Below are 230,686 nucleotides of genomic sequence, written 5' to 3' on the forward strand. Positions count from 1 at the left end.
GGGTGACGCGCAGGCCGCCTTCGGCCAGGGGCGGAGGCGGGCCGAGTTCAGGGTGCGGATGACTCAAAAGATTCTCCTCAACCACGCGCGCCACGTACCGGTGGGCACGTGGCGCGCATGACGTTCGTGCAAGAGCAGTTGTCGTTGTCGGGTGTGCAGGCACCGGTGGTCCTGCTTGTTCAGTTGTGTCGCCCGTGGGGTCCCGTGCTGCGGGGACGAGGCCGGGCGGTGCGGGGTTTCCCGCGAAGTCTCGGTGTCAGAGCTGTACCCCGCCGGCAGCAAGATCGATCTTGAGCTGCTCGGTCTCTTCCTCGGTCAGCTCGATCATGGGGGGCCGCAGCGGGCCCGCGGGCAGCCCCTGCAGCGCGAGGGCGGCCTTGGTGGTCATGACGCCCTGGGTGCGGAACATGCCCGTGTAGATCGGCAGCAGCTTCTGGTGGATCTCGGTGGCCTTCTGCACGTCGCCGGAGGTGAAGGCGTCGATCAGGGCGCGCAGATCCGGGGTGACGACGTGGCCGACGACCGAGACGAAGCCGACCGCGCCCACGGAGAGCAGCGGCAGGTTCAGCATGTCGTCGCCGGAGTACCAGGCAAGTCCCGAGCGGGCGATGGCCCAGCTGGCGCGGCCCAGGTCGCCCTTGGCGTCCTTGTTGGCGACGATGCGCGGGTGCTCGGCGAGGCGGACGATCGTCTCGGTGCTGATCGGGACGCCGCTGCGGCCGGGGATGTCGTAGAGCATCACCGGCAGGCCGGTGGCGTCGGCGATGGCCGTGAAGTGCCGGTACAGACCCTCCTGCGGGGGCTTGTTGTAGTACGGCGTGACGGTGAGCAGGCCGTGCGCGCCGGCCTGCTCGGCGGCGCGGGCCAGCTCGATGCTGTGGTGGGTGTCGTTGGTGCCGACGCCGGCCACGACGTGGGCGCGGTCGCCGACCGCCTCGAGGACCGCGCGGATCAGGTCCGCTTTCTCCGCATCGCTGGTGGTGGGTGACTCGCCGGTGGTGCCGTTGACGACCAGGCCGTCGTTGCCTGCGTCCACCAGGTGGGTGGCGAGCCGCTGTGCGCCGTCGAGGTCGAGTGCGCCGTCCGCCGTGAAGGGCGTGACCATGGCGGTGAGGACCCGCCCGAAGGGGGTCTGCGGAGTCGAGGTCGGAGCCATGGGTAACACGCTACTCGCTGCCCGGCGCGGGGGCTCTACTCGGGGAGGGTGACAAGTCCTGACAAAGGCGGAGCCCGGCACTGCCTGCTCGGGGGTTCAAGCAGTGCCGGGTCCGTTTGTTCAGGCTAGATGAATGCCTACAAAGGCCGCAATACGGACACTTCACGCGGATGATCCGTGCACCGGTACCGGTGTCGCGGGCGGCCGGCCGGCCGATGCCGGCCTCAGGGGGCGACTCGGCCGTTGGCGTTGAAGGCGGCGTAGGTGAGCGGCATGAGCTTCGCCCACTCGGCCTCCATCTTCTCGCCCACCATCTCGATCTCCCGCTGCGGGAAGGAGGGCACCTTGGCCAGCTCGTGCTTGGTGCGCAGGCCGAGGAAGTGCATCAGGGAGCGGGCGTTGCAGGTGGCGTACATCGACGAGTACAGACCCACGGGCAGCACCGAGCGGGCCACCTCCCGGGCGACGCCGGCGGCGAGCATTTCCTGGTAGGCCTCGTAGGACTGCCGGTAGGAGTCCTCCATCACCCGGCCGACCAGCTCCTGCTGGGCCTGGGTGCCCTCGACGAAGTGGTACTTGCCGGGCCGGCCCTGCTGGACCAGCTTGCGGGAGGCGTCGGGGATGTAGAAGACGGGCTCCAGCTGCCGGTAGCGCCCGGACTCCTCGTTGTACGACCAGCCGACGCGGTGCCGCATGAACTCGCGGAAGACGAAGATCGGGGCGCTGATGAAGAACGTCATCGAGTTGTGCTCGAAGGGGCTGCCGTGCCGGTCCCGCATGAGGAAGTTGATCAGGCCCTTGGAGCGCTCCGGGTCCTTCTGCAGTTCGTCCAGGGACTGCTCGCCGAGGGTCGAGACACGCGCTGCGAACAGCACGTCGGCGTCCGACGCGGTGTGCTTGACCAGCTCGACGGTCACATCGCTGCGGAAGCTGATCTTCAGGTCGTCGGCGGGGGTGTCGGTCACGTTCTGAGGGTCCCTTTCGTCACGTCGTGCGGGCGGCCCGGCACGTCTCACGGGCGCCGCCCACTCTACGGCCCGGCACTGACACCGGGACGTTCGGTGCCGGGCCGCGACATCGCCGGTGAAGGCCGGAGAATCCCGGGAAAGCGGGCACCCTTCGCACCCGTTGTGCGTCTGTAGGAGTGAGACACCCACGCGTGTATGAGCCACGTACCCGCGTTCGATCACTGTGTCGCCGGCAGAGAGAGGAAAGGAGCCGAGCGCCGATGTCCGTCCGGCGGGAGTCTGTCCCGTTCGCCTTCGTCGCCGAGGCCGACAGGTTCCGCAGCAACGTCACTCCCCCGCCCCCGCCGCGGCCGACCCCGGGCCAGATCGCCGGGCGGTGCCTGCTGGGCCTGACCGTCGTCGCCGGGCTCGTGGGGTCCCTGATCCTGGGGATGCCCGCGTTGTCGGCCGACGACGGGCCGGCGCAGACGTCGCAGGCCGTGCAGAGCCGCTGAGCCGGGCACGCACCGTCGGCCCCCCGAGGGTGGTGAGCGCGGGCACAGCCGGATAGCCTCACCGGCACAGCCCCTGCCGGGACCGAGTGAGGACCAGCCGTGCCCCTGCCCTTTCTGACGGCCGACCGCGCTTTCGACACGGACGACGACGTCGCCCTGCCCGGTGACGCGCCGGAGCACTGGCGGCGTCCCTACCGGCCCGGGCCATGGCGGGTGGGCGCCGCCGCGCTGATGCTGCTGCTGTCCTCGTTCGTGCTGCTCGCCGGGGTCGCGATCATGCTGACCGGCGACCCGGCCTCGGCGGCGGTGTGCTGCGCCGTCGGCCTGGCCGTCGTCGCCGGGGCGCTGCGGCTGCTGCGCATGGGCGTGTGGGTCAGCTCGCGCGGCCTGCGCCAGGTGCGGTTCTTCGTCACCCGCACGACACCGTGGGCGCAGGTGGCCGCGGTGCGCACGCTGCAGCAGCCGGTGCGGTGGCTGGGGCTTCCGCGCACAGTCCAGGGGCAGGCCCTGGTGCTGCGGCGCCGCCGGGACCGCGATGGGCAGGACGCTCCGCCGCTGCTGACCACGCACAACGCCGACTTCCTGGGACGGCCGCCGGCCTTCGACCGGGCCGCGGACACGGTGGAGGCCTGGGCGGAGGAGCACCGCAGCCGCTGACGCTCCCCGGCAGGGCAGGTCACCGCGGGGCCGGACCGGTGTGCCGGGACACGCACCTGCCGCACGGACCGCGGCGCCGGTGTCTCAGGGAAGCGGCAGCGGTTTGCCGTCGTGCAGGGCGATGGCGCGCTGCATCGCCTTGCGGGCGCGTGCGGTGTCGTGGGCGTCGTGGTAGGCGACGGCGAGGCGGAACCAGGTGCGCCAGTCGTCGGGGGCGGCCTCCGTCTCGGCCTTGCGCTTGGCGAAGACCTCGTCGGCGGAGTCGCGGTCGATGCGCCCGCTGGGGAGGCGTTCGAGCTCGTCGACGGGCAGGCCGCCCTCGGCGTCGAGCTCCGCGGCGAGCTGGTTGGCCCGGCGGACGAACTGGGTGTTCTTCCACAGGAACCACAGGCCGATCACCGGCAGGATCAGTACGGCGATGCCGAGGGCGATCGTGACGGGCGTGCCGGACCGGACGAGCAGCACGCCACGGCTGCCGACCAGGACGAAGTAGAAGACCAGGACGGCGGCCGTGACGATGTAGGTGATCTTCGCGCGCATGGGAAGCTCGGGTCTCTCTTCGCTCAGCCGAGGTCGAGGAAGTGTTCCAGGCCGAAGGTCAGGCCGGGGGCGGACACGACGCGGCGCACACCGAGCAGGATGCCGGGCATGAAGCTGCTGTGGTGCAGCGAGTCGTGCCGGATGGTGAGCGTCTCACCCTCGCCGCCCAGCAGGACCTCCTGGTGGGCGAGCAGGCCGCGCAGCCGCACCGCGTGCACCGGCACCCCGTCGACGTCGGCGCCGCGGGCGCCGTCCAGCGCGGTCGCGGTGGCGTCCGGTGCCGGGGCGGTGCCGGCCCGGCGGCGGGCCTCGGCGATGAGCTGGGCAGTGCGGGTGGCGGTGCCGGAGGGGGCGTCCACCTTGTTGGGGTGGTGCAGCTCGACGACCTCCACGGATGCGAACAGCGGCGCGGCGATCTGCGCGAACTTCATGGTGAGCACGGCCCCGATGGAGAAGTTCGGGGCGATGAGCACCCCGGTGTCCGGGGAGGCGGCGAGCCAGCCCTTCAGCTGTGCGAGGCGCTCGTCGGTCCAGCCGGTGGTGCCGACGACGGCGTGGATGCCGTTGCGGACGCAGAACTCGAGGTTGTCCATGACCGACGCCGGGGTGGTCAGCTCGACCGCCACCTGGGCGCCGGAGTCGACGAGGGTCTCCAGGGCGTCGCCCCGGCCGAGGGCGGCGACCAGTTCCATGTCGTCGGCGGCCTCTACGGCCCGTACGGCCTCGGAACCGATCCTTCCCTTGGCACCGAGGACCGCCACGCGCAGCTTGCTCATCTCTCAGCTTCCTTACGACCGGGGCTGCCCGGCCCGCGGGCCGGGTGCAGCAGGGTGGTGACCAGTGATCGTACGGCCCGGGGCGGTCAGGAGACCGCCGCGTGCAGTCCGGCGGCCTGCTTGTCCTTGAGCGGGCCGATGACCGACAGCGAGGGCCGCTGTCCGAGGACGTCCCGGGCGACTTCGCGGACCTCGTCCGGGGTCACCGCCGCCATCCGGGCGAGCATGTCGTCGACGGAGATCTGCTCGCCCCAGCACAGCTCGCTCTTGCCGATACGGTTCATCAGCGCCCCGGTGTCCTCCAGGCCGAGGACGGTGGAGCCCTGCAGCTGTCCGACGGCGCGGCGGATCTCGTCGTCGCTCAGTCCGTTCTCGGCGACGCGGTCGAGTTCGTCGCGGCAGATCCGCAGCACGTCGTGCACCTGGCTGGGCCGGCAGCCGGCGTAGACGCCGAACAGGCCGCAGTCGGCGAAGCCGGAGGTGTAGGAGTACACGCTGTAGGCCAGGCCGCGCTTCTCCCGGATCTCCTGGAAGAGCCGGGAGGACATGCCGCCGCCCAGGGCGGTGTTGAGGACGCCGAGGGCCCAGCGGCGCTCGTCGGTGCGGGCCAGGCCGGGCATGCCCAGCACCAGGTGGGCCTGCTCGGTCTTGCGGCCGAGCAGCTCCACGCGGCCCGCGGTGCGCACGACGCGCCGCCCGTTGCGCGGGGCGAGGGGCACGGCGTCGGCATTCTTCAGCGCACCGGCCCGCTCGAAGGCGGCGCGGACCTGGCGTACGACCTTGGCGTGGTCGATGTTGCCGGCGCAGGCGACCACGAGGTGGGTCGGGTCGTAATGCTTCTTGTAGAAGCGGCGGATGCGGTCGGCGGTGAGCGCGTTGACCGTCTCGACGGTGCCGAGGACCGGGCGGCCGAGCGGGGTGTCGCCGAACATGGTGTGGGCGAACAGGTCGTGCACGCAGTCGCCGGGGTCGTCCTCGGTCATGGCGATCTCTTCGAGGATCGCGCCGCGCTCGACGTCGACGTCCTCCTCGCGGATCAGCGAGCCGGTGAGCATGTCGCAGACCACGTCGATGGCCAGCGGCAGGTCGGTGTCGAGCACCCGTGCGTAGTAGCAGGTGTACTCCTTGGCCGTGAACGCGTTCATCTCGCCGCCGACGGCGTCCAGGGCGGCGGAGATGTCCAGCGCGGAGCGGCGTGCGGTGCCCTTGAAGAGCAGGTGCTCCAGGTAGTGGGTGGCACCGCCGAGCGAGCGCGTCTCGTCGCGGGAGCCGACGTGCGCCCAGATGCCGAAGGTGGCCGAGCGCACGGACGGCAGGGTCTCGGTGACGATGCGCAGGCCGCCCGGGAGGGTGGTGCGACGCACGGTGCCGATGCCGTTGGTGCCCTTGACGAGGGTTTGGGTACGGGCGACGGCCCGCCCCTCCGGAGAGGTGCGGGCCGTCGCCTTGAAGCCACGGGACGTCACTTGGCGGCGGCGTCCTTCTCGTTCGCTTCCTCGCCCTCGAGGACGGGGACGAGGGAGAGCTTGCCGCGGGAGTCGATCTCGGCGATCTCGACCTGGACCTTCTGGCCCACGCCGAGCACGTCCTCGACGTTCTCCACGCGCTTGCCGCCGGCCAGCTTGCGGATCTGCGAGATGTGCAGCAGACCGTCCTTGCCGGGCAGCAGGGAGACGAACGCACCGAAGGTGGTCGTCTTCACGACCGTGCCGAGGTAGCGCTCGCCGACCTCCGGCATCGTCGGGTTGGCGATGCTGTTGATGGTGGCGCGGGCGGCCTCGGCGGAGGGGCCGTCGGAGGCACCGATGTAGATGGTGCCGTCGTCCTCGATGGTGATCTCGGCGCCGGTGTCCTCCTGGATCTGGTTGATCATCTTGCCCTTCGGGCCGATGACCTCGCCGATCTTGTCGACCGGGATCTTCACGGTGATGATCCGCGGCGCGTTCGGGGACATCTCGTCCGGCCGGTCGATCGCTTCCATCATCACGTCGAGGATGTGGAGGCGGGCGTCGCGGGCCTGCTTCAGGGCCGCGGCCAGGACGGAGGCCGGGATGCCGTCCAGCTTGGTGTCGAGCTGGAGGGCGGTGACGAAGTCCCGGGTGCCGGCGACCTTGAAGTCCATGTCGCCGAAGGCGTCCTCCGCACCGAGGATGTCGGTGAGGGTGACGTAGTGCGTCTCGCCGTCGATCTCCTGGGAGATCAGACCCATGGCGATGCCGGCGACCGGGGCCTTGAGCGGCACACCGGCGTTCAGCAGCGACATGGTCGAGGCGCAGACCGAACCCATCGACGTGGAGCCGTTGGAGCCGAGGGCCTCGGAGACCTGGCGGATCGCGTACGGGAACTCCTCGCGCGAGGGCAGCACCGGGATGAGGGCGCGCTCGGCCAGGGCGCCGTGACCGATCTCGCGGCGCTTGGGGGAGCCGACGCGGCCGGTCTCACCGGTGGAGTACGGCGGGAAGTTGTAGTTGTGCATGTAGCGCTTGCGGGTCACCGGGGAGAGGGTGTCCAGCTGCTGCTCCATGCGCAGCATGTTCAGCGTGGTGACGCCCAGGATCTGGGTCTCGCCGCGCTCGAACAGCGCCGAGCCGTGGACCCGCGGGATGGCCTCGACCTCGGCGGCCAGGGTGCGGATGTCGGTGACACCGCGGCCGTCGATGCGCTTCTTCTCCTTGATGACGCGCTCACGGACCAGCTGCTTGGTCAGCGCGCGGTAGGCGGCGGAGATCTCCTTCTCGCGGCCCTCGAACTCGGGCAGCAGCTTCTCGGCGGCCAGGTTCTTGACCCGGTCCAGCTCGGCCTCGCGCTCCTGCTTGCCGGCGATGGTGAGGGCCTGCGCCAGCTCGGGCTTGACCGCGGCGGTCAGCGCCTCCAGGACGTCGTCCTGGTAGTCGAGGAAGATCGGGAACTCGGTGGTCGGCTTGGCGGCCTTGGCGGCGAGGTCCGACTGGGCCTTGCACAGCACCTTGATGAAGGGCTTGGCGGCCTCCAGGCCGGCGGCGACGACCTCCTCGGTGGGGGCCTCGGCACCGCCCTCGATCAGCTTGATGGTCTTCTCGGTGGCCTCGGCCTCGACCATCATGATCGCGACGTCGCCGTCCTCCAGGACACGGCCGGCGACGACCATGTCGAAGACGGCGCTCTCCAGCTCGGTGTGGGTCGGGAAGGCGACCCACTGGCCGTTGATCAGCGCGACACGGACGCCGCCGATCGGGCCGGAGAAGGGCAGACCGGCCAGCTGCGTCGACGCGGAGGCGGCGTTGATCGCCACGACGTCGTACAGGTGGTCGGGGTTGAGCGCCATCACGGTGGCGACGATCTGGATCTCGTTGCGCAGGCCCTTCTTGAAGGACGGGCGCAGCGGGCGGTCGATGAGGCGGCAGGTGAGGATCGCGTCCTCGCTGGGCCGGCCCTCACGGCGGAAGAAGCTGCCGGGGATCTTGCCGGCGGCGTACATCCGCTCCTCGACGTCGACCGTGAGCGGGAAGAAGTCGAGCTGGTCCTTGGGGTTCTTGGAGGCGGTGGTGGCCGACAGGACCATGGTCTCGTCGTCCAGGTACGCCACCGCGGAGCCGGCGGCCTGCTTGGCCAGGCGGCCCGTCTCGAAGCGGATGGTGCGGGTGCCGAAGGAACCGTTGTCGATCACGGCTTCGGCGTAGTGGGTCTCGTTCTCCACTAGCGTTTTCTCCTCGTCCTCGTCCTCCCGCCCGTGCGGCAGGGGGACGGTGGCGGAGAAGCGCTCCGTGCGGTGCGGGCCGGTCTTCGATCGAAGCACCCGGGGCTCATCCCCGGGGGCCACTACCGAGGACCGGCGGCGTCGAGGCGCGCTTCTCCTCGTTCGTCGTGCGCCCGGCCCGGCCCCTGCGGGGGATGGGCCATCACACTGTGTCATGCGTAGTGCCTTCTGGTACCACAGTACAAAGCGGCACTGACAGTCCGCACGTCCCGCGACGGCGCAGGACGTGCGGGGCTCGTGCCCGCGGTGCGGCCGGGCCGCGGCACGCGACGGAGCGGAGCCGCCGTGCGCACGGACCGCGAGCACCTACGAGCACATACGGCGAAGGGAGCGGTCCCCTTGTCCTGCGACGGGAACCGCTCCCTTCACGGCGTCTTACTTGGCGCCCGCAGCACCGCGGCGGATGCCGAGGCGGTCGACCAGCGTACGGAAGCGCTGGATGTCCTTCTTGGCGAGGTACTGCAGCAGGCGGCGGCGCTGACCGACCAGGATCAGCAGGCCGCGGCGGGAGTGGTGGTCGTGCTTGTGGGTCTTCAGGTGCTCGGTCAGGTCGGAGATCCGACGCGAGAGCAGGGCGACCTGGACCTCGGGGGAGCCGGTGTCACCCTCCTTGGTACCGAACTCGGCGATGATCTGCTTCTTCGTGGCGGCGTCGAGCGACACGCGTACTCCTCATGCTCTTTCGAGTGCCACCGAGTGCCCCTGGTCTTCTTCTCAGGGGAGCTTCCATGACTCGGGAGGCCGGGCTCGCTGGGCGCGTCCCCCAGGGCGGGCAGGATGACCTGCGGTTGCGCCGGGGGTGCGTACACAAACGGCCGCCGCTCAGGTTACCAGGCGCCCGGGCCCGGCTTCGCACCGGTGGGCGCAACCCGCCTGCCGGAACCGTGCGGGCCACTAGGGTGAGGCCAGGACCCTGCACGGTGGGTACCGGCCTCGTCACCGGGGGCGCACCGCGCGCTGGGGTCCTGCCACGCCGTCACTACGTCGGGAAGGGGTCGCTGCGGCATGACGGAGACGGAAGCGGAGATCAAGGCACGCAAGGAACGGGAGCGCGACGAACTGTACGCCCTGGACATCTCGGGCGTGGAATGGCACTGCGCCCCGGGCACGGAGGACCACGAGGAGCGCGTCGAGATCGCCTACCTTCCCGGCGGCGCCGTCGCCATGCGCTCCTCCCTCGACCACGACACGGTGCTGCGCTACACCGAGGCGGAGTGGCGCGCCTTCGTGCTGGGCGCCCGGGACGGGGAGTTCGACCTGGAACCGGCGCCGGGGGACGACGAGCCCGACGGCGACGGGAAGTGAGGCCCGGGGCCGGGCACGGCACGGCGCCGTGAAGCGGGGCGGGGCGGCACGGGGGTGCCGCCCCGCTCGGGGTGGGTGCCGGTGTCCTGTGGTGGGTGCCGGCCCCTCCCTGTCATGGTTCCCCTCGCCCGCGCCGTCAGTGCTTCAGGCCGGCGGTGCCGTAGCCGACCGCCATCAGCACCTTCTTCTCGGGCTCGTCCTCGTCGTGCGCGAGTGCGCGCCGCCCGAAGAAGATCCTTCCCTTCTCGACGACGATCTCCGTCTTCTCCGGGTCGTTCAGCTCGAACGCGACGTCCTGGGGCAACTGGATGAGCAGCAGCAGGGTCTCCTTGTCCGTGCGCGGGTTCCAGCTGATCAGGGCACCCGGGTTGAAGGCGTTGGAGACGCGGTAGATCAGCAGGTCGTCGCCGCTCCTGCGCAGCGGTACGACCTCCTGCAACCAGCGGCCGTCGAACTTGCGCACGCTCTTGCCGGTCTTCAGGTCGAACGCCACGATCCAGTTGGACGGTCCTTCCTTGCTGAAGTCCTCCTTGCTCGCGACATAGACCTCGGTGCGGCCCACGACCACACCGTCGCAGGTCTCCAGCAGACCGAAGAACCCATGATCCCGCTGCCCGCAGGCGGGCTCGTAATCGTGCAGCGAGATGGTCGTCTGGTGGCGGCCCTGGTCGTCGAGCGCGATCAGGTCGGTGACCTGGGTGCCGCCGGCGGCGACGGCGAGGACCGGCGGGTCGGAGGAGGGCAGGTAGACGGATCCGACGCCCCTGGCGACCCGGTAGGTCCACAGCGGCTTTCCGGTGCTGGGATCGAGCTTCTGGACACGGTAGGTGGCGTTGTCTCCCTCTCCGCACTCCTCGAGGGCGAGCAGCGCGGGTCCGCCTGCGAAACCGGCGTCCTCGCAGTGGGAGCCCAGGGTGCTGTTCCACAGCCGGCGGCCGCTCTTCATGTCGTACGCCACCGAACCCCGGCCCCAGCCGATCGCGACGACGCCCTCGGTCAACGTGATGTTGGTGTTCGTGACGTAGGCGAAGTCGGCGGACGGCATCGTCTTCTGCCACAGCTTGCGCCCTGTGTTCAGATCGAAGAAGACCACCTGTTCGCAGACGCTCGCGTCCGGGGCGTCCGCCTCCCTGTGCGGCTGGACGACCACCGCCGTACGACCGTCGACCGTGACGTGCCGGCTGACGGCGCAGATGTGGCCGCCGAGTTCCAGGGTCCAGACCGTCTCGTCGTACCGGTCGTTGATCCGGTAGCCCTCGACCCGGTCGGCGAAGCCCCGGGCGAGGATCTTGTCGGTGGCCCAGGTGCCGGGCGCGTAGCGGGGGTGGAGTTCGTCGAACTTCTCGAGGTGTTCGGCGTAGTGGTCGATCACCTTTCGGCCCTCGGGCGACACGGGGGGTGTCTCCACCGTGTCGCGGATCTCGTCCGGGGCCGGTGCCGCCGCCTGCTTGCCGTCCGCGGGAGTCCCCTCCCGCGCCAGGAACCACCACGACAGTCCGCCCGCGGCCACCAGGACCAGGGCGACGGCGACGGCGAGGATGCCGAACCTGCGCCGGCGTCTGCGGGCCTGGTCGGCCGCCACGGCCGACTGGGTGTAGACGGAAGGGGGTGGGCCGTAGCTCACGTGTCGACACAACCTTTCGTGACCGAAGGGGGCCGGTGCCTGACCGAGTGCGGCGCTCTTGTCCGTCCGGCGCGAGCGGCCCCATCGGCTCGCCTGCCGACCGAAGCACGTGCTGGTGCGGGGGCGCCGCTGCCCCGCGCGGACCGGGTCCGGCGAGCGCCGGAGGCGGCAAGCGGTCTCGGCCCGGTCGCGGTGTCCTCCCGTGGCGCCTTGCCCGGCGCGGCGTCGTGCCGGCGGTGGTGGCCGGCCGTCAGCCGGTCATGGAGCGGACGGTCGCGTAGACGTCGAAGACGGCCAGGGCCAGCGGGACCAGAGTGAGCAGGACGAAGCCCTCGCCGATCTCCATGCAGCGTCCCCAGAAGGGGCTGAGCCCGGTGCGCGGCACGATCAGGCCGATCGCGGTGATCAGAAGCGCTCCCGCGGTGATCGCGGCGGTCAGCCAGATGGTGCGCAGGTCCAGGGCACCGCGGTCCCCGTGCAGGACGAAGTCGGTGAGGGCGTGGCCGGGCGGGTTGAGCGCGAGCCCGAGCAGGAGCAGCACGACCGCCGCGAAGCCGGCGGCCAGGACACAGGAGACCTGCGCGGTGTACCGGAACAGACGGGCGCGCAGCAGCATGGCCAGCCCGGAGGCGAGGGCGAGCAGCTGGGCCCAGACGTCGTCGGAGAAGCCGAGGACGGCGGCGGAGGCGACCACCACGGCGGCGGTGCCGCCGACCAGGCCCAGCAGCATCTCGTGGCCGCGCCGTGCCTGGGCCGCGATGCGCTCCGCGTCCAGGGGATCGACGTCCCGTCGCGCCGACTCCGGGTCGAACTCCTCCTGGGTGGTCGACCGCGGCGAGGCGTAGCCGACGGGCAGGCGGGCGAACCGGCTGGACAGCGCCGGCAGGAAGGCGACCATGCCGATCGCGACGGGCGCGCACCCCGCGGCGATGTCGGTGGCGGAGGCGCCCGTGAGCACCGCCACGAAACCGGCCAGCGTGCCGGCCGTCGCCGCGAACGCGGCCGCCACGAACGGTGCGTCACCCCCGGGGGTGAGCGCGACGAGCGCCACGGAGGCGACCAGGGCGACGGCACAGCCCAGCATGAACTGCAGCGCGCCCGGTCCCTGCCCCGGTTCGGGTCCGACGATGCCGCACCCGGCGATCAACAGCAGCGGCAACGTGCCGAGGCCGATCGCGACCGCGCCGACCCGGTCGGCGTACACCCGCGCCCGCACACCCGCGAAGGCGGTGAGCAGCACACCCAGCCCGCCCGCGACGATCCCGGGCAGACCGTGCATGTCGTGGCGGACCGGATCGGCGTACCACAGCACCAGACCGCACATGACCAGCAGCAGTGCACCGCCGGCGAGTCCCGCCGCGCGCAGCAGGTCGTCGCTCCACAGGTGCCGGTCGCGGACGACGGCCGAAGCCACCGCGTCCGCCACGTCGTCGTAGACCGCGGGCGGCAGCGACTCGGCGAACGGCCGGAGGCTGAGCACCTCGCCGTCGAGGATCCGCTCGTCCGCCAGCGTGCGGGCGCCGTCGAGAACACGGCCGTCGCGCCGCACCAGGTGGTAGCCGGTGGGTGTGCCGGCCTCCTGGGTCTGGCCGGTGAGGCGCAGGATCTCCGGGTAGACGTCGGCGATGGCGATGTCCACCGGGAGCGCCACGTCGATACGGCTGTCGGGTGCCACGACGGTGACTCTGCAGAATCCGGTCGCCGCGGTCGTACTCACCTTCCATGACCCCCTGTTCGCGGATGCGCACGCTGCGGTCGTCACCCTACCGGCAGCCGTTGCCGTGCATGACAAGTAGGATCGCCGGAAAGCGCGAAACGACCGTCGCCACGGGGGTGCCGGTGTTCGACCGATCGTCCGTACAGGGGGCTTGGATACTCCGGTGAGTCAGATCGTCATCAAGCGCCCGCCGCGCAGCCTGCCACCCGAAGTCCCTTCGGACGAACTGGTGTTGGAGGCTCCACCGGAGCTTCCGCGGGGCCAGCAGGAGAGCATGCTGATGCAGATCCTGCCCACCCTCGGCATGGCCTCATCGGTGGTGTTCTACTTCGCGTCCCCGAACGCCCACCCCTTCATGCGGGTCATGGGTGTTCTGATGCTCGTGTCCACCGCCGCGATGGTCGTCTCCCAGATCATCCGTTACCGGCGTGGTGCGCAAGGGCAAATGGCCGATGTGCGCCGCGACTACCTGCGCTACCTGGCCCAGACCCGGCGGACGGTGCGCAGGACCGCGCTGCGCCAACGCGACGCGCAGCTGTATCTGCATCCCTCACCGGACCAGCTGTGGTCGGTGGTGGCGGAGGGCAGCCGGGTGTGGGAACGCCGCGCCACCGACAAGGACTTCGGGCAGGTGCGGATCGGTCTCGGCCCGCAGGAGCTGGCCACCCCGCTGGTGGCACCGCAGACGGCTCCCGTGGACGAACTGGAGCCGCTGTGCGCGGGGGCGCTGCAGCGGTTCCTCGCCGTGCACGGCCAGTTGGACGATCTGCCGGTGGCCGTGTCGCTGCGCGCGTTCTACCACGTGACCGTCTCCGGCACCCCGGACAGCGCGCAGTCGGCCGCCCGGGCACTGGTGGCCCAGGCAGTCACCCTGCATTCCCCCGACGACCTGATCGTCGCCGTGGTGACCTCACCGGGTGCCGTCGCCCGGTGGGACTGGACCAAGTGGCTGCCGCACTGCCAGGTGCCGGGCCAGTTCGACGGCGCGGGCACGCGCCGGCTCTTCGGTGACGACCTGGGCGAGCTGGAGCAGTTGCTGGCGAACCGGCTGGAGAACCGGCCGCGGTTCAGCAGGGACGGACAGCCGCTGCTGGACCAGCCGCACATCCTGGTGGTCCTCGACGGCGGCATGGTGCCTCCGACCTCGGCCTTCGCGGCGGTGGAAGGCCTGCAGGGCGTGACGATCGTCGAGGTCGTCTCCGGTGAGCTGGACCAGCCGCGCGGCGACCTGTCGATCGTCGTGCACCCCGAGCGGCTGCTGCTGGACTCCGGTGGCGACTTCGCCTACGAAGGTACGCCCGACCAACTGTCGCTGCCCGCCGCGGAAGCGCTGGCCCGGCAGCTGGCCCCGCTGCGCATGGGCGGCGGTGACGACGACGAACCGCTGCTGTCCAACCTCGACTTCACCGACCTTCTCGGTCTCGGCGACGCCGCCTCGGTGGACGTCGCACGCACCTGGCGGCCGCGTTCCATGCCGGAACGGCTGCGGGTGCCGATCGGCGTCGGCGAGGACGGCCAGCCGGTGATGCTGGACCTGAAGGAGGCGGCGCTGGACGGCATGGGCCCGCACGGCCTGTGCGTGGGCGCCACCGGTTCCGGCAAGTCCGAGCTGCTGCGCACCCTGGTGCTGGGCCTGGCGGTCACGCACTCCTCGGAGACGCTGAACTTCGTCCTGGCGGACTTCAAGGGCGGTGCGACGTTCGCCGGCATGTCGCAGATGCCGCACGTGGCCGCCGTGATCACCAACCTCGCGGACGACCTGACCCTGGTCGACCGCATGGAGGACGCGATCCGCGGCGAGCTGCAACGCCGTCAGGAGCTGCTGCGCGCCGCCGGCAAGTTCGCCAACATCCACGACTACGAGAAGGCACGTGCCGCCGGTGCCCCGCTGGAGCCGCTGGCCTCGCTGGTCCTGGTGATCGACGAGTTCTCCGAACTCCTCGCCGCCAAACCCGACTTCATCGACATGTTCATCCAGATCGGCCGCATCGGCCGGTCGCTGGGTGTGCACCTGCTGCTGGCCTCGCAGCGTCTGGAGGAGGGCCGGCTGCGCGGCCTGGACACCTACCTGTCGTACCGCATCGGTCTGCGGACCTTCTCGGCCGCCGAGTCCCGCGCCGCCCTGGGTGTCCCGGACGCCTACCACCTGCCGTCCGTCCCCGGCTCCGGGTATCTGAAGTTCGGCACGGACGAGATGGTGCGGTTCAAGGCCGCCTACGTGTCGGGCCCGTATCGCGCCGCGGGCCAGGAGGTGACGCACGACAACCGGCCGCTGGTGCGCCGGCCGGCGCTCTTCACGGCTCCGGCCGTTCCGGTGCCCGTCGCCGACCCGGTCCCGGACACGGCTCCGGCCGCACGCAGCGAGGACGAGGCCCTGGCCGACACCGTGCTGGACGTCATCGTGCAGCGGCTGGAGGGCCAGGGCGTGCCCGCCCACCAGGTGTGGCTGCCTCCGCTGGACCAGGCACCGGCGCTGGACCAGTTGCTGCCGCCGCTGTCCGCGTCGCCGGAACGCGGCTTCCACGCGGCGGAGTACACGCGCCTGGGCGGGCTCACGGTCCCGCTGGGGCTCATCGACAAGCCGTTCGAGCAGAAGCGCGAGGTGCTGTACCGGGACTTCTCGGGCGCGGCCGGGCACATGATGATCGTGGGCGGCCCGCAGTCCGGCAAGTCGACGTTCCTGCGCACCCTGATCACGTCGTTCGCGCTCACGCACACCCCGCAGGAGGTCCAGTTCTACTGCCTGGACTTCGGCGGTGGCGGCCTCGCCTCACTGACGGACCTGCCGCATGTGGGCGGCGTCGCCTCCCGGCTGGACCCGGAGAAGGTCCGCCGCACGGTCGCGGAGGTGGCCGGTGTCCTCAACCGCCGCGAGCAGCTGTTCCGGGCACGCGGCATCGACTCGGTCGCCACGTACCGCAAGCTGCGCGCCTCCGGCGAGCTGTCCGGCGAACCCTGGGGCGACGTGTTCCTGGTGATCGACGGATGGGGCAGTTTCAAGGCCGACTACGAAGGACTCGACGAGGTCGTCAACGACATCGCCGGACGCGGTCTCGGCTACGGCATCCACGTCGTCATCTCGGCCTCGCGCTACCTCGAGGTGCGGTCGGCCCTCAAGGACCAGATCCTCGGCCGGCTCGAGCTGCGCCTGGGCGACCCGATGGACTCCGAGTTCGACCGCAAGGTCGCCTCGAACGTGCCGGCCGCCGTACCGGGCCGCGGTCAGGTCCCGGAGAAGCTGCACTTCATGACGGCACTGCCGCGCATCGACTCCTCCTCCTCGCCGGACGACCTGGCCGACGCCACGGCCCGGCTCGTGCAGACCGTCGCGTCCCACTGGCAGGGGTCCGCGGCTCCCGCGGTCCGTCTTCTGCCGCGCGTCCTGCCGGCCGACCAGCTGCCGAAGGGCTTCGAGTTCCCGGAGCGCGGCATCGCGATCGGCATCGACGAGGCGGACCTGGAGCCGGTCTTCATCGACCTGGACACCGATCCGTTCTTCCTGGTGTTCGGCGAGAGCGAGTCGGGCAAGACGAACCTGCTGCGGCTGATCGCCCAGCAGATCGCCGAGCGGTACACACCCGCCGAGGCCCGCATCGTCGTCGGCGACTACCGGCGCACCATGCTGGAGGCCGTACCCGAGTCGCACCTGCTCGAGTACGCGCCGATGGCCTCGGCGATGGAGGTCCACATGGACGCGGTGCGCCAGTTCATGGAGATGCGCGCACCGAAGCCGGACATCACCCCGCAGCAGCTGCGCGACCGCAGCTGGTGGAGCGGCCCCCAGCTGTTCGTCATCGTCGACGACTACGAGCTGGTGTCGACATCCACCGGCAACCCGCTGGCACAGCTGGTGGAACACCTGCCCTTCGCCCGCGACGTGGGCGTGAAGTTCATCATCGCGCGCAACTCCGCGGGCGCCTCGCGGGCTATGTACGAGTCGTTCATGCAGCGGGTGAAGGAGCTCGGCGCACAGGGCATCGTCCTTTCCGGTGACCCCAGCGAGGGCGACATCCTCGGCACCGTCCGGGCCCGCCCGATGCCGCCGGGCCGTGGCGTGTTCGTTTCGCGCAAGCGCGGTACGTCGCTGATTCAGGTGGGGATGCTCACCCAGCGCCACTAGAGTGATCAGTCAAGTCGCCGCTCCGCCGTGCGGGCGGAGCGGCCGGTCGGAAGGGGGAGGTAGTTCAGGTGGGCACTCACGGGGGCGACGGGGCGAAGAACCCCAAACCGTCGCTGGACGTCCAGCACGAGGCCATGAAGACCTTCAAACGACGGGTCGACGCACTGCTCGAGGAGCTGGACAGGTCGGAGGCCGCCCCCGGCAAGGTCGGCACCGACCGGCTCCAGCGCGCACAACTGGGCTCCTCCGATTTCAAAGAGGCACAGTTCCTCTACGACTCCTACACCCTTGTCCATGACGAACTGGAGAACCTCTCCAAGGCGCTGAGCGCACAGATCGAGGGCATGGGCCTCGCGGTGGAGGCCTCGCGGGTGGGCTACGCGAACCTGGACGAGGATCTGAAGGCCCGGATGCGAGCCATCAACGCGCAGGTGGAGAGGTACTACGTACCGGGACGTGATCCTCACGCACCGCGTGAGTCGGCCACGATGGTCACGTCCAAGGACACGTCCAAGGACACGGAGGAGTGGTGATGGGCGAGCAGCCGAAGAAGCACCAGCCGCAACTCGTTCGCACCGACTTCGAGTCCAAGACTCACGAGCAGCTGGTGGCCATGCTGGAGTCGGCCAGCTCCGCCGGCGCCCAGTCGCTGCATCAGAAGCTCGCCAAAGCGGCATCGACGATCACCAAGATCGGCGACGATCTCATGCAGTACGTCAAGGACCTGGAGTGGCAGGGCGACGGTGGTGACGCGTTCCGCGACTGGGCTGCGCAGACCGCCAGCGCCACCTTGAATCTGGGTGAGTACGCCCTGATCTCCTCCCGCTGCATGCAGGTGGTCTCCCAGGCCATCGCCGAGGCGAAGTCCGCGATGCCGGACACGTCGGAGACGCAGCAGGCCAGGGCCGACCTGAAGAAGGCCCACGAGACGATCGCAGCGACAGCGACGTCGAGCGCCCGGCACGATCCTGATGCTCGCAAGCTGACACAGACAGCCCAGTCGAATGCCGAGGAGGCGGAGTACCGGATCGAAAAGATCCGCCACGAGGCCATCCAGCAGCTGCGGAAGCTGGCGCAGACGTACGAGGCCACAGGGCAGCAGGTCAACAGCATGTCGCCGCCTACGTTTTCACCGCCGGCCAGGAACCTCGAGCCCAGAGCCTGGGTTATGGGCGACGAGTACCTTCATGCGAGCCAACTGGCGTCCACTTCGGCTCCCGACTCACGCGCCTACCAGGCAGGACACGCTCCTCTGCAGCGGCACAGCGATACCGTAAGCCCTGCCGCGCACACTGCACCGGTCCCTGTCGTCACACGCGATACCCGGGTGCTCCCGACTCAACACGTCCAGCAGTCCGAGCCTGTCAATCTGGGGCTTGACACCGTAGACACTCTCGCGCCTACTTCAGCACCGAGCTCTCCGGAGCCCAGAACGCCGCAGGCCGGCCCCTCCCGCCAGGAGCTCCCCACCTTGGGACAACCGCCCGCTGTGGCCACCCCAATCGGTGGGGGTGGGCAAGCGCCTTTTTCAGTGCCGCGGGCACAGCCACCGGCACAAATCCCGTCCGCGGCAGACGGACACTCCCTTCGTCTACCCCGCGAGTCCGGGATCGTCGGTGGACGACCGGTTTCTTCGGGGTCCGGTCGGGCATACAACAGCATCGGCCGCGGCACGGTCATCGGCGCAGAGAACACACAGGGGCGCATGAGCATGCCTCATGCGCTGCGTCCAGGCACCGTCGAACGACCTCCGAGTGCTGCCAAGGGCCCGTCTGCAGCCCGGCGACTGGCTTCCGAACCGGGAGGGAGGTTCGGAAGCGGTCACACCGGATCAGGACGTCCGACAGGGCGCCCCTTCACACCAGGCGGATCAGGGCTCGTAGGAACGTCGTCGAACACCGGTGACCAGCCACGAACTACAGCCACAGGCCGCACACAAGCACCGACAACGTCGGGCCGATCCCGGGAAACTGACAAGGAACAGCAGAGCCCACGGCCGGGCTACCTCGTCGAGGACGAAGAGACCTGGGTGCCTGACAGCCGTCGGGCACTACCGCCGGTGGTCGACTGAGGCCCGCGATCGCCCTGCAGGAAGGCACATGCATACCAACAACCGGACCTTGCGGCGACGATCGGCCGTTTCGGCTGTTCTGGGGCTGCTGCTGGCGGCCGTAGCCACCACACCTGCCCACGCGGAATCCATACGAGCACGGCAATGGCATTTGGATGCCATGCATGCCGACGAGATGTGGAAAATCAGCACCGGCCGAGGCATCACCGTGGCGGTCATCGACTCCGGCGTGGATGACTCTCTGGCCGACCTCAAAGGCCAGGTTCTGGACGGCAAGGACTACTCGGAGCAGCGCGGCGACGAACATACAGATCTGGCAAACCACGGAACTGGAGTTGCTGCTCTCATTGCGGCCACAGGAGCACGGGGGCCTGCAAACGGGTCGTACGGTCTCGCTCCAGGGGCGAAGATCCTACCGATCCGCATGCGTTATACAGAGGAAGACTTCGGCCAAGTCGACATCCGCGCGGAATACTCCCGAGTCCTGAGCCAGGCTATCCGGTATGCGGCCGACAGTCAGGCTCAAATCATCAACATGTCCATTGCAATGGCCGACTCTCCAGGCAAACACAACGTCGAGACTCCGGAACTGGAGTCGGCCGTACGATACGCCCTGTCCAAGGGCAAACTCTTGTTCGCCGGCGTGGGAAACACCGGAGACAAAGGAAACGACGTCATGTATCCGGCTGCCACCCCAGGCGTCGTCGGTGTCGGGGCTGCAGACGAACATGCCAAGGTAGCTGATTTTTCGCAACACGGCCCTCAAGTCGACCTCGTTGCACCTGGCGTCGACATGATCCATGCCTGTACCGGGGGAAGCGAGATCTGCAAGGGGCAAGGGACCAGTGCCGCCACTGCGATAGCCTCCGCTTCCGCAGCCCTCATCTGGTCCAAACACCCCGACTGGACCAACAACCAAGTTCTCCGCGTCATGCTGAACACCGCCAGCAAACCATCAGGCGGGGAGAAGCACAGTGACTATGTCGGCTACGGAGGCGTCCGGCCCAGGATCGCTTTGACGGACCCGGGCGACCCGGGCCCGCCCGACGTCTACCCACTCCCCGACCTCGCTGCGGCGGATGCCAAGTCCCCGTCCCCCGAAGCAACCGACTCGACGGGCCCTGAGAATCAGCCCACTCACACTTCCGAGACAGCAACGCCAAAGAACGAAGACGGTAGCAATACGTCTCTGTGGATCGGCCTGGGCATCGCAACCGCAGCCCTCCTCGGCTCAGCCGTTGCCGTCCCCCTGCTGCGCGCACGCCGCCGCCGCTCGACGCCGGCGCCAACCGCCTCGCCGATGCCGCCACCGCCATACCAGCCGTACGCGGTTCCGCCTCAGCCATACCCGCCCCATGGCCACCCCGCCGGCCCGGTGAGCGGTTCGTCGGCCGACGGGGCGGCACCTCCGTACCCGGGACGGCAGCAATGAGTACCCGAGCAGGTAATCGTTCAACCACCAATGACAGGCGGGAGTACCTCGATGTCTTCGTTCGATGAGTTGTGGGGGCAAGCGCGCACCAAGGCGGTGACCCGTCAGCGAAGCAGTATGCAGTTGAACGGAGCTCCCACCAAGTCCGGTGGAGAGAAGCGGCTGGTAGTCACATCGAGCGTCCTCGAGGAGCGCGCGAAGAAAGCAGACGAGGTACGTAAGGACTTCGCGGCCGCGGACGACGATGCCATGCAACAGACCGGCGAGGTAGGTGACAGCCTGAAAGGCTTCAAGTCGGCATCGGCCTTCGCCACTTTCACCAGCAGATGGCAATCTCAAATGAAGTATGTCGAGGGCCTGCTGGAGAAAGACGTGGCTGGGGCCCTTCGCGCGAGCGCACAAGACTACAGGGCGCGAGAACAGAAAGAGGCTGCACGCCACCGTGGTGAGCGCACACTGAGGTAAGAGAGCAAAAGGTTTACGATGCTGGACTTTCAGACGCTGTACAACGCGGACCTCTCCCAGCTCTCGGAGGCCGTTGCAAGCTGGGGCAAAGCTCCTGAGAAGTTCAAGGACGCCGGTACAAAGTACCGCAACACCGTAGAAAAGGATCTACAAGGTGCTGACTGGGATGGCGAAGCGGCGAGTGCAGCCGTCGACAAACTAAAAGTCGTCGAGAAACAACTGGATGCAGCCGCCGACGAAGCAGAGGACATTCACAAGCTCCTCCAGAACGCCTACGACATCTTCACCAGCGCACGGTCTAAGTTGCGCAGACTCAAAGAAGACGTCGAGAAGGATAAGAACCTGTCAATCAAGCCTGATGGAGAGGTTTATCTGGATCCTCCTGAAGGAACGGAAAATACGGCTGTCTTGCATAAGGCCTATCAAGAGACGATTCACACCTACAACAACAGCATCAAAAGCACCCTCCAGACAGCTCAGGATGCCGACGATGTGTTGTTCTGGGCGTTGAGTCAGGACCACAATGGCCATGACCAGGGCTTCGACTCCTCCGGTTACACCAGTATCGACGCTGCCAGGACAGCAAAGGCACAGGCAGATCAGGATCTGAAAGAGCTCCTGCAGCTCGCCGGGACGAAGAGCAAGCTCATGCTTGCAGGCTCCGGCAATCCGGTGGACCTTGCAACACTGCAGCAGATCAACACCCTTTTGTCTCGGCATGAGGGAGATCCGTACTTCGCCGAAAAGTTCGCTACGCAGCTGGGCGCAAAGGGCACCCTCGAGTTCTGGACCCGTATCGCGGACCGTACCCAGTACGGTGATGAGCGAACAAAGACCTCAGCAGCCATTCAGCAATCACTCGGTTACACACTTGCGACTGCCTCTCACTCGGACAGCAAGGATATGACCAAGTGGAAAAACGAAATCGTCGCACTGGGGGGCGAGCAGGTCCACTACCGCGACTACTCAGGCGCCGGCGTCCACGACGGCCCTTATGGCTTCCAGGTCATGAGCAGCCTGATGCGCTACGGACAGTACGACAAGGACTTCCTCGACGACTACGGCAGGCATCTCATCGACTTCGAGAAGAAGCACAAGGATGAGAAGCCAGCCGACCTGTGGAGGGCAACCGGGGATGAGTGGCCGAACCTGAACTTTGGGTCGGACACCGATTACGGATTCGATCCCATGGTCGGGTACATGGAGGCACTGGGGCACAACCCTGAGGCCGCAAAGGACTTGTTCTACTCGGAGGACTGGGCCAAGGGCGGAAACAAGGTCGACCCTGACCTCAAGTATCTGATGGTCGACCGTTCATGGCCGAACGGCAACCCCCTGGCGAAGGACGATCTTGGTTACGGGTACGACGAGCTCGGTCATGCACTTCAGGCCGCGACGCTGGGTGTGCCCTATGACCAGCTGTCGGACGGGGTTCAGCGGGACGCTAAGACTGCCAACGTCATGGAGCAGGTGGTACGGCAGGTCGGAGCGGATCCGAACTACTTGGAACACAAGCCAAACATCGGGGAAAGCCTGGCAGTCATGGGCGCTGCCTACCTAGATGACCTAAACTGGTCTCTCTCCAACTTCGGTGACGACCCCGAGTTCCAGCGCCTCAGTGACGCTGCCTATCACCATGACGGCCCTGGGCACATGGGTACCGACCACCAGGAAGCTATAAGCTTCATCAGCACCTTGGGACAGGACAAGGATTCTTACAACATTCTTTCTACAGCGCAGCGCGACTTCACCATCGGCGCTTTGAAAGCTCATCCTGATCCCGATGATCAACTTTCCCTCATCCTTGAGACCGGGAGCAAGGTGAACGGTGCTCTTGACGAGTCTCGAGCCAGTGGGATCCACGCTGACTTCAGTGACAAGCGTGACGACTATAGCGACGCTCTAAGCGACGCCGCAGAATGGAAGAAATATAAGTCGAGCCAGGGAATTAACGCCGCGTTTTCGATCATCACGATGCCCCTGGAAGGCGCAGGAAAGGCAGCCTCATTCGTGATTCCGTCTTTGACGGAGAGTATCAGTGGGGCACTTGAGACCCAACAGAGCATCGAGATTGATCAGGAAGTACGCCGGCAGGAAGACGCATACAAGGACAAACTCCAGCAGCAGGAGGTCAAGGAGAAAGGCGCCTTCCTTGGGGCAGCTCAGAACAGGGCCATGACCCCTCTGTCGGTCTACGTTGCCGCCCACCCCGAGCTCAGAGAATCCTCATGGTATCTCAACGCCAGGAGATCCATGGAACAGGGGTACAACAACGGAGTCACCGAGTGCAACCTTGGAGATAAGGATTAAAGTGCCGAAAATGCAGATCTTCCAGCTCAGAAGAAAACTCGGGCTCCTCGCGCTTGCTGCGCTCGTGTGCACGGGATGCAGCAACGGGGACGGAGATGACGGCCGATACCAATCAGCGCGACAGGTATGCGGCGGAATTTCTGAAGAATCCGCGAAATCGCTGGAGAGCGTCGCCGCTACTAAGAAATTCACGAGCACTCTGAACACAAAAAAGTTCGATCTTCCCACCACTCTGCCAGATGAACTCACCGGCAAAGTAACCACGAAGCGCCATGTGCTGTGCCGTATCGAACCTCAGGATGTCATAAATGAACAATCTATCGCTGTAACATTTGAAGTGCTCTTGAAGGATCCGCCGCCCCGGAATAAGCGCCTGCGAGGTAACTCCCATTACAAGGCCGGACTGCGCGCGGATGCATCCAATCTGGGAGCGACGATCTGGTTCAAGTGCGCTTCGAATAACGAGAGTGGGGATAAGGCGCCGGTCATCAAGACTGACTATGCTTACTGGCCGGCTCGCGGACTCGTCTCCCAAGAGGGGAACATGCGGCTGGTAAACGAGATGTCCTACCGGCTTGCCCAGCAGCTCAATTGCCTCGAAGGATCCGGGTTGACTGCCGGGATGCCACCTGAAGAATGAACGCCGCTGCGTGAGCACGCGCGTACCGGCCTCAGCAGATGCCTCGGTATGAGGTTGCTGAAGCGAGTGCCTGGACGGCATCTCCGCAATCCACAACGCCTCTCAGCGTTGCCTCTTCAGTGTGAGGACGGCTGCGACGATTGACGTCATGCGGTTGAGTCTGCGCCGGGCTTTTGCACGAAGATCTGCGACAGCACAATGCCTCGCTCGACAGCTGCCCGGGCCCGGGTAAACGCGCGGTCGACCACGCGTGGGTGTCAGGTTCTGTTCACCGCCCGGCGGCCGCTTAAGCCCGGCGGGTCACCCAGGGGCCGCCGGCACCCTGCTAGGCGCGGTCGGCCAGCACGGGTACTCCCTTGGCGTGCGGCGGTCCGGAGATGCGGTGGGTGCGGACGGGCAGGGCGGGCGAAGTTCACAGCAGCCGGCCGGTTCGAGCGGTGATGCTCTGCGCGTTCACGCCGTGTCGACGGTGTTGGTGGGAACGGTCGGCGCGGTTGTAGTCCAGGCGGTCGCAATCGGACAGGGTGTCGTCCATGAGCACGTCGTTCGAAGAGCTCTCGCACAAGTCCTTGAGCAAGCCGATCGCCAGCAACGTGGTTGGTTGTGCCTTCGAGCACCTCCTCACCGCAAACAGTTCCTAGCGCGGTTCGGAAAGGTGGAAAAGGCGGCGCGCAAGCGCCGCCTTTTTAGGTCCGCAAACTGGTCGCTCACCCAACCAGCAGATGAACATCGGGAGACCAGTAGTGGGGCACACAGCACGAGGAGCCCTGACGATGTCGCTCGCAGCAATAGCACTCTCGGCATCAGGCTGCAGCAAGGGCGTTCCCGGCATGGCGAGAACGGAAAAGCAAGCCGAACAATCGAAGCACGACAACCGGGACGTCTGCGAAACACGAATGAGGCAACTGAATGCCTCTAGCGAGGGGCGGTACGAAGTGAAGTCATGTTAGACATCGCGCAATGTGTGATTGTCACTAGAAGATGGAATACGCAAACGGATCGCAGCGGCGGAGACTCACCGAAATTCACATGACGACCGGCATGTCAGGAGACCAGCAGTGAAACGAAAGGCTGCTCTTCTCGCGACCTTCTTGCTTCCGATGATCGCGGCAACGGCCACAGGTTGCAGCGACTCGAAGCTGGCGGTACCGAGCAAGTTTTGCGAGGTCCCAGTGCATGAGGCCTCCCTCTCACCACTACTTCCAGAGAGCGGATCCCTGGAGCAGACTCGCAAAGAGTTCCGCAGCTCCCGCACTGGGGGAACATGCTTCATCAAGGTGGACGACCGAGTCATCCTCAATGTCATTTTTGAACTAGCGGAGGGTGCTCCCCAGGACCAGTTCGACTGGAAACAGTTCGAGGCGCATTACAAACACGCAGCCAAACGGGATGTCGCTTTCCCCGGCGAGGCCGTGATAGGCGCCGATGGCGCCGTAGTTCATGCCATGTGCGACAAGCAGTCCGCTTACATGTCTTTCGTCTTCTACTTCCGTGGCGACCGCGTTGACAACACGCCGAATGGCTACAGGAAGCTACAACGCTTCATCGAAGATTTTGTGCCACTGGAGACCAGCCGATACCGATGCACGTAGCCACGAGCCTCATCGGCCATACGACCGATAGCACCGTCCACCACCCTGCGATGTAGGCCGGCGCGGCTGGGCACGACGAGCCGGGTGTCAGCGTCGAGGACGACCTGGTGGTTGGTGGAGTACCGGTAGTGCTTCGACTGCTCGGCCACCTGGTGGTCACGGGTGGGGAGGGTGCCGTCCACGATCAGTACGGTGTCCTCGCGGAACCTCTCGTGCTGCTGCAGCGCGAGTGAGGGTGCGGGCTTGTCGATGGTGCGGTCCGCGGCCGGCTTGGACACCCCGAACAGCGGTGCCGGTTGCCGCAGGGTGAGGTTCGTGCGCCAGTACGCGGCGATCAGGAGCACGCGGTCCTCCAGCGGCAGGCTCCGGGGCCGGCCCTTGCGCACCGGGTCTCACCGATGCGGCCCGCACCGCGTCGGCCAGGCTGGGGGCGAGAGCGAGCCAGGAGCTCGACAGCCTCGGTGACATAGCGGTAGGCCGTCGTGGTTCCGACGCCGAACCCGGCCGCGAGCTGGGCATACGTGTGCCCCACCCGCGGGTGGGCGAGGGTGAGCAGAGCCTGGCGGCCGGCACTCAGACGCCGCCAGCGGGAGCCGATCGCACGGCGGTGCCGCCACAACTGCTGTGCGAGGAAGCGGAGAGCAGAAGTGGACACATCGACGCCCGACGGGTAGACAAGCACGTGAAGCCTCTGGTGGAGACGGATTTCTTGGTCGAAAACCCATCTACCAGGGGCTTCACCACGTTGTCAGCTCAACCGTCGCAGTTCAGAAGCAACTTGGAAAAGGCTCACTGGATTGAAAAACAACAGACAACGACGCCCGTGCAAGAACGTCAACGATGGTCTGTTCCGGGGCCGCCCGAGTCACGAGCTGTCCTCCTCGCCCGCGGTTGACATGGCAGAGGCGGCGCCCCAGGCGCCGCCTCTGCCATCTCGGAAGCCGGTCGTTCAGCCCATCAGCATGCGGAACCGCGCCGCGTTGCCCTTGTCGGTGTCCTGGTAGCCGATGACCGACTCGTCCAGGAGGGTGGCGATGCGGCTCAGCTTCTGGGCCATCTGGTCCATCTGCATGCTGCTGTCCCGCTGGACGTCGGTGTAGACCCGCTTGGCCTCGCCCTCCCAGGTCTCGGCGACGGCCTTGACCCGGCGCATGAGTGCCTCGAGCTGCTCCGAAAGGCTCTTGGCCGTGGTGCGGACGTCGTGGGCGGCCTGGGTGACCGTGTCGTAGTTGACGGCGGTACGGTCGGCGCTGAAGCTCATGATCTGATCTCCCTCGTGGATTCGGCGGACTCAGGCGAGGTCGGTGATGCGGCTCGTGACCTGGTAGGAGTTGTCGACCTTCCTGATCTCCGAGATGCGCTCCTGCTCCTGCTCGGTGAAGCCGCCGACGCTCGCCCGCACGGCCTGCTCGAGGTCGACCAGGTCGTCCTGGAGCCGCTTGAGGTTCTGGTTCACCCCTTGCTGCATGGAGTCGAACTCCTTGCCCGCCGCGCCCTGCCAGCCGGCCTGGATCATGTCGACGACCCGGTTGAGGGACGTGACGCGCTCACTCACCTGGTGGTGGAAGTCGCGGATGTCGTTCGCGAGCTTCGTCAGTTCCTGCGTGCTGTGTGCAAGGCTCATGCTGTCTTGCCCTCCTTCGTGAAGCGACGGTGACTGTCACCAACCGCTACGGCCCGCCCGGTCGACTGGCCGGGCTCTCCTGGCGGGCAAGTCCTGCTGCGCTGCCACGCGACGCGTGGCCGCAGTGTCGCACCGCCCCCCGTGCCGTCACGCGTGATCAACCCCGTGATACGGCAGGTCACTTTACTCACCTGACAGTGACCTTCCAACTGCAAACCAGCCGTCCATGCGCCGTGAACGCGTCGCTTCCGTGTCGTCTTCCACGCCGATATCACCCTTGAAGGTTCCCGCGCCGTCGGCGTCGCAGGTCCCGCAGGACGACGGCTGTGCCGGCGATCACCGCGACCGCGGTCGCGGTGAGGCCCATGGCATACGTGGCATAGCGGCGATCGCGTTCTTCGGGTGTTTCGGCGAGGGAGAAGGCAGCGACGTCGGGCAGTGGGGCCTTGGCCGGACCGGGGTCGGGTGTAGGGGTGGAGGGTGGGTCGGTGACGTCCGTCTGGACGGCGCGGACCGGGTCGACGACACCCCAGCCGACGAAGTTGTCGTGGCCGTTGACGGACCGTTCCGCGGTCTGCTCGATCTGCGTGACGATCTGGGCGGTGGTCCAGTCGGGGTGTTTCTCCTTCAGCAGGGCCGCGACGCCCGCGACGAACGGGGCGGAGAAGCTCGTGCCGCTGTCGGTGCACTGGCCGCCGCCGGGGACGGTGGAGACGATGTCGACGCCGGGGGCTGCCACGCCCACGAACGGGCCGGCCTGGGAGAAGGACGCGCGTTCGTTGTTGCGGTCGGAGGAGGCCACGGCCAGGACGCCGTCGAAGGCGGCCGGGTAGGTGTTCTTGACCTTGCCGTCCAGGCCGTCGTTGCCCGCGGAGGCCACCACGACGACGTTGTGCTCGATGGCCTTGCGCACGGCCTGGGCGAGGGCCGATGTGCCCGACAGCGGCTTGGTGGTGTCCTGGGAGATGTTGATGACGTCGGCGCCCTTGTCGACCGCGTACAGGATGGCCTGCGCCATCGTGTCGGAGTCGCCGCTGTTGTCGGCGTCGTTCTGCCGGATGGGGATGATGGTGGCCTTCGGGGCGAGCCCGACGAAGCCCGTGCCCTTGTGGGGACGGGCCGCGATGATGCCGGCGACCTTGGTGCCGTGCCCCACCTCGTCGTTGGTGGGGTCCCCGCCCTTGCCCTTGGTCAGGTAGTCACGGCCGGCGGCCTTGTCGACGGCTCCGGCGAGCTGAGGGTTCTTGTCGTCCACGCCGGTGTCGATGACGGCGACACGTATGCCCTTGCCCTGGTCGGTGCCCTGCCACAGCTGGTCGAGCAGGACCCGCTGCAGCGACCAGGGGGTTCCCTTGATCTGTTCGGCGGGAAAGGTGCACTGTCCGCTGCCGTCGAGGTGGAGAGCGGACGCCGGCGGGGCGGTGCCCAGGGTGGTGAGCATCGCGGCGGCGAGCAGCAGGGTGGCCTTCGTCGGCACCACGGGTGCGGCGCTCCTCATCGTCGTCAGATCCAGGCGGGGCCGCGGGTCAGGAACCCTGCGGCTGGCGGGCGCTGTTGGTGTCCAGGCGTGGTCCCTTCGCGAGGAACTCCGACCAGGCGGCGGGGACCCGGACCGGGCGGACGTTCTGGTAGCCGAGTTTGACCTGGGCCTCGCTGGGCTCGGGGGTGCCGTCGGGGGTCTTCTTGCCGTCCGCGCCGATCTTCGACGTGCGGCTGTCGCTGTCGCCGTTGGCCTGGACGGCGTAGCGCAGACCGGTGTCGGTCACCAGGAAGAGCGCGCCCGCTTTGGTCTCGGTGCCCTGCATCTGGGTGTAGAGCAGTCCGGTGCCCGGGGTGACGTAGGTGCTGGTGCCGTCGGCGGTGATCTGGGCCGGATAGTCGGTGCCGGCCCAGGTGCTCAGGGTCGTCGCGTTGTCGTCGGCGACGTCGCGGAGCACGCTGCAGATGGTGTCGCGGCCGGAGGCCGACTCCACGGAGTTGACCTGGCGGGTGCGCTGCTGGGGCCACTTGGCCGACTGGCCCGCGAACGTCTCGGGGTCGGCGGTGAAGTCCTGCAGGCCGACCGTGCGCGCCTCGCCGTTCATGTTCAGTGAGGCGGTCTGCGGGGACGAGACGAGCAGCCAGGCGGTGAACTCGCTGACGGGCTGCACCTTGCCGGGCAGCACCACGTAGTACTTGGTCCCGTCACCGGTCTCGGTCCTGAGGACCATGCCGACCCGGTTCTCCTCGGCCGACAGCTGGCCCGGCACGTTGGCGGGTGCGCCGACGTTCGAGGGGAGCTGGGGGAACTTGATCGGGTCGCCCTGGTGGAGGGTGGCGATCCACTCCTTGGTGACCAGTTGCGGCTTGCGGGAGCCGACGAGAGCGGTCGTCAGAGCGTCGGACTCGCTGCCGGTGACGGCGAACGCCATGCCGTTCGCGTCGACGAGGTAGCGGTCGCCGGCCCGCGTCTTGACGTAGAGCACGTCTCCCCCGTGGAGCCGCTGCTTGCCGTCCGTCTTGGCGGCGTCCCGCTCGGCGAGGACGAAGGTGGCCTGCTGGACGGTTTCTCCCTTGCCTCCGGGCTGTTCGCACACGGCCCAGCGTTTGGCCTTGCCGGCCTCGGTGGGCGACGGAAGGCGGTCGGGTGCGTAGGGGATGCCCAGGATGGGGCCGCGCGGCGGCTTGCCCGAGTCCAGGATGTCGTCGCTGACCTGGATGACCTGGTAGTCGGCCCCGTTCATCAGCAGGCGCGCGGAGGCGAGGTTGAGGACCGGGTGCAGCCGGGTGGTCTTGCCGGTCTTGAGGACCACGTAGCGGGTGGTGGACTGCTTGCCCACGATGACACGTGTTCCGGGCTTGTCCCAGCCGGGAGGTGCGGTGGGCTGGAACATGCCCCAGGCTCCGAAGGCGGCGAGCGCGACGGCGCCGGCGACCAGACCGGGCACCACGGCACGCAGCGGTCGGGGCGCGCCTTCCTCGGAACCGGACGGTGACGGCTGGAGGAAAGCCGCGAGCGTGCGTCGTTTCGCGAACGTGTAGGCGTTGAGTTCGTCCCGCCGTGATGCCATGCCGCCTGTCTCTCCCCGTTGTCCCACCCGCGGGTCGGTCCCGTCCGGCGATGCCGGACCGGCCCCTACTATGCACGGTGGCTGCGGACACCGGTGGAGCGGGTGGGGCGCCTGAGTGGTTGGATCACTCAACTGTAGTGCGACGACAGCTCAGTTGTGTGCGATGGGGAAGAGTCGGTGAGGGCGTGGGGCCGGTGAGCGAGACGGGCAGGACGTCGGCAGGCAAGCGGACCAAGGTGCTGCTGGCCACCACGGTGGTCCTGGTGCTCGGGCTTGTCACCGGGGTGCTCTACGCCTTCGGTCTGCCGCCCTTCAAGAAGGTCGGCACCATCGAAGCCGCCGACGTGTGCGAGTCGCTCGGCGATGCCACCAGCGCGGCCGAGGCGTTGAAGCAGGTGGTACCGGAGGAGTCGTCGTACTCGTTCCAGGAGTCCAGTCCGATCGTGAGGATCGGCGAGGTGGACATGAACCTCGACCTCGCATGTTTCGTCTATGGGAGCGACGATCAGCTGCTGTCCGCCAGGACGCGAGCGATGACGTACACGAACACGGACCACTGGGTGAAGGAGCGGGTCGGGCAGCTCGTTCCGATGTCCACCCTGACCCCGTTCTCCGCGGGGGACAGGGCCGTGGCCTCCGACAAGGTCGCCGCCATCTATCTGCCGTGCCGGAAGCACGCCATGACGGACCACCTGAGCGTGGTCATCTGGTTGAAGAAGCAGGGTGACGCGTCCGCGTCCCTCGTGCGTGACGGACTGATCGACCTGGCCAAGGGCATGGCGGCGTACGCCCACACACAAGCCCGGTGTGACGCGCCTGCCAAGCTGTAGGACGGCAGGCTGCAGGACGGATCCCGGGCGCTGTGCCCTCGCCTCGCCGGATCCTGGGGGTCCGGCCCTCACCGCAGCGGCCCCCTTCGCTGTCGCAGCGGGCGCCTAGTATGCATGTGACCACGGGTAGTTGTGGAGCGGATAGGGTGCCGGGGCCTTCCCGGATCTTGTGCGGGCCGACGGATCAGCGAGTTCTGAGCAATACGGGGTGACAGTGATGGCTACCGGTACGCGGTCGAGATCGCGCGGTCTGTCCCGGGGACCGGATGCGCGGGCGTCCGCGCAGGATCCCGCGCCCGGGGCGGACGAGGCGGCGGCCCATGGCGGGGCCACGGGGGCACTGCAGCTCCGGACGCGACGTGGGCAGGCGGGTTCGGCCCGGCTGCAGCGGCTCGTTCTGGTCGAGCTCGCCGTGGCGGTGGTGCTGGTCGGTGCCGCTGTCGGCCCCCTCGCCCTGGTGCCCGCGGCCGTCGTCGCCGTCGGGTTGGTGTTGTTGGCGTTCGTGCGGCGGCGGGGGCGTTGGCTGCCGGAGTGGTTGGTGATCGCGCGGGCGTTGCGGGCGCGGCAGCGGAGGGCGGCGAGTACGCCGGTGCCGCCGGGGATCGAGCCGGGGCTGGCGCCGGTCGTCGAGTGCGAGCCGGCGCTGCGGACGTGTTCCTTCGGCGGGCGGGACCGGCGCCCGGTGGGCATGGTCGGGGACGGCACGTTCCTCAGTGCCGTGGTGCAGGTGGAGTCGGACGTCACCGCGCTGCGGGCGGAGGGGGGCCGGCAGCCGTTGCCGGTCGCGCTGGTGCGCGACGCGCTGGAGGTGGACGGGATACGTCTGGAGTCGGCGCAGATCGTGCTGCACACCCAGCCCGCGCCGGCGTTGCATCTGCCGCAGCACTCGGTGGCGGTCACCAACTACCGTCCGCTGCAGGAGCAGACGGGGGCCCCGGCGGTGCGGATCGTGTGGGTCGCGCTGAAGCTCGATCCCGAGCTGTGCCGTGAGGCCGTGGCGGCGCGCGGCGGCGGGCTGGTCGGGGCGCAGAAGTGTCTGGCGCGGGTCGCCGACCATCTGGCGAGCCGGCTCACCGGTGCCGGGTTCCGTACGACGGTGCTCGACGAGGAGGAGCTGACGGCCGCGCTGGCCACGTCCGCGTGTGCCAACCCGCTGGTGACCGCGGAGGCCGGGCGGACCGAGACCCGGGAGCGTCGCACGGAGGAGTCCGGGCGCAGCTGGCGGTGCGACAACCGCCGGCACACCACGTATTGGGTGCGGCGCTGGCCTCACGTCGCCGGTGGCGGAGCGTCGTTGCCGCAGTTGGTGGGGGTGCTGACCCGGGTGCCGGCGCTGGCGACGACGTTCAGTCTGACGCTGTGGCGCGGGGAGCGGCAGGAGACCGCCCTGTGCGGGCATGTGCGGGTGACCGGGCGCAGCGACGACGAACTGGTGGCCGCGCGGCAGGCCCTGCAGGACGCCGCGCGGCAGGCGGGCGCACAGCTCGCCCGTCTGGACCGGGAGCAGGTGCCCGGCATGCTCGCCACGCTGCCTCTGGGAGGTGCTCGGTGACCGTCACGACCACACCGGCGACGCCCGGGTCCGCGCCGGCCCGCGATGCGGGGCTCGCCGCCCGCTTCGGCGGTGGGCTGCGTGACCGGCTGCGCGGGGGGTTCGGGCTGATCGGTCCGCGGCACGGGCGGCACACGCTGCCGGTGGAGCAGCTGGACGCGCTGACCCTGCCCATCGGCGACGACGGTGTCGTCGTCGGCGTGGACACCACGGGGCAGCCCGCGATCCTCGGCATCAACCGCCCGACCCCGTACGACGTCGTGCTCATCGGCAGTCTGTGGACGGCGCAGGTGATCGCGCTGCGGGCGGCGGCCACCGGGGCGCGGGTGGCGGTGGAGACGGGCCGGCCGCAGGCCTGGATGCAGATGGTGCATGCCATGGGCGGCGGGCAGAACGGCCTGGCGGTGTACGAGGTGGGCCGGGTCCCTCCGCAGGGTGCTTCGGCGGGCACGCCGGTGCTGGTGGTGCGGGACTGCGGCATGCGGCCGCCGCGCGGGCGGGTGGTGTCGGGTCCGTGGCAGTCGGTGCTGACGCTGCTGCCGTATCTCAGTCCGGTAGCTCCCCGGTTGATCCGTCAGGCCCGGCTCGTGGGTGTGCAGCGGATCTCGCCGGACGAGGCGGCGGAGCTGAGCCGCACCATGGCGTTGCCGCGGACCGACATGGAGTCCCTGCCGACGCTTCCCGACGGGGTCACCCTCTGGTGCGGCGACCGGGACCGGCAGTACGTGATGACGCAGCCCACCGACGCGGAGATCGGGCTGCTCGGCACGCCGCGCCGGATGGACTGAGCGGTCGGGGGCGCGGGGCTTGGGCGCGTGTCGGGGGGCACGGCGAGTGCTCCGCAGGTGCGGGGTGCGAGGGCGTCCGGTGGCTCGGTTGTCCGGTGGCTCGGTTGTCCGGTGGCTCGGTTGTCCGGTGGCTCGGTTGTCCGGTGGCTCGGTTGTCCGCTTACCGTGCATCGGGGCCTCAGAAAGCCGGTGGCGGTGGTCCGCTCGTGCGGGAGGGCGGTTCGTCGGCGGATTTCGGCGTTGTCCGGCGGTGCCTTTCTGACGGGGTGTCGGACCGTCCGGATGGCAGACGGGTCGGACGGACGGGTCGGACGGACGGTTTCGGACGGACGGGGTGAGGCGCCGGGCAGGCGTCCGGTGCGGTCAGGAAGTGGTGTTCAGCAGGTTTGATGCGGTTTGGTCCGGTGTGGCGGGGGTGTGTTCCGGAGCTCGGCTGTGCAGGGGCGCCGATGCCGGGGTGTGAGCGCCGGACGGGCCTGACGTGAGCGCCGTGGTGACGATTAGGCTGGGTCCGGGCGCCTCATCAGAACCCGCGGCTGGGCCGTCGGCGCCCCGGGGGAGGCCCGGACGGTCCGGACGGCCGCACGGGCCGGTGTTCCGGTCGCCGGACGGCTGCTCCGACCGCTCCCGTACGAGACGAACGGTCGCCCCAGCACGGCATGAGGGTGCTCGACCACACCAGGAGGAATTGTGAACAGCGATCGGGACGGGATCCGCGGGGGCTGGGACACACCCGGCGATGACCAGTCCGACGCGGAGTCCGCCATCGAGACGACGGGCGAGTTCACCATCGACTACGCGCCCCCTGCCTGGTACACGCAGAACGCGTCGAGTCCGGCCGCGGCCGGTGATGCCGCCCCGGCCCCGAGCACTCCTGCTCCGCCGCCAGCCGCGCCCACGCCGCCTCCCCCGCCTCCGCCTGTCGGCCCGCCGCTCGACATCCCCGGTCCGCCGCCGAACAGCGGCTTCCAGCCTGCCTGGCCGCCGGCTCCGCCCACCCCGACGGCCCCTGCCCCGGCCCCTGCTCCGGCTCCGGCCCCGGAGGCCGAGGGCGGCGCCGGGAAGGGCGATGCGCCCGACGGCGCCACGATGCGTATCTCCGCGGCGGCGCTGAAGCAGGAGTTCGCGAAGCTGGACGCCGCGATCGAGCGTGCGGAGTCCGCGAGCGGCTCGTCGGCGGCTCCGGGTGACGGTGCGGCGCCGGCTCAGGAGTCCGGTGCGGCCGGTGAGGAGGCGTCCGCGAAGGGTACGGACGCGTCCGCGTCCGGTGCGGCGCAGGGCGACGAGGCCGGTGATGGCGCCGAGGGTGCCGAGAAGAGCGGTACGGCCGGGGAGTCCGGTGCGTCCGGGGAGTCCGGTGGGTCCGGGGAGTCCGGTGCTGCCGGTTCGGCCGAGGGATCCGGTGCGGCCGCCGCCGGGGCGCCTGCGGGTGAGCAGGGTGCCGATGCCGTGGAGGGCGCCTCCGAGGGAGCCGCGGGAACCGGCGAGGCCGGTGGTGACGGCGCGTCCGGTTCCGGCGAGCCCGGTGAGCAGTCCTCCGACGGCCCGGCCGCCGAAGCCCCGGCCTCCGGGGGCGACGCGGACGGTGCCGGTGCCGACGCCCAGGACGGTGAGGGTGCCGGTGGTGACAGCGCCGGTGCCGCGACCGCCGCGTCCGGGGATGCCTCGGAGGCCGCCGGTGGCGCCGCCGCGCCGTCGGCGACGCCGCAGGGTGCGGTGCCGCCGTCCGCGCCGCTCCCGCCCGCCGCGCCCCAGTGGCCCGGTCAGCCGCAGCCGCAGGGCCAGGGACAGCCCGGCCAGCCGCAGCCTCAGCCGCAGGGGCAGCCCGGTGCGTCCGGGCAGCCGCCCTTCGCGCCGCAGGCGCCGCAGCCCGCGCCCGCCGCGTGGAACACGCCGGGCCAGCCCGGCGGTTACGGCTTCCCTCAGCCCGGCGTGCCCACCCCGCCCGCACCCGAGCAGGCCCAGGGTGCCCCGCAGCCGCCGGGGCCCGGTGTGCCGGGGGGTTACGGGTTCCCGCAGCCCGGCGGTTACGGCTTCCCCCAGCCGCACGGCCCGGCCGCACAGCCCCCGCAGGCAGCGCAGCCGCAACCGGCACCGCCGCAGGCGGGAGGGCCGCAGCCGGGTCAGCCCGACCCGTCTCAGCCCGGGCAGCCGCCCGCCGATCCGCGGGCCGGTGCCGCCTGGCCGCAGCCCATACAGCACGACCAGCGGCAGCCCACCAACCCGGGTGTGGCGCCGCTGGGGTACACGGCGGCCGTCGAGCTGTCCTCCGACCGGCTGCTGAACACCAAGAAGCAGAAGGCGCGCAGCCAGCGGCCGGGGGCCGGCGGTTCCCGGTTCCGTCTGGGCGCGAAGAAGGAGGAGGCCGAGCGGCAGCGGAAGCTGGACCTGATCCGGACGCCGGTGCTGTCCTGCTACCGGATCGCGGTCATCAGCCTCAAGGGCGGCGTCGGCAAGACGACGACCACGACCGCACTGGGCTCCACGCTCGCCAGCGAACGCCAGGACAAGATTCTCGCGATCGACGCCAACCCGGACGCCGGCACGCTCGGGCGACGGGTGCGCCGGGAGACCGGGGCCACCATCCGTGACCTCGTGCAGGCGATCCCGTATCTGCACTCGTACATGGACATCCGGCGGTTCACCTCGCAGGCGCCCTCCGGTCTGGAGATCATCGCCAACGACGTCGACCCGGCGGTGTCCACGACGTTCAACGACGAGGACTACCGGCGTGCGATCGACGTGCTGGGCAAGCAGTACCCGATCATCCTGACGGACTCCGGCACCGGTCTGCTCTACAGCGCCATGCGCGGGGTGCTGGACCTCGCCGACCAGCTGATCATCATCTCCACACCGTCCGTGGACGGTGCGAGCAGCGCCAGTACGACGCTGGACTGGCTGTCCGCGCACGGGTACTCGGACCTGGTGGCACGGTCCATCACCGTGATCTCCGGGGTGCGCGAGACCGGCAAGATGATCAAGGTGGAGGACATCGTCGCGCACTTCGAGACGCGCTGCCGGGGCGTGGTCGTGGTGCCGTTCGACGAGCACCTGGCCGCCGGTGCCGAGCTCGACCTGGACATGATGCGGCCGAAGACGCGCGAGGCGTACTTCAACCTGGCCGCGATGGTCGCCGAGGACTTCGTGCGGCACCAGCAGTCGCAGGGACTGTGGACCTCCGACGGCAACCCGCCCCCGGTGGCCGCCCCGCCGCTGCCGAACCAGCCCGTGCCGGGTCAGCCCGGACAGCCCGGTCAGCCGGGCCAGCCGTTCCCCGGCCAGCCGGGCCAGCCGTATCCCGGGCAGCCGGGGCCGTACGCGCCGCCGCAGCAGCCGGGGCAGCCGCCGCAGGGCTGGGGTCCCCCGCCGAGTCAGCCGGGGCAGCCGTACCCGCCCCAGGCGGGTCAGCCCGTGCCTCCGCAGCAGCCGGCCCCGCCGTTCCCCCCGCAGCCCGGCTACGGCTATCCGCAGCCGCCGCAGGGGCCGACCCCGCCTCCTCCGCCGCCCCAGCAGTGACCGGCCCGGCCCGCAGCACGCCGGGCCGCCCCGCTTCCGCACGGCCCGCGCCGTCCGCACGGCGCGGGCTGTGCCGCGTCCGGGCCCCTGCGCGCCGCGGCGGCCCCCGGCGACCGCGGCCTTGCATGCCGGTGCGCACGCGGATCCGCGAGCCGTTCCGCGGCACACCGGTCCGCACGTCGATCCGCGTGCCGATCCGCGCTCCGTTCCGCACACGGATCCGCGCGCCGATCCGGGCTCCGTCACGGGCGCCGGTTCACACGCCGATCCCCACACCGACCCGCGCACCGGCCCGCGCGGTCTCCCGCCGCGCCGGCCGGCCGCGTGTCCGCGCCACCTCACCGAACGCGCCGCGACGAGCGGTTCTTCACCACCCGTCCGGCGGGTGTCCTCACCCGGCCCGACCGGCGGGATCGCGCCGTCACGCTCTCACCTGCGCGGCGTCAGAGGTCTCCACCAATGTGGGTGACGGGTCGTCCGTCCCGTCGTTTACGCAGGCCAGCGCGGGTTTGACACACCGTTGACGGGCGCAGACTGCCGCTGATAGACACACTCTTCATTCCGACGGCGTCCGGCCGGTCGAACCTGATCCTTCACATCCATATCCGCTCACATCTGTTCATTCCCGCTCTCCACTCAGCACTTCTCCGTTCACGACCGTTCGAGCCCGTCCTAGTCGGATTCAGTTCGTTCCAGCCCGTTCCAGCCTGTTCCCACCGTCTCGCCGAGGGCGTACGAGCGTCCTCGCGAGCGACGACGCGAGGTCACCGAGCCATGAACACACACGATCAGCACGGCAGAGGCAGAGGACGCACCACCCCCGGCCGGGGCAGGAGGCGGCTTGCGGCCGCTGTGGGCGCCGCCGCTCTCGTCCTCGCCTCCGGGCTCGCGACCCCGGCCGCGGCGCAGCCGGCCCACGCGGCGCACACCGCGCAGACCGCCCAGGACGGGAAGGACGGCAAGGGCGGCAAGGTGCTCACGGTCGCCGTCGCGCAGAGCGTCGACTCGCTCAGCCCGTTCCTGGCGGTCCGGCTGGTCAGCACCAGCATCAACCGGCTGATGTACGAGTACCTGACCAACTACGACCCCAAGGACGCCCACCCGGTCCCGGCCCTGGCCACCCACTGGGAGTCCTCGCCGGACAAGCTGACCTGGACGTACACGATCCGCTCGGGCGTGAAGTGGTCGGACGGGAAGCCGGTCACCGCCGAGGACGCGGCGTGGACCTTCACCACGATGATGACCGACTCCGGCGCCGCCACCGCCAACGGCAGCTTCGTCGGCAACTTCGCGTCGGTCACCGCGCCCAGCCCCACCCAGCTGGTCATCAAGCTGAAGAAGCCGCAGGCCACCATGACGGCGCTGGACGTGCCGATCGTGCCGAAGCACATCTGGGAGAAGGTCGACGACTTCTCGACGTTCAACAACGACACGACCTTCCCGATCGTCGGGGACGGTCCGTTCATCCTCACGGACTACAAGCCCGACAGCTATGTGCGGCTGAAGGCCAACAAGGACTTCTGGCGGGGCGCACCCAAGTTCGACGAGCTGGTCTTCCGCTACTACAAGGACCAGGACGCGGCCGTGGCCGCACTGCGCAAGGGCGAGGTGTCCTTCGTGGCCGGCTCGCCGTCGCTGACGCCCGCCCAGGCCGCCTCCCTGAAGGGCGACAAGAACATCCACGTCAACGACGCCCCCGGCCGCCGGTTCTACGCCCTGGCCACCAACCCGGGCGCACGGGCGAAGAACGGCGAGACGTTCGGTGACGGCGACCCGTCGCTGCGGGACGAGCGGGTGCGGCACGCGCTGTTCATGGCGGTGGACCGCAAGGCCATCGTCGACAAGGTCTTCCAGGGGCACGCGGTCGAGGGCCAGGGGTACATCCCGCCGCGCTTCTCGCAGTACTTCTGGAAGCCGTCGGCGGACCAGGAACTGGCGTACGACCCGGCCAAGGCGGCGCAGCTGCTGGACGAGGCGGGATACAAGAAGAACGCCGCCGGCCAACGTGTGGGCAAGGACGGCAAGCCGCTGCACTACCGCGTGCTGTGCCACGCCACCGACCCGAACGACAAGGCGGTCGGCAAATATCTGCAGGAGTGGTGGGGCAAGCTCGGCATCGGGGTGACCCTGAACTGCCTGGACAACGTCACCGACCCGTGGCTGGCCGGCAAGTACGACCTGGCCTTCGACGGCTGGTCCGTCAACCCCGACCCGGACTTCGTGCTGTCCATCCACACCTGCGGCGCCCTGCCGCAGACCCCCAAGGACACCGGCGCCACCGACAACTTCATCTGCGACAAGACCTATGACGAGCTGTACGCCGAGCAGCTCGCCGAGTACGACCCCGCCAAGCGGGCGGCCCTGGTCAAGCAGATGGAGTCACGGCTGTACGACCTGGGGTACATGAACGTCATGGCCTATCCGAACGCGGTGGAGGCCTACCGCACGGACCAGATCGAGTCGATCACCACCATGCCCTCGGACGCGGGCAACATCTACGGGCAGGACGGCTACTGGAGCTGGTGGTCGGCGGTGCCCGCGGACTCCTCCGGGTCCTCCGGCGGTTCGTCCTCCACAGGGGTCGTCGTCGGGATCGTCGTCGGTGTCGTGGTGGTCGCCGGACTCGGTGTGCTCGTCGCGGTGCGCCGCCGGGCCACCGCCGACGATCGCGAGTAGGCAGGCACCATGACCGCTGAAGCCACTCCCTCGATGGTCGCCGGCACGGCGGCCGCCGGCCCGGACGACACCGGGTCGGCGGGCGCCGGGCGCGCGCCCCGGTCACGCTCCACCGCCGCGTATCTGCGGTATGCGGCGGGCAAGCTGGCCGGTGCGGTCGTGTCGCTGCTGGCCGTGCTGGTGACCAGTTTCTTCCTCTTCCGGCTGATCCCGGGCGACCCGGTGAAGTTCATGACCGGCGGCCGCCCGGTGTCGGCCGAACAGATCGCCGCCTACCGCCGGGAGTTCGGGCTGGACCTGCCGCTGTGGCAGCAGTTCACCGACTACTGCGGCAAGGCGCTCACCGGTGACCTGGGCACCTCGTACCAGTTCCATGTGCCGGTCATCGACAAGATCGCCGAGGCGCTGCCGAACACGCTGCTGCTGACCGGCACCGCCTTCGTCCTGTACACCGCGCTGGGCATCGTGCTCGGCACCCGTGCGGCCTGGCGGCACGGCGGGCTCGGCGACCGCCTCAACACCGGGCTGGCGCTGACCCTGTACTCCATCCCGTCGTTCTGGCTGGGACTGCTGCTGATCATCGTGCTGTCGGTGGGGGTCGGGCCCGTCCCGGGCCTGTTCCCGACCGGCGGCATGGAGTCGGGCGGCGAGACCGGTTTCGCCCGCGTCGTGGACGTCGTGCACCACATGGTGCTGCCGGTGGTGACCCTGGTCGCCGTGGAGTACGGGCAGACGCTGCTGGTCACCCGGTCGGCGTTGCTGGACGAGATGGGCGGGGACTATCTGACGACGGCGCGGGCCAAGGGGCTGCGCGACGCCCTGGTGCGGCGCCGGCACGCGGTGCCCAACGCGCTGCTGCCGACCGTCACGCTGATCTTCGTCAACCTCGGCCGGACGGTCGCCGGTGTCATCCTCGTCGAGACGGTGTTCTCCTGGCCGGGGCTCGGCGGACTGTTCTACCAGGCGCTGAGCGTGCCCGATCTGCCGCTGGTGCAGGGCCTGTTCTTCGTCTTCGCCGCGGCGGTGATCGTCATGAACACCCTCGCCGACCTGCTGTATCCGCTGCTCGACCCGAGGGTGGGCCGATGACGACAGCCGACACACCTCAGACGCAGACGACGAAGACCCCGCAGCCGGGGACGTCTCCGGCCGGCGGCGGGGCCCGCAAGGGAGCGGCCCGTGGTCCGCGGGCCCTGGCCTGGCAGCGCCGGCGGGCCTCGGTGGCACGCTTCTGGGCGGAGTACCGCGGACACCGGGCGGGCGTGGTCGGGCTCGTCGCGCTGGTGCTGTTCGCACTGGTGGCGCTGACCGCGCCGTGGACCGTGGGCTCCGACGTGGCGAGCGTGACCGATGCCCCGGGCCGGCCGCTCGAGGGGCCGAGCGGCCGGTTCCCGCTGGGCACCGACCAGTTCGGGCGCAATCTGCTCGGGCTGGTGATCTGGGGCTCGCGGGTCTCGCTGCTGGTGGGACTGCTCGCGGCCGTGCTGTCGGTGGCGATCGGCGCGGTCATCGGCATCACCGCCGGGCACTTCCGCGGCTGGTACGCCACGGTGATGATGCGGGTGACCGACTGGTTCCTGGTGATGCCGACGCTGGTGCTGGCGATCGCGCTGGCCACCGTGCTGTCCCGGTCGCTGGGCACCGTGATCCTCGCGATCGGCGTGACGACCTGGCCGACCACGGCCCGGCTGGTGCGGGCACAGACCCTCGCGGTGGAGTCGCGGCCGTACATCGAGCGCGCCAAGGCGCTCGGCGGCGGGCACTGGCACATCATGTCCCGGCATGTCCTGCCCAACGTGATGCCGCTGATCCTCGCCCAGACCACGCTGATCATCTCCTCGGCGATCCTGTCGGAGGCGACGCTGGCCTTCCTCGGGCTCGGTGACCCGACGATCGTGTCCTGGGGCGGGCTGCTGCAGGACGCGCGGGAGGCGGGCGCGGTCAGCTCCGGCGACTGGTGGTACCTGGTGCCGCCGGGCATCGCGATCGCCGTCGTGGCGCTGGCGTTCACACTGTGCGGGCGCGCGGTCGAGGCCGTGCTCAACCCGCGGCTGGGGGTGGCCCGATGAGCCTGCTCGAGGTACGGAACCTGCATGTGACCTATCCGGGCGGTGCGGCCGCCGTGCGCGGGGTCGACCTGTCCCTCGGCGCCGGGGAGAAGCTCGGCATCGCGGGCGAGTCCGGGTGCGGCAAGTCCACGCTGGCACTGGCGCTGCTGCGGCTGCTGCCCGCCGGGGCCCGGGTCAGCGGGGAGATCCTGCTGGACGGGGAGGACGTGCTCACCATGAAGTGGGGGCGGGTCCGCGCGGTGCGCTGGGCGGGCGCCTCCATCGTCTTCCAGGGCGCGATGCACTCCCTCAACGCGGTGCACCGGATCGGCGACCAGATCGCCGAGCCGATCCTGCTGCACCGCAAGGCCACCCCGGCGGAAGCGAGGAAGAAGGCGGGCGAGCTGCTGGAGCAGGTGGGACTGCCGGCGGCACGGGCGAGCGCGTATCCGCACGAGCTGTCCGGCGGGCAGCGGCAGCGGGTGATGATCGCGATGGCGCTGGCCTGCGATCCGCGGCTGATCGTCGCCGACGAGCCCACCACCGCCCTGGACGTGATGATCCAGGCGCAGATCCTGCGGCTGATCCAGGAGCTGGTCAGCGAGCAGGACGTGGGCCTGATGATGATCAGTCACGATCTGGCCGTGCTGGCCGACACCTGCGACCGGCTCGCGGTGATGTACGCGGGTCGGGTGGTGGAGGAGGGCCCGGCCCGGCAGGTGTACGACGACGCCCGCCACCCCTACGGCCGGGCGCTGTCGCAGGCGTTCCCGCGGATCGGTGATCCGGCGTCACGGTTCGCGCCGCGCGGGCTGCCGGGCGATCCACCGGATCCGTCGGCGGTGCCGTCCGGGTGCGCGTTCCATCCGCGTTGCCCGGTCGCGCTGGACAACTGTGCCGTCGAGGACCAGGTGCTGCGCGAGGCGGGTCCTCGTCGGCGGGCGGCCTGCGTACTGGTGGACGCCGACGGCACGGCCACGTCCGCGGCCCCGGCGGCCTCCGGCGCGGACGCCGCACCCCCGGCGGACGCCGCATCGGCCACCGCAGCGGCGGCCGCGGACTCCGCTGCGGATCCCGTGGCGGATCCCGCCGCACATCCCGCCGCGGACTCCGCGCAGGACGAGGAAGTGAGGAGCAGCACCACATGACGGGCACCGAGACGGGCACGCCGCCGCTGCTGAGCGTCGAGGGCCTGCACGTCACCTTCCCGGGCCGCGACGGGGCCGCGCCGGCCCGTGCCGTGGACGGTGTGGACCTGGACATCCGGCCGGGCGAGATCGTGGCGCTGGTCGGCGAGTCCGGCTGCGGCAAGACGACGCTGGCCCGGACGCTGCTCGGGCTGGTCCCGCCGACGAAGGGCCGGGTCGCCTTCGACGGCGCCCCGCTGGAGTACTCCGCCCGCGCGCTGAAGGCGTACCGCAAGCGGGTCCAGCTGATCCTGCAGGATCCCAGCGGCTCGCTGAACCCGCGGCACACGGTGTACGACGCGGTGGCCGAGGGCCTGCGCATCCACGGCTTCGACGGGGACGAGCGGGCGGCGGTCGCCGAGGCGCTGTCCCGGGCCGGGCTGCGGCCGCCGGAGCGGTTCTTCCTGCGCTACCCGCACGAGCTGTCCGGCGGACAGCGGCAGCGGGTCGTCATCGCGGGGGCGCTGGTGCTGCGACCCGAACTGGTCGTCGCCGACGAGCCGGTGGCCTCGCTGGACGCCTCGGTGCGCGGCGAGATCCTCGCACTGCTGCTGCGGCTGCGCGACGAGCTGGGGCTGTCGGCGCTGGTGGTGACCCACGACCTGGGGCTGGCCTGGAACATCGCCGACCGGGTGGCGGTGATGTATCTGGGGCGGATCGTGGAGACGGGCGACGTCGAGCAGGTGCTGACGGCACCCCGGCACCCCTACACCCGGGCGCTGCTGTCGGTGCTGCCCGAGGCCCCGGGCACCCCGGTCGTGCTCACCGGCGAGCCGCCGGACCCGTCGCGGGTGCCGTCCGGGTGCCGTTTCCATGTGCGCTGCCCCGTCCTGGCGGGCGGGGAGGCCGAGCGTGCGGGGGTCGCCGAGGCCTGCCGCACCCGGGACCTGCCGGTCCTGTCCGGTGACGGAAGCACCCAGGTGGCCTGCCACTGGGCCCGCGCACGGGCCGGGTCCGAGGCGGCGACGCCGTCGGGCTGAGGGGACTTCCGGCGCCCGAGGTCCCGGAGCGCCGGGAGGGGTGCGGCGGTCGGCCCGCGGTCTGGGGAGGCGGGCCGCCCGCCGCGTCGGCGACCGGTGCGGCCGCGGCGGCGCTGCGGCCGCCCCCGGGGCGTCACCCCAGCAGGTCAGTCCTGCCGCGGCCGGTCCTGCCGGCTCTGCCGGTCCTGCTGGTCCGCGGCGATGATCTCGCGGCACTGCTCGACGTCCTGGGTCATCCGCGCCAGCAGCTGCTCCAGCGAGTCGAACGTGGCCTGACCGCGCACGTAGGCGAGGAAGTCCACGGCCACATGCAGCCCGTACAGGTCGAGGCCGACCCGGTCGATGGCGTAGGCCTCCACCGTGCGCTCGGTGCCGTCGAACTGCGGGTTGGTGCCCACGGAGATCGCGGCCGGCATCGCCTCGCCGTCGGCGTGCAGATAGCCGGCGTACACCCCGTCGGCGGGGATCGCGGTGTGCGGCAGGGTCTCCACGTTGGCGGTGGGGAAGCCCAGCTCGCGGCCGCGCTGCGCACCGCGGACGACGACGCCCTCGACGCGGTGCGGGCGGCCCAGGATCTCGCGGGCGCCCTCGACGTCGCCCTCGGCGACCAGGCGTCGGGTCAGCGTGGAGGAGAACGGCTGCCCGCCGCTGGCCTCACCGGTGAGGTACAGGTCGACGACCTCCACCTCGAAGTCGTAGAGCTTGCCCTGCTCGGCGAGGAAGTCGACGGTGCCGGCCGCCTTGTGCCCGAAGCGGAAGTTGGGGCCCTCCACGACCGCCTTGGCGTGCAGCCGGTCCACCAGCACCTTCACCACGAAGTCGGCCGGGGACAGTTTGGAGAACTCGGTGGTGAAGGGCAGCACCAGGACCGCGTCCACGCCGAGCTGCTCGATCAGCTCGGCACGCCGGTGGTGCGGGGCGAGCAGCGGGGGGTGGCTGCCGGGACGCACGACCTCGCTGGGGTGCGGGTCGAAGGTGACGACGACGCTGGGCACGCCCAGCTCGCGGGCGCGGTTCACGGCGTGTTCGATGATGAGCTGGTGGCCGCGGTGCACCCCGTCGTAGGAGCCGATGGTGACGACGCTGCGCCCCCAGTCCTCGGGGATGTCCTCCAAGCCACGCCAGCGCTGCACTGTGACCGCTCCTCGTCGAACCCGTGTCCGTGTTGCTGTGGTTGCCTTGCTGCTTGTCCGCAGGTCTAAGGGTGCCATGCCCCGGCTTCGCGGCCCGCATCGGTACGGCTCTGTGACCGGTCGCACGGCGCCGCGGGCCCACGGGAGCAGGTGGGACGGGCCCGCGGGAGCCGGTGGGACGGGCCCGGTGGACGGGCGGAATCAGGCAGGAACGGGTACCCCGGCGAGGTGCTCGATCGTCCGGCGGACACCGGGCGTCACCAGCACCGCCCAGTCCTGGGGAGCGTGCGCCAGCCAGCCGGCCAGGCGGGCGGCGAAGCCGGGGACCTCCTGGCTCAGGGCCACCAGGGAGCGGTCGAACGCGGCGGCCCCGTCCGGAGTGCGGGCCAGCAGCAGGCCGACACGGTGGACGAGGTCGCGCAGGTCCTCCTCGGCGGTGGAGGCGGCGGCCCGCAGCACCGCGTCGAGGACGGTGATGACGTCCTCGCCGGCGGGCCGGGCCGACTCCTGCGCCAGGAGAAGGTCGAGAAGTTCCCGGCGCAGCGGGCCCGAGCCGTCCGGGAGGGCGGCCTCGGCGGCCCGATCGTCCGCTCCGGCGGTGCTCTGGGGCGGCAGCGGCGCGGCGAGCGCGGCGCCCAGTGCGGCCCGCAGCCGGGCGGGGCCGTACTCGATCAGCCGGCCGGCCAGCGGGAACACCACGGGCCTCGCCGCGGGACCGTGGCGGAGCCGGCGTGCCACGCACATCGCCACGTCGTCGGCGGTCTCCGGCCGTCGTGCCACCACCTCGCGCAGCACGGAGGCGACCCGGCCGGCGAGGCCGGGCGGGGTGACGTCGGTGAGCGCGCGCAGCACCTCGGCGGTGTCCGGGCCGCGCAGCAGCCGCTCGGCGAAGGCGGCGAGCACGGCCTCCGGATGGCCGGTCAGGGCCGGGGCCAGGGCGTCGGGCGGCAGCTGCGGATCGCCGGCCGCGAAGCGTTCCAGTGCCCGCGGCAGATGGGCGGTGCGGGTGCGCGGGTCGGCCACGAGGAGGGCGAGCGCGCTGCCGTGCAGGGCGGCGTCGGCGGGCCGGGCGAGCACGGCGAGGGCGGCGCGGCGCAGCAGGGCGCGGTCGTTCTCGGTGCGGGCGTGCGGGGCGGTGCGCAGGGCGCAGGAGACGGCCGTGGCGCGCCGGTGCGGGCGTTCGTCGCGGGCCCACCGTTCGACGGCCCGGCAGACCGCGGACGGTTCCTCCTCGGCGAGCGCGGCCAGCATCTCCCCGGCGCGCGGGTGACCGCGGCCGGCGAGCACTTCGGCCAGCTCGTCCTCGGCGCCGGCGCGGTGGGTGTACAGCAGCGCCTGGGCGGCGTCGGCCACGGTCGCCCGGGGTGTCGCGGGCAACGGCCGGTCGTCGTCGAACCAGTGGATCAGGTGCGGCTGGACGGCGACCGGGTCGGCGGCGAGGAGCTGCGCGACGGCGTCGAGGAAGCGGGGCCGGGACGGGTCCGCCTCGCCCTCGTCGCCGTGCCGAGGTCGGAGCGGCTGCGCCCTGCCGTCGTCGGCGTGCCGGGACAGGGCGGTGCCGTCGGGCGCGGGCGCGTGCGGCGGGTGCGGGTCGTGGTGGGTGGCGGTGGTGCCGGCGGGCGGCGGGCCGTCGGCGACGAGCAGCCGGCGCAGCAGGTCGCAGCGTTCGGCCAGGGGCAGGTGCAGTGCGGTCCAGAAGCCGGGGCCGAAGCCGTGGGGCACGGGCAGGCCGCACTGCTGCCAGACCACGATGCGGTCGGCGAGCAGCCGGAGCACCCGCAGGTACGGGGTCGCGTCCGGCAGCCGCAGCAGGACGCCGGAGAGCAGCCGGGACGCCCACCAGTTGTGCGGGTCGCCGTCCAGGGCGCACATCAGCTCCTCCAGCCGCACGGCGAGCCGGCGCGGGCCGTGCCGGCGGGCCAACTGGAGCAGGGCCTGGACGACGGGGCCGATGCGGTGGTGCGGGACGGGCAGCGGCCGGGGCCCCTCCCCCGGGATGTGCCGACGGTGGACCAGGACGCGCAGTGCCTCGTCCAGGTCGAGGTGGAGGCCCTGGAGCCAGTCGGCGAGGTCCTCGTGGGCGAAGCGGTAGCCGTCCCCGGCGGGCACGAGCAGACCCTCGGCGAGCACGGCGGAGGCCCAGCCCGTGCCGCCGCCCAGGCGGGCGGGGGCCGTGCCCCAGGGGAAGACCTCCTCGAACGTCGCCCGGTCCAGGTCCGCGCGTCCGCTCTCCAGGCTGCGCCGGGCGGCGTCGTGCACCTGCCCGGCGACCTTGGCGGCGAGGCGTCGGACGGCGGTGCCGCGCAGGCCCCTGGCCGCGGCCAGGCGCACCGCGATGCGCAGGCACACCAGGTCCAGGTGGGCGGCGAGGACGTCGGTGCGGTCGGGCTGTGCCCGGTCGGGTCCGCCGGGCAGGGCGGCGCGCACCTCGGCCAGGAGCCGGAGGGTGAGCGGGTGGCGGGCGTCGGCCTCGGCGAGGGCGCCGTCGGGGACGCCGTACCGGGCGCGGGCCTCGCGGGCCTCCTCGGGGGTGAGGTCGCCCAGGTGCAGGCAGGGCGGGAGGGGGACGCCGGTGTCGGGCGGCGCGGCGGGCCCCGGGCGCGGGGCGGTGCCCGCACCGCCGGGAGTGCCCGGAGCGTGCAGGGAGTCGGGGGGAAACAGCGCCCCGGCCTGCTCCCAGTACTCCGGGCGGCAGGCCAGCACCAGGCGTGCCCCGGTGCCGCGCAGCCAGCGCAGGGTGCCCTCGGTCCAGTCGGCGAGCCGGCGGGCCAGGGCGGGCGGCATCTCCTCGGGACCGTCCACCAGGAGCAGCAGCGGCCGGCCCTGGGCGCGGGCGAGGCGGGCGAGGCGGTCCGCGGTGAGGTCGGTGACATCGGTGGGCAGCGGTGACCGGGCGGCGGCGACGATCCGGGCCGCCCGGTCCAGGGCGCGGCTCGCCGCGTCGGCGACCGAGGTGTCGGTGCCGTTCAGGTCGGCGCCGCGCAGCCACAGGGTGGGCGCGGGTGACGCACCGCGTGCGCGGCGGGCGGCGAGCGCGGCCAGTTCGCTGGTGCGTCCGGTGCCGGGTGCGCCGACCAGGCCCAGCACGGCGGCGTCGCCCGCGCCGAACGCGTCCAGTTCGGCGGCGATCGCGGGCCGCTCGACCAGGGGGACGGGCCGGGCGGGGTGCACGGCGGGAGCGTCGAGGACGTGGCCCGGGACGACGGCCGCTCTCCCGTCGCCGCCCGGGGACAGGGCGAGCGGCGGCACCAGGGGCGCGGGGCCGTGGCTGCCGTGGGGTGTCAGGGCGGCGGCGGGCCCGTCCTGGGCCACGGAGGTGGCCGTGAGCTCGACGGCGCCCGCCAGGTTGAGGTCGGGGCCGTAGGCGGGGACCGTGGCCGCGTTGCGGGCGAGCAGCTCGGCCAGCGGATCGCCGGTCCGGCGGGCGGCCCCGGGGCGCGGTGCGGCGGCGCGCCGAGGGCACAGCGGCACCGCGAACCCGGCCTGCCGACCGCCGGAGCGCAGGGCCGTGCCGAGCACGCCGACCACGGCGCCGGTGGCCGCGTCGAGCACCGGGCCGCCGGCGGCGCCGCCGCCCGGTCTGAGGGCGTCGCGGCCGGCGGTGCCGATGGCCAGGTCCAGCGCACCGTGCACGGTGCGGGGGCCGTCCGGGGCCGGGTACGTGGCGGTGCAGGCGCCCAGGACGCGGGCCTCGCGCCAGCCGCCGGCGGCGATGCGGACGTAGGTGCCGGGACGTACGGTCCCGCGCGCGGTGACCGGCAGCGGGGTCAGGGCGAGGCCCTCGGTGCGGATCAGGGCGAGGTCCTGCTCGGGCAGCGCGGTGACGGCGTCGGCGTCGACCACGCAGGAGCGCTCGGCGGCGCCGGGGACCTCGAGCTGGAGGCGGTCGAGTCCGGCGACGGTCTCGTGGCTGGTGACGAGGGTGCCGTGGTGGTCGGCGGCGAATGCGGTGCCGCGCGGGCGTCCGGCCAGGTCGCGGATGCGGACCAGCGCGGCGTCCAGCAGGCGGTCGCGGGTCTCCTCCGCGCCGGGCTCCGGGACGGCCGTCGGCAGCGGGCCTGCGCCGGCCCGCGCGCCTCGGGGCTCCGCTGCCGCCATGTCGTACCTCCCCGCCGTGCCGTGGTGCACCCCCGGCCACCGACGGTAGGCACCGCGTGATCGCCGGGAAAGCTCATGCCACGAACGCGCCCCCCTGTGCTCCCCCGGTTCACTCCGCGCGCCTGCCCGAGCGAGTGAATGGACGGGCGTGGCGGGATAGATCTTCAGAGGGGGAACCGAGGGGGGACCGTGGAGCGGCGGCTGTGGAACACCCCGTGTCCGCCGCTCCACGGGCGAAGCGCCCGCAGGGCCGTCCTCGGTCAGCCGAAGACGGCGAGGCTCTTGGCCTTGCCGCGCTGCGCCTCCACGAGCGCGAGGAAGCGGTCTGCGGGGCCGAAGACCGCGACGGGGCCCCGGCCCGCGTACTCGTCGGGCATCTCCAGCCGGACCCCGTTGGTGAGCAGCCGGGCCCGCCGGGCGTCGACGTCCCAGCGGGGGAACGCCGCGGCGGCGGCCTCGGCGACCGGCATGATCTCCAGCTTCTCCTGCAGCCGGTCCAGGCTGCGGGCCGCGTCCAGCCCGTACGGCCCGACCCGGGTGCGGCGCAGTGCGGTGAGGTGGCCGCCCACGCCGAGGTCGGCGCCCAGGTCGCGGGCGAGGGCGCGGATGTAGGTCCCGGAGGAGCACACCACGGACACGACCAGGTCGAGCACCGGGGTGCCGTCCTCGGCGACCTCGCCGCGGACGTCGTGGACCTGGAAGGAGGAGACGGTCACCGGCCGGGCCGGGATGTCGAAGTCCTCGCCCTCCCGGGCCCGCTTGTAGGACCGCACGCCGTTGATCTTGATGGCGCTGACCTTGGACGGGACCTGCATGATGTCGCCCGTCAGCTTGGCGACGGCGGCGTCGATCGCCTCGCGGGTGACGCCCGAGGCGTCGGCGGCGGAGGTGATCTCGCCCTCGGCGTCGTCGGTGACCGTGTTCTGGCCGAGCCGGACGGTGCCGAGGTACTCCTTCTCGGTCAGCGCGAGGTGGCCCAGCAGCTTGGTCGCCCTCTCCACGCCGAGGACGAGGACGCCGGTGGCCATCGGGTCGAGGGTGCCGGCGTGGCCGACGCGCCGGGTCCCGGCGATCCCGCGCATCTTGGCCACGACGTCGTGCGAGGTGAAGCCCGCCGGTTTGTCGACGATGACGAGGCCGTCGGGCGGGGTGGGCTTGCTGCTCATGCGGTGGTGTCGTCCGTCCCGTCGGCGTGGTCCCCGTCGACCGGCTTGCGGTACGGGTCCGCGCCGCCGGCGTAGGTGGCGCCCGCGGACGCCTCGCGCACCTTCGCGTCGGAGGCGCGTGCCTTGTCGAGGAGGTCCTCGATGGTCCGGGCGGTCTCCGGCAGGGCGTCCGCGACGAAGGTGAGGGTCGGGGTGAACTTCACGCCGGCCGCGCGCCCGACCTCGGAGCGCAGGATGCCCTTGGCGCTCTCCAGGCCGGCCGCGGCCGCCTTGCGCGTCTCGTCGTCGCCGTAGACCGTGTAGAAGACGGTCGCCTCCCGCAGGTCGCCCGTCACCCTGGTGTCCGTGATGGTGACGTGCGAACCGAGCCGCGGGTCCTTGATCCCGCGCTGCAGCTTCTGGGCCACCACCTCCCGGATGAGGTCCGCCAGCCTTTTCGCCCGCGCGTTGTCGGCCACTGGTCCGTCTCCCGTTCTTTCTTCTTCTGCGTTTCGCTGGTGTGCTCTCGAGTGGGGTGCGGCACCGTCGGGCCGTCCTCACGCGAAGCCGTCTAGTCGTCCTCGCCGTGGAACCGGCGCCGGACGGACAGCAGCTCCACCTCCGGGCGGCCGGCGACCAGCCGCTCGCACCGGTCCAGCACGTCGGTCAGGTGCGTCGCGTCGCCGGAGACCGCGGCCAGGCCGATCAGGGCCCGGCGGTGGAGGTCCAGGTGGTCCACCTCGGCCACGCTGACCGCGAACCTGCGCTGCAGCTCGGCGACGATCGGGCGGACGACGGAGCGCTTCTGCTTCAGCGAGCGGACGTCGCCGAGGAGGAGGTCGAAGGACAGAGTCCCCACGTACATGTGTGGTCCGGGTTGCCCGCCGGTTCGGGGTCGATGGTCCTGCCGTCGGTCGGGCAGGGACATCAAGCACGGTACCGCGATCCCGGCTGTGGCTCGACGGGATTGTGCCCGCCCGCCGGGACGACGCGGCCCTGGGCCGTGCGGCCGCGACACGGCCGACCGGCCGGCGGGAACACGTCCCGCCGGCCGGTCGGTGCCACAGGCGTCAGGCCCGCGGCTTCTCGCGCAGCTCGTACGTCGCGATGATGTCGTCGACCTTGATGTCGTTGAAGTTGCCGAGGTTGATACCGCCCTCGAACCCTTCGCGGATCTCGGTGACGTCGTCCTTGAAGCGACGCAGGCCCTCGATGGTGAGGTTCTCCGCCACGACCTTGCCGTCGCGGATGAGGCGCGCCTTGGCGTTCCTGCGGACCTCGCCGGAGCGGATGATGACACCCGCGATGTTGCCCAGCTTGGACGACTTGAAGATCTCGCGGATCTCCGCCGTACCGAGCTCGACCTCCTCGTACTCCGGCTTGAGCATGCCCTTCAGGGCCGCCTCGATCTCCTCGATCGCCTGGTAGATGACCGAGTAGTAGCGGACGTCCACGCCCTCGCGCTCCGCCATCTGCTGGGCCCGTCCAGCGGCCCGGACGTTGAAGCCGATGACGATCGCGTCGGAGCCCATCGCGAGGTCGATGTCGGACTCCGTGACCGCACCGACGCCGCGGTGCAGGACGCGGATGTCGACCTCCTCGCCGACGTCCAGCTGCAGCAGCGAGGACTCCAGTGCCTCGACGGAACCGGAGGCGTCGCCCTTGATGATCAGGTTCAGCTGCTGGACCTCGCCGGCCTTCAGCACCTTGTCCAGGTCCTCGAGGGAGACGCGGCGGGTGCGCTTGGCGAACGCGGCGTTGCGCTCGCGGGCGGCGCGCTTCTCCGCGATCTGGCGGGCCGTACGGTCCTCGTCGACCACGATGAAGTTGTCGCCCGCGCCCGGGACGTTGGTGAGGCCGAGGACCTGCACCGGCATCGACGGGCCGGCCTCCTGCACGTTGCTGCCGCTGTCGTCGAGCATGGCGCGCACGCGGCCGTACGCGTCGCCGACCACCATGGTGTCGCCGACCCGCAGCGTGCCTCGCTGCACCAGGACCGTGGCGACCGCACCGCGGCCGCGGTCCAGACGGGACTCGATCGCGATGCCCTGGGCGGCCTGCTTCGGGTTGGCCCGCAGGTCCAGCGCGGCGTCCGCGGTGAGGATGACGGCCTCGAGCAGCTGGTCGATGTTCTGGCCCTGCTTGGCGGAGATGTCGACGAACATGGTGTCGCCGCCGTACTCCTCCGCGACCAGGCCGTACTCGGTCAGCTGACCGCGCACCTTGGTCGGGTCCGCGCCCTCGACGTCGATCTTGTTGACCGCGACGACGATCGGCACGTCGGCCGCCTTGGCGTGGTTCAGCGCCTCGACCGTCTGCGGCATCACACCGTCGTTGGCCGCCACCACGAGGATCGCGATGTCGGTCGACTTCGCACCGCGGGCACGCATGGCGGTGAACGCCTCGTGACCCGGGGTGTCGATGAAGGTGATCGCGCGGTCCTCGCCGTTGACCTCGGTCGTGACCTGGTAGGCACCGATGTGCTGGGTGATGCCGCCGGCCTCGCCCGCGATGACGTTGGTCTTGCGGATCGCGTCGAGCAGGCGGGTCTTGCCGTGGTCGACGTGACCCATGACGGTCACCACCGGCGGACGGACGACCAGGTCCTCCTCGCTGCCCTCGTCCTCGCCGAACTCGATGTCGAAGGACTCCAGCAGCTCGCGGTCCTCTTCCTCCGGGCTGACGATCTGAACCTTGTAGTTCATCTCCTCGGCCAGGAGCTGCAGCGTCTCGTCGGAGACGGACTGCGTGGCCGTGACCATCTCGCCCAGGTTCATCATGACCGCGACGAGGGAGGCCGGGTTGGCGTTGATCTTCTCCGCGAAGTCGGTGAGCGACGCGCCACGGGAGAGCCGGATGGTCTCGCCGTTGCCGCGCGGCAGCATCACGCCGCCGACGGACGGCGCCTGCATCGCCTCGTACTCCTGACGGCGCTGCCGCTTCGACTTGCGGCCACGGCGGGCCGGACCGCCGGGACGGCCGAAGGCACCCTGCGTGCCGCCGCGGCCACCGGGACCGCCGGGACGGCCGCCGAAGCCGGGACGGCCACCGCCGCCGCCGAAGCCGCCGCCGGGACGGCCGCCGAAGCCGGGACGGCCACCGCCGCCACCGGGACGACCGCCGAAGCCGGGACGGCCACCGCCGCCACCGGGACGACCGGCACCGGCCGGACCGCGGCCGCCGGGGCCGGGACGCGGACCGGTGGCAGGACGCTGCGGCATCATGCCCGGGTTCGGGCGCGGGCCGGGACGCGGGCCCTGCGGACGCGGCATCGAGCTCGGGGTCGGACGCGGACCGCCCGGAGCCTGCGGACGCGGGCCGCCCTGGCCGCCGGGGGCCTGCGGACGGGGACCGGCGCCGGGCGCACCGGGACGCGGAGCCTGCGGGCGGGGCGCCTGCGGGCGCGCCATGCCGGTGGAGCCGCCGGAGGTGAAGGGGTTGTTGCCCGGGCGCGGACCGGCCGGACGGGCACCCGGACGCGGGGCCTGGCCGGGACGGGGCGCCTGGCCCTGGCCGGAGGGGCCGGGACGGGCACCGGGCTTCGGAGCACCCGGACGCGGGGCCTGGCCGGGACGCGCGGCCGGAGACGGAGCGGTGAACTCCGGGTTGGCCGGCGCGGCCGGGGTCGGGCGCGGACCGGGCTTGGGGCCCGGAGTCGGACGCGGGCCGGGGGTCGGCGCGGCCGTCGACGGGGACGGTGCCGGGCCGGGCTTGGGGGCGGCCGGCTTCGGGGCAGCCGGACGCGGCGCCGCCGCCTTGGCCGCGGAGGCGCCTGCCGCCTGCGCCGGAGAGGGCGCGGCGGGCTTGGGGGCGGCCTTCTTCGGGGCGCTCGGCTTGGCGGTGCTCTTGCCGCCGCCGTTGCCCTGCTGGAAGGCGTCGGTCAGTTTGCGTACCACGGGCGCCTCGATCGTCGAGGACGCCGATCGGACGAATTCACCGAGTTCCTGGAGCTTGGCCATGACGACCTTGCTCTCGACACCGAACTCCTTGGCGAGTTCGTAGACCCGGACCTTAGCCACTTCGCTCCTTTGAGGTCCGGGTTGAAGCCGGACCGTCGCTAGTTCATGGGCGTACTCATCGCGTACTCATCGAGTGCTCATCGCAATCTCGACCTGCTTTCGACTCGCGAGGTACCTGACCGCACGGGGTTCCGCGCGGAACGTCTTCCTACCGTGCTGCCTGTACGGCAACTGTCGTCCGCTCGACGTACTGGCGCAACGCCTTTGTGTCGAGCGCCCCCGGGGCGCGCAGCGCCCGCGTGAACGCCCGCCGGCGTACCGCCTGGTCGAGGCAGACCAGGGCGGGATGCACATAGGCACCCCGGCCGGGCAGCGTACCGCGAGGATCGGGGACGCACGCACCCTCGATCGCCACGATCCGCAGCAGCTCGGTCTTGGCCGCGCGCTCCCGGCACCCTACACAGGTGCGTTCAGGGCATGCTCGGGCACGCCTCCGGCCAGACACTCTTAAGTCTACCTCCCCGCACGTCCCTCACCCCTTTGGGGCAGGATTCGAACACTTGCCGTACAGAACTCTGTCGTGATCTCAGCGACCCGTGGTCCGGATCTATTCCCCGGCCGGTGCGGCGGCACCGGCCGGCCACTACTCCGCGACCTGTTCGGTGTCCGGACGGATGTCGATGCGCCATCCGGTGAGCCGGGCCGCGAGCCGGGCGTTCTGGCCCTCCTTGCCGATCGCCAGCGACAGCTGGTAGTCGGGCACGGTCACCCGCGCGGACCGGGTCGCCATGTCCACGACCTCGACCTTGGAGACCCGGGCCGGGGACAGCGCGTTCGCCACCAGCTCGGCCGGGTCGTCCGACCAGTCCACGATGTCGATCTTCTCGCCGTTCAGCTCGGCCATCACATTGCGCACCCGGCCGCCCATGGGGCCGATGCAGGCGCCCTTGGCGTTCAGGCCCGGGCGGTTGGACCGCACCGCGATCTTGGTGCGGTGCCCGGCCTCGCGGGCGATCGCGGCGATCTCCACCGAGCCGTCGGCGATCTCCGGCACCTCCAGGGCGAAGAGCTTCTTCACCAGGTTCGGGTGGGTGCGCGAGAGGGTGACGGACGGGCCGCGCACGCCCTTGGCCACCCGGACGACGTAGGACCGCAGGCGCATGCCGTGCGGGTAGCTCTCCCCGGGGACCTGCTCCTGCACCGGCAGGATGGCCTCCAGCTTGCCGATGTCCACCAGCACGTTCTTCGGGTCGCGGCCCTGCTGCACCACGCCGGTGACGATGTCGCCCTCGCGCCCGGCGTACTCGCCGAGCGTGGCGTCGTCCTCCGCGTCCCGCAGCCGCTGCAGGATGACCTGCTTGGCGGTGGTGGCGGCGATCCGGCCGAATCCCGACGGGGTGTCGTCGAACTCGCGGGGCTCCTGCCCCTCAGGAACGTCCTCCGGGTCCTCCTTCGCCCACACGGTCACGTGCCCGGTCTCCCGGTCCAGCTCCACGCGCGCGTGGCGGCGGCTTCCCTCGGTGCGGTGGTAGGCGATGAGGAGGGCCGACTCGATCGCCTCGACGAGCAGATCGAAGGAGATCTCCTTCTCCCTGACCAGGCCCCGCAGGGCGCTCATGTCGATGTCCACGGCTACGCCTCCTCCTGCTGCTTCATGTTCTTGGTGTCCTTGCGGTTGAACTCGACCTGCACGCGCGCCCTGGCCACGTCCTGGAAACCGAGTCTGCGGGTGGTGGCCTTGCGGCCCTTGACGCCGGGCACCTCGAGGTCGAGGCCCTCGTCGTCGACCTGGAGGATCCTGGCCACCAGTTCGCCGCCGTCCGCCAGCTGGAACTTCACCAGCCGGCCCGTGGCGCGCACGTAGTGCCGGTGTTCGGTGAGGAGGCGTTCCGCGCCCGGGGTGCCGACCTCGAGGGTGTACTGGCCCTCGCCCATCGCGTCCGTCTCGTCGAGCTTCGCCGAGAGGGCACGGCTCACCTCGGCGATCCGGTCCAGATCGGCTCCGGTGTCGGAGTCGACGACGACGCGCAGCACACGCCTGCGGCCGACGGAGTCGACGGCGATCTCCTCGAGATCCAGCCCCTGGGATGCGACGAGCGGTTCCAGCAGTTCCCGCAGCCTTTCGCTCTGGGTGGTGCTCATCCGGGTGACTCCTCGGCCGCGTGTGCTGTTGTGGGATGGTCGCGTGTCAGGTCAAAGGGTATCCGGTCCCGGAGGGTGTTGCCGTCCACCTGCCTGGCCCGGTGCCGCTGAGTCGTGCCCGACGGCGGCGCGGGTACGGTGATCATCGACCAGGGCCCGTCCGTCGCGCCCTGACCTGTGAGTGGAAGAGTTCCGTCACCGCACCCCGAGGACGTCTGCCGTGCCGTTCCCCCCACCTTCGCGGTCCCTGGGGCCGCGCCGCAGGACCCTGCTCGCCACGGCCGCGGGTGCGGCCCTGCTCGCCGGCTGTTCCGCGGACGGCGACCGCTCGGGCCCGGCGTCGGCCGCCGCCGAGCGGGTGCGCAGGCAGGCGGCGCAGGACAGCCGGGACCTGGCACGGCGGTACGACGCGGTGCTCGCCGCGCATCCGGCGCTGGCCGGACGGCTGCGGCCGCTGCGGGCGGAGGTGGAGCGGCATGCGGCCGCGTTCGGCGGCGAGGCCACGCCGGAGGCGTCGTCGCCGTCCGCGGCGGTGACGGCGGCCGCGGCGACGCACGGCTCCCCCGGCCCGTCCGGCTCCCCGTCGCCCGCGGTCCCGGCCGGCGAGAAGGACGCCCTCACCGCGCTCGCCGCCGCCGAACGCTCCCGGGCCGACCGGCTCACGGCCGCGCTGGCGCAGGTGCCGGGCGAGCTGGCACGGCTGCTGGCGTCGGTGGCGGCGGCCGGGGCGGCACACGCGTATCTGCTGACGGAGGGGCGAGGGTGAACGAGGCGGACGAGCAGCGGCTGCGGGCGTTGCAGGCGGCGCTGGCCGCCGAGCACGCGGCGGTGTACGGCTACGGCGTGGTGGGCGGCCGGATCGGCGCGGCGCGGCGGCGGGACGCCCGGGCGGCCTGGGACGCGCACCGGGCGAGCCGGGACGCGCTGACGCGTCAGGTGCGGGAGCTGGGCGGCACGCCGGTGGCGGCGGCCGCCGGGTACGCGCTGCCGTTCCCGGTGCCGGACGCGGCCGCGGCGGTGCGGTTCGCGGCGCAGCTGGAGGACCGGGTGGCCGGGGTGTACGCCGATCTGGTGCGGGCCAGCTCGGGGGCGGCGCGGCGCGAGGCGGCCGGGGCGCTGCGCGAGGCGGCGGTCCGGGCGGTGCGCTGGCGCGGGGAGAGCGTAGCCTTCCCTGGTCTCGCCGAACGGGCGGACGCCGCCACGCCCTCCGCCACGCCGCCGGTGTGACGCGCGGCGGTCCCGGCCGTGACGGTCCCTGACCGCGGCGGCCGGAGGTCGTCGGCGTCCGCAGCGCTCGCCGGGGCGGGTGCGGGACGTCGCGCCGCCGCCGGAAGGGCGGGCCGGACGGCGTCCGGTGCGGCGGGAGGGCGGGCCGCGCACCGGGCGGGCACGGCGCTGCCCGGACACGTCCCCGCCCCGTGGCACCGGTCGGGCACGCCCGTGTGCCCCTTCGTCGACTCGTCCAGGAAGGAACGACTCGCGCATGGCTTTCACACCTCCGCAGCGTCTGGTGCGGGCACTCGCCGAGACGGCGCCGGACGGCGACGACTGGCTGGAGCGGCTGCCCGAGCTGGCGCAGCAGGTCGTCGCCCGGGCCGGGCTGACCGTGGAGCGGGTGCAGGTGCCCGGCGGGCGCAGCAGCCTGGTGCTGCTGGTGCGGACGTCCGAGGGGGTGCCGGCGGCGCTGAAGCTGGCGCCGGAGCGGGCGCGTCCGGGAAGCGAGCGGGCCGCGCTGGCGCACTGGGGCGGGCGCGGTGCCGTCCAGCTGCTCGAGGCCGACGTGGGCGAGGGGGCGTTGCTGGAGGAGCGGCTCCATCCGGACGTGTCGGTGCGGTCGCTGCCGGAAGCGAAGGCGTTGCTGGAGGCGGCGGGCACGCTGCGCAGGCTGTGGGTGGCGCCGCCCGAGGGGCACGGTTTCGAGACGGTCGAGGAGCGCACCGCCCGGCAGGCGCGGGCCATGCGGGCCGACGCGGACGCGGACGCCGAGCTGGCTCCGCTGGTGGACGCCGCGCTCGGGGCCCGCGAGGAGCTGCTGGCCGCGCCGCCCGAACAGGTGCTGCTGCACGGCACGTTCCGGCAGAGCAAGGTGCTCGCCGGGGACCGGATGCCGTGGCTGGCCGTGGGCCCCGACCCGGTGGTCGGGGAGATGGCCTTCGATCTGGCACGGCTGGTGCGGGACCGGGTGGAGGACCTGATCGCCTCGCCGTCCGGCGCGGCCATCACCCACCGCCGCATCAAACGGCTGGCGGAGTCCCTGGAGGTCGACCAGGAACGGCTGCGCGGCTGGACGCTGTTCCGCGCCGTGGAGTCGGGGGTGCGGGCCCGCCGAGTGGGGCGGGTGAAGGACTCCGAGCTGCTGCTGGAGTTCGCCGACTGGCTGTGAGCCGCGGGGCGGGGCCGGGCGCGGTGCCCGGCCCCGCCCCGCGGTTCCGGCCGGCGGCAGCGGTCGTGCCACCGGCCGGTTCGTGCGTCAGGCCGTGAGACGGGCGAGGGCCTCCTCGACCGTCACGTCCTCGCGCTCGCCGGTCCTGCGGTCCTTCAGTTCCACGACGCCCTCGGCGGCACGGCGGCCGACGACCAGGATGGTGGGCACGCCGATGAGTTCGGCGTCGGTGAACTTCACGCCCGGGGACACCCCGGCCCGGTCGTCGACCAGGACGCGGACGCCGGCGGCGGCCAGCTTCCCGGAGACGTCGAGGGCCAGCTCGGTCTGCAGTGCCTTGCCCGCGGCGACGACGTGGACGTCGGCCGGGGCGACCTCCCGGGGCCAGACCAGGCCGTGCTCGTCGGCGTGCTGCTCGGCGAGGGCGGCGACGGCGCGGGAGACGCCGATGCCGTAGGAGCCCATGGTGACGCGGACCGGCTTGCCGTTCTGGCCGAGGACGTCCAGCTTGAGGGCGTCGGTGTACTTGCGGCCCAGCTGGAAGATGTGGCCGATCTCGATGGCGCGCTCCAGCTTCAGTCCGGCGCCGCACTTCGGGCAGGGGTCGCCGTCCTGGATCACCACGACGTCGACGTAGGCGTCGACCTCGAAGTCGCGGCCGGCGACGACGTTCTTGGCGTGGGTGTGCTCCTTGTTGGCGCCGGTGATCCACGCGGTGCCGGGGGCGACCCGCGGGTCGGCGATGTACCTGACCTTGTCCAGGCCCTGCGGACCGACGTAGCCGCGCACCAGGTCGGGACGGGCCGCGAAGTCCTCCTCGGTGACCATCTCGACGACGGCCGGGGCGAAGTGGGCCTCGACCTTGTCCATGTCGACCTCGCGGTCGCCGGGCACGCCCACGGCGACGATCTCGCCGTCCACCTTGACCAGGAGGTTCTTCAGGGTGGCGGAGGCGGGGACGCCGAGGGAGGCGGCGAGGGTCTCGATGGTGGGGGTGTCCGGGGTGGGGATCTCCTCCAGGGCGGGCACGCCGGCCGCGTCGACGGGCTTCACCTCGTAGGCGATCGCCTCGGTGTTGGCGGCGAAGTCGCAGTTCGGGCAGTCGGCGAAGACGTCCTCGCCGGCCTCGGCCGGGGCGAGGAACTCCTCGGACTTGGAGCCGCCCATGGCGCCGGCGGTGGCGGCGCAGATGCGGTAGTCCAGGCCGAGGCGTTCGAAGATGCGCTGGTAGGCCTGGCGGTGCAGGGCGTAGGACTCGGCGAGGCCCTCGTCGCTCAGGTCGAAGGAGTAGGAGTCCTTCATCAGGAACTCGCGGCCGCGCAGGATGCCCGCGCGCGGCCGGGCCTCGTCACGGAACTTGGTCTGGATCTGGTAGAGGATGACCGGCAGGTCCTTGTAGGAGGACGCCTGGTCCTTCACCAGCAGCGTGAAGATCTCCTCGTGGGTGGGGCCGAGGAGGTAGTCGCCGCCCTTGCGGTCCTTGACGCGGAACAGCTCGCCGCCGTACTCGTTCCAGCGGCCGGTCGCCTCGTAGGGCTCCCGCGGCAGCAGCGCGGGGAGCGACACCTCCTGGGCGCCGATGGCGTCCATCTCCTCGCGCACGATGCGTTCGACGTTCGCGAGGACCCTCTTGCCCAGCGGCAGCCAGCTCCAGATGCCCGCGGCGGTGCGGCGGACGTAACCGGCGCGGACCAGCAGCTTGTGGCTGAGGACCTCGGCGTCCGCCGGGTCGTCGCGCAACGTCTTGGCCATCAACTGGGACATGCGCTGGACCGGTGCGTTCGCCATGGTTCTCGTACTCCTGCCACGTTTCGGTGATGGCAGTGAGGTTAGCCGGGCGGACTGGGCCGGTGGAAATCGATTCCGTCGCGGGTGCCGGGGCGGCGGCGCAGCGGCAGCGGGGCGCCCATCACGGCGTAGGGCACCGGGGCGCTGGGGAAGAGCACCTGCCGGGCCAGGTCGACGTAACCCAGGGAGCGGTACAGGGCGCGGGCGGGGCTGTCGGTGTCGATGGCGGAGAGGATGGAGCGGGGCTCGGCGGCACCGTCGGTGATGGTGGTGATCAGGGCGCGTCCGATGCCGCGGTTCTGGTGGCTGGGGTGCACATGCAGCTCGGTGATCACGAAGGAGTCGTCGAGCCAGTGGTCGAGGCCGCGGGCGCGCAGGTAGGGCTCGACGACCGTGGACCACCAGTGGCGACGGTCGTTGGGCATGCCGTAGACGAAGCCGACGAGGCGTCCGTCGGGGGTGGTGGCGCCGAGGGCGCGGGCGCCCGGGCTGGTCAGATGGCGCAGCACGATCTGGCGGCGTACGGCGATCTCCTCGGGGCCGAGACCGAAGGCGACGGCCTGGACGGCGAGCGCCTCGTCGACGCGGGCCGCGAGGTCGAGCGGACCGATCACGATGTCGTCGGGGCGGCGGGTGCCGTGCCCGGGAAAGAGCGCCATGCCGGGGAGAGTACCCGCCGTGCACCGTCTTGCGGCGCACGGACCGCGCGCCCACCGGGTCCGGCACGGCGCCGACGCCCGGAACAGCACGCTCCGGTGCTTCGGAACAGCACGGTGGTGCTTCAGAACAGCACGCTGGTGAACGCCCCGACCTCCTCGAAGCCCACCCGCCGGTAGGTGCGCCGGGCCGGGGTGTTGTAGTCGTTGACGTACAGGCTGGCCACGGGGGCGACGTCGGCGAGCGCGTACCGCAGCACCGCGGCCATGGCGGGTGCGGCCAGGCCCCGGCCCCGGTACTCCGGGGCGACCCAGACTCCCTGGATCTGGCAGGCCCGCGGGGTCGCCGCGCCGATCTCCGCCTTGAACACGACCTTGCCGTGCTCGTCGAGGCGGGCGAAGGAGCGGCCGGAGCCGACGAGTTCGGCGACCCGTGCCTGGTAGAGCAGGCCGCCGTCGCCGGCCAGCGGGGAGACGCCGACCTCCTCGGTGAACATCGCCACACAGGCCGGCATGATCGTTTCCAACTCGTCCTTGCGGACGCGGCGCACGTACGGGTCGGGGGCTATGTCGTCGGGCATGCGGTCGGTGACCATCAGCGGCTGGCGGGCGCGCACCTCGCGGGCGGGCCCCCAGTGCGGTTCGAGCAGCCGCCACAGCTGGGTGGTGGGTTCGCTGGGACCGACGATCGAGGAACAGCGGCGGCCGGCCCGCCGGGCGCGCTCGGCGAAGGCATGGACCGCGCGCGGGGTGGCGCAGATCGGCACGAGGTTGGCACCCGCGTAGCACAGCGAGGTGAGGATGCCGTCCTCGTACCAGCCCCACATCTCGCCGCCGAGCCGCCACGGGTCGAGGCCGGCCACCTGTACCCGGGAGGCCACGAAGGCGTTCGCGACCGGCTCGCGGTCGAGGACGGCGAGCGCGGCGTCCAGGTCGCTCGGGCCGAGCACCCGCGAGGTGGTCTGGGTCAACACGGAACGGGACCTCACGCTGGGGTTTCGCTGATCCCCGCACTGTACCCGCCGCCCGCGGGCGGTGCCGCCCCCGGGTGGGGGCGGTCCGGTCGGGTGCCGTCACGGCCCGGGTTCCACGGCGGCGGGCGGTCGCGCTGTGGAATGGGTACCCGCATGCCGGCCGGGTTCGGAAGAGCGGTGATGAAGGTGGCGCCGTACCGCGGGCGTGACGGGCACGACGAGGGGCCGGGCGAGGTGACCGGACCCGATCCGGGACTGGGCCCGGACTTCCCCCGGGCGGTGCTGCACCACCTGGGCACGGGCGTGCTCATCATGGACACCTCGGGCCGCATCGTCTACGCCAACCCGTGGGCGGAGCGGCTGCTGGGACGGTCGGCGGCCGAGATGACCGGGCGGGACGCTCACGATCTGCTGCACCGCCGGGCCGACGGCAGCCGGCTGCCGCACGAGCGGTGCATGCTGCGCGCCCCGCTGCGCACCAGTTTCGCCGAACAGGGCAGCCAGGAGTTCTTCGAGCGGGCCGACGGCACCGTCATGCCCATCATCTGGTCGACCACTCCCCTGCTGCGGGCGGGCCGCCAGGAGGGGCTGATCCTGGTCTTCGGCGACTTCAGCCTCTACCGCGCGGCCGAGCAGCGGATGACCGCGCACACCGCCGCGCTGGAGCGGCTGACCGGCCGGCTGAACCTGCTGGCGGACGTGTCGTCGGTGCTGATGAGCGCCGTCGACGCGGTGGACCGGATGCGCCGGCTGCTGCGGCTGCTGGTGCCGGCGCTGGGCGACTGGGCGGCGGTGACGCTGTGGGCGGACCCGTACGGGACGCCGGAGCACATCGCGGTGCGGTCCGCCGCCCGTCCGGGCCGGGCGCGTCAGCTGGAAGGTCCGCTGCGGCTGTCGCCCCGGTCCGCGACCGCCGTGGTGCGCCTGATGCAGGCCGAGGAGCCGGTGCTGCTGACCTCAAACGAGGTGCGGGACCCGTCGGCGCCGCTCGCTCCGGTCGAGGGCCAGCTGTTCGAACGGCTCGGCGGGCAGTGTGCCGTGGTGGTGCCACTGTCCGCGCGCCGCAAGCACTACGGGATGCTCACGGTGGGACGCACGGGGGATCCGCCCGCGCCCAACGACGCCGAGGTGCGGCTGCTGTCCGACATCGGCCGACGGGTGGGCCTGGTGCTGGACAACACCCGGCTCTACCGGGAGCAGCGCAACGTCGCCGAGACCCTGCAGCGCCAGTTGCTCTCCCCGCTGCCGCAGGTGGACCACATCCGCATGGCGGCCCGGTATCTGCCCGCGCAGAGCGCCATGGAGGTCGGCGGCGACTGGTACGACGCCTTCCTGCTCCGCGACGGCGTGGTGGCCGTGGTGATCGGGGACGTGGTCGGGCACGATCTGACGGCGGCCGCGCACATGGCGGAGGTGCGCAACATGCTGCGCGCCCTGGCATGGGACCACCAGAAACCGCCGAGCCTGATCATGTCCCGGCTGGACGAGGCGGTGACGTACACCAGCGACGCGCCGATGGCCACGCTGGTCTTCGCCCGGATCGAGGGCCCGGAGGGCGGACCGTGGCGGTTGAACTGGGTCAACGCCGGGCATCCGCCGCCGCTGCTGGTCACCCGGGAGGGACACACCCGGTTCCTGACCGGCGGGCACGGCCCGTTGATCGGCCTGAGTGCCGCCCTGCATCTGGGGCTGACCTGGCCGGACATGGACGAGCAGCTGCCGCCGGAGGGCACGCTGGTGTTCTACACCGACGGCCTGGTGGAGAGCCGGGGCCGCCCCATCGACGCGGGGATGGCCAAGCTGCGGCATCACGCCGCCGTGCTGGCCCGGCGGCTGCGGGACGCCACCGTGGACGATTTCTGCGATCAGCTGCTGCAGCGGGTGCGGCCGAGCGAGGACGACGCGGCGTTGCTGGCGGTGCGGCTGCCGCCGCGCGGTGCGGGGGCGCCGGGGGATCCGCGTCCCGAGCCGCCGCCGCAGGCGCCGTACAGTCCGGCCGCGCCGGACCGTGCGGCACCCGGTTCGGCCCAGGAGGACGCTCCGGTGACGGATCCGACGCACGCACTGCGGCCGGAGTGACTCCTCGGCCCGTCCTCCGGCGCGTCCACGTGCCGCGTCCCCGCGCACGCCCGGCCTGTCACGGCTCACGGCGGCGCGGGGTGCGGCGGCTCAGCCCGCGACCGAGACCTCCGGCTCGCCGGAGGGAACGCCGTCGGCCTCCATCTGCGCGGCGATCTTCATGGCCTCCTCGATCAGGGTCTCCACGATCTTCGACTCCGGCACGGTCTTGATGACCTCGCCCTTCACGAAGATCTGCCCCTTGCCGTTGCCCGAGGCCACACCCAGGTCCGCCTCACGCGCCTCACCCGGACCGTTGACCACACAGCCCATCACCGCGACCCGCAAAGGCACCTCCATGCCCGTCAGACCCGCGGTGACCTCCTCGGCCAGCTTGTACACATCCACCTGCGCACGCCCGCACGACGGACACGACACGATCTCCAGACCCCGCTGCCGCAGCCCCAGCGACTGCAGGATCTGCAGACCCACCTTCACCTCCTCCACCGGAGGAGCCGACAGCGACACCCGGATCGTGTCCCCGATCCCCTGCGACAGCAGCGCACCGAACGCCACCGCCGACTTGATCGTCCCCTGGAACGCCGGACCCGCCTCCGTCACCCCCAGATGCAGCGGATACTCACACGCCTCCGCCAGCTGCCGGTACGCCTCGATCATCACCACCGGATCGTTGTGCTTGACCGAGATCTTGATGTCCCGGAAGCCGTGCTCCTCGAACAGCGACGCCTCCCACAGCGCGGACTCCACCAGCGCCTCCGGCGTCGCCTTGCCGTACTTCTGCAGCAGCCGCTTGTCCAGCGACCCCGCGTTCACCCCGATCCGGATCGGCGTCCCGTGGTCCTTCGCCGCCTTCGCGATCTCCTTGACCTGATCGTCGAACTTCTTGATGTTCCCCGGATTCACCCGGACCGCGGCACACCCCGCCTCGATCGCCGCGAACACGTACTTCGGCTGGAAATGGATGTCCGCGATCACCGGGATCTGCGACTTCTTCGCGATCACCGGCAGCGCCTCGGCGTCGTCCTGCGTCGGGCACGCCACCCGCACGATCTGGCACCCGGCCGCCGTCAGCTCCGCGATCTGCTGCAACGTCGCACCCACGTCCGACGTCCGCGTCGTCGTCATCGACTGCACCGACACCGGCGCATCCCCGCCCACCGCGACCGGCCCGACATGGATCTGCCGGCTCTTGCGCCGCTCGGCGAGCTTGGTCGGAACGGACGGCATGCCGAGTGAAATAGCAGTCATCTGCTGTGCAACCCCAAGTCCTGGTTCAAGGTCCGGGCCCGTGCAGCGGCGGGCTCCCGGCATCCGAGATTACGGCACGCACCCGACCGGCAGCACATCCCGTCCGCATGTGTGCCGCGGGCAGGAGGCCGGGCGGGTGCGCGCCGGCCTCCTGCCCGCGGCAGGGGTGGTCAGGAGATCCGGACCGGGTTCACCACGTCCGCGATGAGGACGAGGATCGTGAAGCAGATGAACACGCTCGCCACCACGTAGGCCACCGGCATCAGCTTGGCCACGTCGAAGGGGCCCGGGTCCGGGCGGCGCAGCACGCGGGCCAGGTGGCGGCGCAGCGACTCCCACAGCGCGCCGGCGATGTGGCCGCCGTCCAGCGGGAGCAGCGGGAGCATGTTGAACAGGAACAGGGACAGGTTGAACCCGGCGACCAGCATCAGCGCCATGGCCAGCTGCTGGGTGGCGGGGATGTCCAGGGTGAAGATCTCGCCGCCGACGCGGGCGGCGCCGACCACGCCCATCGGGGAGTCGGGCTCGCGGGGGGCGCCGTCGAAGGCGGCCTGCCACAGCGCGGGGATCTTGGCGGGCAGGCTCGCGATGGAGTCCACGGCGTCGCCGACGCGCTCGCCCATCCAGGTCACCGACTCGCCGAAGTCCTGGCGGACGATGCCGGTGGCGGCGCTGAAGCCGAGGAAGCCGGCGGTGACGTACTGGCCCTCGACGATCTGGCCGTGGGAGTCCTTCTTGGCGACCTGGTTGGTGGCGATCTTCGCTTGCAGGGTGAGGTCGTGGCCGTCGCGCTGGACGACGATCGGCACCTCGCGGCCCGGGTTGGCGCGGATGAGGTCCGACAGCCGGTTCCAGTCGTCGGTGTGCACCCCGTCGAAGGAGACGATCTTGTCACCGGCCTTCAGTCCCGCGGCGGCGGCCGGGGAGGGCGGGTCGGTGCTGCGGCAGGTGTCGCGGTTCTCGCTCTGGGCGATGACGCACTGGGAGACCGAGCTGACGGTGGTGGTCTGCTGGGAGATGCCGAAGCCCATCAGCACGGTGAGGAAGAGCGCGACGGCGAGCACGAGGTTCATGAAGGGGCCCGCGAACATCACGATGACCCTCTTCCAGGGCGCACGTGTGTAGAACAGGCGCTTCTCGTCGCCGGGCTGCAGTTCCTCGAAGGCGGCCGAGCGGGCGTCCTCGATCATGCCGCGCCAGGGCGAGGTGGAGCGGGCGGCGATCCGGCCGTCGTCGCCGGGCGGGAACATGCCGATCATGCGGATGTAGCCGCCGAACGGGATGGCCTTGATGCCGTACTCCGTCTCGCCCTTCTTGCGCGACCAGAGGGTGGGGCCGAAACCGACCATGTACTGCGGCACGCGGATGCCGAAGAGTTTGGCGGTGGAGAGATGTCCCAGCTCGTGCCACGCGATCGAGAACAGCAGGCCGATCACGAAGACGACTATGCCGAGAATCATCATCAGATGTGTCATGCACGCGCCTCCGTACTGGCCGTCTGCGCTGTCAGTTCCCGGGCCCGGGTCCGCGCCCAGCTCTCCGCCTCGAGGACGTCGGGCAGGGTCAGCGTAGTTCCCGTGCCGGGTGTGCCGTGCTCCTCGACCACCCGTGTCACGGTCTCCATGATCCCGTTGAAGGGCAGCGCACCGCGCAGGAACGCGTCGACACATTCCTCGTTGGCCGCGTTGAACACGGCGGGCGCGGTGCCGCCGAGGCGGCCCACGTGCCGGGCGAGGTCCACCGAGGGGAACGCCTCGTTGTCCAGGGGGTGGAACTCCCAGGTGGAGGCCTTGCTCCAGTCGAAGGCGGGCGCGGCGTCGGGAACGCGCTCGGGCCAGCCCAGGCCGATGGCGATGGGCCCGCGCATGTCGGGCGGGGTCGCCTGGGCGAGGGTGGAGCCGTCGGTGAACTCCACCATCGAGTGCACGTAGGACTGGGGGTGGACGACGACCTCGATGCGCTCGAAGGGGATGTCGTACAGCAGGTGTGCCTCGATGACCTCCAGGCCCTTGTTGACCAGGGTGGCGGAGTTGACGGTGATCACCGGTCCCATCGCCCAGGTCGGGTGGGCGAGGGCCTCCTCCACGGTGACGTTCGCCAGCTCGGCCTTGCTGCGGCCGCGGAACGGCCCGCCGGAGGCGGTGACGACGAGCTTGCGCACATCGGCGCGGGTACCGGCGGCCAGGGCCTGGAAGAGGGCGGCGTGCTCGGAGTCCACCGGGATGATCTGACCGGGCTTGGCCACCGCGGTGACCAGGGGGCCGCCGACGATGAGCGACTCCTTGTTGGCGAGCGCGAGGGTGCGGCCCGCCTCCAGCGCGGCGAGGGTCGGGGCGAGCCCGATGGAGCCGGTGATGCCGTTGAGCACGGTGTGGCATTCGGAGGCCGCGACCGCGGCGGAGGCGTCGGGTCCGGCGATGATCTCCGGCAGGGGACCGCCCTTGTAGCGGGCCGCGAGCGCCTCCCGCAGGGCCGGGACGGCGTCCTCGCGCGCCACGGCGACGGTCCGCACACCGAGCCGGTGCGCCTGCTCGGCGAGGAGATCGACCCGTCCGCCGTTGGCGGACAGCGCCGTGACCCGGAAGCGGTCCGGGTTGCGCAGGACCAGGTCGACGGCCTGGGTGCCGATGGACCCGGTGGACCCGAGGATCACCACGTCCTTGGGGCCGTCCCCGGTGGCGGGGTCGAAGACGAGGTGCGGGTCGGCGAGGGAGGCTGCACTGTCGGTCATCCCCCCATTGTGGCCGCACCACCGGTGCGCGCCGACAGCGCATCCCACGCCAGGTGTGCGCCCCGCACCACCCGGGGCGCACACCCACGCACCGGCCGACCCGATACGCGCGCCGATCTGCCGCATACGTGAGCCGGTCCGCCGGATGCCTGCGCCGACCTGCCGCAGACGTGAGCCGGTCCGCCGCATGTGCCCGCCGGCCTTCGGGCTGCGCGTCGTCCTACCGGATCGGACGGCGTACGTTCTCCCGCTCGCTGGGGCCCGGGCGGGCATCCGCGATCCACGGCCCGTCGTCCGAGGGGTCGATGATCCCTTCTTCCAGCCAGGTGTAGACGCCTCCGACGACACCTTCGACGACTGTGCGGTCGAGGTCGTCGGTGTTGGTCCACAGCCGGTCGAAGAGTTCCCCGACCCGGATGCGGGCCTGGCGGCAGAAGGCGTCGGCGAGCTGGTAGGCCTCACGGCCGTGGTCGCCGCGGCTGCGCAGCAGCTCGGCGCGCACGCAGGCCGCGCTCATCGCGAACAGCTCGGCCCCGATGTCGACCACCCGCCCGAGGAAGCCCTGCTTGGTCTCCAGCCTGCCCTGCCAGCGGGACATGGCGTAGAAGGTGCAGCGGGCGAGCTTGCGGGACTGCCGCTCGACGTACCGCAGGTGGCAGGACAGGTCGACGTGGCCGGGCGGGTGGAACTCGGCGTAGGCGTTCGGCAGCCGCCCCGGGCCCACGACCAGTCTGGGCAGCCACTTGGCGTAGAACACACCCGCGTCGGCGCCGGCCTTCGCCTTGTCCCGCAGGGGCTTGTCGGGGTCGATGAGGTCTCCGGCGACGGACAGGTGGGCGTCCACCGCCTCACGCGCGATGAGCAGGTGCATGATCTCGGTGGAGCCCTCGAAGATGCGGTTGATGCGCAGATCGCGCAGCATCTGCTCGGCGGGGACGGCGCGTTCGCCGCGGGCGGCGAGCGAGGCGGCGGTCTCGTAGCCGCGGCCGCCGCGTATCTGGACCAGCTCGTCGGCCATCTTCCAGGCCATCTCCGAGCCGTACAGCTTGGCGAGGGCGGCCTCGATGCGGATGTCGTTGCGGTCCTCGTCGGCCATCTGCGAGGACAGCTCCAGGATCGCCTCCAGGGCGAAGGTGGTGGCGGCGATGAAGGAGATCTTCGAGCCGACCGCCTCGTGGTATGCGATCGGCTTGCCCCACTGCTCGCGGGCCGCGGACCACTCGCGGGCGATCTTCAGACACCACTTGCCGGCGCCGGCGCACATCGCGGGCAGCGACAGACGGCCGGTGTTGAGGGTGGTCAGGGCGATCTTCAGCCCCTGCCCCTCCTCGCCGATGCGGTGGGAGGCCGGGATGCGCACCCGGTGGAAGCGGGTGACACCGTTCTCGATGCCGCGCAGTCCCATGAAGGCGTTGCGGTTCTCGACGGTGACACCCTCGGCGGAGGCCTCGACGACGAAGGCGGTGATGCCGCCGCGGTGCCCCTCGCACTTCGGCACCCGGGCCATGACCACGAGCAGGTCGGCGACCACCCCGTTGGTCGTCCACAGTTTCACGCCGTCGAGGATGTAGTCGTCCCCGTCGGGTGTGGCGGTGGTGGCCAGCCGGGCCGGGTCGGAGCCGACGTCGGGTTCGGTCAGCAGGAACGCCGAGATGTCGGTGCGGGCGCAGCGCGGCAGGAAGGTCTGCTTCTGCTCCTCGGTGCCGAACAGCTTCAGCGGCTGCGGGACCCCGATGGACTGGTGGGCGGAGAGCAGGGCGCCGATCGCGGGGCTGGCGGACCCGACCAGGGCGAGCGCCTTGTTGTAGTAGACCTGGGTCAGGCCGAGACCGCCGTACTTGGTGTCGATCTTCATGCCGAGGGCGCCGATCTCCTTGAGGCCGGTGATGACCTCGTCGGGTATCCGCGCGTCGCGTTCGATGCGAGCGGCGTCGACCTTCGTCTCGCAGAAGTCGCGCAGCTTGGCGAGGAACTCCTCGCCGCGCTGCACGTCGTCGTCGGCCGGCAGCGGGTGCGGGTGGATGAGGTCGAGCCGGAAGCGGCCCAGGAACAGCTCCTTGGCGAAGCTCGGTCTGCGCCAGGTCTGTTCCCGGGCGGCCTCGGCCACCTGACGGGCTTCGCGCTCGGTGACGGTGGGCTTGCTGGTCGTCGGTGCGGACATGGGGTCACCTCACCGCGGGGGAGATCGCGACGGATCTCTTGAACGGGAACGGGTTCGTGGGGCAACGAGGGAACGGGTTCGTGAGGGAGACGGGGGGAGCGGGGCCCGTGGGGGCGAAACGTTACCGACCGGTCCTACCGGTTCGTATGTACCCGATCCCGTACAGGCTCACCACCCCGGCCCCAGCGGCCCCCGGACGTCACCGACCGCACGGACCGGCCGGTGAGCGCCGGTGGCGGCCCCGTCGCGGCAGCAGATCCGCAGCGGGTGCGGCGGGGGCCGAACGGGTGAGACGCGTCCGGCCGGACGCACGCGGGCGGGGCCGGCCGGGCGGCGCGAAGAGGACGCGGAGGAAGGGGCGGACGGAACGCGGAGGAGAGGGAGGGAGACGAGAGAGCGCCGACCGGGCGATCGAAGCGCTTCGGGCAGCTGGACGGGCGTGATGATGTGGGGTTACGGTCGGAGATCCCCGCACGACCGAGCGCTGGATCCCTCCGGATCGAAGCGTTTCACCCCTGAAGGACGCCGACATGGTCACCCTCGCCGAGGTCGCCCAGCACGCCGGAGTCTCGGCGAGCACGGTGAGCTATGTTCTCAGCGGCAAGCGGTCCATCTCCGCGGGCACCCGGCAACGGGTCGAGCGTGCCATCCGGGAGCTGGGCTACCACCCCAACGCCGGGGCCCGTGCGCTGGCGGGCGGCAGGTCCAACATCATCGCCCTCATGATCCCCCTGCGCACGGACATGTATGTGCCGGTGATGATGGAGATCGCCATCGCCGTGGCGACCACCGCCCGTATCCACGGCTACGACGTGCTGCTGCTCACCGGCGAGGAGGGACCCGAGGCGGTCCGCCGGGTGACCGGCAGCGGCCTCGCCGACGCGATGATCGTCATGGACGTCCAGCTCGACGACGAACGGCTGCCGCTGCTGCGCGAGACCAGCCGGCCCAGCGTCCTGATCGGACTGCCCTCCGACCCCACCGGACTGACCTGCGTGGACCTGGACTGGACGGCGGCGGGCGCGCTGTGCGCGGAGCATCTGGCACAGCTCGGACACCGCGACATCGCCTTCATCGGCGAGGCTCCCGCCGTCTACGAACGGCACACCGGCTTCGCCGAGCGCACCCTGGACGGCCTGCGCTCGCGCGCCCGGGAGCTGGGACTGCGGGTCCTGCACCGGCCCTGCGCGGCCGGGTACGACGCGGTGGCGGCCACCGTCACCCGTGTCTTCGACGAACGCCCCCGCACCACGGGGTTCGTCGTGCAGAACGAGTCGGCGGTCGAACCGCTGCTGGCCCTGCTCCGGCAGCAGGGGCGTGCGGTGCCCGAGGACGTCTCGGTCGTCGCGGTCTGCCCCGAGCAGGTCGCCGTGCAGGCCTCGGTACGCCTGACCTCGGTCGCCGTCCCCGCCCAGGAGATGGGCCGCAGCGCGGTCGAGCATCTGGTGGCCAAGCTGGACGGGCGTGGCGGTGACGACGTGGCGCTGATCGCGCCCGAACTGACGGTGCGGGCCAGCTCCGGCATGGCTCCGGCGGTGCACTGACGCCGGCAGCGCGCTTCACAGAGAGTCCGCGGGCGGAACCCTGCGGACTCGACGTGAGCCGGTTGCCGGGTGGGTGAGCGGACACGTTCGGTCAGCCACCGCCGGCGGCGCCTTTTCCGGCCTGGCAGCCCCCGACCTGACCGCCGTGAGCCGGACCTTCCTCAGCTGCCGAGATCGATCTTGCCGCCGATGTTGCCCTTGTCACCCAGGGTGCCCGAATCCAGCTTGCCGGTGAATATCTTGCCGAGATCGATCTTGTCTGCACCCGGAGTCGTACCGCCAGGCGTCGTACCGCCAGGCGTCGTACCACCCGGAGTCGTACCACCCGGAGTCGTACCGCCAGGCGTCGTACCGCCAGGCGTCGTACCACCCGGCGTCGTGCCGCCAGGCGTCGTACCACCAGGCTGCGTCGGCACGGTCACGATGATCGGCACGTAGATGACTTTGGAACCCTGGCGCTTTTCCTTCCACTTCTGACAGACGAAGACGTTGCCCTTTTTCTTGTAGCACTTGATCGGCTTCTCGTGTGCTGTCTGCGCCTTCTCCACCGGTGCGGCACTCGCTGCACTCGCCGATGACACGCCGACCATTCCGGCCGCCAGGCAGGAGGTCGCGGCCACGGCGACACCTGCCGACATCCTTCTTCTCATGACCATCGAGCCTTACGTCGCTGAGCGCTGTTCAGTGCGTCGAAGGGTTGAACACAGCAAGTGAATTCGCCCCGTTTCGACCTCTTCGAGCATTGGCGTCGCGGCTCCGCCGGACAAGAGGAAGAACGACCCTGCGGCGTGGGCAGAACTACCCCTGCGCTAGCCCGCCGGGCGCATGCCGGTGGTCTCGTCCTGTCTCATCGCCAGACGGGCCAGGTCGATTCGGCGGCGGTAACCGGTCTTGCTCGCCAGCCGGTCGAGGTGGGAGTGGACGGTGTGCTGACTGATGTTCAGCTGGACCGCTATTTCGCGGTCGGTGGCACCGCTGGCGACCAGATCGATGATCTGCCGCTCCCGGACCGTGATATGGGCGTGGCTTTTGTCGAGACAGTGGCGGTTGAAAGAAGTGGAGAAATAGCTCCGGCCCGAGGCGATGGTCCGCAGTGCCGTGAGCAGTTCGGTCTCGGCAGCGGACTGGCTCACATATCCCCGTGCTCCGGCCTCGACGGACAGCAGCAGGTCGTCGTGGGATACCGAAGGCGACAGCACGAGCACCACGCATCCGCGTCGGTCCAGCCGGGTGATGAGGCCGAGCACGTCCCCCATGCCGGTGTGGAGATTGACGACGGCGACGTCCGCGTGCGGCACGTCGTACTCCCCCGCCGGTTCGACGAAGGTGCTCCGCAGATCGGGCGCCGCGTCGATGACCTGTTTCAGGCCAGGCCTCAGGAGCGGACAGTCGGAGATGACCACAATCTGCGCCATCGCAGGTCCCTAGCAGTCCGAGGCGCCGGCCGCCTGCCGGGTCGGCCCGTGATGCGGAGGCGGCCCGCATCACCTCGTGCACCACCGCTGCGGCACCGGCACCGTGCGCCTCGGTCCAGCCGACCGGGCGCGGCGCCGGGATCCGTTCACGCCGGTGCCCCTCTTCCATCATGGCGCGGGACGCGTCGCTCGGCAGAAGCAACCACAGGCTGCCTCATCCGGCGAACGCTCCGGAACGCCGGCGGCCGGGCCCCGCGGGGGAACCCGGGCCGCCGCAGTTCCCGACCGGCCGGACCGGTCGTGCAGGACCGCTACAGAGCCAGCCCGGTCAGGACCAGGACACGCTCGTAGGTGTAGTCCTCCATGGCGGAGCGCACGCCCTCGCGGCCCACGCCGGACTGCTTGACGCCGCCGTAGGGCATCTGGTCGGCGCGGTAGGAGGGGGCGTCGCCGATGATGACGCCGCCGACCTCCAGGGCGCGGTGGGCGCGGAACGCGGTCTGCAGGTCGTGCGTGAACACGCCCGCCTGCAGACCGAACTTGGAGTCGTTGACCGCGGCGAACGCCTCCGCCTCGCCGTTCACCTTCTGCACGGTCAGGACCGGGCCGAAGACCTCCTCGGTGGCGAGGGCGACACCGGCCGGGACATCGGTGAGGACGGTCGGCGCGTAGGAGGCGCCGTCCCGCTTGCCGCCGGTGAGCAGCTTCGCGCCGGCGTTCACCGCCTCCTCGACCCAGGACTCCACGCGCCGGGCGGCGTCCTCGCTGACCAACGGGCCGACGTCGGTGGCCGGGTCGGAGGGGTCGCCGGTGTTCTGGGCCTCGACGGCGGCCACGATGCGCGGCAGCAGCCGGTCGTGGACCGAGGCGTCGGCGATCACCCGCTGCACGGAGATGCAGGACTGGCCGGCCTGGTAGTTGGAGAAGGTCGCGATGCGGTTCGCCGCCCAGTCCAGGTCCTCGTCGGAGGACCAGTCGGCGAGAACGACGGCGGCGGCGTTGCCGCCCAGCTCCAGGGTGCAGTGCTTGTGCGGCACGGACCCCTCGATGGCGTACCCCACCTTGTCGGAGCCGGTGAAGGAGATGACGGGCAGCCGCTCGTCCTGCACCAGGGCGGGCATCCGGTCGTTGGGGACGGTGAGCACCGACCAGGAACCGGCCGGCAGGTCCGTCTCGGCGAGCAGCTCGCCGAGGAGCAGCGCGGACAGCGGGGTGGCCGGGGCCGGCTTGAGGACGATCGGGGCGCCGGCGGCGATGGCCGGAGCGACCTTGTGCGCGCACAGGTTCAAGGGGAAGTTGAACGGCGCGATGCCGAGGACGACCCCCTTGGGGAAGCGGCGGGTGACGGCGAGCCGGCCCTGGCCGCCCGCGTCGGTGTCCAGGCGCTGCGCCTCGCCGGCGTTGAACCGGCGGGCCTCCTCCGCGGCGAGGCGGAACACGGACACCGCACGCCCGACCTCGCCGCGCGCCCACTTGATCGGCTTGCCGTTCTCGGCGGTGATCAGCTGGGCGATCTCCTCGGCGCGTTCGGCCAGCCGCTTGGCGACGTGGTCCAGGGCGGCGGCGCGCACATGGGCCGGGGTGGCGGCGAACTCGTCCAGCACGGCGTGCGCGGCGGCCACGGCCTCCTCGACCTGGGCGTCGGTCGGCACGCTGACCGTCCCGACCAGCCGGCCGTCCCACGGGGAGGTGACGTCGAAGGTGTCCTCGCCGGTGGCCTGGCGGCCGGCGAGCCAGAAGGCGTGGGTGGAAGTCATGTACGAGTCCCGGCCCTTCCGCTAGAGGGTGTGTGCTTGCGCGGTCAACGGTAGGGCGCGGGCGGCGGATCGGCGCTTGTCCGTGGTGGAGCAGTGCCGGACGGGGGTGCGCCTGTTTGTCGTACGACCGGCGGCGGGGACACCCGTGTGCCCGGCCGGGGTGCCGGCGCCCGGTCGGTCCCCGGCCGCAAAGGCGCCCTCGTGCCGTGCCGGCGGGTGGTGCCGCGCGGCGTGCGGTCAGTCCGCGGCCGTGGCCTTCAGGGCCAGCCACAGCTCCATGCGGACGTCCGGGTCGTCCAGCGAGCGCTGGAGGATCTCCTCCACCCGCCGCATCCGATAGCGCAGGGTGTGCCGGTGCACGCCGAGGTCGGCGGCGGCCGCGTCCCACTGGCCGTGCCGGGACAGCCAGGCCCGCAGCGAGGCCACCAGGTCGCCGCGGCCGGTGGCGTCGTGTTCGTACAGCGCCCGCAGCAGCCCGTCCGCGAACGCCCGTACGGCGTCGTCGGCGAGCAGCGGCAGGATCGAACCGGAGGCCAGCTGCTCGTGCTCGACGAGCACCCGGCCGCGCCGCCGGGCCACCGACAGGGCCTGCTCGGCCTGTTTGTAGGCGACGGCCGCGGCGATCGGCCCGGCCGGTGCGGACAGGCCCACGATCAGCTCGTCCCCGTCGGCGGTGCGCTGGTCCGGCGCGGTCGTGGCCCGGTCGGTCTCCCGCTGTGCGGCGTGCTCGGTGCACGCGGTGACGGCGGCGCCGCCGTCCGCGGCGACCACCACCAGACGCCCGCCGTCGGGGACGACGAGGACCGCCTCGCCGGCCCGTGCGGCCGCGGCCTCAGCGACCTCCGCCAGCTCGGCGAGCGGTCCGCCCGCGGGGTCGGCGGCGGCCGTCGTGCCGGCGGGGGCGGAGGCGGCGGGTGCGGGGGCGGCGGACCCGTCGAGGTGCGCCCGCGCCGCGGAGGCCACCGCGGACACGGGGGCGGACTCGGCGACCAGGATCCGGAAGGGCGCGTCGAGCAGGTCTCCGTACAGGTCGCCGGCGACGGCGCGGGCGTGGTCGACCTGCCCGGCGAGCAGCATGCGCAGCACGGCGGCGCCGATGCGCTGCTCGGCGGCGTGCAACGAGCGGGAGCGTTCCGTGACGAGGGTGAGCAGGGCGACGGCCGAGTGCACGGCGTACCGCTCGGCGGTGCCGAGCGGGGCGGCGGTGCCGACGGCGAGCGCGGCGCGCGGGCGGCGGCCGGTGCCGAGGGCGTGCAGTTCGACGCGGTCCTCGGTGCCGGGGCCGCCGACGACCGCGGAGGCGGGCGCGGGCCGCTCGTGCAGCCGCTCGACGTCCGCGGTGAGCCGGGCGGCCCGGCGACCGGCCCACTCCGGGGCGGCGGCGACGACGGTGCCGGAGGCGTCGTAGAGGGCGACCCAGCCGTCCACCTGGGCCGCGAGCGCGCTCAGCAGTCCCTCAGGGCCGGCGGTGAGGGCCTGGCGGGTCAGCTCCCGCTGGGCGGCGAACCCATCGGTGACCGCCCGGTACTGCTCGGCGGCGATCGCCGCGGACACCGCCTTGCTGATGGCGAGGAACGGGGTGCGCCGGGGCACCTCCAGCAGCGGCAGGCCCGCCTCCTCGGCGGCCGTGACGAGCGCGGCCGGGACCTCGTCGTAGTTCACCCCGACCGCGAACCCCAGTCCGACGACGCCCGCCTCGACCAGCCGCCGCACATAGCGGCGCATGGCCTCGGGGTTCTCGGCGTCCAGTTTCAGCGCGGTGATCAGCAGCAGTTCCCCGCCCTCCATGTAGGGCACGGGGTCGGCCAGCTCGCTGACGTGCGCCCAGCGCACCGGGGTGTCCAGGCGGTCCGCCCCGGCGCGCACGGTGAGCTTGAGCGCCGAGTGGTGGACGAGCGAGGCGAGGGTCGGGGGCATGCTGCCTTCAGGTGTGCAACGGTCCGGCGATCGAGGTGATCGGTTGGCCGTCGCGGAGGAACGGCCTGTCTCGATTCTGCCTCACTGTCCGGTCCGCGGGCCCCGGGCCGCCGCCTGCCGTACCCCGGCCGACGACCGCACCCCGTCCGGCGGCCGGTGCCCGGGCGGCTCGCCCGCCACACGGCCGCCGGCTCCGTCCGGCCGCGTCAGCCGCGCAGGTCGACCAGCAGCGGCGGCGCGTGCTCGCCGTGCACGCTGGTCAGCGACAGCACCGCGTGGCCGGGCGGGACCTCGTGGGCCAGCTGGGAGGCGGACCAGCGTTCCCGCTCGACCTGCTTGGTGGTGACGGCGTCGGTGGTGACCGCCTTGCCGGTGACCAGCTTCCGCAGGGCGTGGATGGCCCGGGTCATCGGCTGGTCGGCGAAGACGGTGTGCTTGGCGACCTCCGTGGTCTCCACCCACTCGGTGCCCCAGGCGTGGGCGAACCGGCTGCCGTCCCAGGTGGTGACCCCGGACAGGGCCATGCGGCAGCCGACCGCGCCGAGCAGCGGCCCGTGCAGCGCCTCCGGGACGTCCGCGACGGTGCGCAGCGCGAGGACGACCCCGGCGTTCTGCGCCCGCAGCCGCTGGATGCGGCGCACCGACTCGGGGGTGACGCACCCGGTGGCGTCGTCGAGGACCAGGCAGGCGAAGTGCGGGCGGCGCGTGTCCCGGACGACGGTGTGGAACTGGGCCAGCACCAGCCGGGTGAGCAGCCGGGCGGCCTCCTCGTGGCCGTGCTCGGGCAGCTCGATGCGGACCCGCAGCGGATGGTGGGCGACGGCGCGCAGCGAGAACGGCCGGTGGTCGGCGCGGTCGCCGGTGCCGAGGAAGCCCGCGAAGACCGGGCGGTCGAGCAGGGCGAGCCGGCCGGCGAGGACCGGGCCGACGTCCGCGGCGGTGCCGGTCTGCCGCATCCGCGCGTCCAGTTCGCGGCGCATCACCGCGTGCTCGCCGGACTCCAGGCCGGCCCGCAGTGCGGCCAGCACGCCCGGGTCGCCCTCCAGCAGTTCCCGCAGCACGGGCAGCGGCGGGAAGTGTCCGTGCACCGCCCGGTAGGGGCCGAGCAGCTGGGCGAGCGCGGTGACGGCCCGCTGGGTGCCGACCGCGTCGAGGTCCCCGGCCAGGGCCTCGGCCAGGACGGCGGCGGCCTCGTCGGCATCGTCGCACTCGGCGTACGGGTCCAGGTCGTGCGGGGAGTCCGGGTCGCCGATGCGGATCACCACGTCGTAGGCGTCGGGCCGGCCGAGCGGGGTGCCGGCGGTGCCGACGGCGACGAACGCGCAGGTGCCGGTGAGGGCCTGCAGGGCGAGGAACTCGGTGACCGGCTGGATCACGTGCCGGGTCTTGCCGGAGCCGGGCGGCCCGACCACCAGCAGCGAGGTGCCCAGCGTGTCCGGGCCGAGGGCGGCACCGGCGTCGTGGTAGGCCTTCGGGGCGCGCTCCGTGGGCACCCAGCGGCCCAGCCGCACCTGCTGCTGGAGCAGGTCGTGCCGGGCCTGCCGGGCCGGCAGGTCGCGGGCGCCGGAGGGGTGGGTCCAGGCGGCGCCGGCGTCGCGCAGCACGGTGTCGGTGAAGCCGGTCAGGCGGCCCTCGCGGCGGGCGCGGTCCCAGGCCCGGTGCACGCGGGCGCAGTCCACGTCGTTCATGCGCCCGCCGGCGACCTCGGCGGTCAGCACGTCGGCGGCCTGGTGCTGGCCGGCGTCCCGCAGGTCGGGCCACTGGGAGCGGGGCAGCCGGGCGGGCGGTGCGGCGGCGGGGTCGGCGGCGGCCTTGCGGCGGGCGGCCAGTTCCTTGAGGTACGGCAGCCAGCCGCCGAGGCGGGCGAACGGCCACACCACCAGCAGGGTGATCAGCGCGTAGAGGCTGTCGGTGAACAGCGGGGAGGCGAACAGGCCGTAGCCGCCGGAGATCAGCGCGACGAGGGAGAACAGGGGGGCGACGACCGGCACCGGGTCCCAGCCGGCACCGAAGGCGCCGGGGAAGACGAGGGCGAGCGCGCCGAGCGCGGCGACGGCGGCCAGCAGGGCGCGGGCGGGCTGCGGGCGGCGGCCGATGACGTGCCGGGCGACGTCCGGCCAGCTGCCGAGCCGGCCGACGGCCCAGACCAGGACGGCGAAGAACACGCCGTCGTAGACGACCCGGGCCTCGCTGCCCTCCATGCCCTTCGGGGACAGGGTGCCGCCCCACCACCAGTCGTCGGGGGTGAACAGCTTCAGCAGCACCCCCTGGTAGGGCACGGCTCCCCGCCGCCACAGCGACCACAGCAGCAGCGCCACGACGAGCGGGATCAGCAGTCCCACGACGGTGACGGAGGGCAGACGCTCCGGGCCGTCCCCGTCGCTCTTCGGCGGCCGGTGGCCGAGGCGGAAGATGCCGGGCGCGGCCTCGGGCCGGGGCGCGTCCAGCCAGTCGGCGACGGCCGACCGGGGGGCGGGCGAGGCCGGCTGCGACGGCGCGGACGGCGCCGGGGTGCCCGGGGCGTGCGCCGGGCGGGGCGGCACCGGCTGCCCGCCGGGCGGCGGGACGGGCGCGTACGGGGGGACGGCGGGCGCCTGCTGGTGCGGCGGGGCCGGGCGGGGTACGGGGCGGGCCTGCCCGGGCCCGGGGTACGCGTCCGTGTGCCGCGTGTCTCGGGTGTCCCGTGTCCCGTCGTCCATCGCCGTCGCTCCCCGGCCCGTCGCATCCACCGTCAGCCAGTCAATCTAACCCTGCGCACAAGGCAGTTCGCCGGTGACGCGGCCGACCGCTGCCCGCCGGGGCCCCGGCCCCGCGCGAAGCCCGTCGTGCCGCCGCCGTCTGTCCATCGCGGACAACCGCGGGCACCGACAACGCCCACATGGAGCATGCCCAGTCCCCTTGCGCGGCTCTAGCCTGCCGGAAAGAAGGAAAGCGTCCGGAAAACGCCCCCCGCATCGACCTGACCAGGGAGCCCCCATGTCCGCACTCGAGCAGACGCGTCACCTCGCCACCGCCGTTCCCGGCCCGAAGTCGCAGGAACTCCAGGCCCGCCGGAGCGCGGCGGTCGCGCAGGGCGTCAGCTCCACGCTGCCGGTCTTCGTCACGCGTGCGGGCGGCGGCATCGTCGAGGACGTCGACGGCAACCGCCTCATCGACTTCGGTTCCGGCATCGCGGTGACCAGTGTCGGCGCGTCCGCCGAGGCCGTGGTGCGCCGTGCCTCCGCGCAGCTCGCCGACTTCACTCACACGTGTTTCATGGTCACGCCGTACGAGGGGTACGTGGCCGTCGCCGAGGCGCTGGCCGAGCTGACGCCCGGTGACCACGCGAAGAAGACCGCGCTGTTCAACAGCGGTGCCGAGGCCGTCGAGAACGCCGTGAAGATCGCCCGCGCCTACACCGGGCGGCAGGCGGTCGTCGTCTTCGACCACGGCTACCACGGCCGCACCAACCTGACGATGGCGCTCACCGCCAAGAACATGCCGTACAAGCACAGCTTCGGCCCGTTCGCCCCCGAGGTGTACCGCGCCCCGCTCGCCTACCCCTACCGCTGGCCGACCGGCGCCGACAACTGCGGTCCGGAGGCCGCCGAGGCCGCCATCGACCGGATCTCCACGCAGATCGGCGCGGAGAACGTGGCCGCGATCATCATCGAGCCGGTGCTCGGCGAGGGCGGCTTCATCGAGCCCGCCAAGGGCTTCCTGCCGGCGCTGCGCGAGTTCGCCTCCGCGCACGGCATCGTCTTCGTCGCCGACGAGATCCAGTCCGGGTTCTGCCGCACCGGCCAGTGGTTCGCCTGCGAGGACGAGGGCATCGTCCCCGACCTGATCACCACGGCCAAGGGCATCGCCGGCGGTCTTCCGCTCGCCGCCGTCACCGGCCGCGCGGAGATCATGGACGCCGCGCACCCGGGCGGCCTGGGCGGCACCTACGGTGGCAACCCCGTCGCCTGCGCGGCCGCGCTGGGCGCGATCGAGACCATGAAGGAGCTGGACCTCAACGCCCGGGCGAAGCGGATCGAGGAGGTCATGAAGGGCCGCCTGACCGCGATGCAGGAGAAGTTCGACATCATCGGCGACGTCCGCGGCCGCGGCGCCATGATCGCCATCGAGCTGGTGACGGACCGCGCCACGAAGGAGCCGAACCCGAAGGCCACGGCCGCGCTCGCCAAGGCCTGCCACGCCGAGGGCCTGATCGTGCTCACCTGCGGCACCTACGGCAACGTGCTCCGTTTCCTGCCCCCGCTGGTGATCGGCGAGGATCTGCTGAACGAGGGGCTGGACATCATCGAGGAGGCCTTCGCTCGCATCTGACCGACGCTTCGTCGGATCCGGCGGAACCGGAAGCAGAGCATGTGAAGAAGGTGTGGGAGGAGGATGGCAGGACGCGGATCCGGCTGTCCTTCCCCGCCGGGCTGCCGTAGGTTCTTCCCCAGATGAGAGATACACCCGCCCGCGGGTTGCTGCGGGCGTCATCAGGCCGTGGCCTCCCCAGCTTCGACCTGGTACGTGCCTCGCGCACACATCCGGAGTCCCCGGGCTCCGGGTCTCCTCACCGATCGGACGGTCGCCCGCCCCAGACCCCCCGGGGCGAGCGGCGTTCCGGTCGGGGCGGCCGCTCCGGCACGGAGGGGCCGTTCCCCGAAGGGCCGACGCGAATCCCCCCCCTCGCGCCGGCCCTTCGCCCGTACGGTCCACGACCGGGCGCACACACCCGCCGTCCACGCGGGCCCGCCCGACCACCGCACCGCCGTCTCTTCTTTCCGCACCCTGGCGTCCGCCTCTCCCTCAGCGCGTCGTCCCTCCCTCCACCAGGACGGCGGCGGCACGGCGGCCGGCCGCACCGAACCGCCGAGGGGTCCCGTGATCAGCACCCGTGCGTACGCGACGTGGTCCGCGCTGGACACCGCACACCGGGTGGGCCGCGGTGCCCTCTCGGCCGTCGACGCCGCCCTCGCCCCGATCGGACAACGTGGTCCCGGCATCGGTGCGTTCACCGAGGTGCGGGCCGAGCGGGCGCGGGCCCGTGCCGCCGAGGCCGACGGCCGGATCGCCCCGGGGCGAGCGGCCGCCGCTCGCGGGTGTGCCGATCGGGGTGAAGGCCGGGGAGGGCCCCGGGTCCTTCCCGCCCACCCGCCTGGCGGCGGCCGGGTGCGCGCCGGCCGGCGCCACCGCGGTGCCGCGCACCGGCCGGGGTGGCAGACGTACGGGCACACCGACCGGGGGCCCACCCCGGATCCGCTTGATCCCACCTGGTCGCCCGCTGGTTCGTCCGCGGAGCCGTCCCGCTGCCGCACGGCCCCTTGCCCTGACGACAACTGCGGCCGGCCGCAGCGGGGCCGACGGAAGAAGACGCAACCGCGGCCCGCTGCCCCGCGTGGTCCCTCCGGGGCACGGAAAAGACCGCGCCTTTGCGCCTGCGCACCCTCCCTCGCCCCCTTTCCCTGCCCGCCCGCGCCGCGCGGAATTCTTGCCCGGGAGACAAGGAAACCGTGTTTCCGGAAATCTTTCTCCGCTGTACGGAACGGCTCTTCGGCCCCTGATCCACGGGATTGCTCCGCACGTAACCGTCCGATCGCGGTGCGTTCCCCTCATTCCTGCGCCCCCGTTATCGCAATGGCCGCACCGGGCGGCACGGCGACGTCGCCGCGACCCGCCCGGTGACCGCTTCCCGGGGAATTGACCGTTTACGGCGAAGTGCCCTTCCGGCCACGATCGGTCCTGTTTTCCCGAACCCGCTCGCCATTCGCATTGGCGTTCTAGCTGTACGTCGATGGTGAAACGTTGCTCCCTCGCGGAAGCTCACACTCCGCTGGTGACGGACTCGCTTCCCGAGAGCAATGACCCTTCGTGACCGGGGCGTTGAGCACGGGATACGGACGAGTTCGCTCGGATCCGGGTGATAGCATCCACGGGTCTGCGACCTTGGACCACACGCCTCAGGCGCTTCGAAGATGCCGGCCACGGATTCCCGTGCGGCCCCTCAGCCAACGGCCGCAGCCATACGCCAGGAAAGGTTTCCATGACTCAAGACGCACTTGTTTGGTTCCTGGTTGCCTTGGCGGTCATAGCGATCGCCGCGGTCTGGATCCTCAGTCGTCGCAACAAGGCCGTAGCGAAGAGAAAGGCCGAGATAGAGGCGGACCTCAATCAGCAGCTGAGCAAGGCCGACGAGCAAATAGTCAGCCTCACTCTCGAACTGCAGCAGTTCAAGGACGAACACGAGGAACGCATCCGGCAGGCCGAGGAGGCCGCCGAGGAAAGCACCAAAGCCGTTCTCAAGGGATCCGCGCGCTTCCTGCAGAGCCTGGCCGCCGAACAGCAGACGCTGCTGGAGACCATCCAGCGCAAGTACGGAGGCCACTCGGTCCTGGGCGACCTGCTCGAGGTCAGCCACGCCAACGCCCAGATGTCGCGCAAGGCGCAGGGCATCGCGGTGGTCTGCGGTGCACCGCTGGGCCGCCGCAACAAGCCGGCCAGCGTGTACGACGTGGTGCGCAGCGCGATGGGTCAGATCCGCAACTTCGAGCGCGTCTCCATCATGCAGCAGACCGGCTACGCCCTGAAGGCGTCCGCCGTCTCGCCCGTCGCGCTCGCCGTCGCCGAACTTCTCGACAACGCCGCCAGCTTCTCCCAGCAGAACGCACCCATCGAGGTGACGTTCCAGCGGGTGCAGAAGAACCTGTGCATCGTCATCGACGACGCGGGTGTCGGCATGAGCGACGAAGACCGGCAGCAGGCCACCGCGCTGCTGTCCGGCGAGTACCGGCCCCGTCTGTCGCAGCTGGGCAACCAGCCGAAGTGGGGTTTCCCCGTCATCGCCCTGCTCGCCCAGCAGTACGGCTTCCGTGTGGACGTCACCGGCGTCTCGCGCTATGGCGGCGTCCGGGCGGTCGTGCTGCTTCCGGAGGAGCTGTGGACCATGGAGGAGACCACCCCGTCGCCCGTCGAGACCGGCCAGGCCACCGGTGCGGCCGGGAACGTCACCCGGGCCGACACCGCGTCGCGCACGGCACACGGCCTGCCCCGTCGCGGCGCACGCCAGATTCCTGTGGCCAGCGTTCCGGACCGGGACGCCACGACGGCCTCGCTGCCGGACGCGGGTGACGCCGGTCAGGCTGCCGGACGGAGCCTGGGTGCGTTCCAGCGCGGGACGCTGTCGGGTCGCCGGCTGACCATCGCGCCGTCGGAAGGGACCGATGAGGCATGACGACTGACGACCTGTCCTGGATGCTGCAGGACATCGTGGACAACGTGCCCAAGGCGACGCACGCGGTCCTGCTGTCCGCGGACGGCATACCCCGCGGGGCGAGCGCCGGCATGGACCGCTCGGCCGTGGAGACGATCTCGGCCGCGATGTCGGGCATGCAGTCCCTCAGCCGTGCCGCCGCGAAGTTCGCCGGCAGCGAGCCGGACGCGACCTGGGAACAGACGATCATCGAGTTCTCGCACGGCTGGGTCTTCCTGATCGGCGCCGGCCAGGGCGCCTACCTGGCCGCAGCGGCGGAACCCGACGTCGACATGGGCGCGATCAGCTTCCGGATGCACCGGCTCGTCGCCCGCCTGGGCAACAACCTCACCACCCCGCCCCGGGTGAACGCCGACGGCTGGTCCGAGCGGGGCGGCCGGGGCGGCGACCGGGGACCGGGCGCCGGCGGGCACGGCATCGCCATCGCCGACCTGGACGCCGTCTTCACCGATGTGCGCGGCGCCCGGCACGCCGTGCTGCTCGGCAGCGACGGCCTGCCGCGCGGGGCGACGACCAGCATGAGCCGGGACCTGGTGGACACCATCGCGGCGGCCATGCAGGGCCTGCACGCCTACAGCCGCGCCACGTCGAGCTTCGCCGGAGTGCAGGACGCGCTGTGGCGGCAGACGGTCATCGAGTTCTCGCACGGCTGGGTGTTCCTGGTGCCGGCGGGCAACGGTGCCCTGCTCGCCGCGGCGGCGGAGCCGGACACCGACATCGCGGAGTTCGCCACCCGGCTGCACGAGACCGTCGTACCGCAGCTGAGCGCGCAGCCCGCAGCGAGCAGGGAGGCGAGCCGCAGGTGACCGACGAGCCGGAGCCGGGGCTGGAACTGACCTCCTCTTTAGTCCCGTTGTTCGTGATCACGAACGGGCGGTCCTTGCCGCCGGAGCACGCCTACGAGCGGACGACGCTGGTGGCGGCCAGCCAGGACGCCTCCGACACCGAAGCGCGCACCCTGTCTCCCGAGGCACGGCAGGTGTTGGAGCTGGTCACGGGCGGCTTTCTGTCCGTGGCGGAGGTGGCCGCGCACACGCATCTGCCGCTGGGGATCGTCCGGATCCTGCTGGCGCAGCTGGAGGAGCGCGGCCTGATCGCGGCGAGGAAGCCGATTCCTCGCGCGGAACATGTGGATCGAGACGTGCTCAACGCCGTGCTGGACGGCCTCAGAGCCCGATTCGGAGCGTGATTCGTGTACCTGGAATCAGGGGTTTCCACCGCGGTGAAGGTGCTCGTGGTGGGGCACTTCGGAGTGGGCAAGACCACGTGCATCCGGAGCATCTCCGAGATCGAGCCGCTGAGCACGGAGGAGGAGATCACCGAAGCCAGCGTCGGTTTCGACGACCTGTCGGGCACCCCCGACAAGACCACGACGACGGTCGCGATGGACTTCGGCCGTCTCACCCTCAGCGACGAGGTGGTCCTCTACCTCTTCGGCACGCCCGGCCAGGAGCGCTTCAAGGAGATGTGGGAGGAGCTCTCCCGCGGTGCCCTGGGCGCGCTCGTCCTCGTCGACCCCGAGCGGCTGTCGGACAGCTTCCCGGTCCTGGACCTGGTCGAGCGGTTCGGCCTGACCTACGCCATCGGCGTGAACCGCTTCGAGGGCACGCCCGACTACCCCCTCGAGGAGGTGCGCGAGGCGCTGAACCTGTCCGCGGACACACCTGTGGTCCGCTGCGACGTCCGCGACCAGCAGTCGGCGGCTCAGGCGCTGATCACCCTCGTCGAACATCTGCTGACCCTCAGCGACTAGGAAGTTCTCTCTCATGGAGCACCGTCCCGACATACAGGGGCCGCCGCCCGGCTGCCCCGCACACGGCAACATGCAGCTCTACGGACCGCAGTTCGGCGCGGACCCCGAGAGCCACTACACCCATCTGCGCAGCCTGGGTCCCAGCGCGCCGGTCGACGTCGCACCGGGCGTGGAGGTCGAGCTGGTCACCAGCTACGAGGCCGCGAAGTGGATCCTGCAGAACCCCGCGACCTTCGTCCGTGACGCGCGGCGCTGGAACGCGCTGCAGGAAGGCCGCGTCCCCGAGGACAGTCCGGCGCTGCCCATGATGGGCTACCGCCCCAACGCCCTGTTCAGCGACGGGGCGGCGCACGGCCGGCTGCGGGAGGCCGTCACCGACAGCCTCGCCCCCGTCAACTCGCTGCACCTGGCGCGGCGCACCCGGCAGTCGGCCGACTATCTGATCAGCCGGTTCAGCAGCGACCGTCTCGGCGAGGCCGAGCTGATGGCGGAGTACGCCCAGCCGCTGCCGCTGCTGGTCTTCAGCGACCTGTTCGGCTGCCCGCCCGAGATCGGCGACCGGGTCATCACCGGCATCTCCGGGATCTTCGCCGGCACGGCCGGCGCCGACGACAAGCTGGCCGAGGCGCTCACCGATCTGATCGCGCTCAAGCACCGCCGGCCCGGCGACGACGTGACGACCCGTCTGATGCAGCACTCCGCCCAGCTGTCGGACGAGGAGGTGATGCACCAGCTGGTGACGCTGCTGTCCGGTGGCACCACTCCCCTGACCGGGACGATCGGCACCGCCAGCGCGCTCATGCTCAGCGACGACTGGCAGACGGACCGGCCCGTGGAGGACGCGGTCACCGAGGTGCTGTGGAACTACGCGCCGATCGCCAACTACGCGGGTCACTACCCCACGCAGGACGTGGAGCTGGGCGGCCGGGTGCTGAAGGCGAACAACCCGGTGCTGATCTCCTTCGCCGCCGCCAACACCGACCCGCAGCTGGCCGAGCACCGCGAGCAGCTCAGCGCGAAGGCCCATCTCGCCTTCGGGGCCGGGCCGCACGCCTGCCCCGCCAAGGACCCGGCCCTGACCATCGCCGTCACCGCCGTGGAGGCCCTGCTCAACCACCTCCCGGACATCAGCACCCGGGTTCCCCTGAAGGACCTGAACTGGGTGCCGGCGCCGTGGAGCCGCGTCCTGGAGGAACTGCCGGTCCGGTTCACCCCCCGTCCCGTGGCGCAGGCTCCGACCCCGTCCCCCGCACCGCAGGCCGCCGCACCCGCCGCCACCACGCCCGTCACGCACCGCAGCACCGCGTCGTCCGGGCCCAAGCCGAAACCGGGTCTGTGGAGCAAGTTCCTGGCCTGGACGCGAGGAGAGTGACGAAGGCAACTGCCCCTGGCATTGGTCATCTTGTATGCACGCCGCCATGCACGGGTATGCATGGCGGCTGATGACCAAGATCATGAAAGGGCCGTCGTGGAGACTGCGACAACTCCGGCTGACAGCCGGCGCTTGACCGTCTCGATCTTCTCCCGTCTGCGGACCGAGCGGGGACAGGCGAACCCGTTCCCGCTCTACGCGGAGCTTCGCAACCAAGGCGACATCTTCGCAGCCCCGTGGGGAGGTCACATCGTCACCGGCTTCGAGCTGTGCGACCGCATCCTGCGCAATCGTGACTGGTTAGAGCCCGACGCCGCGTGGCGCGAGCGGCAGGGCAGCGGCACCCGCTGGGGAGCGCCCTCCTCACGCGAGATGAGCAAGACCCTGCCGGCGCTCAATCCCCCCGAGCACACCCGGGTCCGTCGCTCGGCGGGCATGTTCGACCGCAGCACCCTGAACGACCTGCAGGCACCCATAGCCCGGATCACCACCCGGCTGCTCGACTCCCTCGCCGAACAGCTCGACGACGGTGAGGCCGACCTGAACCTGCTGGTCAGCGAGGAACTCCCGGTGGCCACCGTGGGCCACTGGCTGGGCCTGCCCACCGCGGACTTCCCCCGGCTGCGCGACCTCACCCACGACCAGGTGTTCACCCAGGAACTCCTGCCGTCCGCCAGCCAGCTGGCGCTGTCCGACGCGGCCACCGCCGAACTGCGCGAGTACTTCACCGCCCTGGTGCGCGAGCGGCGCCGCAGCCCCGGCGACGACCCGGTCAGCCGCTGGATCACCGTGTGGGACGAACTGGAGAGCGACCGGGACAAGGCGGACGAGGCGGTCTATCTGCTCGCCCTGTTCGTGCTCCTCGCCGGCCTGGAGACCACCTCCACCCTGCTGTCCACCATGGTGCTGCTGCTCCTGCAGCACCCGCGGCAGTGGGACCGGCTCACCGTCCAGCCGGACCTGGTGCCGGCCGCGGTGGAGGAGGTCCTGCGCTACGACCCGCCCACCCATGTCATCAGCCGCGTGGCCTCGAAGGACTGCGTCCTCGGCGACACCGAGATACGCAAGGACGAGATGGTCCACCTCATGGTGGCGGCGGCCCACCGGGACCCGGCCAAGCACGAGGAACCCGAGCTGTTCAACCTGCACCGCAAACCGGGACACCTCGCCTTCAGCGGCGGCATCCACTACTGCCTCGGCGCCCCGCTGGCGCGCCTGGAGGCACAGACCCTGCTCCGCCAGCTGGTCACCCGTTTCCCGCGGCTGACCCTGGTGCGCCAACCCTCCTGGGCCCCGCGTGTGGCCTTCAGGCGACTGCTGAATCTGGACGTGACCCTGATATGACCACACTCGCACTCCACACCCTGATCCGCCACAAGGCCCTGGAGGTCCGCGAGGACGGCCCCGTCGCGCGCGTGGTCCTCGACCCGTCGGCCGCAGACGGAGGAGCCCTCACCTCGGCCGCCCTCGACGACCTCGAGGCCGTGCTGCAGGGCCTGCACGACCGGCCCGACATCCGGGTCCTCGTCCTCACCTCCGCCGGTGACGACTTCTGCCTCGGGGCCGACCGCACCGAGTTCCAGGACGCCCTGGTGCAGGAGCCTTCCGGCAGTGCGCTGCGCCGCATCGTCGACAAGGCCTACCGCGTGTGCGACGCCCTGGAGAACACGCACGCGGTCACCATCGCCCGTCTGGACGGCAAGGTGATCGGCGCGGGACTGGCGCTGGCCGCCTACTGCGATCTGCGGGCCGGCGCGGACACCTGCCGCTTCAGGATGCCGGAGATCGCACTCGGCCTGCCCCCGGCCTGGGGCGGCGCCATGGGCCGCCTCATCGTCGAGGCGGGCGCCGCCAGGATCCGCGAACTGATGCTGACCTGCGAACCGTTCGACGCGGACACCGCCCACCGGCTCGGTCTGCTGCACAAGGTGGTGCCGGCCGAGCAGCTGGACGCCGCGATCGACGCGTGGATCAGGCCGCTGGTCCGCCGTTCGCCCGAGGCGCTGACGCTCACCAAGCGCATGCTGGCCGGCTACTCCCGTGCGGCCCGCACCGCGGACGTCGCCCTGCTCGACGCCCACCTCCTCAGCGCCCAGATCGCCCTGCCGCGTCCGTAGGGCGCTTCCGCTCCCCCGTCCGGCCGTGCCCCGCACGGCACCGACGACACCCCCGTGCCCCGTCGCCCTGCCCGAGGCCCCTCCTGTGCGTGGACCCGGCAGCGGCGGCGGGGCCGCGTGTTCCCGGGGCGGCGGCCCGGGAACCGGCGTCGCTCGCACGTGCCGACCGGCCGACCTGCCGCCGTGCCGGTGTGTCGCCCCGTCGGCATCTCTGCATCACGGCCGGCGAGCGGACGACGATGCGCACACGCGCACGTACACACACCGGAGACCGGCGGTGTGTGTGCCCGCAGCGGCAGACCGGCGTCGGACGGGTGCGGCCGTGCCTGTGCGAAGCTGGGGCGCGTGCCGATCTCACCAGACGTCAACCGCGACGACGCCGGGGAGCGTCCCAGGCGGCGCGCCGCACCGGCCTGGGCGACGGCGGACGTCCGGGACACCGGGCGCGGATCGTCGGCCTGGCCGGTGCTGCTCGCCGGGCTGCCCGCGCTGCTGTTCGCGCTGATCACCTGGCAGGTGACCGACGGCGGTCCGCTGCTGGACGCCGACCGGCGGATCAGCCGCGCGGTGCTGCATCCCGACCGCCTCTCCGAGCTGCTGTCCGACCTCGGCAACGTGGAGGTCGCCGTGCCCGTGCTCGTCCTGGCGGCCGGGTGTGCGGCATGGCGGGGCCGACGCGCGGGAGTGCCGAGGTGGTGGGGGCCGCCGGCGGCCGCGGTGGTGCCGACGGCCGTGCTGCCCGCCGTGATCGTGCCGTTGAAGGACTGGACCCACCGGGGCGGGACACCCGTCATGCCGCCCGGCGACGGCTACTTCCCCTCCGGGCACACCGCGACGGCCGCCGTCGCCTACGGGGCGGCCGCGCTGGTGCTGCTGCTGTGGGTGCGGTCGCACCGCGCCCGGGGTGTGGTGGTGACGGTGTGGGCTGTGCTCGTGCTCGCGGTCTCCTACGGGCTGGTGCGGCGCGGCTACCACTGGCCGCTGGACGTCGTGGCCAGCTGGTGCCTGTCCGCCGTGCTGCTGGTCGTGCTCCGGACGGTCCTGCACGCCCTGCACCGGCGCCGCACCTGACACGTCAGCGGTCCCCGCGCCGCACCTGACACGTCAGCGGTCCCGGTCCCGCCCGGCCACCACCGCGGCCGCCTCGTGCATCGCCAGTTCCAGCAGGGCCGGGTCGGTGAGGGTGCCGGCGCCGTCCGGCGGGACCAGCCAGCGGACCGTCCCCGCCGACCGGTCGGGGTACGGCACGACGATCCAGGTGCCGAGTCCCGCGCTGCGCACCCCCGTGCCCAGCCAGCGCTCCGCCGTGCCCGGCGGGACGAGGAACCCCAGGCGGGCGTCGCCGGAGCCGGCCAGCACCGGTCCGAGCTGGTCCAGCACCCGGCTGAGGACGTCGAGCGTGGGATACCCGAGGAGGGCCGGCAGGAACAGCACGTCCCACGCCTTGCCCGCGGGCAGCAGGGCGACCGACCGCGGGTCGTTTCGCCATTGCCGCTCGAGAGCCCGCGGGTCCGGTGCCACGGACGCCAGCCACTCGAGCGCCTCCCTGGTCGCCGTCATGGAGGAACCTCCCTGTTTGCCGTGGGCGCACGGTGCGCCACGAGGGAGAGGGAGGTCACCGCTTCGGCATTACGCGGCTCGCGACCGCGGATCGACGTGAGACCGGTCACAGAAGCGGACGCCGGTCAGCTGTCGAAGCCCAGGCCCAGCCGGTCCATGGTGCGCAGCCACAGATTGCGCCGGCCGCCGTGCGCATCGGCCCGGGCCAGCGACCACTTGGTGAGCGCGATACCGGTCCAGGCGAAGGGCTCCGGCGGGAACGGCAGGGGCTTGGTGCGCACCATCCGCAGGTCGGTGCGTTCGGTGCGGCGGCCGGCCAGCAGGTCGAGCATCACCTCGGCGCCGAAGCGGCTCGCACCCACACCCAGGCCCGTGTAGCCGGCCGCATACGCCACCTTGCCCCGGTGGGCGGTGCCGAAGAACGGCGAGAACCGCGAGCAGGTGTCGATCGCACCGCCCCAGGCGTGGGTGAAACGGATGCCCTCCAGCTGCGGGAAGCAGGTGAAGAAGTGCTCGGCGAGCCGGGCCCAGGTCTCGGGGCGGTCGTCCCACTCGGCGCGCACCCGGCGGCCGTAGTGGTGGACGGCGTCGTAGCCGCCCCACAGGATGCGGTGGTCGGCGGTGAGGCGGAAGTAGTGGAACCGGTTGGCGCTGTCGCCGAGTCCCTGGCGATTCCTCCAGCCGACCGACGCCCGCTGCTCGTCGGTGAGCGGCTCGGTCATCAGGGCGTAGTCGTACACCGGGACGGTGTACGGGCGGATGCGGCGCACCAGGCTGGGGAACACGTTGGTCGCGAGCGCGACCCGGCGGGCGCGCACCTGCCCGTAGGGGGTGTGCACGCGCATGCCGGCGCCGTAGGGCTGCAGGGTCAGGGCGGGGGTGTGCTCGTAGATGCGCACCCCGAGGCCCAGGCAGACACGTTTCAGGCCCCAGGCGAGCTTGGCCGGGTGGAGCATGGCGACACCGCGGCGGTCCCACAGTCCGGCCTCGAAGGTGGGCGAGGCGACCTGGGCGCGCACGGCGTCCCGGTCGAGGAAGTCGATGCCGTCGGCCAGGCCCTGGGCGCGCAGGCGGGCGTACCACTCCTCCATCTCCCACACCTGGTAGGGCTCGGTGGCGACGTCGATCTCACCGGTGCGTTCGAAGTCGCAGTCGATGCGGTGGCGGGCGACGGTCGCCTCGATGGCGTCGAGGTTGCGGGCGCCGAGGTCCTGCAGCCGGCGGATCTCCCGCGGCCAGCGGGCCAGTCCGTTGGCCAGGCCGTGGGTGAGGGAGGCGGCGCAGAATCCTCCGTTGCGGCCGGAGGCGGCCCAGGCCGTCTCGCGGCCCTCCACCAGCACCACGTCCGTGCCGGGGTCGCGTTCCTTGGCGATCAGCGCGGTCCACAGTCCGCTGTAGCCGCCGCCGACGACCAGCAGATCGCAGGTGTCGGCGCCGCTCAGGGCGGGTTCGGGGCGGGGCCGGCCGGGGTCGTCGAGCCAGTACGGCACCGGCCGGGCCTCGCGGAGCGATCTCGTCCAACGGGTCATGGCGCTCGGGGCCATGATGTCAACTCCCTACACGGGTCGCGTGGTTGTCGTGTCGGTGTCGATCAGGTGGTGCGCCTCCTGCGGCGGTTGCCGACGGCCGTGGCGGCCAGGACGCACAGGACGGCGACGACGAACATGGCGGTGCCGACGACGTTGATCTGCACGGGTGTGCCGCGCTGCGCCGACCCCCACACGTACATGGGGAAGGTGACGGTCGAGCCGGCGGTGAAGTTGGTGATGATGAAGTCGTCGAAGGACAGGGCGAAGGCGAGCAGCGCGCCCGCGGCGATGCCCGGTGCCGCGATCGGCAGGGTGACCCGCAGGAACGTCTGGACGGGGCCGGCGTACAGGTCCTGGGCGGCCTGTTCCAGGCGCGGGTCCATCGACATCACACGTGCCTTGACCGCGGTGACGACGAAGCTGAGGCAGAACATGACGTGGGCGATGAGGATCGTCCAGAAACCCAGCCGCACACCCAGGTTGAGGAACAGGGTGAGCAGCGAGGCGGCCATGACGACCTCGGGCATCGCCATCGGCAGGAAGATCAGCGCGTTGACGGCGCCGCGGGCCCGGAACCGGTAGCGGGCCAGCGCGAAGGCGGTCGTCGTGCCCAGGACGGTGGCGCCGAGGGTCGCCCAGACGGCGATCTGCAGGCTGAGCCCGAGCGAGGTGCACAGCCCGGCGACATCGCACGGGTGCCGCCAGGCATCGGTGGAGAACTGCTGCCACTCGTAGTTGAACCGTCCCTTGGGTGCGTTGAAGGAGAACACCGTGACGACGACGTTCGGCAGCAGCAGGTAGGCGAGCGTCAGCAGTCCGGCGGCGACCACGAGGTGCCGTCTGATCCAGGTGACGAGGCGCATCAGACCAGGTCCTCCGTCCCCGACCGGCGGATGTAGACGGTGACCACGAGCAGGATGGCGGCCATGAGGAGGAACGACAGGGCGGCGGCCGTCGGGTAGTCGAGGATGCGCAGGAACTGGGTCTGGATGACGTTGCCGATCATGCGGGTGTCGGTGGAGCCGAGCAGGTCGGCGTTGACGTAGTCGCCGGCGGCCGGGATGAACGTCAGCAGGGTGCCGGAGACCACGCCCGGCAGGGACAACGGGAAGGTGACCCTGCGGAAGGTGGTGACGGGCCGGGCGTACAGGTCGCCGGCCGCCTCCAGCAGCCCGGGGTCGATCCGCTCCAGCGAGGTGTACAGCGGCAGGATCATGAACGGCAGGAAGTTGTAGGTCAGTCCGCACACCACGGCCAGCGGGGTGGCGAGCAGCCGGTGGCCGGAGGTCCAGCCGAGCCAGTCGGTGACGTCCAGCACGTGCAGGGTGCCGAGCGCACCGACGAGGGGGCCGCCGTCGGCGAGGATCGTCTTCCAGGCCAGGGTGCGGATCAGGAAGCTGGTGAAGAACGGCGCGACCACCAGGACCATGAGCAGGGTGCGCCAGCGGCCCGCGCGCAGGGCGATGAGATACGCCAGCGGGTAGCCGAGCAGCAGGCACAGCACGGTCGCGCAGGCCGCGTACAGCACGGACCGCAGGAACTGCGGCCAGTACTGCGCCAGGGCGTCCCAGTAGGTCGCGACGTGCCAGGTGACGGTGTAGCCCTGCTCCAGGGAGCCGGTCTGCACGGAGGTGGACGCCTGGTAGAGCACCGGCAGGGCGAAGAAGACCAGCAGCCACAGGATGCCGGGCAGCAGCAGCCAGTACGGGGTCAGGCGGCCGCGCCGGCGCGGCGGCTCGTCGTCGGGTGCGGTGGGCGCGAGCGGGGGCGGCGCCTCGGTGACGGCGGCCATCAGGCGGCTTCCTCCTCGGCGTGTGCCGGACCGGCGTCGCCGTCCCGGTCGGCGTCCAGGCCGAAGGTGTGCGCCGGGTTCCAGTGCGCGACGACCTCGGCACCGGGCACCAGACGCGGGTCGCGGTCGATGTTCTGGGCGTACACCTCGAAGCCGGGGCAGACGGGGCTGTCGACGACGTACTGGGTGGAGACACCGATGAATCCGGCGTCGGCGATCCGGCCCGTGATGCGGTTGCGGCCCTCGGGTATCCCGGCGGCGTCGTCGACGTGGGTGAGGGTGATCTTCTCCGGGCGGATGCCCGCGAGCACCGCGGCACCGGCCGGGGCGGGGACGGTGCAGCGTGCGGCGGGCAGGACGAGCGTGGCGCCGCCGGCCGTCAGGACGATGTCCTCGCCGCTGCGCGCGGTCACCCGGGCCGGGACGAGGTTGGAGGTGCCGAGGAAGCCGGCGACGAACGCGGTGCGCGGGTTGTCGTACAGGTCGGTGGGGGTGCCGAGCTGCTCGATGCGGCCGGCGTTCATCACGGCGACCGTGTCGGCCATGGTCATGGCCTCCTCCTGGTCGTGGGTGACGTGGATGAACGTGATGCCCACCTCGGTCTGGATGCGTTTGAGCTCCAGCTGCATCTGCCGGCGCAGTTTCAGGTCGAGGGCGCCGAGCGGCTCGTCGAGCAGCAGCACCCGGGGGTGGTTGATGAGGGCGCGGGCCACGGCGACACGTTGCTGCTGGCCGCCGGAGAGCTGGTGCGGTTTCCTGCGGGCCTGCCCGCCGAGCTGGACCAGCTCCAGCATCTCCTCCACCTGCCTGCGCACGTTCTTGATGCCGCGTCGGCGCAGGCCGAAGGCGACGTTCTCGTAGACGTCCAGGTGCGGGAAGAGGGCGTAGGACTGGAAGACGGTGTTCACCGGCCGCCGGTACGGCGGCAGCCGGGTCACGTCCTGGTCGCCGAGGTGGACGGTGCCCCGGGTGGGTTCCTCCAGGCCGGCGATCATGCGCAGGGTGGTGGTCTTGCCGCAGCCGGAGGCGCCGAGCAGCGCGAAGAAGGAACCCTGGGGCACGGTCAGGTCCAGCGGGTGCACGGCGGTGAAGGTGCCGTAGCGCTTGCTGATCCCGGTCAGGCGGACGTCGCCGCCGCCGACCGCCGGAGTCGTGGTCGTCTTCATGGTGGTCACGCCCCTGTGAGCTTCGCGAACTTCGCTTCGTACGCCACGGCCTCCTTCTCGCTCAGCGAGCGGAAGGCGTGGGACTTCGCGGCCGTGGTCCGGTCGGGAACGATCAGCGGGTTGTCCGCCGCCGATGTGTCGATCTTCGCGAGATGGGGCTTCACACCGTCCACCGGTGAGACGTAGTTGGTGTACGCGGCGAGCGCGGCGGCCCGGGCCGGCTCGTAGTAGAAGTCGATCAGCCGCTCGGCGTTGGTCTTGTGCCGGGCCCCGGCGGGGACGAGCAGGCAGTCGGTGGACGTCACGATCCCGGCGTCCGGGACGACATACCCGATGTCCGGGTTGTCCGCCTGGAGCTGGACCACGTCGCCGCCCCAGGCCAGGCAGGCGGCCAGGTCGCCCTTGGAGAGGTCCGAGGTGTAGTCGTTGCCGGTGAAGCGGCGTATCTGGCCTTTGTCGACGGCTTTCTGCAGACGGGCGATGGCCGCGTCGTAGTCGTCGTCGGTGACGCGCTCCGGGTCCTTGCCCATGTCGAGCAGCGTCATGCCGACGGTGTCGCGCATCTCGGAGAGGACACCCACCCGCCCCTTGAGCGCGGGTTTGTCGAGCAGGTCGGAGAACGAGGTGACCTCGACGCCGTCCAGCGCCTTCTTGTTGTAGGCGATGACGGTGGAGACACCCTGCCAGGGATAGGAGTAGGCGTGCCCCGGGTCCCACTGCGGGTCGCGGAACTGCGCGGCGAGGTGGGTGTAGGCGTGGGGCAGGTTCTCCGGGTCGAGTTTCTGCGCCCAGCCCAGGCGGATGACCCGCGCGGCCAGCCAGTCGGTGAGCACGATGATGTCCCGGCCGATGTCCTGGCCGGCGGCGAGCTGCGGCTTGATCCTGCCGAAGAACTCGTCGTTGTCGTTGATGTCCTCGGTGTAGGCGACCTCGATGCCGGTCCGTCGGGTGAACGTCTCCAGGGTGGGGCGGTGCCTGCCGCTCGCGTCCACGTCGATGTACTCGGGCCAGTTGGAGAAGTCGACGACCTTCTCCCGGTCCGAGTGGTCCGTGGTGGCGGTGCCGCCCCGGGTGGTGCCCGCCGGGGGGATGCCGCAGGCGGTCAGGGCGCCGAGCCCGCCGGCGGCGAGCACTCCGCCTGCCGAGGCGCGCAGCAGCGACCGGCGGGTGAGGGCGGGCGGCCGGCCGCGGGGGCCGCGCCGCGGGGTGGCGGTGAGGCGTCCGGGCTCGTACTGCTCCATGCGTGTGGTGCCCTTTCGAGACGGTTCGGCCGCATCGGGCCGGGAAGTGACTGTCGGTCCCAGAAGAGTGTGCGGTACCGGTGCGTGCGGGCCGTCACGGTGGTCCCCAACCGGACGTGCCCGGCGCGACAGCGCAGGCCGCGCCCCGGGATGTGCCGGGGTGAGGGGCGGGCGCGGTCCTACGGGCCCGGGGCGTGGGGCTGGGGTGCCGGGGATCGTGGGGTGACGGTGCCGTGGACGTGCATGTCGCTTCCCTCCGCCGTGTCCCGCGGCTGTGTGCGGGGTCGGATGGCGTGGCTCCGGCTCGATGTGACTGACGATCCTGACAGAGGACGACACCCCCAACAAGGGATTCCGTTGTTTCCTTTTGGTTACACAACGGAATCTGTCGGTCAGCTGGGTGTGTGAGCAGGAAAAACGCAGGACGGCGTCACCGGGGCCCCGCACCATGGCACACAGGCCCCGCACCCCGGCACACCTGGGGAAGATCGACCCGTGGGTGACCCTCGTCCGGGAGGTCCGCGCGGGAACCGACATCACGTATCTCTGTTTCTGGGGTCACCGTCCGCGGCGGGACGGCCGGATGGGAGCGAGCTGTCCGAGTCAGTGGTGGCCGGCACCGTTCACGGTGGACGCGGTGACCTGTCCGACCGCCGAGCACCGGACGACGGCCGGCACGGCACGGCCGTTCGGGGACGCCGGGACGGAACGGCGCATGCCGGCCGCACGGCACCCGGGCCAGGCGACGGCACGGGGCCGGCTGGTGCGCCGTTCCGACGAGGAGACGTGGGCGCGCGAGCGCCGCGCGAGCGCGGTCGAGGGCGGCGTGCACGAGCTCGCGGCACATCCTGAGCTGCGGGGGTTTGCGCCGGGCACCGGGGACACGGTCCCGCTGGAGGCCGGCCCGCTGGACCGGGTGTGGGGTGTCGGACCGGCCGCCGACGACGCGGCGGCCACGGATCCCGAGCGCTGGAAGGGCCTGAACCTGCTGGGTTTCGCGCTGATGGAGGCCCGGGAGCGGCTGCGCGCCGGCGACGTGGCGTCCGGCGCGCGCCGCGGCCCGGGCGAGCGGCGTCCGGGCCGGCAGGTCAGGGGACGAGCCGCGCGGTGGGTGCGGCCCGCAGGGTGTCGCCGTACAGGGGGTCGTCGTGGCTGTCGGCGTTGGCCGCGACGACACCCACGACGATCAGAAACGTGATCATGGCGAGCCCCAGCACGATGCCGATGCTGCCCAGGATCAGACCGGCCTGCGCCTGGGTGTGGTTGTCGGCCTCGCCCCGCTCGGCCTTGCGGCGTCCCTTGACGCCGAAGACGACGGCGAGGACGCCCAGCACCAGCGAGACGACACCGTAGGCGCAGAACAGGCAGACGGAGATGATGCCGAGCACCAGCGCCGCCACACCCATGCCGTTCTGCTTGATCACCGGCGCGGCGGACCAGCCGTAGGACGGGGTGCCCGGGTAGCCCGGGCCCGGGTAGGCCGGGTAGCCGGGGGGCTGAGCGGGGTAGCCGTAGCCCGCGGGGGCGCCGGGGCCGGTGGGCGCGACCGGCGGCGGAGGCACGACGCCGGGCGGCTGAGGCGCGGCAGGGGGCGGCGGGGGTACCGGCGCGGGCGGCGGAACGCTGTCCGCGGCAGGCGGGAAGGCGGCCGGCATCGAGGTCACGGTGACCTGGTCGTGCACCGTGGGCGTGGCCGGCGGTGCCGCCGGCGGCGGGCCCGGGGTGCCGGGCTGCCCGGGGGCGGGCGTCTGTGCCCCGCCCGCCTGTCCGGCGGGCCCGGGCTGCGGCGCCGCCCACGGGTTGCCGTCGGCGCCGGCGTCGCCGCCCGGCCGTGTCATGTCGGTCATGGAAGTTCCGTCCCCCTGAAGTCGAACGTTCCGCCATGCTACGGCCCTGGCCGCAGTGGTGCGGCACGCCCGGAGGAAGTCGCCGGCCGCGCGGCCGGGTGCCGGTTGCGCGCGCCTGCCGGACACCTCCGCGAAGCCCGTAGGATGACGGTGCTCATCGATCAGCCGATCACCCGCACCACACCCGCACGAGCCTGACGTCCGCGTCGCCCCGCCCCACGGCGGCCCGGCCCGTACGGCAGGCACGCACGCCGGCGGTGCCGTTCCCCCGGGAGGGACGCCGTGACCCACCAGCACGCAGCACGCGATCTGCAGGACTTCATCGCCGGGCTGCCCAAGGCCGAACTGCACGTGCACCACGTCGGATCCGCCTCCCCCCGCATCGTCTCCGAACTCGCCGCGCGGCACCCCAACTCGAAGGTGCCCTCCGACCCCGAGGCCCTGGCCGAGTACTTCACGTTCACGGACTTCGCGCACTTCATCGAGGTGTACCTGTCCGTCGTCGACCTCGTCCGCACCCCGGAGGACGTCCGCCTGCTGACGTACGAGGTGGCCCGCGACATGGCCCGCCAGCAGGTGCGGTACGCGGAGCTGACCATCACCCCGTTCTCCTCCACCCGGCGCGGCATCGACGCACGTGCCTTCATGGACGCCATCGAGGACGCCCGCACGGCGGCCGAGAAGGAGTTCGGCACCGTGCTGCGCTGGTGCTTCGACATCCCCGGGGAGGCCGGCCTGGAGGCGGCCGACGAGACGCTGCGGCTGGCCACCGACGACCGGCTGCGGCCCGAGGGCCTGGTCTCCTTCGGGCTGGGCGGGCCGGAGATCGGCGTGCCGCGGCCGCAGTTCAAGCCGCACTTCGACCGGGCGATCGCCGCCGGGCTGCACTCCGTTCCGCACGCCGGCGAGACCACCGGGCCGCAGACGGTGTGGGACGCGCTGACCGAGCTGCGCGCCGAGCGCATCGGCCACGGCACCAGCTCCGCGGAGGACCCCAAGCTGCTCGCGCACCTGGCCGAGCACCGGATCCCGCTGGAGGTGTGCCCGACCTCCAACCTCGCCACCCGGGCCGTGGCCGACCTGGACGAGCACCCGGTCAAGAAGTTCGTGGAGGCCGGGGTGCTGGTCACCGTCAACTCCGACGACCCGCCGATGTTCGGCACCGACCTGAACACCGAGTACGCCGTGGCCGCCCGGCTGCTCGGCCTGGACGAGCGGGGCGTCGCCGAGCTGGCCAAGAACGCCGTGCACGCGTCCTTCCTGGACGAGGCGGGCAAGGCCCGCATCGTCGCCGAGATCGACGCCTACACCGAGCGCCGCCTCGCGTCCTGACCGGCGCACCTCTCGCCCGGTCCGTCCGGGCGCGAGGTGCCGCGGCCGGTCGCCCGCCGGCGCGCGGGACACAATAGGGCGCATGCAGACCCTCACCGCCGTGGCGCACCGCGGCGACCCCTACCGCCACCCCGAGAACACGCTCGACTCGCTCCGCTCCGCGCTCGACCGGGGCGCGGACGCCGTGGAGGTCGACGTACGCCTCACCCGGGACGGCGTGCCCGTGCTGCTGCACGACGAGTCGCTGAAACGGCTGTGGGGGCACGACCGGCCGCTGCGCGCGCTGACCGCCGGGCAGGTGCGCGAGCTGACCGGCGGCCGGGTGCCCGCCCTCGCGGACACGCTCGCCGCCACCGACGGCAGCCGGGTCCTGGTCGACCTGCCGGGCGCGCCCGGCCCGCGGGAGGTGTCCCGGATCCTGGGCGTGGTCCGCGACTGCGGGGCGCAGGACCGGGTGTACTACTGCGGGGGTGCCCGGACGATGCTCGCGGTGCGGGCCGCCGACGCGTCCGCCGAGATCGCCCTGACCTGGACCACGTCCGCGCCGCCGCGGCCCGGCCTGCTGGAGGCCGTCCGGCCGCGCTGGCTGAACTACCGCTTCCCGCTGGTGACGCGCGAGCTGGCGGAGCGGGTCCACCGCGACGGCCGCCTGCTGTCCGTGTGGACCCCGGACACCCGCCGCTCGCTGCGCCGGCTGATCGCCCTCGGGGTGGACGCCATCACCACCAACCGCGTCGACGTGCTGTGCGCCCTGCGCGGCCCCGGCGGCGAGCCGTCGCGCTGACCACCCAGCCGACGAGCACGGCCGACGAACCCGGCCGGCAGCCCGGCCGAGAGGTGCAGGCCGTCACCGCCGTGCCGCGTGCGTGCTGCCGCCGGGCGTCAGGGCGCGTCCTGGCCGAGCGCCGGCCGCAACTCGCCCCGCCGTCGGATGCCCAGCTTCCGGTAGACGCTGGTCAGATGGGTCTCCACGGTGCGGCGGGCCAGGTGCAGCAGATCGGCTATCTCCGCGTTGGTGCGGCCCTCGGCGGCGAGCCGGGCGATACGGCGTTCGCTGTCGGTCAGCGAGGCCGCCCCGGTGCGGGCGGCGGCGGGCCGCCGGGCACCGGCCTCGCGCAGCGCCTCCTCCACGAGCGCCGACTGCCGTACCGTGCCCGCCTGTTCGGCGCGTTCCGCGGCCTCGCGCAGACAGGCGCGGGCCCGGGCGCGTTCCCCGGCGGCGGTCAGCTGCCGGCCCTGGGCGAGCAGGGCGGCCACCAGCTCGCCCGCGGCGCCGGCCGGTGCGTCGCGCAGCAACCGCACCGCCTCCTCGGCCAGTTCCAGGCCGCGCCGGCCGCCAGTGGCGGTGCCCAGCACCCGCAGGGCACGGCCCAGGGTGCGCGGGGTGCCCCACACCCTTGCCAGCCGCAGCTCCTCCTCGGCCAGGGCGAGCGCCTCGCGGTGGTGGCCGAGCGCGATCCGGCTCTCGGCGGCGGCGGTGCGCCACGGAGTGACGACCGGGCTGATCACCTCGCGGGCGGCCTGGCGGCGGCCGCACTCCAGGAAGTCGTGCAGGGCGCCCGTGTGGTCGCCGACGGAGGCGCGCTGCACACCGCGCGCGTACAGGAAACGGTTCAGTTCCCAGGAGGGGGGCGCATCCCGCAGGTCGAAGCCGTCCGCGAAGCGCCGCGCCTCCTCCGGGCGGCCCTGCTCGACCAGAGCGAGGAGGGTGTGGGCGTGCAGATTGCCGGGCGTGCCCGCGCAGGTGTCGCGCGGGCCCTCGCAGCACGGGGGGATCCGGACCGGCAGCCGTCCGTGTCCGACGCGGGCCGCCGCGATGTCCGCCCGGGTGTGGAGCATCGCCTCGTGCATGGGGTGCAGCAGTCCGGGCCGCTCCCCGGCCAGACCGCGTTCCACCAGGCGGTCCGCCTCGTCGAGCGCGTCGGCCCACTGGGCGACGGCGGCCGCGGTGCCGAGCAGGAACGGCTCGGTCAACGGATCGACGGGCTCGGTGAGCAGCTGGCGCACCTGCGGCATCGCGTCCCCGGCCGAGACGAGCCCGGCGGTGACCCCGTGCCGCACGAGCAGCACCCGGGCGGCGGGGCCGATCAGCTCGGGGGTGCGTGCGGCGGCGTCGCGCAGCAGCCGGTGGACGTCGCGCCGCAGCTCCTGGTCCCCGTCGGCGAGCAGCACGGAGGCGGTGCGCAGGGCACCCACCAGGTCGGGCCGGTCGGTGAACTGGTCGTACACCGTGTGCAGCACGTCGACGGCGGCACGGGCCCGGCCGCGGGCGGCCAGCACGGTGCCCAGGGCGAAGGCGGCGCGCACCCTCTCCTGCGGGTCGCCCGGCAACCGCAGCGCCTCGGTGAGCCGGGGGATGCCGGCGGCGGAGTCCTCGCGGGCGGCCTCCAGGGAGCCCAGCTCGGTCAGCAGCCGCAGCCGGCGCCCGTCCGGCAGGGGCTCCGCCAGTGCTCTGCGCAGGAACGCCGCGGCGTCCTCGCAGCGGCCCTCGGACAGGGCGTGGTGCGCGGCGTCCTGGAGCACGTCGGGAGCCCAGTCCGCCCCCACCGGCCCGGTCGGCAACAGCTGCCGGGCGATGGCCGAGGTGCCGGCTCCGTGGTGCAGCATCGCTTCGGCGACGGCCCGCCGGGTGGCGTGCCGCCAGGTCTCCGGCACCCCGGCGAGCACCGCGTCCCGCAGCAGGGGGTGGGCGTACCGGGGGCGGCCGGCGTGGTCCTGCGTCAGCAGGCCGAGGCCGGTCATGGCGGTGAGCCAGCCCGTGATCCGGGCCGGTGCGGCTCCGGTCACCCGGGCGAGCAGCGTGGCCGGTTCCACCGGGTCGCCCGGGTCGGGCGGCTGTGGCTCGCCGCTGTGCTGCTCCGGCGCCAGGACGGTGCCGCCGGAGCCGCCGGTGCCGTCCCAGTCCTCGTCGAGGACGGCGAGCGTCCGCGCCACCTGCGTGGTGACCCGGCCGGCGCTGTCCAGCCACCAGGCGACCGCCGCCGGGTAGGCGCCGGGGTAGAGCGCGGCCGTCGTCACGGGCACGGGCTGCTGCCCGTCCGGCGCATCGAGGTCGTCGAGAAGGGCACACAGCAGCAGCGGGCTGCCCGCGGCCGCCCGCGCGCACTCCTTCGCCCAGGACGGCGGCGCGTCCGGCACCCGGGCACGGATCAGTGCGGCCGCCGTCTCCTCGGTGAGCGGCGGCAGGGTGCAGGTGTGCACCAGCGCCGGCGGCAGGGTGTGCGCGAAGCCCTGCCGGGGCGGGTCCACGTCGTATTGGGTGCGTTCGGTGACGACGAGCAGCACGGGCGCGGGCAGTCCGTCCAGGTGCCGGGCCAGCTCCACCAGCCAGCGGTGGGAGGGCGCGTCGGCCCGGTGGACGTCGTCCACGGCCACCAGCAGCGCCTCCCTCCCGGCGGCCGCGCGCAGCGCACACCACAGTTCCTCGTCCCGCTCGCGCTCCCCGCCGCCCCCGGCCGCAGCCGGAGGTAAATCGAGCAGCCGCCGTGCCACGGCGAAGGGCGTGCCGGCGTCACGGGGCGAGCAGCGGACGTGCAGGACGCGCAGACCGTCGGCGGCGGCACGGGCCCGGGCCTCCTCCAGGGCGGTGGTCCGGCCGGTGCCGGTCGCACCGCGCAGCACGACCAGGCCTCCGGTGCCGGCCCGGGCGCGGGCGATGTGCGCAGCGAGCAGTGCGACCGCCTCGTACGGCTGGTCCTGCCCCGATGCACGCACCGGCCGTCCGGTCGGGCCCGGGCGAGCATGCTGTGACACGGACATCTTCCGTCTCCTCGTCCACCGTGACATCCTTCGACCCCGAGGACGTCGTCCGGGGAAGTGCGGTGCCCTGACGCGGCCCGCTGCGGCCGCATGCGGTCCCGTGCTGTCCGTCCGTGTGATCTCGTGGCCCGGCTCGTGGTGTTCCACGATTGCCCGTGCCTCTCCCCTCGCCGCAGGCTGTCAGGGCACACCTGTCACGGACCTGCCACGGCCCCGCGGGGCTGTGCGCACACGCGCACTGGGGGAATCTTTTGCTCGACTCGTCGCGGACCACGCACCCCGGGTCATCGGGTGCTCCGGCCCGGATACCGGTGACCGTGCAGGCCACCGACCCGATCCTGCGCGAGGGGGTGCTCAGCCAGCTCCGCCGCCATCCGGAGGTGGAACTCCGGGAGGAGACCCGTTCGGGTCCCGGAACGGTGGCGGTGCTCGTCGACGACACGCTGGACGACGACGCGCTGGCCCGGCTGCGCCGGCTGGTGCGCGGCGAGGGGGCGCGGGCGGTGCTCGTCGTCAGCTCGCTGCGGGAGTCCGGGCTGCTGGACGCGATCGAGTGCGGGGTGGGCGCCGTCGTGTGGCGCCACGAGGCCAGTGCCCACCGCCTGGTGCAGGCCGTGGTCAGGGCCTTCCGCGGGGACGGGGATCTGCCCGCCGATCTGCTGGGCCGGCTGATGAACCGGGTGGGGACGCTGCGCCGCAGTGCGGCGGCCGGGGGCGGCCCGGTCCCCTCGGGCCTGACGGCACGTGAGGTCGACGTGTTGCGCCTGGTCGCCGAGGGGCTCGACACCGGGGAGATCGCCGGCAAGCTGTCCTACTCCGAACGCACCGTCAAAAATGTCATCCACGGCCTGACCACCCGGCTGCACCTGCGCAACCGGGCCCATGCCGTGGCCTATGCCCTGCGGGAAGGCTACATCTGACCGAACGAGCAGACCGCACCGGCCCCGGGGGCAACCCTCCTGCCCGGCCGCCGTCCCCGGCGTGCCTGGGACGGCGGCCGGGTTGCGCGGCAGGATCGGCGGCGGTCCGCCGCCCGGCGCACGCCGGGACGGCACAGGACGCGCGGCCGGGACGAGACACCGGCCCGGGACGGCACGACGGTCGAGCACGGCAGGGTGACAGCACGGTGATCCACGAGGTGGACGAGGTCCTTCGGACCCTGCTGCGCGGCGGTGCGCTGGCTGGTTCCGGGGTGGAGGTCGACTTCGACGCCCCCACCCGCGACTGGGCCGCCCGCCGCAACTCCCCCACGATCAACGCGTATCTGTACGACATCCGGGAGGACGTCGCCCGCCGGCAGACCGGTCAGCTGCCCGTGGTCGACGAGCGCGACGTGGTCGTGAAGCGGCGCCGGCCGCCGCGCTGGTTCCGGCTGTCGTACCTGATCACGGCGTGGACGAAGAAGGCGCAGGACGAACACCGGCTGCTGTCGGCCACGTTGGCGACCCTGCTGCCCCACGAACTGCTGCCGCCCGACCGGCTGCCCGGTCCGCTGGGCGCGCTGGGCATGACGGTGCCGCTGTCGGTGTCCGGCAACCGGACGGAGTCCCGGTCGCTCGCCGAGATCTGGTCGGCGCTCGGCGGTGAACTCAAGCCGTCGCTGGACCTGGTGGCCACCGTGCCCTTCCCCGCGTACCCCGACTACGACGCCGGCCCGCCCGTCACCGAGGGCGCGGTGGTCCGGGCGCGTGTCGTGGACGGCGACGGGGAGGCGGCGGACACGGAGGAGCGCGCCCACCGTCCCCACCAGGTGGCGACCGCACGGGCCGCCCGGGCCGCGGGCCGGCGCGGAACGGCTGCGGCGCCGTGACCGCCCCGCACCCGTCCCCCGCCGGACCGACGCCGCACCACGGGGACGACGACCCGGTGTCCCTGCCGCCGACCGGTGACGCGCCGCAGGCCGCCGCGTCGCTGCTGGCCCGGCTGGCCGCGCTGCGCGAGCGGGTCGCCCTGCTGGTGGACCACCGCTCCGCCTCGGACCCCACCGCCGCCGACCCGCTGCGCGGCCTGTACCTCACCCCGGAGGCCGTACGGCATCTGCTGCGGCCCGCGGACGCCCCGCCCGACGCCGTGTCCGGCGACGGCCTGCCCGGCAGGCTCCCGGCCGCGGACGCCGCCGACGGCACCCCGCCGCAGGACCGGCTGGCCGCACTGTGCGCGCGGTTCGGCCTGACGGAACTGGACGCGGCCCTGCTGGTCATCGCCCTCGCGCCCGACCTGGACCGCTCCTTCGAGCAGTTCTACGGCTATCTGAACGACGACGTCGGCCGGCGCCGGGCGACCGTCGCGCTCGCCCTCGACCTGTGCGGCGTCCCGGCCCATGCGGCGTCCGCCCGGGCCCGGCTGCATCCCGCGGCCCCGCTGGCCGCGCTCGGCCTGCTCGTCGTGGAGGAGCCCGAACGGCCCCTGCTCAGCCGGTCGTTGCGGGTGCCCGACCGGGTCGTGGCCCATCTGCTGGGCGACGACACCCCCGATGCCGCGCTGTCCGGGCATCTGCGCCGGCTGCCCGCGCCCGGGCACGACGGCGACGAGGACGGGGAGTTCTCCCGCCTCGCCCGCCGGCTGGCCGGCCGGCTCGCCGACGGCGCCCCGGTCACCGTCTTCCTCCGGGAGGACCGCGAGGGCGACGGCCTGGCGTGCGCCGCCCTCGCGCTGTCCGCCGTCGACCGTCCGGTGCTGCACTTCGCCGGCCCCGCGGAGCAGGTGTCCGCCCTGCTGCTTCAGGCCCGGCTGACCGGGAGCGTGGTCGTCGTCTCCGGGCTGCCCGAGGACCCGGCGGCGCTGCTGCGGCCGCTCGCCGAGGCGGACGTACCGGTGCTGGTCACCGGACGGCGCTCGTACGATCCCGCCTGGTGGGGCACGGGCGGCGCCGGCCCGCTGGTGGTGGAGGTGCCCCGGCGTGCCGCCGGAGCGGTGTCCGCCTGGGCGGCCGTGCTCGGGGCGGACCCGGGATTCGACCTGGCCGCCACCGTCGCCCCGTACCGCCTCTCCGACGACCGTGCCGCCCGTGCCGCCCGCGCCGCCGCGGATCTCGCGGCCTTCGAGGGCGTCCCGGTCTCCGCGGCGCATGTGCGGCTGGCGGCACGCCGGCAGTCCGCGTCGGGGCTGGAGCGGCACGCCCGCCGGATCCGCCCCGCCGTCGGCTGGGACGACCTGGTCCTGCCCGACGAACCTCTCGACCGGCTGCGGGAGCTGGCGGTGCGCGCCCGCCATCGCGACCGGGTGCTCGGCGACTGGCGGCTCAGCGCGGGCGGCGGCCGGGGCCGGGGCGTGGTCGCGCTGTTCGCCGGCGAGTCCGGCACCGGCAAGACGCTGTCGGCGGAGGTGGTGGCGGCCGAGCTGGGCCTTGACCTGTACGTCGTGCAGCTGTCGTCGGTGGTGGACAAGTACGTCGGCGAGACCGAGAAGAACCTGGAGCGGATCTTCACCGAGGCGGACCGCACCGATGCGGTGCTGCTCTTCGACGAGGCCGACGCGGTGTTCGGCAAGCGCTCGGAGGTGAAGGACTCCCACGACCGGTACGCGAACCTGGAGAGCGCGTATCTGCTGCAACGGCTGGAGTCGTTCGACGGGATCGCGGTGCTCACCACGAATCTGCGCGCCAACATCGACGAGGCCTTCACCCGGCGGCTGGACCTGGTGGTGGACTTCCCGTTCCCGGACGCCCGGCAGCGGCTGGCGCTGTGGCGGCACAGCCTGGCGCACGTGCCGTGCGCGGCGGACGCCGATCCGAGCCGGGTCGCCGAGGAGTTCGAGCTGGCCGGCGGGGCGATCCGCAGCGCCGTGGTGACGGCGGCCTACCTCGCGGCCGGCCGCGGCGACCGGGTCACCGCGGCCGATCTGCTGCAGGGTGCGCGCCGCGAGTACCGCAAGGCGGGCCGGCTGCTGCCGGCCCAGGGGACCTGGTAGGCGCGCGCGTGGCACGGCGTCGGCGGCCGCCGGTTCACGCCGACGTCGGGTGGATGATCTCCCACTCCTGGTCGTCGGTGTTGGAGCAGTGGTAGAGCGTCAGCCTGGTCTTGTCGCCGCCGGTGCTGAACCCTTCCACGTTCAGGCATTTGTTGTTGCTGGCGAAGTTGCGGATCCAGTAGGCGCCGCTGTCCTGCTCGTCCAGCCACCACAGCTGGTTGTCCGCCGTGGTGCCGTCGCAGGTGTACTCGGTGATCGGGGTCTGCACCGGGGCCGCCCCGAAGTCGGGCAGGTCCATGCAGTAGCCGTCCTTGACGTTGCGGATCTGGAAGAGGGGAGCGCCCGCGGGGCCGCCGTCGGGGTACTTGACCTCCAGGTTCCACAGCTGGTTGTTGTTCGAGGTGCCGTCGCAGGTGTACTGGTACACCGTCCCGTCGAGCTTGCCCTTGTCCTGCCCGGGGATGTCCGCGCACTTGTGGGTGGTGGTGTTGCGCAGCAGCACGTGCGAGGCCGGCACGACGGACTTCTCCTCGTCCTTCTCCTCGCCGCCCCCGCCACCGCCGCCCCCGCCGGCGGCCGGTGCCTGCTGGGTCGGTGTCTGCACGGGCTGGGGCGGGGGCGCCTGGCTCAGCGGCGCGCTGGGGGTGGGCGAGGGCGCCAGCGTGCTGCCGGCCTCGGCGAGTTTCTCGGTGGCCGTGCTCTTGACGTTCGGCTTGTAGGCGATCCACAGCATCGTGAAGGTGATGCCGAGGGCCACCGCGACACCGAGGAAGGTGGCGAGCCAGCGGGGCAGGAACCCGCGCTGGACGTAGGTGCCCTCCACCGGCAGCGGGTGCGCGCCGGAGCGCAGCACGGACAGGGTGTACGGGCGCTGCTCCTTGCCCCCGAACCAGATGATCCTGCGCGGTTTGAGGGTGGCCTTGACGAAGGCGGCCCGGCCCGGCTCGATCTGCACATTGCTCGGGTGGAGGTCGTAGGAGAGCTGGTCGCCGTTGTCGCTGCCGCTCACGGACGCGGTGACCTTGGTGTTGCCGAGGTTGTCGACGGCCAGCTGGGGGCGGCCGCGGAACCGGCCCTTGACGACGGGCGGCACCAGCTCGGCCCGCACCTCGGTGAAGGGCGTGATCGTGAGGTTGCCCTCCGGGACGGTGACGGCCTCCGGGTGCTCGGTCGGGGTGATGCGGACGGCGTACGGGTGCGGTCCGGCGGCGGCGTCCGGGATCCGGGGCGGGGCGAAGGTCAGCTCCACCGTCCCGGTGGTGCCCGGGTACAGCCGCAGGGTCTGCGGTTCGACGGTGGTCCAGGGCGCGATGTCGCCGACCGGTTCGAAACGGTACTCGTCGACGACGTCGCCGGTGTTGCGCAACCTCAGCCGCACCCGTGTGCTGCCACCCGGGTCGACGGTCGCCGAGGCCGGTTCCAGAGAAGTCCAAAGGCTCACGCCCGTGGACGCTAGACCGCGTCTGGCGCTTCGTCAGGAGTCCTATGGGCACGATCGCTGCCCGAACGTCCGGGACGCCGGCACCCGGCCGGCGGGTGCCGGACGGGGCCGGGTGAGGCCGGGCGACCCGGGTCAGACGCGCTGGTACTTGCCGTCGATGCCGCGCGACCAGCCTGCGCGCTGGTGGTCCAGGCCGACGTCCGGCCCGTGCCGCATGCAGGCCTCGACCAGCGGGGTGATGAACTGCTGCTGCAGCTCGTCGTCGGGGATGGTGCCCGGGGCGGCGCCGCGGTGGGTGCTGATGAAGTCGTAGACGCGCTGGAGTTCCGCGGAGCGCGGGGTCGTGATGCCGTTCCTGCGGTTGAGGTCGGGGCCGCTGCTGCCGGGGTCGTCGTTGCGCTGCTCCGGCCGCGGCCCGATGACGAAGTTCGCGGGCACGTTGGCCAGGGCCGACTGCAGTCTCTCCGCGGTGACCGAGGCGACGTCGGGGAAACCCGCCGTGGGGGCGACCAGGGCCACCTGCTGCACCACCGACTGCTGCTGTGCGGGGGTGAGCAGACCGGCGAGATGCTTCAGGTCCGACTTGGGCACGATGTGGTGCAGCGTGTCCGCCAGGTCGGCGACGGCCGGGTCCACGCTCTGCTTGTAGGCCTTCAGTTCCGCCTTGGTGCGGGCGTTCTTCCAGTCGTCCTTCTTCTTGGCCCGCTGCACGACGGCCACCGCGCCGACCGCACGCTGCACCGCCGCGGGGTGGTCGCCGCAGCCCGCCGTGTGCGGGTGTCGTTCGTCCGTCAGGGCCCGGGCGACGGCGGCGTTGCCGGCCAGCCGCTGCAGCCCCAGCATCCGCTGCACGGCCGTCGCCGGACCCGCCGTGCGGCGGCCCGCGTCCGGTGCGACGGCTCGCCTCTCCGGTGCTCCGTGTGCGCGCACGCTTCTCCCCTCCCACGTCCGGTGGCGGTCCTCCACCGTGTCCTTCCACGTGACGCGGGTGAAGGGCCGAAAGGGCAGGCACGAGGGCAGCACGGCGGGCTGCCCCGGAGGGCAACGACGGTGCCCCCGATCGGGGACCGGGGGACGTTTCGAGCGGCGCGCTTCGCGCGTGAGGGTGGACGCGTTCCCTACTCGTACCCCGAGGAGTGCACAGCATGCCGTCCTACCTGTCGCCCGGCGTCTACGTCGAGGAGGTGGCCAGCGGTTCACGTCCGATCGAAGGTGTGGGCACCTCGGTGGCGGCCTTCGTCGGGCTCGCCCCGACCGGGCCGTTGAACGAGCCGACCCTGGTGACCAACTGGAGCCAGTACGTCGCGTCCTTCGGCGAGTTCACCGACGGGTACTACCTGGCCCACGCCGTCTACGGCTTCTTCCAGAACGGCGGTTCGGCGGCATATGTGGTGCGGGTCGGCGGCAGCGCCGAGGGTGCGGCCGCGGACGCCGGCCAGGCGGCCGCCCCGGCGCCCGCCGCGGTGGCTGCGTCCGCCGCTCCGGCCGCGCTGCCGCCGGGCGAGCCGCAGCAGCTGGGCACGTTCGCGGTGTCGGCCATCGCGCCCGCCGGCAGCGGCTCGCTGAGCGTGGAGGTCACCGACCCGGAGGGCGAGGGCGCCGCCGAGCGGTTCCGGCTGATCGTGCGGGACGGCGACAAGGCCGTGGAGACGTTCGACGTCACCGCCAAGAAGGGCAGCCGCAACTACGTCGTCACCCAGGTCAAGGACCGCTCCAAGTTCATCGCGGTGACCGAGACCGCGCCGGCCTCGCAGCTGGCCCGCCCGGACAACCAGACCGTCGCGCTGCCCGCCCCGGCCCCTGCCGCCGCGCCCGCCGTGCCGGCCGCCGCGGCCCCGCAGCCGCACCCGGGCCCCTCGGAGTACATCGGCGACTCCGCGGACCGCACCGGTTTCGGCGGCCTGGAGGCCGTCGACGAGATCTCCATGGTGGCGGTGCCCGACCTGATGGCCGCCTACCAGCGCGGTGCCCTCGACCTGGAGGCGGTCAAGGCGGTGCAGCTCGGCCTGATCGCGCACTGCGAGCTGATGGGCGACCGGGTCGCGGTCATCGACCCGCCGCCGGGCCTGAACGCCCGCCAGGTCCAGCAGTGGCGGCAGGAGACGGCCGGCTACGACTCCAAGTACGCCGCCCTGTACTACCCGTGGATCAAGATCTTCGACCCGAGCAGCGGCCAGTCCCGGCTGGTCCCGCCGAGCGGTCACGTGGCCGGCGTGTGGGCCCGCAACGACTCCGAGCGCGGTGTGCACAAGGCGCCCGCCAACGAGGTGGTGCGCGGCGCGGTGGACCTGGAGACCCAGATCACCCGCGGTGAACAGGACCTGCTCAACCCGATCGGCGTCAACTGCATCCGCGCCTTCCCGGGCCGCGGCATCCGGGTGTGGGGCGCCCGCACCCTGTCCTCCGACCCGGCCTGGCGCTACCTGAACATCCGCCGGTACTTCAACTACCTGGAGGAGTCGATCCTCATCGGCACCCAGTGGGTGGTGTTCGAGCCGAACGACCACGCGCTGTGGGCCCGCATCCGGCGCAACATCTCGGCGTTCCTGGTCAACGAGTGGCGCAGCGGCGCCCTGTTCGGGCAGCGGCCGGAGGAGGCCTTCTACGTCAAGTGCGACGAGGAGACCAACCCGCCGGAGTCGGTGGACCTCGGCCGGGTGATCTGCGAGATCGGTGTCGCACCGGTCAAGCCGGCCGAGTTCGTCATCTTCCGTCTGGCGCAGTTCTCCAGCGGCAGCGGCGAGCTGGAGGAGTAGGCAGGCGGGCCGCCCGCCGCTCCGCGTCGTCTTCCCTCCCCTAGAAGGACATCCCACACATGAGTCTCCAGCCGGGTGACGCCCTCACCTCGCACAATTTCGGCCTGCAGATCGACGGTGTGATGGTCGAGTACCTCGCCGAGGTCAGCGGCCTGAGCATCGAGCAGGACGTCATCACCTATCAGCAGAACACGCCCAACGGCCAGAACGTGGTCAAGAACCTGCCGGGTGTGAAGAAGAACGGCACCTGCACGGTCGTCCGCGGTATGACCCAGTCGGCGTCGTTCACGCAGTGGATCAACCAGTCCATCAACGGGCAGATGTCCTCGGCCCGCAAGAACGCGTCGATCATCATGATGGACTTCGAGAACAACCCGGTGAAGCGCTACCACCTGCGCAACGCCTGGTGCAGCAAGATCGACGCGAGCACGGTGAAGGCGGGCGAGGCGTCCGCGCTCACCGAGACCGTGACCATCACGTTCGAAGAACTGGTCATCGAGTAATGCGGCGGACGGCTGCCAGGGCCGGCAGGGTCACCCACGCCGGCCCGGACGGGGTGGAGACGGCTGCGGGCGCGGAGGGCGCGGGGCAGGCGCCGCCGCAGGCCGGGGACCGGACGCCGGGCGCGGCCGCCGCGCCCGGCGGGCAGCAGCCGCTGCGTCAGGAGCCGCTGCGCACCGAGTTCCCCTTCCAGCTGCCGCGCGGCTACGTCGACGAGTCGGGCACCGTCCACCGCGACGGGACGATGCGGCTGTCGACGGCACGGGACGAACTCGTGCCGCTGCGCGACGTGCGGGTGCAGGAGAACCCGGCCTACCTGTCGGTCGTCCTGCTGGGCCGGGTCATCACCCGCCTCGGCACGCTGCCCATGGTCCACGACGGGATCGTGGAGAACATGTTCGCCTCCGATCTGGCGTACCTGCAGGACTTCTACCGCCAGATCAACGCCGAGGGGCACACCCGTGCCGCGGTGCGGTGCCCGCACTGCTCCGAGCCCTTCGAGGTGGAACTCGGCGGGAGCCGCCTGGGGGAATCGTGACGTACGCGACCGACCGGCTGCACGAGGAGATCGCGTACGTCGCCTACCACTTCCACTGGAGCCTGGAGGAGATCCTGGACCTGGAACACCACGACCGCCGCCGGTACGCGGGTGAGATCGCGTCCCTGGTGACACGTGCCGGAGCGGAGGACTGACGTGGGCATCCTGGACCGGTTCCGCGGCCGGGCACAGGCCGAGGACGGCGCGGCGAACACCGCTCCCGAGGCCACGGCATCCGGCACCGCCGCCGGCGGCACCCTGCCGCCGGACGGCGCCCCGGACCTGCCGGACGGCGGGGTGCGCCCCGCCGTGCCCGGGGCCTGGCAGGGTCTGCCGCCGCTGCAGCGTGCGCTGGCCCCGGCCCGGGGCCCGGTCGCCGACTCCGGCTTCGGCGGACGTCTGCCCACTTGGCAGAACCCGTCGTTCGTGGGCACGGTCTCGCACGCCGTGCTGGACGGACGGTCGGACACCGTCCTCGGCGGCCGGGCACCGCACCCGGTGCCGGGCAGCCCGGTCCCGGGCCTGGAACAGCCGGCGGCTCCCCTGCCCTCGTGGGTGCGGGAGCCCGCGGTGCAGCGCGCGCCGGCGGTTCCGCTGCGGTGGCTGGTGCCGGGGGACGCGCCGTCGCCCGCGGGCCGGGAACCGGGCGCGGGTGGCGGTGCCTCCGCGCGCCCGGCGACCTCCCGGATCGCTCCCGGCGGGGCCGGCCGTCCCGGGGCGGGGGGCGCGTCGGCGGGTGGTCCGTCGGGGCCGGGGGTTCCGCCGGGTCCGGGGGTTCCGCCGGCAGGTGTGCCTTCGGGGCCGGGGGCTCCGTCGGTGGGTCCGTCGGGGGTTCCGTCGGCTGGGGTTCCTTCGGGGCGGGGTGTCTCTGCGGGTCCGGGTGGTTCTCCGGGGCCGGGTGGTCTTTCGGCGGGTGCGTCTCCGGTGGGTGTTCCGGGCGCGGGCGGGCCGGTGGCGGGCAGGGCGGTCCGGCCCGGCGGTCCCGTGCCGAAGAGCCCGGTGCGCACTGTGGTGGGGACGGACGGGCCGGCGGGCCGTGCGGCGGCAGCACGCGCGGCCGCGGCGCCCGGCCCGGACCGCACCACCTCGGTGCAGAGGTCCGCCACACCCCACACCACCGCATCCGGCGGTCCGACGGGCTCGGGTGCGGGTGCCGGTGCCGCCGTGTCCTCGGCCACCACCGCCCCCTCGGTGCAGCGCGCCGTGGACGGTGCGGGGACGGCGGGATCCGTGGCGCGTCGGACCGCCGTTCCGGTCGTGCCGTTGCAGCCGCCGTCCGCCCCGACGACGGTGGCGGAACCCGCGCTGCCCGTCTCCGGACTCCGGCCGGCCCTCACACCGCCCGGAGCCTCGGCCCGTCCGGCGACGCTCACCCGGGCCGGGCGACAGGCCCCGGTCGTGCAGCGGCGCACGTTTCCCGCGTCCCGGCAGCAGGCGTCCGCGTCCCCGGAGTCCGCCGGTGCGCACGGGGCCGAGCAGGCGTCCGAGAAGGCCGAACCGGCCGACGCGGCGCGCCCTGCGCCGTCGTCCGCTTCCCCCGTGCCGCCGAGCGTTCCCGAGGCGACCGCGACACCGGGCGAGGCTCACACCTCCGACCGCGACACATCCTCCAGCACCACACCCTCGCCGTCGGTGCCCGACCGCACGGCGTCGACGGATGCCTCCGGTGCTGCTGCGCCGTCGACGCCGCCGTCCCAGGGGTCGCCGTTCCAGGGATCGCCGTCCCAAGGGTCGCCGTCCCTGGCATCGCCGTCCCAGGGGTCGCCGTCCGTGCAGAGGAGCGTCTCGCCGTCCTCGGACACGCGTCCCGATCACGGTCGATCCGCGGGGCTGGAGGGCGGTACGGGCGAGCCCGCCGTCCCGGCCGGATCCGCCTCCGTCGCGCCTGCCGACTCGTCATCCACCGGTGCGTCACCGACACACACCTCCCGGACGAGGACCTCGCACACGAACACGGCGGACACGAGCACTGCACACACCGGCCCCGTACGGGCAAACGCCGCACGGACGCAGGGCGCACGAGCGGAGACCAGCCGGACGGCCACCCCGCACACGGCCGCTCAGCGCAGCGTCCCGTCCACCGGTACGCCCGCCGGAACGCCCGTGCAGCGAGCGACGGCACGGACCGAAGAACGCACCGGTCCCGCCGCTCCCGCCACGGCCCCGGCACCGACGGCACCGGACGGACGGCGCGACGCGACGGGGCACGCTGCCCGCCTGGGTATCGGCGCCCCGCTGTCGTCGCACCCTGCGCAGCCCGCACCCACCGTGCAGCGCACCCAGCTCACGCAGCCCGCACCCACCGCTCCGTCCGCACGCTCCGCGCAGCCGGTACGGCCTGCCCGACTCGGCGATCCGCAGACGTCCGACGCGTCGAGCGGCCCGGGCGGGTCCGGCCGTCCGGCCCCGTCCGTCCGACCGACCCCGCGCAGCCTGCCCGTCCCCCCGGTGGCGGAGGACCGGCCTTCCACCGGCAGCGACCCGTTGCCCTCCACCTCCCCCTCCTCCACCTCCTCCCCCACCGCACCCGCACGGCCGGCCACGCCGGACAGGACGAGCACATCCGAGCGGCCGACACGGCCGGAGACCACCGCCCGGTCCGTCCCGCACGGGATCACCGGCGACCTCAACTCCTCGACCGCACACGGCGATACACGTGACGCCACCGTGCAGCGCGCGCCCGCGGCCGACGGCACCGGAACCGCACCGGTCCGTTCTCCTCGCGCGGCCCGTGCGCCTCGCGGTCCTCTCGGTGCGCCCCTGACCGAGGCGCCCGCCGACACCACTCCTCTGTCCGGCCCCCTGGTCCGGGCGGGCCGCACACCCGGAACACCGTCGGCCACGCCCTCGCTTCCGTCCGTCCCCGTACCCTCCATCGCGGGACCGGCCCCCGCCGACGCCTCCGCCGCCACGGCACCGGCGCGCACCGATGCCCTGCCCGCCGTGCAGCGTGCCGTCCGGCCGACCACGCCTGCGGTTCCCCCGTCACCTCCGTCAGCCCCGTCGGCCCCGTCCGTCCCGTCGGCCCCGTCGGCTCCGTCCGTCCCGTCGCTCTCCGCCCCGGCGTTCCAGGCGCCCGCGGCGACGGTCGGCCCCGCCCCGACCGCTCCCGTCGCTCCGCTGCCGGCCGCGCCTGCCGCGTCCCTGCCGACCGCCCCCGCCCCGTCGCCGGCGACTGCACCCGTCCCGTCCCTGCCGGTCGCCCGGCGCACCGCCCGGCCCGACGGCTCCGCACCGGACGGGAACCCGGCCACGGGCGCCCTCCCCGCCCCGGCCACCACCGCAACCACCCCACCACAGCCCCCGGCGGTCACCTGGCCCCCCACACCCACCACGGCCACCCCCGCACGGCCGCCCGCACCCACCGCACCCCCGGTCGTCCAGCGCGCCTCCTCTCCGGCCCGGCCACCGGCGCCACCCCGGCCGCCCGCGCCGACCGCGCCTCCCGCCGGCCGGACCGCCACGGCGGCCGCCCCGGCCGCCACCGCCAACCCGGTCGCCGCCTCCACCTCGGCCGCCGCCGAGCCCCCGGAGCCGCAGCCCGGGGCGTTCGACCCGAGGGAGCTGAGCGACCACCAGCTCGACGAGCTGGCGCACCGGATCATCGGCCGGATCACCCGGCTGGTCCGCACCGAGCTGCGCATGGACCGCGAACGGATCGGCCGGCTGCGCGACCCCCGCCGCTGACCGGCGCCCCACGGCACCACGACAGCACCGACCCGCAACGACAGACACGACAGAAAGGCCCACCCGCGATGTCCCGCCAGGACCCGGGCTCCACCATCTGGTTCAGCCTCAGCATCGACGGCGAGAGCCTCGGCTACTTCAACGGCTGCGAGGGGCTGGCGTCCCAGGTGGAGATCGAGCAGCACCAGGAGGGCGGCAACAACGGCTTCGTCTGGCAGCTGCCGACCCGCGTCACCTTCTCCACCATCCGGCTGACCCGGCCGCTCACCCCGGACACCGCGAAGGTCGCCAAGTGGATCTCGTCCGTGCAGACGGGGATCGAGCGGCCCACCGCGCAGATCGCGGCGCTGCGGGCCGACGGCTCCGAGGTGGCCCGCTGGGGGCTCATCGACGTGCTGCCGGTCCGCTGGACCGGGCCCACCCTCGACCCGGCCGCACCGGCCGTGGCGACGGAGGTGCTGGAGATCACCCACCACGGGTTCACGGACTGAGAGGGAGCCGACCGAGCATGGCCCAGGGCAGCAGGGGCGGCGCCGGCAAGAGCCTGGTGCGCGCCACGCTCGCGATCCACGAACCGCCCACCGGCGACAGCACCGCCCCCGGCGGGCTGATCAGGACGTTCGACTTCGATTTCAACCCGGCGCAGCTGTCGCTGTCCCGGCGTGCGCTGTGGAAGTCCACGGTCGCGCAGATCGAACGGGACGGTCCGCTGCCGGAGTTCATGGGGTCCGAGCCGCGCGAGATGAACCTGGAGATCTTCCTGGACTCCTCCGGCGACCCCACCAGCACCGCCGTGCTGAAGAAGGTGGAGGCGCTGCTGAAGTGCTGCCAGGTGACGGAGCGGAGCATCGCCGCGAAGCAGCCGTCGCCGCCGTGGGTGGTGTTCCAGTGGGGGTCGTTCTCCACGGCCCGCTTCACCGCCTACGTCAGCTCCGTGGAGGCCGGCTACACCCTGTTCGGCACGACGGGTGTGCCGATCCGGGCCACCTGCCGGCTGCAGCTGCACGAGATCCCCAGCCGCACCGAGGGGCAGAACCCGACGTCGGGTGCGCTGACCGCGCGCCGGGTGCACCGGGTGGTGGCCGGCGACTCGCTGCAGTCGCTGGCCTGGCGGGAGTACGGCAGCGCGGCGGCCTGGCGTGCCATCGCCGAGGCCAACGGGATCGACGACCCGAGCCGTCTGCCCTCCGGCACCGAACTGGTGCTGCCGGCCGCGGAGGAGGTGCGCGTCTGATGGTGCGGTCCGCGTTCTCCAGCGTCGTCGACGTGCGCATCGGCGGGGCCAAGCTGCCTCCCGAGTGGTCCCGCGCCCTCGTCGACAGCTGGGTCGACCAGGGCGTCGGGGTGCCGGCCGCGTTCCGGCTGACCTTCCGCGACCCCTACCACAAGCTGCTGGAACGGCTGAACATCACCTTCGGCACCGAGGTGACGATCGCGCCGGTCGCCGACGGCCGGGGTGCCGGTGATCCGCTGCTGACCGGGGAGGTCACCGGTCTGGAGGCCGACTACGACGGCACGGGCAGCTTCACCGTGGTGCGCGGCTACGACCTCGGGCACCGGCTGCTGCGCCGGCGCCGGGTGGCCGCCTACCGCAACCAGAGCGCGTCCGACATCGCCCGCAAGCTGGCCGCGCAGGACGGTGTGCCGGTGGGGCGGATCGAGTCGACGCGCACGGTCTACGAGTTCATCAGCCAGTCCAACGTCACCGACTGGGACTTCCTGGCGCGGCTCGCCGACGAGAACGAGATGGTGATGTCGGTCGACGCCGACGGGAAGCTGCAGTTCGTCCGGCCGAAGCCGTCCTCGGGGGCGCCCTCGCCCGACACCGACGGCGACAAGAGCCCGTTCGTGCTGCAGGCCGGGCACGACATCCTGCGGCTGCGGGCGGCGGTGACCGCCTCCGACCAGGTGGGCAGGGTGCAGGCGCGCGGCTGGGACGTCACCACGAAGAAGGAGCTGACCGCCACCGCGCCGGCCACCGCCAACCCGGGCATCCGGATCGGCACCACGCCGGGCGCGGCGGCCTCGGCGTTCGGGCAGGCCACCCTGGTGGACACCGGCACGCCGTACGACAAGCAGAGCGAGGTGAAGAACGCCGCCGACGCCCTCGCCGACGACATCACGTCGTCCTTCGCCGAGCTGGAGGTCGTCGCGCGCGGCAACCCCCGGCTGCGGCCGGGGATCCCGGTGGCGCTCGCCGACGTCGGACTGCCCTTCGAGGGCAAGTACACCGTCACCTCGGTGCGGCACGTGTTCGGCGACGGGACCCACTACGAGGCGTGGGTGACGGTCAGCGGCCGGCAGTGGCGTTCGCTGTACGGGCTGACGTCCGGCGGCACGGACACCGCGCTGCGGCTGCCCAGTGTGGCCAACGCGGTGGTCACCGACGTCGACGACCCGCTGAAGCAGGGGCGGGTGCGGCTGCGGTTCCCGTGGCTGGACGACACCTATGTCAGCGACTGGACGCGGACGGTGCAGTGGGGCGGTCTCGACGGCGGCGGCATCTTCCCGCTGGACGTCAATGACGAGGTGCTGGTGGCCTTCGACCGGGGTGCCCTGGACCATCCGTTCGTCATCGGCGGGCTGTACAACGGCAAGGACCGGCCGACGCCGGTGCGGGACGTGCCGCTGCACGACGCCGTGCGGAAGAAGGCGAGCCGGCACACCCTGTCCGACCGGGACGGCAACCGGGTGGACCTGCTCAGCCAGAAGACCGGCGGCCGCAAACAGGGAGTGCGGCTGGCGTCCGGGGACGGCCGGCTGACCGTCACCCTGGACCGGACCAACACCGAGATCGTCGTGGACAGCCGGGGCGAGGTGACCATCAAGGGCAGCCGGTCGGTGTCGGTCGAGGCGGGCACCGATCTCACGCTCAGCGCGCGGCGCAGCCTGAGCCTGAAGAGCGGCGGCCCGCTGAGCATCGAGGGCGCCGGAACGGTGAACGTGCGGGCCGCGGGCGAGATCGGGCTGAACGCGGTGGGTGCCCTGAACCTGAGCGCCCTGGGCGCCGCGCACCTCACCGGCGGGGGAACCGTGCAGATCACCTCGGCGGCCAACACGACCATCAAGGCGCCGACCACGCTGGTCGGTTCGCCCGTCTTCGGGGTCACCACGATCCCGGTGCCGATGGTGATCCCGTGAGCGGCGGCCCCGACAGGAAAGGGTGGTGGTGATGGCCGAGCAGTTCGTCGGGTCCGGGTGGTCGTTCCCGTTGCGCATCTCGCCGACCGGCGGGATCGCGCTGGTCAGCGGGGAACGCGAGATCGAGGAGGCGATCCGCCTGGTGCTGTCGACGGCGCCGGGCGAGCGGCCGATGCGGCCCGACTTCGGCTGCGCGATCCACGACCTGGTGTTCGCCCCGGTCAACGAGCAGACCGCGGGCCGCATCCAGCACGAGGTGTACGCCAGCCTGGACCGCTGGGAGCCGCGCATCGAGGTCGAGGACGTCGAGGTGACGGCGAGCACCGACCGCAGCGTCCTCTACATCGACGTGCGCTACTCGATCCGCGGCACCAACAACCCTCGTTCCCTCGTGTTCCCGTTCTACGTCATTCCGTCCCACGACGAGCCGGACGGCCCCGGTGCGGCCGGCCCGGCCGAGGAAAGCGAACGCTGATGGCCCTGCCCTCCCCCCACCTCGACGACCGCCGCTTCCAGCAGTTCGTCGACGACGCCAAGCGCTACATCCAGCAGCGCGCCCCGGAGTGGACCGACCACAACGTCTCCGACCCCGGCATCACCCTCGTGGAGACGGTCGCGCACATGGCCGACCAGATCGTCTACCGGCTCAACCGGGTGCCGGAGAAGAACCACTTGGCCTTCCTGGACCTGGTCGGGATCACCCTGTTCCCGCCGACGGCGGCCCGCACCGACGTGACGTTCTGGCTGTCGGCGCCGCAGGAGGAGGCGGTGACGGTGCCGGTGGGCACGGAGGTGGCCACCATGCGCACCGAGACCGAGGAGGCGGTCGTCTTCGCCACGGAGCGTCATCTCACCGTGGTGCCCTGCCGGCTGGAGCATCTGCTGGTGCAGCACCACGGCGAGCGTCCCGTGGAGCGCACCCACGACCTGGCCGACGGCAAGGACCTGCTGTGCTTCGCCGAGGCGCCCGCCCCCGGCGACTGCATGCTGCTCGGGCTGTCCGCGGCGGTGCCGCACTGCGCGGTCGCGCTGGAGCTGGACAGCCGGGTCGACGGTGTCGGTGTGGACCCGCGTCAGCCGCCGCTGGTGTGGGAGGCGTGGACGGCGGACGGCTGGAAGCCCTGCGAGGTCGACCGGGACGGCACCGGCGGCCTGAACCGGCCCGGCGAGGTGGTGCTGCACGTCCCCGGCGGCCATGTGCTGTCCCGCAACGCCGGACAGGAGGCGGGCTGGCTGCGCTGCCGGGTCACCGAACCGCTGTCCGGGCAGCCGTTCTACACCACGTCCCCCACGGTCCGGTCCGCCGAGGCGTACACCATCGGCGGCACCACCACCGCGGTGCACGCCGAGACCGTGTACGACGAGGCGCTGGGCGAGTCCTCGGGTCTGCCGGGGCAGCGGCTGCGGCTGGCGCACGCCCCCGTGGTCGGCGACGACCCGCCGCTGCTGCTGCAGACCGCCGAGCACGACGGCTGGGTGGACTGGCAGGTCGTGCCGGATTTCGCGGCCTCCGGCCCGGACGACCGGCACATCACCCTGGACGCCACGACCGGTGAGATCGCCTTCGGTCCGGCGGTGCGCGAACCCGACGGCAGCTTGCGCCAGTACGGCAGGGTGGCGCCCAAGGGGGCGCCGATCCGGGCCCGCCGCTACCGCACCGGCGGCGGCCGGGCGGGCAATGTCGCGCGCGGCGCGGTGCAGGTGCTGCGCACCTCCATCCCGTACGTGTCCGAGGTCGTCAACCGGGAGGCGGCCCGCGGCGGTGTGGACGGGGAGACGGTGGAGGAGGCCAAGGTCCGCGCTCCGATCACGCTGCGCGCGCAGGAACGTGCGGTGACCCTGCGGGACTACGAGGAACTGGCCCGCCGCGCCGCCCCGGAGACGGCCCGCATCGCCTGCCTGGAGGGCGAGGAGGACGAGCACGGGGCGTACGCGGTGCGGGTGCTGGTGGTGCCGCAGGCGGTGCCGGACCCGGGCGGCCGGCTCCGCTTCGAGCAGCTGGTGCCGGGCGACGCGCTGCTGGAGCGCATCACACGGCATCTGGACGAACGCCGCCTGATCGGCACCCGGCTGGCGGTGGGGCCGCCGTACTACCAGGGGGTGACGGTGGTGGCGACGGTGCACGCCTTCCGCGGTGTGGACACCGACCGGGTGCGCCGGGACGCGCTCGACGCGCTGTACCGGCACCTCGACCCGCTGACCGGCGGCGCGGACGGCACCGGGTGGCCGTTCGGGCGTCCCGTGCAGTCCGGTGAGGTGTTCGCGGTGCTGCAGCGGGTGCCGGGCGTGGAGCTGGTGGACGAGGTGGTGCTGCATCCGGCGGACCCGCTGACCGGCAAGCGGGGCGAGCCGACGGACCGCATCGACCTGTCCCCGCCCTCGCTGGTGTTCTCCTTCGACCACCGGGTGCGGGTCATCGGGGACGGTGCCTGATGCGCGGTTCCGTCGACGGGCTGGGTTCCTCGATGCCGCTGGGCATGATGCTGCCCGCGGTGTTCGCCGACGACGACCTGGCGCAGCGGTTCGTCGCCGGGCTCGACGAGGTCCTCGCGCCGATCCTGAACGTGCTGGACTGCTCGGACACCTACTACCGGCCGTCGCTGGCGCCGCTGGACTTCGTGCGCTGGCTGGGCGGCTGGGTCGGTGCGGAGACCGACGGCAGCGAATCGGAGCCGCTGCTGCGGGCGGCGGTGGCCGCGGCCGCGCGTCTGCACCGCATCCGCGGGACGCGGCGCGGGCTGTCGGAGGCGATCCGGCTGGCCTTCGGCGTGGAGCCGGAGATCAGCGAGAGCGGCGCCGCCGACTGGAGCGCCCGCCCGCTCGGTCCCGTCCCCGGCGAGCCGCGTCCGCGCCTGCACGTGGTGCTGCGGCTGCCGCGTCCCACCGCCGCTGACCGGCACCGCCTGGAGACGCTCGTGGCCGCCGCCCGCCCCGCCCACATGCCGTACACGGTTCAGGTGATCGACGCCGAACCGGCCGTACCCGCCGAAAGGACCTCCGAGAGATGACCACCCCCCGACGCTGCGCCGACTGCGGCACTCCCGCGGAGCCGGGACAGTCGTTCTGCGACGCCTGTGGTGCGGTGCTGAGCTGGACCGACCGGGCGGCGACCCGGACCCCGGTCGCGGCACCGGCGGCGGACGCCGGGCGGCCCGCCGGCCTCGGGGACGCCGCGCAGCAGGACGCGGCCGTGCCGCCCGCGCCGCCCGAGGGTTCCTTCGGGCCGGGCGCGGCCGCGGCGTCCCCGGCCCGGCCCGGCGAGCCGGGGACCGGTTCCGGCGACGGTGTCCCGGCGGTGTCGGGCGCACCGGTGCCGGGGACGGCCGGCTTTGCCCCGGCCGACGGGGCCGGGGCGCCCTCGGGCGGTGACCACCGCGCGGACGGTCCCGCCCCCGCCGATGCGTCGGTGCCGGCCGCCGCCCCGGAGGCCGTGGCGCACGCGTCGCACGACACCGCGTTCCCCGCCGGCCCGTCCGCGTCCGGGGCGGCCGCGCCGGGCCCGGGAGGCGAGACGTCCACGGACGACGACACACCGACCGAGCCCCTGCCCGCCGCGGCCGACGCCCACGGCTATGGCGCCCCCGGCCCCGGCGGCCTGCCCGGCGACAGCCGGCCCGGGAGCGACCGGTTCGCGGACGACCGGCCCGGGGACGGCGCGAGCGGCGACGGCATGACCGACCGGGCGCGGCAGCTGATCGTCCCGGTCTCCGACCCGGATCCCCGGCCCGCGCCGGAACCCTCCGTGGCACCGGTGCTGCCGGGCCGTCCCGTCGCCCAGCGCCCGCAGACCGTCCGGGCGCCGGGCGAGGACCTGGGCGCGGAGGGCGGGGTGCCCTGCCCGTGGTGCGCGACGCGCAACCGGCCGGACCGGCACTACTGCACGCGGTGCGCGATGCCCATGGCCGGGGAGCGCGACGCGCAGACCCCCGGGCGGCGGCCCTGGTGGCGGCGGCTGTGGGGAGCCGACGACCGCGAGGCCCCGTGGGCCGGTGACCGGCCGCGGCTGCGCCGGACCTTCGGCCGGGTGCTCGGCTGGCTGGGCGCGGCCGTCGTGCTGGTGCTGCTGGTCGTGCTGGGCATGAAGATCCCCGACGCGGTCCAGGCGACCCGGGACCACTTCGCCAAGCGCGCCCCGGTCTCGCCCGACCACGTCGCCGCGTCCCGCTCCTATCCGGACCACGATGCGCAGCTGGCGTTCGACAAGCTCAACAACACCTGGTGGGGCCCGGGCGTGTCCCGGTCGGGCCAGGGCCAGTGGATCGAGGCCCGGTTCTCCGAACCGACCCGGCTGCTGGACGTCGTCATCACCCCGGGCGTGTCGACCCACGCCGACCAGCTGTCCCAGCAGGCCCTCCCGCATCGTCTCGAGGCCCGGATCACGCTGGCCGACGGCCGGACGACCACCCGTGACATCGTCCTGGACCAGGGCGCGGGTCCGCAGACCCGGTCGTTCCGCGTCGGCGAGGTCACCGCGGTGCGGTTCGTGCTGCAGTCCGCGTACCAGACCTCCGACAAGAAGCAGGTGGCCATCGCCGAGATCGAGTTCTTCGGCCCGTCGCAGGGCGGGAGTTCCTGAGCCGCGGCAGGCGTGACGACGGCCCCGGACGGTGTGCGCACCGTCCGGGGCCGTCGTTTCGTGCCTCGACGGTCCGGGACCTCGTGTCCCGGGGCCGGGGCCCGCCGGGTCGCTCAGGAGTCCAGCGACGTCATGACGTGCTTGATGCGGGTGTAGTCGTCGAAGCCGTACGCCGACAGGTCCTTGCCGTAGCCGGACTTCTTGAAGCCGCCGTGCGGCATCTCGGCGACCAGCGGGATGTGGGTGTTGATCCACACGCACCCGAAATCGAGCTTCTTGGACATCCGCATGGCGCGGCCGTGGTCCTTGGTCCACACCGAGGAGGCCAGCCCGTACTCCACGCCGTTGGCCCACTCGACGGCCTGGTCCTCGTCGGTGAAGGACTGGACGGTGATGACCGGGCCGAAGACCTCCTTCTGGACGATCTCGTCGTCCTGCTTGACACCGGAGACGACGGTCGGGGCGTAGAAGTAGCCGCGCTCGCCGACCTGGTGGCCGCCGGCCTCCACCTTGGCGTGGGCGGGCAGCCGCTCGATGAAGCCGGCGACCTGCTTGAGCTGGTTGGGGTTGTTCAGCGGGCCGAAGAGGACGTCCTCGTCGTCCGGCTGCCCGGTCTTGGTCTCCGAGGCGGCCTTGGCGAGCGCGGCGACGAACTCGTCGTGGACGGACTCGTGCACCAGGACGCGGGTGGCGGCCGTGCAGTCCTGGCCGGCGTTGAAGAAGCCGGCCACACTGATCTCCTCCACGGCCTTGGGGATGTCGACGTCCTCGAAGACGACGACCGGGGCCTTGCCGCCCAGCTCCAGGTGGACCCGCTTGAGGTCCTTGGCGGCGGTCTCGGCCACCGCCATGCCGGCGCGCACCGAGCCGGTGATGGACGCCATCGCCGGGGTCGGGTGCTCGACCATCAGGCGGCCGGTGTCGCGGTCGCCGCAGATGACGTTGAAGACGCCCTTGGGCAGGATCGAGCCGATGATCTCGGCGATCAGGACGGTGGAGGCGGGCGTGGTGTCCGACGGTTTCAGCACGACCGTGTTGCCGGCCGCGATCGCCGGGGCGAACTTCCACACGGCCATCATCATCGGGTAGTTCCACGGCGCGACCTGGGCACAGACGCCGACCGGCTCACGGCGGACGAACGAGGTCAGCCCCTCCATGTACTCGGCGGCCGAGCGGCCCTCCAGCATGCGGGCGGCGCCCGCGAAGAACCGGATCTGGTCGACCATCGGCGGGATCTCCTCCGTGCGGGTCAGCCCGATCGGTTTGCCGGTGTTCTCCACCTCGGCGGCGATCAGTTCCTCGGCGCGCTCCTCGAACGCGTCCGCGATCTTCAGCAGGGCCTTCTGCCGCTCGGCGGGGGTGGTGTCGCGCCAGCCGGGGAAGGCCGCCGCGGCCGCGGCCATGGCCGCGTCGACGTCCGCCTGGCCGGACAGCGGCGCGGTGGCGTAGGCCTCGCCGGTCGCGGGATTGACCACCTCGGTGGTCCGTCCGTCGGCGGCGTCCCGGAACTCACCGTCGATGTAGTTGCGCAGACGACGCAGCTCGGTGCTCACTGCCACGGCCCTCCTGGATCTGCTGGGGTGTCCGATTGCTGAGACACCCACCCTAGTCCGCATGCCGACGTTTTCAACACCCCTCCCGGCGCTGTCCCTGCGGAATCCGTGAATGCAAAGCCTTTGGACAACGGATTTCATCGATCGCGGCTTGCGGAACTGTCGATCCCTCGTGCACAGTGAGGGCGTGGCCAGTCGAAGCGCAGACCAGAAGGACTCGCCCCGCGAGTCCCGCACCACCGCGGGCGGCACCCCCCGTCCGGACGCCGTCTCCCTCGCCATCATCGAGCAGCTGCAGGAGGACGGCCGCCGGCCCTACGCCGCGATCGGCAAGGCCGTCGGTCTGTCCGAGGCGGCCGTGCGCCAGCGCGTGCAGAAACTCCTCGACCAGGGCGTCATGCAGATCGTCGCCGTCACCGACCCGCTCACCGTGGGCTTCCGCCGGCAGGCGATGGTCGGCATCACCGTCGAGGGCGACGTCGAGAAGGTCGCGGACGCCCTGACCGAGATGGCGGAGGTCGAGTACGTGGTGATGACCGCGGGTTCGTTCGACGTCCTCGCCGAGATCGTCTGCGAGGACGACGACCATCTGCTGGACGTCGTCAGCAAGCGCATCCGCGGCCTGCCCGGCGTGCGCTCCACCGAGAGCTTCGTCTACCTCAAGCTGAAGAAGCAGACCTACATGTGGGGAACCCGATGACCACGAGCGGCAAGGACCTCGGCAGGTCCGCGTACGACCACCTGTGGATGCACTTCACCCGCATGTCCTCGTACGAGAACTCCCCCGTCCCGACGATCGTGCGGGGCGAGGGCACCTATGTGTGGGACGACCGGGGCAAGCGCTACCTGGACGGACTGGCGGGCCTGTTCGTGGTCCAGGCCGGTCACGGCCGTGCGGAGCTGGCCGAGACCGCCGCGCGGCAGGCACGGGAGCTGGCGTTCTTCCCGGTGTGGTCCTACGCCCACCCCAGGGCCGTCGAGCTGGCCGAGCGGCTGGCACACCTGGCGCCGGGCGACCTGAACAAGGTGTTCTTCACCACCGGCGGCGGCGAGGCCGTCGAGACCGCGTGGAAGCTGGCCAAGCAGTACTTCAAGCTGACCGGCAAGCCCACCAAGCACAAGGTGATCTCCCGCGCGGTGGCCTACCACGGCACCCCGCAGGGCGCCCTGTCCCTGACCGGGCTGCCCGCAATGAAGGCGCCGTTCGAGCCGCTCGTGCCCGGCGCGCACAAGGTGCCGAACACCAACCTCTACCGCGCCCCGGCGCACGGCGACGACCCGGAGGCCTTCGGCCGCTGGGCCGCCGACCAGATAGAGCAGCAGATCCTCTTCGAGGGACCGGACACGGTCGCCGCCGTCTTCCTGGAGCCGGTGCAGAACGCCGGCGGCTGCTTCCCCCCGCCGCCCGGCTACTTCCAGCGGGTGCGCGAGATCTGCGACCGCCACGACGTGCTGCTCGTCTCCGACGAGGTCATCTGCGCCTTCGGCCGGCTGGGCACGATGTTCGGCTGCGACAAGTTCGGCTACGTCCCGGACATGATCACCTGCGCCAAGGGCATGACCTCGGGCTACTCCCCCATCGGCGCCTGCATCGTCTCCGACCGCCTGGCCGAGCCGTTCTACCGCGGCTCCCACGCCTTCCTGCACGGCTACACCTTCGGCGGCCACCCGGTCTCCGCCGCCGTGGCCCTGGCCAACCTCGACCTGTTCGAACGCGAACAGCTCACTCAGCACGTCCTGGACCACGAGGCCGCCTTCCTCGCCACCCTGCGCAGGCTGCACGACCTGCCGATCGTCGGCGACGTGCGCGGCAACGGCTTCTTCTACGGCATCGAGCTGGTGAAGGACAAGGAGACCAAGGAGACCTTCGACGCGGAGGAGACCGAGCGCGTCCTGTACGGCTTCCTGTCCAAGGCGCTGTTCGACAACGGCCTGTACTGCCGGGCCGACGACCGCGGCGACCCGGTCGTCCAGCTCGCCCCGCCGCTGATCTCCGACCAGAGCACCTTCGACGAGATCGAGCAGATCCTGCGCGCGACGCTGACGGAGGCGTGGGCCAAGCTGTGACGCCGCCGGAGGCGCGGGAGGTGCGGTGACCCGCCGGAGCGGTCACTTCCGGTGCACACCTCCGATCAGATGACAATCACCGGCCCGGAAGCGGTCCGTTCGAGTGGGAAACGGCAGCCCGGAGCCGTGTGCTGTCCGGGCATCCGGCACCCGCTGCCTAGCGTCGTGACCGATCGGCCCCGCCTTCGTTCCCCCATACGGGGGATTCGTACGAAGGATTCCCGGACCGCACGGCAACCCGCGCGGCATGACCGCTCCGAACCGAGGTGTACGCCATGGTGGCCCCGCCGGACAACGACGTGCTCTGGGCACGTGCCTTGCACTACACCCACAAAGACGGCTCGCCCGCGCTCAGCGGTGTCTCGCTCGGCGTGCGGCAGGGCGAGATCCTCGCCGTCGCGGGGCCGAGCGGCAGCGGGAAGACGACGCTGCTGCGCTGCCTGGCCGGGATGAACCGGGTCCGCGAGGGCGAGGTGTGGTTCAACAGCGCACCCGTGCACACCCTCGGCCCGCTGGCCCGCGAACGGCTGCGCCGGGACCGGTTCGGCTGGATCGACCCCGCCCCCGTCCTCGTGCCGGAGCTGAACGTCTGGGAGAACACCGCCCTGCCGCTGATGCTGCGCGGCACCGGCCGGCGCCGCGCCAAGGGCACCGCCCTGGAGTGGCTGGAGCGCCTGGACGTCGGCGACCTGGCCCGCAAACGTCCGCACCAGCTGCGCCAGTCCGAGCGGCAGCGGGTCTGCATCGCCCGCGCCCTCGCCCCCGCCCCCACCGTGCTCTTCGCCGACGAGCCGACCGCCCCGCTGCACCGGGCCGACCGAGGTCACATCCTGCGCACCCTGACCACCGCGGCCCGCTCGCACGGCATCACGGTCGTCCTGGCCACCCACGACGCGGAGACCGCGGCGCTCGCCGACCGCACGGTGGCACTGCTCGACGGACGGTGCGTCAAGACCGTCCAGCTCCCCCCGACCGACGACTCCACGGAGGGCCGGACGGCGTGCTCGCTCTCCGTCTGACCCGCGTCGCCCGCCCGGCCGTCCAGCTGCGCCGGCTGACCGTGGCGGCCGCCAGCGCGGGCACCGCCTTTCTGATGCTGTGCAGTCTCGGCCACGCCCTGGCCCGCCCCGCCGAGGCCGCCGCGGCGTCGCTGCATCTGTCCTGGTGCGTGGTGCCGCTGGCCGCCACCGTGTACCTGGCGATCGCGGTGGCCCGCACCGATCCGGGCACCCGGCCGCGTCCCGGGCTGTCGGCGCTGGGCCTGGGCCCGGGCCGGCTGATGGCCGTCTCGGCCGCCACCACGGCCCTGGTGTCCTGCTGCGGCACCGTGCTCGGCCTGCTCGCCTTCCTCCATCTGCGCGGGGACCTCGGCGGTGCCGGGCTGCCGCTGAGCGGGGAGGCGGCCGGTGTCCTCGGAGCGGGCGAGCCGCTGCCGGTGCCGGGCACACCGACGCTGCTGCTGGTCGTGCCCGCCCTGGCCGCCGGCGCGGTGGCCTTCGTCCTGCGTCCGCGCGAGATGCGTGAGCCGTCCCGGGGCTTCGGACGCTTCACGGCCCGGAAGGCCCACGCCCCGGCCGGCGTTCCGGATGCCGCAGCCGAGGGCACGGACACCGCGCGCACCGCGGACGGCACCGGCGGCGCCGTCGACGACCGGGCCCGGTGCGCAGGCGAATCGGTTCCTCTTTCCTCGACGGCGACACCGGACACGGCGGACCGGCCGGAGGCGCCCGGTGAACCGGGCGGCTGGGGCGGGCCGGGCGGCACCGCCCCCGGCCGGGGCAGCGACCTGCCGCGGCCCGCGCCGCAGCGCACGTCCACGGTGGGGCTGCCCTGGGGCATCGCCGCACTGGCCACCGGACTGGCCGTCGAGGCATGGGCCGACCGGGCCGCCGGCTCCCCCGCGGCCTCGGGTCCTGCCGCCGCCGCCCTGCCCGGCGGCCTGACCGCCGACTCCGGTCCCGTCCTGATCGGCTGGCTGCTGACCGCCCTCGGGCTCGCCCTCGCCGGCCCGGGCCTGACCCAGCTGTGCGGGCGCCTGCTCCAGTCCGCGCAGCCGGGCGCGGTCCGGTTGCTGGCCGGGCGGATCCTGATGGCGGAGGCGCGCCGCATCGGCCGTCCGCTGGGCGTGGTGTGCGCCGTGGCGTCGGGGGCGTTCGCCCTGGTGACCCTGCAGGGCCGGGCCGCACCCGGCATCGGACCGCTGACCGCGCTGGGCATCGCCCTGGTGGCCGGCTGCTCCGTGGCCACCCTGCTGATCGCCGCGGTGGAGGCGCGTCAGGACCGCGCCGAGGTCCGCACGGCCCTGCGGCGGCTCGGCGCACCCGCCACCGCGCTGCGCTCGGCCGCCGCCCTGCGCGCGGGTGCCCTGCTCGCATTCTTCGCCCCGCTGACCCTGGTGATCGCCGACCTCGCCGCGCTCCCGCTGGCCCGCTGAGAAGCGGGCTGCCCGTCCGGAGCGCGGCGACCGGAGCGCACGGCCGCACACCGGGGGCGGACCACACGGCCCCGCACCGGGGGCGGACGCCACGGGCCGCACACCGGGGGCGGACACCACGGCCCCGCACCAGGGGCGGACGCCACGGGGCCGTACACCGGGGGCGGACACCACGGGGCCGTACACCGGCGACGAACGACGTGGCCGCCGCCAAGAGGTTCTTCACCGCGCTCGGTTCCACCGTCGACCCGCGCTTCTCGGACGACGACAGCCCCTCGGTCGTCATCAGCGACACCATCGTCGTGATCCTGCAGAGCAAGCGGCGCTTCGCCGAGCAGACCGTCGAGGAGATCGCGGACTCCACCGAGACGCGCGAGACCCTGATCTGTCTGAACGCCGAGAGCCGCGCGCAGGTGGACGAGCTGGCCGGCAAGGCGATCGCGGCGGGCGGCACGGCGACCGGCCGGGTCCACGACCACGAGCACATGTACGGCCGCGCCTTCGACGACCTCGACGGTCACACCTGGGAGATCGTGTGGAGGCACCCGTCGCCGGCACAGGGCTGAGCCGGCGACGGATCACCGGCCCGCACTCCGCGGCGGGCAATGAATGGGCAAAGGGACCGCGCACTTGGGACACTCGCGTTGACACTGCGGCGGAGACGCTTGTACACCTGTGGCTCTGCCGGGGGTGCCGGGTCCGATCGAGCGAGTCCCCGACGCCCCCTCAACTCCCCGACATCACGCATCCCGTGAAGGGCAAAGTGGCCATCGTGTCCAAATCCCGCCGTACCGCACGTTCCGTGCGCATCCTCGGTGTCGCGTCCGCGTCCGCAGCGCTCGCGCTCGGCGTCGCCGGCACCGCCTCGGCCTGCAACATCAGCGACTTCTCCGCCGCAGCCACGTGCGAGGACGGCAAGGGTTCCATCGTCGTCACCGACACGGACCGTGCGGGCACGCCCGCGCACATCAGTGTCTACCTGCAGGAGGACGGCTCCGAGAAGCTGATCGGCGAGCAGGACGTCAGGGGCACCGCCCAGGGCGCCTCGGTGACCTTCGCCGAGGACTGGCAGCCGGGCGCCACCTACCGCATCCACGTCAAGGCCGGCAACACGCTGGTGGACGAGGACATCAAGCCGAACCTGGTCACCCCGGCCACGGCTTGTGCCCCGGCGGCCCCCGGCACGCCCGCGAGCCCGTCGGAGTCGGCGACCCCGACTCCGTCGGACTCGGCCTCGGCGTCCGCGCCGGCCTTCGAGGCCTCGCCGAGCCCGACGGCCCCGTCCGCCGACCAGAGCGGCACCGCCCCGGCGGCGGCCCCGGCGAACGCCCCGTCGGCCGACGCCGGTCAGCGCAACCTGGCCGAGACCGGTGCGGACTCCCGCACCGGTCTGATCGCCGGCATCGCGGTCGCCCTGGTCGTCGTCGGCGGTGGCGCGGTCTTCTTCGGCATGCGCCGCCGCGGGGCGAACGGCGACAGCTGACGCTCCCGAACGACAGCCGGCGCACCCGCACCGTCGTCCGTGGCCCGTCCCCCGCTCGAGGGGGCGGGCCACGGCCGTTCCACGCCGGCCGCCTCGGGCCGGACACCAGCCGGGCGGCAGCGGTCAGCCCAGCACCACGACCTCGGCCGGGTCGAACTCCACGCCCACCTCGTCACCGGTCCGAGGTGCCGCGCGCAGGGCGCAGGCCGCCTGCAGCCGCGGGGCGTCCTCCGGCTGGAGATGGACGGTCACATGGGTGCCCTGGAAGGTGTGGGCGGCCACCGTGCAGCGCAGGCCCTCGCCGGCCGCGACCAGACGCACCCCGGCGGGCCGCACCAGCAGGGAACGCGTGCCCTGGGGAGAGTCCTCCGGCACCGGCACCGTGCCCCACGGCGTGTGGGCCCGCCGACCGTCGACACGCGCCTCGACCACGTTCTCGAAGCCGAGGAACCGGGCGACGAAGGCGTCCGCGGGCCGCTGCCAGACCTCGAGCGGCGTCCCGGTCTGCGCGATCCGCCCCTGACGCATCACCACCACCCGGTCGGCGAGCGCGAAGGCCTCGCCCTGGTCGTGCGTGACCGCGAGGACGGTGGTGCCGAGACGGGCGAACAGCTCCCGCAGTTCGACGACCAGCCGCTCCCGCAGCGAGCGGTCGAGCTGGCCGAGCGGCTCGTCCAGCATCAGCAGCCGCGGTCGCGGCGCCAGCGCCCGGGCCAGGGCGACCCGCTGCTGCTCTCCGCCGGACAGGGCGGCCACCGACCGGGCACCGGCTCCGGGCAGCCCGACCAGCTCCAGCAACTCCTGGACCCGTACGTCCCGTTCGGCCTTCGCGGTGCCGCGCATCCGCAGCCCGAAGGCGACGTTGGCGGCCACGTCCCGCTGCGGGAAGAGCTGGTGGTCCTGGAACATCAGGCCCACCTCGCGCCGGTGCACCGGCACCCCCGCCTGGTCCCGGCCGTCGAGCAGCACCCGTCCGCCGTCCAGCGGCTGCAGTCCGGCCACCGTGCGCAGCAGCGTGGACTTGCCGCTGCCGCTCGGGCCGAGCACGCACACCGTCTCGTGCTCGGCGACCGCCAGATCCACGGCGTCCAGGACCGTCCGGCCGCCCAGGCGCACGGTCGCGGCCCGAAGGCTCAGCAGCGTCACAGCTCCCCCGTCTTCTCGGCGCCGCGCAGGTGCTCCAACACCAGCAGAGCCACGGCGCACACCACCATCAGGATCGTCGACAGGGCCATCGCCTGCCCGTAGTTGAGGTCGCCGGGCCGGGAGAGCAGCCGGGCCACGGCCACCGGCAGCGTCGGGTTGTCCGACCGGGCGATGAACACGGTCGCCCCGAACTCACCCAGCGACACCGCGAAGGCGAACCCGGCGGACACCAGCAGCGCCCGCCGCACCAGCGGCAGGTCCACCTCGCGCCACACCCGCCAGGGGGAGGCGCCGAGCACCGCGGCCGCCTGACGCAGCCGCACGTCCACCGCGCGCAGCACCGGCAGCAGGGTGCGCACCACGAACGGCACCCCGACCAGGGCCTGGGCGAGCGGCACGAGGATCCAGGACTGCCTGAGGTCCAGCGGGGGTTCGTCCAGGGCGATCAGGAAGCCGAAGCCGACGGTGACGGTGGAGACCCCGAGCGGCAGCATCAGCAGCGCGTCGAAGCCGCGCACGATCCGGCCGGCGTCCCGGCGGGCGAGTGCCGCGGCGGCCAGGGCGCCGATCACCACGGCGATCGCGGTCGCCGCCGCGGCGTAGGACAGGGAGGCGCCGACGGCGTGCAGCGGCGCGACGAGGAAGGTGCCGCCGTCGGCGTTCGTCAGCGCCCGGTAGTAGCCGAAGCCCGGGGCGGTGAGCGAGCGCTGCACCAGCACGGCCAGCGGCAGCACGAGCAGCACGGCGACACTGAGGAGGACGGCGACCAGCAGCGCCCACTGGCCCGCGCCGCGCGGGCGGCGCGCGGTGCCGGCCGCGTCCACCAGCTTCAGCGCGGTCTCCCGGCGCCGGACCGTCCAGGCGTGCACGGCCAGGATCGCGCCCACGCACACGAACTGCACCAGGGTGAGCACCGCGGCCGTGGACAGGTCGAACAGCTCCGAGGTCTGCCGGTAGATCTCCACCTCCAGGGTGGAGTAGGCGGGGCCGCCGAGGATCTGCACCACACCGAAGGAGGTGAAGGTGAACAGGAACACCATGAGCGCGGCGGCGGCGACCGCGGGCGCCAGCGCGGGCAGGGTCACGGTGCGCCAGGCGGTCAGCGGGGTGGCGCCCAGGGTGCGCGCGGCCTCCTCCTGCCGCGGGTCCAGCTGCGCCCACAGCCCGCCGACCGTGCGGACGACGACCGCGTAGTTGAAGAAGACATGGGCGAGCAGGATCGCCCACACCGTGGTGTCCAGCCGTATCCCCCACAGCTCGTCCAGCAGGCCGCCACGCCCGAGCAGCGCCAGGAACGCCGTGCCGGCCACGACCGTGGGCAGCACGAACGGCACCGTGACCACGGCCCGCAGCACCTGCCGGCCGGGGAAGTCGAACCGGGCGAACACATAGGCGCCGGGCAGGGCGATCAGCAGGGTCAGCGCGGTGGAGGCGAGCGCCTGCCAGGTGGTGAACCACAGCACGTTCCGGATGCCGCTGTCGCCGAGCACCTCCGCGATCCGCCCGGGGTGCCAGGCCCCGTCGGTGTACAGCCCGCGCCGGACGATCGCGGCGACGGGGTAGGCGAAGAACACCGCGAAGAACGCGACGGGCACGGCCATCAGACCCAGCCGCGCCGCGTTCCCCGAACGCCGCCCGCGGGGGCGCACCGCCCCGCGCCGGGCTACTTCAGGACGAGCGAGGTCCACGACTTGACCCACTGGTCACGGTGGTCGGCGATGGTCTCGGGCGCCATGGTCTCGGGGTGCGGGGCGGGCTTGCCGTAGCGGCTGAACTCCTCGGGCACCGCGGCGCCCTTGCGCACCGGCTGGACGAACATGGTGAGCGGCATGTCCTCCTGGAACTCCTTGCCGATCAGGAAGTCGAGGAACGCCTTGCCGCCCTCCGGGTTGCGGGCGTTGGCGAGCAGTCCCGCGTACTCGGTCTGCCGGAAGCAGGTGCCGTACGCCACCCCGGTCGGCGCGGTCTTCGGCTTCGGGTCGGCGTAGACGACCTCGGCGGGCGGCGAGGAGGCGTAGGAGACGACCAGCGGCCGGTCGCCCTTGGCCTTCCGGCCTCCGGCGGAACCGGAGAACTCCTGGTTGTAGGCCAGCTCCCAGCCGTCGACCACCTTGACGCCGTTGGCCTTCAGCTTCTTCCAGTACCCCTGCCAGCCGGGGTCGCCGTACCGGGCGACGGTGCCGAGGAGAAAGCCGAGCCCGGGCGAGGCGGTGGCGGGGTTCTCGACGACCAGCAGGTTCTTGTACTGCGGCTCGACCAGGTCGTCGAAGGAGGACGGCGGGGTCAGGTGGTGGTCGGCGAAGTACTTCTTGTCGTAGTTGACGCAGATGTCGCCGGTGTCGACGGGGGTGACGCGGTTCTTGCCCCGGTCGGCCAGGTACTGCGGCAGCACCTGGTCGAGCCCCTTGGCCCGGTACGGCTGGAACAGGCCGCCGGACAGCGCACGGGACAGCAGCGTGTTGTCGACGCCGAAGAAGACGTCGCCCTGCGGGTTGTCCTTGGTCAGCAGGGCCTTGTTGACGGCCTGGCCCGCGTCGCCGTCCTTGAGGACGGTGACCTTGTACCCGGACTGCTTCTCGAAGTCGGCGATGACGCTCTTGGAGGCCGCCCAGGAGTCGTGGCTGACGACGGTCACGGTCCTGGTGTCCGCGGCCGTGGATCCGGTGCTGCCGGAGCCGCAGGCGGACAGCGCGACCAGGCCGAGGCCGGCCGCGACGGCGGCGAGGGTTCTGTGATGCACGTGGAGTGTCCTCCTGGATGGTTGCCAGGAAGAGACGCGGCCCTGCCCGGACCCCTCGTGCGGGGTTCCGGGCAGGGCGCTACAGCTCGAGTGATGACCGAACTCCCTACCCAGAATGACCTGGGCGAGGTTCAGAGGGTCTGCGGCCCTTCCGCCGCACTCTCAGCGCTGTGGCGCTCCCCTGTCGGAATGGTGTGTGCAGTTGTCGCGGATCAGATTACCGCCCGCCCGCGGGCGGCCGCCCGCGCGGTCCTCGCCCTGCCCGGCGGCCCGGCCACCGCTCGCCGGCGGCCGGGCTGCGGTCGGCCTACCGCTCGGCGGCGGCCAGCTGCCCGCAGGCGCCGTCGATCTCCTGGCCGCGGGTGTCCCGGATGGTCACCGGCACGCCGTGGGCCTCGATCGCCTCCACGAACGCCTTCTCGTCCTCGGGCCGGGACGCGGTCCACTTCGAGCCGGGCGTCGGGTTCAGCGGGATCAGGTTGACGTGCACCGGCTTGCCCTTGAGCAGCCGGCCGAGCCGGTCGCCGCGCCAGGCCTGGTCGTTGATGTCCCGGATCAGTGCGTACTCGATGGACAGCCGGCGCCCCGACTTCTGGGCGTAGGCGAAGCCGGCGTCCAGCACCTCCCGCACCTTCCACCGGGTGTTCACCGGCACGAGGGTGTCGCGCAGCTCGTCGTCGGGGGCGTGCAGGGAGATCGCCAGCCGGCACTTGAGCCCCTCGTCGGCGAACCGGTGGATCGCCGGGACCAGGCCCACCGTGGAGACGGTGATGCCGCGCTGGGACAGCCCCAGGCCGTCCGGCTCGGGGTCCGTCAGCGCCCGGATGGCCCGCACGACCCGGTTGTAGTTGGCCAGCGGCTCGCCCATGCCCATGAACACGATGTTGGACAGCCGCGCCGGTCCCCCGGGCACCTCCCCGTCGCGCAGGGCCCGCATGCCGTCCACGATCTGGTGCACGATCTCGGCGGTCGACAGGTTCCGCTCGAGCCCGGCCTGACCCGTGGCACAGAACGGGCAGTTCATGCCGCACCCGGCCTGAGAGCTGACGCACATGGTCACCCGGTCCGGGTAGCGCATCAGCACCGACTCCACGAGGGTGCCGTCGAACAGCCGCCACAGCGTCTTGCGGGTGGTGCCCTGGTCGGTCGACAGATGCCGCACGACCGTCATCAGCTCCGGCAGCAGCGCCTCGCGCAGCTTGCCCCGCGAGGCCGCGGGGATGTCGGTCCACTGCTCCGGGTCGTGCGCGTACCGCGCGAAGTAGTGCTGCGAGAGCTGTTTGGCGCGGAACGGCTTCTCACCGATCGCGGCGACCGCCTCCTTGCGCTCGGCAGGCGTGAGATCGGCAAGGTGCCGCGGCGGCTTCTTGGCTCCGCGCGGCGCGACGAATGTGAGTTCTCCGGGCTTGGGCATGGTCGTTCCAGTGTCGCAGATACGGAGGGGTGGCCCGGGGTGTCGTCCGTTACCCCCGCCGCCGACCGTCACCGGCGGCCGACGGTGAGCGGCAGCGGACGGTGCGGGTAGGGCCTGGCGACCCGTGCGACCGGCCGTTGTGCGGCTGCCGTCCCCGCCTGCTGGTCGTCCGCGCGCAGGGGCTGCTTCGGGGCCGGAGGTCACGGATCGGGGAGGTTGCCTCCCGCACCGCCCACAGCGCTTTCGTGCCCGTGCCGGCCCGGTCCTCGCCGCCGGACGTCCCCGCTCACGCGGTGCCGGGTGTCCCGGGCGGCGGCCGCACGCCCTTGCGCGGCGGCACGCCGCCACCTACCTTGCGGGCGCACCAGCACCGCCCTCGAAGGAGCCGTCATGCCCGCGCTCGACCGTCAGGACACCGTCTTCATCCTCGACCTGGGGGACGGTGAGAACCGCTTCCATCCCGAGTGGATCGGCGCGGTCGGTGCCGCGCTCGACGAGGTGGAGAAGGCCGAGGGTCCTCGTGCCCTGGTGACCGTCGCCACGGGCAAGATCTACTCGAACGGGCTGGATCTTGAGTGGCTGTCCGCGCACGCCGACCGGTACCGCGACTACCTGGTCTCGGTGCACGAGCTGCTGGCGCGGATGCTGGCCCTGCCCGTCGTCACCGTGGCCGCGCTGCAGGGGCACACCTTCGGCGCCGGCGCGATCCTCTCCCTGGCGCACGACTTCCGCGTGATGCGTGCCGACCGCGGCTTCTGGTGCGTGCCCGCAGTGGACGTCGGCATCCCCTACACCTCCGGCATGGCGGCGCTGATCCAGGCACGGCTGGCGCCGCAGACCGCGCACGAGGCCATGGTCACCGCCCGCCGCTACGGCGGCACCGACGCCGCGGCCGCCGGCATCGCCGACCGGGCGGTCGCCGAGGACGCCGTGCGCTCCACGGCCGTCGAACTCGCCCGGGCCCAGGCGGACCGGGCCGGTGAGACCCTCGGCACCATCAAGTCCCGCATGTACGGCTCGGTGCTGACCGCACTGCGCGACACCGGCGACCCGCTCGGCTGACCGGAGCAGCCGGTGGGTCCCCCATGAGCAGAGGGACCCGCCGCCCTGTGGGCGACGGGTCCCTCGCGTGCGGGGAACGGCAGCGGGTCAGCCCGCGCCGACGAAGACGACCAGCAGCAGCCAGACCACGGGAGCGGTCGGGAGCAGGGAGTCGAGGCGGTCCATGATGCCGCCGTGGCCCGGGAGCAAGGTGCCCATGTCCTTGATCCCCAGGTCACGTTTGATCATGGATTCGCCGAGGTCGCCGAGGGTGGCGCTGACGGCGACCGCGAGACCCAGCAGGAGGCCCTGCCACCAGACGCCGCCGTCGATGAGGAACTCCATGCACAGCGCCCCGGCCAGCATGGCGAAGGCGACCGCGCCGACCAGGCCCTCGCGGGTCTTGCCCGGGCTGATGCGCGGGGCCAGCTTGTGCTTGCCGAAGCGCCAGCCGATCGCATAGGCGCCGGTGTCGCTGACCACGGTGAGCAGCAGGAAGGTCAGCACGCGGAACGGGCCGTCGTCGGCGGTGAGCATCATCGCCACGAACGTGGCCAGGAACGGCACGTAGAACGTCGCGAAGACACCGGCCGTGACGTCCTTGAGGTATCCCTCGGGTGGTCGTGCCATGCGCCAGACCAGGACCGCGAGCGCGGTCAGCGCCGTCGCCACCCAGGCGCCCTCGGCGCCGCCGAGGTATCCGGCGAGCACCATCGCCACGCCGCCGACGGCGAGCGGCACCAGCGGCGCCTTGATGTCCTTGCGTTCGTCCAGTCGCTTGGTCAGCTCCCACAGGCCGACCACGACCGCGACGGCGATGACGCCGACGAAGGCCGCCTTGACGACGAAGAGCGCCGCGACGATCACCACGCCGAGGCCGACACCGACCCCTATGGCCGCGCCCAGGTCGCGGCCCGCGCTCTTCTTCTGCGGTGCGGGCGCCGGCTGCGGGGCGTCGGGCATGGGCTCCGGTTTCTGCGACGCCGTCCCGGCAGCGGGCGGCGTGTGCGGCGTGTCCTGGGGCCGCGGCTGCGGCCCTGCGTACGGCTGCGGTTGCGGCTGCGCGGTGTACGGCCCGGGGGGCGGTGCGGGCTGCGCGTGCCGCGGGTCGTACGGCTGCGGCGCGGGCTGTGCGGCGCCCGGTGGCTCGGCGAACGGCTGAGGCCCCGGCGGCTCGGGGACCGGTTGCGGGCCCGGCGGTGGGGCGGGCGGGCCGGCCGGAGGCGGCTGGGGTATCTCGTCGCGGAAGAGGGGGCCGCCCGCGGGGACGGCCCCTGGTTCCTCCTGGTCACCGCCGTGAGCCGGCCACTCGGGCACGACGGGCAAGGGGCGGGTCTGCTGGGCGCCCTGCGCACCGTACTCGGGGCCTGCCGGGACGGCTCCCGGAACCGGTCCACCACCGGGTGACCGGTCCACGGGCCCGACGTGCCCGGCCTGCTGCGGCGCTCCCCAGGAAGAGTCGTTCATCAGACCTCGAGCAGCTCCGCTTCCTTGTGCTTGAGCAGTTCGTCCACCTGCGCGACGTACTTCGCGGTGGTGTCGTCCAGCTCCTTCTCCGCGCGACGGCCCTCGTCCTCGCCGATCTCGCCGTCCTTGACCAGCTTGTCGATGGCGTCCTTGGCCTTGCGGCGCACGGAGCGGATGGACACCTTGGCGTCCTCGCCCTTGCCCTTGGCGACCTTGATGTACTCGCGGCGGCGCTCCTCGGTCAGCTCGGGGAACACCACGCGGATGATGTTGCCGTCGTTGCTCGGGTTGACGCCCAGGTCGGAGTCGCGGATCGCCTGCTCGATGTTGCGCAGCGCGCTCTTGTCGAACGGGGTCACGACCGCCATCCGCGGCTCCGGCACGGAGAACGAAGCCAGCTGGTTGATCGGCGTCGGCGCGCCGTAGTAGTCGGCCATGATCTTGTTGAACATCGCCGGGTGCGCTCGGCCGGTGCGGATCGCGGCGAAGTCCTCCTTGGCGACCACGACGGCCTTCTCCATCTTCTCCTCGGCCTCGAGGAGGGTCTCTTCGATCACCACTTGCTCCTGCGTGTCTTGAGTAGGCCCGGCTGCGGTTCCCATCGGGGCCGGCGGCCGGCTGCGTCGCGTCTTCTTCCTGCACGGTTCCCGACCGGCAGGACATTGTCCATCCCCCGGCCCGGGTCCGTCCCGTCCGTCCCCCGGACAGGTGGCGTCCCGGCGGACCCGCGCCCGGGGGTTGCCGGTCAGCTCTGGCCGACCCGGTCACCCACGAGCGTGCCGATCTTCTCACCCTTGACGGCGCGGGCGATGTTGCCCTCCTTCAGGAGTTCGAACACGACGATCGGCAGCTGGTTGTCGCGGCACAGCGTGATCGCCGTGGCGTCGGCGACCTTCAGGTCGCGGGTGATGACCTCTCCGTAGCCGAGCGCGTCGAACTTCACGGCGTCCGGGTTGGTCTTGGGGTCGGAGTCGTAAACCCCGTCCACGCCGTTCTTGCCCATGAGCAGCGCCTCGGCGTCGATCTCCAGGGCACGCTGGGCGGCGGTGGTGTCGGTGGAGAAGTACGGCATGCCCATACCGGCGCCGAAGATCACCACCCGGCCCTTCTCCAGGTGGCGCACGGCGCGCAGCGGGATGTAGGGCTCGGCGACCTGGCCCATGGTGATGGCGGTCTGCACCCGGCAGTCCACGCCTTCCTTCTCCAGGAAGTCCTGCAGCGCCAGGCAGTTCATCACGGTGCCGAGCATGCCCATGTAGTCGGACCGGGCCCGGTCCATGCCGCGCGTCTGCAGTTCGGCGCCGCGGAAGAAGTTGCCGCCGCCGATCACGATGGCGATCTGGGCGCCGTCACGGACGACGGCCGCGATCTCGCGTGCGATGGCGTGCACCACGTCGGGGTCGACGCCCAGGCCCCCGCCGCCGGAGAAGGCCTCTCCGGACAGCTTCAGCAGAAACCGGCCGGGTACTTTGCCGTCGTCGCTCTTCTGGGCCTTGGTGGTCATGTCTATCCCGCCTCTGTTACGTGGTGCACATACGAAGAAGGCCATTGCCGGTGGGGCGTGTCTCGCATCCCATGCAGCGGCAATGGCCTCCTCGTCAGATCTGCCGTCGTCCGCCGTGCCCGGACGCCTGCCGGCACGGGTGCCGACGGGCGGGGGCGACGGGGACGACTGCTGTCGACCCTGTCCGGGTCGGGTGTCCGCCGGGCGGCGGACTCAACGGACTCAGATGCCGACCTTGATGCGCGTGAAGCGCTTCAGGGTGACACCGGCCTCCTCCAGGACCTTCTGGACCGACTTCTTGTTGTCCAGCGCGTACGGCTGGCCGAGCAGGGTGGCGTCCTTGAAGAAGCCGTTCAGACGGCCCTCGACGATCTTCGGGATCGCGGCCTCGGGCTTGCCCTCGGCGCGGGTGGTCTCCTCGGCGATCCGGCGCTCCTTCTCGACGATCTCGGCCGGGACGTCGTCCTTGGAGAGGTACTTCGGGGCGAACGCGGCGATGTGCTGGGCGACGCCCTTGGCGACCTCGGGGTTCGGCTTGTCGAACTCGACGAGGACACCGATCTGCGGGGGCAGGTCGGGCATCGTGCGGTGCATGTACGCGGTGACGAAGCCGTCCGAGAACTGCGCGAAGCGGTCCAGGACGATCTTCTCGCCCAGGTTGGCGTTGGCCTCGTCGACGAACGCCTGGACGGTCTTGCCGGGCTCGATCTCCGAGGCGAGCAGGGCCTCGATGTCGGCCGGGGAGGTCTTGGCGACGTGCTCGGCGATGGCCTTGGCCACGGACTGGAACTTCTCGCCCTTGGCGACGAAGTCCGTCTCGCACTTCAGCTCGACGAGGACACCGGAGGAGTTGTCCTCGGCGATGATCGACACGACGGCGCCGTTCTCGGCGGAGCGGCCCTCGCGCTTGGCGACACCCTTCTGGCCCTTGATGCGCAGCGCCTCGACGGCCTTCTCGATGTTGCCCTCGGCCTCGTCCAGCGCCTTCTTGCAGTCCATCATGCCGGCGCCGGTCAGCTCACGGAGCTTCTTGACGTCGGCGGCGGTGTAGTTCGCCATGAGTCTGTGAATCCTTCTCGAAGTCTGAAGATCGACGGTCAGTGGGCCGCGGGTCCCTCGCCGCTGCCGGGCGAGCCGCTCGTCGTCCGGGAGCCTGCGGCCTGCCGCTGACCTACGGGTGAACGGCGGGAGCGGACTTCATGCACCGCTCCCGCCGTCAACGCTGCCGCTGACGGGTCAGGCCTGCTTCTCGCCCTCGGCGGCCGGAGCCTCGGCCGGCTTGTCGGCCTGGGCGGCCTCGGCGGCCTTCTTCTCGCCCTCGAGCAGGTCGCGCTCCCACTCGGCGAGCGGCTCGCCCGCGGCCTTCTCACCCTTGCCCTCGGCACCGCCGGAGCGGGCGATGAGGCCCTCGGCGACGGCGTCGGCGATCACACGGGTGAGCAGGGTGACGGAGCGGATCGCGTCGTCGTTGCCCGGGATCTTGTAGTCGACCTCGTCGGGGTCACAGTTGGTGTCGAGGATGGCCACGACCGGGATGTTGAGCTTGCGGGCCTCGCCGACCGCGATGTGCTCCTTCTTGGTGTCCACGATCCAGATGGCGCTCGGCACCTTCTGCATGTCGCGGATACCGCCGAGGGTCTTCTCCAGCTTGGCCTTCTCGCGGGAGAGGACGAGCAGCTCCTTCTTGGTCAGGCCGGAGGAGGCCACGTCCTCGAAGTCGATCTGCTCCAGCTCCTTCAGGCGCTGCAGACGCTTGTAGACGGTGGAGAAGTTGGTGAGCATGCCGCCCAGCCAGCGCTGGTTGACGTACGGCATGCCGACGCGGGTGGCCTGCTCGGCGATGGCCTCCTGCGCCTGCTTCTTGGTACCGACGAACAGGATGGTGCCGCCGTGGGCGACCGTCTCCTTGACGAACTCGTAGGCGCGGTCGATGTACGACAGCGACTGGAGCAGGTCGATGATGTAGATGCCGTTGCGCTCGGTGAAGATGAAGCGCTTCATCTTCGGGTTCCAACGGCGGGTCTGGTGACCGAAGTGGACGCCGCTCTCCAGCAGCTCCCGCATCGTGACGACGGCCATGGCCGTACTCTCCTTGAGTCTCGGTTGTGTCGCGGAGGCCGGACGGCTCCCGCGCCTGACGCCCGCGATGCACCGTGCCACAAGGGACCGAGGGGTGCTGACACCGACGCTGATCACCGGATGTCGGGGCGTGCGAAGTCGACCCGGTGGCCCGGGTCGCCACGAGAAGTGTACGGGACCCGGAGCGCGGCGGGTGACGCAGATGTCCACAACCGACGAGTAATCCCCAGGCCACGGCGGGTTCGGCCCGGCTGCGGGAGCCTGGGCCCATGTCTGGGATGCGCGGGACGCGGCCGGTGACGCCCGGGGCGCGCCGGCCGGGCGGTCGGCTCGGTCTGCTGCTGGGGGCGGCGGGAGCGCTGCTGGCGTCGGCGGCGTGGGCGAGCGCACTACCGGCCGGCGGCCCGGCGGCCGATGGTGCGGCGGCAGGGGCGGTCGGTGGTGCGACGGCAGGGATGGAGGCGGTGGCCGCGGCGATGGTCGGTGCGGCCGGTGCTCCGTCGGGGGCGCGGGATGCGCCCGTTGGTGCGCCGGTGACCGGAGGCGTGGCACCGGGCGATGCGGGTGCGGGCGGCGCGGCGGGCTCCCCGGGGAGCGAGGCGGACGCGGGCGGCGGGACGGACGTCTGGAGCGACGCACCGGGGGACGCGTCGGTGCCGGCCCTGGGCCGGGTGTGGCCGGTGGGGGTGCGGCCGCCGGTGCTGCGGGGCTGGGATCCACCGGCGACGACGTACGGGCGTGGGCACCGGGGCGTGGACCTGGGGGCGCCGCCGGGGGCCGTGGTGCGGGCGGTGGCTGCGGGCCGGGTGTCTTTCGCGGGCCGGGTGGCCGGTCGGGGCGTGGTGTCGGTGGAGCTGGCGGGGACGGGCACACCGGCGCTGCGGACGACGTACGAGCCGGTGCGGGCGTCGGTGCGGGAGGGCGAGACGGTGACCGCCGGGCAGGTCGTCGGCACGCTGGAGACGGCGGCGACGCGGTCGCACTGCGGCAGCGGCTGCCTGCACTGGGGGCTGCTGCGGGAGCGGACCTACCTGAATCCGCTGCTGCTCCTGCCGCCGCGGCTGCGCGACGGCGGCCCGCCGAGACTGCTTCCGGTGGTGGGGGTACCGGTGCCGGAGGACTGACCGGCTCGGCGGGGGCGGGACGGGCGGCGGGCGCCCCGTCTCAGCCGCGCACTCCGCGCAGCACCATCTCCACCGCCGCGTCGGCGACCGTCCCCGGTTCCTCGGCCACGCCCGCCTCGATCCGGCGCACGGCCGCGTCCACCACGCCCTGCACCAGCATCGCCGCGAGACGGGGCCGGTCGTGCCCCAGCTCGCCCAGGGCCTCGACGATCATGGCGACGAGCTCGCCGTGGGCCTGGCGGATCTTCTCCCGCGCCCCGGCGTCCAGTTCGCTCGCCGAGATCGCCACCACGGCCCGGTGCCGGCGGTCCCCGACCAGCTCCAGCTGCTTGCGGACGTACGCCTCCACCTTGGCCTCGGGGCCATGGGCGGAGGCCATGGCGGCGGCGACCTCCGCCGCCCACACCGGGAAGTCGACCGCGCACAGCTCCTCGACGACGGCGGCCCGGGAGCGGAAGTACTCGTACACCGAGGACCGCGCCAGCCCGGTGCGCTCGGCCAGGGCGGGGAAGGTCAGCGCGTCCGTCCCGCCCTCGGACAGCAGCGTCCGGGCCGCGTCCAGCAGGGCGGCGCGCTGCATCGACCGGTGCTCGGCCACGGAGGCCGCTCGAATCCTTGGCACGCCCCCACTGTACGGAGCGGCCGGCGCGGCACGCCGGGCGCCCGCGGCCCGGGACCGGCGGCCGGGGCGAGGGCGTGCCGGCCGGCCTCAGCGTCCGAAACCGGCCAGCTTGGCCCGCAGCTGCAGCACCGACTTGGTGTGGATCTGACTGACCCGGCTCTCGGTCACCCCCAGGACGTTGCCGATCTCGGCGAGGGTGAGGCCTTCGTAGTAGTACAGCGTGACGACGGTCTTCTCCCGTTCGGGCAGCGTGTTGATCGCCCGGGCCAGGAAGCGGCGCAGCTCCCGGTCCTCGGCGATCTCCACGGGGTTGTCCGCGGCGGTGTCCTCCAGGGTGTCGATGAGGCTGAGCCGGTCGCCGCCCTCGCCGCCCACGTGCAGCAGCTCCTCCAGGGCCACCACGTTGGCCAGCGACAGCTGGCTGAAGACGGCGTGCAGCTCCTCCACCGCGATGCCCATCTCCTCGGCCACCTCGCTCTCGGTGGGGGTGCGCCGCAGCCGGGCCTCCAGCGTGGCGTACGCCCGCTCCACGTTGCGCGCCTTCTGCCGCACCGAGCGCGGGATCCAGTCCAGGGCGCGCAGTTCGTCGATCATGGCGCCGCGGATCCGGGTGATCGCATACGTCTCGAACTTGATCTCCCGGTCGATGTCGAACTTCTCGATGGCGTCGATCAGTCCGAAGACCCCCGAGGAGACGAAGTCGGCTTGTTCCACGTTGGGCGGCAGGCCGACACTGACCCGTCCGGCCACGTACTTGACCAGCGGTGAGTAGTGCAGGATCAGCTGCTCCCGCAGCCGCTCGTCCCCCGTCGCCTTGTACGACCGCCACAGCTCGTCGAGCGTCGAGGGGGCGGGCGGCCGCACGCTGCCGCCGTCACGGGCGGCTGGGGGGGTCGCCGCCCGGTCGGACCCGGAGGTGTGCTGGGGCATTCGTCGCCTTGTGTTCGGTTCTGCCGTGGGGTGCGGCTTTCTGGGTGAGTCGTCGGTATGGGGTCGGGATTCGATTGTTCTGCCTCGGAACCACGTGAGCGTAGCGTGACTGACGTGTCGCGGTACGCGAACCGCAGGGCACGAGGCGTGCGCAGATGCGTTCCGCGGGGCGCCCCACGGGGTCATCGGTGTCACCCGCGGTCACCTGCGCACCGCCCAACTGCGGGTATGCGCGCAGGTGTCGGCGTTCCCCCGGACGGATGAACACGGGCGGTCAGCGTCCGGTGCGGTCCGCGCGGGCCGAGATCACCGCCTGGCGTGTCAACCCCCATTCCTCGCCCTGTCGTTCGACATAGCCCAGCGCCCGGAGTTCGTACAGGCGAGCGATGGCGTCGTCCTCGGTGGTCCGTGCCTCGCGGGCGACGGCGTCCGCCGACGCGGTGCCCCGGCCGGGCAGCGCGGCCAGGACCTGCCGGGCGTCCGGGGCGAGCAGGTCGCGCGGGAGGACGGGTCCGCGCCGTTCGGGGGCGAGCTCGCCGATGGCGCCGACCAACTCGACGATCTCGGCGGCGTCGGTGACCAGTTCCGCCCCCTCGCGCAGCAGGTGGTGGACGCCGGCGGACAGGGCGCTGGTGGCCGGGCCGGGGACGCCCATGGTGTGCCGGCCCAGCCGCCGCGCCGCGCGGGCCGTGACGAGCGAGCCGCTGCGGTGGGCGGCCTCGACGACCACGGTGCCGCGGGTGAGGGCCGCGATGACCCGGTTGCGGACCAGGAATCTGCTGGGCGTGGGGTGGTCGCCGGGCGGCAGTTCGCCGATCACCAGGCCCTGCCGCGCCACCCGGTCGATCAGCTCGGTGTGGCCGCGCGGATAGGGCCGGTCGACGCCGCAGGCCAGCACCGCGACGGTGGCGCCGCCGCCGGCGAGCGTGCCGCGGTGGGCGGCGCCGTCGATGCCGTAGGCGCCGCCGGAGACGACGACCCAGCCGCGTTCGGCGAGGCCTGCGGCGAGCGTGGTCGCCATGTGGGCGCCGTACGCGGTGCAGGCCCGGGCGCCGACCAGGGCCACCGACCGCAGCGCCCACATGCGCAGGTGGGGCCGGCCGCGCACCCACAGCCCGGTGGGCCGGGCATCGCCCAGGTCGTCGAGCTGGGCGGGCCACTCGGTGTCGCCGGGGCACACGAACCGCACCCCGGCCTCCCGGGCGGCGGCCAGGTCCCGCCGGGGGTCGGCACGTGCGGCCCGCGCCCGCAGCCCGGCCCATCGCTTGTCGGACACCCCGGGCAGCCGGTGCGTGCCCGCGCGCAGCCGCCGGGCCAGCTCCACGGCTCCCATTTCCCGCACCCAGCGGCCCGCGGTCTCGTCGCCCGGCTCGACGACGCGGCTGAGGAAGGCCCGCGCCAGCCGCTCGTCCTCGTCACCGCCGTCCGGGGCGCAGGGGCCGGGGCCGTCGGCCGGGGCGCAGGCACCGGAACCGCCGTCCGGGGCGCAGGGGCCGGGGCCGTCGGCCGGGGCGGGGCCGTCCGCGGCGGCCGTCCGGAGCCCGGGGTCGGCGGGCAGGGCCGCGGTGGACGCGCCGTCGGCGGTGCGGGCGTCGTCCGCTCCGGGCGGCGCGGTGCCGCCGGGGGCGGTCATGCCGCACCTTCGAGGGTCATGGGCACCCCGCGCGGCACGCCGGTGCGCAGGTGCAGGGCCAGGGCGACGTCGTCGGCGTCCGGGCGGTCGTGGCCGACGAGGTCCGCGACCGTCCAGGCGACCCGGAGCACACGGTCCAGGCCGCGGGCGGTGAGCAGGCCGCGCTCCAGCCCGCGTTCCGCCTCGTCCAGCGCTCCGGGGGCCGCCTGCCACCGGCTGCGCAGCTCCCGTCCGGGCACCTCGCTGTTGGTGCGCCACGGGGTTCCGGCGAGCCGTGCCGCGGCGCGTTCCCGGGCGGCGCGCACCCGGTCGGCGACCGTGGCGGTGGACTCGCCGCGTGCTCCGCCCCGGGCCAGCTCCTCCCGGGTCACCGGGTCGACCTCGACCCGCAGGTCGACCCGGTCCAGCAGCGGCCCGGACAGTCGGGCCTGGTAGCGGCGGACCGCCGAGGGCGGGCATGCGCAGGACCCGTCCCGCAGCGAGAACCGGCCGCACGGGCACGGGTTGGCGGCGAGGACCATCAGGAACCGTGCCGGGAAGCGGACCACCCCCGCGCTGCGGGCGACCACCACATGCCCGCACTCCAGGGGCTGGCGCAGGGCGTCCAGGGCGTGGCTGCTGAACTCCGCGGCCTCGTCCAGGAAGAGCACACCGCGGTGAGCGAGGGAGACGGCGCCTGGGCGGGCGACGCCGCGACCGCCGCCGACCAGGGACTGCATGGTCGCGGAGTGGTGCGGGGCGCAGTAGGGGGCGGTGTCGATCAGGGGTCGGCCCGGCGGCAGCAGCCCGGCCACCGAGTGGACGGCGGTGACCTCCAGGGACTCCTGCCGGCCGAGCGGGGGCAGGATGCCGGGCAGCCGCTCGGCGAGCATGGTCTTGCCGGCGCCGGGCGGTCCCTCGAGGAACAGGTGGTGTCCGCCGGCCGCGGCGACCTGGAGGGCCGTGCGGGCGGCGTGCTGGCCGACGACGTCGGCGAGGTCGTGCCCGTGGTCGTCCTGGACGGCGCCGATGGTGTGCAGAAAGGTGGCCTCGCCGGTGCCGGGCATGCGCAGCCCGGTCGGCAGCGGGTCGGCGCGGCCGGCCTCGTCGGGTTCCTCCTGCGGCACGGGTTCGTCGGCGAGCACGGCGATCAGCTGCCGCAGGCTGCGGATGCCGAGCACCGACATCCCGGGCACCAGCGACGCCTCGGCGGCCGCGCACTCGGGCACCACCACCTGCTCGTAGCCGGCGTCCGCCGCGGCCAGCACGGCCGGCAGGATGCCCCGTACCGGACGCACCCGGCCGTCCAGGCCCAGTTCTCCGATCATGACCACGTCGGTGAGCGTGCGGGGGTCGATCCGCTGGGCGGCGCCGAGCACCGCGCAGGCCACGGCGAGGTCGAAGCCGCTGCCGCCCTTGGGCACCGAGGCGGGGCTCAGGCCCACCGTGAGCTTCTTCTGCGGCCACTCGGCGCCGGAGTTGACCACTGCGGCCCGCACCCGGTCGCGGCTCTCGCTCAGGCTCTTGTCGGGCAGGCCCACCAGGGTGAAGGCGGCGACGCCCGGTTCCAGGTCGGCCTGGACCTCGACGACTACGCCTTCCACCCCGACCAGGGCCACGGAGCAGGTCCGGGCGAATCCCATCAGGCCACCCCCCTGACGTGCTCGACGCGGGGCGCGCCGCGGCGGGGCAGCTGGACGCCGACCAGGTCGATGCGAACGCCGCCCGGGGGTGCGCCTCCGTGCTGGGCGATCCAGCGTTCGGCCAGGGCGCGCAGCCGCCGGACCCGGGCCGGGGTGATGGCGGCCATCGGGTGCTCGAAGGCGTCCGTGCGGCGGGTCTTGACCTCGCAGACCACCAGGACGTCCCCGTCCCGGGCCACGATGTCGATCTCGCCTCTCCTGCCGCAGCGCCAGTTGCGCTGCAGGACGGTCATGCCCGCGCCGCCCAGGCGCCGGGCGGCGAGGTTCTCGCCGTAGCGGCCGAGTCCGTTGCGTGCCTTGCTCATGTCGGCACCACCTCCGGCGTCCACGGTGGCACCGGACGGACCCCGGTGGTGATCTTGGTGGGTTACTCCGCGGTTGTGGACAACCCGGTCACCCGGAAGGGGGGTTCACCCCCGCCCCGCCCCGGGACACAGGGGGCGAGCCCGAGGATCAGCGCGCGCCCGGGATCAGGTCGCGACCCGACTGCGGGCGGGCACCCGTCATCCGCTGGGCAGCTCCAGATCGCTCTTGTTCAGCTCCTCGATGTTCACGTCCTTGAAGGTGAGGACGCGCACCTGCTTGACGAAGCGCGCCGGCCGGTACATGTCCCACACCCAGGCGTCGGCCATGGTCACCTCGAAGAACACCTCACCCTGGACGGAGTGCACCTGCATCTCGTAGTCGTTGGTGAGGTAGAAGCGCCGCTCGGTCTCGATCACGTATTTGAACAGACCGACGACATCGCGGTACTCCCGGTAGAGCTTCAGCTCCATCTCGGTCTCGTACTTCTCGAGGTCCTCGGCGCTCATGGCATGTTCCCCTTCAGCCGTACGGTCCCCCCATTGTGCGCCAGTACCGTGAGCCACTAGACGATTTCGGTGTCCAGCAGCACGGGCCCGGCCGGAGGACCTTCGTCGAGCAGCGTGCGCAGCAGCTCGGCGAGTCTGGTCGGATACACCGTCTCATGGGCGCGGGCCAGTTCCTGACACGTCCACCAGCGTGCTCCGGCGACGCTGCGCCGTTCCAGCTCGGTCAGGGCGGTGGGGGCGGTCGCCGTCCGGGTGGTGCGGGCCAGGTAGTACCACTCGTCCTGGTTCCAGCGGCGGCCGGCGAACGGGAAGGAGCAGCGCCGCTGCCACAGCACCGGGCCGAGCTGGACGTCGGTGATGCCGGTCTCCTCCGCGAGTTCCCTCAGTGCGGCCTGTTCACGGGTCTCGTCGCCCTCCAGGCCGCCACCGGGGGTGAACCACCAGTCGTCCTCCGGGTCGCCCGGCTCGTGACCGTGCAGCAGCAGGATGCGGTCCTCGGGGTCGAGCAGGACCACCCGGGCCACCTTGCGTATCTCCCCGTCGAGGGGAAGGGGCTGGTCAGCGGGCACCGGCGGGCTCCGTCCGGGTGCGGGACCGGGAGCGGCCCAGCCGGCTCGCGACCGGGCCGTAGGCGGCTCCGCCGAGGACCAGCACGGCTCCGGCCACGACGAGCCACCCGATGGTGCGCAGCGGCCCCGGCGTGGACAGCTCACCGAGCGCGGCGAAGCCGCTGGGGCGCTCCAGCATGCCCTTCATCGGCCAGACGACGGCGTCGACCCGGGCGGTGACGTCGGCGCGGGAGACGGTGCCCCGGGCCGCGTCCTGCAGGTGGGCGGTGGAGTCCAGGGAGCCCCGGCGTTCGTCGCCCAGCAGGAACAGGCGCCCCTCGGGCACCTGCACCGCCGGGAAGTCCGTGATCTCGGCGGGGCCGCCCTTCAGGTAGGGCTCGTCGATCTGCTTGCCGTTCACGGTGAGCTTGCCGTGCGTGCAGCAGGACACCGTGTCGCCGCCGACGGCCACGACGCGCTTGACCACGGGGGCGTTGTCCGCCCAGGTCCGGTCGTGGAAGACGACGACGTCCCCGCGGCGCACCTCGTCGCCGTCGATGCGCTGGGCCAGCACCCGGTCGCCCACGCCGATGGTCGGGGTCATGGAGCTGGTGGGCACGGTGTACGGCCGGTAGACCACCGCGCCCCATGCGAAGCCGCCGAGGAACAGCACCAGGCCGAGGGCCACGACGAGGCCGGACAGCCGCTGTCCGGTTCTGCCGCCCGCCGGGGTCCGTCCGGTGCCGCCGCTGCGCGCGGCTGTGCCTGTCGTGCTCTCACCGCCCATGGACCCGCACCCTACCCGGCGGTACCCGCACCGGTCAGCCCTGCTTCCCGCAACGGATCACAGCTCCGCAGGGGCTTCACGACGCCGACGGCGCGCCGGGTCGGCACGTCGGCGGCAGGCCGGGTCAGCGGGAGCCGGCGGCAGGCCGGGTCAGCGGGAGCCGGCGGCGGTCGTCCCGCTGCCGCGTCCGCCGTCGGTGTGCCAGGTCCGCCTGCGGCGCCAGAGCACCAGCGGCACGGTCGCGCTGAGCGCCACGGCGCCGGGGGCGACGGTCAGGGCCGCCGCCGACGATGCCGTCGTCCCCTGCTGGTCGAGGCCGGGCTGGTCGAAGGTGTCGGGGACGGGCAGGGTGCCCCAGCGGGTGATCGGCCAGGCGCGCACGATGGCACGGCCGACGACGTCCTTCACCGGGACCATGCCGTGGTGCCGGTCGTTCTGGTTGTAGCGCGAGTCCCGGCTGTTCTGCCGGTGGTCGCCCATCACCCAGACGTAGCCCGGCGGCACGGTCACCTTGAACTGGCCGCCCTGGTCGTCGTAGCTGCAGGGGGTGTTGCCCGGGTAGACGTACGGCTCGTACAGCGGGTGGCCGTTGACCTTGACCGGGCCGGTGCCCTCGCACTCGACGGTGTCGCCGCCGACGCCGATGACCCGCTTGATCAGGTCCTTCTCCTCCGCGGACGGCATCAGGCCGATGGTGCTGAGGATCCGCTGCAGCGGGTTGGGGCTGGCCGTGGGTTCGCCGGCCAGCCAGTTGTCCGGGTCGTGGAAGACGACGACCTCGCCGCGGCCGGGCTCGGAACCGAACCAGGGGGTCAGCTTGTCGACCAGGACCCGGTCGCCGCGCTGGAGGGTGTTCTGCATCGAGTCGGACGGGATGGAGAACGCCTGCACGAGGAAGGTCTTGATCAGCAGCGCCAGCACCAGCGCGATACCGATCAGGATCGGCAGCTCCTTCCAGAAGGAGCGGGGCTTCTTCTCCTCCTGGGAGGGCTTGCCGGTGTCCTGCTGTGCGCTCTGGTTGTGCTCCGTCACCGTGCCGTCCTCGGCTGCGTCGCTCTCACTGCTCACGGTCACGGCACCGTCCGCGGTGCGTCCGCGAAACTCCTCGCCGTCGCTGCCGGACCGTGCGCCCGCCGCCACATCCCCCACGCCAACTCCTTACTCCGTGCCGCCGCCTGAGCCGTATCCGGTGCAGGCCCACCACTCCCATAACGAGCGGGAGTTCCGCGGGGCTCGGGAGCTGAACCGATCCGCGTGGACCGTCAGGGGCAACCCTATGCGACAGCCGCTCGGCCACGGCCGACCCTGCCGCCGCGTCGGGCACCCCGGCGAAAGTTTTGGGCTCTTCGAGCACACGCCAGTGGCTGAACGGCCACCCGATCAGCATCGCGCGCCCCACCACGGACTTCTCGGAGACCGTACCCCCGTACGGGGAGTTCATGTGGGCCCGGGAATCGGCCGAATAGCCCCGGTGGTCGCCCATCACCCACAGGCGGCCCGGGGGCACGGTGATGTCGAACCGCTGCTCGGAGGGTGCGTTGCCGGGGTACAGATAATCTCCCTCGTCCAGGGGATGGCCGTTGACGGTCACCCGTCCCTGGGCGTCGCAGCACGTGACGTGGTCGCCGCCGACGCCGACGACCCGTTTGATGAGGTCCTTCTCGTCGGCCGAGGGCAGCAGGCCGATGAAGGTCAGACCCTGTTTGATCTGTTCGACGACGACCGGGGCCTTCTTCGTCGTGGTCTGCTCGTCGCCCAGCCAGCCGCCCGGGTCGTGGAAGACGACGACGTCCCCGCGGTGCGGGGTGGCGCCGAACCACGGGGTGAGCTTGTCGACCAGGACCCGGTCGCCGATGCGGATGGTCTGCTCCATGGAGCCGGACGGGATCACGAAGGCCTGCACCAGGAACGTCTTCAGCACCAGGGCTATGAGGATCGCGATGCCGACCAGGAGGGGGACCTCGCGGGCGGCCGAGCGCCTGCGCTTGCGCTTGACCTTCCGCTGCAGTCTGCGCCGCTCGGCCCGGGTGCGGCCGCCGGTCGGTGCGACGGCGCGCCGGGACGCCGCGGGCGGCGGGCTGCCGACGGCGCGGCGGGACGCACGGCGCGGCCTGCCGCGGCTACCCATGGCCGCCGTCCACGGTGCGGGCCGCGGGCATCTGCGCGTAGGCGCCGGGCCGGGTCAGGTGCGCGAGACGGCCGAGGGGCCAGACGATCCAGTCGGCGCGGCCGACGACGTCGTCCACCGGGATCATGCCGCCGCCCGGCGAGCCGAGGTGGTCGCGGGAGTCGCTGGAGTCGCTGCGGTGGTCGCCGAGGACGAACAGGGTGCCGTCGGGCACGACCACGTCGAAGGGCACGGTGGAGGGGCGGTCACCGGGGTACAGGAAGGCCGACTCGTCGGCCGGGCGGCCGTTCACCTCGATCCTGCCCTCCGTGTCGCAGCAGACGACGTGGTCTCCTCCCACCCCCACAACGCGTTTGATGTAGTCCGCGTCCCCGAAGGAGCCGGTGCCGTCGAAGACCACGACGTCGCCCCGGCGCGGCGACGCCCCGAAGCGGTACGCCACCTTGTTCACCAGGACCCGGTCCCCGACGTCCAGCGTCGGCCGCATGGAGCCGCTCGGGATCTGGAAGGGCTGCAGCAGAAACGTGTTGACCCCGAGCAGCAGCGCCAGGCAGAGCAGGACGACGAGGGTCGCCCGCCCGCCGGGGAGCCACTCGGCGATCCGTCCGAGCGGTGAGGAGGGCGACAACGAGGAACGCGACCGTTCCTCCGGCCCCTGCGGCTCCGTCGCCGGGTCGGCTCCGGCGTCGCGGGGGCGGGAGGAGCGGTCGCGCTCCGTCTGCTGTGGTTCGGTGTCCATCGGGGCGGAATGCTAACCCGCCCCGATGTGATCCGAGGGAGCAGCGCTCAGCTCTCGCGCTTCTCCTTGATCTTCGCGGCCTTGCCGCGCAGGTCACGCAGGTAGTACAGCTTGGCGCGCCGCACGTCGCCCTTCGTGACCAGCTCGATCTTCTCCACGATCGGGGTGTGCACCGGGAAGGTGCGCTCGACGCCGACGGAGAAGGAGACCTTGCGGACCGTGAAGGTCTCGCGCACGCCGGAGCCCTGGCGGCGGATCACCACGCCCTTGAACTGCTGCACACGGGAGCGGTTGCCCTCGATGACACGGACGTGGACGTTGACGGTGTCGCCCGGGCGGAACGCCGGGATGTCCTTGCGGAGCGACGCGGCGTCGACGGTGTCGAGCAGGTGAGACATGTCGTCTGCTTTCTTCGCTGATGCCACAGGTCATCAGCGGCAACTAGGGATTTTCCATGAGACCGCCGCGCCGTCGGGGCGGGCGTCGTGTCCCCCTGTGGCAGGGGCGCACGCCGGACGCACGCGGGGCAGCGGCCTATTCTTCCACGGCGTCCACCCTGCGCCAAAATCGGCCGTACCGTTCCCCCTCGGGGTCGGGTTCCCAGCCCAGGGCGGCCAGCGTCTCGCGGTCCTTCTTGTCGAAGGCCTTCGGGTCGCAGCGTTCGATCAGGTCCGGCCGGACGGCCGTGGTGCGCTTCAGTGCCTCGTCGCGGCGCCACCGGGCGATCTTCCCGTGGTGGCCGCTGAGCAGCACCTCGGGGATCTCCCGGCCGCGCCAGCGCGGGGGCTTGGTGTAGACGGGGCCCTCCAGGAGGTTGGCCATGGTGCCGGGTGCGAAGGAGTCGTCGCGGTGCGACTCGGCGTTGCCGAGGACGCCGGGCAGCAGCCGGGCCACGGCCTCGGTGATGACCAGGACGGCCGCCTCGCCGCCGGCGAGCACATAGTCGCCGATGGACACTTCGTACACGGGCATGCGGGTGGCGTACTCGTCGAAGACCCGCCGGTCGATGCCCTCGTAGCGGGCCGGGGTGAACACCAGCCAGGGGCGTTCGGACAGCTCGACGGCCATCTCCTGGGTGAACGGGCGGCCACTGGGGGTGGGGACGATCAGCGCGGGCTCGTGGGAGCCGGCCTCGTAGCCGTCGGCGAGGACGGTGTCCAGGGCCTCGCCCCACGGCTCGGTCATCATCACCATGCCGGGGCCGCCGCCGTAGGGCGTGTCGTCGACGGTGTGGTGCCGGTCGTAGGTCCAGGCCCGCAGGTCGTGCACGTGCACGTCCAGCCGGCCCCGGGCGCGGGCCTTGCCGACGAGGGAGACGTCGAGCGGCTCCAGGTACTCGGGGAAGATCGTGACGACGTCGAGGCGCATCAGGAACCGTCCTGTCCGGCCTCGGCGTCGCGGGAGGAGGCGATCTCGGCCCGGTCGTCGATCAGGCCCGGTGGCGGTGCGACGACGGCGCGCTGCTCCTCCAGGTCGATCTCGGTGACGATCTCGGAGACGAACGGGATCATCACCTCGCTGCCGTCCGGCCGCTCCACGATGAACAGATCCTGCGAGGGCAGGTGCGAGATCTCGGTGATCCGGCCGACCGTGACGCCGTCCTCGGTGACCACGTCGAGGTCGATCAGCTGGTAGTCGTAGAACTCGTCCTCTTCCTCGGGGAGCTCGTCGGGGTCGACCTCGGCGATGAGGAGGGTGTTGCGCAGCGCCTCGGCGGCGTTGCGGTCGTCGATCCCCTCGAAGCGCAGCAGGAGGCGGCCGCTGTGGACCCGGCCGGAGGCGATGGTGAGCGGCCCGGCGGAGGGCGGGTCGGTGGCCAGGACGGCGCCCGGGGCGAGCCGGAGTTCCGGCTCGTCGGTACGGACCTCCACGGTGACCTCGCCCCTGATGCCGTGGGCGCGGCCGATCCGTGCGACTACCAGCTGCACTGTGGGTGATCTCCTGTCATACGACTGCGGGCCGGGGACGGCCCGAAGGCCTTCCCCGGCCCGAGCCGGTTGCGTTGAAGCGTCAGCGGACGTGGTCCACGTCGACCAGGTCGACGCGGACGCCGCGGCCGCCGATCGCGCCCACGACGGTGCGCAGAGCGCGAGCGGTCCGGCCGTTGCGACCGATCACCTTGCCGAGGTCGTCGGGGTGGACCCGCACCTCCAGCACGCGCCCGCGACGCAGGTTGCGCGAGGCGACCTGCACATCGTCAGGGTTGTCGACGATGCCCTTCACGAGGTGCTCAAGCGCCTCTTCGAGCATGTTGCTCAGGCCTCGGTCGACTCGGAGGACTCAGCCGCGGCCTCGTCCTTCTTCTCGGCCTTCTTCTTCGGGGTGATCGCCTCACCCTTGGCCTCGTCCTCGCCGGCGAGCGACTCGAACGACGGACGCGGGGCCTTCTCCTCCGGCTGCAGCAGCGGCGCAGGGGCGGGCTCGCCCTTGAACTTCTGCCAGTCACCGGTCTTCTTCAGGATGGCGAGCACGGGCTCGGTCGGCTGAGCGCCGACGGAGAGCCAGTACGCCACACGCTCGGAGTCGACCTCGATGCGCGAGGGGTTCTGCACCGGGTGGTACAGACCGATCTCCTCGATCGCCCGGCCGTCACGACGGGTACGGGAGTCGGCGACGACGATGCGGTAGTGAGGCGAACGGATCTTGCCCAGACGCTTCAGCTTGATCTTGACTGCCACGGGAGTGGGTTCTCCTGGAATTGACGTGGTGGGGCACGGCGGATCTCCGCGTGGGGTTGCGCAGTCGTGGTGCCCGATGGACGCGTCAGCCGGAGGAGAGAGGGGTCCTGTGCGGCTGTCGAGTACAGCCAGCCATTCTGCCATACCCCGCGGACCGGTCCCGCCCCGGGGGTGACCGGTCGCGGCCGGGCGCGCGTCGGCGCACCCGACCCGGCGGGGGTCGTGTCGGGTGCGCTGTCCGGCGCCGTGCGGTCACCGGTCACCGTCGGCGGCCCGGCATCCACGAGATGCCGGTGCGGCCTCCGGACGTCAGGCGGCCCCTGCGACCTCCGGGATGCGGAACGGCTTGCCGCAGCCGCCGCACACGATGGGGGCCTGCGCGAGGACGGAGGGGACGACGCGGACGTTGCGCCCGCAGTCGCACACCGCCTTGACCCGGACGCCGCCACCGGAGGAGCCGTGCCGGGCGGCCGGGCCGCGGAAGGTGCGGCCGGTGTCGCCGGAGGTGGCGGCGGTGTGCGCCTTCAGCGCCCGCTGCAGGCGCTCGATGGTCGGACGGTAGCGCCGCTTGGCCTCGGCGCTCAGTGTGACCAGGGAGAAACCGCTGCTCGGGTGCGGCTCCTCGGGGTGGTCCAGGCCCAGCTCCTCGGCGATGGCGAGGAAGCGGCGGTTGTGGTAGCGGCCGGCCCGTGAGGTGTCGCGCACCCCGCGCGCGGCGGCGATGCCGTGGACTGCCTCGTGCAGCAGTCGCTCGAAGGACAGTTCGTGCCCGCACGCGGACGACGACTCTCCGATCAGGGACTCGGGTGCGGCCAGATCGGGCAGCTCGGGGTGGTGCCGCTGAATGTCGGCCCACGCCTGCGCCAGCTCCGCGGCGAGAACAGGTGGTGTCTGTGTCGTGCTCACGTAATGAGAACGAGCGTGGGTGCTCCTGTGTTCCTATTCCGGGGCATCCCAAATAATTTGCACGTACCCGTCAGTCGGCTCTGATGCGTCCGGACGAGGGCGGGTGCGCCGATCTGCGGAGAAGCCTCACAGCTCACCCCAAGGTGGTGCGTAGGCCGCGTACGTCCCCCCTGGCGGCGGCCGCCGTGCGGCCGCAGATCCCCCGCGCCGCGCCGTCGAGGGGCGTGCGGGCCTCGTCGCACGCCGGAGCGCACGCCGCCCGCCGCGGTGCACGAGGCGTCCCGGCCGTCCGGCGAGCTGCCGCCCGCATCACCAGACGCCTGCATCACACTCAGCGTGCGCGGCGTCCGTGACGTTACCGTCCCTCCCTCGGCGTCCCGAACCGGCTCGCGGACGCGTCGCACCGCCTCGCACGCACATCGGACGCGACGGGCAGCGAAGCGGTTCCCGGACCCGGCGGACGGTGACGGGCGCGCTGCGCCGGGCAGCATCCCCGGCATGGCGCTGCGCCCCGCTCATGTGATCATCAAGCCTCTCGCCCCCGCGGCGCTCGGCCGGCCCTGGGCGCAGGCGCTCGGCTGACAGGCCTACCACCCCGGCGTGACCACCTACGTCGGGCCCGCCGGCGGACTGGTCTGGCCGCATCCGGAGTACGCCGGCCTCGACGTCGTCCCGGTCCCCGAGGACGGGACGACCGGAAAGAACCGTGTGCACCTCGACCTCGCCACACGCTCCGCTGCCCACCACGAGGAGCTGCTCGCACGGCTGCGGGCGCTCGGCGCGACACCCGGCGGCGCGGGGCAGGGCACCCGCGCCGTGGACGGTCCTCGCCGACCCGGTGGGCAACGAGTTCCGCGTGCTGCGGCCCGAGAAGCACCGGGACACCGGACCGATCGCCGCGGTGGTGGCCGACTGCGCGGATCCCCGGGCCATGGCCCGGTTCCGGGGCCGGGCGCTCGACTGGACGGTGCACGAGGTGACCGACGAGCAGGCGGTGCTCCGCTCCGCCGCGGAGACCGGCCCGTGCTTCAGGTTCCTCCGCACGCCCGATGTGCCGAGCGCGCCGGGCCGCCTCCATGCCGACCTGCTGCCCTGCCCCGGCGGCGACAAGGACGCGGAGGTGGCCCGGTTGCGCACGCTCGGCGCCGCCGACCTCGACATCGGCCGGGGCGACGTTCCGTGGACGTGCCTGACGGACCCCTTGGGCCACGAGTTCTGCGTCCTCGCCCCGTCCTGACGCGCCCCGGCCCGACCGGCCGCCGACGGGACGGGAGCGTCGGGGCCGCGCCGGCTTCAGGAGGCAGGGCTCCTCACCTCGCGGCTCCGCCGGCCCGACGCACGCCCGCTCATCCGGCGGACCGCCCGGTGCCGCCGCCGGGCGCCGCCGTGTCGCGTGTCTCCTCGCCGTCGCCGTTCCTGGCCGGGCGGGGGATGCCGGCGACCCGGTAGGCGTCGGCCTCGTCCAGGGTCTCGTTCGCCAGCAGGGCCTCGGCCAGCGCGTCCAGGCGTGCCCGGTGGTCCCGCAGCTTGCGGCACGCCTCCTCGTAGCACTCGTCGACGATGCGGCGCATCTCGGTGTCGATGGTGTCCAGCGTCTGCGGGGCGGCGGCCAGCCCGTACGCCTGCTGCGGGTCGTCGGGCAGTGCCGACAGGCGGCCCAGATGCTCGCTCATGCCCCAGCGGGCCACCATGCCGCGCGCGATCCGGGTGACCTGCTCCAGGTCGTTCTCCGAGCCGGTGGTGACGATGCCGTAGACGACGTGCTCGGCCGCCATGCCGCCGAGCGCGCCGATGATCCGGCCGCGCAGGTACTCCTCGGTGTACGCGTACTTGTCCGACTCCGGTGTGGACAGCGTCACGCCGAGCGCCCGGCCGCGCGGCACGATGGTGACCTTGCGGACCGGGTCGGCGCCGGGCTGGAGCATGCCGAGCAGGGCGTGCCCGCTCTCGTGGTACGCGGTGCGCCGCCGTTCCTCCTCCGGCATCACCAGGGCGCGTTCGGCGCCGAGCTGGACCTTCGTCAGGGCCTCGGAGAAATCGCTGCGGGTGACCTCGCGCTGCCGCCTCTTGACCGCGAGCAGAGCGGCCTCGTTGGCGAGGTTGGCCAGTTCGGCGCCGGTCATCCCCGGGGTGGTGCGGGCCACGTGGGCGAGGTCCACGTCCGGGGCGAGCGGCATACCGCGGGTGTGGATCTCCAGGATGGCCTGCCGGCCGGCGCGGTCCGGCGGGGCGACGCCGACCACGCGGTCGAACCGGCCGGGCCGGGTCAGGGCCGGATCGAGGACGTCGGCACGGTTGGTGGCCGCCAGCACGATCACGCCCTCGGAGCCGGAGAAGCCGTCCATCTCGGTGAGGATCTGGTTCAGCGTCTGCTCGCGCTCGTCGTGGCCGCCCATCGACGCCCCGCCGCCGCGGGCCCGGCCGATGGTGTCGATCTCGTCGATGAAGACGATCGACGGCGCCGTCTTGCGGGCCTCGGCGAACAGCTCCCGCACCCGCGAGGCGCCCACGCCCACGATCATCTCAATGAACTCGGACGCGGACGCCGAGTAGAACGGCACCCGGGCCTCGCCGGCCACCGCCCGGGCCAGCAGCGTCTTGCCCGTGCCGGGCGGGCCGGTCAGCAGCACCCCGCGGGGCATCTTCGCGCCCATGCGCCGGTAGTCGTCGGGGCGTTGGAGGAAGTCGACGACGTCGTCCAGCTCGGCCTTGACCTCGTCGATGCCGGCCACGTCGGCGAACGTGGTGCGCTGGGTGCCGGGCTGCAGCTCGACCGGCCGGGGCGGTGCCTTGCGGCCCAGCAGACCGCCGGGGCCCAGGCCGGCGCCGATGCGCCGGGCGAAGAACACCCACAGCGCCACCAGGACCGCGATCGGCAGCAGCGACAGCAGCAGATTGGCGAGCAGACTGCGCTGCTCCACCACCGGTTGTGCGGTCACCGTGACGTCGTGGTCGGTCAGGTCCTGCCAGAGCCGGTCGCCGGCGAAGGACGGGCGCTGGGTGGTGAACTTCGTGTAGGTGCCGTCCCCGTCCGGGCGGGGCTGGGCCTTCTTGAGCTGCCCCTGGATGGCGTCGCCCTTGGCGTAGATCATGCCGACATTGCCGGCGTCCACCTGCCGGCTGAACTCCGTGTAGGAGATCGTCGGCTCCTTGCCGGAGGTGTAGGTGCTCAGACCGGCGTAGGCGAGCAGGAAGACGACGACCGCCGTGACCAGCAGTGCCCACCAGCGGATCCGCGGCCTGCGGGGACGACGGGATGTTTCGTCCCGGCCGCCTTCCGTGCGCCACGGCCGGTCGGGTGCCTCGGGTGAGGGCGTGGCAGTGCCCATACCTGGACGTTACGGCACTCGGCGCGGCCCGGCACGCGGTCCGGGGAGACCCCGGGGACGACGGAGGGCGCCCCCGGGATGCCCGGGAACGCCCTCGGTGCCGTCACGCCCGCGGCGCGGCGGGCTTCGCCCCTGGAAGCTCGCGGCGGGCCTCAGCCCCTGAAGTTCGCGGCGGGCCTCAGCCCATGAACTTCTTGAACTCCTCCGGCAGCTCGAAGTCCTTGCCGCCCTGCTGCGGCAGCCCGAAGGCGTTGCCGCCGGCGGCCCCGTTGCGGGCCGCGGCACGCCGGGCGGCGGCCTCCTGCTCCTGCTGCTTGCGCTTCATCGGGTTGCCGGAGCGCTGCTTGCCCTTGGCCTTCTTCTGCTGCTTCTTCTGCCGGCCGGCGCCGCCGCCCATGCCCGGCATCCCCGGCAGACCCGGCATACCGCCCTGGGCCATGCGGGACATCATCTTGCGCGCCTCGAAGAACCGCTCGACCAGGTTCTTCACGGCGCTGACCTCGACGCCGGAACCCCTGGCGATGCGCGCGCGACGCGAGCCGTTGATGATGGTCGGATCCTGGCGCTCGGCCGGCGTCATCGACTTGATGATCGCGGCGGTGCGGTCCACGTCCCGCTCGTCGATGTTGTTGATCTGCTCCTTGAGCTGCGCCATGCCGGGCAGCATGCCGAGCAGCTTGGAGATGGAGCCCATCTTGCGGACCTGCTCCATCTGGGCGAGGAAGTCGTCCAGGGTGAAGTCCTGGCCCTTGCGCGAGGCCAGCTTGGAGGCCATGCGCTCGGCCTCTTCCTGGCTGAACGTCTTCTCCGCCTGCTCGATCAGGGTGAGCAGGTCACCCATGTCGAGGATGCGGGAGGCCATCCGGTCGGGGTGGAAGGCGTCGAAGTCGTCCAGCTTCTCGCCGTTGGAGGCGAACATGATCGGCTTGCCGGTGATGTGCCGGATCGACAGCGCGGCACCGCCACGGGCGTCGCCGTCGAGCTTGGAGAGCACCACACCGTCGAAGCCGACGCCGTCGCGGAAGGCCTCCGCGGTGTTCACCGCGTCCTGACCGATCATCGCGTCGACGACGAACAGGATCTCGTTCGGCTGGACGGCGTCCCGGATGTCGGCGGCCTGCTGCATCATCTCCTGGTCGATGCCGAGGCGGCCGGCCGTGTCGATGATGACGATGTCGTGGACGCGGGCCTTCGCGTGGTCGATGGAGTCCTTGGCGACCTTGACCGGGTCGCCGACGCCGTTGCCCGGCTCGGGGGCGTAGACGGCGACCCCGGCGCGCTCGGCGACGACGCTGAGCTGGTTCACCGCGTTGGGGCGCTGCAGGTCGCAGGCGACCAGCAGCGGGGAGTGGCCCTGGTCCTTGAGCCACTTGCCCAGCTTGCCCGCGAGGGTGGTCTTACCGGCACCCTGCAGACCGGCGAGCATGATCACGGTCGGGGGCTGCTTGGCGAACCGCAGGCGGCGGGTCTCGCCGCCCAGGATCTCGATCAGCTCCTCGTTGACGATCTTGATGATCTGCTGGGCCGGGTTGAGCGCCTTGGAGACCTCGGCGCCGAGCGCGCGCTCCTTGACCTGCTTGATGAAGGCGCGCACGACCGGCAGCGCCACGTCGGCCTCGAGGAGCGCGATGCGGATCTCGCGGGCCGTGGCGTCGATGTCGGCCTCGCTCAAACGCCCCTTGCCGCGCAGATTCTTGAAGGTCGCTGAGAGGCGATCGGAGAGAGTGTCGAACACGGCGGCGTCGGTCCTCGGTGTCGGGGGCAGTCTGAGCGTCTTCCAGGGTATCCGGCTCGGCAAGGCAATCGTCCCCGCCCGGCGCGACGAGGCGGGCGACGGCACGCACCGGGGGCCGTCCGCACCGGCGCCGGAGACGCCCGCGGCAGCGCACCGTGGCCGCGCGGTCACGTCCGCAGGGTCTTCTCCAGGGTCTCCGCCAGCGCGGCGGCCTCCGCGTCGGGCAGCGGCGCACCCGTGGCGCCGGTCACGTAGAAGGCGTCGACGGCGTTGGCCCCGAGCGTCGACACGTGCATGCTCCGCACCCGCACCCCGGCCTGCTCCAGTGCGTGCCCGATCCGGAACAGCAGCCCCGGGGCGTCCTGCGCGCGGACCTCGATCACGGTGGCGTGCCAGGAGGCAGCGGGGGCGACCGTCACCCGCGGCGGGGGCGCCACCACTCCGCGCCGGCGGGTCCGGGCGGCGTCCCGTTCGGCCAGGCGGGCGGCGACGTCCAGGGAGCCGTCCAGGGCCCGGACCAGGTCGGCGCGCAGCCGGGCGGCCTGCGGGAGGCTGCCGTACTCGGCGGCGACCCGCCAGTCGAGCAGCAGCACGGGGCCGCCGTCGAGGCCGGCGGGCAGGTCGAGGGCGCGCAGTCCGGCGGTGCGGACGGTCAGCCGGTGCAGGGCCAGCACCCCGGCGACCGCGGGCAGCACGCCGGGCCGGCCGGGGACGGCGATGAGCAGTTCCACGCCGAGGGGCTGCGGCTCGGCGTCGTCCGGCGCCGCCGGGTCCTCCGGCGGCTCCCCGGGGTGCTCGGTGCGGGCGCGCAGGGCCAGGACGGGACCGCCGGTGCGGCCGGCCTCGACGGCGAGCCGTTCCTGCTCGGCGGTGGGCTCGGCGGAGGGCTCCGGCGTCCCGGTGGTCTCTCCGGCGAGGAGGGCCGCGACGCGCCGGACCAGGTCACCGACGAGCGAGGCGCGCCAGGCGGACCAGGCGGCCGGGCCGGTGGCCAGGGCGTCGGCCTCGGTCAGGGCGTGCAGCAGTTCCAGGGTGGTGCGGGTGCCGACCGCCGTGGCGACCGCGCGGACGGTGGCCGGGTCGTCCAGGTCGCGGCGGGTGGCGGTCTCGACGAGCAGCAGATGGTGGCGGACGAGGGTGGCGAGCACGTCGGCGTCGGCGCGGTCGAAGCCGATGCGGGCGGCCGTGTCGCGGGCGATGGTCTCGCCGGTGACCGCGTGGTCTCCGGGCCAGCCCTTGCCGATGTCGTGCAGAAGTGCGGCGACCAGCAGCAGGTCGGGGCGGTGCACCCGGCGGGTGAGGGCGGAGGCGCGCACGGCGGTCTCGATCAGATGCCGGTCGACGGTCCACAGGTGCACGGCGTTGCGCTGCGGGCGGCAGCGGACCCGGTCCCAGTCGGGCAGCAGCCGGGTGATCAGTCCCTCGGCGTCCAGTGCTTCCCAGACCTCGACGGTGGGGCGGCCGGAGCCGAGCAGGGTGACGAGCTGTTCGCGGGCCTCGGTGGGCCAGGGCACGGTCAGCGGGCGTGCGGTGGCGGCCAGGTGCCGCACGGCGTGCGGGGAGAGCGGCAGGCCGGCCTGAGCGGCGGCGGCCGCGGCGCGCAGCGGCAGCACGGGGTCGTGTTCGGGGCGCGCGGTGCGGGCGAGCACCACCTCGCCCTCCTGCTCCACCACTCCTTCGGCGAGCGGGGTCCGTTCGGCGGCCGGTCTGCCGCCGCCCAGCACGGCGCGCAGCCTCGGCCGCACGGCGCGCGAGCGCAGCACGCGCCCCACTTCACGCCAGGTGACATCGCCGGCGTAGGCGATGACCCGTGCCGCTTCGTAGACCTGCCGGAGCAGGGCGTCGGCGTCGGGCAGGCCGAGCGCGGCGGCGACCTGGTCCTGCTCCTGCAGGGCGAGCCGGTCGGTGGCGCGGCCGGTGGTCAGGTGGAGGGCGTCGCGGACGTCGAGCAGCCGCCGGCGGGCCTCGTCCAGGCCGGTGCGGGGGGCGTCGGCCAGCCAGGAGGCGGCCACGGCCCGCAGCGCGGTGGCGTCGCGCAGGCCGCCGCGGGCCTCCTTCAGGTCGGGTTCCAGCAGGTAGCGCAGTTCGCCCCGGCGCTCGGCCCGGTCGGCGCACAGCTGCCGCAGCTCCGGCAGGCGCTTGGGGGCCTGGTTGCGCCAGTCGGCCAGCACGGTGGTGCGCAGCGCGGTGGTCAGGCCGAGGTCGCCGGCGAGGTGGCGGGCGTCCAGCAGACCGAGCTGGGCCTTGAGGTCGTCGCGGGCGGTGCGGCGGGCCTGGGCCGGGGTGCGCACGGAGTGGTCCAGGGCGAGGCCGAGGTCCCACACGGGGTACCAGAGCCGGTCGGCGAGGGCGGCGACCGCGGCGTCGTCGGCGCCGTCGTGCAGCAGAAGCAGGTCGAGGTCGCTGCGCGGGGAGAGCTCACCGCGGCCGTAGCCGCCGACGGCGACCAGGGCGATGCCCCGGGCCGGGCCGCCGACGGCGGCGGTGAACAGGCCGGCCAGCCATTCGTCGGTGAGCCGGGCGAGGGCGGCGCGGCGCCGCGGCCCGGACGGACCCGGTGCGGTCAGCAGGCGCAGCCGTGCCGCCGCGTAGCCGCCGGATGCCACGCCGTCCGCTTCCTTCCGCGTGTCGTCGGTGTACGTCACCCGGCACCTCCTGTCCTCGGGCCGTCCGGGCCCCTCGCCCGCGCTCAGAGCGCGTCCGGGCCGCGTTCGCCCGTCCTGACCCGTACGACCGTCTCGACCGGCACGGACCAGACCTTCCCGTCGCCGATCTTGCCGGTGCGGGCCGCCTTGACCAGGACCTCGATGAGCTGTTCGGCGTCCTCGTCCTCGGCCAGCACCTCGATGCGGATCTTGGGCACGAGGTCGACGGTGTACTCGGCACCGCGGTAGACCTCGGTGTGACCGCGCTGGCGTCCGTAGCCGCTGGCCTCGGTGACGGTCAGCCCGTGGACGCCGAAGGCCTGCAGGGCCTCCTTGATCTCGTCGAGCCGGTGCGGTTTGACGACGGCGGTGATGAGCCTCATGCGTCCACCTTCCTGGTCTGCTTCGGCTGCCCGGCGGCAGCGAGGGGGGCGGTCACGGAGGCGAGGACACCGCCGCCGGCGCCGCTGAAGTCGTACGCGGTCTCGGCGTGCTGGGCCTGGTCGATGCCGGAGACCTCCTCGTCCTCGCCGACCCGCATCCCGAGCGTCTTGTCGATCAGGAAGGCGAGGACGGCGGAGGCGACGAGGGAGTAGGCGAGGACGCCGAGCACACCGGCGCACTGCTTCCAGAACTGGTCCAGGCCGCCGCCGTAGAACAGACCCTTGACGTCGGACTGGCCCTCGCCGCTGGCGAAGAAGCCGACCAGCAGGGAACCGATGATGCCGCCGACCATGTGGACGCCGACCACGTCGAGGGAGTCGTCGTAGCCGAAGCGGTACTTCAGGCCGACGGCCATGGCGCACACGGCACCGGCGACGGCGCCGACCGCGAGGGCGCCGAGCGGGGAGACCGCACCGCCGGACGGGGTGATCGCGACCAGGCCGGCGACCGCGCCGGAGGCGGCGCCGAGCGTGGTGCACGCACCGTGGCGGATCTTCTCCCAGGCGAGCCAGGCGAGCAGGGCGGCCGCGGTGGCGATCTGCGTGTTGACGAACATCAGGGCGCCCACGCCGTCGCTGTTGCCCAGCCAGGAGCCGGCGTTGAAGCCGAACCAGCCGAACCACAGCAGCCCGGCGCCGAGCACGACCAGGGGCAGGCTGTGCGGGCGCATCGGGTCCTTCTTGAAGCCGATGCGCTTGCCGATGACGAGGATCACGCCGAGCGCCGCGGCACCGGCGTTGATGTGGACGGCGGTGCCGCCCGCGAAGTCGATCACCCCGAGGTCGTAGGCCCAGCCGCCCTCGCCCCAGACCCAGTGGGCGACCGGGAAGTACACGATCGTGGCCCACAGCACCACGAACAGCACCCACGCGCTGAACTTGACCCGGTCGGCCAGGGCGCCGCTGATCAGGGCCGGGGTGATGATCGCGAACATCAGCTGGAAGACCGCGAAGACGAAGATCGGGATGGTGGTCCCGGACCACAGGTCCGTCTTGCCGATGCCGCCGAGGCCGACGAAGTCGCCGGCCCAGCCCACGAGCGAGCCGTGGTCGGTGCCGAAGGCCACGGAGAATCCGTACAGCACCCACAGGACGGTGACGATCCCGAGGCTGATGAAGCTCATCATCAGCATGTTGAGGGTGCTCTTGACGCGGACCATGCCTCCGTAGAAGAAGGCAAGGCCCGGGGTCATCAGCATCACCAGGGCGGAACAGATCAGCATGAAGCCGGTGTCGGCGGACGACAGCGTGGGTGCGTCCGCCGCGAGCAGGATGGCTGGTGCCATCGGCGTCTCCTCGTCGGTCGTACGGCTCCGTGCGGGCGAAGCCGTGCGGTCCGGACGGTGCGGTCCGAGGGGGCCGCGCGTCGTCCGGACGGTGAGCGGTGGGCCGGTTGTGCCGACGAGGTTGGCGCAGCACGGTTTCGGCGGGCGCGCCTCGGTGTTTCGCCGGGGTGACAAAGGCTCCCGGAGTGTTACGCCCGGATGAACCGTGCGTCGCGGGGCGGACAGGGACCGGCCGCGGCCTGCCTTCCGATGACCTGGCATGGGGGAGCCGAGTCGGGCAGTTCAGGAGGGCCGGCCGCGGCCGGGGCTCGAGGGAGCCGTCGTCAGACGGCCTCGGCGACGTCGGGCAGCGCTTCGGCGAGGGTGTCGCTCAGGGCGACGACCTCGTCGAGGTCGCCGTAGTCGCGTACCGCGCTGTCGACGGTCTTGCGGATGCGGGTGTTGACGCGTTCGGAGCGGACCTTCTTGGCCTCCTCCAGGGCTCGGGTCACATAGTGGACGCTCCGCTCGGGCTCGCGCCGCAGCAGCTGGACGGTGGCCATGCCGACGAGGTTCAGGGCGTAGGAGCGCTGGTGGGCCCGGTCGTCGGCGAACAGCCGCACGGCCTTGTCCATCAGCGGTTCCGCCTGAGCCGCGTAGTGCGGGCCGCGGCCGACGACCCAGGCGAGGTCGCGGAAGCAGTGGGCGGTCTCGGCGGACAGCTCGGCCTCGGAGAAGAAGCGGATCCAGTCGGGGTCGGGCTCGTCCCCATCGGCGGCCTCCGCGAAGGTGTCCTCGGCCAGGCGCACCGCCCGCGTGCACCGGGCGGGCCGGCCCAGGTTGGCCCAGGCCCGGGCCTCCATCGCATACAGCATGGCCTGGGTGCGCGGGCTCGCGCAGTCCCGGCTGCCGTACTGGGCGAGGTGGATCAGCTGCAGGGCGTCGTCGGGGCGCCCGAGGTGGATCATCTGCCGGCTCATGCTGGACAGCACGTACGAGCCGAGCGGACGGTCGCCGGCCTCCTTGGCGGCGTGCAGGGCGAGGACGAAGTACTTCTGCGCGGTGGGTTGGAGTCCCACGTCGTAGCTCATCCAGCCGGCCAGCTGGGCCAGCTCGGCGGCGACCTTGAACAGCCGCCGACGGGTGGCCTCGGGGTGCGACTCCTGGAGCAGGTCGGTCACCTCGTGCAGCTGGCCGACGACGGCCTTGCGGCGCAGGCCGCCGCCGCACTGGGCGTCCCAGGAGCGGAACATCCTCGTCGTGGTCTCCAGCAGGTCCAGCTCCGGCCGGGAGAGCGGGCCGGGGCGGCGGTCCGCGGACGGCTCGGGGTCGTCGCGCGGCACCGGCGGGGAGGGCACGAGCCAGCGCTGCATCGGTTCGACGAGGGCGGGTCCCGCGGCCACCGCCAGCGAACTGCCGAGGAAGCCGCGGCGCGCCAGCATCAGGTCGCTGCGCGAGAACTCGCTGAGCAGCGCCACGGTCTGCGGGCCCGTCCAGGGCAGGTCGACCCCGATGGCCGAGGGCGACGGACGGGTGGAGCGCAGACCCAGGTCCTCCACGGAGACCACGCAGCCGAAGCGCTCGGAGAACAGGTCCGCCAGGATCCGGGGGATCGGCTCGCGCGGGTTCTCCCCGTCCAGCCAGCGCCGCACGCGGGAGGTGTCGGTGGAGACGTGGCCGGCCCCCATGTCACGTGCGCGGCTGTTGACCTGCCGGGCGAGTTCGCCCTTGGACCAGCCGCTGCGTGTGAACCACGACGCGAGCAGCTCGTTCGGACGTTTGTCCGTCGCAGCGCTCGTACCGCCGCCGTTGCCGCTCACCGGAACGCCCCCACCTTCCTGAGAACCTGTGCCGCCGGGTGCGCCGAGCCCGGGCGGGACGCCGGTCGGCACGGCCGCCCCTGGCCCGGCTGTCACCCGCCGGAGGGAAGGACGACTTGCCTGCGGCATACCCACGGACGCCTGCGCCCCCGGAGACCCGACACTCACAGTAATCCTACGATCACTACCCCCTCCACAGGGGCGACGGAATCGCCACCATTCGCCACCCCTTCGAATGAACTTCGAGTCAACTTCCCGCGCTTCACTCGACACGACACGCCGACGATCAGGTGGACCGGAGCACGACAGGGCGCGCGCCGAGAACCTCGCCACTCGGGACGCATCCGGACGCCGCGCGGGTGTGGCGACGCAGAGACGGGGCAACACAGAGAGTAACGTTCCGCATCCTCACCGTGACCGAGCGGGTGGCGGAACCGTTGGAGGGGGCATGGGCTTCACGATCGGCGGGATGCGCGAGATCCGCACCGGCACCCGGTGGCGCGGCCGGTCGTACCGCTCCGCCGAGTGCACGGCGGTGGCCGAGTACACCAGCCTGTGGGGGTGGGACGTGGTGCGCGGCGCACGGGCCGTCGCCGGGTCCTGCTCCTGCGGCCGCCGGGACTGCTCCGCCCCCGGCGCGCATCCCCTCGAGTCCGCCCCCGAGGTCCCGGCGGGCGCCACGCTGGAGCAGGTCACCCGGGCCTGGGCCGGCACGCCGGACGCCACGGTGATGTTCGCGCTCGGGCGTGCCTTCGACGCGATCGAGGTCGCCGAGTCCACCGCACGACGGGCCCTGGTGCGCATGGAGCGCATGGGCCTGCCCCTGGGCCCGGTGACGGCCGGCCCGGACGGCCGCGCCCACTTCTTCGTCGCCCCCGGATCGGCGGCCCGGCTGCCCGGCCTGCTGTACCGCATGGGCTGGGACGACCCCGCCTCGCTGGACGTGCGCGGGCTGGGCACCGGCCACTATCTGACCGCGCCGCCCTCCGACCGGGGCGGCCGCGGCCCCGTCCGCTGGCTGCGTCCACCGGACCTGCACGCGGCGCGGCCGCCGCAGGCGCGTCTGCTGCTGGGCCCCCTGGCCTACGTCGCCCACCGCTCGCGGGCGCAGGGCCCGTCCCCTCTCCCCCGGGCCGCCCGCGCGGACCGGCGCAGAAGCCCCGGCACACGACGGCGCCCGCTCCCCTTGCCGTGGTGATCGGGGGAGCGGGCGCCGTGGTGCGGGGCGGGGCGATCGGCCGGTGCCGGCCGGTCAGTCCCCGATGAGGGCGTCAACGAACGCCTCCGGCTCGAACGGGGCGAGGTCGTCCGCGCCCTCGCCGAGTCCGACCAGCTTGACCGGGACGCCCAGCTCGCGCTGGACCGAGACGACGATGCCGCCCTTGGCCGTACCGTCGAGCTTGGTGAGCACGATGCCGGTGATGTCCACGACCTCCGCGAAGACGCGGGCCTGCACCAGTCCGTTCTGACCGGTGGTGGCGTCCAGGACCAGCAGCACCTCGTCCAGCGGGGCGTGCTTCTCGACGACCCGCTTGACCTTGCCCAGCTCGTCCATCAGGCCGGTCTTGGTGTGCAGCCGGCCGGCGGTGTCGATGAGCACCACGTCGGCGCCCAGCTCCTTGCCCTCCTTGACCGCGTCGAAGGCGACGGAGGCGGGGTCTCCGCCCTCCGGGCCGCGCACGGTGTGGGCGCCGACCCGCTCGCCCCAGGTCTGCAGCTGGTCGGCGGCGGCGGCACGGAAGGTGTCGGCGGCGCCGAGCACCACGCTGCGGCCGTCGGCCACCAGGACACGGGCCAGCTTGCCGGTGGTGGTGGTCTTGCCGGTGCCGTTGACGCCGACGACCATCACGATGCCCGGCTTGCCGGTGTCCGGCTCGGTGCGCACCGTGCGGTCCATGTCGGGACCGATCAGGGTGAGCAGCTCCTCGCGCAGCAGTGCGCGCAGCTCCTCCGGGGTGCGGGTGCCCAGCACGCGGACCCGCTCGCGCAGCCGCTCGACCAGCTCCTGCGTGGCCTGCACCCCGACGTCGGCGGTGAGCAGGGTGTCCTCGATCTCCTCCCAGGTGTCCTCGTCGAGGTGCTCGCGGGACAGCAGGGTGAGCAGGCCCTTGCCCAGGGCGTTCTGCGACCGGGACAGCCGGGCGCGCAGCCGGACCAGACGGCCGGCCGTCGGCTCGGGGATCTCGATCGGCGGCGCGGGGAGTTCTTCGACGACCGGCGGCTCCTCCACGGTGGTGGGCGCGGAGGCCTCCGGAAGGTCCACCTCCTCGATCGTCCGCCGCGGCTCGTCGCGCGGCGTCTCGGCCTCTTCGCCGACGTGCGGCTCGGCCTCGGGTGCGGTGAGGTCAGGGGGGCTGGGCGGCGGTGCGACCGGCGGCTTGCGCCGCCGGCTGCCGACGACGAGCCCGCCGAGCGCGCCGAGCACCACCACGGCGATGACTACAGCAAGGATGATGGTTTCCATAACGCGTCCAGTATCAGCCATCGGCCGTGACCGAAGGCCGTTTGCGGCTTGCCCGACCGCTTGTGGTTTCCGCCAAGAGACAAAGGCCACGTACCGTCACGAGTGGGATCAAAGTACGATGGCACCCGAGGATCAACACGCGTAGAGTCCGGACGGCAACGCTGGGCCGCGGTGTGCCGCCACATCGGCGTCCCCTCATCCCCCCACGCGCACCACCGCCCCCACACCCCACGACAAGGCACGGATTTTTCTCCATGAGCAAGACCGTCCAGGCCGAAGGTGCCCTGGAAACGCGCGGCATCGAGCAGGTCCCTGACGCCGAGCGCACCGGCCGGACCCGCGAACTGTTCCCCACCTGGGTCGGCGCCAACATCAGCGTGCTGCTGCTCACCATGGGCGCGAGTCTCGTCGTCGCCTACCACCTCTCCTTCTGGCAGGCGGTCGTCTGCGCGGTCGCGGCGCCGGTGGTGTCCTACGGCCTGGTCGGCCTGATCGGCATCGCGGGCAAGCGCGGCGGCGCACCCGGCATGGCGCTGTCCCGCGCGGTGTTCGGGCAGCGCGGCAACCTGCTGCCCGGCGCGCTGATCTGGGTGGCCCGCTGGGGCTGGGAGACCATCAACGCGGTCACCGGCGCCTACGCCCTGCTCACCGTCCTGGACATCGTGTTCGGGCTGAAGGCCAACAGCGTGCTGGACATCGTGATGCTGCTGGCCTTCGTCGTCGCGACCTTCGCGATCTCCGGGCTCGGCATCAACGCCGTCCAGAAGTGCAACCAGTACGCGACCTATCTCTTCGGCCTGTTCTCGGTGCTGGTCCTGGTGTACCTGATCGTGGACACCGACTGGTCGAACGTGTTCTCCCGCCCCGCCGGTTCGACCGCGGCGGTCATCACCGGCATCGGCATGATCGCGGCGGGCGGCGTCAGCTGGATCCCGACCGCACCGGACTTCACCCGCTACCTGCCGCGCACCGCGTCGTCCAAGGCGATCGTGGGCCACTCGGTGGGCGGCGCCGGCATCGTCGTGCTGCCCATGGTGCTCATGGGCACGGTCATGGCGGTCTCCACGCCCGACCTGGCCTCGGCCTCCGACCCGGTGTCCTTCCTCGGCGAGATCCTGCCCACCTGGATCGCTGTGCCGTACCTGCTGATCGCCCTGATCGGCATGCTGCTGATCAACGCGATGTCGATGTACTCGGCGGGCTTCACCGCGCAGACCCTGGGCTTCAGGATCCCCCGTCACTGGGCGGTGTCGGTCAACGCCGTGATCTCGCTGGGCTTCGGCGGTGTGCTGATGCTCGTGGCGACCAGCTTCATGGGCTCGTTCATCGCCTTCCTGTCGCTGCTCGCGGTCGCCTTCTCCGCCTGGGTGGGCGTCTTCGGCGCCGACATGCTGCGGCGCACCGAGTACGACGGCCGCGCCATGGCCGACACCACGCGCACCAGCGCCTACTGGTACACCGGCGGCTTCTCCCCCGCCGCCGTGGCCGCCTGGGCGATCGGCCTGGTCGCGGGCCTGATGTTCACCACCTCCGACTGGTTCACCGGCCCCCTGGCGCACAACAACGTCATCGGTGAGTACGGCCTCGGCTGGGTGGCCACCATCGTGATCTCCGGCGTGCTGTACCTGGTGCTGCCCAAGCCGGCGGTGGTCGCCCCGTCGTCCCCTGCGGACGCGGACGCCGCCGGCGCCTCGGCCGCCGGATCCGCCGCCCGGCCGGAGTCCGTGCGCGCCTGACGACCGGGTCCGGTGTCCGGCCCCGGTCCACCCTTCCCGTAGACGGACGTCCCCCTCTCGCCTCGTGGTGGGAGGGGGACGTCCGTCTAGTCCGTCTACGGGGACAGGGGCGTCGTCGTCCGGGGGCAGGGGCGTTCGTCGTCCGGGGCAGGGACGTTCGTCGTTCAGGGAGAGGGTCGTCGTCCGTGCACGGCTGCGGCTCGTACCGCTGGGACGGCCGGGCGGTCAGGGCCCACCGCCCCTTCCGGTGGCCGGCGCTCGGTGAAGGACGGCTCGGTGAGGGACAACCGACAAGAGCGGACGGGCCCTGGTGTCCTCGGCCATGCCCGAGCCGACCGACCTACCCGCATGCCGGCCGCGTGGCCTACGACACCGTCGCCGAGAGCACATGGTCGGGGTTGCCCGGGTCTCTCCGGACCGCATCGCCGAGCTGCCGGGGCGGACCGGTCCGACGAGAAAGGCCCGGCCGGTCCGCAAGCCGGACGAGCAGGAGAGACCTCGGCAAGGTCAGCAGGCGTACCGCCTGGCCCGGTAGCCGGCGCCGCAGGGAAGGAAGAAGGGGTGTCGGCACCCTCGCGTCGCACGCCTCGTGGTCCGCGGCGGCGGAGACGACGAAGCGCCGCCCCCGCCGGCGGGTGCCGGGCGGGGGCGGCGCACAGTGCGAGGAGAGGGGCAGCGGGGTCTTTCTTAGCCCTTCTCCCCGGGTTCGTGGGGCAGGCCGGTCGGCTCAGCCCATCTCCTCCAGCTTCTTGCCCTTCGTCTCCTTGACGAACTTCAGGACGAACGGGATGGAGAGCGCGGCGAAGACCGTGTAGATCACGTAGGTGCCGGAGAGGTTCCAGTCGGCCAGCGACGGGAAGCTCGCGGTGATGGCCCAGTTGGCGATCCACTGCGCGGAGGCGGCCACGCCCAGGGCGGCGGCGCGGATCCGGTTCGGGAACATCTCGCCGAGGAAGACCCACACGACCACGCCCCAGGAGAGCGCGAAGAAGAGGACGAAGACGTGGGCGGCGATCAGGGCGACCCAGCCCTGGGTGGCGGGCAGCTTGCCGTCGACCAGGTCGTAGGAGAACGCCCAGGCCTCCAGCGCCAGGCCGATCACCATGCCGACGGAGCCGATGACGGCGAGCGGCTTGCGACCCACACGGTCCACGAAGATCATCGCGATCACGGTGCCGACGATGTTGATGATCGAGGTCGTGAACGAGTAGAAGAACGAGTCCGTCGGGTCGACGCCGACCGACTGCCACAGCGTCGAGGAGTAGTAGAACGCGACGTTGATGCCGACGAACTGCTGGAAGACCGACAGGCCGATGCCGATCCAGACGATCGGCTTGAAGAAGAAGCTGCCGCCGAGCAGGTCCTTGAAGGTGGACTTGTGCTCGCTCTTCATCGCGGCCTCGATCTCGGCCACGCGGGCGTCCAGGTCGATGTTCCCGCCCTCGACCTCGGCGAGGATCTCGCGGGCGCGGTCACGGCGACCGACGGAGAGCAGGAAGCGCGGGGACTCGGGGATGGCGAAGGAGAGCAGCCCGTACAGGACGGCCGGGACGACCATCACACCGAGCATGACCTGCCAGGCCTCCAGGCCCATCAGCTCGCCGCGCTGGTCACCGTCGGCGGCGTTGAGCAGGCCCCAGTTGACCAGCTGGGAGACGGCGATGCCGATGACGATCGCGGCCTGCTGGAAGGAGCCGAGACGGCCGCGGTAGGCGGGCGGGGCGACCTCGGCGATATAGGCGGGGCCGATGACCGAGGCCATGCCGATGGCGAAACCGCCGATGACACGCCACAGGGCGAGGTCCCACAGGCTGAAGGGGAGGGCGGATCCGACCGCGCTGACGGTGAACAGGACGGCGGCGATCTGCATGCAGCGGATGCGGCCGATCCGGTCGGCGATGCGGCCCGCGGCCGCGGCACCGACGGCGCACCCGATCAGGGCGATCGCGATGACCTGGGCCAGCGCTGCGGAGCCGATGTCGTAACGGTCGCGTATCGCCTCGACCGCGCCGTTGATCACGGAGCTGTCGTAGCCGAACAGGAACCCGCCCATGGCGGCCGCCGCGGCGATGAAGACGACGTGCCCGAGATGGTCGGGATGAGCCGTTCGCGATGTTGGCGCCTGCGCTGTGCTGGTCACGTGTACTCCTCGGGCACACCGGCAACGCTGCCGGGGAGGGGGTCATCGCCTTCAGATCGCATGACCTGAAGGTAAAAGCAACGTTGCAGAGACTATGCCTTCAAGTTTCGAAGTCAATAGTTGAACCCATGTGACTTTGACCCGGCTGCGTGTCGGGCTTGCATTCAACTTGTGAAATCGAGTAGGAAGCGCGGGCCTGTCTCCCCCGAACACGCGGAACCACGCGGCGGTTTCGGTACGTCGCACGGCGGCCCCGCCGCGGTCCGCGGGCCGCGGCGGGGCCGTGGGCACAGGGGGTACGGGCCCTCGGTGGCCCGGTCGGGTCAGCGCAGCCGCTGGCTGATGACTTTCGACACACCATCGCCCTGCATGGACACGCCGTACAGGGCGTCGGCCACCTCCATGGTGCGCTTCTGGTGCGTGATCACGATGAGCTGCGAGGTCTCCTGCAGCTCCCGCATGATGCCGATCAGCCGCTGGAGATTGGTGTCGTCCAGGGCGGCCTCGACCTCGTCCATGACGTAGAACGGGCTCGGGCGGGCCTTGAAGATCGACACCAGCAGGGCGACGGCGGTCAGCGAGCGCTCGCCGCCGGAGAGCAGGGACAGCCGCTTGACCTTCTTGCCCGGCGGGCGGGCCTCCACGTCCACGCCGGTGGTGAGCATGTGGTCCGGGTCGGTGAGCACGAGGCGGCCCTCACCGCCGGGGAAGAGCCGGCTGAACACGCCCTCGAACTCGCGTGCGGTGTCGCGGAAGGCCTCGGTGAAGACCTGCTCGACACGCTCGTCGACCTCCTTGACGACCCGCAGCAGATCGGCCCGGGTCTTCTTCAGGTCCTCCAGCTGCTCGCTGAGGAACCGGTGCCGTTCCTCCAGCGCCGCGAACTCCTCCAGGGCGAGCGGGTTGACCTTGCCGAGCTGCTGGTAGGCGCGTTCGGCGGCCTTCAGCCGTTTCTCCTGCTCGGCCCGGACGAAGGGCCGGGGCCGGTTGCGCGGGTCGTCCGGGTCGTCGGGCGCCGCCTGGCCGTCGGCGGGCGGCGAGGGCGGCACCGGCTGGTGCGGCCCGTACTCCTCGACCAGCACCGACGGCTGGACGCCGAGTTCTTCCAGGGCCTTGGTCTCCAGCTGTTCGATACGCAGCCGTTTCTCGGCGCCGAGCACCTCGCCGCGGTGGACGGAGTCGGTCAGCTTGTCCAGCTCGGTCTTCAGGTCGCGGGCCGCGGTGCGGGCGGCGGCCAGCTCCTGCTCGGCCCGTTCCTTGGCCGCCTCGGCGGCGACCCGCTCCTGCTCGGCGCGGGCCACGGAGACCTCGATGTGCGCCAGCAGTTGCCGGGCGCCCGCGGCGACGGCCCGGGCGACGGCCGCCTCGTGACGCAGCCGGGCGTGCCGCTGCTCGGCCCGCGCCCGGGCCTCGCGTTCGGCGCGGGCGGCCCGGTCCAGCGCGTCGGCCCGGCCGGCCAGGGCCTTGACCCGCTCTTCGTGGGTGCGGACCTGGAGGCGGGCCTCCATCTCGGTCTGCCGGGCGTTGGCACCGTCGGCGGCGAGCCGGTCCCGTACGGAGGTGTCGGGCTCCTCCTCGACGGGCGCTTCCTGGGCGGCGGCGAGGCGTTCGGCGAGTTCCTCGGCCTCGGCGAGCGCGGCGTCGAGCGTCTCCTGCGCGCGGGCGGCGGCGGCCGCGGCGCGCTCCGCCTCCCCGGCGGCGCCCCGGGCCTGCCCGGCGAGCCGGCCGAGCTGCTGGGCGACGGCCGACCGCTCCCGGTCGGCGGCCCGCCGCCGCTCCCCCAGTTCCTCGACCAGTGCGGCGCACTGCGCGCGCCGTTCCTCGGCCCGCTGCCGGGCCTCGGTCAGCCCGGCGCAGCGCACCTCGAGGTCCGCCAGCTGCGCGGCCGCCTCGTCCACGGCGGCCTGCACCTGGAGCAGGCTGGGCGCGCCGGCCGACCCGCCCTGGGCGAGGTGCGCGGCGAACAGGTCGCCCTCGGCGGTGACGGCGGTGAGGTGGGGGTGCGCCGCCACCAGCTTCTCCGCCTCCTCGAGGGTGTCCACGACCACGATCCCGTGCAGCAGCCGGCGCACCGCGGGCATCAGCTCGGCGGGTCCCTGGACCAGGTCGGCGGCGAAGGGGTGGGCGAGGGGCGGCGTGGGCGGGGCGGCGGCCGGCTCCGGTGCTGCGGAGACCAGCAGGGTGGCCCGGCCCGCGTCCTGGTCGCGCAGCAGGCGCAGGGCGTCGGCGGCCGCGGCGGGTGTGGCCACCACGACGGCGTCCGCGGCTGCGCCGAGGGCGGCGGCCAGGGCGGTCTCGTGACCGGGGGCGGTGGTCAGCAGCCGGGCGGCCGGGCCGAGCAGTCCGGCGAGGCGGTCCTTCGCCTCCAGCAGGGCGCCCGTGCCGTCCTTGCGGCGCAGGTTCAGTGCGAGGGCGTCGTGCCGGGCCTGGGTGGCGGCCCGGCGGCGTTCGGCGTCCGCCGCGGCCTCGCGGGCGGTGGCCAGGGCGTCCTCCGCCTCGGCGAGCGCCGCCTTCGCCGTCTCGTGCTGCGCGGCGAGCGCGTCCTCGTCCTCCTCGGCTCCGTCGACCTCGGCGCGCAGTGCCTCGTACTCCTCCTGTGCGCGTGTCGCGCGTTCCTGGGCCTCGTCCCGGGCGGTGGCCAGACGGTCGATCTCGGCCTGCGCGGAGGCGGCGCGCGAGCGGGCCGCGCTGACCTGGGCGCCGAGCCGGGCCAGCCCTTCGCGGCGGTCGGCGATGGCGCGGGCGACGTCCTTCAGGCGGCGTTCCTCGGCGGCGAGTTCGCGTTCCAGCTCGGCGCGGTGGGCGACGGTGTCCTCCAGGGCCCGCCGGGCCGCCTCGAGGGCCGCCTCCAGTTCGGCTTCCTGGTCGCGGATGCGGGCGGCCTCGCGTTCCAGGTCCTCCGGGTCGCGTCCGCGGCGTTCCTCGACGGGCTGGGTGGTGGCGCTGTGCACGCGGGCGTCGGCGAGCGAGACGGTGCCGCGGACCCGTTCGGCCAGCCGGCTCAGCTCGTACCAGGTCTGCTGGGCGCGCTGCACGCGCGGGGCGAGCCGGCGGGTCTCCTCCTCCAGCCGGGCCTCGTGCTGGAGGGCCTTGTTCAGTTCGGCCTCGGCGGCGTCCTTGCGTTGTTTCAGGGCCGCCTCGTCGGCGATCTCGGCCTGCAGGGCCTCGCGGAGCTGTACGAGGTCGTCGGCGAGCAGGCGCAGGCGGGCGTCGCGCAGCTCGGCCTGGATGACGGCGGCCTTGCGGGCCACGGCGGCCTGGCGGCCCAGGGGTTTGAGCTGGCGGCGCAGCTCGTCGGCGAGGTCCTGGACGCGGGCGAGGTTGGCCTGCATCGCGTCCAGTTTCCTGAGCGCCTTCTCCTTGCGTCTGCGGTGTTTGAGGACGCCGGCGGCCTCCTCGATGAAGGCGCGGCGGCCGGAGGGGTCGGCGTGCAGGACGGAGTCGAGCTGTCCCTGGCCGACGATGACGTGCATCTCCCGGCCGATGCCGGAGTCGGACAGCAGTTCCTGGATGTCCAGCAGACGGCAGGTGTCGCCGTTGATCCGGTACTCGCTGCCGCCGTTGCGGAACATGGTCCGCGTGATGGTGACCTCGGTGTACTCGATGGGCAGCGCGCCGTCGGAGTTGTCGATGGTCAGGGACACCTCGGCCCGGCCGAGGGGCGGGCGGCCGGTGGTGCCGGCGAAGATGACGTCCTCCATCTTGCCGCCGCGCAGCGACTTGGCGCCCTGCTCGCCCATGACCCAGCTGAGCGCGTCGACGACGTTGGACTTGCCCGAGCCGTTGGGGCCGACGACGCAGGTGATGCCCGGTTCGAACCGGAGTGTGGTCGCCGATGCGAACGACTTGAACCCCCGCAGGGTCAGGGCCTTGAGGTGCACGCCGCCGCACTTTACCCGGCGCCTTTACCGCACTCCACGAACCCTCGCAAGCGCGCGGTTTCGCGCATGACCTTGCAGGGCACATCAGAATCAAGAGCCGGACGGGTGCGCGGGGCAGGGCGGACGGCGGACGCGGGGGACGCCGGGAGGACGACAGGGCGCGGGCAGGGAAGACGCGGGGGCAGGAAAGAAGGGACGCCGAAGCGCCCCTTGCAACGCTGAGAACTGGGCGGTTGACGACAGCCCGACCACCGTGTCGTGGTGCGATGCAGTGATCAGGTGAGCGCAGGCTCCGCCTGGTTCGCGTCGACACGCTCCACGACCCTGTCGCGAGAAGCGTTGGCCGTCAGCGCGTCGTTCTCCGCCTGAATCCGTACGAGTTCGGCTTCCAGGTCCTGGACGCGCTGCTGGAGCCGCCGCATCTCGGCGAGGAGTCGCGGGTCACAGCCGCCGACGTAACCGAGAAGCGCCTTTGCCATGATGGATGGTCCTCCACAATGAGTGACCGACCGATGCGGTGTGGGTCGTGAGGGATTCGCACCCGCAGTGCCTGGCACTGGTCGTCGTGCGGCCTTTCTTCCATGCCAAACAGCTTCAGGTGCGCGGGCTTTCAGCGTCTCACCAAAAAGTTTGACGGTCAACACGATCACGCCCCGTATCGAACGGTGTCCCCGCGTGCGCGTGCCGGGGCCCGCCCGGACGCCCGCCGCGGCCGTCGGCGCGCTCCGCGGTGACGTCCGGCGGCAAAGCACGGTGCGTGACCCCCGGCACGTCCTCGGTCACCTGCTCGTTTTCCACCGACGCGGTGCGTAGCGAGGGCGTGGCCCGCCCGGGGCCGGGGGCGCGCTCAGCGGATCGCGAAGCCGTCGTAGCCGCCGCGGGGTGTGTCCCAGATCTCGGTCACCCCGTCCACACGTCCGGGCGTGTCGCCGTTCTTCAGCCAGGCGAGCAGCTGCTCGCACCCCTCCTTGGGGCCTTCCGCCACGACCTGCACCCGGCCGTCGTCCAGGTTCAGGGCGAAACCCCGCAGGCCGCCGATCTCCAGCGCCCGTGCCCGGGTGAACCAGCGGAACCCCACGCCTTGGACATGTCCGCGCACCCACGCGACCAGTCGCACTTCCTCGCTCATGACTGCAACCTAACCGGGCGATGTCCGTGAGGGCACGTCCGGTCGGCCGCGTCATGCGGTACCGTCCCGGTCCGATGCATCTCATCTGAAACTCACTCGATCGAGTGAGTCCGGTTGATCGCGACGGCCCAGTGCGCGGTACGCCGCCGCTGGGACGGGGAGGGCCAGGACATGGGACGCCACCGACGCTCCGCCGCCGGCCGCGCCACCACGGACCGTGCCACCGGGACGACGGACCCCCACGGCGGCCACGCACCGGCCCACGGGTCCGGGACACCGCATGCCGAGGACCGTACGGGACGAGGCCACCGCAGGCGGCGGGCCGCCGGACCGGTCCGCACCGGCCTGCTCGGCGTCTCGGCCGCGGTCGCCCTCGGCACGGTCGCGGTCTCCAGCGGCGTGCTCCCCGGCCTGCCCTCCTTCCTGCCGGGGGGCGCGGGCGACGGCCCGGAGCAGGTGCGGGCCGCGAGCGCGCCGCCGGTCGGCGAGAGCGCGCAGGACCGAGCATCCGCCGATGCGGTTCCCGGCAGCCGGCCGAGCACACCCGCCGCGAGCCGCAGCAGCCGCCCGCCGGCCTCCCCCACCCCGTCCGCCTCCGCATCGGCGTCCGCCTCCGCCGCACCCCCGGCCGCCCCGCGCGCCACCGAGCCGGCCATCGCGTCCGCGGACTCGCCCGCGGCACGGGCCGGCACACCGTCCCGCACCACTGCGGCACCGATCCGCTCCGGGCAGCAGGACGGCTCGGCGGCCTCGGCCGAGGCGCAGGTACTGGCGCTGGTCAACCAGGAGCGGGCCGCGGCGGGCTGCCGTCCGCTGACCGCGAGCAAGGCGCTGGCCTCGCTGGCCGAGAACTTCAGCCGGGCCATGGCCGAGCAGGGCTTCTTCGACCACACCGATCCCAGCGGCGCCACACCGTGGGACCGGGCGGCCCGGGCCGGCATCACCGACCTCGGCGGCGAGAACATCGCCCGCGGCCAGCCCGACCCCGAGTCGGTGATGGACTCCTGGATGAACAGCCCCGGCCACCGGGCCAACATCCTCAACTGCGACTTCACCACCCTGGGCGTGGGCGTCCACTACGGTCCGGGCGGACCGTGGTGGACGCAGGACTTCGGGTACTGACACCACCGTCCGGCCCGGGCGGGCGGCCTCCTCCTGCGCACCCGGCCCTCGACCTCGACGACGGCGGAAGGTGCGGACGAAGCGGATCGCCGGTCCGTGTGACGGGCGGCCCCGGTCGCGGCCGGGGCCCGCCGGTTCGGTGCTCCCTGCGGGGCCGCGCCCGGGTCGCGTACGCTTCGGTCATGGGCCTCACCCCGGAGTGCGTCGCGCGGCAGGAGCACCCGGCGCCGGACCACCCTGCGCGCGATGCCGCACAGGCGAATCCCCCGTACGACGTCTTCGCCCGGGCCTGTCCGTCGCGCGGCACGCTGGAGCACGTGACGGGACGGTGGGGGGCGCTCGTCCTGGGCGCCCTGTACGAGGGGTCTTTGCGCTTCACCCAGCTGAGCCGGCGCGTGGACGGGGTGAGCGAGAAGATGCTGTCCCAGACCCTGCACACGCTGCAGCGCGACGGTCTGGTGCACCGCGAGGCGCGGCCGGCGAACCCGCCCCGCGTGGACTACGAGCTGACCCCGCTCGGCCGTGAGGTCGCCGAGCGGCTGCTGGCCCTCATCGAGTGCGTGGAGGGCCGGATGGACGAGGTGCTGGCGGCCCGTGCGCGTCACGACGCCGCGCGGGGCGGGCGCTGACACCTCGGGCAGAAGTAACTGGAACGGTTCATCCAGGGCCGTCGGCGTATCGGGGTGCCGCAGCGGCGGCAGGGCAGGCCCTCGCGTCCGTAGGCGTCCAGGGACCGGTCGAAGTAGCCGGACTCGCCGTTGACGTTGACGTAGAGGCTGTCGAAGCTGGTCCCGCCGACGGCCAGGGCCGCGTTCATCACGTCGCGGATGTGGGTCAGCAGCTCGGCCGTGCGCGGCCGGGTGAAACCGGCCGTGGGGCGGTCGTAGTGGACACGGGCCCGCCACAGCGCCTCGTCGGCGTAGATGTTGCCGACGCCGCTGATCAGGGACTGGTCGAGCAGGGCCCGTTTGATCGTGGTGCGCTTGCGGCGCAGCGCCCGGTGGAAGGCGTCCTCGTCGAACAACGGGTCCAGCGGGTCCCGGGCGATGTGGGCGATGACCTCGGGCAGGCCCTCGGGCGTGTCGGGGTGCAGGGACAGGCCGCCGAAGGTGCGCTGGTCGACGAAGCGCAGTTCGGTGCCCAGCTCGTCGGCGAAGCGGATACGCACCCGCAGATGTTTCTCGTCCGGTGCCTCGTGGGGCTGGACCAGCAGCTGGCCGCTCATGCCCAGGTGGGCCAGGACCGACTCGCCGGACTCCTCCAGCGGCAGCCACAGATACTTGCCGCGCCGGCGGGGCGTGCCGATGTGCCGGCCCTTGAGGCGCTGCACGAAGTCCTCGGGCCCGGCCGGATGGCGGCGCACGGCGCGCGGATGCAGCACCTCGGCGTCGGTGACCGAGCGGTGGGCGACCCACCGCTCCAGGCCGCGCCGGACGACCTCGACCTCGGGCAACTCGGGCATGCGGACCCCTGGGGGCGGACCGCAGCCGGCTGCGGTCCGGTGGACGGTGAGAGCGCCCGCACCGCGAGCCGGGCGGCTCGGGGTGCGGGCGCTCGGGACTGCTCTGTCAGGCGGTGGCGGTCGACGTGTCGCCGTCCGCGGCGGCCTCGCCGGCCTGCTGCTTGGCGCGTTCGTCCGCGGCGGCCCGGATGGCCCGCCAGGCGGACTCGGCGGCCTGCTGCTCCGCCTCCTTCTTGCTGCGGCCGGTGCCGGTGCCGTACGAGACGCCTCCGACGCGGGCGGCAGCAGTGAAGGTCTTCTCGTGGTCGGGGCCGGTCTCCGTGACCAGGTACTCGGGAACGCCGAGCCCCTCGGTCGCGGTCAGCTCCTGCAGACTGGTCTTCCAGTCCAGGCCGGCGCCGAGGTTGGAGGACTTCTCGATCAGCGGATCGAACAGGCGGTGCACCAGTTCGGCGGCCGCCTCCAGCCCCTGGTCGAGATAGACCGCGCCGATCACCGCTTCCAGGGTGTCGGCGAGGATGGATGCCTTGTCCCGGCCGCCCGTGCCTTCTTCACCGCGGCCGAGCCGGATGAAGGACCCCAGGTCGAGCCCGCGGCCCACCTCCGCCAGCGCACGCGAGTTGACCACCGCGGCCCGCAGCTTGGCCAGCTGGCCCTCGGGCAGGTCGGGGTGGGTGCGGTACAGCGTGTCCGTGACGACGAGGCCCAGGACGGAGTCGCCGAGGAACTCCAGTCGTTCGTTCGTCGGCAGACCGCCGTTCTCGTACGCGTAGGAACGGTGGGTCAGCGCTCGCACCAGAAGGGCGGACTCGACCTTGTAGCCGAGCCGCCCTTCCAGAAGCGTGTGGGACGAGGCTTTGTTGTCCGATGGGCCACTCCCGCTCGCGCGGGAAGAGTTCTTCTTCGCCGTGGACACGGTGCCTCTCACCAGCCGCTCAGACCTCGAGGACCTGGCGCTTGTTGTAGGTGCCGCACGACGGGCACGCGGTGTGCTGCAGCTTCGGCTCGTGGCAGCGCTCGCACGCAACCAGGGTGGGGACCGCAGCCTTCCACTGCGACCGGCGGTGGCGCGTGTTGCTGCGCGACATCTTCCGCTTCGGAACGGCCACGGCTACTTCTCCTGCTTCTCGTCGGCGCTCGCATCGGCGCCGCTGGTCTCGTCCTTCTCGCCGTCCCTGAGGGAGTCGGCGAGTCCCTGCAATGCCGCCCAACGGATGTCGACGGCGTCGTGGTGGTGGTCCGGGTCGTCCGCGAGCCGTACCCCGCACTCGGAGCACAGTCCCGGACAGTCTTCCTGGCACACCGGCTGCATCGGCAGTGCGAGCACCACCGCATCCCGCAGCGTGGATTCGAGGTCGATCAGACCGTCCTCGACAAAGAGCATGTCCTCGTCGTCCTCGGCGTCGTCGCCCGGTTCCGCGCTCACGCGGCCCCGGTCGTCGGCGTCAGGGTACGAGAACATCTCCTGGAAGTCCGCTTCGAGGTCCAGTCGAAGCGGCTCCAGACACCTTACGCACTCCCCCTCGGCCCGTGCACGGGCGGTCCCTGTCACCAGGACACCTTCCATGACCGACTCGAGCCGGATCTCGAGTTCGACCGGTGCGCCCTCGGGCACCCCGACGACTCCCTTGAGACCGAGGTCCTTCGGTGCGGGGACCGAGCGGGACAGGCGCTGCAACGCGCCGGGCCGCCGTCCCAGCTCGTGCGTGTCGAGCACGAGAGGGTTGCGGTGGTCGAGGCGGGCGTTGTGAGCCATTCCTGCTTTCCGAACTCGTGGGGACGCCGCCGCGGTGGTGTCGTCCGGGCAGCGCTGATCGCGGACGTAGGCGCGACCGAACAGTCAGGATAACGGACCTTGCGCCTCCGGCCCAATCCGCGGCCTCGGCGCCGACCGGTGCGGGCTGTCGCCGCTACAGCCCGCGCCCCTGCTCGTAGGCCCGCAGCTGCTCGGCGCTGATCATGCTGGTGTCGAACAGGCTCGTCTCGTCCAGAGCGTAGCTCTGCCGGGACTGCTGCGTCTGCTGGGCCTGCTGGGCCTGCTGAGGGTCGTAGGCGGACGTCTGCGGGTCGTAGCCGGGCGCCTGCGCGTAGCCGCCGGCGGCGTACGGGTCGGCCTGCTGGTAGCCGTACGGGTCGGCCTGCCCGCCGTAACCCTGCCCGTAGCCGTAGGGGTCGCTCTGCGCCTGCTCCTGGGCGTAGCCGTAGGACGACTGCGGGTCGTAGGCCGGCTGCTGCGGAGCGGGCGCGGACGCCGCGGGCGCCGGGGAGTCGGCGAGGGACGCGAGGCCGGCGAGGTAGTCGGCGTCGCTGGAGTGCTGGTAGGTCGTGGTGTCGTCGGCGAGGGCGCCGAGATCGTCGGTGGCGATGCGGCCGTGCAGCTTCTGCCGGCCCCGTCCGACGGCCTCCAGGGTCTTGGCCAGGACCGCCTCGAAGGCGCCCAGCTTGGCGTCGACGTAGGCGTCCGCGTTGCGGCGCAGGGTCTCGGGGTCGTGACTGCGCTCGGGCGCGTCCTCGTCCTCGTAGCCGTCCTCGTCGAGGCCGGGGCCGGTGCCGAGGAGCTTCTCCCGGCCGCGGCCGACCGAGCCGAGGGTCTTGGTGAGGACGACCTCGAAGTTGGCGAGCTTGGAGTCGACGTAGTCGTCGGCCTCGGCGCGGATCTCCTCGGCCTCCTTGCGGGCCTCGGCGAGGATCCGGTCGGCCTCGGCCTGGGCGCGCCGGGCGATCTCGGTGTCGGCGATCAGCGAGCCGCGTTCGGCGTGGGCGGACTCGATGATCCGCTCGGCCTCGCGCCGGGCCTCCTCCACGACCTGGTCGCGGTCCCCGATCAGCTCCTGGGCCTGGGCGAGGGAGCCGGGCAGCGCCTGGCGGACCTCCTCCAGCATCCCGAGCAGTTCCGCGCGGTTGACCACGCACGAGGCCGACATGGGCATGGACCGGGCGCCGGAGACCGTGGCCACGATCTCGTCGAGCTTCTTCTGCACGTCCACGGTGTGCTCGCCACTCCTGCCGAGGTGTTGGAGACGGACGGGACGACTGTACGACCACGCGGCGGCCGCCCGACACCGGGTGTGACGACCGGTCAGGTCGCGCGCGGGATTCAGTCCTTGCGCAGTTTGCGCGTCAGGGCGTCCAGCACCTGCGGCGGCACCAGGTGCGAGACGTCGCCGCCCCAGGCCGCGACCTCCTTGACCAGGGAGGACGACAGGAAGCTGTAGGTGGGGTTGGTGGGCACGAACAGCGTCTCGACACCGGAGAGGCCGTTGTTCATCTGGGCCATCTGCAGTTCGTAGTCGAAGTCGCTGACGGCGCGCAGGCCCTTGACGATGGCGGGGATGTCGCGCTGCTTGCAGTAGTCGACGAGCAGGCCGTGGAAGGACTCCACGCGGACGTTGGCGTACTCGCCGGTGACCTGACGGATGAGATCGATGCGTTCCTCGATCTCGAACAGGCCCTTCTTCGACTTGTTGATCATCACCGCCACGTAGACCTCGTCGTACAGGCGGGAGGCGCGGGCGATGATGTCGAGATGCCCGTTGGTGATCGGGTCGAACGACCCGGGACAGACGGCGCGGCGCACTAGTGATCCCTCGCTCTCCGGTCCGGTCATCGTGCGTCTTCGCACGTAGCGGCGGCGCGACCGTACCAAAAGGTTCCTTCACCGTAGCGCCGGGCCCGCAGCGCCACGAACCCCTCCGGCCAGTGGAATTCGCCACCCCTGGTGCTGCGCTCCACGGTGACGAGGGCGTCCTCGGCGAGCCATCCCGTGTGGCGGAGTGTGAGGAGAATCTCCCGCAGATCGCCGTCCGGAACGGCGTACGGCGGGTCGAGGAAGACGATGTCGTACGGCTCGGCCGGCGGGGCGGTGCGCACGATCTGCTCCGCTTTGCCGCATCTGACCTCGGCGCCGGAAAGGCCCAGGGTGCGCACGTTCTGCCGCAGGGTGCGGAAGGCCCGGGCGTCGGCCTCCACCAACAGGGTGTGCCCGGCGCCGCGGGAGAGTGCCTCCAGGCCCACGGCGCCGGAGCCGGCGTACAGGTCCAGGACGCGTTCGCCGTCCAGGGGGCCGCCGAGCAGGGACTGCCAGGTGGAGAACAGCCCTTCCCGTGCCCGGTCGGAGGTGGGCCGGGTACCGGTCCCGGGCGGGACGGCCAGGCGGCGTCCGCCGGCCCGGCCGGCGATCACGCGGGTCATGCTCTCGAATCCTTGTCGCTCGGCGCACTGGGGTGAGTGATCCCAGTCTGTCAGCCCTTCTCCAGGTACTGCTCCCGCTCCTCGTCCAGCAGGGCCCGCAGGGCCGTGCGCAGGGCCGGCAGCCGCTCCAGCTCCGGGTCGGCGGCCACGACCGCCGCGGCCTCCTGGCGTGCCTCGGCGATGATCTCCTCGTCGTCGATGACGGCGAGGACGCGCAGGGAGGACCGGGCGCCGGACTGGGCCTGGCCGAGGACGTCGCCCTCGCGCCGCTGCTCCAGGTCGATGCGGGAGAGTTCGAAGCCGTCCGTGGTGGCGGCGACCGCGTCGAGCCGCTGCCGGGCGGCGCTCGCCCCGGGCATCTCGGTGACCAGCAGGCACAGTCCGGGTGCCGAGCCGCGGCCGACGCGGCCGCGCAGCTGGTGCAGCTGGGAGACGCCGAAGCGGTCGGCGTCCATGATCACCATCACGGTGGCGTTGGGGACGTTGACGCCGACCTCGATGACGGTGGTGGCGACCAGGACGTCCGTCTCGCCCGCCGCGAAGCGGCGCATGACCGCGTCCTTGTCGTCGGGCGGCATCCGGCCGTGCAGCGCCTCCACCCGCAGGCCCGCGAGCGGCCCGCGGGCCAGCCGGTCGGCCACGTCGAGCACGGCGAGCGGCGGACGGCGGTCGGCCGTCTCGGCGTCCGCGGCCTTCCCGGCGCCCTTGGCCGCGTCGTCCTCCTCGTCCCCGATGCGGGGGCACACCACGTACGCCTGGTGCCCCTGCGCGACCTCCTCGCGCACTCTCTCCCAGGCGCGGGTGAGGAAGTGCGGCTTGTCGGCGGCCGGGACGACATGGGTGGCGATGGGCGAGCGGCCGGCCGGGAGCTGGTCCAGGACGGAGACCTCCAGGTCGCCGAAGACCGTCATCGCGACCGTGCGCGGGATGGGCGTGGCGGTCATGACCAGCAGGTGCGGTGGCTGCCGGCCCTTGCTGCGCAGGGCGTCGCGCTGTTCGACGCCGAAACGGTGCTGCTCGTCCACGACCACCAGCCCCAGGTCGTGGAACTGCACCTTGTCCTCGATCAGCGCATGGGTGCCGATGACGATGCCCGCCTCGCCGGTGGCCAGGTCGAGCAGGGCCTGACGGCGGGCGGCGGCGCTCATGGAGCCGGTGAACAGCACCACCTTGGTGGCGTGCTCGGTCCCGCCCGGCCGGGCCTCGCCGGCCGACTGCCCGTCGCCGTCCGCGGACGGCTCGCGCCACAGTCCCCAACTGGCCAGCTCGCCCATCATCTCGGTGATGGAGCGGTGGTGCTGCTGGGCCAGCACCTCGGTGGGCGCGAGCAGCGCGGCCTGCCCGCCGGCGTCGACGACGGCGAGCATGGCGCGCAGGGCGACGAGGGTCTTGCCGGAGCCGACCTCGCCCTGCAGCAGCCGGTGCATGGGGTGTTCGGCGGCCAGGTCCGCGAAGATCTCCCGGCAGACCTTCTGCTGGCCCTCGGTCAGGGTGAACGGCAGCCGGGCGTCGAAGGCCTTGAGCAGGCCGTCGGGTCGGGGCCTGCGGGCCACGGCGGGCAGCTGGGCGTCGGCGTGCCGGCGGCGGGCGAGGGCCACCTGGAGGACGAAGGCCTCGTCCCACTTCAGCCGGGCGCGGGCCTCGGCGACGTCCGCCTTGGTGCGCGGGCGGTGGATCCTGGTCAGGGCCTCGGGCAGCGGGAGCAGGCCGCGGCCCGCGCGCAGCGTCTCGGGCAGCGGGTCGACGGCCTCCTGGGCGCTGGGCAGCACGGTCTGCACCGCCTTGGCGATCTTCCAGGACTCCAGTCTCGCCGTGGCGGGGTAGATGGGGATGAGCGCGCCCGCCCAGGACTCGGCGGACCGCACGGCGCCGTCGCCGTCGTCGCGCAGCAACTCGTACGCCGGGTGCGCCAGTTGCAGCCGGCGGTTGAAGACGGAGACCTTGCCGGCGAACATCGCGCGGGTGCCGGGCAGGAGTTCCTTGTGGGGCTTGTGCACGCCGTTGCCGAAGAAGACCAGCTGGAGCCGGCCGCTGCCGTCGGTGATCGTCACCTCCAGGCGCTGTCCCTTGCCGCGGGGCGCCCGGGAGGAGGCGAAGGTGTGCAGACGGGCGTCGGCGACCTGGGCGACCACGGTGACGTGCTCGTCCAGGGGCAGGTCGGCGAGGCGGGTGAGGCGGCCGCGCTCCTCGTATCTGCGCGGGTAGTGGTGGAGGAGGTCGCCGACGGTGTGCAGGCCGAGATGCTCGGCCATCACCTTGGCGGTGGCGGGGCCGAGCACCTTCTTCAGTGGTTCGTCCAGTGCGGGCACGCAGTCCATTGCACACCACGCCACTGACAGTCCGGTGCCGGCGCCCGGCCCGGTGACGGCTGCCGCTGGCGCTGACGGCGACGGCTGACAGCGCCTGCGGACAGCGCCCGGCGCGCTCGGAGAAGACGGAGGTCCAGGAGAGCCCCGCCGGTCCCGGAGGAACCCGCCGGGCTCCGGGGTCACCCCACGGGTCACTCCACGCCGACGAGCAGCAACGCGCCCTGCCTGCCTCCGTGGTAGACCACCGTGTCCACGGCCAGGTAGGACTCGCGGACGTGGCGCTCCAGCCGGCCGGCGAGGTCCTCCGGGGCGTCGTCGCCGAGGACCAGGGTGACCAGTTCGCCGCCGGCGGCCAGCATGCGGTCCAGGACGGTCACGGCGGTGTCGCCGACGTCGGAGCCGATCAGGGCGACGTCGCCCTCGATGAGGCCGAGGACGTCCCCGGCCTGGCAGATGCCGGCGCTCGTCCACGCGCGGCGCTCGGCGACGGTCACCTCGGCGTGGCGGGTGGCGCCGGCCGCGGAGGTCATCGCGACCACGTCCTCGTCGAAGCGGCGCCCCGGCTCGTGCACGGCGAGGGCGGCCAGGCCCTGGACCGGCGAGCGGGTCGGGATGAGGGCGACCCGGACCCCCTCCGCGCGGGCCTGCTCGGCGGCCGCGGCGGCGGGGTCGTACAGCTCGGCGTCGCCCGGCAGCAGCACCACCTCGTGGGCGTGGGCGCGCCGCAGGGCCTGCAGGAGTTCCCCGCTGGCCGGGAGCTCGCCGGGCCGGGCGAGCACCGTGGTCGCCCCGGCCTCGGCGCACAGCCGGGCCAGGCCCTCGCCGGGCACGACCGCGACCACGGCGCGCTGGGCGCGCTCGGGCAGCGGCCGGCCGGCGGGCACGATGTGCGCGTCGTCCGCGCCGAAGTGGGTGATCCGGATGCGGTGGGGACGGCCGGCCTCGACGCCCGCCTCCACGGCGGCGCCGGCGTCGTCGACGTGCACATGCACGTTCCACAGCCCGTCGCCGCCGACCACGACCAGGCACTCCCCCAGCGCGTCGAGCCGCTGCCGCAGCCGGGCGACGGCGTCGTCGTCGGCCTCCAGCAGATAGGTCACCTCGAAGGCCGGGCCGCCCTGCGGAGCGCCGGGCTCCGCGCAGGGCTCGGCGGCCTCCCCGGGCCGCGGGGTGTCGGACCGCGGGGTGTCCTCCCCCGCGGCCCCTACCCGGGCGTGCGGCACGACCGGCCGTCCTGCCGGGCCCGGCCCCGCCGCACCCGCCGGTACCGTCGCGGCCTGCCGGCGGGCCGGGAGCGGAGCCGGCATCTCGCCCGTGAACGTCTCCACCAGGGCCGCGAGCACCGCGACCAGGCCCCGGCCGCCGGCGTCGACGACCCCGGCGCGGCGCAGGGCGGCCAGCTGGCCGGGGGTCTCGGCGAGGGCCGCGCGGGCGCCCTCGTAGGCGGCGCGGGCGACCGTGCCGCAGTCGCCGTCGGCGCCGGTGGCGGCCTCGGCGGCGGCCGCGGCGACGGACAGCACCGTGCCCTCGACGGGGTGGGCGACGGCCTGCCGGGCCGAGTCGGCGGCGTGCCGCAGGGCGCGCCGCAGGCCGTGCCCGTCGGCGCGGGCACCGTCGCCGTCGCCGGCCAGCACCTGGGCCATGCCGCGCAGCAGCTGGGCGAGGATGGTTCCGGAGTTGCCGCGGGCGCCGATGAGCGCGCCGTGCGCCATCGCGTGCGCCGCCTCGGCCAGCGAGGGGCCCGGCGCACCGGCCGCGCCGCTCCGGCCGGCCTCGTGGGCGGCGAAGACGGCCTCCACGGCGGCGACCGCGGACTCCACGGTCAGGTACAGGTTGGTGCCGGTGTCCCCGTCGGCCACGGGGTAGACGTTGATCGCGTCGATCTCCTCGCGCGCCCGCCCGAGCGCCCGCAGCGCCAGAGAGCACCAGGTGCGCACCGCCGGCGCGTCGAACGTCTGCGGCACCTGCGCCACCTGCGCCTCCCTGAGCTGCTGAGCTGCCGAGCTGGACGCAGGGTATCGGCCGGGCGGCCGCCCTCCGGAACAGGCCCGGTGAGGTTGATGCGGCGGTCATGGTAGTTTCACTAGGCGGGAGCGGCCGATGTATGCTGCTCCGGTTGCCCGATCCTGATCGGGCTTATCCCCTGGCAACGCCACCTGGATGTCAGACCGCTCCGTGGGAGCCCGAGGTCTGGTTCCCGGCATGCCGGGATCAACCGTAAGTGCATCTGAAGTCTTTGGAGTGACCCGTGGCTGCCACCTGCGACGTCTGCGGCAAGGGGCCGGGCTTCGGCAACAACATCTCGCACTCGCACCGCCGTACGTCCCGCCGCTGGAACCCCAACATCCAGCGTGTGCGTGCGGTGGTCGGCGGGACGCCGAAGCGCGTGAACGCCTGCACCTCGTGCATCAAGGCCGGCAAGGTCTCGCGCTGACGCACAGCTACGGCTGAGCGCGCGGCCACTGTCCCTTGCCGCATCGAGCCGGCCCACCTCCGGGTGGGTCGGCTTTTTGGCGTGCCGTGAGCGGGCCGCGGGCGGTCCTCGGGCGTGCTCCGTGCTGCCCTGCCGGCGTGCCCTGCGCGGTCCGCGGTGTGCCCCGAGCGGTCCGCGGGGGCCCGCCCGTGCCCGTGAGACGACGGCAGGTTCCGGCCGTCGCTCCCCGAGCCCCCGCCCGCCTGGCTCCTGCGCGCACCTGCCCGGGCCGCCGCCGGACCACTACCCGGCCGTGCGCGGCCCGCGCAGGCGCCAGCCGTGGTCCACGGGGCCGATGCCCCCGCCGAGCGCGAATCCCGCGGCGATGGCCCCGGTGACGTACTCCTTGGCCGCCCTGACCGCCTCCGGAACCGAGTCGCCCAGGGCCAGCCGGGAGGCGATCGCGGAGGCGAGGGTGCAGCCGGTGCCGTGGGTGTGCCGGTTGTCGTGGCGCGGGGCGCGCAGCCAGTGCTCCTCGGTGCCGTCCGTGAGCAGGTCCACGGCGTCGCCGGGCAGATGACCGCCCTTGACCAGCACCCAGGCCGGCCCGAGGGCCAGGACGGCCTCGGCGGCCTCGCGCAGCCCGTCCTCACAGGTGACCCGGACACCGGTCAGCTGGGCCACCTCGTCGAGGTTGGGCGTGGCCACGGTCGCCACCGGCAGCAGCCTGCCGCGGACCGCCGTCACGGCGTCGGCGTGCAGCAGCGCGTCGCCGTGCTTGGAGACGCCCACCGGGTCGACGACCGCGGGGGCGTCGGTGTCGGCGATCAACGCGGCGACCGTCTCCACCAGTTCCGGTGAGGACAGCATCCCGGTCTTGACGGCCTGGACGCCGATGTCGTCCACGACGCTGCGGTACTGGGCGCGCACCGCCTCGGCCGGCAGGTCCCAGACGCCCTGCACGCCCAGCGAGTTCTGCGCGGTGACCGCGGTCAGCACGCTCATGCCGTGCACCCCGAGGGCGAGCATCGTCTTCAGGTCGGCCTGGATGCCGGCGCCGCCGCCGGAGTCGGAACCGGCGACGGTCAGCACACGGGGCGGTGCGGCGCTCACGACTCGATGTCCCCGAAGTGGTCCCAGCCGCCCTTCGCGGTCCACGGCGCGCCGTCGACCGTGACCTGCGGCAGGGCCGAGGGGTTGAGCACTTCGCCGATCACTTTCCAGCGAGCCGGCAGCTTCACGTCCGGCGGGAAGGTGGCCACGATCGCGTGGTCCTCTCCCCCGGTGAGCACCCACTGCAGCGGGTCGACACCGACGGCCTGCCCGATGTCGTTCATCTGTGAGGGGATGTCGATGGCGCCGGAACGGATGTCGATACGGACCTTGCTGGCCTCGGCGATGTGCCCGAGGTCGGCGATCAGTCCGTCGCTGACGTCGCACATCGCGGTCGCACCGAGCCCGGCGGCGGCGGGACCGGCGTGGTACGGCGGCTCGGGACGGCGGTGGGCCTCCACGAAGGCCCGCGGGGAGCGGAAACCACGGGAGAGCACCGCGTACCCGGCCGCGGACCAGCCCAGCCAGCCGGTGACGGCGACGAGATCGCCGGGCTGGGCGCCGGCACGGGTGACCGGCTCGTGATTGCGCAGATCGCCGAGGGCGGTGATGGACACCGTGATCGTGTCGCCGCGGACCACGTCGCCGCCGACCACCGAGGCACCGGCGACCTGGCACTCGTCGCGCAGGCCGTCCATCAGCTCGGTGGGCCAGGTGACCGGGCACTCGGCGGGGACGACCAGGCCGAGCAGCAGCGCGGTCGGCACGGCGCCCATGGCGGCGATGTCGGCGAGGTTCTGCGCGGCCGCCTTGCGGCCCACGTCGTACGCGGTCGACCAGTCGCGGCGGAAGTGCCGCCCCTCGACGAGTATGTCGGTGCTCGCCACGACCCTGCGGTCGGGGGCGGCGACCACGGCGGCGTCGTCGCCGGGGCCGACCCGGACCGCCGGGGTGGTGGTGAGACGGGAGGTCAGCTCCCTGATGAGCCCGAACTCGCCGAGCTCACCAACAGTGCCCTTCATGACCCTTTCGCCCCTTCTGTCCCTGCTGTCGCTGTGCGTCCCTGATCGCGCCCCCGAGCGCGTCCCGGTCGCGCGTTGGCGCGGTCCTCGCTACGGTCGAGAAAGCCGCCACCCTCTGTCCTACCTGCACCCCCGGCACGCGGGCCATGTCCTTCGCGGGTCTGTCCGCGGCACATGGCGACGCGATACCGTGGCGTTCCTTTTCCCCCATGATCCTCGTGGCCGCCCTGGAGGTTCCGTGGTACAGGCGTACATCCTGATCCAGACGGAGGTCGGCAAGGCGTCGGCCGTCGCGGAGACGATCAGCAAACTGCCCGGTGTGATCCAGGCCGAGGACGTGACGGGACCGTACGACGTCATCGTGCGCGCGCAGGCCGACACCGTCGACGAACTGGGCCGCATGGTGGTGGCGAAGGTCCAGCAGGTGGAAGGCCTGACACGCACCTTGACCTGCCCGGTCGTGCATCTGTAGCCCCCGTCTACCCTTGGGCCGGTGAGTTCCTTGCGTCACCGGCGGTACGGCCTGTCCGCCCTCGCCGTGCCGGTCACCGCCCTGCTGGCCACCGTCGCGGGCTGTTCCGCGAACGACGACAGCCCCGCCGCCGCGGTGCCCAGCCCCGACGCGGCGGTGACGAAGCTGTGCCGGGATCTGGACAGGGCGCTGCCGCAGAAAGTGGACGGGCTGAGCCGCACGGACCCCCGGCCCGCGTCCGCGCTGACCGCGGGCTGGGGAAGCCCGGCGATCATACTGCGCTGCGGTGTCCCGCGGCCCGCCGCGATGGACGACCCGGAGGCGGACGGCGCCGAGATCGACGGCGTCGGCTGGCTGCTGCAGAAACAGGGCGACGGATCGTTTCGCTTCACCACCACGCTGCGCCGGGCCTATGTGGAGGTGACCATCCCCGCCGACCGCACGGACCGCGGCGTGGCCCCGCTGGTCGACCTGGCCCCGGCCGTCAAGAAGACGATCCCCGAGGGGATCGCCGACTGACGCCGGGGGCACCACCGCCTGCGCACCGCCCTCGGGTGCTCAGCGCAGCCCGGTCGGGCGGCGCAGGGCCGCCTGCACCAGACGGTCCACCAGCTCCGGGTAGGAGACCCCGCTGGCCTGCCACATCTGCGGGTACATCGAGATGGGCGTGAAGCCGGGCATGGTGTTGATCTCGTTGATCACGAACTCGCCGTCCTCGGTGAGGAAGAAGTCCGCGCGCACCAGGCCCTCGCAGGAGGCCGCCTCGAACGCCTGGACCGCGAGCCGCTGCACCTCGGCGGTCTGCTCCTCGGTCAGCGGGGCGGGCACGATGCCGGGCGTGGAGTCGATGTACTTGGCCTCGAAGTCGTAGTAGGCGTGCGCCTCGGGCGGCGGGATCTCGGCCGGCACGGAGGCGCGCGGGCCCTCCTCGAACTCCAGCACGCCGCACTCGATCTCCCGGCCCCGCACCGCGGCCTCGACCAGCACCTTCGGGTCGTGCCGCCGGGCCTCCTCGAGGGCGTCGTCCAGGCCGGCGAGGTCGTCGACCTTGGTGATGCCGATGGACGAACCGGCGCGGGCCGGCTTGACGAACAGCGGCCAGCCGTGGACGCCGGCGAAGTCGACGATCTTCTTGCGGACGGCCGCGGCGTCCTGCTCCCACTCGCGCGGCCGGATCACCGTGTACGGGCCCACCGTGAGCCCGAAGGAGGTGAAGATCCGCTTCATGTACTCCTTGTCCTGGCCCACGGCCGAGGCGAGCACCCCCGACCCCACGTACGGCACCCCGGCCAGCTCCAGCAGGCCCTGCAGGGTGCCGTCCTCGCCGAAGGGACCGTGGAGCACCGGGAAGACGACGTCGACCTCGCCGAGCGCCTTGGGTACCGCCCCCGGCTCGCTGTAGACGATCTCGCGGTTGCCCGGGTCGGCCGGCAGCACCAGGGCACCCTCGGGCGACTCGGCGACGTCCTCGACCTCGGGGGTGCGGCGCTCGGTGATGGCCATGCGCTCCGGCGCGTCCGCGGCGAGCACCCAACGGCCTTCCCGCGTGATGCCGATCGGCAGGACGTCGTACTTGGTCCGGTCGATCGCCTTGAGGACGGCGCCGGCGGTGACCGTGGAGATGCCGTGTTCGGAGCTGCGCCCGCCGAACACGACGGCCACGCGCGGCTTGCGCGGCGGCTGCTCAGGGCTCGAAGGAAGGTTCTCGGTGCTCATATCGCGACGAGCGTACCCGGTGGTCTTCACCACGTCAGCGCCCGCTCGGCGGCCGTCGCGCAACGTCGCACAGACGGCGCTGAGCGTTGCGCCGGGCGTGGGGGCGGGCGATGCCCGGCCCCACGCCCGGCCACGGACCGGGCGCTCAGTGGCGTTCGGGTTTGGCGCTGCGCGCCATCAGCTCCTTCACCGCCGCCATCGGGGACTTGCCCTCGTGCACGATGGCGACGACGGTCTGCGTGATGGGCATGTCGACGTCGTGCCGGCGGGCCAGATCCAGCACCGACAGGCAGGACTTGACGCCCTCCGCGGTCTGCCGGGTGACCGCGATCGTCTCCTGCAGGGTCATGCCCTTGCCGAGGTTGGTGCCGAAGGTGTGGTTGCGCGACAGCGGCGAGGAGCAGGTGGCGACCAGGTCGCCGAGACCGGCCAGGCCGGAGAAGGTGAGCGGGTCGGCGCCCAGGACCATGCCGAGCCGGGTGGTCTCCGCCAGGCCGCGCGTGATGAGCGAGCCCTTGGCGTTGTCGCCGAGCCCCATGCCGTCCGCGATGCCCACGGCCAGGCTGATCACGTTCTTCACCGCGCCGCCCAGTTCGCAGCCGATCACGTCAGTGTTGGTGTAGGGGCGGAAGTACGGCGTGTGGCAGGCGGTCTGCAGCCGCCGGGCCACGGCCTCGTCGGAGCAGGCCACCACGGCCGCGGCCGGCATCCGGGCGGCGACCTCCCGGGCCAGGTTGGGGCCGGTGACCACGGCGATGCGCTCGGCGGGCACCTTGGCGACGTCCTCGACGACCTCGCTCATCCGCATCGCCGTGCCGACCTCGACCCCCTTCATCAGGGAGACGAGCACGGTGCCGGGGGCGAGCAGCGGCCGCCAGTCGGCGAGGTTGGCGCGCAGGGTCTGGGAGGGGACGGCGAGAACGGTGAAGTCGGCGTCGCGGGCCGCCTCGGCGGGGTCGGCGGTGGCCCGCACGTTCGCCGGGAGTTCGACACCGGGCAGATAGTCCGGGTTGGTCCGGGTGGAGTTGACCGCCTCGGCCAGCTCCGGGCGCCGCGCCCACAGGGTGACCTCGCAGCCGGCGTCGGCGAGAACCATGCCGAAGGCGGTGCCCCACGAACCGGTGCCGAACACGGCCGCCTTGACCGGCTGGCTCATGTGCCCTGCCCCTCCTCCCGGACGACCTCGGGCGCACCCGGCCCGGTCCGGCCGGAGGCGACGGCCCCCCGGCCCCGGGTGCGGGCCCGCGTCTGCTCCTCGGTCCTGCGGCGCTGCTCGATCCGCTCCTTGCGCGGGTCGTACGGCACGGCGGGGGCCTTCTCGCCGCGGATCTCCTCCAGCAGGCGCGTGATGGACGCCATGATGACCTCGGTGGCCTCCTTCAGCAGCTCCGGGGTCACCTCCTTGTCGTAGAAGCGCGAGAGGTCCACGGGCGGGCCGGCCAGCACATGGTGGGTCTTGCGCGGCAGCAGGTTGGGCTTCTTCGCGTACGGCGGCAACAGCTCGTTGGCGCCCCACTGCGCGATCGGGATCACCGGGCACTTGGTCTGCAGGGCGACCCGGGCGGCGCCGGTCTTGCCGGTCATCGGCCAGCCGTCGGGGTCTCGGGTGAGGGTGCCCTCGGGGTAGAAGGCGACGCACTCGCCGCGCTGCACGGCGTCGATGGCCGCACGGAAGGCGCTGAGCGCGTCGGCGCTCTCCCGGTAGACGGGGATCTGCCCGGTACCGCGCATCACGGCACCGACGAGACCTTTCTTGAAAAGCCCGCTTTTCGCCAGGAAACGCGGGACACGACCGGTGTTGTACTGGAAGTGCGCGTAGGCGAAGGGGTCGATGTGGGAATTGTGATTCACCACGGTGATGAATCCGCCGTCGGCCGGAATGTGCTCCATTCCTCGCCAGTCCCGCTTGATCAGAACCAGCAGCGGCGGTTTGCAGATCACCGCTGCGAAGCGGTACCAGAAGCCGATTCTGCGGCGGGGCACGCGGACACCTTCCTCTAGGGCTTTCCCCCGGGGCCGGGGCCGCACAAGTGTCGCCCCGGGCCGCCGGTCTGTCGAGAACACCGTACGCCCGCCCCGGGCCGCTGCCGCGCTCCCCGTGCCGCCCCGCCGCCCGGGCCCACCCGGCGGCACGGGGACAATGTCCGCGAGGAGAGAGAGGCGAACGCCTGTGCACTGGACCCTGGTCATCCCCCTGAAACCCCTGGCTCTGGCCAAGAGCAGGCTGTCACAGGCCGCCGACGACGCCGTGCGGCCGGCCCTGGCGCTCGCGTTCGCGCAGGACACCGTGGCGGCGGCGCTGGCCTGCGCGCAGGTGCGGGATGTGGCGGTCGTCACGGACGATGTGCTGGCCGGCCGGGAGCTGTCCGCGCTCGGCGCGCGCATCGTGCCGGACGCTCCGGCGGCCGGTCTGAACGCCGCGCTCACGCACGGCGCGCGGACGGTGCGCTCGGCGCGGCCCGGAAGTGCGGTGGCCGCCCTGAATGCGGATCTGCCGGCGCTGCGGCCGCGTGAATTGGCCCGGGTCCTGACGGATGCCGCCGCATTTCCGCGCGCATTTCTCGCCGATGCGGCAGGCGTCGGAACGACCCTTCTCTCCGCCGCTCCCGGGCACGCTCTGCTCCCCGCTTTCGGCCCGGACTCCCGTGCCCGGCACCGGGCCTCGGGTGCGGTGGAACTCGATCTCGACGCGGTGGATTCCGTACGGCAGGACGTGGACACCGGCGACGACCTGCGCGCCGCCCTCGCGCTCGGCGTGGGCCCCCATACGGCGCGTCAGGCGGCCCGGCTGCTCCGGCAGTGACCGCGAGCCGACGGCGGCGCGGGCGGGGGGAAGATCCGGGCCCGGGCGGGGACCCGGACGCGTGAACGTGCCGGGGACGACGCGAACCCACGGGCGACCGGCGGCCGGGGCCATCAGCGCCGGGCGCAGGGCCGCGGTGGGGCGCAGGCGGCAGGCGCAGGAGTCAGCGGAAGGGAGCCCGGGCAGGGGCCGGGCGGAATGACGGCGCGGCGACCGGACGGCGTGACCCATCGGGATCGGCCCGCCTCCTCGCGCAGGGCGGCACACGGCCCGTCACCAGGGCGGACGGCGCGGCGGCGCCCGGTGCGGTCCGCGGACGGCCGCGCGATGTCCGGGGCGTGGCGAGCACGGTCACCCGGCCGTGCTCGGCGGGAGTTACGCTGCCGTCATGCAGGCGACCGCGTACACGTACGACCCCGAGAGCCGCAGCGGGCAGGTGCTGCTGGACGACGGCACCCCGGTGCCGTTCGACACGGCGGCGTTCGACGCCGGCGGGCTGCGGCTGCTGCGGCCGGGGCAGCGGGTGCGGATCGAGACCGAGCAAGAGGGCGACGGGCTGCGGATCACCCTGGTGACGCTGCAGACCTTCTGAGGCCCTGGACACCGCAAGCCCGCCCGGACACGCCGCGGGCCGGGCTCCCTCGGGAGTCCGGCCCGGCGCGTGAGAGTTCCGGACACCAGGGGCGGCGGGCGCCCGTGCCGTGCGGAGCCGTGCGTGCCTCGATGATCCCCTACTTGCTGCGGGCGGTCGTCTTCTTCGCGGCGGTCTTGCGGGCGGTCGACTTCTTGGCGGGGGCCTTCTTGGCGGTCGCCTTCTTCGCCGGCGCCTTCTTCGCCGTGGTCTTCTTGGCCGTGGTCTTCTTCGCGGCCGTCTTCTTGGCGGCCGCGGTGGTCTTGGCGGCCGTCTTCTTGGCGGCGGTCTTCTTCGCCGCCGTGGTCTTCTTCGCGGTGGCCTTCTTCGCCGCCGCCGTGGTCTTCTTCGCCGCGGCCTTCTTGCCGGCGGCCTTGGCGATGGTGGCGGTCGGCCCCGACAGGCTGCCCTTGGGCGCCTTCTTCACCGCGATGTCGTTCTTCGGGAGCTTCTTGGTGCCGCTCACCAGGTCCTTGAAGCCCTGGCCGGCCCGGAAGCGGGGGACGGAGGTCTTCTTGACCCGGACCCGCTCACCCGTCTGCGGGTTGCGGGCGTAGCGCGCCGGACGGTCCACCTTCTCGAAGGACCCGAAGCCGGTGACCGAGACCCGGTCTCCCGCGACGACCGCGCGGACGATGGCGTCCAGTACCGCGTCGACGGCATCGGCGGCCTGCTGCCGGCCGCCCATCTTGTCGGCAATCGCTTCTACGAGCTGCGCCTTGTTCACGTCTTCCCCTTCGGAGACCTTGCCAGAACGAAAGTGTTCAAGCTTTTCGCACGTTAGGCAGATATATACCGCAAATCAAACACGAAACGGGCTAATCACCCTTGTGCCGCAGCAGACTCGGCGCCGTCGGCGGCTCAGCGTTCCTCGCCGGGGATTCGTCCTGCGTCGAGGTCTGCCGTGAACCGCTCCAGACGCCTTGCAGCACCGGCGAGATCGTGTTTGGCCGCGGCCGTGATGACCAGCAGGTTCCGGGTCAGCGCCATCCGTACGCCCTCCGGGACTTGCAGTGCGCGCACTCGAGCGTGCGCTTGTTTGAGCTGGGCTGCGACCGCCGTATAGAGCTGAAGTTGGCCGTCGTCATCCATGCACAGATTGTGCCATCTGGGGTGAGTTGTCGCCTGCCCAGGGGGCAACTGACGGCGTGGACGGCCGTACGGGCGACGGCCGAGGCGAAGGTCCCGCACCTCATGTACCCCGGCAAACACGGCTCTAACGTGGGAAGTTGACCCCGTCCGCGAGGCCGGCCCGGGTCGTCCGTGCCCGGAAACGACTGTGCCCCCGATCACGAAGACCGGGGGCACAGCGGTGATGTGCGGTGGCCGAAACCCGACGGTGCGGGTTGCGGCCGGGCGACGGATCAGACCGTCAGGGTGCGCGGTTTGAAGGAGGGACGCTTCGCCTCGTAGGCGGCGATGGCGTCCTCGTTCTGCAGGGTGATGGAGATGTCGTCCAGGCCGTTCAGCAGCCGCCAGCGGGAGTTCTCGTCCAGTTCGAAGGCGGCGGTGATGCCCTCGGCGCGCACCTCGCGCCGCTCGAGGTCGACGGTGATCTCGGCGGTCGGGTCCTGCTCGGTGAGCTCCCACAGCCGGTCCACGACGGCCTGCTCCAGGACCACCGTCAGCAGGCCGTTCTTCAGCGAGTTGCCGCGGAAGATGTCGGCGAAGCGGGAGGAGATCACGGCCTTGAAGCCGTAGTTCTGCAGCGCCCAGACGGCGTGCTCGCGGGAGGAGCCGGTGCCGAAGTCGGGGCCGGCGACGAGGACCGTGGCACCCTGTCGCTCGGGGCGGTTGAGCACGAACTCCGGGTCCTTGCGCCAGGCCTCGAACAGCCCGTCCTCGAATCCGTCGCGGGTGATCTTCTTGAGCCAGTGGGCGGGGATGATCTGGTCGGTGTCGACGTTGCTGCGGCGCAGCGGGACGGCCCGGCCGGTGTGGGTGGTGAAGGCTTCCATGATCGTTCAGACTCCAGCGGGCGTGGTGGCGGCGTCGGACAGGTCGGCCGGCGAGGCGAGTCGACCCAGGACGGCGGTGGCGGCCGCGACCTGCGGCGACACCAGGTGGGTGCGGCCGCCCTTGCCCTGACGGCCCTCGAAGTTGCGGTTGGAGGTGGAGGCGGAGCGCTCGCCCGGGGCCAGCTGGTCGGGGTTCATGCCCAGGCACATCGAGCAGCCCGCGTGCCGCCACTCGGCGCCGGCCTCCTTGAAGACCGTGTCCAGGCCCTCGGAGACGGCCTGCAGACCCACCCGCGCGGAGCCGGGGACGACCAGCATCCGTACGCCGTCGGCGATTTTGCGGCCGCGCAGCACCTCGGCGGCGGCGCGCAGGTCCTCGATGCGGCCGTTGGTGCACGACCCTACGAAGACGGTGTCCACGGTGATGGAGCGCAGCGGCTGACCGGGCTGCAACCCCATGTACTCCAGGGCCTTTTCGGCGGCCAGGCGCTCCGAAGGGTCTTCGTACGAAGCCGGGTCGGGGACGGACGCCGAAAGCGGGGCGCCCTGGCCGGGGTTGGTGCCCCAGGTGACGAACGGCGCCAGCTCGGAGGCATCGATGACGACCTCGGCGTCGAACTCGGCGTCGTCGTCGGTGCGCAGCGTCTTCCAGTACTCCACCGCCGCGTCCCAGTCGGCACCCTGCGGGGCGTGCGGACGGCCCTTGAGGTACGCGAACGTCGTCTCGTCCGGGGCGATCATGCCCGCGCGGGCGCCGGCCTCGATCGACATGTTGCAGATGGTCATGCGGGCCTCCATCGAGAGCTTCTCGATGGCGGAGCCGCGGTACTCCAGGATGTAGCCCTGGCCGCCGCCCGTGCCGATCTTCGCGATGATCGCCAGGATCAGGTCCTTGGCGGTCACGCCCTCGGGCAGCTCGCCGTCGACGGTGATCGCCATGGTCTTCGGGCGGGCCATCGGCAGCGTCTGTGTGGCCAGCACGTGCTCGACCTGCGAGGTGCCGATGCCGAACGCCAGCGCGCCGAACGCGCCGTGCGTGGAGGTGTGGGAGTCGCCGCAGACCACGGTCGTGCCGGGCTGGGTCAGGCCCAGCTGGGGGCCGACGACGTGGACGACGCCCTGCTCGACGTCGCCGAGCGGGTGCAGCCGCACCCCGAACTCGGCGCAGTTCTTGCGCAGCGTCTCCAGCTGGGCCCTCGAGACCGGGTCGGCGATCGGCTTGTCGATGTCGAGGGTCGGGGTGTTGTGGTCCTCGGTGGCGATGGTCAGGTCCAGTCGGCGCACCCGCCGGCCGCTCTTGCGGAGGCCCTCGAAGGCCTGCGGGCTGGTCACCTCGTGCAGCAGGTGCAGATCGATGTAGAGGAGGTCGGGCTCGCCCTCGGCGCGCCGGACGACGTGGTCGTCCCAGACCTTCTCCGCGAGTGTCCTACCCATCGCTTTCCCTCCGGCCGGCGCGGATCCGCCGGCCCAACTAGAGATCGTGAGGAGGCGTTGCCCGCGCCCTGCGTCTTCGGGCATCCGCCACCAGGCCCGGGGATGAGCGGGCCGCTGTGCCTTCGTGGCATCCAGAGTGGCGCGTTCCACCGAAAATTGAACTTGCGTTTCACAGAGTGAGACGCAAGTATCGTTGCATGGACAACAGCAGCGGCGTCGGCGTTCTGGACAAGGCGGCCCTCGTCCTGAGCGCTCTGGAGTCCGGTCCGGCCACCCTCGCGGGTCTGGTCGCGGCCACCGGACTGGCACGTCCCACGGCCCACCGCCTGGCCGTGGCTCTGGAACACCACCGCATGGTGGCGCGCGACATGCAGGGCCGGTTCATCCTCGGCCCGCGCCTGGCGGAGCTGGCCGCCGCGGCGGGCGAGGACCGTCTCCTCGCCACGGCCGGCCCGGTGCTCACGCATCTGCGGGACGTCACGGGCGAGAGCGCGCAGCTCTACCGCCGCCAGGGCGACATGCGGATCTGTGTCGCGGCGGCCGAGCGCCTGTCCGGTCTGCGGGACACGGTCCCGGTCGGCTCGACGCTGACCATGAAGGCGGGCTCCTCGGCGCAGGTGCTGATGGCCTGGGAGGAGCCGGAGCGGCTGCACCGCGGTCTGCAGGGCGCCCGGTTCACGGCGACGGCCCTGTCGGGTGTGCGGCGCCGCGGGTGGGCCCAGTCGATCGGCGAGCGGGAGCCGGGCGTGGCCTCGGTCTCCGCGCCGGTGCGGGGTCCGTCGAACCGCGTGGTGGCCGCGGTCTCGGTCTCCGGGCCGATCGAGCGCCTGACCCGCCACCCGGGCCGGATGCACGCCCAGGCGGTCATCGACGCGGCCGCACGCCTGTCGGAGGCCCTGCGCCGCTCCGGCTGATCCCGGGCCGCCTCCCCGACGCCCTCTCCCCCGGCACCGGCCGGGACCGCCTCAACGCCGCGGCGGCCCCACCGGAGCCCCGGGGGAACGGCCGCCCGCCCGCCGTACCGGCGATCCGGCGCGCCGCCCGGTCCGTGCCGTGCACGAGCACCTGCGCCGAGCGGCACCGGAAGGCCCCGAAGACACCGGAAGGCTCCGAAGACACGGGAAGGGCCCTTCCTCAGCGGAAGGGCCCTTCTCCTCTGTACCCCCGACCGGATTCGAACCGGCGCTACTGCCTTGAGAGGGCAGCGTGCTAGGCCGCTACACAACGGGGGCGCGATCTTGCGTTTCCGCAGATCAGCTGGTCTACCTGGACTCGAACCAAGACTAACGGAACCAGAATCCGTCGTGCTGCCAATTACACCATAGACCAAGGTGGTTCAGACCATTGAAGGTCGTGACCGGTGTGTACCCCCGACCGGATTCGAACCGGCGCTACCGCCTTGAGAGGGCGGCGTGCTAGGCCGCTACACAACGGGGGCCTCGACCCCGGATCGCTCCGGGATCCGTACCCCCGACCGGATTCGAACCGGCGCTACTGCCTTGAGAGGGCAGCGTGCTAGGCCGCTACACAACGGGGGCTTTGCGGATGAGATCCGCGATGCAGATGAACTCTGCGAGCTGGCCTACCTGGACTCGAACCAAGACTAACGGAACCAGAATCCGTCGTGCTGCCAATTACACCATAGGCCACTGGAACGCAAGCCCCGTGCGGGGATCTTGTTCTCGTTCTGCACCCCGGGGCTCCGGCCTTTCGGCCCGCTCCCCGCGGCGCAGGAAGAACATTACCTGAAGGTGGACCTGGCTCCAAAACGGGTATCGACACCGAGCAGCGCCGGGAGTTCGGCGAGCGAGGAGATCCGGTGCACGCCCGGGCCGGGCGGGCCGCCGGGGGCACCGTCCGGGGAGCCGCCCGTGCGGTCGATCCAGACCGGCAGCAACCCGGCCGCCGCGGCGCCCCGGGCGTCGATCTCCGGGTGATCGCCGACATGGGCGACCTGGTGCGGAGACAGCCCCAGGGCCCCGCAGGCCGCGTGGAACGCCCGCGCCGCGGGCTTGGACACGCCCAGCTCGGCCGCGCACAGCACGGCCTCGAAACGGTCGCGCAGGCCCAGCACCCGCAGCTTGTGCTCCTGCACGTGCGCTCCGGAGTTGGACAGCACGGCGTGCCGGTAGTCGACGGCGAGGCGGTCCAGGGCGGGCAGCACGTCCGGGAAGAGCGACCAGGCGGCCTCGTAGTGCCGCAGGTAGCGCGCGAACCACTCCTCGGCCTCGGCGTCGGTCAGCTCCGGCCGGCCGAGGAACACCCGGACCCGGTCGCGCCGCTGCTCCTCGAAGGAGACCTCCCCCGCGGAGAACCGCGCCCACTGCTCGTCCGTGATCCGCCGCCAGCGGGCGAGGGCCTCCTCCACGCTGCCGTAGCGGTCGAGCAGCCGTTCCGCGAGCAGGTGCGCCCGCATCCCGGTGCGGTCGGCGGTGGTGTAGTCGAACAGCGTGTCGTCGACGTCCCAGAGCACGGCGCGGACGGTCATGACACCGACGGTACCGCCGGGGCGGCCGCTGTGCGGCCGCGACGGACATCCCGCCTGCCGCGCCCCGGTCCGGCCGGGACGGCGGCGCGCGATCCACGCCCGGCCCGGGGGCGGGCGCCGCCCGGCCCGGGGGCGCCCATGCGACAGGGGCGGCCCCCCCGGGGTCCGGGGTGCCGCCCCTGTCGTGCCGGGTGCGATCAGGCGGTGAGCTTCGCCAGGGCCGCGTCGATCCGGGCCAGCGACTTCTCCTTGCCGAGGACCTGGAGGGACTCGAACAGGGGCAGGCCCACCGTGCGGCCGGTGACAGCCACCCGGACCGGGGCCTGGGCCTTGCCGAGCTTGAGGCCGTGGGCCTCGCCGGCGGCCAGGACGGCCTCCTTCAGCGCCTCGGGGGACGTCCAGTCGGCCGCCTCGAGCTTCTCCCGGGCGGTGCGCAGCAGGGCGTCGGAGCCCTCCTTCATCGCCTTGTTCCAGCTGGCCTCGTCGAAGACCGGCTCCGGCAGGAACAGGAAGTCGACGTTGTCGGTGATCTCCGAGAGCACCTTCACACGGGTCTGCGCGTGCGGCGCGATGGCCTGCCACTTGGCCTCGTCGAAGTCCTCCGGCGCCCACGGGGCGAACGGGGCCTTGAGCCAGGGACGGCAGCGCTCGGTGAAGTCCTTCACGGCGAGCAGGCGGATGTGGTCGGCGTTGATCGCCTCCGCCTTCTTCAGGTCGAAGCGGGCCGGGTTGGGGTTGACGTCCTTGACGTCGAAGGCCGCGACCATCTCGTCGAGCGTGAAGATGTCCTGGTCGGGGGCGAGCGACCAGCCGAGCAGGGAGAGGTAGTTGAGCAGGCCCTCGGGCAGGAAGCCGCGCTCGCGGTAGAGGTTCAGCGAGGACTGCGGGTCGCGCTTGGAGAGCTTCTTGTTCCCCTCGCCCATGACGTAGGGCAGGTGGCCGAACTCGGGGACGCGCCGCGCGATGCCCAGCTCCGTCAGCGCCCTGTACAGCGCGATCTGGCGCGGGGTGGAGGACAGCAGGTCCTCGCCGCGCAGCACGTGGGTGATGTCCATCAGCGCGTCGTCGACGGGGTTGACGAGCGTGTAGAGCGGAGCGCCGTTGGCGCGGACGATGCCGTAGTCCGGGACGTTCTCCGGGGTGAAGGTCAGCTCGCCGCGGACCAGGTCGGTGAAGGTGATCGCCTCGTCGGGCATGCGGAAGCGGACGATCGGCGCGCGCCCCTCCGCCCGGTACCGCTCGATCTGCTCGGCGGTCAGCTCGCGGCAGTGGCCGTCGTAGCCCGAGGGCTTGCCGGCGGCGCGGGCGGCCTCGCGGCGGGTCTCCAGCTCCTCCTGGGAGCAGTAGCAGTGGTAGGCGTAGCCGGCGTCGAGCAGCTTCTGCGCGACGTCGGCGTAGATCTCCCGGCGCTGCGACTGCCGGTACGGCCCGTGCGGGCCGCCGACCTCGGGGCCCTCGTCCCAGTCGAGGCCCAGCCAGCGCATCGACTCCAGCAGCTGCTGGTAGGACTCCTCGGAGTCGCGGGCCGCGTCGGTGTCCTCGATGCGGAAGACCAGGGTGCCCTGGTGGTGCCGGGCGAACGCCCAGTTGAACAGGGCGGTGCGGACCAGGCCCACATGGGGGTTACCGGTGGGTGAGGGGCAGAAACGGACGCGTACGGGTGCGCTAGCCACGCTTGACAACCTTGTTGGTGAGAGTGCCGATGCCTTCGATGGTGACGGCGACCTCGTCGCCGACGTTGAGGGGGCCGACCCCGGCCGGGGTGCCGGTGAGGATGACGTCGCCGGGCAGCAGCGTCATGGCCTCGGAGATGTTGACGATCAGATCCTCGATGGAGTGGATCATCTCGCTGGTGCGGCCGAGCTGCCGCTGCTCGCCGTTGACGGTGAGCTGGACGGTCAGGTCGGAGGCGTCGGACAGCGAGAGGTCCGTCTCCACCCAGGGGCCCAGCGGGCAGGACGTGTCGAAGCCCTTGGCCCTCGCCCACTGCTTCTCGCGGCGCTGGACGTCGCGAGCGGTGACGTCGTTGGCGCAGGTGTAGCCGAAGATCACGTCCTTGACCCGCTCGCGCGGGACCTCGCGGCACATCCGCCCGATGACCACGGCCAGCTCGGCCTCGTGGTGCAGCTCCTGCGAGAAGGAGGGGAACCGGATGTCGTCGCCGGGGCCGATCACCGAGGTGGACGGCTTGAAGAAGGCGAACGGGGCCTCGGGCACCTCGTTGCCGAGTTCCGCCGCGTGCTCGGCGTAGTTGCGCCCGAAGGCGACGACCTTGTTGGGCAGCACCGGCGGCAGCAGCCGTACCTTGCTCAGCGGCACCTTGGTGCCGGAGAGCTCGAAGTCCGCGAACGGGATGCCTTTGATGATGTCGAGGACGAGCTGGTCCGGCTGGTCGCCCTCGATCGCGCCGAAGGCGACGTTCCCGTCGATGGAGAACCTGGCGATGCGCACGGGATGCTTGGCCCCTTGACTGAACTGGGAGGAGTCTGACGCTCCAGGCTAACGCGGCAGGGGCCGGCCCCGGCGCGCACGACGGCACCGGAGGGCTCGCGTCCGCCGGATCGGGCCCGCCCCGCCGGGGACGGATCCACCGGTCCGCACCACGGGCGGGGACCGGTGGATCCACGGGACCGCGCCACGGACGGGCGGGGCCGGCCGCCGGGGACGGGAAAGGGGCGCCCCCGCGAAGAGGGACGCCCCTGTGTCCGCGTCGGTGAGCGCCGGGGCCGGCGGGCGCGGACGGGCCGCCGCGTGGCATCGGGTGCCTCGGCGGAGGACCGGCCGTCCTACTCCGCAGGCGCGGCCTGCTTCGGGATCTCGGTCAGCACGGTGCGCCGCGGGTTGGCGGTGCGGGTGGGCAGGGTGACGGGGTGCTCCGGCAGCTCCGGCGTCCGCAGTGCGCCGGCGTCCTTCAGGTGCGCGAGCGTGGTGCGCCGGGGGTTGGCTATGGTGCGGAACATCATCGTCGTCTTCACGGTGGTAAGAGACCCTGTCGTCTTGGGGCACCCTGAGGGGCGCGGCCCCCCGCGCGGGCGCGCTGTCGGTTTTGCCATCTCTGTAAAGCGTCAGGCTAAACGCCCAATTCCCGGCAGCCGGACCGGCAAGTCCGCCGACGACATGTGAGTTTGCTCACGAGTCGATCGGCAAAAGGGACAATTCTGCGCCATGTGCGGGCTTTCTCCGACCTCTACGAAACGGACATCGAACCATCGAAGCCCTCATTCCGCTCCCGATCATGGCGACTGGGACACCACCGGCCGCTCGTCGGCTCGTGCCCATATGTCCGGTATCGGAGAGATCGCTTTCCACGACCGGTGAGCCGTCGCTCACGCGGCGTCACGCATGTCACAGGGTGACCCGGATGCCTTGTTGGAGATCCGGCACTGTGCTGGAATGCCACGGACCGCCGCAGGATCGAGCCGGCGCACACGGGGCGCGACGCAGCGCCGAGTGGCGGCGAGAAGGGGGAACCAGCGCCGGTCACCCAAGACCACCGGGGAATGTCCGAGGACCTTCCCCACGACGCCGACACCGTTCGTCCGCCGCCGCGGACGAACGCCTGGTCCAGAGGTTGCGACGCTAGTGCAGGGACGTTTCAAGAGGGATGGCAGTGCTTCGGCGAAGCCGGAGCCCCATGGTGCGACTGGCCCCGACAAAGGCAGCTCCTCGCCCCAGCACGCCCAGAACCCGGGTTCGGCGCCCGCCGGTGACCGCGGCGAGCGCGCCGGCCGCTCCGGCACGTCGGGGGCGGCGTCGGCACCGTCCGCCGCGACCGCCACGCCCACCGTCAAGCCGGCCACCGGGCAGGGCGTGGTCGGGCCCGGTTCCCGGTTGGCTCTGCGCAACTGGCGCATCTCCACCCGTCTGGTGTCGCTGCTCGCGCTGCCCGTGGTCGCGGCCACCACGCTGGGCGCGCTGCGCATCAACGAGAACCTGGACGACATCCAGCAGCTCGACCACATGAAGCTGCTGACGGACATGACCAAGCAGGCCACCGAGCTGGCCGCCGCGCTGCAGGAGGAGCGCGACCAGTCCGCGGGCCCGCTGTCGCACCCGTCCAGCGCGAGCGCCATCACGGTCAAGAGCTACCAGGAGAAGACCGACCGGGCCAAGCAGAACTTCATCGACGCCTCGGAGGAGATCGACGCCGCCAGCAAGGACGGCGGTCTCCAGGGCGTCCGCGACACCCTCGTCGGCCTGGCCGGGGAACTCAACGAGCTGGGCAAGATACGCAAGGCCGCCTACGACGACGAGGGCAACTCGGCCCGCACCATCGAGGCCTACCACCGGCTCATCACCGAGCTGCTCGACCTGTCCCAGGACATGGCCGAGGCGACCAGCAACCCGGAGATGATCCAGCGCACCCGCGCGCTGGCCGCCTTCTCCTCCGCCAAGGAGTACGCCTCCATCCAGCGCGCCGTCATCGCGGCCGCCCTGCCGGCCAACAACACCAGCGCCGGCCATCTCTCCGTCAACGACCGCCTGTACGGCCAGTCGGCGCTGGACGGCGAGACCTCCGAGCTGAACAGCTTCCGCACCATCTACGGCAGCGGCGTCGACGAGCTGCTCAGGCCCATCGAGGAGGGCAACCCGACCATCCAGGCCGCGAACGTCTACGCCAAGCGCGCCCTGGACAGCGACTCCGGTCTGTCCCAGCAGGACAAGCGCTCCTACCGCGACTGGGTGGACGACAGCTCGACCAAGATCGAGCAGATGAAGAAGATCGAGCACACGCTGCTCGAGGAGATGGAGCAGAAGGCGCGCGAGCTGCGCACCGCCACCGAGCGCGACGCCATCATCTCCGGTGCGCTGGTGCTGCTCGTGCTCGGCGTGTCGCTGGTCGGCGCGTTCGTGGTGGCCCGCTCCATGATCCGCTCGCTGCGCCGGCTGCAGGACACCGCCACCAAGGTCGCCCAGGAGCGCCTGCCCGAGCTGGTCAAGCAGCTGTCGGAGGCCGACCCGCAGGACGTCGACACCTCCGTGGAGTCGGTCGGTGTGCACTCCCGGGACGAGATCGGCCAGGTGGCCGCGGCCTTCGACGAGGTGCACCGGGAGGCGGTCCGGCTGGCCGCCGAGCAGGCCATGCTGCGGGGCAACGTGAACGCGATGTTCACCAACCTCTCGCGCCGCTCCCAGGGTCTGATCCAGCGTCAGCTGTCGCTCATCTCCGAACTGGAGTCCCGCGAGGCGGACCCGGACCAGCTGGCCTCGCTGTTCAAGCTGGACCACCTCGCCACCCGTATGCGCCGCAACGGCGAGAACCTGCTCGTTCTGGCCGGTGAGGAGCCGGGCCGCCGCTGGACCCGCCCGGTGCCGCTGGTCGACGTGCTGCGTGCGGCCGCCTCCGAGGTGGAACAGTACGAGCGCATCGAGCTGTCCTCGGTGCCCACCACCGAGGTCGCCGGCCGGGTCGTCAACGACCTGGTGCACCTGCTGGCCGAGCTGCTGGAGAACGCCACCTCGTTCTCCTCGCCGCAGACCAAGGTCAAGGTCACCGGTCACGCCCTGCCCGACGGCCGGGTGCTGATCGAGATCCACGACACGGGCATCGGTCTGTCCCCGGAGGACCTGGCGGCGATCAACGAGCGGCTCGCCTCGCCGCCGACCGTGGACGTCTCCGTCTCCCGCCGCATGGGTCTGTTCGTGGTCGGCCGCCTCTCCCAGCGGCACGGCATCCGCATCCAGCTGCGCCCCTCCGACTCCGGCGGTACGACCGCGCTGGTCATGCTGCCCGTGGACGTCGCCCAGGGCGGCCGGAAGCCCGCGCCCGGCAAGGGCGGCGGTCCCTCGGGCGCTCCGGCGGCCGCCGCTGCCGCCGCGGGTGCGGCCGCCGCGCGGCGCCAGGCCCAGCAGTCGGGCCAGGCCGGGCGGTTCGGCGGCCCCGGTGGGTCCGGGAACTCCGCCGGCTCGCGCGGCCAGGTCGGCGCCGGCCAGGGGCCGCGTGCAGCGCTGCCGGGCACCAGCGGCCGTCCGGGCGGTGGTCCCGGCGGTCCGGGCGCGGCGCGCGGTCCGCAGGGGCCGGGGCAGCCGCAGCAGGGCCGGGCGTTCCCGGCGGACGCCGGCACCGGCAACCGGGCACCGGGCGGTGCGCAGGATCTGCAGACCGCCGCTCCGGGCGGTGCGGCCCACAGCTTCGGCGGCCGGTCCGACGCCGGGCGGCCCGACGGCGCCCGGCAGGACGTCTTCGGCAGCGCCCGAAGCGGTGCCTCCGCGCAGCGGACGGGCGGCGCCGAGCGCAGCCGCGCGCCGCAGCTGCCCTCCCGCGGCGGTCCGCGGGCCGAACTGCCGGGCGGTGCCCCGCAGTCCCGGACGCCGAGCTGGGGCAGCACCGAGGCGGGCGGTCCCGCCGCCCCCGACACGCCGCGCGGCCACGACGAGGCCCCGCAGGCGCAGACCTCCCCCATGCCGCGGATCGACGACCGCCAGGGCCCGGGCGCCACGGCCGAGATGCCGGCGCTCCCCAGCGGCGGCGGGCAGCGCGGCCCGGCGGACACCGCGGCCCCGGCCCGTCCCGGCCCGGGCGCCGGGCAGCACACGGGTACCTTCGTCCGTTCCGACGTCTTCGGTCCGCCCCGGCCGGACGGCGGGCGCGGCCCGGCGCGGCAGCCCGCCGCGGACCCGTTCACGTCCGGGCCGTCGCAGGGCGCCGGTGCGACCGGCCAGTATCCCGCCGTGCGCCGGGACGCCTCCGCGGCCGACGGGCATGCCCTGGCGGGCCGTCAGGACCCGGCGGCCACGGGCGGCTTCCCGCGGCCCCAGCCGGCCGATCCCGCCGGTGCGCGGCGCCAGGAGCCGGAGGCGCTGCCGCCGGCCCCGGGCGGCAGCGACCTGGGCACGCCGCTGTACGACACCCTGGAGACCGACTGGTTCGGCGGTGGCCGGCAGCGGACACAGGAGCCGGAGCAGCGCCCCGCGCCCCAGCGCACCGGCACCACTCCCTGGCGCAGCTCGCCGAACGACGACCTCGTGCGGCAGGCCGAGCGGGTGCGGCAGCCCGCCTCCGGTGGTGTCACCACCTCCGGTCTGCCGCGCCGGGTGCCCCGGGCGAACCTCGTCCCGGGCACGGCTCAGCAGCAACAGCACCAGAGCGGTCCGCAGGTGTCGCGCGCGCCCGACGACGTGCGCGGGCGGCTGACCAATCTCCGCCGGGGCATCGCGCAGGGCCGTCGGGCCGGTTCCGGTCAGACGGGCACCTTCCCGAGCCCCACTCACCAGCAGGAGCGACAGTGAGCCCGATGAGCCAGGCGGCACAGAACCTGAACTGGTTGATCACCAACTTCGTGGACAACACCCCGGGTGTGTCCCACACCGTGGTGGTCTCCGCCGACGGACTCCTCCTGGCGATGTCCGAAGGCTTTCCCCGCGACCGCGCCGACCAGCTCGCGGCCGTGGCCTCCGGTCTGACCTCACTGACCGCCGGTGCCTCGCGCATCTTCGAAGGCGGGAACGTGAACCAGACGGTCGTGGAGATGGAGCGGGGATTCCTCTTCATCATGTCCATCTCCGACGGCTCGTCCCTCGCCGTCCTGGCCCACCCGGAGTGCGACATCGGGCTCGTCGGCTACGAGATGGCCCTGCTGGTGGACCGTGCGGGCGCGGTGCTGACCCCCGACCTGCGCGCCGAACTGCAAGGCAGTCTGCTGCACTGACCGGCCCCGGCACCACCCGTTTCACCACATCACCGTCCGGCCGCCACATTCCCCCCCACCGGCCTCGTCAGACGGCTAGCCCGAACGACTTGCTGTCCCGCCCGGAGGAGCCATGAACCCGCCCACCGCCCATCATGATCCGTACGCCGAGCCGTACGGGGACGAGGGCGACCAGCCCCTGGTCCGCCCGTACGCCATGACGGGCGGCCGGACCCGGCCGCGCTACCAGCTCGCCATCGAGGCACTGATCAGCACCACGGCCGACCCGGCCGCGCTGGCGGGGCTCCTCCCCGAGCACCAGCGGATCTGCCATCTGTGCCGCGAGGTGAAGTCGGTGGCCGAGGTCTCGGCGCTGCTGTCGATGCCTCTGGGGGTGGCCCGCATCCTGGTCGCGGACCTGGCCGAGGCGGGCCTGGTCGCCATTCACCAGCCCGGCGGCGACGAGAACCTCGGCGGCGCACCGGACGTGACGCTGCTGGAAAGGGTGCTCAGTGGACTTCGCAAGCTCTGACGGAGGGTCCGTCGGCGAGGCCGGGAGACCGGCGACCACCTCCGCGAAGATCGTGGTGGCGGGCGGCTTCGGCGTGGGCAAGACCACGTTCGTCGGCGCCGTCTCTGAGATCAACCCGCTGCGCACGGAGGCCGTCATGACGTCCGCGTCCGCGGGCATCGACGACCTCACCCACACGGGCGACAAGACCACCACCACCGTCGCCATGGACTTCGGCCGTATCACCCTCGACCAGGACCTCATCCTGTACCTGTTCGGCACCCCCGGACAGGACCGGTTCTGGTTCATGTGGGACGACCTCGTCCGCGGCGCCATCGGCGCCGTCGTCCTCGTCGACACCCGCCGGCTCGCCGACTGCTTCCCCGCCGTCGACTACTTCGAGAACAGCGGACTGCCCTTCATCATCGCCCTCAACGGCTTCGACGGGCAGCAGCCCTACACCCCCGACGAGGTCCGCGAAGCACTCCAGATCGGCCCCGACACCCCCATCATCACCACCGACGCCCGCCACCGCGCCGACGCCAAATCCGCCCTGATCACCCTGGTCGAACACGCCCTCATGGCACGACTGCGGTGACCTGCGACTCCGTACCGCCCCGACCGCCGGACCGGTCCGTCCCGGCGGTCAAGTCAGCAGGACGACAGGCAAGTTGTGGTGTGCCGCAGCGACGCCGCCTGTGTCCTTCGACACGGTGGGGACCGCAGTTCATAACGTTTCGGCAGAGGAATCGGCGGGTACCGCCACGCGTCGCGCACATTCGGTGCCGCTATGCGCACAATCGACCCGCCATTTGAGGCCGCTCGCTCTTTATGACCGTTTTATCTTCCCGTTATCCGCGCGGGCTCGATCTTTTCCGCTGTTTGGAAGACCGCTGGCCGACGTGCTGGAATGCCTGAACTGCCCCATGGTCAAGGACGTACTCAGCAGAACTGACGTCGTCATCGGGCGTACAGGGCACGAAGACACGCGGCACGACGTTGGTGCCGACCGCCGAGAGGTTGTTGGTCGAGTGAGGCGAAGCAAGAACAGTCCCGCGCCGTCGGCCCGGGGCAACTTCACCCCGCCGCCGCGCGGAGCGGCGCCCGCACACGTGCCAGGCGCGGAGGCGACGACGGCCCCCACCTCTGGCAACCGCCTCAACCCGCGCAACTGGCGGGTGCCCACCCGCCTGAACGCGATCCTGCTCATACCCGTGCTGGTCGGGCTGGTCATGGGCGGCTTCCAGGTCAAGGGCTCGATCGAGACCTGGCAGGACGCCAAGGACGCCGAGAACACCGCCCGGCTGGTGCGCGCCTCGCTGACCTACGCCAACGCCCTGTACAACGAGCGCGACCTCTCCGCCGAGCCCCTGCTGCAGGGCAAGGGCCAGAACGACCCCACCGTCGTCAAGGTCCGGCAGGAGACGGACAAGGCCGCCGCCGAGTTCGAGCAGGCGGTCAAGAGCATGCCGCACAAGCCCGGTCTGGAGCGCCGGCTGAAGCTGTTCCGCGAGGCCGAGCCCCAGCTGCGCTCGCTGCGCGCCGACGCGTACACCGGCAAGCTCACCGGCGTGCAGACCGAGGAGGGCTACGTCCAGGTCGCCCACCCGCTGATGGAGTTCGCCAACGAGCTGGGCCTGGGCACCGGAAACATCACCTCCTACGGCCGCACCGTCTACGCGATGTCGCTGACCAAGTCGGCGCTGTCGCTGGAGCGCTCCATCGGCATGCACCTGCTGATCAAGCCGGGCCCGGACAGCGGCAACCTGGCCAGCCAGCGCATCGCTCTGTCCGCCTACGCCTACCTGGAGAACGTCGCCCTCGCGGAGTACCTCGGCGGCGGTACCCAGCAGGACGCGGACAAGCTGGAGCAGCAGCAGAAGCAGATCGAGGCCAAGGCCGCCGAGACGGCCCGGCAGGCCGAGGAGAAGGACCCGGACTACGTCGCGCCGCCGAGCGACCCGCAGAAGATGGTCACCGCGCTGGCCACGCTGAAGACCACCGACGCGTCCGAGCGCAAGGCGCTGGCCGCGAAGGGCATCACCCCGGAGAACTGGTGGGCCGTCAACACCCTCAAGTTCGACGCCTACCGCACGATCGAGTCCGAGATGGCGGACAACGCGGTGGAGGACGCCGCCGGGATCGCCAGTGACGCCCAGCGCTCCGCCGTCGTCACCGGTGGCGTGGTCGTGATCGCGCTGCTGGCGGCGTTCATCCTGGCCGGCCTGGTGGCGCGGCAGATGAGCCGCTCGATGCGCCGGCTGCGCAACGCGGCCTTCAACGTCGCCGAGCAGCGTCTGCCGATGCTGGTCGACCAGCTCTCCCGCACCGACCCCGGCCGTGTGGACACCCGGGTGGAGCCGATCCCGATCACCACCACCGACGAGATCGGCGAGGTGGCCCGCGCCTTCGACCAGGTGCACCGCGAGGCGGTGCGGCTCGCCTCCGAGCAGGCCCTGCTGCGCGGCAACATCAACGCGATCTTCACCAACCTCTCCCGGCGCAACCAGTCCCTGATCGAGGGTCAGCTGACGCTGATCACCGAGCTGGAGAACAACGAGGCCGACCCGGACCAGCTGGAGAACCTGTTCAAGCTGGACCACCTGGCCACCCGTATGCGCCGCAACGGCGAGAACCTCCTGGTCCTCGCCGGCGAGGAGCCCGGCCGCCGCTGGGACCAGCCGGTCCCGCTGATCGACGTGCTGCGCGCCGCCTCCTCGGAGGTGGAGCAGTACGAGCGCATCGAGCTGTCCGGCGTGCCGGAGGCCGAGATCCACGGCCGTGCGGTCACCGACCTGGTGCACCTGCTGGCCGAGCTGCTGGAGAACGCCACCACGTTCTCCTCGCCGCAGACCAAGGTCCGCGTCACCGCGACCCGGCTGCCCGACGGCCGCATCATGGTCGAGATCCACGACAAGGGCATCGGTCTGACCGCGGAGGACTTCGCGGACATCAACCACAAGCTGGCCAACCCGCCCACCGTGGACGTGGCGATCTCCCAGCGCATGGGCCTGTTCGTGGTCGGCCGCCTCGCCGACCGGCACGGCATCCGCGTCCAGCTGCGCCCCTCCGGCGAGCAGGCGGGCACCACCTCGCTGGTGATGCTGCCGGACGCGATCACCCACGGCGGTGGCGGCGAACAGCAGGTGGACAGCGGCGAGTTCACCGTCTCGCAGCTCATACCCGAGCAGCCCCTCGCCGCCGCGGAGTCCGACCAGCTGCCCCAGCGCACCGCGGCCGAGCTGGGTTTCGACGACAGCCGGTACGCGGAGGTCCCCGACGACATCCGCGACCTGGACCCCGTCAGCCGCTCGCTCAAGCGGGAGGAGCGCCGGGCGGCCCTGGAGTCGCAGACACACGGCGAGCAGGCGGCCGAGCAGGCGGCCGGGAACACCGCCTTCGCCGACGAGGCCACGGGCACCCACCAGGCGTACACGGACGAGGCCACGGGCACCCACCAGGCGTACACGGACGAAGCCACCGGCACCCACCAGGCCTACGCCGGCGACACGACGGGCACCCACCAGGCGTACACGGACGAAGCCACCGGTACCCACCAGGCGTACACGGAGGAGGCCACGGGCGCCCACCGGGCGTACACCGGTGACGCCACCGGCACCCCTCAGGTCTTCGACGACGGCCAGGGGAGCTACGGCGGTCAGGGCCTGGGCTTCGACCAGCAGGCTGCCTCCTACCCGGAGCAGCAGCCGGCGTACGAGCAGCAGGCGCAGCAGGGTCAGGAACAGGCCTACTACGCGCCGGACGGCAGCGTGCCGCACAGCGGTGCCTACGCCAACGCGTCCTACCCGGAGCAGAACGGCTACCAGGACCAGAACGGCTACGCGGACACCGGCACGTACGGCGGCCAGGGCGGGTACACCGGCCAGGGCGGCTACGCGGAGCAGAACACGTACCCGGAGACGGGGCGTCAGGAGGCGGCGCAGCAGGGCTCCGAGCCGTACGCCGACGGCGGGGCCGCGCAGCGGCAGGCGTACCAGGACGACTGGCCGCAGGGCGACGGCTACCACAACGGCTACGCTGAGGAATCCGCGCAGGCCGGTGACGTGAACGACACGGAGCGCGTAGGCTTCGACCGTCCGGGACCGGCCCCCTCCGTCGTCCACGAGCTGACCGACGCCGGGTTGCCGCGCCGCGGTACGTCCGCGGCCGGGGCGAACGGCACGCGGCCCGCGGACCAGGACGCGTCGGCCCCCGCTGCGGACTCCGACGGCGACGGCGGCTGGCGTTCGGCCAACGACGAGCGGTGGCATCAGGCCGCGCAGCTCCGCAAGCCGAAGGCGGGCGGAGTGACCTCCTCCGGCCTGCCACTGCGGGTGCCCAAGGCCAACCTGGTCGAGGGCTCCGCGACCGTGACCCCGCAGGGTGGCCCACAGGTCTCCCGTGCCCCTGAGGACGTCCGGGGAAGGCTGAGCAGTCTGCACCGGGGCGTCCGGCGGGGACGCAGCGCAGGAAGTGAAAAGAACGGCCAGGGCTTCGGTCCTGACAGCACCTACGACCAGGAGCGTTAGTGTGAGCCCGATGAGCCAGGCGGCACAGAACCTGAACTGGTTGATCACCAACTTCGTGGACAACACCCCGGGTGTGTCCCACACCGTGGTGGTCTCCGCCGACGGACTCCTTCTGGCGATGTCCGAAGGCTTTCCCCGCGACCGCGCCGACCAGCTCGCGGCCGTGGCCTCCGGTCTGACCTCACTGACCGCCGGTGCCTCGCGCATCTTCGAAGGCGGGAACGTGAACCAGACGGTTGTGGAGATGGAGCGGGGATTCCTCTTCATCATGTCCATCTCCGACGGCTCGTCCCTCGCGGTTCTCGCACATCCGGAAGCGGACATCGGTCTCATCGGGTACGAGATGGCCCTGCTGGTGGACCGCGCGGGCACGGTCCTGACCCCCGACCTGCGGGCGGAGCTGCAGGGCAGCCTTCTCAACTGAAGGACGGACGGTGCGTTTTGTGGTCCCGGCGCCGTAAGGTTTCGGGACGCGGCTTCCACTCGGTGGGGCGCCCGGCGCAGTCGGAGGAGGAGTAAGAGTGGCAACACCCCCAAGTGGTTCGGGCAACTGGTCGTACGGTCCCGCACAGGGCCAGGGCGACGGTTCGGCCGACCCGTACGCGTACCCCTCCATGCCCTACCGGCAACCGTACGCGCCGCAGAGCCCCGGGCCTGCTGCGCCGTACGACCAGCCTGCCGCCCCGCGCATCGAGCCGGTTCAGCCGCCGCGACGCACTCCTGAGCCGACGCCCGCAGGGGCGTCGAACAATCCCCTGGTCCGCCCGTACGCCATGACGGGCGGCCGTACCAGGCCTCGATATCAGCTCGCCATCGAGGCACTGGTGCACACCACGGCGCAACCGCACCAGATGCAAGGGCAGCTGCCCGAGCATCAGCGGATCTGCCAACTGTGCCGCGAGATCAAGTCGGTGGCCGAGATCTCGGCTCTGCTGACGATTCCTCTCGGCGTGGCCAGGATCCTCGTCGCCGACTTGGCGGAGGCGGGCCTGGTCGCCATCCATCAGCCCGGCGGCGACGAGAACGCCGGTGGCCAGCCAGACGTGACACTGCTCGAAAGGGTGCTCAGTGGACTTCGCAACCTCTAGCGGAGGGCCGGTTTCTCCCAGTCGTTCCACCACCTCCGCGAAGATCGTGGTGGCGGGCGGCTTCGGCGTGGGCAAGACCACGTTCGTCGGCGCCGTCTCTGAGATCAACCCGCTGCGCACGGAGGCCGTCATGACGTCCGCGTCCGCGGGCATCGACGACCTCACCCACACGGGCGACAAGACCACCACCACCGTCGCCATGGACTTCGGTCGAATCACCCTCGACCAGGACCTCATCCTGTACCTGTTCGGCACCCCCGGACAGGACCGGTTCTGGTTCATGTGGGACGACCTCGTCCGCGGCGCCATCGGCGCCGTCGTCCTCGTCGACACCCGCCGGCTCGCCGACTGCTTCCCCGCCGTCGACTACTTCGAGAACAGCGGACTGCCCTTCATCATCGCCCTCAACGGCTTCGACGGGCAGCAGCCCTACACCCCCGACGAGGTCCGCGAAGCACTCCAGATCGGCCCCGACACCCCCATCATCACCACCGACGCCCGCCACCGCGCCGACGCCAAGTCGACCCTGATCACCCTGGTCGAACACGCCCTCATGGCACGACTGCGGTGACGATCCGTGCATGACGAAGGGGCGCTCTCCGCATGGAGGGCGCCCTCTTTGCTGCCCCGGGCACTCCCCTGGCCACCCCTGCACCGGGCGCACGAGACCCAGCCGGATCCACTACGGGGCACCATCCCCGACCGGGGGCCGGGGCGGACCGCGGCACCTGGGTCCCCACGCCCCCGCCGGCCGCCGATTCCGGTTCCTGGACCCGGCCGACCCGGAGCACGGCATCCGGGCCGGGCCGGTCCGGCAGACAGCCTTCGGACCGGCCCGGCCCGGTGCAGGGCGTCCCGGACCTGCCGGCCCAGGGCACAGCGCAAGCCGCCGGCTCCCGTGGAAGGGGAGCCGGCGGCTCGTGTCGTCGGTGTCGCGCCCGGGCCTCAGCGCCAGCTGTGCGGGGCGCGGAAGCCGCGCTCACGCTCCAGGCGGCGCCAGCCGGCGCGGGCGTGGGCCCGGTGGGCCGTGGGGGCGGGGCGGGCGGCGGCGCGGGCCAGGAGGACGGCCGTGATGGCGGCGACCTCCTCGGGCTCGGCGTGGCCCTTCTCGACGCGGATGTCGGGGGTGCTCATGGGTGTCGTTCTCCGTGAGTGAGAGGTCCGCGAGGGCTCGGCGACCGCGCCGGTCACTGCGGCGGGTTGCCGTGCTTGCGGGAGGGCAGGTCGGCGTGCTTGGTGTGCAGCATCGCCAGGGAACCGATGAGGACCTCACGGGTCTCGGCGGGGTCGATGACGTCGTCCACGAGGCCGCGCTCGGCCGCGTAGTACGGGTGCATCAGCTCGGCCTTGTACTCCTTGACCATCTTCTGCCGCATGGCCTCGGGGTCGTCGGCCTGGGCGATCTGGCGGCGGAAGATGACGTTGGCCGCGCCCTCGGCGCCCATCACCGCGATCTCGTTGGTCGGCCAGGCGTAGGTGAGGTCGGCGCCGATCGACTGGGAGTCCATCACGATGTAGGCACCTCCGTACGCCTTGCGCAGGATCAGCGAGATCCGCGGCACGGTGGCGTTGCAGTAGGCGTACAGCAGCTTCGCGCCGTGCCGGATGATCCCACCGTGCTCCTGGTCGACGCCCGGGAGGAAGCCGGGGACGTCCAGAAGGGTGATGATCGGGATGTTGAAGGCATCGCACATCTGCACGAAACGCGCGGCCTTCTCGCTGGCCTCGATGTCGAGCACACCGGCCAGCACCTGCGGCTGGTTGGCGACGATGCCGACCACCTGGCCGTCCAGGCGGGCCAGGGCGCAGATGATGTTGCGCGCCCAGCGCTCGTGGACCTCCAGGTACTCGCCGTCGTCGACGATCTCCTCGATCACCTTGGCCATGTCGTACGGCCGGTTGCCGTCGGCCGGCACGAGGTCCAGCAGGGTGTCGCAGCGGCGGTCGACCGGGTCGGTGCAGGCCACCCGCGGCGGGTTCTCCCGGTTGTTCTGCGGCAGCAGGGAGAGCAGGTAGCGGACCTCGGCGATGCAGGTCTCCTCGTCGTCGTAGACGAAGTGCGCGACGCCGGAGGTCTCGGCGTGCACGTCCGCGCCGCCCAGGCCGTTCTGGGTGATCTCCTCACCGGTGACCGCCTTGACCACGTCCGGGCCGGTGATGAACATCTGCGAGGTCTCGCGGACCATGAACACGAAGTCCGTCAGGGCGGGGCTGTAGGCCGCGCCGCCCGCGCAGGGGCCCAGCATCACCGAGATCTGCGGGATGACGCCGGAGGCCTTGGTGTTGCGCTGGAAGATGCCGCCGTAGCCGGCCAGCGCGCTGACGCCCTCCTGGATGCGGGCGCCCGCACCGTCGTTGAGGGAGACCAGCGGGGCACCGGCCGCGATGGCCATGTCCATGATCTTGTGGATCTTCGTGGCGTGGGCCTCGCCCAGCGCGCCGCCGAAGATGCGGAAGTCATGGGCGTAGACGAAGACCGTGCGGCCGTCCACCGTGCCCCAGCCGGTGACGACACCGTCGGTGTACGGCTTCTTCGCCTCGAGGCCGAAACCGGTCGCACGGTGCCGGCGCAGCTGCTCGACCTCGTGGAAGGAACCCGGGTCCAGGAGCAGCTCGATCCGCTCCCGGGCGGTCAGCTTGCCCTTGGCGTGCTGGGCCGCGGTCGCCTTCTCGCTGGGACCTGCCACCGCCTGCGCACGGATCTCGTGCAGTTCGGCGACCCGCCCGCGCGCGTCCGTCGGCTGGCCGGTCGGCTCACCCGTCGTCTCTTCCAAAACGGTCATGAAGTGACCTTACGAAGCCGACCGGGGAAAGCGAGCCGTTGACTTCGTACAGTCTCCGGCGCGTTTTCCTGGTGCCACCGAACAGAACCGTGGGCCGATGCAGCCTTTCCGACTGCTCAGAGGGGATCGATGTTGTAGGGACCCCACAAAGGGGGTGGGGGTGCGCCCGCATCCGTCCGAGGGCGGCGCATGCCGCTGTCGGGGTGACGACACAGGGCCGGACGGGCGTCCCGGTGCGGCGCGGGCCGCCCGGGGCCACGCCCGAGCATATCCGTGCCCGTCGCCGGGTCCGCCGCCCCGCTCCGGCCGGCGGTTCAGAAGCCTCCGCCGCCCCCGCCGAAGTCGCCGCCGCCCCCGAAATCCCCTCCGCCGCCGAAGCCCCCTCCGCCGAACCCGCCGCCGAAGTCCCCGGGGTCGAAGTCGGGGCCGGAGAAGTCGCCGCCCTGGCCTCCGTAGCCGTCGTGGCCGCCGAAGTCGCCGTACCCCGCGCCGTAGTCCGCCGCGTAGGAGGGGGTGGCCATCATGCTGCCGAGCAGGGTGCCCACCAGCAGGCCGGGCAGGATGCCGCCGCCGAAGTATCCGCCGGCCCAGGGGCCGTAGGCGGGACCGGCGTCCCAGTAGGGCCGACGGCCCCAGGCGGTGTCGACCTCGCGGATCTGCGGCTCGCGGCCCTCGGCCAGCCGTACCCGGTCGGCGGCGCACACCGGCACCTCGCGGGTCACCCCGCCCGGCGGGGTCCAGGAGGCGTCGGCCACCGAGGGGCCGTGCCGGGGGTCGAAGAAGCACGGCGGGCGCCGCTCGGGCAGCGGCCGTCCCTCGCGGCGCGCGGCGAGCTGCGCGAGGCTGAACCGCCCCTCCTTCAACGCCTCGGTGACCGCGCGCACGTCCTCGGGCCTGCGGGCCTCGGCCATGTGCTGCTTGGCCTGCTCGTAGGCGTCCAGGGCCCGTTCGTAGTCGGCGCGCATGGCGTCGTCGGCGCCGGGCTCGGCCGGATGGAAGTCCAATCGGTCCAGCTCCTCGCCGAAGGCCGTGATGTCCTCGTCCACGACGACCCGCAGCTTCTCCAGGGCGGTCCGCTGCTCCTCCTCCCGGCGCCGCCGGGTGTGCCGCGCCATGGCATAGGCGCCCGCCCCGCACAGCACCAGCAGCGCCCCCACGGTGATCAGCGTGGTGGAGGGCACACCGGTGCGGCCGGAGCCGCCCCAGCTCGCGGGGGCCGAGCCGCGCATGGCGGGCAGGGCCCGGTCGGTGAAGTCGGTGAGCTGGGTGACGGCGTCCTGTCCCTGCACGCTGGTGACCAGGTTGCGCACGGCGGTGCGGGAGAGCACCGAGGAGTCGGCACGGGCGTCGAAGCGGTCGCCCAGGCGGACGGCGTAGACACCGGTGACGCCGGTGGCGGTGCGCAGGTCGGTGAAGAGGTTCTCGGTCGGGTAGCCGGCCGGCAGCACGGCGACGAACAGCGGCTTGTCGGCGTCCTCGATCCGTCGCGCCAGCGCCGCGGCGTCCTCCGGGGACAGCTGGCCGGAGGCGGCCGGATCCACGTAGACGGGGCTTTCGCGCAAGGCCCGTGCGACCGTCGAGACGCTGTCGGCGGCCTCGGCGCGCGGCAGCCCGGTGGACAGCACGGCCAGGACGGCCACCGCGAGCGCGACCAGCAGCCGCAGGGGGGCTCGGGTCAGGACGACGGCCTTCATGGTTAGAAACTACCTGAAATCCGGGCAAGACGGTCACCCGTACGGGTGTGCGCACCGGCCGGGCGACGTAGGGTCGGCGGTGGATCCGGGCCGTACGGCCCGGGCCGACGACGCCGACGCCCGGGAGGACGGCATGACCACACCACGGGATTTGCTGCTCGTCACTTTGGACGTCCCGGGCACCCGTCCCGTGGAGCAGGGGGACCTCTCGCTGGCCTTGGCGGGCGCGGAACTCGCCGATCTGCTCGCCGAGGAGTCCGTCTCCCTGGAGGACGACCGGATCGTGCCCGGCCTGATCCCGGCCACCGGCGACCGGATGCGCAACCAGGCGAGCGCCGCGCTCGTGCGCCAGGCGCCGTACGAGACCGTGGAGGACTGGCTGTGGCGGCGCGGCCGCGGGCTGGCCGCGGCGTACGTGGCGGAGATGCGGGCCCAGGGGCAGCTGGCCGCACCGCGCTACCGCTGGATGCCGGCCGGACCGCCGCAGCCGGCCGACTCGCCGGCCCGGAGCGCGGCGGCCCGCCGCTGGGCCGCACGCGAGCCGGTCCTGGTCGCACTGGCCGCCGCCCTGGGCATCGAGGCCGGGCGGCCCGTCGCCCTGGACGAGGACGACGACGAGGCGCTGCCGACCGTGCTGGCCGCCGTCGCTCACGCGGTGACCGAGCTGGAGGGCGTGCGGCAGCGGCGCCGCATCGAGGACGCCGCCTTCGACAACATCTGGCGGGCGCCCTGAGGGTTCCGGGGGGGGGTGGGCGCCCTCGGGCGCGCGCCGCGGCCACCGGGGGGCGCCAGGAAGCTACCGGGCCGGTTCCACGCCCGCCCGCAGCAGCCCGTAGGTGTAGGCGTCCTCCAGGGCCTGCCAGGAGGCGGCGATCACGTTGTCGGCGACGCCCACCGTGGACCACTCCCCCACGCCGTCGGAGGTGGACACCAGCACGCGGGTGGTGGAGGAGGTGCCGTGCCGGCCCTCCAGGATGCGGACCTTGTAGTCGACCAGTTCCAGGGTGCCGAGCTGGGGATAGATCTTCTCCAGGGCCACGCGCAGGGCGCGGTCGAGGGCGTTGACCGGGCCGTTGCCCTCGGCGGTGGCCACGATCCGCTCGCCCTTGGCCCACAGCTTGACGGTGGCCTCGTTGGCGTGCGTGCCGTCGGGGCGGTCCTCGACGATGGCCCGCCAGGACTCCACGTCGAAGTAGCGCCGCGGACCGCCCTCGGCCTCGGCGCGCAGCAGCAGTTCGAAGCTGGCGTCGGCGGCCTCGTAGGTGTAGCCCTTGAGTTCGCGTTCCTTGACGCGTTCGACGATGCGGCCGACGAGTTCCCGGTCGCCGCCGAGGTCGATGCCGAGTTCCTTGCCCTTCAGTTCCACCGAGGCCCGGCCGGCCATGTCGGAGACCAGCATGCGCATGGTGTTGCCGACCGACTCGGGGTCGATGTGCTGGTACAGGTCCGGGTCGACCTTGATGGCGGAGGCGTGCAGGCCGGCCTTGTGGGCGAAGGCGGAGACGCCCACATAGGGCTGGTGGGTGGAGGGCGTGAGGTTGACGACCTCGGCGATGGCGTGGGAGATGCGGGTCATCTCGCGCAGCCGGCCCTCGGGGAGCACCTGCTTGCCGTATTTCAGTTCCAGGGCGGCGACGACCGGGAAGAGGTTGGCGTTGCCGACGCGCTCGCCGTAGCCGTTGGCGGTGCACTGCACGTGGGTGGCGCCGGCGTCCACGGCGGCGAGGGTGTTGGCGACGGCGCAGCCGGTGTCGTCCTGGGCGTGGATGCCCAGCCGGGCGCCGGTGTCGGCCAGCACGGTGGCGACGGTCGCGTGGACCTGGGCGGGGAGCATGCCGCCGTTGGTGTCGCACAGGACGACCACGTCCGCGCCGGCCTCGGCGGCGGTGCGCACGACCGCGGTGGCGTACTCGGGGTTGGCGCGGTAGCCGTCGAAGAAGTGCTCGCAGTCCACGAAGACGCGGCGGCCCTGGGAGCGCAGGTGGGAGACGGTGTCCCGGACCATCTCCAGGTTCTCCTCCAGGGTGGTGCGCAGGGCCAGTTCCACGTGCCGGTCGTGCGCCTTGGCGACCAGGGTGATCACCTCGGCGCCGGAGTCCAGCAGCGCCTGCACCTGCCGGTCCTCGGCGGCGGTGGTCCCGGTCCGGCGCGTGGAGCCGAAGGCGACCAGCTGGGCGTGGCGGAAGTCGATCTCCTCACGGGCGCGCGCGAAGAACTCGGTGTCGCGCGGGTTCGCGCCGGGCCAGCCGCCCTCGATGAAGCCCACGCCGAAGTCGTCCAGGTGCCGGGCGATGGCCAGCTTGTCGGCGACGGTGAGGTTGATGCCCTCGCGCTGGGCGCCGTCGCGCAGGGTCGTGTCGAAGACGTGGAACGAGTCGTCCAGCGGGCTGGATGCGGACATGTCTGAGGCTCCTGGTGTGGGATCTCGGTCATAACCGGAATAACCGGTTCCACCGTCCCCCATCCTCCCTTGCGCCTCGTTCCCGGCTGAGGTGGGCCAGGAAAACGAAAAACCTCTCGCGGGTGCGAGAGGTCTGCGCGCGGGTCGAGGACGACGGCGGCCGCCCGTACCTGGTCGTACGAGGCGGTCACTGCGGACCGGCGCGCCTGCTGCCAATAATCATGGCGAACGAGAGCACGGCGGCAGTCTCGCACACCTCCGCCCGCACCCGCACGACGTCTCAGCATGCGGGCGACGTCCCGGACACCCGTTCGGGACCCGCCGGGCGCGGCCCGGCGGGTCGCACGGCACGGAGCGGGCAGGCCGCCGGGGCGGCGGGCCGCCCCCGGCTCAGCCGTGCACGTGGCTGCGGACCGGGGCGTCGTCCGCGGTGCGCATGCGGGTCAGGTCCAGGTCACGGGTCTCCCGCATGGTGACGTACACCACCAGCGAGACGGCCGCGCAGCCGGCCACGTACCAGTAGAACCCGGACTCGGCGCCGGCGTTCTTGAACCACAGCGCGACGTACTCGGCGGTGCCGCCGAACAGGGCGTTGGCCAGGGCGTAGGACAGGGCCACACCGAGGGCGCGCACGCCGGTGGGGAACAGCTCGGCCTTCACACAGGCGTTGATGGAGGTGTAGCCGGTGACCACCACCAGCGCCAGCAGGGACAGCCCGAACGCCGGCCAGAAGCTGCCGGCGTGCTTGAGCAGGGTCATGATCGGCACGGTCAGCAGGGTGGAGCCGACCGCGAACCCGATCAGCAGCGGGCGACGGCCGATCCGGTCGGACAGATGGCCGGCCAGCGGCTGCAGACAGGCGAAGACGATCAACGCGGTGAAGGACACCAGGGTCGCGGTCCGCTTGGGCAGGCCGGCCGTGTTGGACAGGTACTTCGTCAAGTACGTCGTGTAGGTGTAGTAGGCCACGGTGCCGCCCATGGTCAGGGCCATCACCAGCAGCGCCTCCCGCTTGTGCTGCCACAGGGCGCGCAGCGTGCCGCGCTCCTGGTCCGCGCCGGCGTCCGCCTCGTAGATCTCGGTCTCCAGCATGTTGCGGCGCAGGTAGAAGACGACGGCCGCGCCGAGCGCCCCGATCACGAACGGGATGCGCCAGCCGTAGCTGTGCAGGGCGTCGTCGGACATCGTGTGCTGGAGCAGGATCTGCAGGCCGAGGCCGATGATCTGTCCGGCGGTCATGGAGACGTACTGGAAGCTGGAGGTGAAGCCGCGGCGCCGGGGGTCGGAGGCCTCGGTGAGGTAGGTGGCGCTGGCCGCGTACTCGCCGCCCACCGACAGCCCCTGCAGCAGCCGGGCGACGAGCAGGACCGCCGCTCCGCCGTAGCCGGCGACCGCGTAGGTCGGCGCGACGGCGATGAGCACCGCGGAGGCGGACATCAGCGTGACGGTCAGGGTGAGCGCCGCCTTGCGGCCCCGGCGGTCGCCGACCCGGCCGAGCAGCCAGCCGCCGACCGGCCGCATGAAGAAGCCGACGGCGAAGATGCCCGCGGTGTTCAGCATCTGGGCGGTCGGGTTCCCGTGCGGGAAGAACGCTCCGGCGAAGTAGGTGGCGAAGCTGGCGTAGACGAACCAGTCGTACCACTCGACCATGTTGCCGGCCGAACCGATCCAGATCTTCTTCCAGTGATCACGTCCCATGGACGTAACGTGCCGGGTGCGGCCCGCCCGGACAAGACCGTCGCCGGGTGATTTTCCCTGTTCATGACATGAATCACGGAGGGGCCCCGACCGTGCGCCCTCGCGGGGCGCGCCGGCGGATCCTGTGGCGCGGCACACGGACCCTTCGGCGCCCGGACCGCGCGAAGCCCCGACGGCCTCAGGCCGCCGCGGAACGGACTCCGCTGCGGCCTGCGATGCCGTCGGGTGCGGTGCGGTTCAGCACACCTGGTGCATCCAGCCGTGCCGGTCCTCCACCAGGCCACGCTGGATGCCCAGCAGGGCCTCGCGCAGCCGCATGGTGACCGGGCCGGGGGTGCCGTCGCCGTGCGTCCAGGCGTCCGTCTTGGTCTTGACCTGGCCGATCGGGGTGACCACGGCGGCGGTGCCGCAGGCGAAGACCTCGGTGAGCGCACCGGAGGCGGCGTCCGCCCGCCACTGCTCCAGGGTGATCACGCCCTCCTCGGCGGTGTAGCCCAGGTCGCGGGCGACCTGGAGCAGGGAGTCGCGGGTGATGCCCTCCAGGATCGAGCCGCTCAGCTCCGGGGTGATGATCCGGTCGCCGTAGACGAAGGCGACGTTCATGCTGCCGCTCTCCTCGACCTTGGTGCGGGTCGCCGCGTCGAGGTAGACGACCTGGTCGCAGCCGTTGGCCGCGGCCTCGGCCTGCGGCAGCAGGGAGGCGGCGTAGTTGCCGCCGGTCTTGGCGTCACCGGTGCCGCCGGGGACGGCGCGCACGTAGTCCTCGGAGACCCAGATGGTCACCGGGGCGACCCCGCCGGGGAAGTAGGCGCCGGACGGGGAGGCGATCAGCAGGAACAGGTACTCGTTGGCCGGGTGGACCCCGAGCCCGTTCTCCGCGGCGAACATGAAGGGCCGCAGGTACAGGGCCTCCTCGCCGCCGTGCGGCGGCACCCAGTCGGCGTCCTGGGTGATCAGGGCGTCCAGGGCCGCGATGAACAGCTCCTCGGGCAGCTCGGCCATGGCCATGCGGCGGGCGGAGTTACGGAAGCGGCGGGCGTTGGCCTCCGGGCGGAAGACCGCGACGGACCCGTCGGGCTGACGGTAGGCCTTGAGACCTTCGAAGATCTCCTGGCCGTAGTGCAGCACATGGCAGGAGGGGTCGAGGGAGATCGGCCCGTAGGGGACGAGTTCGGCGTCGTGCCAGCCCCGGCCCTCGGTCCAGCGGATCGTCACCATGTGATCGGTGAAGTGGCGGCCGAAGCCGGGGTTGGCCAGGATCGCCTCTCGCTCGGCCGCGGGCAGCGGGGTGGACGAGGGCTTGAGCGCGATCGTGGGCGTCGTCATGTGTGCGTGTCCTTCACCGTTGTCGTGACGGGCCGCGCTCACGCCCGTGCGACCGGCGGCCGACGCTTGGACGTCCGAGTATCCCCTCTTGTCGCGGCTCCACGTCGGATTATCGCTCTCGGGCGTGCTGCGGCAAGGGACGGGGTGAGTGCGGTGCTGACTGTGGCCGGCCGCGCGGCCGCGGCCGGGCATACGGATAGCCGCCGGGTGCTGGGGGCGACCCGACGGCTTCGAGAGTTCGAGCGGCGCGGCGGGTCAGCCGGCGGCTACGCGTACGCGGAGCGCGTCGCCGATCTCGGAGGTGCTGCGTGCCGGCAGTGTGGCCCGTTCCGCGAGGTCGGCGGAGACGGCGTCCTCGATCCGGCCGGCCTCGGCCTCGTAGCCGAGGTGGCGCAGGAGCAGAGCGACGGACAGGACGGTGGCGGTGGGGTCGGCCTTGCCCTGGCCGGCGATGTCCGGGGCCGAGCCGTGGACGGGCTCGAACATGGACGGGTAGGCGCGGCTCGGGTTGATGTTGCCGGACGCGGCGATGCCGATGCCGCCCGAGACGGCCGCGGCCAGGTCGGTGATGATGTCGCCGAAGAGGTTGTCGGTGACGATGACGTCGAACCGCTCCGGCTGGGTGACGAGGTAGATGGTGGCGGCGTCGACGTGGATGTACTCGGTGGTGACCTCGGGGTACTCCTGGGCGACCCGGTGGAAGACGTCCGTCCACAGGTGGCCCGCGAAGGTCAGCACGTTGTTCTTGTGGACCAGCGTGAGCTTCTTGCGGGGGCGGGCCTGGGCGCGGGCGAACGCGTCGCGCACCACGCGCTCGACACCGTAGGCGGTGTTGACCGAGACCTCGGTGGCGACCTCGTGCTCGGTGCCCTTGCGGATCGTGCCGCCGTTCCCGGTGTACGGGCCCTCGGTGCCCTCCCGGACGACGATGAAGTCGATCTTCGGGTCGCCGGCCAGCGGGGTCGCCACGCCCGGCAGCAGCTTGCTCGGGCGCAGGTTGACGTGGTGGTCGAAGGCGAAGCGGAGCTTGAGCAGGAAGCCGCGCTCCAGGACGCCGGAGGGCACGGACGGGTCGCCGATCGCGCCGAGCAGGATGGCGTCGTGCCGCTTGAGCTGTTCCAGGTCGGCGTCGGTGAGGGTCTCACCGGTGGCGTGGTAGCGCCGGGCGCCGAAGTCGTACTCCGTGGTCTCCAGCTTCACGTCCTGCGGGAGGACGGCGGTGAGGACCTTCAGGCCCTCGGCCACCACTTCCGGGCCGATGCCGTCACCGGGGATCACTGCGAGGTCGATGCTGCGAGACATGCCCGCACCCTACTCGCGTGTCCCATGACATGACACACGGTGTCCGCGATGCGGACACCGTGTCGTTGCGGGGAGGGCCGGGAAGGGGACGGCGCCCGGCCTGGAGAGGCCGCGCGCCCGAACCGGAGGCTTCAGCGTTTACCCCTCCCCGGGGAGGTCAGTGCCCGGTCGCACCGCCGTTGTCGCGGCGGTCGAGAGCGCGCTGGAGGGCGGCGGCGGCGTTCCGGCGGTCGGACTCGTTGGAACGGGAGACGTGACGGACGCGGCGGCGGACGGTCGTCTCGGCCATGGCAATCCACTC

At 72.4% G+C, this 230,686-nt stretch carries 193 protein-coding genes, 5 tRNA genes, 4 pseudogenes and 1 riboswitch (1 of these 203 only partly in view); of the genes and pseudogenes, 80 read left to right on the plus strand and 122 right to left on the minus strand.

The features are described from left to right. From OG899_RS06095 to thyX, 3 genes are all read right to left on the minus strand, one after another. On the minus strand, positions 1-67 hold the beginning of the coding sequence (locus tag OG899_RS06095) for a ribonuclease J (protein WP_125500181.1). It extends 1,619 nt beyond the left edge of the window; 67 of the gene's 1,686 nt are visible here — the first part of the coding sequence; the start codon lies at positions 65-67; the stop codon falls past the left edge of the window. 189 nt (positions 68-256) lie between these two features. Further along, positions 257-1,156, minus strand: coding sequence for a 4-hydroxy-tetrahydrodipicolinate synthase (gene dapA / locus OG899_RS06100; protein WP_125500180.1), 900 nt, complete (start codon positions 1,154-1,156; stop codon positions 257-259). 224 nt (positions 1,157-1,380) lie between these two features. After that, complete coding sequence (gene thyX / locus OG899_RS06105) at positions 1,381-2,121, minus strand: FAD-dependent thymidylate synthase (protein ID WP_125500179.1); 741 nt, start codon at positions 2,119-2,121, stop codon at positions 1,381-1,383. Between the two features lie 263 nt (positions 2,122-2,384). On the opposite strand from thyX, the gene OG899_RS06110 reads away from it, so the two are divergent. Both OG899_RS06110 and OG899_RS06115 read left to right on the plus strand, forming a co-directional pair. Beyond that, positions 2,385-2,618 (plus strand): hypothetical protein, encoded by a 234-nt coding sequence (locus OG899_RS06110; protein WP_125500178.1) that lies wholly within the window; start codon positions 2,385-2,387, stop codon positions 2,616-2,618. Positions 2,619-2,717: 99 nt separating this feature from the next. After that, positions 2,718-3,275, plus strand: coding sequence for a PH domain-containing protein (locus OG899_RS06115; protein WP_125500177.1), 558 nt, complete (start codon positions 2,718-2,720; stop codon positions 3,273-3,275). An 84-nt stretch (positions 3,276-3,359) separates the two neighbouring features. On the opposite strand, the gene OG899_RS06120 is transcribed toward OG899_RS06115, so the two are convergent. The 5 genes from OG899_RS06120 to rpsO form a co-directional block, all read right to left on the minus strand. Continuing rightward, positions 3,360-3,815 carry a tetratricopeptide repeat protein gene (locus OG899_RS06120; protein ID WP_125500176.1) on the minus strand — a complete coding sequence of 152 codons (456 nt, stop codon included), beginning with the start codon at positions 3,813-3,815 and terminating at the stop codon, positions 3,360-3,362. A 23-nt stretch (positions 3,816-3,838) separates the two neighbouring features. Continuing rightward, entirely contained in the window at positions 3,839-4,591 is a 753-nt protein-coding gene (gene dapB, locus OG899_RS06125; RefSeq protein ID WP_125500175.1) for a 4-hydroxy-tetrahydrodipicolinate reductase, read from the minus strand. 86 nt (positions 4,592-4,677) lie between these two features. Beyond that, positions 4,678-6,057: a pitrilysin family protein gene (locus OG899_RS06130; protein ID WP_125500174.1), complete on the minus strand. Its 1,380-nt coding sequence runs from the start codon at positions 6,055-6,057 to the stop codon at positions 4,678-4,680. Next, on the minus strand, positions 6,054-8,267 hold the full coding sequence (locus tag OG899_RS06135) for a polyribonucleotide nucleotidyltransferase (RefSeq protein ID WP_125500182.1): 2,214 nt from the start codon (positions 8,265-8,267) through the stop codon (positions 6,054-6,056). The genes OG899_RS06130 and OG899_RS06135 overlap by 4 nt, the downstream gene beginning before the upstream one ends. A gap of 435 nt (positions 8,268-8,702) precedes the next feature. Beyond that, complete coding sequence (rpsO, locus tag OG899_RS06140; RefSeq protein ID WP_030619140.1) at positions 8,703-8,990, minus strand: 30S ribosomal protein S15; 288 nt, start codon at positions 8,988-8,990, stop codon at positions 8,703-8,705. A 342-nt stretch (positions 8,991-9,332) separates the two neighbouring features. Here rpsO and OG899_RS06145 point away from each other — a divergent pair, with 342 nt between their 5' ends. Beyond that, on the plus strand, positions 9,333-9,632 hold the full coding sequence (locus OG899_RS06145; protein ID WP_125500173.1) for a DUF397 domain-containing protein: 300 nt from the start codon (positions 9,333-9,335) through the stop codon (positions 9,630-9,632). Positions 9,633-9,768: 136 nt separating this feature from the next. Here OG899_RS06145 and OG899_RS06150 read toward each other — a convergent pair whose 3' ends face one another. Both OG899_RS06150 and eccD read right to left on the minus strand, forming a co-directional pair. Further along, entirely contained in the window at positions 9,769-11,256 is a 1,488-nt protein-coding gene (locus OG899_RS06150) for a PQQ-binding-like beta-propeller repeat protein (protein ID WP_168132223.1), read from the minus strand. A 250-nt stretch (positions 11,257-11,506) separates the two neighbouring features. Continuing rightward, the gene (gene eccD / locus OG899_RS06155; RefSeq protein ID WP_168132224.1) at positions 11,507-12,973 is read right to left on the minus strand and encodes a type VII secretion integral membrane protein EccD; all 1,467 of its coding nucleotides are present in this window, start codon (positions 12,971-12,973) and stop codon (positions 11,507-11,509) included. 163 nt (positions 12,974-13,136) lie between these two features. Between eccD and eccCa the strand changes: the two genes are divergently transcribed. The 7 genes from eccCa to OG899_RS06190 all read left to right on the plus strand — a co-directional run bounded on the left by eccCa (position 13,137) and on the right by OG899_RS06190 (position 24,011). After that, entirely contained in the window at positions 13,137-17,093 is a 3,957-nt protein-coding gene (gene eccCa, locus OG899_RS06160) for a type VII secretion protein EccCa (RefSeq protein ID WP_168132225.1), read from the plus strand. 68 nt (positions 17,094-17,161) lie between these two features. Beyond that, complete coding sequence (locus OG899_RS06165) at positions 17,162-17,626, plus strand: hypothetical protein (RefSeq protein WP_168132226.1); 465 nt, start codon at positions 17,162-17,164, stop codon at positions 17,624-17,626. After that, positions 17,626-19,164, plus strand: a complete 1,539-nt coding sequence (locus OG899_RS06170; RefSeq protein WP_168132227.1) for a hypothetical protein — start codon at positions 17,626-17,628, stop codon at positions 19,162-19,164. The genes OG899_RS06165 and OG899_RS06170 overlap by 1 nt, the downstream gene beginning before the upstream one ends. 28 nt (positions 19,165-19,192) lie before the next feature. Then, positions 19,193-20,596 carry a type VII secretion-associated serine protease mycosin gene (gene mycP / locus OG899_RS06175; protein ID WP_168132228.1) on the plus strand — a complete coding sequence of 468 codons (1,404 nt, stop codon included), beginning with the start codon at positions 19,193-19,195 and terminating at the stop codon, positions 20,594-20,596. A 51-nt stretch (positions 20,597-20,647) separates the two neighbouring features. Continuing rightward, a complete protein-coding gene (locus OG899_RS06180) occupies positions 20,648-21,061 on the plus strand; it encodes a hypothetical protein (protein WP_168132229.1) in 414 nt (137 codons plus the stop codon). An 18-nt stretch (positions 21,062-21,079) separates the two neighbouring features. Beyond that, the gene (locus OG899_RS06185; protein WP_168132230.1) at positions 21,080-23,371 is read left to right on the plus strand and encodes a DUF6571 family protein; all 2,292 of its coding nucleotides are present in this window, start codon (positions 21,080-21,082) and stop codon (positions 23,369-23,371) included. 10 nt (positions 23,372-23,381) lie between these two features. After that, positions 23,382-24,011 (plus strand): hypothetical protein, encoded by a 630-nt coding sequence (locus tag OG899_RS06190; RefSeq protein ID WP_168132231.1) that lies wholly within the window; start codon positions 23,382-23,384, stop codon positions 24,009-24,011. A gap of 412 nt (positions 24,012-24,423) precedes the next feature. Here OG899_RS06190 and OG899_RS06195 read toward each other — a convergent pair whose 3' ends face one another. Beyond that, positions 24,424-24,546 carry a hypothetical protein gene (locus OG899_RS06195; protein ID WP_373296716.1) on the minus strand — a complete coding sequence of 41 codons (123 nt, stop codon included), beginning with the start codon at positions 24,544-24,546 and terminating at the stop codon, positions 24,424-24,426. A 523-nt stretch (positions 24,547-25,069) separates the two neighbouring features. Here OG899_RS06195 and OG899_RS06200 point away from each other — a divergent pair. Then, positions 25,070-25,603 (plus strand): hypothetical protein, encoded by a 534-nt coding sequence (locus OG899_RS06200; protein WP_406310926.1) that lies wholly within the window; start codon positions 25,070-25,072, stop codon positions 25,601-25,603. A 71-nt stretch (positions 25,604-25,674) separates the two neighbouring features. Here the strand turns inward: OG899_RS06200 and OG899_RS06205 are convergent. From OG899_RS06205 to eccB, 6 genes and pseudogenes are all read right to left on the minus strand, one after another. Further along, positions 25,675-25,995 (minus strand): annotated as a pseudogene (locus tag OG899_RS06205) (transposase family protein); the annotation flags it as partial. Positions 25,996-25,999: 4 nt separating this feature from the next. Next, a pseudogene (locus OG899_RS06210) lies at positions 26,000-26,285 on the minus strand (transposase family protein); the annotation flags it as partial. Between the two features lie 267 nt (positions 26,286-26,552). Next, positions 26,553-26,864, minus strand: coding sequence for a WXG100 family type VII secretion target (locus OG899_RS06215; RefSeq protein ID WP_168132232.1), 312 nt, complete (start codon positions 26,862-26,864; stop codon positions 26,553-26,555). 30 nt (positions 26,865-26,894) lie between these two features. Then, positions 26,895-27,227, minus strand: a complete 333-nt coding sequence (locus OG899_RS06220) for a WXG100 family type VII secretion target (RefSeq protein WP_168132233.1) — start codon at positions 27,225-27,227, stop codon at positions 26,895-26,897. Between the two features lie 271 nt (positions 27,228-27,498). After that, positions 27,499-28,707, minus strand: coding sequence for a type VII secretion-associated serine protease mycosin (gene mycP, locus OG899_RS06225; protein WP_373296717.1), 1,209 nt, complete (start codon positions 28,705-28,707; stop codon positions 27,499-27,501). Positions 28,708-28,753: 46 nt separating this feature from the next. After that, positions 28,754-30,277: a type VII secretion protein EccB gene (eccB, locus tag OG899_RS06230; RefSeq protein WP_168132235.1), complete on the minus strand. Its 1,524-nt coding sequence runs from the start codon at positions 30,275-30,277 to the stop codon at positions 28,754-28,756. A gap of 194 nt (positions 30,278-30,471) precedes the next feature. On the opposite strand from eccB, the gene OG899_RS06235 reads away from it, so the two are divergent. From OG899_RS06235 to OG899_RS06275, 9 genes are all read left to right on the plus strand, one after another. After that, on the plus strand, positions 30,472-31,107 hold the full coding sequence (locus OG899_RS06235) for a hypothetical protein (protein ID WP_168132236.1): 636 nt from the start codon (positions 30,472-30,474) through the stop codon (positions 31,105-31,107). 217 nt (positions 31,108-31,324) lie between these two features. Beyond that, on the plus strand, positions 31,325-32,659 hold the full coding sequence (gene eccE / locus OG899_RS06240; protein WP_168132237.1) for a type VII secretion protein EccE: 1,335 nt from the start codon (positions 31,325-31,327) through the stop codon (positions 32,657-32,659). Then, entirely contained in the window at positions 32,656-33,447 is a 792-nt protein-coding gene (locus OG899_RS06245; RefSeq protein ID WP_373296110.1) for a hypothetical protein, read from the plus strand. Before eccE ends, OG899_RS06245 begins: the two co-directional genes overlap by 4 nt. A gap of 690 nt (positions 33,448-34,137) precedes the next feature. After that, positions 34,138-36,963, plus strand: a complete 2,826-nt coding sequence (locus OG899_RS06250) for an SCO5717 family growth-regulating ATPase (protein WP_168132238.1) — start codon at positions 34,138-34,140, stop codon at positions 36,961-36,963. A 774-nt stretch (positions 36,964-37,737) separates the two neighbouring features. Beyond that, the gene (locus tag OG899_RS06255) at positions 37,738-39,639 is read left to right on the plus strand and encodes an ABC transporter substrate-binding protein (protein ID WP_168132239.1); all 1,902 of its coding nucleotides are present in this window, start codon (positions 37,738-37,740) and stop codon (positions 39,637-39,639) included. A 9-nt stretch (positions 39,640-39,648) separates the two neighbouring features. Next, entirely contained in the window at positions 39,649-40,728 is a 1,080-nt protein-coding gene (locus OG899_RS06260) for an ABC transporter permease (RefSeq protein ID WP_168132240.1), read from the plus strand. After that, complete coding sequence (locus OG899_RS06265; RefSeq protein ID WP_229814406.1) at positions 40,725-41,708, plus strand: ABC transporter permease; 984 nt, start codon at positions 40,725-40,727, stop codon at positions 41,706-41,708. The genes OG899_RS06260 and OG899_RS06265 overlap by 4 nt, the downstream gene beginning before the upstream one ends. Continuing rightward, entirely contained in the window at positions 41,705-42,835 is a 1,131-nt protein-coding gene (locus OG899_RS06270; RefSeq protein WP_229814570.1) for an ABC transporter ATP-binding protein, read from the plus strand. Before OG899_RS06265 ends, OG899_RS06270 begins: the two co-directional genes overlap by 4 nt. Beyond that, positions 42,832-43,854 carry an ABC transporter ATP-binding protein gene (locus OG899_RS06275; protein ID WP_125499801.1) on the plus strand — a complete coding sequence of 341 codons (1,023 nt, stop codon included), beginning with the start codon at positions 42,832-42,834 and terminating at the stop codon, positions 43,852-43,854. Before OG899_RS06270 ends, OG899_RS06275 begins: the two co-directional genes overlap by 4 nt. A gap of 146 nt (positions 43,855-44,000) precedes the next feature. Here the strand turns inward: OG899_RS06275 and OG899_RS06280 are convergent, their stop codons facing one another. The 9 genes from OG899_RS06280 to rimP all read right to left on the minus strand — a co-directional run bounded on the left by OG899_RS06280 (position 44,001) and on the right by rimP (position 56,331). Next, positions 44,001-44,987 (minus strand): bifunctional riboflavin kinase/FAD synthetase, encoded by a 987-nt coding sequence (locus OG899_RS06280; protein WP_125499800.1) that lies wholly within the window; start codon positions 44,985-44,987, stop codon positions 44,001-44,003. A gap of 201 nt (positions 44,988-45,188) precedes the next feature. Next, positions 45,189-49,085, minus strand: a complete 3,897-nt coding sequence (locus OG899_RS06285; protein ID WP_229814571.1) for a trypsin-like peptidase domain-containing protein — start codon at positions 49,083-49,085, stop codon at positions 45,189-45,191. A 260-nt stretch (positions 49,086-49,345) separates the two neighbouring features. Beyond that, positions 49,346-50,251 carry a tRNA pseudouridine(55) synthase TruB gene (truB, locus tag OG899_RS06290; RefSeq protein ID WP_125499799.1) on the minus strand — a complete coding sequence of 302 codons (906 nt, stop codon included), beginning with the start codon at positions 50,249-50,251 and terminating at the stop codon, positions 49,346-49,348. After that, positions 50,248-50,709: a 30S ribosome-binding factor RbfA gene (rbfA, locus tag OG899_RS06295; protein ID WP_125499798.1), complete on the minus strand. Its 462-nt coding sequence runs from the start codon at positions 50,707-50,709 to the stop codon at positions 50,248-50,250. The genes truB and rbfA overlap by 4 nt, the downstream gene beginning before the upstream one ends. Before the next feature lie 92 nt (positions 50,710-50,801). Further along, positions 50,802-51,095: a DUF503 domain-containing protein gene (locus tag OG899_RS06300; RefSeq protein WP_125499797.1), complete on the minus strand. Its 294-nt coding sequence runs from the start codon at positions 51,093-51,095 to the stop codon at positions 50,802-50,804. A 205-nt stretch (positions 51,096-51,300) separates the two neighbouring features. Next, positions 51,301-54,249, minus strand: coding sequence for a translation initiation factor IF-2 (gene infB / locus OG899_RS06305; protein WP_125499796.1), 2,949 nt, complete (start codon positions 54,247-54,249; stop codon positions 51,301-51,303). A 148-nt stretch (positions 54,250-54,397) separates the two neighbouring features. After that, positions 54,398-54,694 (minus strand): YlxR family protein, encoded by a 297-nt coding sequence (locus OG899_RS06310; protein ID WP_125499795.1) that lies wholly within the window; start codon positions 54,692-54,694, stop codon positions 54,398-54,400. A 138-nt stretch (positions 54,695-54,832) separates the two neighbouring features. Further along, positions 54,833-55,819, minus strand: coding sequence for a transcription termination factor NusA (gene nusA / locus OG899_RS06315; protein WP_125499794.1), 987 nt, complete (start codon positions 55,817-55,819; stop codon positions 54,833-54,835). 2 nt (positions 55,820-55,821) lie between these two features. After that, on the minus strand, positions 55,822-56,331 hold the full coding sequence (rimP, locus tag OG899_RS06320) for a ribosome maturation factor RimP (RefSeq protein WP_125499793.1): 510 nt from the start codon (positions 56,329-56,331) through the stop codon (positions 55,822-55,824). A gap of 220 nt (positions 56,332-56,551) precedes the next feature. Here rimP and OG899_RS06325 point away from each other — a divergent pair, with 220 nt between their 5' ends. From OG899_RS06325 to OG899_RS06335, 3 genes are all read left to right on the plus strand, one after another. Then, entirely contained in the window at positions 56,552-57,097 is a 546-nt protein-coding gene (locus OG899_RS06325; protein ID WP_125499792.1) for a hypothetical protein, read from the plus strand. Continuing rightward, positions 57,094-57,558, plus strand: coding sequence for a ferritin-like domain-containing protein (locus tag OG899_RS06330; protein WP_168132241.1), 465 nt, complete (start codon positions 57,094-57,096; stop codon positions 57,556-57,558). The genes OG899_RS06325 and OG899_RS06330 overlap by 4 nt, the downstream gene beginning before the upstream one ends. Positions 57,559-57,814: 256 nt before the next feature. After that, positions 57,815-58,714 carry an aminoglycoside phosphotransferase family protein gene (locus OG899_RS06335; RefSeq protein WP_406310927.1) on the plus strand — a complete coding sequence of 300 codons (900 nt, stop codon included), beginning with the start codon at positions 57,815-57,817 and terminating at the stop codon, positions 58,712-58,714. Positions 58,715-58,801: 87 nt separating this feature from the next. Here OG899_RS06335 and OG899_RS06340 read toward each other — a convergent pair whose 3' ends face one another. The 3 genes from OG899_RS06340 to OG899_RS06350 all read right to left on the minus strand — a co-directional run bounded on the left by OG899_RS06340 (position 58,802) and on the right by OG899_RS06350 (position 62,132). Next, positions 58,802-60,502 carry a proline--tRNA ligase gene (locus OG899_RS06340; RefSeq protein WP_125499789.1) on the minus strand — a complete coding sequence of 567 codons (1,701 nt, stop codon included), beginning with the start codon at positions 60,500-60,502 and terminating at the stop codon, positions 58,802-58,804. Positions 60,503-60,543: 41 nt separating this feature from the next. After that, the gene (locus OG899_RS06345; protein WP_125499788.1) at positions 60,544-61,161 is read right to left on the minus strand and encodes a GNAT family N-acetyltransferase; all 618 of its coding nucleotides are present in this window, start codon (positions 61,159-61,161) and stop codon (positions 60,544-60,546) included. 122 nt (positions 61,162-61,283) lie between these two features. Continuing rightward, positions 61,284-62,132: a GNAT family N-acetyltransferase gene (locus tag OG899_RS06350; protein WP_125499787.1), complete on the minus strand. Its 849-nt coding sequence runs from the start codon at positions 62,130-62,132 to the stop codon at positions 61,284-61,286. 180 nt (positions 62,133-62,312) lie between these two features. Here OG899_RS06350 and OG899_RS06355 point away from each other — a divergent pair, with 180 nt between their 5' ends. After that, the gene (locus OG899_RS06355) at positions 62,313-64,211 is read left to right on the plus strand and encodes a SpoIIE family protein phosphatase (RefSeq protein WP_168132243.1); all 1,899 of its coding nucleotides are present in this window, start codon (positions 62,313-62,315) and stop codon (positions 64,209-64,211) included. A 90-nt stretch (positions 64,212-64,301) separates the two neighbouring features. Here OG899_RS06355 and ispG read toward each other — a convergent pair whose 3' ends face one another. The 4 genes from ispG to OG899_RS06375 all read right to left on the minus strand — a co-directional run bounded on the left by ispG (position 64,302) and on the right by OG899_RS06375 (position 70,351). Next, the gene (gene ispG, locus OG899_RS06360; protein ID WP_251504847.1) at positions 64,302-65,459 is read right to left on the minus strand and encodes a flavodoxin-dependent (E)-4-hydroxy-3-methylbut-2-enyl-diphosphate synthase; all 1,158 of its coding nucleotides are present in this window, start codon (positions 65,457-65,459) and stop codon (positions 64,302-64,304) included. A gap of 170 nt (positions 65,460-65,629) precedes the next feature. Then, complete coding sequence (locus tag OG899_RS06365; RefSeq protein ID WP_185867994.1) at positions 65,630-66,922, minus strand: RIP metalloprotease; 1,293 nt, start codon at positions 66,920-66,922, stop codon at positions 65,630-65,632. An 8-nt stretch (positions 66,923-66,930) separates the two neighbouring features. Next, on the minus strand, positions 66,931-68,190 hold the full coding sequence (gene dxr / locus OG899_RS06370; RefSeq protein ID WP_125500527.1) for a 1-deoxy-D-xylulose-5-phosphate reductoisomerase: 1,260 nt from the start codon (positions 68,188-68,190) through the stop codon (positions 66,931-66,933). Between the two features lie 220 nt (positions 68,191-68,410). Further along, the gene (locus OG899_RS06375) at positions 68,411-70,351 is read right to left on the minus strand and encodes an acyl-CoA dehydrogenase family protein (protein WP_125500526.1); all 1,941 of its coding nucleotides are present in this window, start codon (positions 70,349-70,351) and stop codon (positions 68,411-68,413) included. A gap of 530 nt (positions 70,352-70,881) precedes the next feature. Here OG899_RS06375 and OG899_RS06380 point away from each other — a divergent pair. Further along, a complete protein-coding gene (locus OG899_RS06380) occupies positions 70,882-71,895 on the plus strand; it encodes a LacI family DNA-binding transcriptional regulator (RefSeq protein WP_125500525.1) in 1,014 nt (337 codons plus the stop codon). A gap of 161 nt (positions 71,896-72,056) precedes the next feature. On the opposite strand, the gene OG899_RS06385 is transcribed toward OG899_RS06380, so the two are convergent. The 5 genes from OG899_RS06385 to OG899_RS06405 all read right to left on the minus strand — a co-directional run bounded on the left by OG899_RS06385 (position 72,057) and on the right by OG899_RS06405 (position 79,683). Continuing rightward, positions 72,057-72,515 carry a hypothetical protein gene (locus OG899_RS06385; protein WP_406310928.1) on the minus strand — a complete coding sequence of 153 codons (459 nt, stop codon included), beginning with the start codon at positions 72,513-72,515 and terminating at the stop codon, positions 72,057-72,059. 189 nt (positions 72,516-72,704) lie between these two features. Beyond that, a complete protein-coding gene (locus OG899_RS06390; RefSeq protein WP_125500524.1) occupies positions 72,705-73,310 on the minus strand; it encodes a response regulator transcription factor in 606 nt (201 codons plus the stop codon). A 311-nt stretch (positions 73,311-73,621) separates the two neighbouring features. Beyond that, on the minus strand, positions 73,622-75,067 hold the full coding sequence (locus OG899_RS06395; protein ID WP_125500523.1) for an aldehyde dehydrogenase family protein: 1,446 nt from the start codon (positions 75,065-75,067) through the stop codon (positions 73,622-73,624). A gap of 237 nt (positions 75,068-75,304) precedes the next feature. Further along, positions 75,305-76,984, minus strand: coding sequence for a PucR family transcriptional regulator (locus tag OG899_RS06400; protein ID WP_125500522.1), 1,680 nt, complete (start codon positions 76,982-76,984; stop codon positions 75,305-75,307). 206 nt (positions 76,985-77,190) lie between these two features. Next, positions 77,191-79,683 carry an ATP/GTP-binding protein gene (locus OG899_RS06405; RefSeq protein ID WP_168131293.1) on the minus strand — a complete coding sequence of 831 codons (2,493 nt, stop codon included), beginning with the start codon at positions 79,681-79,683 and terminating at the stop codon, positions 77,191-77,193. Between the two features lie 277 nt (positions 79,684-79,960). Between OG899_RS06405 and gabT the strand changes: the two genes are divergently transcribed. The 9 genes from gabT to OG899_RS06450 all read left to right on the plus strand — a co-directional run bounded on the left by gabT (position 79,961) and on the right by OG899_RS06450 (position 90,543). Further along, positions 79,961-81,295: a 4-aminobutyrate--2-oxoglutarate transaminase gene (gabT, locus tag OG899_RS06410; RefSeq protein WP_125500297.1), complete on the plus strand. Its 1,335-nt coding sequence runs from the start codon at positions 79,961-79,963 to the stop codon at positions 81,293-81,295. Between the two features lie 1,708 nt (positions 81,296-83,003). Beyond that, on the plus strand, positions 83,004-84,191 hold the full coding sequence (locus tag OG899_RS06415; protein ID WP_168131292.1) for a sensor histidine kinase: 1,188 nt from the start codon (positions 83,004-83,006) through the stop codon (positions 84,189-84,191). Between the two features lie 20 nt (positions 84,192-84,211). Next, positions 84,212-85,036 (plus strand): roadblock/LC7 domain-containing protein, encoded by an 825-nt coding sequence (locus OG899_RS06420; RefSeq protein WP_406311189.1) that lies wholly within the window; start codon positions 84,212-84,214, stop codon positions 85,034-85,036. After that, entirely contained in the window at positions 85,033-85,419 is a 387-nt protein-coding gene (locus tag OG899_RS06425; RefSeq protein WP_251504833.1) for a DUF742 domain-containing protein, read from the plus strand. Before OG899_RS06420 ends, OG899_RS06425 begins: the two co-directional genes overlap by 4 nt. A 3-nt stretch (positions 85,420-85,422) precedes the next feature. Next, complete coding sequence (locus tag OG899_RS06430) at positions 85,423-85,983, plus strand: ATP/GTP-binding protein (RefSeq protein ID WP_125500294.1); 561 nt, start codon at positions 85,423-85,425, stop codon at positions 85,981-85,983. Between the two features lie 13 nt (positions 85,984-85,996). Next, positions 85,997-87,355 (plus strand): cytochrome P450, encoded by a 1,359-nt coding sequence (locus OG899_RS06435; protein WP_125500293.1) that lies wholly within the window; start codon positions 85,997-85,999, stop codon positions 87,353-87,355. Between the two features lie 60 nt (positions 87,356-87,415). Then, positions 87,416-88,699: a cytochrome P450 gene (locus OG899_RS06440; protein WP_125500292.1), complete on the plus strand. Its 1,284-nt coding sequence runs from the start codon at positions 87,416-87,418 to the stop codon at positions 88,697-88,699. Continuing rightward, a complete protein-coding gene (locus OG899_RS06445) occupies positions 88,696-89,472 on the plus strand; it encodes an enoyl-CoA hydratase/isomerase family protein (protein WP_125500291.1) in 777 nt (258 codons plus the stop codon). Before OG899_RS06440 ends, OG899_RS06445 begins: the two co-directional genes overlap by 4 nt. A gap of 345 nt (positions 89,473-89,817) precedes the next feature. Continuing rightward, complete coding sequence (locus tag OG899_RS06450) at positions 89,818-90,543, plus strand: phosphatase PAP2 family protein (RefSeq protein WP_373296695.1); 726 nt, start codon at positions 89,818-89,820, stop codon at positions 90,541-90,543. 33 nt (positions 90,544-90,576) lie between these two features. Here OG899_RS06450 and OG899_RS06455 read toward each other — a convergent pair whose 3' ends face one another. From OG899_RS06455 to OG899_RS06480, 6 genes are all read right to left on the minus strand, one after another. After that, entirely contained in the window at positions 90,577-91,032 is a 456-nt protein-coding gene (locus OG899_RS06455) for a hypothetical protein (RefSeq protein ID WP_125500290.1), read from the minus strand. Between the two features lie 125 nt (positions 91,033-91,157). Continuing rightward, positions 91,158-92,576: an FAD-binding oxidoreductase gene (locus tag OG899_RS06460; RefSeq protein ID WP_125500289.1), complete on the minus strand. Its 1,419-nt coding sequence runs from the start codon at positions 92,574-92,576 to the stop codon at positions 91,158-91,160. 47 nt (positions 92,577-92,623) lie between these two features. After that, a complete protein-coding gene (locus OG899_RS06465) occupies positions 92,624-93,424 on the minus strand; it encodes an ABC transporter permease (protein ID WP_125500288.1) in 801 nt (266 codons plus the stop codon). Further along, the gene (locus OG899_RS06470; protein WP_125500287.1) at positions 93,424-94,353 is read right to left on the minus strand and encodes an ABC transporter permease; all 930 of its coding nucleotides are present in this window, start codon (positions 94,351-94,353) and stop codon (positions 93,424-93,426) included. Before OG899_RS06470 ends, OG899_RS06465 begins: the two co-directional genes overlap by 1 nt. Then, the gene (locus OG899_RS06475; RefSeq protein WP_406310929.1) at positions 94,353-95,528 is read right to left on the minus strand and encodes an ABC transporter ATP-binding protein; all 1,176 of its coding nucleotides are present in this window, start codon (positions 95,526-95,528) and stop codon (positions 94,353-94,355) included. The genes OG899_RS06470 and OG899_RS06475 overlap by 1 nt, the downstream gene beginning before the upstream one ends. Then, a complete protein-coding gene (locus tag OG899_RS06480; protein WP_125500285.1) occupies positions 95,525-96,760 on the minus strand; it encodes a spermidine/putrescine ABC transporter substrate-binding protein in 1,236 nt (411 codons plus the stop codon). Before OG899_RS06480 ends, OG899_RS06475 begins: the two co-directional genes overlap by 4 nt. Before the next feature lie 448 nt (positions 96,761-97,208). Between OG899_RS06480 and OG899_RS06485 the strand changes: the two genes are divergently transcribed. After that, positions 97,209-97,958 (plus strand): NADAR family protein, encoded by a 750-nt coding sequence (locus OG899_RS06485; RefSeq protein ID WP_125500284.1) that lies wholly within the window; start codon positions 97,209-97,211, stop codon positions 97,956-97,958. Here OG899_RS06485 and OG899_RS06490 read toward each other — a convergent pair. After that, positions 97,849-98,607 carry a DUF4190 domain-containing protein gene (locus tag OG899_RS06490; RefSeq protein WP_251504818.1) on the minus strand — a complete coding sequence of 253 codons (759 nt, stop codon included), beginning with the start codon at positions 98,605-98,607 and terminating at the stop codon, positions 97,849-97,851. The genes OG899_RS06485 and OG899_RS06490 overlap by 110 nt on opposite strands. A 282-nt stretch (positions 98,608-98,889) precedes the next feature. Between OG899_RS06490 and OG899_RS06495 the strand changes: the two genes are divergently transcribed. Both OG899_RS06495 and OG899_RS06500 read left to right on the plus strand, forming a co-directional pair. Next, on the plus strand, positions 98,890-99,939 hold the full coding sequence (locus OG899_RS06495; RefSeq protein ID WP_168131286.1) for an adenosine deaminase: 1,050 nt from the start codon (positions 98,890-98,892) through the stop codon (positions 99,937-99,939). An 82-nt stretch (positions 99,940-100,021) separates the two neighbouring features. Beyond that, complete coding sequence (locus OG899_RS06500) at positions 100,022-100,723, plus strand: glycerophosphodiester phosphodiesterase (RefSeq protein ID WP_168131285.1); 702 nt, start codon at positions 100,022-100,024, stop codon at positions 100,721-100,723. A gap of 98 nt (positions 100,724-100,821) precedes the next feature. Here the strand turns inward: OG899_RS06500 and OG899_RS06505 are convergent, their stop codons facing one another. Next, positions 100,822-103,698 carry a LuxR C-terminal-related transcriptional regulator gene (locus OG899_RS06505; RefSeq protein ID WP_168131284.1) on the minus strand — a complete coding sequence of 959 codons (2,877 nt, stop codon included), beginning with the start codon at positions 103,696-103,698 and terminating at the stop codon, positions 100,822-100,824. Positions 103,699-103,949: 251 nt separating this feature from the next. Between OG899_RS06505 and OG899_RS06510 the strand changes: the two genes are divergently transcribed. From OG899_RS06510 to OG899_RS06520, 3 genes are all read left to right on the plus strand, one after another. Further along, entirely contained in the window at positions 103,950-104,618 is a 669-nt protein-coding gene (locus OG899_RS06510) for a response regulator transcription factor (RefSeq protein ID WP_125500492.1), read from the plus strand. Positions 104,619-104,824: 206 nt separating this feature from the next. Then, a complete protein-coding gene (locus OG899_RS06515; RefSeq protein ID WP_168131283.1) occupies positions 104,825-105,508 on the plus strand; it encodes a DUF4255 domain-containing protein in 684 nt (227 codons plus the stop codon). A gap of 56 nt (positions 105,509-105,564) precedes the next feature. After that, positions 105,565-107,607 (plus strand): ATP-binding protein, encoded by a 2,043-nt coding sequence (locus tag OG899_RS06520; protein WP_189343453.1) that lies wholly within the window; start codon positions 105,565-105,567, stop codon positions 107,605-107,607. Positions 107,608-107,641: 34 nt separating this feature from the next. Here OG899_RS06520 and OG899_RS06525 read toward each other — a convergent pair whose 3' ends face one another. Both OG899_RS06525 and OG899_RS06530 read right to left on the minus strand, forming a co-directional pair. Then, positions 107,642-109,048 carry an RICIN domain-containing protein gene (locus OG899_RS06525; RefSeq protein WP_406310930.1) on the minus strand — a complete coding sequence of 469 codons (1,407 nt, stop codon included), beginning with the start codon at positions 109,046-109,048 and terminating at the stop codon, positions 107,642-107,644. A 132-nt stretch (positions 109,049-109,180) separates the two neighbouring features. Continuing rightward, complete coding sequence (locus OG899_RS06530; RefSeq protein ID WP_406310931.1) at positions 109,181-109,978, minus strand: hypothetical protein; 798 nt, start codon at positions 109,976-109,978, stop codon at positions 109,181-109,183. Between the two features lie 215 nt (positions 109,979-110,193). Between OG899_RS06530 and OG899_RS06535 the strand changes: the two genes are divergently transcribed. Genes OG899_RS06535 through OG899_RS06550 form a run of 4 tightly spaced genes read left to right on the plus strand, consistent with a single transcriptional unit; the run spans position 110,194 to position 112,998 of the window. Then, positions 110,194-111,804, plus strand: coding sequence for a phage tail sheath subtilisin-like domain-containing protein (locus OG899_RS06535; RefSeq protein ID WP_168131281.1), 1,611 nt, complete (start codon positions 110,194-110,196; stop codon positions 111,802-111,804). Positions 111,805-111,863: 59 nt separating this feature from the next. After that, positions 111,864-112,307, plus strand: coding sequence for a phage tail protein (locus tag OG899_RS06540; RefSeq protein WP_125500498.1), 444 nt, complete (start codon positions 111,864-111,866; stop codon positions 112,305-112,307). Next, positions 112,307-112,843: a hypothetical protein gene (locus tag OG899_RS06545; RefSeq protein WP_125500499.1), complete on the plus strand. Its 537-nt coding sequence runs from the start codon at positions 112,307-112,309 to the stop codon at positions 112,841-112,843. Before OG899_RS06540 ends, OG899_RS06545 begins: the two co-directional genes overlap by 1 nt. Then, entirely contained in the window at positions 112,840-112,998 is a 159-nt protein-coding gene (locus OG899_RS06550; protein ID WP_168131280.1) for a DUF6760 family protein, read from the plus strand. The genes OG899_RS06545 and OG899_RS06550 overlap by 4 nt, the downstream gene beginning before the upstream one ends. Positions 112,999-114,426: 1,428 nt before the next feature. Here OG899_RS06550 and OG899_RS06555 read toward each other — a convergent pair. Next, positions 114,427-114,645, minus strand: coding sequence for a hypothetical protein (locus OG899_RS06555; protein WP_125500858.1), 219 nt, complete (start codon positions 114,643-114,645; stop codon positions 114,427-114,429). 1,141 nt (positions 114,646-115,786) lie between these two features. On the opposite strand from OG899_RS06555, the gene OG899_RS06560 reads away from it, so the two are divergent. The 8 genes from OG899_RS06560 to OG899_RS06595 all read left to right on the plus strand — a co-directional run bounded on the left by OG899_RS06560 (position 115,787) and on the right by OG899_RS06595 (position 124,247). Further along, positions 115,787-116,530 carry an extensin gene (locus OG899_RS06560; protein ID WP_189428203.1) on the plus strand — a complete coding sequence of 248 codons (744 nt, stop codon included), beginning with the start codon at positions 115,787-115,789 and terminating at the stop codon, positions 116,528-116,530. 68 nt (positions 116,531-116,598) lie between these two features. Next, positions 116,599-117,021 (plus strand): phage tail protein, encoded by a 423-nt coding sequence (locus OG899_RS06565; protein ID WP_125499917.1) that lies wholly within the window; start codon positions 116,599-116,601, stop codon positions 117,019-117,021. 17 nt (positions 117,022-117,038) lie between these two features. After that, entirely contained in the window at positions 117,039-117,764 is a 726-nt protein-coding gene (locus tag OG899_RS06570; protein WP_125499916.1) for a LysM peptidoglycan-binding domain-containing protein, read from the plus strand. Then, positions 117,764-119,671, plus strand: coding sequence for a VgrG-related protein (locus tag OG899_RS06575; RefSeq protein WP_125499915.1), 1,908 nt, complete (start codon positions 117,764-117,766; stop codon positions 119,669-119,671). Before OG899_RS06570 ends, OG899_RS06575 begins: the two co-directional genes overlap by 1 nt. A gap of 31 nt (positions 119,672-119,702) precedes the next feature. Further along, positions 119,703-120,146 (plus strand): GPW/gp25 family protein, encoded by a 444-nt coding sequence (locus tag OG899_RS06580; protein ID WP_125499914.1) that lies wholly within the window; start codon positions 119,703-119,705, stop codon positions 120,144-120,146. Continuing rightward, positions 120,146-122,104, plus strand: a complete 1,959-nt coding sequence (locus tag OG899_RS06585) for a putative baseplate assembly protein (RefSeq protein WP_406310932.1) — start codon at positions 120,146-120,148, stop codon at positions 122,102-122,104. The genes OG899_RS06580 and OG899_RS06585 overlap by 1 nt, the downstream gene beginning before the upstream one ends. After that, positions 122,104-122,679 carry a phage tail protein gene (locus tag OG899_RS06590; RefSeq protein WP_125499912.1) on the plus strand — a complete coding sequence of 192 codons (576 nt, stop codon included), beginning with the start codon at positions 122,104-122,106 and terminating at the stop codon, positions 122,677-122,679. The genes OG899_RS06585 and OG899_RS06590 overlap by 1 nt, the downstream gene beginning before the upstream one ends. After that, a complete protein-coding gene (locus tag OG899_RS06595) occupies positions 122,676-124,247 on the plus strand; it encodes an NADase-type glycan-binding domain-containing protein (protein WP_406310933.1) in 1,572 nt (523 codons plus the stop codon). Before OG899_RS06590 ends, OG899_RS06595 begins: the two co-directional genes overlap by 4 nt. A gap of 113 nt (positions 124,248-124,360) precedes the next feature. Here OG899_RS06595 and OG899_RS06600 read toward each other — a convergent pair whose 3' ends face one another. Next, positions 124,361-125,800, minus strand: coding sequence for a gamma-aminobutyraldehyde dehydrogenase (locus OG899_RS06600; RefSeq protein ID WP_125499920.1), 1,440 nt, complete (start codon positions 125,798-125,800; stop codon positions 124,361-124,363). Positions 125,801-125,972: 172 nt separating this feature from the next. On the opposite strand from OG899_RS06600, the gene OG899_RS06605 reads away from it, so the two are divergent. The 6 genes from OG899_RS06605 (at position 125,973) to OG899_RS06630 (ending at position 131,784) form a co-directional block, all read left to right on the plus strand. Next, entirely contained in the window at positions 125,973-126,500 is a 528-nt protein-coding gene (locus tag OG899_RS06605; protein ID WP_168131277.1) for an Lrp/AsnC family transcriptional regulator, read from the plus strand. Further along, positions 126,497-127,867 (plus strand): aspartate aminotransferase family protein, encoded by a 1,371-nt coding sequence (locus OG899_RS06610; protein WP_125499909.1) that lies wholly within the window; start codon positions 126,497-126,499, stop codon positions 127,865-127,867. The genes OG899_RS06605 and OG899_RS06610 overlap by 4 nt, the downstream gene beginning before the upstream one ends. 275 nt (positions 127,868-128,142) lie before the next feature. Continuing rightward, positions 128,143-128,886 carry an ABC transporter ATP-binding protein gene (locus OG899_RS06615; protein WP_125499908.1) on the plus strand — a complete coding sequence of 248 codons (744 nt, stop codon included), beginning with the start codon at positions 128,143-128,145 and terminating at the stop codon, positions 128,884-128,886. After that, positions 128,868-130,301, plus strand: coding sequence for a hypothetical protein (locus tag OG899_RS06620; RefSeq protein ID WP_168131276.1), 1,434 nt, complete (start codon positions 128,868-128,870; stop codon positions 130,299-130,301). Before OG899_RS06615 ends, OG899_RS06620 begins: the two co-directional genes overlap by 19 nt. A 200-nt stretch (positions 130,302-130,501) precedes the next feature. After that, complete coding sequence (locus tag OG899_RS06625) at positions 130,502-130,867, plus strand: VOC family protein (protein ID WP_125499906.1); 366 nt, start codon at positions 130,502-130,504, stop codon at positions 130,865-130,867. A gap of 206 nt (positions 130,868-131,073) precedes the next feature. After that, a complete protein-coding gene (locus OG899_RS06630; RefSeq protein WP_185867940.1) occupies positions 131,074-131,784 on the plus strand; it encodes an LAETG motif-containing sortase-dependent surface protein in 711 nt (236 codons plus the stop codon). 123 nt (positions 131,785-131,907) lie between these two features. On the opposite strand, the gene OG899_RS06635 is transcribed toward OG899_RS06630, so the two are convergent. The 4 genes from OG899_RS06635 to rlmN form a co-directional block, all read right to left on the minus strand. Then, positions 131,908-132,930, minus strand: a complete 1,023-nt coding sequence (locus OG899_RS06635) for an ABC transporter ATP-binding protein (RefSeq protein WP_125499905.1) — start codon at positions 132,928-132,930, stop codon at positions 131,908-131,910. Beyond that, positions 132,927-134,531: an ABC transporter permease gene (locus OG899_RS06640; protein ID WP_406310934.1), complete on the minus strand. Its 1,605-nt coding sequence runs from the start codon at positions 134,529-134,531 to the stop codon at positions 132,927-132,929. Before OG899_RS06640 ends, OG899_RS06635 begins: the two co-directional genes overlap by 4 nt. A gap of 62 nt (positions 134,532-134,593) precedes the next feature. Then, positions 134,594-135,670, minus strand: coding sequence for a thiamine ABC transporter substrate binding subunit (locus OG899_RS06645; protein ID WP_125499903.1), 1,077 nt, complete (start codon positions 135,668-135,670; stop codon positions 134,594-134,596). Between the two features lie 85 nt (positions 135,671-135,755). Further along, positions 135,756-135,863, minus strand: a riboswitch (TPP riboswitch). Positions 135,864-135,977: 114 nt separating this feature from the next. Next, a complete protein-coding gene (gene rlmN / locus OG899_RS06650) occupies positions 135,978-137,084 on the minus strand; it encodes a 23S rRNA (adenine(2503)-C(2))-methyltransferase RlmN (protein ID WP_125499902.1) in 1,107 nt (368 codons plus the stop codon). Positions 137,085-137,474: 390 nt separating this feature from the next. Between rlmN and OG899_RS06655 the strand changes: the two genes are divergently transcribed. Further along, complete coding sequence (locus OG899_RS06655; protein ID WP_125499901.1) at positions 137,475-138,146, plus strand: enoyl-CoA hydratase-related protein; 672 nt, start codon at positions 137,475-137,477, stop codon at positions 138,144-138,146. Between the two features lie 87 nt (positions 138,147-138,233). Here OG899_RS06655 and OG899_RS06660 read toward each other — a convergent pair whose 3' ends face one another. From OG899_RS06660 to rpsB, 5 genes are all read right to left on the minus strand, one after another. Further along, positions 138,234-139,592 (minus strand): phosphatidate cytidylyltransferase, encoded by a 1,359-nt coding sequence (locus OG899_RS06660; protein WP_168131275.1) that lies wholly within the window; start codon positions 139,590-139,592, stop codon positions 138,234-138,236. Next, entirely contained in the window at positions 139,592-140,149 is a 558-nt protein-coding gene (gene frr / locus OG899_RS06665) for a ribosome recycling factor (RefSeq protein WP_125499900.1), read from the minus strand. Before frr ends, OG899_RS06660 begins: the two co-directional genes overlap by 1 nt. A 188-nt stretch (positions 140,150-140,337) precedes the next feature. Then, positions 140,338-141,096: a UMP kinase gene (gene pyrH, locus OG899_RS06670; RefSeq protein ID WP_125499899.1), complete on the minus strand. Its 759-nt coding sequence runs from the start codon at positions 141,094-141,096 to the stop codon at positions 140,338-140,340. Positions 141,097-141,318: 222 nt separating this feature from the next. Next, positions 141,319-142,155 carry a translation elongation factor Ts gene (gene tsf, locus OG899_RS06675; RefSeq protein WP_168131274.1) on the minus strand — a complete coding sequence of 279 codons (837 nt, stop codon included), beginning with the start codon at positions 142,153-142,155 and terminating at the stop codon, positions 141,319-141,321. 177 nt (positions 142,156-142,332) lie between these two features. Next, positions 142,333-143,175: a 30S ribosomal protein S2 gene (gene rpsB, locus OG899_RS06680; RefSeq protein ID WP_168131273.1), complete on the minus strand. Its 843-nt coding sequence runs from the start codon at positions 143,173-143,175 to the stop codon at positions 142,333-142,335. Between the two features lie 476 nt (positions 143,176-143,651). Between rpsB and OG899_RS06685 the strand changes: the two genes are divergently transcribed. Continuing rightward, a complete protein-coding gene (locus tag OG899_RS06685; protein ID WP_168131300.1) occupies positions 143,652-144,299 on the plus strand; it encodes a M23 family metallopeptidase in 648 nt (215 codons plus the stop codon). A 40-nt stretch (positions 144,300-144,339) separates the two neighbouring features. Here OG899_RS06685 and OG899_RS06690 read toward each other — a convergent pair whose 3' ends face one another. The 17 genes from OG899_RS06690 to OG899_RS06770 all read right to left on the minus strand — a co-directional run bounded on the left by OG899_RS06690 (position 144,340) and on the right by OG899_RS06770 (position 157,764). After that, positions 144,340-144,897, minus strand: a complete 558-nt coding sequence (locus OG899_RS06690) for a TetR/AcrR family transcriptional regulator (protein WP_168131299.1) — start codon at positions 144,895-144,897, stop codon at positions 144,340-144,342. 111 nt (positions 144,898-145,008) lie between these two features. Next, a complete protein-coding gene (gene whiG / locus OG899_RS06695) occupies positions 145,009-145,851 on the minus strand; it encodes an RNA polymerase sigma factor WhiG (RefSeq protein ID WP_125499458.1) in 843 nt (280 codons plus the stop codon). Positions 145,852-146,125: 274 nt separating this feature from the next. Next, positions 146,126-147,484, minus strand: a complete 1,359-nt coding sequence (gene dprA / locus OG899_RS06700; protein ID WP_168131272.1) for a DNA-processing protein DprA — start codon at positions 147,482-147,484, stop codon at positions 146,126-146,128. After that, positions 147,481-149,106, minus strand: a complete 1,626-nt coding sequence (locus OG899_RS06705; protein WP_125499457.1) for a YifB family Mg chelatase-like AAA ATPase — start codon at positions 149,104-149,106, stop codon at positions 147,481-147,483. The genes dprA and OG899_RS06705 overlap by 4 nt, the downstream gene beginning before the upstream one ends. Further along, the gene (locus OG899_RS06710; RefSeq protein WP_125499456.1) at positions 149,106-149,471 is read right to left on the minus strand and encodes a YraN family protein; all 366 of its coding nucleotides are present in this window, start codon (positions 149,469-149,471) and stop codon (positions 149,106-149,108) included. Before OG899_RS06710 ends, OG899_RS06705 begins: the two co-directional genes overlap by 1 nt. A 198-nt stretch (positions 149,472-149,669) precedes the next feature. Further along, on the minus strand, positions 149,670-149,978 hold the full coding sequence (locus OG899_RS06715) for a DUF2469 domain-containing protein (RefSeq protein ID WP_018544766.1): 309 nt from the start codon (positions 149,976-149,978) through the stop codon (positions 149,670-149,672). 56 nt (positions 149,979-150,034) lie between these two features. Then, the gene (locus tag OG899_RS06720; protein ID WP_125499455.1) at positions 150,035-150,547 is read right to left on the minus strand and encodes an NUDIX hydrolase; all 513 of its coding nucleotides are present in this window, start codon (positions 150,545-150,547) and stop codon (positions 150,035-150,037) included. After that, the gene (lepB, locus tag OG899_RS06725) at positions 150,537-151,313 is read right to left on the minus strand and encodes a signal peptidase I (RefSeq protein ID WP_125499454.1); all 777 of its coding nucleotides are present in this window, start codon (positions 151,311-151,313) and stop codon (positions 150,537-150,539) included. The genes OG899_RS06720 and lepB (OG899_RS06725) overlap by 11 nt, the downstream gene beginning before the upstream one ends. A 150-nt stretch (positions 151,314-151,463) precedes the next feature. Next, positions 151,464-152,345 (minus strand): signal peptidase I, encoded by an 882-nt coding sequence (gene lepB, locus OG899_RS06730; protein ID WP_373296079.1) that lies wholly within the window; start codon positions 152,343-152,345, stop codon positions 151,464-151,466. Positions 152,346-152,370: 25 nt separating this feature from the next. Further along, positions 152,371-153,441, minus strand: a complete 1,071-nt coding sequence (lepB, locus tag OG899_RS06735) for a signal peptidase I (RefSeq protein WP_125499452.1) — start codon at positions 153,439-153,441, stop codon at positions 152,371-152,373. Next, on the minus strand, positions 153,434-154,180 hold the full coding sequence (gene lepB / locus OG899_RS06740; protein ID WP_125499451.1) for a signal peptidase I: 747 nt from the start codon (positions 154,178-154,180) through the stop codon (positions 153,434-153,436). The genes lepB (OG899_RS06735) and lepB (OG899_RS06740) overlap by 8 nt, the downstream gene beginning before the upstream one ends. A gap of 47 nt (positions 154,181-154,227) precedes the next feature. Next, positions 154,228-154,578, minus strand: coding sequence for a 50S ribosomal protein L19 (gene rplS / locus OG899_RS06745; protein WP_125499450.1), 351 nt, complete (start codon positions 154,576-154,578; stop codon positions 154,228-154,230). A 136-nt stretch (positions 154,579-154,714) separates the two neighbouring features. Continuing rightward, a complete protein-coding gene (gene trmD / locus OG899_RS06750; protein ID WP_125499449.1) occupies positions 154,715-155,548 on the minus strand; it encodes a tRNA (guanosine(37)-N1)-methyltransferase TrmD in 834 nt (277 codons plus the stop codon). Beyond that, positions 155,548-156,108 (minus strand): ribosome maturation factor RimM, encoded by a 561-nt coding sequence (gene rimM / locus OG899_RS06755; RefSeq protein ID WP_125499448.1) that lies wholly within the window; start codon positions 156,106-156,108, stop codon positions 155,548-155,550. The genes trmD and rimM overlap by 1 nt, the downstream gene beginning before the upstream one ends. Positions 156,109-156,190: 82 nt before the next feature. After that, a complete protein-coding gene (locus OG899_RS06760) occupies positions 156,191-156,430 on the minus strand; it encodes an RNA-binding protein (protein WP_003973401.1) in 240 nt (79 codons plus the stop codon). 5 nt (positions 156,431-156,435) lie between these two features. Further along, the gene (gene rpsP / locus OG899_RS06765) at positions 156,436-156,858 is read right to left on the minus strand and encodes a 30S ribosomal protein S16 (RefSeq protein WP_125499447.1); all 423 of its coding nucleotides are present in this window, start codon (positions 156,856-156,858) and stop codon (positions 156,436-156,438) included. Between the two features lie 309 nt (positions 156,859-157,167). Further along, positions 157,168-157,764 (minus strand): hypothetical protein, encoded by a 597-nt coding sequence (locus OG899_RS06770; RefSeq protein ID WP_125499446.1) that lies wholly within the window; start codon positions 157,762-157,764, stop codon positions 157,168-157,170. 498 nt (positions 157,765-158,262) lie between these two features. On the opposite strand from OG899_RS06770, the pseudogene OG899_RS06775 reads away from it, so the two are divergent. After that, positions 158,263-159,001, plus strand: a pseudogene (locus tag OG899_RS06775) (VOC family protein). Positions 159,002-159,110: 109 nt separating this feature from the next. Here the strand turns inward: OG899_RS06775 and ftsH are convergent. The 6 genes from ftsH to OG899_RS06805 all read right to left on the minus strand — a co-directional run bounded on the left by ftsH (position 159,111) and on the right by OG899_RS06805 (position 169,001). Continuing rightward, positions 159,111-161,093: an ATP-dependent zinc metalloprotease FtsH gene (gene ftsH, locus OG899_RS06780; RefSeq protein WP_125499445.1), complete on the minus strand. Its 1,983-nt coding sequence runs from the start codon at positions 161,091-161,093 to the stop codon at positions 159,111-159,113. Between the two features lie 178 nt (positions 161,094-161,271). Next, positions 161,272-162,828 carry a signal recognition particle protein gene (gene ffh / locus OG899_RS06785; protein ID WP_168131271.1) on the minus strand — a complete coding sequence of 519 codons (1,557 nt, stop codon included), beginning with the start codon at positions 162,826-162,828 and terminating at the stop codon, positions 161,272-161,274. Between the two features lie 167 nt (positions 162,829-162,995). Continuing rightward, positions 162,996-165,473, minus strand: a complete 2,478-nt coding sequence (locus tag OG899_RS06790) for a [protein-PII] uridylyltransferase (RefSeq protein ID WP_168131270.1) — start codon at positions 165,471-165,473, stop codon at positions 162,996-162,998. A gap of 44 nt (positions 165,474-165,517) precedes the next feature. Beyond that, the gene (locus OG899_RS06795) at positions 165,518-165,856 is read right to left on the minus strand and encodes a P-II family nitrogen regulator (protein WP_125499442.1); all 339 of its coding nucleotides are present in this window, start codon (positions 165,854-165,856) and stop codon (positions 165,518-165,520) included. After that, the gene (locus tag OG899_RS06800) at positions 165,853-167,202 is read right to left on the minus strand and encodes an ammonium transporter (protein ID WP_125499441.1); all 1,350 of its coding nucleotides are present in this window, start codon (positions 167,200-167,202) and stop codon (positions 165,853-165,855) included. The genes OG899_RS06795 and OG899_RS06800 overlap by 4 nt, the downstream gene beginning before the upstream one ends. Positions 167,203-167,525: 323 nt before the next feature. Continuing rightward, entirely contained in the window at positions 167,526-169,001 is a 1,476-nt protein-coding gene (locus OG899_RS06805; protein ID WP_125499440.1) for a hypothetical protein, read from the minus strand. Between the two features lie 448 nt (positions 169,002-169,449). On the opposite strand from OG899_RS06805, the pseudogene OG899_RS06810 reads away from it, so the two are divergent. Continuing rightward, positions 169,450-170,109 (plus strand): annotated as a pseudogene (locus tag OG899_RS06810) (bifunctional DNA primase/polymerase); the annotation flags it as partial. Positions 170,110-170,253: 144 nt separating this feature from the next. Here the strand turns inward: OG899_RS06810 and ftsY are convergent. Continuing rightward, positions 170,254-171,465 carry a signal recognition particle-docking protein FtsY gene (gene ftsY / locus OG899_RS06815; protein ID WP_125499438.1) on the minus strand — a complete coding sequence of 404 codons (1,212 nt, stop codon included), beginning with the start codon at positions 171,463-171,465 and terminating at the stop codon, positions 170,254-170,256. Between the two features lie 254 nt (positions 171,466-171,719). Between ftsY and OG899_RS06820 the strand changes: the two genes are divergently transcribed. Beyond that, positions 171,720-173,201: a cytosine permease gene (locus OG899_RS06820; RefSeq protein ID WP_125499437.1), complete on the plus strand. Its 1,482-nt coding sequence runs from the start codon at positions 171,720-171,722 to the stop codon at positions 173,199-173,201. Between the two features lie 727 nt (positions 173,202-173,928). On the opposite strand, the gene OG899_RS06825 is transcribed toward OG899_RS06820, so the two are convergent. From OG899_RS06825 to OG899_RS06840, 4 genes are all read right to left on the minus strand, one after another. Continuing rightward, positions 173,929-175,341 carry a sugar porter family MFS transporter gene (locus OG899_RS06825; protein WP_125499436.1) on the minus strand — a complete coding sequence of 471 codons (1,413 nt, stop codon included), beginning with the start codon at positions 175,339-175,341 and terminating at the stop codon, positions 173,929-173,931. A gap of 323 nt (positions 175,342-175,664) precedes the next feature. Then, positions 175,665-179,222: a chromosome segregation protein SMC gene (gene smc, locus OG899_RS06830; RefSeq protein WP_125499435.1), complete on the minus strand. Its 3,558-nt coding sequence runs from the start codon at positions 179,220-179,222 to the stop codon at positions 175,665-175,667. Positions 179,223-179,497: 275 nt separating this feature from the next. Further along, on the minus strand, positions 179,498-179,701 hold the full coding sequence (locus tag OG899_RS06835; protein WP_125499434.1) for a hypothetical protein: 204 nt from the start codon (positions 179,699-179,701) through the stop codon (positions 179,498-179,500). A gap of 368 nt (positions 179,702-180,069) precedes the next feature. Continuing rightward, the gene (locus tag OG899_RS06840) at positions 180,070-180,351 is read right to left on the minus strand and encodes an acylphosphatase (protein ID WP_125499433.1); all 282 of its coding nucleotides are present in this window, start codon (positions 180,349-180,351) and stop codon (positions 180,070-180,072) included. A gap of 171 nt (positions 180,352-180,522) precedes the next feature. On the opposite strand from OG899_RS06840, the gene OG899_RS06845 reads away from it, so the two are divergent. Together OG899_RS06845 and OG899_RS06850 are read left to right on the plus strand one after the other, a co-directional pair. After that, positions 180,523-181,473 carry a CAP domain-containing protein gene (locus tag OG899_RS06845; protein WP_168131269.1) on the plus strand — a complete coding sequence of 317 codons (951 nt, stop codon included), beginning with the start codon at positions 180,523-180,525 and terminating at the stop codon, positions 181,471-181,473. A 182-nt stretch (positions 181,474-181,655) separates the two neighbouring features. After that, a complete protein-coding gene (locus tag OG899_RS06850) occupies positions 181,656-182,102 on the plus strand; it encodes a helix-turn-helix domain-containing protein (protein WP_168131268.1) in 447 nt (148 codons plus the stop codon). Here the strand turns inward: OG899_RS06850 and mutM are convergent. From mutM to OG899_RS06895, 9 genes are all read right to left on the minus strand, one after another. Beyond that, positions 182,075-182,935, minus strand: coding sequence for a bifunctional DNA-formamidopyrimidine glycosylase/DNA-(apurinic or apyrimidinic site) lyase (gene mutM, locus OG899_RS06855; protein ID WP_125496151.1), 861 nt, complete (start codon positions 182,933-182,935; stop codon positions 182,075-182,077). The genes OG899_RS06850 and mutM overlap by 28 nt on opposite strands. Positions 182,936-183,041: 106 nt before the next feature. Beyond that, complete coding sequence (rnc, locus tag OG899_RS06860; RefSeq protein ID WP_125496152.1) at positions 183,042-183,863, minus strand: ribonuclease III; 822 nt, start codon at positions 183,861-183,863, stop codon at positions 183,042-183,044. Between the two features lie 7 nt (positions 183,864-183,870). Continuing rightward, positions 183,871-184,044, minus strand: a complete 174-nt coding sequence (rpmF, locus tag OG899_RS06865; protein ID WP_125496153.1) for a 50S ribosomal protein L32 — start codon at positions 184,042-184,044, stop codon at positions 183,871-183,873. Positions 184,045-184,046: 2 nt separating this feature from the next. After that, positions 184,047-184,691 (minus strand): DUF177 domain-containing protein, encoded by a 645-nt coding sequence (locus tag OG899_RS06870; RefSeq protein ID WP_125496154.1) that lies wholly within the window; start codon positions 184,689-184,691, stop codon positions 184,047-184,049. A 154-nt stretch (positions 184,692-184,845) separates the two neighbouring features. Continuing rightward, positions 184,846-185,922 carry an ATP synthase F0 subunit B gene (locus OG899_RS06875; protein WP_168131267.1) on the minus strand — a complete coding sequence of 359 codons (1,077 nt, stop codon included), beginning with the start codon at positions 185,920-185,922 and terminating at the stop codon, positions 184,846-184,848. Between the two features lie 110 nt (positions 185,923-186,032). Next, on the minus strand, positions 186,033-186,512 hold the full coding sequence (coaD, locus tag OG899_RS06880; protein WP_221886877.1) for a pantetheine-phosphate adenylyltransferase: 480 nt from the start codon (positions 186,510-186,512) through the stop codon (positions 186,033-186,035). 26 nt (positions 186,513-186,538) lie between these two features. After that, positions 186,539-187,126 (minus strand): 16S rRNA (guanine(966)-N(2))-methyltransferase RsmD, encoded by a 588-nt coding sequence (gene rsmD / locus OG899_RS06885; protein WP_125496157.1) that lies wholly within the window; start codon positions 187,124-187,126, stop codon positions 186,539-186,541. Positions 187,127-187,176: 50 nt separating this feature from the next. Then, positions 187,177-189,444, minus strand: coding sequence for an ATP-dependent DNA helicase RecG (recG, locus tag OG899_RS06890; protein ID WP_406310935.1), 2,268 nt, complete (start codon positions 189,442-189,444; stop codon positions 187,177-187,179). 182 nt (positions 189,445-189,626) lie between these two features. Further along, on the minus strand, positions 189,627-191,408 hold the full coding sequence (locus tag OG899_RS06895; protein WP_168131265.1) for a DAK2 domain-containing protein: 1,782 nt from the start codon (positions 191,406-191,408) through the stop codon (positions 189,627-189,629). Between the two features lie 275 nt (positions 191,409-191,683). Here OG899_RS06895 and rpmB point away from each other — a divergent pair, with 275 nt between their 5' ends. After that, entirely contained in the window at positions 191,684-191,869 is a 186-nt protein-coding gene (gene rpmB / locus OG899_RS06900; RefSeq protein ID WP_125496160.1) for a 50S ribosomal protein L28, read from the plus strand. 282 nt (positions 191,870-192,151) lie between these two features. Here the strand turns inward: rpmB and thiD are convergent, their stop codons facing one another. Together thiD and OG899_RS06910 are read right to left on the minus strand one after the other, a co-directional pair. Then, positions 192,152-192,961 carry a bifunctional hydroxymethylpyrimidine kinase/phosphomethylpyrimidine kinase gene (thiD, locus tag OG899_RS06905; RefSeq protein WP_185867768.1) on the minus strand — a complete coding sequence of 270 codons (810 nt, stop codon included), beginning with the start codon at positions 192,959-192,961 and terminating at the stop codon, positions 192,152-192,154. Beyond that, a complete protein-coding gene (locus OG899_RS06910; protein ID WP_125496162.1) occupies positions 192,958-193,923 on the minus strand; it encodes a thiamine-phosphate kinase in 966 nt (321 codons plus the stop codon). Before OG899_RS06910 ends, thiD begins: the two co-directional genes overlap by 4 nt. A 238-nt stretch (positions 193,924-194,161) precedes the next feature. Between OG899_RS06910 and OG899_RS06915 the strand changes: the two genes are divergently transcribed. Together OG899_RS06915 and OG899_RS06920 are read left to right on the plus strand one after the other, a co-directional pair. After that, positions 194,162-194,395 (plus strand): Lrp/AsnC family transcriptional regulator, encoded by a 234-nt coding sequence (locus OG899_RS06915; RefSeq protein WP_125496163.1) that lies wholly within the window; start codon positions 194,162-194,164, stop codon positions 194,393-194,395. A 21-nt stretch (positions 194,396-194,416) separates the two neighbouring features. Further along, a complete protein-coding gene (locus OG899_RS06920) occupies positions 194,417-194,914 on the plus strand; it encodes a DUF3515 domain-containing protein (protein WP_125496164.1) in 498 nt (165 codons plus the stop codon). 39 nt (positions 194,915-194,953) lie between these two features. On the opposite strand, the gene OG899_RS06925 is transcribed toward OG899_RS06920, so the two are convergent. From OG899_RS06925 to OG899_RS06935, 3 genes are all read right to left on the minus strand, one after another. Continuing rightward, on the minus strand, positions 194,954-196,111 hold the full coding sequence (locus tag OG899_RS06925) for a D-alanine--D-alanine ligase family protein (protein WP_125496165.1): 1,158 nt from the start codon (positions 196,109-196,111) through the stop codon (positions 194,954-194,956). A gap of 145 nt (positions 196,112-196,256) precedes the next feature. Further along, positions 196,257-197,267, minus strand: a complete 1,011-nt coding sequence (locus OG899_RS06930; protein WP_189428198.1) for an NAD(P)H-dependent glycerol-3-phosphate dehydrogenase — start codon at positions 197,265-197,267, stop codon at positions 196,257-196,259. Further along, positions 197,264-198,094 carry a 1-acyl-sn-glycerol-3-phosphate acyltransferase gene (locus tag OG899_RS06935; RefSeq protein ID WP_125496167.1) on the minus strand — a complete coding sequence of 277 codons (831 nt, stop codon included), beginning with the start codon at positions 198,092-198,094 and terminating at the stop codon, positions 197,264-197,266. Before OG899_RS06935 ends, OG899_RS06930 begins: the two co-directional genes overlap by 4 nt. A gap of 187 nt (positions 198,095-198,281) precedes the next feature. On the opposite strand from OG899_RS06935, the gene cofC reads away from it, so the two are divergent. Together cofC and OG899_RS06945 are read left to right on the plus strand one after the other, a co-directional pair. Then, the gene (gene cofC, locus OG899_RS06940; protein WP_125496168.1) at positions 198,282-198,914 is read left to right on the plus strand and encodes a 2-phospho-L-lactate guanylyltransferase; all 633 of its coding nucleotides are present in this window, start codon (positions 198,282-198,284) and stop codon (positions 198,912-198,914) included. A gap of 388 nt (positions 198,915-199,302) precedes the next feature. Further along, entirely contained in the window at positions 199,303-199,506 is a 204-nt protein-coding gene (locus OG899_RS06945) for a hypothetical protein (RefSeq protein ID WP_125496169.1), read from the plus strand. A gap of 139 nt (positions 199,507-199,645) precedes the next feature. Here the strand turns inward: OG899_RS06945 and OG899_RS06950 are convergent, their stop codons facing one another. From OG899_RS06950 to leuC, 4 genes are all read right to left on the minus strand, one after another. Then, entirely contained in the window at positions 199,646-200,272 is a 627-nt protein-coding gene (locus tag OG899_RS06950; protein ID WP_168131263.1) for an HU family DNA-binding protein, read from the minus strand. A 134-nt stretch (positions 200,273-200,406) separates the two neighbouring features. Next, entirely contained in the window at positions 200,407-200,637 is a 231-nt protein-coding gene (locus OG899_RS06955; protein WP_125496171.1) for a hypothetical protein, read from the minus strand. A gap of 272 nt (positions 200,638-200,909) precedes the next feature. Further along, on the minus strand, positions 200,910-201,503 hold the full coding sequence (gene leuD, locus OG899_RS06960; RefSeq protein WP_125496172.1) for a 3-isopropylmalate dehydratase small subunit: 594 nt from the start codon (positions 201,501-201,503) through the stop codon (positions 200,910-200,912). A 6-nt stretch (positions 201,504-201,509) separates the two neighbouring features. Beyond that, complete coding sequence (leuC, locus tag OG899_RS06965; protein WP_125496173.1) at positions 201,510-202,937, minus strand: 3-isopropylmalate dehydratase large subunit; 1,428 nt, start codon at positions 202,935-202,937, stop codon at positions 201,510-201,512. A gap of 197 nt (positions 202,938-203,134) precedes the next feature. Between leuC and ndgR the strand changes: the two genes are divergently transcribed. Then, positions 203,135-203,851: an IclR family transcriptional regulator NdgR gene (gene ndgR, locus OG899_RS06970; protein ID WP_028425251.1), complete on the plus strand. Its 717-nt coding sequence runs from the start codon at positions 203,135-203,137 to the stop codon at positions 203,849-203,851. 245 nt (positions 203,852-204,096) lie between these two features. Here the strand turns inward: ndgR and OG899_RS06975 are convergent. From OG899_RS06975 to OG899_RS07015, 9 genes are all read right to left on the minus strand, one after another. Next, positions 204,097-204,169 (minus strand) — tRNA-Glu (locus tag OG899_RS06975). 25 nt (positions 204,170-204,194) lie between these two features. Further along, positions 204,195-204,266 (minus strand) — tRNA-Gln (locus OG899_RS06980). A 36-nt stretch (positions 204,267-204,302) separates the two neighbouring features. Next, positions 204,303-204,375 (minus strand) — tRNA-Glu (locus OG899_RS06985). 27 nt (positions 204,376-204,402) lie between these two features. Next, positions 204,403-204,475 (minus strand) — tRNA-Glu (locus OG899_RS06990). Between the two features lie 39 nt (positions 204,476-204,514). Next, positions 204,515-204,586 (minus strand) — tRNA-Gln (locus OG899_RS06995). 92 nt (positions 204,587-204,678) lie between these two features. Next, positions 204,679-205,425 carry an HAD family hydrolase gene (locus tag OG899_RS07000; RefSeq protein ID WP_189428199.1) on the minus strand — a complete coding sequence of 249 codons (747 nt, stop codon included), beginning with the start codon at positions 205,423-205,425 and terminating at the stop codon, positions 204,679-204,681. 197 nt (positions 205,426-205,622) lie between these two features. Continuing rightward, positions 205,623-207,107 (minus strand): glutamate--tRNA ligase, encoded by a 1,485-nt coding sequence (gltX, locus tag OG899_RS07005; protein ID WP_125496175.1) that lies wholly within the window; start codon positions 207,105-207,107, stop codon positions 205,623-205,625. Then, a complete protein-coding gene (locus OG899_RS07010; RefSeq protein WP_125496176.1) occupies positions 207,091-207,876 on the minus strand; it encodes a fumarylacetoacetate hydrolase family protein in 786 nt (261 codons plus the stop codon). Before OG899_RS07010 ends, gltX begins: the two co-directional genes overlap by 17 nt. A 335-nt stretch (positions 207,877-208,211) precedes the next feature. Further along, positions 208,212-208,400 (minus strand): hypothetical protein, encoded by a 189-nt coding sequence (locus OG899_RS07015; RefSeq protein ID WP_125496177.1) that lies wholly within the window; start codon positions 208,398-208,400, stop codon positions 208,212-208,214. Positions 208,401-209,007: 607 nt separating this feature from the next. Between OG899_RS07015 and OG899_RS07020 the strand changes: the two genes are divergently transcribed. The 8 genes from OG899_RS07020 to OG899_RS07055 all read left to right on the plus strand — a co-directional run bounded on the left by OG899_RS07020 (position 209,008) and on the right by OG899_RS07055 (position 219,752). Further along, entirely contained in the window at positions 209,008-212,655 is a 3,648-nt protein-coding gene (locus OG899_RS07020; protein WP_125496178.1) for a nitrate- and nitrite sensing domain-containing protein, read from the plus strand. A 5-nt stretch (positions 212,656-212,660) separates the two neighbouring features. Beyond that, complete coding sequence (locus tag OG899_RS07025; RefSeq protein WP_125496179.1) at positions 212,661-213,074, plus strand: roadblock/LC7 domain-containing protein; 414 nt, start codon at positions 212,661-212,663, stop codon at positions 213,072-213,074. Between the two features lie 112 nt (positions 213,075-213,186). Then, positions 213,187-213,585: a DUF742 domain-containing protein gene (locus OG899_RS07030; protein ID WP_125496180.1), complete on the plus strand. Its 399-nt coding sequence runs from the start codon at positions 213,187-213,189 to the stop codon at positions 213,583-213,585. Next, positions 213,566-214,162 carry a GTP-binding protein gene (locus OG899_RS07035; protein ID WP_406310936.1) on the plus strand — a complete coding sequence of 199 codons (597 nt, stop codon included), beginning with the start codon at positions 213,566-213,568 and terminating at the stop codon, positions 214,160-214,162. The genes OG899_RS07030 and OG899_RS07035 overlap by 20 nt, the downstream gene beginning before the upstream one ends. A gap of 433 nt (positions 214,163-214,595) precedes the next feature. Further along, complete coding sequence (locus OG899_RS07040; RefSeq protein WP_406310937.1) at positions 214,596-218,093, plus strand: nitrate- and nitrite sensing domain-containing protein; 3,498 nt, start codon at positions 214,596-214,598, stop codon at positions 218,091-218,093. 10 nt (positions 218,094-218,103) lie between these two features. Then, positions 218,104-218,517, plus strand: a complete 414-nt coding sequence (locus OG899_RS07045; protein WP_029385896.1) for a roadblock/LC7 domain-containing protein — start codon at positions 218,104-218,106, stop codon at positions 218,515-218,517. 97 nt (positions 218,518-218,614) lie between these two features. Next, positions 218,615-219,181, plus strand: a complete 567-nt coding sequence (locus OG899_RS07050; RefSeq protein ID WP_189343449.1) for a DUF742 domain-containing protein — start codon at positions 218,615-218,617, stop codon at positions 219,179-219,181. Then, on the plus strand, positions 219,162-219,752 hold the full coding sequence (locus OG899_RS07055; protein WP_125496183.1) for an ATP/GTP-binding protein: 591 nt from the start codon (positions 219,162-219,164) through the stop codon (positions 219,750-219,752). Before OG899_RS07050 ends, OG899_RS07055 begins: the two co-directional genes overlap by 20 nt. Positions 219,753-220,126: 374 nt before the next feature. Here OG899_RS07055 and OG899_RS07060 read toward each other — a convergent pair whose 3' ends face one another. The 3 genes from OG899_RS07060 to OG899_RS07070 form a co-directional block, all read right to left on the minus strand. Beyond that, a complete protein-coding gene (locus tag OG899_RS07060; protein ID WP_125496184.1) occupies positions 220,127-220,315 on the minus strand; it encodes an acyl-CoA carboxylase subunit epsilon in 189 nt (62 codons plus the stop codon). A gap of 53 nt (positions 220,316-220,368) precedes the next feature. Then, entirely contained in the window at positions 220,369-221,964 is a 1,596-nt protein-coding gene (locus OG899_RS07065) for an acyl-CoA carboxylase subunit beta (protein ID WP_125496185.1), read from the minus strand. A 314-nt stretch (positions 221,965-222,278) separates the two neighbouring features. Next, positions 222,279-223,658 carry a hypothetical protein gene (locus tag OG899_RS07070; protein ID WP_168131261.1) on the minus strand — a complete coding sequence of 460 codons (1,380 nt, stop codon included), beginning with the start codon at positions 223,656-223,658 and terminating at the stop codon, positions 222,279-222,281. A gap of 133 nt (positions 223,659-223,791) precedes the next feature. Between OG899_RS07070 and OG899_RS07075 the strand changes: the two genes are divergently transcribed. Further along, the gene (locus OG899_RS07075; RefSeq protein ID WP_168131260.1) at positions 223,792-224,391 is read left to right on the plus strand and encodes a GPP34 family phosphoprotein; all 600 of its coding nucleotides are present in this window, start codon (positions 223,792-223,794) and stop codon (positions 224,389-224,391) included. Positions 224,392-224,454: 63 nt separating this feature from the next. Here the strand turns inward: OG899_RS07075 and cimA are convergent, their stop codons facing one another. The 5 genes from cimA to OG899_RS07100 form a co-directional block, all read right to left on the minus strand. Next, positions 224,455-226,059, minus strand: coding sequence for a citramalate synthase (gene cimA, locus OG899_RS07080; RefSeq protein WP_125496187.1), 1,605 nt, complete (start codon positions 226,057-226,059; stop codon positions 224,455-224,457). A gap of 390 nt (positions 226,060-226,449) precedes the next feature. Continuing rightward, positions 226,450-227,757, minus strand: coding sequence for an MFS transporter (locus OG899_RS07085; protein ID WP_125496188.1), 1,308 nt, complete (start codon positions 227,755-227,757; stop codon positions 226,450-226,452). 237 nt (positions 227,758-227,994) lie between these two features. Beyond that, positions 227,995-229,083, minus strand: coding sequence for a branched-chain amino acid aminotransferase (locus OG899_RS07090; protein ID WP_125496189.1), 1,089 nt, complete (start codon positions 229,081-229,083; stop codon positions 227,995-227,997). A gap of 255 nt (positions 229,084-229,338) precedes the next feature. Beyond that, positions 229,339-230,385 carry a 3-isopropylmalate dehydrogenase gene (locus OG899_RS07095; RefSeq protein WP_125496190.1) on the minus strand — a complete coding sequence of 349 codons (1,047 nt, stop codon included), beginning with the start codon at positions 230,383-230,385 and terminating at the stop codon, positions 229,339-229,341. 157 nt (positions 230,386-230,542) lie between these two features. Then, complete coding sequence (locus tag OG899_RS07100) at positions 230,543-230,674, minus strand: hypothetical protein (protein WP_125496191.1); 132 nt, start codon at positions 230,672-230,674, stop codon at positions 230,543-230,545. Between the last annotated feature and the right edge of the window lie 12 nt (positions 230,675-230,686).

Source organism: Streptomyces thermoviolaceus (genome assembly GCF_045209695.1).
Lineage (GTDB): Bacteria > Actinomycetota > Actinomycetes > Streptomycetales > Streptomycetaceae > Streptomyces > Streptomyces thermoviolaceus.

Coding starts and splice junctions, on each gene's coding strand:
- leuD (WP_125496172.1), bottom strand. CDS start 201,503: ATGGAAGCCTTCACCACCCACACCGGCCGGGCCGTCCCGCTGCGCCGC.
- rpsB (WP_168131273.1), bottom strand. CDS start 143,175: ATGGCCGTCGTCACGATGCGGGAGCTGCTGGAGAGCGGCGTCCACTTC.
- lepB (WP_125499454.1), bottom strand. CDS start 151,313: ATGGGCGGTGAGAGCACGACAGGCACAGCCGCGCGCAGCGGCGGCACC.
- OG899_RS06395 (WP_125500523.1), bottom strand. CDS start 75,067: ATGACTTCCACCCACGCCTTCTGGCTCGCCGGCCGCCAGGCCACCGGC.
- OG899_RS07060 (WP_125496184.1), bottom strand. CDS start 220,315: ATGAGCACCCCCGACATCCGCGTCGAGAAGGGCCACGCCGAGCCCGAG.
- ftsY (WP_125499438.1), bottom strand. CDS start 171,465: ATGGAAACCATCATCCTTGCTGTAGTCATCGCCGTGGTGGTGCTCGGC.
- OG899_RS06955 (WP_125496171.1), bottom strand. CDS start 200,637: ATGGATGACGACGGCCAACTTCAGCTCTATACGGCGGTCGCAGCCCAG.
- OG899_RS06285 (WP_229814571.1), bottom strand. CDS start 49,085: ATGGCGGCAGCGGAGCCCCGAGGCGCGCGGGCCGGCGCAGGCCCGCTG.
- OG899_RS06705 (WP_125499457.1), bottom strand. CDS start 149,106: ATGGGATTCGCCCGGACCTGCTCCGTGGCCCTGGTCGGGGTGGAAGGC.
- OG899_RS06120 (WP_125500176.1), bottom strand. CDS start 3,815: ATGCGCGCGAAGATCACCTACATCGTCACGGCCGCCGTCCTGGTCTTC.
- cimA (WP_125496187.1), bottom strand. CDS start 226,059: ATGTCCGCATCCAGCCCGCTGGACGACTCGTTCCACGTCTTCGACACG.
- mycP (WP_168132228.1), top strand. CDS start 19,193: ATGCATACCAACAACCGGACCTTGCGGCGACGATCGGCCGTTTCGGCT.
- OG899_RS06180 (WP_168132229.1), top strand. CDS start 20,648: ATGTCTTCGTTCGATGAGTTGTGGGGGCAAGCGCGCACCAAGGCGGTG.
- OG899_RS07045 (WP_029385896.1), top strand. CDS start 218,104: ATGAGCCAGGCGGCACAGAACCTGAACTGGTTGATCACCAACTTCGTG.
- whiG (WP_125499458.1), bottom strand. CDS start 145,851: ATGCCCCAGCACACCTCCGGGTCCGACCGGGCGGCGACCCCCCCAGCC.
- OG899_RS06660 (WP_168131275.1), bottom strand. CDS start 139,592: ATGAACGACTCTTCCTGGGGAGCGCCGCAGCAGGCCGGGCACGTCGGG.
- OG899_RS06170 (WP_168132227.1), top strand. CDS start 17,626: ATGGGCGAGCAGCCGAAGAAGCACCAGCCGCAACTCGTTCGCACCGAC.
- OG899_RS06845 (WP_168131269.1), top strand. CDS start 180,523: ATGGGACGCCACCGACGCTCCGCCGCCGGCCGCGCCACCACGGACCGT.
- OG899_RS06215 (WP_168132232.1), bottom strand. CDS start 26,864: ATGAGCTTCAGCGCCGACCGTACCGCCGTCAACTACGACACGGTCACC.
- OG899_RS06710 (WP_125499456.1), bottom strand. CDS start 149,471: ATGAGCAAGGCACGCAACGGACTCGGCCGCTACGGCGAGAACCTCGCC.
- OG899_RS06640 (WP_406310934.1), bottom strand. CDS start 134,531: ATGGCCGTGCCCGTCGCGTTCTTCGCGGTGTTCTTCGCCTACCCCGTC.
- OG899_RS07090 (WP_125496189.1), bottom strand. CDS start 229,083: ATGACGACGCCCACGATCGCGCTCAAGCCCTCGTCCACCCCGCTGCCC.
- OG899_RS06820 (WP_125499437.1), top strand. CDS start 171,720: ATGAGCAAGACCGTCCAGGCCGAAGGTGCCCTGGAAACGCGCGGCATC.
- OG899_RS06595 (WP_406310933.1), top strand. CDS start 122,676: ATGACCACCCCCCGACGCTGCGCCGACTGCGGCACTCCCGCGGAGCCG.
- OG899_RS06195 (WP_373296716.1), bottom strand. CDS start 24,546: ATGGACGACACCCTGTCCGATTGCGACCGCCTGGACTACAACCGCGCC.
- OG899_RS06380 (WP_125500525.1), top strand. CDS start 70,882: ATGGTCACCCTCGCCGAGGTCGCCCAGCACGCCGGAGTCTCGGCGAGC.
- rsmD (WP_125496157.1), bottom strand. CDS start 187,126: ATGACCCGCGTGATCGCCGGCCGGGCCGGCGGACGCCGCCTGGCCGTC.
- OG899_RS06300 (WP_125499797.1), bottom strand. CDS start 51,095: ATGTACGTGGGGACTCTGTCCTTCGACCTCCTCCTCGGCGACGTCCGC.
- OG899_RS06505 (WP_168131284.1), bottom strand. CDS start 103,698: ATGTCCGTGTCACAGCATGCTCGCCCGGGCCCGACCGGACGGCCGGTG.
- OG899_RS06275 (WP_125499801.1), top strand. CDS start 42,832: ATGACGGGCACCGAGACGGGCACGCCGCCGCTGCTGAGCGTCGAGGGC.
- gabT (WP_125500297.1), top strand. CDS start 79,961: ATGTCCGCACTCGAGCAGACGCGTCACCTCGCCACCGCCGTTCCCGGC.
- dapB (WP_125500175.1), bottom strand. CDS start 4,591: ATGAGCAAGCTGCGCGTGGCGGTCCTCGGTGCCAAGGGAAGGATCGGT.
- OG899_RS06945 (WP_125496169.1), top strand. CDS start 199,303: ATGCAGGCGACCGCGTACACGTACGACCCCGAGAGCCGCAGCGGGCAG.
- OG899_RS06390 (WP_125500524.1), bottom strand. CDS start 73,310: ATGGCGCAGATTGTGGTCATCTCCGACTGTCCGCTCCTGAGGCCTGGC.
- OG899_RS06445 (WP_125500291.1), top strand. CDS start 88,696: ATGACCACACTCGCACTCCACACCCTGATCCGCCACAAGGCCCTGGAG.
- dxr (WP_125500527.1), bottom strand. CDS start 68,190: ATGACCGACAGTGCAGCCTCCCTCGCCGACCCGCACCTCGTCTTCGAC.
- OG899_RS07075 (WP_168131260.1), top strand. CDS start 223,792: ATGACCACACCACGGGATTTGCTGCTCGTCACTTTGGACGTCCCGGGC.
- OG899_RS06590 (WP_125499912.1), top strand. CDS start 122,104: ATGCGCGGTTCCGTCGACGGGCTGGGTTCCTCGATGCCGCTGGGCATG.
- recG (WP_406310935.1), bottom strand. CDS start 189,444: ATGGACTGCGTGCCCGCACTGGACGAACCACTGAAGAAGGTGCTCGGC.
- dprA (WP_168131272.1), bottom strand. CDS start 147,484: ATGACCGCCCCCGGCGGCACCGCGCCGCCCGGAGCGGACGACGCCCGC.
- OG899_RS06840 (WP_125499433.1), bottom strand. CDS start 180,351: ATGAGCGAGGAAGTGCGACTGGTCGCGTGGGTGCGCGGACATGTCCAA.
- OG899_RS07070 (WP_168131261.1), bottom strand. CDS start 223,658: ATGAAGGCCGTCGTCCTGACCCGAGCCCCCCTGCGGCTGCTGGTCGCG.
- OG899_RS06460 (WP_125500289.1), bottom strand. CDS start 92,576: ATGGCCCCGAGCGCCATGACCCGTTGGACGAGATCGCTCCGCGAGGCC.
- OG899_RS06685 (WP_168131300.1), top strand. CDS start 143,652: ATGGTCGGTGCGGCCGGTGCTCCGTCGGGGGCGCGGGATGCGCCCGTT.
- OG899_RS06345 (WP_125499788.1), bottom strand. CDS start 61,161: ATGGCGCTCTTTCCCGGGCACGGCACCCGCCGCCCCGACGACATCGTG.
- pyrH (WP_125499899.1), bottom strand. CDS start 141,096: ATGACCACCAAGGCCCAGAAGAGCGACGACGGCAAAGTACCCGGCCGG.
- tsf (WP_168131274.1), bottom strand. CDS start 142,155: ATGGCGAACTACACCGCCGCCGACGTCAAGAAGCTCCGTGAGCTGACC.
- OG899_RS06535 (WP_168131281.1), top strand. CDS start 110,194: ATGCCGTCCTACCTGTCGCCCGGCGTCTACGTCGAGGAGGTGGCCAGC.
- truB (WP_125499799.1), bottom strand. CDS start 50,251: ATGAGCAGCAAGCCCACCCCGCCCGACGGCCTCGTCATCGTCGACAAA.
- OG899_RS06375 (WP_125500526.1), bottom strand. CDS start 70,351: ATGTCCGCACCGACGACCAGCAAGCCCACCGTCACCGAGCGCGAAGCC.
- OG899_RS06260 (WP_168132240.1), top strand. CDS start 39,649: ATGACCGCTGAAGCCACTCCCTCGATGGTCGCCGGCACGGCGGCCGCC.
- leuC (WP_125496173.1), bottom strand. CDS start 202,937: ATGGGTAGGACACTCGCGGAGAAGGTCTGGGACGACCACGTCGTCCGG.
- OG899_RS06110 (WP_125500178.1), top strand. CDS start 2,385: ATGTCCGTCCGGCGGGAGTCTGTCCCGTTCGCCTTCGTCGCCGAGGCC.
- OG899_RS06415 (WP_168131292.1), top strand. CDS start 83,004: ATGACTCAAGACGCACTTGTTTGGTTCCTGGTTGCCTTGGCGGTCATA.
- ispG (WP_251504847.1), bottom strand. CDS start 65,459: ATGACTGCTATTTCACTCGGCATGCCGTCCGTTCCGACCAAGCTCGCC.
- OG899_RS06850 (WP_168131268.1), top strand. CDS start 181,656: ATGGGCCTCACCCCGGAGTGCGTCGCGCGGCAGGAGCACCCGGCGCCG.
- OG899_RS06545 (WP_125500499.1), top strand. CDS start 112,307: ATGCGGCGGACGGCTGCCAGGGCCGGCAGGGTCACCCACGCCGGCCCG.
- rimP (WP_125499793.1), bottom strand. CDS start 56,331: ATGAGCACCACCCAGAGCGAAAGGCTGCGGGAACTGCTGGAACCGCTC.
- OG899_RS06655 (WP_125499901.1), top strand. CDS start 137,475: ATGCCCGCGCTCGACCGTCAGGACACCGTCTTCATCCTCGACCTGGGG.
- OG899_RS06925 (WP_125496165.1), bottom strand. CDS start 196,111: ATGAGCACCGAGAACCTTCCTTCGAGCCCTGAGCAGCCGCCGCGCAAG.
- trmD (WP_125499449.1), bottom strand. CDS start 155,548: ATGCGCCTCGACGTCGTCACGATCTTCCCCGAGTACCTGGAGCCGCTC.
- dapA (WP_125500180.1), bottom strand. CDS start 1,156: ATGGCTCCGACCTCGACTCCGCAGACCCCCTTCGGGCGGGTCCTCACC.
- OG899_RS06335 (WP_406310927.1), top strand. CDS start 57,815: ATGGCTTTCACACCTCCGCAGCGTCTGGTGCGGGCACTCGCCGAGACG.
- eccB (WP_168132235.1), bottom strand. CDS start 30,277: ATGGCATCACGGCGGGACGAACTCAACGCCTACACGTTCGCGAAACGA.
- OG899_RS06255 (WP_168132239.1), top strand. CDS start 37,738: ATGAACACACACGATCAGCACGGCAGAGGCAGAGGACGCACCACCCCC.
- OG899_RS06465 (WP_125500288.1), bottom strand. CDS start 93,424: ATGCGCCTCGTCACCTGGATCAGACGGCACCTCGTGGTCGCCGCCGGA.
- OG899_RS06835 (WP_125499434.1), bottom strand. CDS start 179,701: ATGGCAAAGGCGCTTCTCGGTTACGTCGGCGGCTGTGACCCGCGACTC.
- OG899_RS06565 (WP_125499917.1), top strand. CDS start 116,599: ATGTCCCGCCAGGACCCGGGCTCCACCATCTGGTTCAGCCTCAGCATC.
- OG899_RS06145 (WP_125500173.1), top strand. CDS start 9,333: ATGACGGAGACGGAAGCGGAGATCAAGGCACGCAAGGAACGGGAGCGC.
- OG899_RS06870 (WP_125496154.1), bottom strand. CDS start 184,691: ATGGCTCACAACGCCCGCCTCGACCACCGCAACCCTCTCGTGCTCGAC.
- OG899_RS06580 (WP_125499914.1), top strand. CDS start 119,703: ATGGCCGAGCAGTTCGTCGGGTCCGGGTGGTCGTTCCCGTTGCGCATC.
- OG899_RS06470 (WP_125500287.1), bottom strand. CDS start 94,353: ATGGCCGCCGTCACCGAGGCGCCGCCCCCGCTCGCGCCCACCGCACCC.
- OG899_RS07030 (WP_125496180.1), top strand. CDS start 213,187: ATGAACCCGCCCACCGCCCATCATGATCCGTACGCCGAGCCGTACGGG.
- OG899_RS06715 (WP_018544766.1), bottom strand. CDS start 149,978: ATGAGCGCCGAGGACCTCGAGAAGTACGAGACCGAGATGGAGCTGAAG.
- OG899_RS06930 (WP_189428198.1), bottom strand. CDS start 197,267: ATGAGCCAGCCGGTCAAGGCGGCCGTGTTCGGCACCGGTTCGTGGGGC.
- OG899_RS06440 (WP_125500292.1), top strand. CDS start 87,416: ATGGCGGCTGATGACCAAGATCATGAAAGGGCCGTCGTGGAGACTGCG.
- OG899_RS06615 (WP_125499908.1), top strand. CDS start 128,143: ATGGTGGCCCCGCCGGACAACGACGTGCTCTGGGCACGTGCCTTGCAC.
- OG899_RS06265 (WP_229814406.1), top strand. CDS start 40,725: ATGACGACAGCCGACACACCTCAGACGCAGACGACGAAGACCCCGCAG.
- ftsH (WP_125499445.1), bottom strand. CDS start 161,093: ATGGGCACTGCCACGCCCTCACCCGAGGCACCCGACCGGCCGTGGCGC.
- OG899_RS06220 (WP_168132233.1), bottom strand. CDS start 27,227: ATGAGCCTTGCACACAGCACGCAGGAACTGACGAAGCTCGCGAACGAC.
- OG899_RS06500 (WP_168131285.1), top strand. CDS start 100,022: ATGCAGACCCTCACCGCCGTGGCGCACCGCGGCGACCCCTACCGCCAC.
- OG899_RS06760 (WP_003973401.1), bottom strand. CDS start 156,430: ATGCTCGAAGAGGCGCTTGAGCACCTCGTGAAGGGCATCGTCGACAAC.
- eccE (WP_168132237.1), top strand. CDS start 31,325: ATGGCTACCGGTACGCGGTCGAGATCGCGCGGTCTGTCCCGGGGACCG.
- OG899_RS06400 (WP_125500522.1), bottom strand. CDS start 76,984: ATGCCCCCGACCCTCGCCTCGCTCGTCCACCACTCGGCGCTCAAGCTC.
- OG899_RS06365 (WP_185867994.1), bottom strand. CDS start 66,922: ATGATGATTCTCGGCATAGTCGTCTTCGTGATCGGCCTGCTGTTCTCG.
- OG899_RS06795 (WP_125499442.1), bottom strand. CDS start 165,856: ATGAGGCTCATCACCGCCGTCGTCAAACCGCACCGGCTCGACGAGATC.
- OG899_RS07000 (WP_189428199.1), bottom strand. CDS start 205,425: ATGACCGTCCGCGCCGTGCTCTGGGACGTCGACGACACGCTGTTCGAC.
- OG899_RS06340 (WP_125499789.1), bottom strand. CDS start 60,502: ATGGCGAACGCACCGGTCCAGCGCATGTCCCAGTTGATGGCCAAGACG.
- OG899_RS06420 (WP_406311189.1), top strand. CDS start 84,212: ATGCTGCAGGACATCGTGGACAACGTGCCCAAGGCGACGCACGCGGTC.
- OG899_RS06355 (WP_168132243.1), top strand. CDS start 62,313: ATGAAGGTGGCGCCGTACCGCGGGCGTGACGGGCACGACGAGGGGCCG.
- OG899_RS07100 (WP_125496191.1), bottom strand. CDS start 230,674: ATGGCCGAGACGACCGTCCGCCGCCGCGTCCGTCACGTCTCCCGTTCC.
- OG899_RS07095 (WP_125496190.1), bottom strand. CDS start 230,385: ATGTCTCGCAGCATCGACCTCGCAGTGATCCCCGGTGACGGCATCGGC.
- OG899_RS06480 (WP_125500285.1), bottom strand. CDS start 96,760: ATGGAGCAGTACGAGCCCGGACGCCTCACCGCCACCCCGCGGCGCGGC.
- rlmN (WP_125499902.1), bottom strand. CDS start 137,084: ATGCCCAAGCCCGGAGAACTCACATTCGTCGCGCCGCGCGGAGCCAAG.
- OG899_RS06405 (WP_168131293.1), bottom strand. CDS start 79,683: ATGGACGACGGGACACGGGACACCCGAGACACGCGGCACACGGACGCG.
- OG899_RS07025 (WP_125496179.1), top strand. CDS start 212,661: ATGAGCCAGGCGGCACAGAACCTGAACTGGTTGATCACCAACTTCGTG.
- OG899_RS06585 (WP_406310932.1), top strand. CDS start 120,146: ATGGCCCTGCCCTCCCCCCACCTCGACGACCGCCGCTTCCAGCAGTTC.
- OG899_RS06575 (WP_125499915.1), top strand. CDS start 117,764: ATGGTGCGGTCCGCGTTCTCCAGCGTCGTCGACGTGCGCATCGGCGGG.
- rplS (WP_125499450.1), bottom strand. CDS start 154,578: ATGTCTCACCTGCTCGACACCGTCGACGCCGCGTCGCTCCGCAAGGAC.
- lepB (WP_125499452.1), bottom strand. CDS start 153,441: ATGGGTAGCCGCGGCAGGCCGCGCCGTGCGTCCCGCCGCGCCGTCGGC.
- OG899_RS06185 (WP_168132230.1), top strand. CDS start 21,080: ATGCTGGACTTTCAGACGCTGTACAACGCGGACCTCTCCCAGCTCTCG.
- OG899_RS06270 (WP_229814570.1), top strand. CDS start 41,705: ATGAGCCTGCTCGAGGTACGGAACCTGCATGTGACCTATCCGGGCGGT.
- OG899_RS07085 (WP_125496188.1), bottom strand. CDS start 227,757: ATGGGACGTGATCACTGGAAGAAGATCTGGATCGGTTCGGCCGGCAAC.
- OG899_RS06490 (WP_251504818.1), bottom strand. CDS start 98,607: ATGACCGACATGACACGGCCGGGCGGCGACGCCGGCGCCGACGGCAAC.
- OG899_RS06800 (WP_125499441.1), bottom strand. CDS start 167,202: ATGGCACCAGCCATCCTGCTCGCGGCGGACGCACCCACGCTGTCGTCC.
- OG899_RS06610 (WP_125499909.1), top strand. CDS start 126,497: ATGACCACGAGCGGCAAGGACCTCGGCAGGTCCGCGTACGACCACCTG.
- ndgR (WP_028425251.1), top strand. CDS start 203,135: ATGGACAACAGCAGCGGCGTCGGCGTTCTGGACAAGGCGGCCCTCGTC.
- OG899_RS06485 (WP_125500284.1), top strand. CDS start 97,209: ATGGCACACAGGCCCCGCACCCCGGCACACCTGGGGAAGATCGACCCG.
- OG899_RS06435 (WP_125500293.1), top strand. CDS start 85,997: ATGGAGCACCGTCCCGACATACAGGGGCCGCCGCCCGGCTGCCCCGCA.
- lepB (WP_125499451.1), bottom strand. CDS start 154,180: ATGGACACCGAACCACAGCAGACGGAGCGCGACCGCTCCTCCCGCCCC.
- OG899_RS06455 (WP_125500290.1), bottom strand. CDS start 91,032: ATGACGGCGACCAGGGAGGCGCTCGAGTGGCTGGCGTCCGTGGCACCG.
- OG899_RS06540 (WP_125500498.1), top strand. CDS start 111,864: ATGAGTCTCCAGCCGGGTGACGCCCTCACCTCGCACAATTTCGGCCTG.
- mutM (WP_125496151.1), bottom strand. CDS start 182,935: ATGCCCGAGTTGCCCGAGGTCGAGGTCGTCCGGCGCGGCCTGGAGCGG.
- OG899_RS06910 (WP_125496162.1), bottom strand. CDS start 193,923: ATGAAGGGCACTGTTGGTGAGCTCGGCGAGTTCGGGCTCATCAGGGAG.
- OG899_RS07065 (WP_125496185.1), bottom strand. CDS start 221,964: ATGACCGTTTTGGAAGAGACGACGGGTGAGCCGACCGGCCAGCCGACG.
- OG899_RS06570 (WP_125499916.1), top strand. CDS start 117,039: ATGGCCCAGGGCAGCAGGGGCGGCGCCGGCAAGAGCCTGGTGCGCGCC.
- OG899_RS06190 (WP_168132231.1), top strand. CDS start 23,382: ATGCAGATCTTCCAGCTCAGAAGAAAACTCGGGCTCCTCGCGCTTGCT.